The sequence below is a fragment of the Bradyrhizobium sp. WSM1417 genome, from assembly GCF_000515415.1.
In the GTDB taxonomy this organism is placed as follows: Bacteria; Pseudomonadota; Alphaproteobacteria; order Rhizobiales; family Xanthobacteraceae; genus Bradyrhizobium.
Genome location: NZ_KI911783.1, coordinates 5,417,977 through 5,640,086 on the forward strand (window position 1 = coordinate 5,417,977; position 222,110 = coordinate 5,640,086).

Genomic DNA, 222,110 nt, shown 5'->3' on the forward strand with positions numbered 1-222,110 from the left:
TTGCGTGCTCGAAGGCACGCTCGACGGCGCCTTCGTCGCAGGTCCGATCGCGCATGCCGATCTCACCGCGACAAGCGCGTTCCGCGAAGAGCTGGTGCTGGTGAGCGCGCGGCGCTGGGCCACGCTCGCCGAGCTGCGCGCCGGGACGCCGGAATCCGGCCCGACCGCGCTGACGTTCCGCGCCGGCTGCACCTACCGGCAGCGGCTGGAACAGATCTTTGTCGAGTTCGGCTGGCCGTCGGCCGCACGCTTCGAGCTCGGCACCCTCGACGGCATGATCGGCTGTGTCGCCGCCGACATGGGCGTGACGCTGCTGCCGCGCGCCGTGGTCGAACGCAGTGCGATCAATGGCAGCGTATCGATCCACGCGCTGAGCCATTCGCACGCGCATGTCGAGACGCTCTTCATCCAGCGTCGTGCCGGACATCAAACCAGCGCGCTGAGCGGGTTTGCCGCCTGCCTGAAGCAAGACGACGAAATCATCGCGGCCTGAGATGCCAGCGCCGCAACGCCACAACGGCCCAGATCGCTTCGATCACGCCGAACGGCCAGGCCCCTTGCAGGAAGCCATAAGCCGAACCGAGCACGCAGGCCATTGCGAACAGCAGCACGAACCAGTGGCTGCGGTCTTCCAGGGCGTAAGTGACCAGCATCGCCGTCACGGCCAACAGGCCGAATAATGTCAGCGTATCCATAGTTACAGGTTCACTCCGCAGCGCGACGCGTGATATGCGCTACACCATGCCGGCTCTTATCCTGCCTCTCGTCGATGCTGCAACCCACTGGCCCGAACGCGGCGGGTTGGTCGGACTCGATCTGGGTACCAAGACTATTGGCGTTGCCGTGTCCAATCCGGACCGTCGGTTAGCGACCGGCGTCGAGACCATCCAGCGCAAGGCGTTCAAGCAGGACGCCGCCCGGCTGCTCGCGATTGCCAGTGAACGCAAGGCCGTCGGCTTCGTGCTCGGCCTGCCCATCAACATGGACGGCAGCGAGGGCCCACGCGCGCAATCGACCCGGGCGTTTGCCCGCAACCTCGCCGGCCTGACCGCGCTGCCCATCGGCCTCTGGGACGAGCGCCTGTCGACCGCCGCTGTCGAGCGCGAACTGATCGGCATGGATGTCAGCCGCGCCAAGCGCGCCGAAGTGATCGACGAGCACGCCGCGATCTTCATCCTGCAAGGCGCGCTCGACCGCCTCGCCAATCTGCGCGCAGCCCCGGGGCCTGACTGATCCATGGCCGTCGTAGTCGCGGCGCTCCTCCCCGTCTTTATCCTGATCGTGCTTGGCGTGGTGCTGAAGCGCACCCTGATGCGGCTCGACACGCAATGGAACGGGCTGGAGCGGCTGACCTATTTCGTGCTGTTTCCGATGCTGCTGATCCAGACGCTGGTGAAGGCCGACCTGTCCAAGGTGCCGGTCGCCGGCGTCGGCGGCGCGCTGCTGCTGTCGGCGCTCGCGATGTCGCTGCTCTGCCTCGCGCTCCGCCCGGCCCTGTCGCGTCTCGATATCGACGGCCCCGCCTTCACCTCGATCTTCCAGGGCGCGATCCGCTGGCAGACCTATGTGGCGCTGTCCGTCTCCGCCAACATGTTCGGCGAGGTCGGGCTGGCGCTCGCCTCCGTCGCGATGGTGGCGATCATTCCGCTGGTCAACGTCCTCAGCGTCGCGGTGCTCGCGCACTACGCAGCGCCGGAGAAACAATCCGCGCGCGCGATCGTCATGACGGTCGTCCGCAATCCCCTGATCTGGGCCTGCGCGATCGGTCTCGTCATCAATGTCGTTCATCTGCCGCTGCCGAAGATCTGGCATGAGGTGGCAGATGCACTCGGCCGCTCCTCGCTCGCCATCGGCCTGCTCGTCACCGGCGCCGGCCTGCATCTCGAGGGCCTGCTCCGCCCCAGCACGGGCGCCGCTGTCGGCGTGATGTTCAAGCTGGTGCTGATGCCCGTGATCGCACTGGTGCTTGCCGTCTGGTTCGGACTGTCCGGCGACAGCCTCGCGATCGTCGCGATCTGCGCCGCGGTGCCGACCTCCACCAGCGCCTATGTGCTGGCCCGCCAGATGGGCGGCGATGCCCCGCTACTGGCGCAGATCATCACGCTGCAGACGATTTTGGCGGCGATCACCATGCCGATCGCGATCGCGCTGGTGGCCTAGAACTCGTCATTTGCGAGCGCAGCTCTCCTTCTCGTCATTGCGAGGAGCCCTTGCGACGAAGCAATCCAGAGTCTCTCCGCGGACAGATTCTGGATTGCTTCGCTTCGCTCGCAATGACGGAACGTGCGCGACCGTCGGGCTAGCTCCCCAGCCACATCGTCAGCACCACCGCGGTCAGATTGTTCAGCGCGTGCAGCACGATCGTGAGCCACAGTGAGTTGCTACGGTAGCGCATGTAGCCGAACCACAGGCCTATGCTAAATACCTCGGCGAGGAAGTACAGATCGTATTGCAGGTGCACGACCGTCCACAGCAGCGACGACAGGAGAATCGCGCCGGGCACGCGCAGGAAGCTCGCAGACCAGCCGCGATAGAGGAAGCCGCGCGCCAAAACCTCTTCCGACATCGGCGCGGCGACGCTGAAGGCGAACAGCAGCATCACGGCGGCGCCCGTGTCGCGGCCGGATTTCAACAGATCGGTCATGAAGCCCGGCGTCGCCTCGCGGCCCAGACTCCGCGACATCGTCTCCCAGGCGACCACGATCAGGATCAGCCCGACGGCGCCGAACAGGAGTTGCTTCCAGGACGGCCAATACAACGCGAGATAGTCGACGAAGGAGGCCTTCTTGATGCGGATGGCCAGCCACACCGCGGCCAGCGTCGCCGGCAGGCCCATCGTGACCGAAAACGCGAGCGACGCAGGCTCGCGACCGACATGCTGCATCGATGCGAGGTCGATTGGGTCGCGGGCGACCCAGACCAGATAGACGATGGCCCCGATCTGCCCGACGAACATGGCTGCGAAGATAACGATGCCCCACAGCGCCGTGCCCCAGAACTTCCAGACCCGCGGCGGCGCCGGCATCTCGGTGAGCGGAGGATGATCGGGATTGAGGGAGTCCATCAGGAGGCTTTCGTTTGGCAGGCTCACGGCAGCGCGCGCTCCAGCAGCGCGCGTACATCGCCGCTTTCGAGTTCGACCGCGCCGTACATGCTGGCGTGATTGGCGGCGAGGCGCGTGGCGGCGAACAGTTCGGCTTGACGCGGCGACACGTCGTTGAGCGCAGCCGAGGCCGCCAGCAGCGCCAGCTTCTCGACCGCGAGCCTTGCGACGCGCTCGCCGTCCGCGCGCCGGAAAGTCTTGCCGATGAACGAGACGGCATCACCTGCCCCTGGCAGACCGTTCGTTTCGGCAGCAAGCGCTTGCAGCACCGCCATCGCCGCCTCCGGCTCGCGCGACAGCGCGCGCAGCACGTCGAGGCACATGACATTGCCCGAACCTTCCCAGATCGCGTTGACCGGCGCCTCCCGGTAGTGCCGCGCCAGAATGCCGTCCTCGACATAGCCATTGCCGCCGAGGCATTCCATGGCTTCGTAGAGGAACGGCGGCGCGCTCTTGCAGGTCCAGTATTTGATCGCAGGCGTCAGCAGCCGCATATAGGCGGCCTCCGCCGGATCGTGCGGGGTCCGATCGAACGCGCGGCAGAGCCGCATCACCAGCGCCGTGCTCGCCTCCACGTGCAGCGCCATGTCCGAGAGTACCGCCTGCATCAGCGGCTGATCGGCGAGATGTTTCTGGAACACGCTGCGGTGCCGGGCGTGATGCAGCGCGTGGGCGAGCCCCGAGCGCATCAGGCCGACCGAGGCGATCGCGCAATCCTGCCGCGTCAGTTGCACCATCTGGATGATGGTGCGGATGCCCTTGCCCTCGTCGCCGACGGCTTCCGCATAGGCGCCGACGAACTCGACCTCGGATGACGCATTGGAGCGGTTGCCGAGCTTGTCCTTCAGCCGCTGGAACTGGATCGCGTTCACCGAACCATCCGGCGCGAAGCGCGGCATGAAGAAACAGGTCAGTCCCTGGTCCGCCTGCGCCAGCACCAGGAAGGCGTCGCACATCGGCGCTGACATGAACCATTTGTGGCCGGTGATGCGGTAGGCGCCCCCGTCGCGCACCGCGCGCGTCATGTTGGCGCGCACGTCGGTGCCGCCCTGCTTCTCGGTCATGCCCATGCCGAGCGTCATGCCGCGCTTCTCCCACCACGGCGCGAAGCTGGGATCGTAGCTTTTCGTCGACAGCGCCGGCATCACCCTGGCGAGCAGATCAGGCTGCATCGCCAGCGCCGCCACGGAGGCGCCCGTCATCGTGATCGGGCAGAGATGGCCGGTCTCGACCTGCGCGGCCATGTAGAATTTTGCGGCGCGGATGACCTCCGCGGCATCGCCCGCGGGTTTTCCATCCGCGGTCCACGTCGAATTGTGCACGCCGGCACGGGCGCTGTGCGCCATCAGTTCGTGATAGGCCGGATGAAACTCGACCTGGTCACGCCGATTGCCCTTGGCATCGAAGCTGCGCAGCTTCGGCATGTTCTCGTTCGCGGCGCGCCCGCGGTCGGCCATCGCGGCCGAGCCCCAATGCTTGCCGAACTCCGAGAGCTCCCGTTCCGCGGCCGCACCGCCATTGGTCCTGACCGCCGCGAGCAGCGGCTGGTCCGCGGCGAAGAGATCGGCGTCCTCGAACGGCGGTGACTGGTTGAAGACCTCGTGGGTCGCGAAGCTGGGCTGGGTCATCTCGTGTCCTCGGCGCGGAATCAGTTCCGCCGCGGTTGGATCGGGAAATCATACGGCGCACCGCCCGCCCCCGGCAGTGAAAAGTGCCACCACTCCTTCGCATAGTTCACAAAGCCTTGCCTCGCCATCGCTGCCACGAGCCGCTTGCGCCAGGCGCGCTGGTCCGGACTGATCGACGGTGCGGCGGTGTGCCCTTTCACGTCGGTGCAGTCATAGCCGGTGCCCATGTCGACGCTGCCCTCGGGCGGGCGCGACTCGACCGGCGCCGTACAATCGGCGTAGGCCTTTGACGGGTCGTATTTGCCTGAATTGTCCACCTTGAGATCGACCAGCGTGAGATCGAGCGCGGCGCCCGTCGAATGCTGCGAGCGGCTTGCGATGTAGCCGAGGCGGAACAGCTCGGTCTTGGGAATCTTGGGATTGTAGCGCCGCTCGGCAACCGTCTCGTGGCCGTTCTGCGACCACTTGACCATGTCGAGCGAGGCCCGCGCCGGCCGGTAGCAGTCGAACATCTTCAGCGAGAGATTTTGCGCCGCCAGTTCCTGCTGGACCGCCTTCAACCGCAGCCCAACCTCCCGCTTCACCACGCATTCGCCGGCGCCGTAGCCGGCGAGCGGACGGCCGACGAAATTGTTCGAGGTGGCGTAGCGGATGTCCTGGACGATGCTGGGGTCGATGTCGCGCAAATAGACGAAACCGCCGGGCAATGTCTGTGCCCGCACCGGGGCGAGGGTTGACGTCGCAAGCAGCCCAACAAGCGCTGCGCGCGCCGCGATCCCAGTCTTTGCGGTCATTGCACCGTATCCGAGTTGACCAGAAGTTTTGTGATCGCGGTATCCGTGTATTTATTACCGGCCCAGACGTCGTCGATGATGAATTTCAGCCAAAAGGCGGCTATTGGCGAGCGCAATCCCAGCAGCTGCGCCGACAGCTTGTCGTCGAGGATGAAGATCTGCGACTCGCCCCCGGAGAACAACACGCGGAGCTGGCGAACCCTGTTGTTCTTGGCAAATATGTCGGGGCTCTTCTGGTAGCCGTTCTGCACATGGATCGATTTGACCCGCCGCAGGGTTTCGAACTCGACTGTGACCCATTCGCCAATACCGTTGCCTGGCGCGCCCTCGACCCAGGCCGTCCCCGTCGAGGCGTCAAACAGGTTCGTCGCGCCGTATGATTGCCGAATTGCGGCTTTAGCATCGAACTGACGCAATAAGTTTCAAAGCCGCTGCGGGCGCAGCTTTCACCTGGCGCGGAAGGGCGCGGTGGACGCATGGTCGCGCGCTCCGCGACCGCAGGCCGGGCCTGCGGCTTCACCAGCATGCCCGCCACTGGCCGCTCCGACGACAGCGGCGCCCAGAGATAGATGCGCCCGCCGAGGGTCTGGTCGTAATAGGCCGGTGTTTGCTCGTGCGGCGCGGGTTGGCCGCCGCCATCGGTCGCCATCAGCGCCAGAGCTGCCACGCGTTCGCGCACCTCAACCGCGAGATCTCCGAGATGCAGCTCGGGCCGTTTCAGCTGCTCGACGAATATCCGCGTGAACACCGAATTATGAGCCGTGTCGTTGCTACCGAGCTGGTCGAGCGCGGTTTGGCCGATCCCCGCCGAATAGAGTGTGAATATCCCGCGCGCGGGCCGGGCATCAGCGAGCCCTCGTGTGTTCCCGATCGAACGACCCGCGGCGCGCGGAAACGGATTGTCACGACAGGCATCGATGACAACGAAGGCCACGCGCACCGACTTCGCCTGGAGCTCCGCGATCAAATCGGGCTCCGCGATTGAGGCGCCGCGCACCCGCGCTTCAGCGCCCTCGGTGACAGCAGGCACATCGCTCGGCACGAGGTAGTTCACACCGGCGATCGCAACGCCATGCCCCGCATAAAACACGGCAGCGGTATCGCCCGGCTCGAGCCGCGCGGTGAAATCCGCGAGCCGGTCGATCATGCCCTGGCGGCCGAGGTTGGTCCCCAGCACGATCTCAAAGCGGAGTGATCTCAGCGCATCCGCGATGGTGGTTGCGTCATTGGTCGCCTTCTTCAATTGACGGTCCGGCGGGAGGTTAGGATAGAGGTCGTTGCCGATCACGAGCGCCACGCGCTTCTCCGCCAGCGCCGGTGTCGCCACGCCGACAAGGCAAACCGCCGCCAGCGCAGCAGCATTGCGCACCAGTCGATTAAAATACCGCATGCCCGTCATGATCCGGCCCGTGACGCAACGAATGGCGCGAGTCTAGCGCAAAGCGGTAGCCCCGAACACGGGCGGGCGGAGCCCTCCCTCCGGCAAGTGTCGGGGGATAACTCCCCGCCCGAGCTTTGGCCCTTGCCCCCCCGGCCATCCCCGCCTATAGCTCTCGCTTTAATGACATCGAAATCGACCTTCGTCCTCGGCCACCGGCATTTGCTGGGCATCGAGGGCCTTTCCGCGGCCGACATCACCGGCCTCCTCGACCTGTCCGAAGAATATGTCGAGCTCAACCGCCAGGTTGACAAGAAGCGCACCGTCCTGCGTGGACGGACGCAGGTGAACCTCTTCTTCGAGGCTTCCACCCGGACCCAATCCTCGTTCGAGCTCGCCGGCAAACGGCTGGGCGCCGACGTCATGAACATGTCGGTGTCCTCCTCGTCCATCAAAAAGGGCGAGACGCTGGTCGACACGGCCATGACGCTCAACGCCATGCACCCGGATATCCTGGTGGTGCGCCATCACGCCTCCGGCGCGGTGGAACTGCTGGCCCGCAAGGTCGACGGTGCCGTGATCAATGCCGGCGACGGCGCGCACGAGCATCCGACACAAGCCCTGCTCGACGCGCTGACCATCCGCCGCAACAAGGGCCGGCTCGAGGGCCTCGTGGTCGCAATCTGCGGCGACGTGCTGCATTCGCGCGTCGCCCGCTCCAACATCATCCTGCTCAACGCGATGGGCGCCCGCGTCCGCGTCGTCGGCCCCTCCACGCTGCTGCCGCCGGGCATCGAGCGGATGGGCGTCGAGGTCGCGCGCGACATGCGCGAGGGGCTCAACGGCGCCGACATCGTCATGATGTTGCGGCTCCAGCGCGAGCGCATGAACGGCTCCTTCGTGCCGTCGACCTCCGAGTATTTCCATTATTTCGGCCTGGACCAGAAGAAGCTCGCCTACGCCAAGCCAGACGCCCTGGTCATGCATCCCGGCCCCATGAACCGCGGCGTCGAGATCGACACTGCGGTTGCTGACGGCGCGCAGTCCCTGATCCGCGAACAGGTGGAAATGGGCGTGGCCGTGCGCATGGCGGTGCTGGAAGCGCTCGCCCGCAACCTGCCGAACGCGTGATGCTCATGTTGACCGACCGCCGACCCATCCTGCTTGCCAACGCCCGCGTCGTCGACCCCTCCCGGGATTTCGATGGCCCTGGCGACGTCCTGATCGCCGACGGCATCATCCGGGAGACCCGCCGCGGCATTGGCGCTGCCGGCGTCCCCGAGGGCACCGACGTCGTCAACTGCGCCGGCAAGATCGTCGCACCCGGCCTGATCGACATGCGCGCCTTCGTCGGCGAGCCCGGCTTCAGCCATCGCGAGACCTTTGCCTCCGCGAGCCAGGCGGCTGCGACCGGCGGCATCACCACCATCATCTGCCAGCCCGACACCTTGCCGGTGATCGACAACTCGGCGACCGTCGACTTCGTGATGCGTCGCGCCCGTGACACCGCGATCGTCAACATCCAGCCGATGGCGGCGCTCACCAAGGGCATGCACGGCGAGGAGATGACCGAGTTCGGCCTCCTCAAGGCGGCCGGCGCGATCGCCTTCAGCGACTGCGACAAGAGCGTGATCAACGCGCAGGTGATGCGCCGCGCCTTGACCTACGCGCGCGATTTCGACGCGCTGATCGTGCACTACACCGAGGATCGCGATCTCGTCGGCGAAGGCGTGATGAACGAGGGCGAGTTCGCCTCGCGGCTCGGCCTGATGGGCATCCCGAACGCGGCGGAGGCCGTGATGCTGGAGCGCGACATGCGCCTGGTCGCGCTCACCGGCGGCCGCTATCACGCGGCCTCGCTGACCTGCATCGAGTCGCTCGACGTGCTCAAGCGCGCCCGCGACGTCGGGCTCGCCGTGACCGCCTCGGCCTCGATCAACCACCTTGCGCTGAACGAGAACGACATCGGCCCTTACCGTTCGTTCCTGAAGCTGTCGCCGCCGTTGCGCACCGAGGACGACCGCCGCGCGCTGGTCGCCGCCGTCGCCTCCGGCCTCATCGACGTCATCATGTCCGACCACAATCCGCAGGACGTCGAGGTCAAGCGCCTGCCTTTCGCAGAAGCAGCCCCCGGCGCCATCGGCCTGGAGACCATGCTCCCGGCGGGCCTTCGCCTGGTGCACAATGACGAATTGGACCTCAAGACGCTGATCCGGGCGATGTCGACCCGGCCGGCCGAGATTTTGGGATTGCCTGGCGGAACCCTGCGCACAGGCAGCCCGGCCGACGTCATCGTGATCGACCCAGATGTGCCCTGGGTGGTCGATCCCGCCGACCTCAAATCGCCGTGCAAGAATACCCCGTTCGACGAGGCCCGCTTTACAGGCCGCGTGGTGCGCACCATTGTCGGCGGACGGACGGTGTACGAACATGTCTGACGTGCGGAGCTGCAGCCAGGGAATTTGCAGACAGCGAATTTGCAGACAGGGAATTTGCAGACATGGCGCTTGAATTGTTCCTGCCGGTGGCTTTCGTCATCGGATACCTGCTCGGCTCGATTCCGTTCGGACTGATCCTGACGAAACTCGGCGGCACGCAGGACATTCGCTCGATCGGCTCCGGCAGCATCGGCGCCACCAACGTGCTGCGCACGGGGCGCAAAGGCCTTGCCGCCGCGACCCTGCTGTTCGACGCGCTCAAGGGCACCGTGGCGGTGGTGATCGCGGGCTACATCGCCGGTCCCAATGCCGCGATGCTGGCCGGGCTTGGCGCCTTCCTCGGCCATCTCTTCCCGGTCTGGCTCAAATTCAAAGGCGGCAAGGGTGTCGCCGTCTATATCGGCATCATGCTCGGGCTGTTCTGGCCAGCGGCGGTAGTGTTCTGCCTGCTCTGGTTGGCGACCGCCTTCACCGCCCGCTATTCCTCGCTCTCGGCCCTGGTGGCCTCGTTCATCACCCCGCTGTTCCTGCTGTGGTTCGGCCAGCCCGCGCTCGCCGCACTGGCGGCGGTGCTGACGCTGCTGCTGTTCTACGCCCATCGCGAGAACATCAAGCGACTGCAATCGGGCAAGGAAAGCCGGATCGGCGAGAAGGCATAAGCCGGGAATCCACGGATACCGCGGCACCCCTTCTGCATTATATCGCAAATGGTGTTCGCAACTTGCAGCCGAATCACGGCTGTATGGACGAACGGGTTCCAGGCCTGGCCCTGATCATGGGCATGGCTCTACGCGGTGCTCAGAATGAGCGAGAAGATTGTCAGCGCGCATGTTGAAGGTGGCTTGCAGGGCACTGCGGCAAGCCGGATGCTCTCGACCACGGATATCTGGTCCGATGCGCCCGCGCCGGTTCCTGCTCCCAAGCCTGTGCCCGTTGCGTCACCAGCGCCGCAGCGTGCTCGCATCGCACAAGCTCCTCTGACAGTTGAGGCCGTGGTCGCTGCGGCACCAGTTGCACCCGCGCGGCCCCGCGCCAACCCATGGCCGCCGCAAAAACTGTCGCTGGCGCTTCAGGGCGGCGGCACCTTCGCCGCGTTCACCTGGGGCGTGCTGGAGCGTCTCCTCGAAGAGCCATCCATTGCGATCGACACCATCAGCGGCGCCAGTGCCGGCGCCATCAACGCGCTGCTGCTCGCCTCCGGTTTCGCCGAGGGTGGCCGCGAAGGCGCGCGCGCGCGGCTGAACCGGTTCTGGATCCGGCTGATGCACGAAGCCTCGTTCCGATCGCTGATGCTGATCGGCGGCTTCTCGCCGGCGGGAAGCTCGGTCGCGTTCGGTCCGACGCTGCGCTCCGGCCAGTTCGATCCGTTCGATCTCGATCCGCTGCGGCAGGCGCTGTCGCGCGACATCAACTTTTCCGCCTTGCGCGACCCGCGCTGCCCGAAGCTTCTGATCGCGGCGACCCGGATCCGCGACGGGCAGCAGCAGATCTTCCGCAACGACGTGATCACCGCCGACGTCGCGCTGGCCTCGACCTGTCCGCCGCTGGTTCATTGCGCGGTGGAGATCGACGGCGAGGCCTATTGGGACGGCGGCCTCGGAGGCAACCCGCCCCTGCTGCGGCTCGTGCAGGACACGACGAGCAGCGACATCCTGCTGGTCCAGGTCACGCCGGCGCGCGACAGCTACGTGCCGATCACGCTCGCCGCGATCGACCGCAGGCTGGACCAGATCGCGGCCAACGCCGCCCTCAATGCCGAGATCGCGGCGATGGAATGGGCGCAATCGCAGACCGCATCGTCGTTGCGGCTCTCCAGGATCGCCGCGGAAGATTTCGTCGACGGCCTGGCGCAGCGCTCGTCCACCGATCTCGGCCGCGGCTTCATTCGCGCGCTTCACCGCAGCGGCCGCGAGGCTGCCGGGCGCTGGCTCAAGCAAGGTACCGATCACAGCGCAGCGGCGGCCGCATCCGGCCAGCGCATTGTTCCCCGCGAACCTGCGCTAGCCTGATTTCGCCAGCGCCTGCTCCAGGAACCACGCCGTCGCCAGCGCATGCGCGTCGTTGCCGAAGCGCGCGATCACCTGCACGCCGATCGGCAGGCCATTCGCTTTCAGCACCGGCACGTTGACGCAAGGATTTCCCATCAGCGTCCAGAGCCTGTTGTAGCGAGGGTCGCCTGTGCTCGCGAGCTCCTTGGCCGGCGGCGTGCCCGGCGCCGAATAGGTCAGCAGCACGTCGAACCCCTCGAACAATTCGCCAAGCTCGCGGCGTCCGCGGCGGCTGATCCGGCGCGCGTCGTCGTAGTCCTTGGGTGTGAGACCGACCGTCGCATCGAGACTGGCGCGCAGCATCGGCGCGATCTCGTCGTGGCGTTCGGAAAATTCCCAGGCGAGCGCGCGATGCGCCTCGAAGTCCTGAATGATCGGGTGGATACGCCAGGCCTCCTGCACCGCCTCCGGCAGATCGATGGTCTTCACGCTGGCGCCAGCCTTCTCGGCGGCCTTGATCGCGGCTTGCAGCCCCTCTTCGGCGGCCGGCTCCACGGCGCCGGCAAAGTCCTGCCGGATAACGCCGATGCGCGGCGCCTTCGCCGGCACGATGCCGGCGAATTCGGTGCGGCCGGTCATCGCAAGCAATCCGCGCGCGAGATCTTCTGCGCGCGCGCCGAACAGGCCGACCGTGTCGAGCGCCCACGAATAGCATTTGACGCCGACCGTCGGCAGCATCCGGAACGACGGCTTGATCGCGGCGGTGCCGCAATAGGCGGCGGGCCGGATCACCGAGCCGCCGGTCTGGGTGCCCAGCGCCAGCGGGATCATGCCGGCACCGACCGCCGCGGCCGAGCCCGAGGACGAGCCGCCCGGCGTATGGCCGAGGTTATGCGGATTGAGCGTCGGGGTCGGATCGCGTGAGGCGAATGCCGTGGTCGTGGTCTTGCCGATGATGGTGGCGCCCGCCCGCTTCAGCATCATCACGACAGGCGCGTCCGCGCGCGGCTGCCAGCCGCGATAGATCTCCGAGCCCATCTCGGTCGGCATATTGGCGGTGTCGATGATGTCCTTGATCCCGACCGCGATGCCGCGCAGCGGGCCGGCGCCTTGCGCCTTCGCGGAGCTGTCGTGACGGACGAAGGCGTGGACGTCCTTCTCCCGCGCCTCGATCGCCGCGTGCGATTGCGCGATGGCGGCCTCGGGCGAAAGCTCTCCCGCTTCGATGCGGCGCTGGAGATCGGCGAGTGAGATCATGGCAATACCCTTCTTATTGGGATCGCTTTTAGCATCGCGACGAAGCCGCGCAAGCGCACGCCGCTGTTGCCCACGCCCTCAGGTTGTTCCATGCTGTGCCTGCAAGGAGCTGCCGTGGACGCCATCAATCCAAGTGTAGAGCTGACCGAAGCCGACAGGACCGACCGCCTGCGGCTGATCCGGTCCGACAATGTCGGGCCGCGCACTTTCCGGTCGCTGGTCGATCATTTCGGCACAGCGCGCGCTGCGCTGGAGCGGCTGCCGGATCTCGCACGCCGCGGCGGCGCGCAGCGATCGGCGCGCATCTGTAGCGCCGACCAGGCGAAAGCCGAGCTCGCCGCGAGCCGCAAGTTCGGCATCGCCTGGCTCGCGCCCGGCGAGGACGGTTATCCGGCGCGGCTGGCAACGCTTGACGATGCGCCGCCGCTGCTCGCCGTGCGCGGCGACAATGCAACGCTGATGCGGCCGTCATCTCCGGCCTCGCCCGCGGCGTCGACCAGGCCGCGCACCGCGCCAGCGTCGAGAGCGGCACCATCGCCGTGCTCGCCGGCGGACACGACTGCATCTATCCGCCGGAGCATGGCGATTTGCTCGCAGCGATCCTCGACCGCAAAGGTGCAGCGATCTCCGAGATGCCGCTCGGCCATGAGCCGCGCGCCCGCGACTTCCCCCGTCGCAACCGGCTGATCTCGGGCGCCGCGCTCGGAGTGGTCGTGGTCGAGGCGGCGCACCGCTCGGGCTCGCTGATCACCGCGCGCATGGCCGCCGAACAGGGCCGCGAAGTGTTCGCGGTGCCGGGCTCGCCGCTCGATCCGCGCGCCGCCGGCACCAATGATCTGATCAAGCAGGGCGCGACGCTGGTCACCGAAGCCGCCGACGTGGTCAACGCGGTCGCACCGATCATGGAGCGGCCGCTGATGCGCACCGCGAACGAGCCCGACAGCGAGCCGTTCGAAAGCGATCCGCAAGGACACGACCGCGATCAGATCACCGGCCTGCTCGGCCCTGCCCCCGTCACGATCGACGATCTCGTGCGGATGTCGGGCGCCTCGCCTGCCATCGTGCGCACCGTGCTCTTCGAGCTCGAGCTCGCCGGCCGGCTCGAACGCCACGGCGGTGGCTTGGTCTCGCTGCTTTAAGGAGTGGTCCGCTCGTCGAAGCGCGTGCGCGCCGAGGCGATCTGCTCCTGATGCGTGATCGCCCATTCGCCGAGTGCCCTCACCGGCTGCTGCAGTCCGCGGCCGAGATCGGTCAGCTCGTAATCCACGCGCGGCGGAATGGTCGGAAAGATCGTGCGCGTGACCAGGCCGTCACGCTCGAGCCCGCGCAGCGTCAGGGTCAGCATCCGCTGCGAAATGCCGTTGATCATGCGCTTGAGCTCGTTGAAGCGCTTCGGCCCGTCACTCAGCATCATGATGACGAACACGCTCCATTTGTCGCCGACGCGCGCGAGGATCGAGGCGACGCCGCGGCAGTCCGCATGGTTGGGATCCGGCCTTGGTGAGGCGGGCAAATCGATGTGCGCAGGTTTCAGGGATGTGCCCATGGCTCAAAAAGGTGCGTTCTTGCGGGGATTTCGATAGTCACTCATGTAGCTCTGGTTACAAACATATACTAGGGTGATCCCGAATGAAACTCCTCCACATGGACTCCAGCGTGCTCGGCCCCCACTCCGTTTCCCGGCAGGTCTCCGCCGCCATCGTCGATCGTCTCAGGCAGGCGATGCCGTCGCTCGACATCGTCTATCGCGACCTGACGCAGAGCCCGCTCGCCCATCTCTCCGGCTCGCATCTGGCGGCCGCGCAAGGCCGGCCCGCACCGGCGGAGCTCGGCCCCGACCTCGCCGCCAGCAAGGCCGCGCTGGACGAATTCCTTGCCGCCGAGATCGCCGTGATCGGCGCGCCCATGTACAATTTCACCATTCCCAGCCAGCTCAAGGCCTGGATCGACCGGGTCCTGGTGGCGGGGAAGACGTTCAGCTACGGCGCGAACGGACCGCAGGGCCTTGCCGGCGCCAAGCGCGTGATCTTCGCGATCTCGCGCGGGGGCTATTACGGCGCGGGCACGCCCGCCGCGTCGCTGGAGCACCTCGAAAGCTATCTGCGTGGCGTGTTCGGCTTCATGGGCATCCATCATCCCGAATTCATCAGCGCCGATGGCATCCAGGTCGGGCCGGAGCATCGCGAGAAGTCGCTCGCAAGCGCGCTTCAGGCGGCAACCGCCCTCCGCGCGGCCTGACGCAACGCGCACATTATCAGCCGCCGCAACATTGCCTGCGGCGGCTGATCGACCGGTGCGCGGTCGGCGAAGCTAAAACCAGGCGCCCTGAATGCCGAGGATGACGGCGACGAGCGAAACGAACAGGCCGATGCCGGAGAAAAGAGCGACCCCGATGAACTCGGAGGTGTCGGAACGCTTGGCGGGAACGGCGGAATTTTCGGTGTAAATACGCGGTGCTGAAATCGGGGAAATAATACGAGCTGCCTTTGGCATATCGGGCTCCCTTGAAATGAGTCTTCGTGACCCCCTGCCCGTAAAAGGGTCTTGGCAGCGCAAGCGAAGGTTCAACGCCTCACGCAAGGTTCAGAAAATACAGCTCGCGAGACGTGGGAACCGGTCGGCGCAACCGGTTTGCGTGCGCCGACCGATTCAATTTTCACTTCAATTGATCAGCCGCGATAGATCGGCGCGCCACTCGGCGAGGCGACCGCGCCGCCGTCGACGAAGATTTCCTGGCCCTGCACATGCGCGGAATCGTCGGAGGCGAGGAACAGCACTGTCTTGGCGACGTGATCTGTTTCACCTATGCGCCCCAGCGGCGTCGTCAGCGCGATCCGCTTCTCGAACGCCTTCTCGGCTTCGGGCGTCGCGGTCGCAGGTCCCCAGATCGGCGTGCGGATCGCACCGGGCGCGACCACGTTGACGCGAATGCCGCGCGGCGACAGTTCTGATGCCATGATCCGCGCCATCGCGCGCACACCGGCCTTGGCGGCGCCATACGCCGAATAGCCGGGGATGCCGAGCACGGAGATCACCGAGCCGCTGAGGATGATCGAGGCGTTGTCGTTGAGATAAGGCAGCGCGGACTGCACGGTGAAGAACACGCCGGTCAGATTGGTGCTGATGACCTTCTCGAAGACCTCCAGCGTGGCCGAGCCGAGCGGCGTGCCGCCGGCGATGCCGGCATTGGCGAACACGATGTCGAACTTGCCGAACTTTTCGGCGCCCTTCTTGATCGCAGCCTCGGTGGCCGCGATGTCGGTGGCGTCGGCGGCGAGCGCGAGCACGTTCGGCCCGAGCTCCTTCGCGGCCGCATCGAGCGTCTCCTTGTTACGTCCGGTGATCACCACCTTGGCGCCCTCGGCCACGAACAGCTTTGCCGTTGCCAATCCAATGCCGCTATTGCCGCCGGTGATCAGGGCCGTCTTGTTCTTCAGTCTCACGTTCGCCTCCAGTGGTTGCATCATAAAACTATGATTGCCATCTAGGCTATCTGGTTTTAATATGCAACCACACGAGCGCGTGAACGGCGACCGGACCGTGCGATCGCGAAAGGACTGGACCATGGTGAAACGAACGAGCTTCGAGGGGGATGCCTGCCCGATCGCACGCTCGCTGGAGGCGATCGGCGACTGGTGGTCCCTGCTGATCATCCGCGAGGCGCTGTTCGGCCTGCGCCGCTTCGGCGAATTTCAGAGCAAGCTCGGCATGGCCAAGAACATCTTGTCGGCCCGGCTGCGCGCCCTCGTCGACCACGGCATCCTGACCACGGCCCCCGCCTCCGACGGCAGCGCCTACCAGGAATATGTGCTGACGGAAAAGGGCCGCGGCACTTTCCCAATCCTCGTAGCACTGCGGCAATGGAGCGAGGCCTTCGACGATCGCCCCTCGGAGATCGCGACCATCCTGGTCGATCGCGAGAAAGGCCGCCCGGTGCGAAAGCTGGAGCTGCGCGCGGAAGACGGGCGATTGCTTACGCAAGCCGATACCACGCTGAAGCCGCGGCCAGCGCCGCGACGGCGGTCGGCCTAGAACTGCCACCACCCCGTCATTGCGAGCGCAGCGAAGCAATCCAGACTGCCACCGCGGAAAGACTCTGGATTGCTTCGCTGCGCTCGCAATGACTGCGTGGGGGACTTGTACAAAACATCGACGGCGTCAAAGATGGCCAGACACAGCAAGTGGCACCACCATGCCCCTCCTCGCCATCGTCTATTTTTCCATCTCAGGCACCACCGAGAAGCTAGCGCACGCGGTCGCGCGCGGAGCGGATAGCATGGCGGATGTCGCGCTTTGTCGCATCACAGGCGACCACATCCTGTCAGGCCGGTTTAAGAATGAGAGCTTACTGGAGACGATTGACGGCGCTAGCGCCGTTGCGTTTGGCAGCCCCACCTACATGGGCGGACCCGCCGCCCAATTCAAAGCTTTTGCAGACGCTTCGAGCGACAGATGGAGCAAGCAAGCCTGGGCCAACAAGATCGCAGCCGGATTCACCACGGGCGCCTGCGCAGGCGGCGACCAACTCCACACATTGTCCTACTTTTCCATTCTCGCCGCGCAGCACGGCATGCTCTGGTGCGGACTGGATCTTCCGGGTGGCGAGGATCCGAGCGGCCGCAATCGTTTGGGCAGCCAGCTTGGCTTGGCAACACACTTGATTGACGGCTCGTTGCCTCAGAGCGACCTCAGCACCGCCGAATATCTCGGCCAGCGATTGGCCAAGTTGGCAAGCCGCAACGGCTAACGACGCCGTCATTGCGAACGGAGCGCCTATCAGGCGTACGTGCTGACGGAAAAGGTCCGCGGTACCTTCCCGACGCGGGTACCACGCTGAAGCCGCGGCGGCGGCTTCAGCGGGCGCGCGCTGTCTCTCCAACGTCGTCCTGGCGAAAGCCAGGACCCACTACCCCAAGGAGGAGTTTGGCGAAGCCTCGTCCCCCGGATTGGCATCGCGCTCAGGTCGATGGACCTCGCGGTATGGGTCCTGGCTTTCGCCAGGACGACTCCGGAGAGAGAGCGTGCGTGATGGATCCGCTCGGTCTTCGCCTTCACGACAGCCTGCGCTTGCTCCGCAGCCGCAAATGCTCGTCGGCCTCGAGTTTGGTCATTCCCAGGAGATAATGCAGCACGTCGAGCTTGTGCCGCTCGGCGAGCTTGCGCAATGCCCCGACCTGCTCGGCGATGAAGGCGACCGCCTCGTCGACGCCGCCCTCCCCCGGTTCCTCGTGACGCGAGCCTCCCGCCGCGCGCGATGCGGCGCCCGCCCGTTTCTTTCCTGGCTTAGTCACCAGCCCCCACCCGAATCCATGCCCCGCTGAAACATTACGCCGACATCGACCGCAACTCAAAGGTGGTATTTTGCAACTTTCTCGATATGAAACTTTTCCCATCGTGATGGCTTTCAACACCCCTCGATTTGACAGCGACGGCCTCACCACCCATGTTCGGGACGAAAGGGCCGACCCGAATCTCATCGAATTCGGCCCCAAATTTCCCCATAAGTTACTGGAACTACATGAATATCGTCATTGTGGAGTCGCCGGCGAAAGCCAAGACGATCAACAAGTATTTGGGCTCGTCCTACGAGGTTCTGGCCTCGTTTGGCCATGTCCGCGACTTGCCGGCGAAGAACGGCTCCGTCGATCCCGACGCCAATTTCAAGATGATCTGGGAGATCGATCCCAAGGCGGCCGGCCGGCTCAACGACATTGCCAAGTCCCTCAAGAACGCTGATCGCCTGATTCTCGCGACCGACCCTGATCGCGAGGGCGAGGCCATCTCCTGGCACGTGCTGGAGGTCCTGAAAGAGAAGCGCGCGATCAAGGACCACAAGATCGAGCGGGTGGTGTTCAACGCCATCACCAAGCAGGCGGTCACGGACGCCATGAAGCATCCGCGCCAGATCGACGGTGCGCTGGTCGACGCCTATATGGCGCGCCGCGCGCTGGACTATCTGGTCGGCTTCACCCTCTCCCCCGTGCTGTGGCGCAAGCTGCCGGGCGCCCGCTCGGCGGGCCGCGTGCAGTCGGTGGCGCTGCGGCTGGTCTGCGACCGCGAGCTCGAGATCGAAAAGTTCGTCGCGCGCGAATACTGGTCGCTGATCGCGACCCTGCTGACGCCGCGTGGCGACGCCTTCGAGGCACGTCTCGTCGGCGCCGACGGCAAGAAGATCCAGCGCCTCGACATCGGCACCGGCGCTGAAGCCGAAGACTTCAAGAAGGCGCTGGAAGCAGCCGCCTACGCGGTGACGACGGTCGATGCCAAGCCGGCCCGGCGCAATCCGCAGGCCCCCTTCACCACCTCGACGCTGCAGCAGGAAGCCAGCCGCAAATACGGCTTTGCGCCGGCGCACACCATGCGCATCGCGCAGCGGCTCTATGAGGGCATCGACATCGGCGGCGAGACCACCGGACTCATTACTTATATGCGTACCGACGGTGTGCAGATCGACCCGTCCGCGATCACCCAGGCCCGCAAGGTGATCGGCGAGGATTACGGCAATGCCTATGTGCCGGACGCGCCGCGTCAATATCAGGCCAAGGCCAAGAACGCCCAGGAAGCCCACGAGGCGATCCGGCCGACCGACATGTCGCGCCGCCCCGACAGCATGAGCCGCAAGCTCGAATCCGATCAGGCGAGACTCTATGAACTGATCTGGAAGCGCACCATCGCGAGCCAGATGGAATCGGCCGAGCTGGAACGCACCACGGTCGACATCACGGCGAAGGTTGGCGGCCGCACGCTGGACCTGCGCGCTACCGGCCAGGTCGTCAAGTTCGACGGCTTCCTCGCGCTTTATCAGGAAGGCCGCGACGACGAGGAGGACGAGGACTCCCGCCGCCTGCCCGCGATGAGCCCGAACGACGCGCTGAAGCGGCAGTCGCTCGCCGTCACCCAGCACTTCACCGAGCCGCCGCCGCGCTTCTCCGAAGCGTCGCTGGTCAAGCGCATGGAAGAGCTCGGCATCGGCCGGCCCTCGACCTATGCCTCGATCCTCCAGGTCCTCAAGGACCGCGGCTACGTCAAGCTCGAGAAAAAGCGCCTGCACGGCGAGGACAAGGGCCGCGTCGTGGTCGCGTTCCTCGAAAGCTTCTTTGCCCGCTACGTCGAATACGACTTCACCGCCAATCTGGAAGAGCAGCTCGACCGCATCTCCAACAACGAGATCTCCTGGCAGCAGGTGCTGAAGGATTTCTGGACCGGCTTCATCGGCGCGGTCGACGAGATCAAGGATCTGCGCGTCGCGCAGGTGCTCGACGTGCTCGACGACATGCTGGGCCAGCACATCTATCCGCCCCGCACCGATGGCGGCGACATCAGGCAATGTCCGAGCTGCGGCAACGGGCGGCTCAATCTGAAGGCCGGCAAGTTCGGTGCCTTCGTCGGCTGCTCGAACTATCCGGAATGCCGCTACACCCGTCAGCTCGCCGCCGACGGCGAGGCGACGGCCGATCGTTCGCTCGGCCAGGACCCCGAGACGGGTCGCGATGTCTGGGTCAAGGCCGGCCGGTTCGGCCCCTACATCCAGCTCGGCGAGCAGAAGGATTATGCGGAGGGCGAGAAGCCGAAGCGCGCGGGCATTCCGAAGGGGACTTCTCCTGGAGATGTCGAGCTCGAGCTTGCGCTCAAGCTGCTGTCGCTGCCGCGCGAGATCGGCAAGCACCCGGAAACGGGTGAACCGATCACCGCAGGTCTTGGCCGCTTCGGGCCGTTCGTGAAGCACGAGAAGACCTATGCCAGCCTCGAGGCCGGCGACGAAGTGTTCGACATCGGCATCAACCGGGCGGTGACGCTGATCGCGGAGAAGATCGCCAAGGGCCCGAGCCGCCGCTTCGGCGCCGATCCCGGCAAGGCGATCGGCGATCATCCCACCCTCGGCACCGTCACGGTGAAGGGCGGCCGCTACGGCGCCTATGTCACGGCGGGCGGCGTCAACGCGACGATCCCGAGCGACATCGAGAAAGACGCCATCACGCTGCCGCAGGCGATCGCGCTGATCGACGAGCGCGCGGCCAAGGGCGGCGGCAAGAAGCCGAAGAAGGCAGCGAAGCCGGCCAAGGCCAAGAAGGCTGCGGCGAAGGCCGCCGACGGCGACGACGCCGCGCCAAAAACCAAGAAGCCGGCCGCGAAGAAGTCGGCCAAACCCAAATCCGAATCCACCAGCAAGGCGCGCGCCGCCGTGTCGTCGACGGCCAAAACGTCGCCGACCAAGGCAGCTGGCGCCAAAGCTCCGGCCAAGAAAAGTGCCGGCACCAAATAGAGGCTAAGTGAAACGCAAGAATGACCGTGGCTTTCCCGACAGGGCAGCCATCGTCGCCTTCATCAAGGCAAACCCCGGAAAGGTCGGAACCCGCGAAATTGCGCGCGAGTTCGGCCTGAAGAACGCCGACCGCGTCGAGCTCAAGCGCATGCTGCGCGAGCTCGCCGACGACGGGCTCGTCAAGAAAAAGCGCCATACGATTTCAGAGCCGGACAGCCTGCCGCCGACGCTGGTCGCCGACATCACCGGCCGCGACGCCGACGGCGAGCTGGTCGCCTCCCCGACCGAATGGGACGAGGTCGAAAGCGGCGAACCGCCCAAGATCCTCATCACGATGCCGCGCCGGCCGAAGCCCGGCACCGCGGCCGGCGTCGGCGATCGCGCGCTGCTGCGCGTCGAGCGCTCCGACGAGACCGAAGGTCCGGCCTATCGCGGCCACATCATCAAGGTCTTCGACAAGACCAAGACCCGCATCCTCGGCGTCTTCCGCAGCCTGCCCGAAGGCGGCGGACGGATCATCCCCGTCGACAAGAAGTCCGCCGACCGCGAGCTGAACATCGCGCCCACCGAGACGCACGGCGCGCAGGACGGCGATCTCGTCAGCGTCGACATCATCCGCTCGCGCGGCTTTGGGCTGGCGTCGGGCCGGGTCAAGGAGAAGCTCGGCTCGGTCAAGTCGGAGAAGGCGATCAGCCTGATCGCGATCTACGCGCACGACATCCCCCTGCAATTCCGCCCCGCGGCGGAGCGCGAAGCCGAAGCGGCGGAGCCGGCCAATCTGAAGGGGCGCGAGGACTGGCGCGACGTGCCGCTCGTCACCATCGATCCGCCGGATGCCAAGGATCACGACGACGCGGTGCACGCGCAGCCGGATCCCGATCCCAACAACAGAGGCGGCTTCATCGTCGATGTCGCCATCGCCGACGTGAGCTTCTACGTGCGGCCGGGCACTGCGCTCGACCGCGACGCGCTCGACCGCGGCAACTCGGTCTATTTCCCCGACCGCGTCGTGCCGATGCTGCCGGAGCGCATCTCCAACGATCTCTGCTCGCTGGTGCCGGGCGAGCCGCGTGGCGCGCTCGCGGTGCGGATGATCATCGCCCCCGACGGGCGCAAACGCTCGCACAGCTTCCACCGTATCCTGATGCGCTCCGCAGCCAAACTGAACTACGCCCAGGCGCAGGCCGCGATCGACGGCCGGCCGGACGACACCACCGGCCCCCTGCTCGATCCGATCCTGAGGCCGCTCTATGCGGCCTATGCCTGCGTCAAGCGCGCGCGAGACGAGCGCGACCCGCTCAATCTCGATCTGCCCGAGCGCAAGATCCTGTTGAAGAGCGACGGCACGGTCGACCGCGTCGTCGTGCCCGACAGGCTCGACGCGCACAAGTTGATCGAGGAGTTCATGATCCTCGCCAACGTCGCGGCAGCCGAGATGCTCGAGAAGAAGTCGCTGCCGCTGATCTACCGCGTGCATGACGAGCCGACCCTGGAAAAGGTCCACGCGCTCGCGGAGTTCTTGCAGACGCTCGAGGTTCCGTTCGCGAAAAGTGGCGCGCTGCGTCCCGCTCTGTTCAACCGCGTGCTGGCGCAGCTCGAAGGCCACGACCACTTTCCGCTGGTGAGCGAGGTCGTGCTGCGCGCCCAGGCGCAGGCCGAATATTCCTCGGAGAATTACGGTCATTTCGGCCTGAACCTGCGCCGCTACGCGCATTTCACCTCGCCGATCCGCCGCTATGCCGACCTCGTCGTGCACCGTGCGCTGGTTCGCGCGCTCGGGCTTGGCGAAGGCGCGCTGCCCGACACCGAGACGCCGGAAACCCTGAGCGAGGTCGCTGCCCACATCTCGGTGACCGAGCGCCGCGCGATGAAGGCCGAGCGCGAGACCGTCGACCGCTTGATCGCCCATCACCTCGCCGACCGCATCGGCGCGACCTTCCAGGGCCGCGTCTCCGGCGTCACGCGCGCCGGCCTGTTCGTCAAGCTCGCTGAGACCGGCGCCGACGGCCTGATCCCGATCCGATCCCTCGGCACGGAATATTTCAACTATGACGAAGGCCGCCACGCCCTGGTCGGCACGCGCAGCGGCACCATGCATCAGCTCGGTGATGTCGTCGACGTCCGCCTGATCGAAGCGGCTCCCATCGCAGGCGCGCTGCGCTTCGAGCTGCTGTCATCGTCCGGCGAGACCGCACCGCGGGGCCGCAGGGGATCCGGTCCGCAACGCCGCCCCTCGTTCAAGGCGCATCCCGGGCGCAGTCCCGACAAGAAGCGCAAGCCGGACAAGCCGAAGAAGCCCGGCAAGGGGAAAAAAGCCAAGGGAAAAAGCAAGGGCAAGGGTCAGAAGGGTAAGGCATGGTGAGCACAGCCCCGAAGATCTGGACCCGCGAGACCGGCCTCGTCGAGAAGCGCGACGTCTTTGCTGCGATGAGGCGCGGCTTTCGCGGCCGCTGCCCCCGCTGCGGCGAAGGTAAGCTGTTCCGCGCCTTTTTGAAGACAGCGGACAATTGCTCAAAATGCGGCCTCGATTCCACGCCGCATCGGGCCGACGATTTGCCCGCCTATCTCGTCATCGTCATCGTCGGCCATATCGTGGTGCCCACCGTCCTCTGGATCGAGACCAATTACACCACGCCGGTCTGGATCAGCTTCGCGGCCTATCTGCCCTTCACCTTCGTCGCCTCGCTGGCACTGCTGCAGCCGGTGAAGGGAGCCGTGGTCGGATTGCAATGGGCTCTGCGCATGCACGGGTTTGACGAGAACCCGACGGATGGTATTCCGCCGGTGTAGGCAAAATAAACAAGAAGTGGTTTGGGTGAGGACATGACGGATACGTCGCAGGCGGCCGACAAGGCCAAGATCCACGAGGGCAAGGAAGCCGACCATCATCCCTATTTCCGCCCGCGGGATGCGGCGACACTGATCCTGGTCGATCGCAGCGGAGCCATTCCAAAGGTCCTGGTCGGCAAGCGCCACGACAACGTGGTGTTCATGCCCGGAAAGTTCGTTTTCCCCGGCGGCCGTGTCGATAAGGACGATTATCGCGTGCCGTGCGCCGCGCCTGTAACCGCCGAGCTGGAAGCCAATCTCGCCAAGGGCAGTCCGAAGACGCCGGCCTCGCGTGCAAAATCGCTGGCGATTGCCGCGATCCGCGAGGCCTGCGAGGAGACCGGCCTCTGTCTGGGGCGCAAGGCTGAGGGCAAGGCGAAACTCGAAGGCGCCTGGAAGCCGTTCGCGGATGCGGGCCTGTTGCCCGATCCCTCCAGCCTGTTCCTGATCGCGCGCGCGATCACCCCGCCCGGCCGCGTCAAGCGGTTCGACACGCGCTTCTTCACGGCGGACGCCTCCGCGATCGCCCATCGCGTTGAGGGCGTGATCCATGCCGATGCCGAACTTGTCGAGCTGGTCTGGGTCGAGCTCGGCTCAAAGCCGCTCGCCGACCTGCATCCGATGACACGCAACGTGCTCAACGAGCTCGACGCGCGCCTCGCCACCGGCCCGCTCCGCCATGATGCACCGGTGCCGTTCTTCCACTTCTACGGCGGCAAGATGCAGAAGGATATTTTGAGCTGATCCGTCCTTCCGGCTCGCGCCTTGCTGCGCGCGCCGCGGATGACGCGAATGTGCTGAGAGCGCATCGAAAAACAAAATAATCTTCCCGCCTCCCCCGATGGCGGAGTTCCGCGGCATGCCTATGTCTTTCCGAACGACACCAAAAACGGATACCGGGCGATGGCACAACGGCAACTCAAGCTTGGCGCGTTCATGCGCCCGATCAGCATCCACACCGGCGCCTGGCGCTATCCCGGGGCCTGGCCCGACGCCAATTTCAACTTCGGCCACATCAAGACGCTGATCCAGAAGCTCGAGGCCGGCAAGTTCGACGCCTTCTTCATGGCCGATCACCTCGCCGTCCTGAATATGCCGGTCAATGCGCTCAAGCGCAGCCACACGGTCACGTCGTTCGAGCCATTCACGCTGTTGTCGGCGCTCTCGGCCGTCACCGAGCGGATCGGCCTGATCGCGACGGGCTCGACCACGTTCGACGAGCCCTATCACGTCGCACGGCGCTTCGCCTCGCTCGACCATCTCAGCGGCGGCCGTGCGGGCTGGAACATCGTCACCACCTCGAACCCGGATGCAGCGCTGAATTTCGGTCTCGACGACCACATGGAGCACGCCGAGCGCTACAAGCGCGCCCGCGAGTTCTACGACGTCGTCACGGGCCTGTGGGATTCCTTTGCCGACGACGCCTTCGTGCGCGATGTCGACAGCGGCGTGTTCGTCGATCCCGCCAAGATGCATGTGCTCGACCATCACGGCAAATATCTGAAGGTGCGCGGTCCTCTCAACATTGCCCGCCCGGTCCAGGGCTGGCCGGTGATCGTGCAGGCCGGCGCCTCCGAGGACGGCAGGCAGCTCGCGGCAGAGACCGCGGAGGCCGTCTTCACCGGCGGCGGCAGTCTTGCCGATAGCCAGAAACTCTATGCCGACATCAAGGGCCGCATGGAGAAGGTCGGCCGCGACCCTGAACACCTCAAGATCCTGCCCGGCGCCTTCGTCGTGGTCGGCGACAGCGTCGATGAAGCCAAGGAAAAGCGCGCGCTGCTCGACAGCCGCGTGCACTACGACAGCGCCATCGCCTCGCTCTCGGTCGTGCTCGGCACGGATGCCTCCGGCTTCGATCCGGATGGACCGCTTCCCGAAATCCCCGAGACCAATGCCAGCAAGAGCGGCCGCCAGCGCATGGTCGACCTCGCTGCCCGCGACAAGCTCACCGTGCGCCAGCTCGCCCAACGCGTCGGCGGCTATGGCGGGCTGTCCTTCGTCGGCACGGCCAAAACCATCGCCGACCAGATGGAGGAATGGCTGGTCGGGCGCGGCTCCGACGGCTTCAACATCATGTTCCCGTTCCTGCCCGGCGGCCTCGACGATTTCGTCGACAAGGTGGTCCCGGAGCTGCAGCGCCGCGGGATTTTCCGGAAAGAGTACGAAGGGCCCACTTTGAGGGAGAATCTCGAGCTGCCGCGGCCTAAAAACCGGTTCTTCGAGGCCTGATCGGGCCGATTTGGATGCTTTTCGAGCCCTAAAATCTTGACATCAGGCCGTTTCTGGCTAGGTTGCCGGCCAACGCGGGCCATTTGGCCGGCTCCAGATTCCCTTCATTCCTGAGGTTCTGAACATGGCCAAAGCGGTCACCATCAAGGTCAAGCTCGTGTCCTCGGCCGACACCGGCTTCTACTACGTCGCCAAGAAGAATTCGCGCACCATGACCGACAAGCTGGTCAAGAAGAAGTACGACCCCGTCGCGCGCAAGCACGTTGAATTCCGCGAAGCCAAGATCAAGTAAGATTGCGGAACGTAGAAGACTTTTGCGGGGCCCTTTCGGGCCCCGTTTTATTTTGGCTCCCTCTCTCGTGTCCCGGACGCGCTGCAGCGCCCAGTGGACGTGACGCTACGCTGCGACCTGGGCACGAGGGCTGAGCTCGGCGCAACGAGCCATCGCCAGATTTTCTTCAACCCTCGGTTGCTCACTCCCGAATGTATGTTACCGTGCACTTACCGGGGCGGAATGTCCGTCCCGGCTTTGGAAGGACATGGTCATGAGATTCTCATCAAGCCTTGTCGTGCCTTCAGCCGTCGCTGCCTTGTCAACAATCTTGCTGTGCGCGCCGGCAGCGTCGCAAATCCCAACCGGCCCCGCCGCCACGATTCCTCCCGTCACGGTCGACGCGCCGAAACAGGTGGCAAGGCCGCACGTATCGGAGCGAGGAGCAAACACAATTGCGCCGCGTCGGACTGCGCCAACAGCTCGAACCTCCACCGCGCGAACGCCTTCGTATGCGCCGGGTTCTGTGATGGGGAGGATTGCCAGCCTGGAGAAAGTCGCCAGCAGCTGCAACGGTGGCTGTGCATCAAGCTTCCCAAGTGGCAAGGATCCCTGGGTTGGATGCAGCCTGTCGGGCGGCAACATAGACTACGGACCTTCTCGCCAACCTGCCGAGACACCATCACCCACAAATCCTACCTGGGTTGCGTCGAAACCAGGACGTTCCTCGGCGACAACCGAAACAAGGCCCACTGGTTGTGCAGCAGCCTGGCCGCCGGCAACAGGTTTGAGGTCGCCGATCTCAAGCGGTCAGCACGCACGCGTTAGTCCATGCTGCCAGCTGGCGCGCGCGAGCACGTCGGATTCAGCGAAGCCAAGACCAAACAAGATCGCGAGATGGACTACAAACTTTCGACGGGGCCCTGTGGGCCCCGTTTCGAGCGCTCTCGTGTCCGGGGCGCGCTGCAACGCGTAAGCGTTGCTGCGCGCACCGCTGAAGAAGCGCTGCGCTGCGTCCGGGGCACGATGGGCCAGAAACGGAAAGTGGCAGTCCCGCTTCGGCTGATCACCGCCAGACGATCGGGGCGCTCCAACTGCAACCGTTTCTTCGATGATCTTCAGTTGCCCGTTTTCGCTGGTCAGTATGGATGAGTAATAACCGCGAAACGGACGGTCTCCGACCTTGGCCTCCCACGTTCCAGCGTTGAGGCCGAAGGCGCCTTCGGTGCAAGAGAGGTGATATCGCTCGGTTCCGTTCGACACCCAGCGTTGCGGCACCTCAATAAGCGACCCCAAATAAGTCCTGTGCTAAACCTGCGCTTCCGCTTTCGTACCCTGGCCATTTCGAACCAGACGCGCCTCCGTTCCCGCCAAAAGCCTTTGGATGTTGGCACGATGGCGGATGATCACGTAGAGGCCGCCTCCGATCACCAGCAACCGATACGGCAATGGGTGCTCGACCGCGTAGACAAGAACGATTGCCGTCGACGCCGCGAGCATCGAGCTCAAGGAAACGATCCGGGTCATAGCCAGCACGAAGCCAAAGGCGGCTGCAGCCCCCAATCCCACGGGCCAGGACATCGCCAGCAACACACCGAGTCCGGCGGCAGCCGACTTACCGCCCGTGAAGTTCAGCCAGATCGATCGGCTATGTCCCAACAGCACGGCAATTCCGGCCAGACAAACAGCCCACGGCACCCAGACCTGCAGATCAGAAGCTGTCGGCGACGGGGATAATTCTGCATAAAGCCAGGGACAGAACGAGCGCGCGACGATGATGGCACCCACGCCCTTCAGCACATCGCCGACGAGCACGAACAAGGCAGGCCCTTTGCCGAGAGTGCGCAAGACATTCGTTGCCCCGGTGGATTTGGAGCCATGCCTTCGGATGTCGATACCCCTGAGCAGTTTCCCCGCCAGAAAGCCCATGGGGACCGAGCCGAGCAGATAGGCCATCAACAACCCAACCGCGCCCGTTGTCCAAAAAGCCATGGGTTTTAGGTCCAGTTTCCTGAACGCTGTTTTATCCCCGACTTCGTCTGACCGCTATGGGTCTGAAGCGCCGCGGACGCTCGTGAGCACCCGCTTCCCTACGCCGTCCGCAACACCGGCGCCGGCGGCTGCGACGGCCGGAACAGCGCGAACGCGATCGAAGGTCTTTGCAGGTTGAAACGCGATCATAGTGTCCGGCTGCCCCCGCGACGGGAAGGGTTCCTTTTTTCTCGCCGCCGGTGTTTCATCTGCACGGCGGAGAACGGGCATGCAGGGATCGCTGGGGGAAAAGATCGGTGAAGGCGCCTTCTCCGAAGCCTACGCCTGGGCGCCCGGTCAGGTTGTGGAAGCTATTCAAGGCTGGCGTCTCTCATCTGCTCGGCCGACACGAGGTACGCATGATCCGCGCCGTGCACGCCGCCGGCGTCCCGGTGCCGGCGGTGTTCGGCGAGGTGACGCTGGACGGGCGCTTCGGCATCGTGCTGGAGCGCCTCGACGGACCAACCCTGTGGCATCTCTCGCGGACCGGCGCGGTGACGTTCGAACAGGCGGGCGCGATCGTCGCGGCTCTGGCCATGACTCTTCACAAGACGTCCGCGCCGCCGGAGCTCCTCTCCATGCGCGCGTATATGGAGAGCGAGTTGCGGCACGACGACGGCAAGGTCCCGAAGCACATCGCCACCGATATCCTCGCCCTGATCGAACGCCTGCCGACCGGCGACGGGCTTTGCCATTGCGACCTTAGCCCCGGCAACGTGATCATGACGGCGGAAGGCCCAAAGCTCGTCGACTGGACCTTCGCGATGCGGGGGCCCGCCGCCCTCGATCTTGGGTTCTTGCATGTCATCCTGTCCGAACTCGCCCCGGAAATAGCCGACAATCCGGAGCGGCCGCGCGCGACCAATGCGGCGGCGCAATCCGAATATGCGCGGCTGGCCGGCATGTCTCTGGCGGAGCTGACGGCGGCAATGGAGCCGTATCTGCCTATCGTCCGCACCTTCGTCGTCCTCGGAAACGTGGTGCCTGCGCTGCGGGAGCAACTGATCCAACGCATCGAAGCGGGGCTGCGCTCGAAAGACTGAACCGTCCGCAATCCAGATTCCTGTTCGCCCTCTCAAGGCGCTCTCCATCATCGAGCAAATCTCGGCAGCCAATGGAGCCGTTTGGCACAATCGAGTTGTATCGGGAGGCGGCCGTCGCGCTTGGTACAGCCAAAATCGGCATTCTTGATACTGTTTTATAGCCGGGCGCAACGCATCTAATCGCTGACACCAGCGATCGGAGCGATCCCGATCCATCAGGATGAGTGGGAGCCCCGGTCAATGCGGACAGCGGAGATCGCGGACACGGAGACAGGAGTTCCACACGGCCTGGCATTCTGTGGATAGCCGGTGTGTCCACGCTCTCTGCATTATTCGACCAAGAGACAAATGACCGAGGAGATAATTCCCATGAAGGCGATCGTTGTAACGGACCAGGCCGCAGGAACGGCCGGGATGAAGCTCATGGACCGGCCCGAGCCACAGGCAGCGATAAACGACGTTGTCGTTCAGGTTCATGCGTCGGGGTTTGTACCGACTGAACTGGCGTGGCCCTCGACCTGGACCGATCGCCTCGAACGTGACCGAACACCGTCGATCCCTGGGCACGAGCTGGCCGGAGTGGTCTCCGCCCTCGGATATGGCACGACGGGGCTATCAGTGGGACAGCGCGTGTTCGGCCTCGCGGATTGGTATCGCGACGGCACGCTGGCCGAGTATGTGGCGATCGAGGCACGCAACCTTGCACCGCTGCCGGGCGACGTCGACTTTACGGTGGGTGCGAGTCTGCCGATCTCGGGCCTGACGGCCTGGCAAGGGCTGTTCCAACACGGCCGCCTTCAGGCGGGGCAAAGCGTCCTCGTACACGGCGCGGCCGGCGCAGTCGGGTCGATGGTGACGCAACTCGCACGAGAGGCCGGCGCCTACGTCATCGGCTCCGGGCGCGCCGCCGACCGTCAGACAGTGCTCGATTTCGGCGCGAAGGAGTTCATCGACCTCGACAACGATACCCTAGGGGACGTGGGCAAAGTCGATCTGGTGTTCGATGTCATCGGCGGTGACATCCAGAAGCGATCCGCAGCACGGATCCGAGCCGGAGGAACATTGGTGACGATCGTGGGGCCGACCGAGACGCGGCCCTCCGATGGCCTGGCGGTCGACTTCGTCGTCGAGTCCGACCGCGCCCAATTGAGTGAGATCGTACGGCGGGTGCGGGACGGACGACTGCGGACGAACATCGGCAACGTCGCGACCCTCGACGATGCCGTCGCCGCATTAAATCCGACCAAGCGACGCAAGGGGAATACGATTGTCAACATTCGTCCCTGAGAGACGCACGCTCATCGATGCACGCCGCCAGCCGGCGGTCGCGGCCAAGCAGCGCAGCGTCCGCTGGAAACTCCAAAGCGGACGCTCATGAGCATACGTCCAGCGCGCCGACCATCTCGCCGAAAGGCGCTCTCACTATCGGCCGCGACCGAGACGCTCGACTGTCGGGCTGAATATCCGAAGCGGCTGCCGACCTTAACCACAAACCTCCAGCATTGCCTTAGGCCTACCATCGCCAGAAGGCAGACTCGAGCCGCCGGGAACCAGCTTGCAGCCGGACCGCACCGGCCTGCACCCTGCTCCGTTGCAAAACATCTGGCCGGTCGCCTGCGGCTTGGCCGGCGCGGACTCGACCTGCTTGCGCTGCTCGTCTCGCCTGTTCGAGTCATCTCTTGCAGCGACGGGCTTTTTCTCCGGAATCTTCTCGCATTCGTTGTCGTCGTTGACGCGATAGCCCGAGCGACACGCGATTTTCACGCAGGCGTCGCCGTCGGCTTTGAAGCCGCGATCGCACACCAGAGGACAGACCCGACCCGGCTTTGCCTTGATCGCGTCCAGCGCGTCGAAGCTTGCAAGCTTGGCGTCGAACTTGGTGCCGGCGTACTTGTTGAACAATGTCAGCGAGCGCTGCGACGATGCACTCCAGTCCCCATCGGCTGCCGCTGCGAAGCATCCTACCCGGCGCAATTCCGATTGCAGCAACTTCGCCGTCTCCTGCGCAGACATGCCGGGCTGCGATGCGGTCGGGGCGAGAGCGGCGATCTTCTGTTCGCCGTCTGCCTGCGTTTTCCTTTCCGCCGCCTGTTGGGCGGCGAGCTCGGCCGCCGCCTTGTCGGATGCAATCTTGTCGGCGAGCGCCTTTTCGGCGGAGAGCTTGTCGGCCAGCGCCTTGGCAACAGCAGCCTCGGCTTCCTTGCGCCGCTGCTCCGCAGCGGTCGCCTTCGCCTCCTCGGCCTGCTTGGCCTTCTCTGCGGCGAGTTTGGCATCCTCGGCCGCCTTGGCTGCGGCCGCCGCCTTGTCCTGCTCGGCCTTCCTGCCGCGCTCCGTAGCAAGCCGGGCCTTCTCGTCCTCGGCCTGCCGTGCCTTGTCGGCCGCAGCGGCGCGCGCTTCCTCGGCCGCAACCCTGCTTAATTGTCCGTTGGCAAGGCTGGCATAAAACCCATCGGGATATTGAGCCAGGAAAGCCGTCCAGACCTCTCGCGTACCGATCTGCATCGCCAACTCATAGTCCCGGCGGATCGCGTCCTGCGGGTTCGGCTGCGGTCCAACCGTGACCGGCTTGGCGGGGACCAATGAGACATCGTTGCCACCCAGCGAACCGTAGACGTAAGGCTCCTGCTTGTAGCCGGTGCTCTTGAGAACGTCGTCGCGGACGAATCCGAAGGCCTTGCGCAGGTCGAGCCCCGGCGTCGGCAGCCGCTCGACCAGAGCTGCGGCAAACGGACTGTTTTTGGCGTCGCCATCCGAGGCCGTCGAGCCCGCCTTTGCGGCAAACGCGATCATGGTGTTGGGGCTCGTCGGCTCGATCTTGGCCAAACCACGCCCGACGGCGCGCGAGGCCACGGTGCGCTTCATCGTCCTGGCAAACGGATTGTCGCGGCACGCGTCCAGAATGACCAGCCGAAGCTGTTTCGCAGACTCGACGGCAAACAGCGCACGATCAAGCGCGACCGTCTCGTCGAGCACATCGCCGTCCCTTTCGAGCGTCGCATCGATCGGGATCAGATAGTTGTTTCCGTCCAGCTCGATACCGTGCCCGGCATAGTAGATGACAGCAACATCCGCATCGCGCGTTCGGTTGGCGAACTCGCGCAACGACCTGCGCATCTCGGCAGCACTCACATTAAGCTTGACGTCAATGCTGTCGAAACCCGCCTTCTTGAACATGCCGCCGACCAGCGTCGCATCGTTCACGGGATTGGAGAGAAGCGGTGCGCTCTTGTAGGCCGAATTGCCAATGACCAGCGCGACGCGACGTTCGGCGTGCGCGACTCCGCCCAATCCCAGCAAAAGGATCAGACATGTCACGAGTCTGAATGCGCCCATCGTAGCCCCGCGAAAGCACCGGGATAAAGTAGTATCCGGAACGTTCCCGAAAGCAACACAGTTCTGTGACTTGGGTCACTCGGCGTTCGAACAAAGAGGCCGACGAGATTCGCGGTGATGCCCGCGACGCGCCCTGTGCCGCGGCCGACAACCGCCCCCATCGTGTTCCGAGAGGCTCCGAAAAAAGCCAGCGCCTCTGAGGTCGGTACCCCGCTACGCCGTCCGCAACACCGGCGCCGGCGGCTGCGACGGACGTATCAGCGCGAACGCGACCTGCACGATGCCGCCGGCCGATCCCAGCGCCACGCCGATGCGCCAGGCCATGGTGTAGGAGCCGAGCGCATCGTTGAGCACGCCGCCCCCGTACGCGCCGAGGAAGCTGCCGATCTGGTGGCTCATGAAGGCGAGGCCCTGGATCATCGCCTGCCAGCGCAGGCCGAACATCTCGGCGACCGCGCCCGCGACCAGCGGCCGACACCCATCCACAAACAGCCCATGATCGCGCCGAACAGCAAGGTCGAGGCCGGCGTTGCCAGCAGCATGAAGTACCAGGCCAGCGCCGGCGAACGCAGCACGTAAATGCCGCCGAGCAGCGCGGCGGCTGCGACGGACAGCCTCCATGTCGCCTCTCGGCGACGAGTTGACCCCGAGGGACGTTGATCCTCATCAAGCAGCGAAGCAACGCAGTCCTCTACGCTCGACCTATCGGGCAGGAGCGCACCATGCTTCCCTTCACGCTTGAGCAGTTCCTCAGCGTCTTCGCGGCCTACAATATGGCGATCTGGCCCGCGCAAGTCTTTGCTTATGCGCTTGGAGCCGTCGCCGTGACCGCCCTTTTCCGGAAAGGCCGTGCCTCTGATCGCGTTGTCTCAGCCATCCTCGGATTGATGTGGCTGAGCACCGGTATTTTCTATCACGGCGTCTTCTTCTCCTCGGTAAACAAGGCCGCGTTCGCCTTTGGCGCCTTGTTCGTCATAGAAGGCGTGGCACTGCTCTACACGGGTGTCGTCCGCGGCGGACTTCACTTCGCGATGAGTTTCGGGCTTCGAGCGGTGATCGGCGGGGGGTTTATTCTCTACGCATCTCTCATCTATCCGATGATCGGAATTGCAACGGGGCATTCTTGGCCGTCGTTACCGATGTTCGGTGTAGCTCCTTGCCCTGTTACCATCTTCACCTTCGGTTTGTTACTTATGACGACCGACCGCCTGTCCTATTGGCTTCTGGTGATCCCCTTCATCTGGTCAATCATCGGCGGGAGCGCAGCTATCTTCCTGGACGTTCGGCAGGATTGGCTGCTTCTGGTCAGCGGCTTCATTGCCGTTCCGATCATCGTGGTCGGAAACCGACATGCACCTGCCGTACTTGCCGAGACGAGATTGACGCCCTCAACCGAATTGAGCTCATGATTGCAACGAGTGGCAGCGACCGCGCGCCCATGTTGGGAAGCTCCTTCCGAGAATGGACGACTTGGCATGCCTTCAGACAACAGGATTTGGAAGGCAGTTGTTGCAGGATTGTGCGGAAGCATCGCGCATTCGCTGCTGATGTACTTCAAGTCTTGGGTTGGACTGCTTCCATCATTCCAGCCCTACGAAAGCTTCCAGACGACGCTGAGCCATGTGACCGGCACGGCAATCCATCCAGTGGTGCCGTGGCTACTTTCATTCCTGAATGGCTCAACCTTCGTCAGTCTCGCCTTTGGACATCTCTATCGATGGCTGCCAGGCAATATCGGAGCGATCAAAGGACTGGCATACGGCGTGCTCGGATGGGCGACCATGGGGTTGGTGTTCTTTCCCATGATTGGGCTTGGATTGTTCGGAGTGCAGGCTGGACTTGGCATTTCGCCAGCACTGTTCTCGCTGGCGATGCTCCTGACTTACAGCGTAATCCTGGGCATCGTTTACGACGCACTCAATTCCTGACTTGTTCGAATATGAGACCAGGCATATGACCGCTCCGGCCGCAGGACAGCCTATGATGCCACAATTTCGCGCGCTGACCGCCCCAACCCCATATCTGTTTTTCACCGGAAAAGGCGGAGTCGGCAAAACCTCTCTTGCGTGCGCCACGGCCGTTGGCCTCGCGGACCGTGGACTGCGTGTTCTCATCGTCAGCACCGATCCTGCGTCGAACCTCGACGAGATGCTCCAAGTCACTTTGGCCGATCGCCCTACGCCGGTGCCTGACGTGACCGGACTTTCGGCAATGAATATTGACCCCGAAGCCGCTGCCGAGAGTTATCGCAAGAGAGTGCTTGAACAGCTTGGACCCGAGGTTACGGCTGGAGAGCGATCGACTGTGCGCGAGCAGCTCTCCGGCGCCTGCACCACCGAAATAGCCGCCTTTGACGAATTCGTCGGACTGCTGGACGGCGATGTAGCAGGGTTCGATCATATCATATTCGATACCGCTCCGACCGGCCACACGCTACGGCTCCTTAGCCTGCCAAAGGCATGGACCGGCTTTCTCAAGGACAACGAGCGGGGCGCGTCCTGTCTCGGCCCGCATTCGGGTCTGAAGATCCAGGAGGACCGCTTTCGCAGGGCGCTTCAGGCCCTGGGTGATTCCAAGCAGACCACAATCATTTTGGTTACCCGCGCCGATCAGGGGGCGATCCGTGAGGCGGCCAGAACATCGGGCGAACTTGATGCGCTTAATCTCTCGAACCAGATTCTCGTGGTGAACGGGCGCTTCCACGCAACTGACCCCAATGATGTCGTCGCAGCTGCCCTAGAGCGAGATCAGGACGAGGCGCTTGCCGCCATGCCCGCGTCGCTCAAGAAGCTGTCGCGAGACGAAATTCCTTTGCTTGGCTTCGATATCGTCGGCGTGACGGCCCTGAGGGCGCTCCTTTCGCCCTCCAATCCACCATCGGTTTTATCCAGCGAGTCAAATGCAGAACCGGTCGACCTGCCGGGCCTGGACCGGTTGGTCGATGACATCGCGCAGGGCAAGCGCGGCCTCATCATGGTCATGGGCAAGGGCGGCGTCGGAAAGACGACGATCGCTGCCGCCATCGCCGTGGGGTTGGCGAAGCGGGGTCATGCCGTCCATCTCAGCACGACCGACCCCGCAGCTCACGTCAGTTTCGTCGTCGATGGCGTCATGCCAGGTCTGACCGTCGACCGGATCGACCCCCGGGTCGAGACGGAGCGGTATGTCGCGAAAATACTGGCGAGCCGTGGCCGTGACCTCGACGCGCAGGGTAAGGCTCTTCTGCTGGAGGATCTTGCTTCGCCGTGTACCGAGGAGGTCGCTGTTTTCCATGCCTTCTCGCATGTCGTTGCGGAGGCCCGGAGTGCCTTCGTGGTGCTCGATACTGCACCGACGGGCCACACACTCCTTCTGCTCGACGCGACCGGCGCCTATCACCGCCAAATGACAAGCCAACTTGCACCGACCGGTGCGGGACGCATCGTTACCCCGCTGATGAGGCTCCAGGATCCGACCCACACAAAGGTGATCCTAGTGACGCTGCCGGAGACGACGCCGGTCTCCGAGGCCGCTTCCCTTCAGGATGACTTACGGCGTGCCGGCGTCGAACCGTATGGCTGGGTCATCAACAAGAGCCTCACCGTCTCGGGCACCCGCGATCCTCTGCTGCGCCTTCGGCTCGACAAGGAGCAGACGCAGATAGCTCGCGTTCAGAGCGGGCTCGCAAAACGCGCCTTTATCATCGGCTGGCGAGCAAAGCCGCCAACCGGTGTGGAACAGCTTCGTGCTCTAACATGAACATTGCGAAGGCTCAGAAAGCCGGCACCTATGAGCCCCTCCCCCTACGCTGTGCGCAATATCGGCGCCGGCGGCTGCGACGGCCGGATCAGCGCAAACGCGATCTGAATGATGCCGCCGGCCAATCCCAGCGCCACGCCGATGCGCCAGGCCATGGTGTAGGAGCCGAGCGCGTCGTAGAGCACCCCTCCTCCGTAGGCGCCGAGGAAGCTGCCGATCTGGTGGCTCATGAAGGCGAGGCCCTGGATCATCGCCTGCCAGCGCAGGCCGAACATTTCGGCGACGGCGCCCGCGACCAGCGGGCCGACACCCATCCACAAGAAGCCCATGATCGCCCCGAACAGCAAGGTCGAGGCAGGCGTCGCCGGCAACATGAAGTACCAGGCCAGCGCGAGTGAGCGGAAGATGTAGATTCCGCCGAGCAGCGCGAGCTTGTTCCAGCGCTGACCGGCCCAGCCGAAGAACAGCGAGCCGAGCACGTTGAAGCCGCCAATCATGCCGAGCGTCTGCGCGCTCAGCATCGGATCGAGGCCGCAGATCGCGAGATAGGACGGCAGATGCGTCGTGAGGAACACGAGCTGCATGCCGCAGACGAGATAAGCGCAGGTCATGACCACGAACGACCCGTTGCCGAACGCGGTCTTCGCCGCGATCAGGGCCGTGGCATCGACGATCTCATCACTCGCGGGCTTCGGCAGCGGGACCGCGTCGACGCGCCCGGCATACCAGGCCGCCGGGATCATCAGCACCGACATCACGACGAAGCCGGCGAGCCCGACGCGCCAGCCAAAGCCCTCGTTGAGCATCTGCCCGATCGGCGCCGACAGCAGCGCGCCGAGCGAGCCGGCACCGGAGACGATGCCGAGCACGGTCGAGCGCACCGTTGGGGGCACCGCGCGCGCCGCCACCGACATCGCGATCGCGGCCGCGGTGCAGGCGAGCGAGGTGCCGATCAGCACACCGGCGCCGATCATGATGGCGACGAGACCGTTCGCGGTTGCCATCAGCACCAGGCCCGCGATGTACATGAACGAGCCTGCGATCATGATGGGACGGAAGCCGTAGCGCGTGGTCATCGCGCCGGCGAGCGGCTGGAGAAAGCCCCAAGCGAGGTTCTGCATGGCCAGCGCCAGCGTGAAGTCGGAGATCGACAGATGGATGTCGTGGGTCAGCGGCTGCATGAAGATGCCGAGGCTCTGCCGCAGCCCCATGCTCAGCGTCAGCATGATCGAGGCGCCGATCAGGATGGGCAATGTCGGGCGCAGGACCTGCAACAGGGGCATTTTGTTCTCCCTTATCGGCGCGGCGCGCGCGCCGTGGTCTGCAATATCAGTTGATTTTGGTTACACAGACCTGTGTACTTAGGCTATGGTTAGCGTGCACTGTCAAGCGAACAGGACATTCACCGCCGCATGGCTCCCCCGCCCGCCCCACAGACGATGAAAGAGCGGATCCTCGAGACCGCCGACAAGTTGTTCTATCTGCAGGGCATTCGCGCCATCGGTGTCGACACCATCGCGGCCGAGATCGGCATCTCCAAACGCACGCTCTACAACCACTTCCCCTCCAAGGACGCGCTGATCGCGGCCTATCTGGAGCGCCGCTTCGTGCAGCCACGCCCCTCGGACAAGCCCGCGGCCGAGCAGATCCTCGCAACATTCGATTCGCTGGAACGCCGCTTCGCCGCAAAAGATTTTCGCGGCTGTCCGTTCGTGAATGCGGTCGCCGAGCTTGGCCCGGCGGATCGCGCCGTGAAGAAGATCGCCATCGCCTTCAAGGAAAGCCGCCGCATCTGGTTTCGCGACCGCCTCAACGATCTCGGCGTTGCGAACGCGGAAGCGCTCGCAACGCAGCTCGTGCTGCTGGTCGACGGCTCGATCGCGCAGGACCTCGTCCGCGACGATCCCGCAATGGCCCGCGCCGCGAAGGACGCGGCGACGGTGTTACTCCGGAATGCGGGGGTGGATGTGGGAGATGAGGCTGCGGTGAAGTCAGGCAAGCGGCCGGCCCGGCATCCCTGACGCAGCTGAAGGGTCAACCCGATCCGCTCGCCGCAAGAAGGCGGATCGGAGAGCACGCACCGCAGTCTCCACCCCAGTTTGCCATGCTTCACCTTCGACCTCTCCAAGAGAGCGCGCCGATATCCCTGAGGGAGTGCACGCGGCGCAGGTTTCCGTGCGGGAACTTTTGTGCACTTTTACACTTATCTGTACTGCCGCGATGGTGCGCGACAGAGGGTGGGGCCAGTGCAAGATAGCCAATTGTTGCTAGTCCTCATTGTAGAGGACGAAGCTCTCATCCAAGAGATGGTGGGCGAGGCCCTCGTAGACGGTGGATTTCAGACCGAGATTGTTTCATCAGGCGAGGACGCGGTTGCCCTGCTGAAAGGCGACCCTACCAAATACCGCGCGTTGCTCACCGATGTTCATTTGGCCGGTAAGCTCACCGGCTGGGACGTTGCAAAGCAAGCCCGAGAGATCAATCCAGAGATGCCGGTGGTCTATATGACCGGCGCTGGAGCCGATCAGTGGCCCTCTCACGGCGTGCCCAATAGCGTTCTGCTGAGCAAGCCCTTCGCGCCCGCCCAGGTCGTTACGGCAGTATCGCAGCTGCTCAACCAAGTCCCACCTTCGCATTGATCTGGTCTTGATCAAAGTCGCCTGCCGAGGGACAGCTGGTGTGACGCATGAGCGATGATCCACCGACGCCCAAGCCAGAAGTGAAGCTCGGCGAGAGGGATGAGAACCCGGCGGTGCATCATCGAAGAGTATGCCGCGAACGTCCGCGAATTGATCAGGAAGCTCCGCTACAAGCTGAACTCCTGAAGCGAGTGGAGGAAAAGGAACCATCGTCATTTCGGCGTAGTTGATCTTCTTTACACCCGGAGAAGGTCATGAATCGAAAATCGCTTCTTCTTACAGCCGCACTGTCCTTCGCTGTTGCCGCGCCCGTCCTCGCACAAGGCGGCGGAGGAGGTGGTGGTGGTGCCGGTGGAGGCGCGGGTGGCGGGGCCGCGAGCGGCGGCGCGTCCGGATCATCCGCGAGCTCAGGTGCAGGCACTGGCACGTCTGGCGCCGCCAATGGAGGCCCCTCGGCGCCATCCGGCATGGGCACAAACGGAACCTCAACCGGCGCTCACACGAACAACTCTCCAACCAATCCGAACGTTCAGCCCCCGACGCCGAACGGGAATACCGCGAGCACACCGGCCGCACCGGCCAGCTCGGGCACGAGCGGCACCGCGTCCGGGTCGACACAGACGGGTACGCCAAACGGGACCGACAGGTCCGGCATCACGGCAACCAACGGTGCCAACAGCGACAACAGGGGCCAGATGAGCCCCGCGGAGCAAGCAAGAACCGGAGTCAAGACGCTTCCGCAAGATCAAACTCCAGGAGCGGTCAGTGCGCCCGGCGTTGGCGTCGGTCATGCGGCGAACGGCTTGCCGATCGGCACGCCTGGTTCGGGGACCAGCAACGTCGATCAGAAGTAACGCGGACTTGCGCCGTCTCCATTGGGCCCGCCACGGCGGGCCTTTTCCGTGACGTCCCGAAGGGAGTGGACGAGGCCTAGGGCTGCGAGAGCGAGAAACGGGTAAACTTGGCATCAGGCGACCCTGCCGATACACTGGTTTCTTTTTGGGGCGTGCCCATGATTAGATTTTCCTCATTGCTATCATTTTCATTTCTGATCATCTGCACCCCGGCCGCGGCTGACGAGATGAAGATCCAATTCACGTTTGGACCTCCGCGGCCCTGCACCACCGTCTTTCCAAATCCCGAAATCAAGATGAAAAGTGTTCCGCCTGGCACGCGCACGATCGTCGTCAAGTTTCGCAGAGAGAAGAACTACGAGATGGGCGGCCAGGAGATTCCATTTCCCTCAGACAACATCGTGAAGCCGGAGAGCTTACGAACCTGGGGCCCCTGCAATTCCGGCCTGTACACTTACGAAATCATCGCGAAGTCCAGCACGGGCGCGGCCCTGGCCAAGGCAGAATGGTCGGAGCCGTATCCTCCCTGACTTGAAAGGTGGGCGCCGGCTGGTCCGCCGTGGCGTGCCGCTCCTCGCCTGCGCGATGACAGCGGAGTTCGTGGGATGTTCGGGAGGCTAGCAGGATGCTCCTGTTTTGCCCGACGAGTCAAACGGCGTTGCTGTCTGCATCAACCCGTTTTGCGGCTGACGTAAGCCATTGATCCGACTAGCGTCGGCTACTGTGCATGGGGTTGTTTTCGCGCTTTTTTTTGCGCCGGCCTGTGCGAGCGGCCTCACGCTGCGTGCGAGACCACGCGATTGCGGCCGTCGTGCTTGGCGCGATACAGCGCGGTGTCGGCGCGCTTGAGGACGTCGCCAACCGCCTCGCCCTTCTGCTCCAGCGTGGTCAGGCCGATCGAGATCGTGACCTCGATGCGCTTGGTGCCCTTGTGGATCGCAAAGGGCTCGCCGGCGATCGACCGGCGCAGGCGCTCGGCGACCATGCCGGCGACGTGGAGATCAGTCTCCGGCATCACGATGACGAACTCCTCGCCGCCGTAGCGACAGGCAAGGTCGATGCCGCGGATCGACTTGCGCACCCGCACGGCGAATTCGCGCAGCACGTCGTCGCCGGCGTCGTGGCCGTAATTGTCGTTGATCGATTTGAAGTAGTCGATGTCCAGGATCATCAGCGCCAGCGGCTTGCCGCGGGTCGCGGCCTGCTCGGCCAGCGTTGCGAGATGGCTCTCCATGTAGCGGCGATTGTGCAGCCCGGTGAGCGCGTCCGTGATCGCCATCTCGATCGAGTTCTGCACGTTGTCGCGCAAATGGTCGGTGTAGCGGCGGCGGCGGATCTGGGTGCGGGCACGCGCCAGCAGCTCGATCTTGTCGATGGGACGCAGCAGATAGTCGTTGACGCCGATCTCAAGCCCACGCAGCAGCCGCGTCGCGTTCTCGGGGTCGGCGATCGCCAGGATCGGCACATGCCGCGTGCGCTCCAGCGAGCGCGCCTGGCTGCACAGCCGAAGGCCGTCGAAATTGTTGAGATCGAGCGAGACGATCAGCAGATCGTAATTGCCCTCGGCGGCGTGGAACAGCGCCTCCGTCGGGTTCGGCTCGACGTCGATGGTGTGCTCGGCGGCGAGGATCGTCGCCAGCCGCTCATACGAGGACTGGCGGTCGTCGACCAGCAGGATGCGGCCGCCCTTGCCGGTGTCGGAGATTGCACTGCGCTCGGGCGCCTGCATGCCGATCTCGAGCGAGGTGATGGCGCGCATGCGCAGCTCGTCGGTCATCATCTTCAGCCGCGTCAGCGAGCGCACGCGCGCGATCAGCACGACGTCGGAGACGGGCTTTGTCAGGAAATCGTCGGCGCCGGCTTCCAGCCCGCGGTTGCGGTCGGACGGGCTGTCGAGCGCGGTGACCATCACGACGGGAATGTGATGCGTGGCCGGATCGGTCTTGAGGCGGCGGCAGACCTCGAAACCGTCCATGTCCGGCATCATGACGTCGAGCAGGATGATGTCGCATTCGGCGCGGGCGCAGATCGCCAGCGCCTCGGTGCCGTTCGCGGCAGTCATCACGTCGAAATATTCGGCGGACAGGCGGGCTTCGAGCAGCTTGACGTTGGCAGGGACGTCATCGACGACGAGAATACGCGCGGACACTGTGAACTCACTTCCTATCCGATGAAACGTCGGACCGTCTCAATGAATTTGCCGACCGAGATCGGCTTGGACAAATAGGCCTCGCAGCCGCCCTCGCGGATGCGCTCTTCGTCGCCCTTCATCGCGAACGCCGTGACGGCGACGACGGGAATATTGCGCAGCTCCGGATCGTCCTTGATCCAGCGCGTCACCTCCAGGCCCGAGACCTGCGGCAATTGGATATCCATCAGCACGAGGTCGGGCCGCATCTTGCGAACGAGGTCGAGCGCCTCGTAGCCGTTGCTGGTGCCGGTGGTCTGATAGCCGTGCGCCTCCAACAGGTCGCGGAAGAGCTTCATGTTGAGCTCGTTGTCTTCCACGATCAGGACGGTCTTAGCCATCCCGCCCTCCTGATTGGTCCGCAGACCGATGCATGTGACGCCTCAGGCGCCGGTCGCCGGCGCTTCGAAAACTGGATTCAAACTAGCCTCGAATTCGCTTGAGTTTCGTTAAACCCGAGGGCCGACTTTCTGCGATGTGGTTTCCAGTTGCTTGTCGGGGCCGCAAGACTTGGGCAAGAGACTTGGGAACGAGACTCGGGCATGGTGGCCCAAAGTAGACACCGAAAGTTAACGGAAAGGCAAACCGGCCACGTGAAAAAGCCTGTTCACAACCCCCGCGAAGTCGCTGAAATCGTTGCGCTTCAGGCGCTGTCTTTCGTCGCGGGCGAGCCCGAGCGGCTGGGCCTGTTCCTGGCCGAGACAGGGGTCGGCCCGGAGATGCTGCGCAACGCCGCCTCGGACCCCAATTTCCTGCTCAGCGTGCTCGATTTCGTGATGCGCGACGACGCCACCGTGAAGGCCTTTGCCAGCACTGCGGAACTGCATCCGACCAATGTTGCCGCAGCGCGGCAGGTTCTCGGCGACGCGCTCGGCGACCCCAATTGGGAGCGCGACGTGCCGTGACCTCCCTGGAGACGGCCGGGCCCCGCTGCTTCTGCCGGGATTGTTCGGCCGATCTGGATATGGGCGTGCGGCGCTGTTCCGCCTGCGGTTCCCCCCGCCTCGCCCGCCACCGCGCGCTCGCAAGCCTGACCATCGCCCATATCGACTGCGACGCCTTCTACGCGACCGTCGAGAAGCGCGACAATCCCGACATCGCCGACAGGCCCGTCATCATCGGCGGGGGCAAGCGCGGCGTGGTGTCGGCCGCCTGCTACATCGCGCGGACCTACGGCGTGCGCTCGGCCATGCCGATGTACAAGGCGCTGGAAGCCTGCCCGCATGCAGCCGTGATCCCGCCGAACATGACGAAATATGTCCGGGTTGGGCGCGAGGTGCGCCAGGCCATGCAGGCGCTGTCGCCGCTGGTCGAGCCGCTCTCGATCGACGAGGCCTTCCTCGATCTCTCCGGCACCGAGCGGGTGCACGGTATGATTCCGGCCAAGGTGCTGGCGCGGTTCGCACGCAACATCGAGCGCGACCTCGGCATCAGCGTCTCGGTCGGCCTCTCCTGCAACAAGTTCCTGGCGAAGATCGCCTCCGACCTGGACAAGCCGCGCGGGTTTGCTGCGCTCGACCAGGAGGAAGCGCGCTTGATGCTGGCGGAGAAGCCGGTCGGTTTCATTTTCGGCGTCGGACCCGCGACGCAGGAGCGTCTGGTGCAACGCGGCTTCCGCATCATCGCGGACCTGCAGAAGGCCGACGAGATCGAGATGATGCGGCAGTTTCCGAGTGACGGCCGCAGGCTGTGGCGACTCGCGCGCGGCATCGACGACCGCCGCGTCGAGCCCGATCGGGGCGCCAAGACGATTTCGAGCGAGACCACGTTCGAGACCGACATCCGGGATTTTGCGACGCTGGAGAAGATCCTGTGGCGGCTGTGCGAGAAGACGTCGTCTCGCCTCAAGAGCAGCGAGCTCGCCGGCCTGACCGTCACGCTGAAGCTGAAGACCGCTGATTTCCGCCAGCGCACGCGCTCGCAGTCGATCACGGCCCCGACGCAGCTTGCCGCAAAGATCTTCTCGATCTGCCGCGAGATGCTGGCGAAAGAGATCGACGGCACAGCCTTTCGCCTGATGGGCGCCGGCGTCAGCGCATTGCGCGAGGGTTCAGTCGCCGACGACACCGACATGCTCGACCGCCGTGCCGCCCACGCCGAGCGCGCGGTGGACAGCTTGCGCAAGAAATTCGGCAGCGCCGCAGTGATCCGTGGCATCGCGTATGAGGGGCCGGAAAAGGCGCAGGAGTGATGACAGGCGAACGCGATCTCGACGCGCTGCTGAGAGACATGAAGCCGGAGATGCGGCCGGGCATTTTCGTGTTCTGCACGATCCCGACAAGCCAGTCGATTCCCGCGGCGCTCAGCCCTTTGCTGACGTTCCGCGAGCAGGAAGGAACGACGCTCGTGATCCCACGCGAACAGGCCGAAGCGGCGGGACTACGCTACGCATTCTCATCGTGCCTGATCACCCTGACGGTTCACTCCGCACTCGATGCGGTGGGCTTTCTGGCCGCAATCACGGCACGCCTCGCCGCAGCCGGCATCAGCGTGAACGCCGTGTCGGCGTTCCACCACGATCATCTGTTTGTGCCGGCTGACAGAGCGGACGAAGCGATGGTTCTTCTGCGAGAGATGTCCAACGCGACACACTTGTAGCGAAAGATCTCAATCCGCGACCGCCACCGCCTCGATCTCGATCATCCATTCCGGCGCGGCGAGCGCCGAGACGCCGACCAGGGTAGAGGCCGGCGGCTCCATGCCTTCGAAGAAGGCCGAGCGGGCCTTGCCGATGATCGGGCGCAGCTCCGGCTTGTAGTTCACGACGAAGGTCGTGATCTTCACGATGTTGGCGTAGCCCGCGCCGGCTGCTTTCAGCGCGTGCCCGAGATTCTGCATCACCTGCGTCGTCTGCGCGGCGATGTCGCCCTCGCCGACGATCCGTCCCTCCTCATCCACCGACACCTGGCCGGAGATGTAGATCGTCTGCGCCCCCGTGGCGGTGACGACATGCGAATAGGCGGGATTGTGATGCAAGCCGCTGGGGCGGAGATGATCGAGCTTGGGCATGATGAGCCTCCCGGATGTTTGTGGTTGGGGAGGAGCGTAGCCAGAGACCGCGTTGCAGGCCAGCCCTCAATTGCAGGGCTTGCTGTCCTTCGCGTCGAACTTGCCCATCGCGCCCGAAATCACAAAGTCGTTGTAATCGAGCACAAGCTGGCGCGAGACACCGTTCTCGTAGAGCTCGAACGCCATCGCGTAGACCGGCGTCTGCTCGCCTTCCTTCTGCTGGGCCTCGCGGTCGAAATAGCTGACGGTGACGGGCCAGCGCTTGAGCGACTTCATGTGCTCGTCTGACGTCGACGGATCGGGCGAACCTTCGCGCTCGGCCGGGATCGGCTGGCCGATCACGGTCAGCGTGTTGTAGACCTTCTGGCCATCGTCGGAGCCGTCATAGACGGAGAGCTCGAGCAGCGACTTGCCGTCCTTGGCGGCGGCAATGATGCGCTGGATCTGTTCGGTCGGAAACACGATCTTGCCGTCGAGCGTGAAACTCTTCGGCGCCGGCAGCTTCAGCTTGACGTTGATGTGGTCGCCGTCGCGCTCCGCCGAACCGTCGACCCGGCCGGCGTCAGCCTCGTTCATCCGCGTCTCGATCTTGAAGCGGTAGCTTTTACCGCCGGCGTCCTCCCAGGAATTGGAGCGGAGGTCGCTGAGCGTGACCTTGCCCTCGCCGCTGTCGAGCTCGGAGACCTGGCGGAATTCGGAGGTGTAGCCCTCGCACGAACTTCCCGTGAAATTGTAGAGGATGCGACCGCGCGCGCTGTTGACCGAATTGGAGCGCGATTTCACCAGGCTCAAATCATAGAGCGCCTGATGCGCGAGGAACGGACCGTTCGCGGCCAGCGCTCCGCCTTCCGGGCCGAGAGCGGCCGCCGCGAGCGCCGTCACACCGAGCGAAGTCCGGAAAAGTTGCAGCATGTCTGGTCCCTGGGGAAAGCGCAGATTCGACATTTTAATGAACGTTCCATTGCGTCGCAACTGAGGCCGTTTCACGTAAAGTTGCGGCCCTTGCGTTGAACCTCCTGCCCTGCCTCAACCAATTGCCACCCCCGACGGTTGCTTGCATGTGGCGGCACGATGGGCGAAACAGGGCCCGCCCGCGCTGCAAGTGATGCGCCCGGGCGGATGGATTTTGGACAACGAGGTCGGACATGGCGGGCACGGTCGAGCAGAAGTTGGCGGAACAGGGCATCAAGCTGCACGAGGCCCCCACCCCCGTGGCCAATTATGTGCCGTTCGTGCGCACCGGTAATCTGCTGTTCGTCTCGGGTCAGGTTTGCTTCGATCCGGCCGGCAAGCTGATCGCCAAGGGCAAGCTCGGCGCCGGCGTGACCATCGAAGACGGCGCCGCGGCCGCCCGCGGCTGCGCCGTCAACCTGCTGGCCCAGGTCAAGGCGGCGCTCGGAGACCTCGACAAGGTCGTGCGCGTGGTGCGCCTCGGCGGCTTCATCAACTCGGCGCCGGACTTCCTGGACGGGCCGAAGGTCCTCAATGGCGCCTCCGACCTGATGGTCGCCGCCTTCGGTGACAAGGGCCGTCATGCCCGTACCACCGTCGGCGTCGCCTCCCTGCCCGCGGATGCGGCGGTCGAGGTCGAAGGCGTGTTTGAGGTCGCCTGAGGCGAATGCGCGCTCCTGATTGGCTGACAGCCCGCCCGGTCGCCCATCGCGGCCTGCACGACATTTCCCGCGGCATCGTCGAGAACATGCCGGGCGCGGTGCAGGCTGCGATTGCGGGCAATTTCTCGATCGAGGTCGACATCCAGCTCTCCGCCGACGGCGAGGCCATGGTGCATCACGACCATGCGCTCGGCCGGCTTACCGAGGCGACCGGCCCGCTGGTCGAGAAGACCGCAGCCGAGCTAAAGGCGCTCACGTTCAAGGACACGGCCGAGCGGATGATGTCGCTTGGCGACCTCTGCGCCCTTATTGGTGGTCGCGTGCCGCTGGTGATCGAGGTCAAGAGCCATTTTGACGGCGACCGCAAGCTGGTGAAGCGGATGGCCGAGGTGCTGGCGTCCTATGACGGTCCAGCCGTCGGCATGTCGTTCGACCCGGACCAGGTGCTGGCGCTGCGCGAGCTGCTGCCCTCCCGCCCCCGCGGCATCGTCGCGCAGCGGAGCTATCAGGACGACTACTGGGCCCACCTGACCCAGCAGCAGCGCGACAGCATGCTGTACCTGCGCCACGGCTTCCAGACCCGGCCGCATTTCGTCGCCTTCAGGGTCGACGACCTGCCCGCCCCCGCCCCCTGGATCGCCCGCAATCTGTTCGGCTGCGCCCTGCTCGCCTGGACCGTGCGCACGACCGAGCAACGGACGCGAGTGGCGCAACATGCGGATGAGATGATCTTCGAGGGCTTCGTGCCGTAGGCTTGATGTTTCCCACTCTTGAAGTCGCTGCTGCAATGCACGATCTTGGGCACGATGACACCATCCGAAATCACCCTTGAGGCCGTGCCTTCCATTGGCGAAGTATCGCCGGACGACTGGGACGCCTGCGCCAATCCCGGCAAGTCTTGTAACGGGTATGGCAAAGGAACCTCATCCGGGCTTCCAGGCGATTCCCTCGGCCTCTCAAAGCCCGCCTATAACCCGTTCGTCTCCCACGCGTTTTTATCGGCAGTTGAGAAATCGGGTTCGGCAACGATCCGCACCGGCTGGGGTCCGCGGCATCTCGTGGCCAAGATCGACGGTCGCGTCGCCGGCGTCGTGCCCTGCTATCTGAAATCGCATTCGCAAGGCGAATATGTCTTCGACCGCGGCTGGGCGGATGCCTATGAGCGCGCCGGCGGGCGCTATTATCCGAAGCTGCAGGTTTCGGTTCCCTTCACGCCGGCCACGGGACCGCGGCTGCTGGTCCGCGACGGCGTTGACCGCGAGCGCATCACGGAGGCCTTGGCGAGCGGGCTGGTGGCGCTGTGCGGCGTCAGCAAGGCTTCCTCAGTGCACGTCACTTTCGCCCGCGAGGCGGAGTGGAAGCTGCTCGCCGAGCACGGCTTCCTCCAGCGCACCGACCAGCAGTTCCATTGGCACAACGAGGGTTTTGCGAGTTTCGACGATTTCCTGGCGACGCTGAACTCCCGCCACCGCAAATCGATCAAGCGCGAGCGGCGCGATGCGCTGGCAGCCGGGATCACCATCCACTGCCTCACGGGCAAGGACATCACCGAAGATGCCTGGGACGCCTTCTTTCAATTCTACATGGAGACCGGCTCACGCAAATGGGGCCGGCCTTATCTGACGCGGGAATTCTTTTCGCTGATCGGCGAGACCATGAGCCAGGACGTGCTGCTGGTCATGGCACGCCGCAACGAGCGCTGGATCGCGGGCGCGATCAACTTCATCGGATCGGACACGCTGTTCGGCCGCAACTGGGGTGCGGTCGAGCATCATCCCTTCCTGCATTTCGAGGTCTGCTATTATCAGGCGATCGACTTCGCCATCAAACTCGGGCTAGCGAACGTCGAAGCCGGTGCGCAGGGCGAGCACAAGATCGCACGCGGCTACCTGCCGCGAACCACCCACTCCGCTCACTTCATCGCCGATCCGGGCTTGCGCCGCGCCATCGACGATTACCTCAAGCGCGAGCGCGCCTATGTCGCGGAAGCCGGACGTGAGCTGGCCGGGCTCGGACCGTTCCGCAAAGGCGCCGACGAGGCGCCTTGACGGTTCGTTGCGGCTGGTGACAGTAAGCGAAAATTCCAGGGAGCCGCCGCCATGACCGCCTACGACCCCAACAACATTTTCGCGAAGATCCTGCGCGGTGAATTCTCCTGCCACAAGGTTTACGAGGACGAGCACGTGCTCGCCTTCCTCGATATCATGCCGCGGGTGCCGGGCCACACCCTGGTGATTCCAAAAGCCCCTGCCCGCAACATCCTCGACATCAAGCCTGACGACTACGCCCATGTCGCCCGCGGCGCGCACAAGATCGCTGCCGCAGCGATGACGGCGTTCAAGGCCGACGGCATCACCGTGCAGCAGTTCAACGAGGCGGCCGGCGGACAAGTGGTGTTTCATCTCCACATGCATGTGATGCCGCGCCACGACGGCGTGGCGATGCTACCGCCCGCCAGCCGCAAGGAAGACGTCAAGGTGCTCGAAGAGAACGCGACCAAGCTGATCGCGGCGCTGAAGGCGGGGTAGCTTTCTCCGCTCGTCATTGCGAGCGCAGCGAAGCAATCCAGACTGCCTCCGCGGCTACAGTCTGGATTGCTTCGTCGCAAGAGCTCCTCGCATGACGGAGGAGAGACTTCACTCCGTCTGGAAATCCCCCGGCTGCGGCGCGGCCAGCGGCGTGAACTCGCAACGATCCGGTTTGATGTCGATCAGCGGGGTGTTGTCGAGGCAATCGAGCCCCCGCACCAGAATCGCATTGCCCTCGATGCCGACCAGCTTCACGATCGACGTGCCGATCGGATTGGGGCGCACCGGCGAGCGCAGCGAAAACGTGCCGCGGGTCTTCTCGTTGTTCTTAGGGCTTTGCAGGACGATGTCGCGGCGCGACTTGTCGAGCCAGTAGAGCACTTCGAGATTGCTGTAGAAGTCGACGCCCTTGATCGCCGGCACGAACGGCTCGAAAATTTCGAGGCGGCATATCGGGCCGTCATGCCGGCCCTGGCGCGGGGTCTCCATCCGCGAGCTCCAGGGCGTGCGGATGCGGCCGATGAAGACGAGGCCGGCATCCTGCGTCGGCGGCAGCTCGATGGAGACTTCGCCCTCGCGGAGCTGGTTTTCGCGAACCATATTTCCAATTCCCTGCTGTTCGCCGGTGGTTTTAGCCCAACCACCACTTGCCGGCCAGCATGAAGACTTCGCCCGCGACCACGCCCGCGAAGATCGAGCGGCGCGTCAGCAGGAAGACGACGAGGCCGGCGCCGACCGCACCGTAGCGTAAGGCATCCGGCACGCTCGCAAGCGCCCCGGGCGGCTCGACCACGATCTGGGCGATGACGCCGGCCAGGATCGCGGTGGCGACCGCCCGTACCCAGACCAGAAGCTCGGAGCCCTCGTCGATGCCGCCGCCAAACCACAGGCCCAGCATGCGCCATATCTGGTTGGGAACAACGCCGGCGACGAACAGCACCACCAGCGCGTGCCAGTCGCCAACGAGCTGCGCAAAGCTCATGCGCGCACCTCCCGCCACCAATGCACGCCATAGGCAATCGTGCCGGCCACGAGACCGCTGACGAGGATGTCGAGGCCGGAGTTCATCTTCGCGGCCAGCGGATAAAGCAGAACCCCGAGCGCGAGGGCGACGACATCGGCGACCTCGCGGCTGTTGCGTGCGGTCGAGAACAGGAAGGACAGCGGCGTCAGCAAGAGGATCGCCGCCCCAAGCGTCTGGGTCAGATTGGCGGCAAGGAAATAGCCGACCGTGTTGGCGGTGAGACACACCGAGACAAGACCGAAGCCAAGTCCGTTGACGAAGGCGATCCGGCGTTCACGCGGCACCTGCGGCAGGAAGCGATGGCATTCGACCCACAGTGTCACCGCGGTGAGATGCGCCGCGAAAAACAGCTCGCGCCGTTTCGTCGTCGGCGTGCGCATCAAGGGCAGCACCGAGACCACCATCGGAAACAGACGGATCGCACTGACGGTGACCGCGATCGCCGACTGGATGATCGTCGCGCCGGAGCCGAGCGTGGTGATCAGGATGATCTGCGCCGGCCCCGCCCAGACGAACAGCGTCGAGCAGAGCGCCCAGAGCAGGCTGAAATGGGTATCGTGGGCGAGCGCGCCAATGCCGAGATAGGTTGCGAACAGGACGAGGGTGAGGATCGTCTGCGTGATCGAGCGCAGTCCCCACGCAAAGGCGCGCCAGGGACTTTGCCATTGAGGTGAATCGAGCGGAGGAAGCGCCACGGGAGTCTTGGCCGGATGAGGAATCGTGCCCGCATAACGGGCAATGCGGCGCCTCGCGTCAAGGAAGCGCGCGGCGGGGCTGGCATGCACGCTGGGACAGATACCCTACCCGCTCACGCCGCGGTTCTTCAGCACGAAGCACGCCCCGCCAGCCTTGCGGATGCGACCGCAGAGTTCATCCGCCTCGCTCCGCGTATCGGCGCCGATACGCACCTGGTAGAAGGCGCGCGTGCCACGGCTGCGCATCACTGAGCTCAGCAGGCTCGGATCACGTTCGCCGATCACGGCGCCCAGCCGCGTGACCGCGCGGGAATACATCGCCAACGCCCGGTTGCGGTCAAAGCCCGCGGCGAGCTGCACGCCCCAGATCTTTGCAGCCGCAAGCTCCACATGCTGCTCGAGCTCGGCGACGAAGGCATTCGGCGCGCGCTTCAACAGCGCCATCAGATCGCGGCAGCTTGTCGGTGGCGCGATGGGCGGCCCCTTGCCGGTCGCGCCTGCCTTGGCCCACGCATCGACGCTCGTGCCAGTGATGGCAAGAACGTAATTGCGGGTCTGCTCCGGCATGCCGCCGGTGCCGGCGAGCCATTCCTGCACCCGGCGCGGCCCGGCATTGTAGGCGGCGGCGGCCAGCCCGAGATTGCCAAACTGGTTGCGCAGCTCGTTCAGGAATTCCGCCGACTTCGGCAGCGCCTGCACCGGATTGAAGGGATTGAGCAGCCCGCGCTCGCTCGCGGTGCCCGGCATGAACTGCGCGATCCCTTGCGCGTGTTCGCCGCTGCGCGTCATGGGCCCCACCGCGTCGGCCTGGAAGCGGCTCTCCTGCCAGATCACGCGGGCGAAGAACTCCAGCGGCAGATTGGCATCGCGCGCTGCGGCCTCGACGATCAGGCAGATCGATTCCCGCGTGTCGCTCTCCCGCGCATCCGCGGGCTTCGCCGGCGGCGTCGCGAGCTCTTCGACGCTGGGGACAGCGACATCGGTCTTAGCGGGCGAACTGTCCCACGCCGCGGCCTGTGTCGCCGAGACGAGCAGCGCGGGGATGATGCACATCGCCATCTGCACCCATCCTGTGCAGGCATGGCGGTGGCGCGCCGCGGCGCGGCATGCGACAGTGTGATCTGCCATGTTGTGGCATCGTGCCATGGTTCGACGAGTTGCCAATATATGCTGCCTGACCTGCTTCTCCCAATGCGTTACCCCGCCAAACGGATCCGCGCGATCCTTGTCCTCGCCGCGCTCATCCTGAGCGTCGCGCCAGCCGCCGCGCAGGTGGCGTCTCAAGTCGCGTCTCAAGTCACATCCCAGGTCACTTGGCGCATGACCACGGAATATCCAGAGAATAACATCTCCGGGATTGGACTCTCGACTTTCGCCAGCCGCGTCTCCGACCGTACCCACGGTTTCGTGACCGTGACCAACGCCTTCGACAACCAGCTCAAGATCAACTCGGGCGAGATGCCGCGCGCGGCGCTGGACGGCCGGATCGCGGGCGGTGATGCCTTCGCGGGCGCGCTCTCGGGCCTCGATCCCGTGCTCGGGCTGTCCACCCTGCCCTTCCTAGTGCAATCGGTGGATCTCGCCCGTGCCACCAATCTGCGGGCGCGCCCGCTCTATGAGAAGGCGCTCGCGGCGCGCGGCCTCAAGCTGCTGTATGTGACGATTTGGCCGGCCACGGGCCTCTGGTCGGAGCGGCCGCTCGAAGGCGCCGACGACCTGCCAAAACTGAACTTGCGAACCTACGATGCCAATTCCACCGAGGTCATGCGCGCGGCCGGCGCGAACGCGCAATTCCTGCCGATGGACGCGGCGCTCGCCGGACTGAGGGAACACCGGCTGAATGCCTTCCTCACCTCCGGCGACGGCGGCGCGGGGCGCAAATTGTGGGACTTCCTGCCGCATTTCACGGCCATCAACTACGCGATGCCAGTCTCGATCGCCTTCGTCCGCAGCGACGCCTTTGCCGAACTGTCCGAGCCGATGCAGCGCGAGGTGCTGGCCGCGGCGGCCGAGACAGAACAGAGCCAACTCGCGCTACTGACCCACCGCACCATCGAGAACTATGCGCGCATGCGCGACAATGGCGTCCATATCGCCGAGCCGGCGCCAGCGTTCATTGTCACGGAGTTGCGGAAGGCAGCAACGAACGCGATCACCGCCTGGGAAACCCGGGCAGGCGCGGAGGCGACCGCCATCGTCGAATGGGCGAGACAGCAATGAGGGAGCGCTATCGGCATCAGCAATGAACGCTCCGCTGGTGTCGCTGCCTACTGCCTTAGTTTTTGATCGGAACCGGGATTTCGCCCCGGATGGCGCGGTCGAGGGCATCGATCAGCGCCTGGATCTCGATAAACTTGTTGCGCGCGCGCTCGGCCGTGTCGCGCACAAAGGGAGCGGCCAGCACTTTCGCATGCGCATCCCTGTCCTCGATCATGCGATCACGGGCCTTCTTCAGAGTTTCAAGTCGCTCGCTCATCCGGCCTCTCCTGAAAAAATCGTCTCGATCTCTCGTCCGGACTCGTCGATCAACGCGAACGCGGCGAACGAGCCCCCTCAACAGCCGCGGCAGATGTTCTTCAGCTTCGCTGCGGTTCTGGCCTCTTCCGCCACGAACGGGTCCTTGTAGGCAGCACGGGACCTATCGTTCTCCGCAGCAGCGGCCTTTTTTCCTTCGGAGGAAACGCAGCATCGTAGCAGGCGAGACGTCCGCTCGTGCTTTCGATCGCCCGGCAGTCCGGTCCTGCCGCGACAGCCCCTTGCGGCAGTGTGCCAAGTATCAATGTGCCAAGCATCGACGCGGCAAGAAGCGCTCTCCGGCGGATCCGGTCGACCAGACGAAATCGAGTCACGCACGCTCCTGCTCAGTCGGCGGGAGCGCTGGTGACCCTCAGTCACCGGTCGATGCCAATGGAAGGCGGTGATGGCGCGACTCTACGCTTCCCTCCCGCAAATAGCGAGCTTTAAGGGATACGCGGTATCAAGAAGCCGATTTTCGGCGTGGCAATGGTTGCGCGTTTGCCTTGGTCCGCGGCCTCGTTTAGGTCTGGCATAGACGGCGGTATCAACACAGGCGCGGCAACATGGTGACGATCTATTTCGACCTCGACGGCACGCTGACCAACCCGAAGCCCGGGATCACGCGCTCGATCCAGTACGCCCTGGAGCGGCTCAACGTCGCGGTGCCGAGCGAGGACGAGCTGACCTGGTGCATCGGCCCGCCGCTGCATGCCAGCCTGCAAAAGCTCACGGGCAGCGCGGAACTCGCCGACCGGGCGCTGCTGCTCTATCGCGAGCGCTTCAGCGATGTCGGCCTGTTCGAGAACGAGGCCTATGCCGGCATCATGGACACGCTGACCACGCTTGCCGCGACCACACCGCGCATGTTCGTGGCGACCAGCAAGCCCGCGGTGTACGCCACCCGCATCGTCGAGCATTTCGGCCTGAAACCGTATTTCGAGCGCGTGTTCGGCTCCGAGCTCGACGGCACGCGCGTCGACAAGCGCGACCTGCTGCGTTACGCGCTCGACGAGGCCAAGGTCGATCCCGCCAGGGCGATCATGATCGGCGACCGCAGCCATGACGTGGTCGGCGCCCGCACCAACGGCATGACCGCGATCGGCGTCCTCTATGGCTACGGCAGCGAGGCCGAGCTGCGACACGCCGGGGCGCATCACATCTGCGCCGCGCATCCCGAGCTGCTCGGCCATTGCGTGATCTAGTCGATCAAGCGTCGGCGGCCTCCACCGCCGCCAGCATGCCGGTCCTGGCGTGACAGTTCAGATATTCGAAGAACTGCTCGTCGGCAGCTGCCACGGTGACCTCGTGGTGGAGCCGCAGTTTTGCCGAGGGGCCGAGCGTCGACAGGTACTTCATCGCGGCGCCGAATATCCTGACGTGGGTCGGATGCGACTCCGCCCACCGCTCCAGCGCGGCCAGGCTTTTCCACCAGCTTTGGCCGTAGGACTTTTCACTCACATCCCCGCCGGCTGCAAGCACGCGCATGTAACGGTTGGCGTAGCAGCCGATGCCGAGGCCGTCATCACGCAGGAAATCCATGCCCTCGCGCAACACCGGTTCGACGTCGTCGAGATAGAGCTTTCGCTCGGACGACTCTGTATCGCTCCAATCCTGGCCTGATCGGATCAGACAGAGATTGTCGTGCGCCCGCACGCGCAGCCGCGCGCCGTCGCGGATCAGCTCGGGATTGCCGCCCGGCGACATTGAATCGGTCTGCGACAGCGGGATGCGGTCACGCATGCCGCCCCAATAGGCGTGCTCCTGCACCTCGCCGCTCATGCCGCCGGCGATAGCGGCGACGCCCTCGGGCCGGCCGAGCGAGGAAAACAGCGTCTCGTGCCGCGCCACCATGGGGCGCAGCACCTCGATGAAAGTGCCGATGCCCTCGCGCTGCGTTCCGGTCCAGGCCTCGCGCGCCGGCGCGAACCATTTGTCGAACCGCGTAATGTCGTCCCAATAGGCCACCGAGACGACGTTCTCATAGCCGGCCTGATCAACATATTGCGCGCGGTCCCAATGCGAGGGCCCACCTTCCGCGGCAAACCGCGCCGCGATGTCGGCGAGCGCGTCCGTTGCAGCCGCCGGCGCCGTGCCGCGATATTGCAGGCCGAAATAGGCCATCACGACGCGGTTCACGGCAGGCTTATAGCGCGCCACGAAGGACGGATATGGCGGCTGGTAATCGTCCGGCACGCGCTTGTGGCGCGTGCGCGGGATCTCGAGATGCAGAGGAATTGCGGATTCCATGAGCGTGCCTCCCCTTGATTGCGGCGATCAGCTCGTCGCCGCGGCAATGTCCGTGGGCTCGACGGTGTCCACCGGCAGTGCAAACTGCTCGACGCGCTGGTATCGCTTTTTGTTGAGCAGGAGCCGCGTGACGTCGGGGCGCGAATAGTGCCCGGCTGGATCAGCGGCGTTCTTGGCAACACCGATGGCGCCAAGATCGATCTCGGCAATCAAGAGGCCCTCCTGGTCCGGCGCGAGCTTATCGCCGATCTGGCTGCCGTCGGGACCATAGATCGCAGCGAAGCCACCACCGGCATGCAGCAGCGCATGCTTGTCCGGCCGATCACAGAGTTCGTCGATCATCGCTTGCGAGACCGTCGCGCATGGCGCGAGCACGAAGCAGGAGCCCTCCACAGCATAGACGCGCGAGGCGGCGTTGTTCACCTCGGCACCAAGCGCCGGGGCGAAGGGATCGTAGAGCGAAAAGCTCGGCCAGGCCGCGACATGGACCTGCTCGTTCTGGGCATACATGGCGTATTTCGACAGCGGCTGGAGATGCTCCCAGCAGCACAATGCGCCGATGCGGCCGATGTCGGACCGCGCATGCACGGCGAGATCGCTGCCGTCGCCCTCGCCATAGACCGTGCGCTCGGCATGGGTCGGCCGCAGCTTGCGGCGCTTTGCGATGGTCTCGCCATCGGGCCCGATCAGCCATTGCGCGAGATAAAGACTGCCGCCGTCGCGCTCGGAGAGGCCGAGCACGGCAGTGAGCTTGGCCTTGCGCACGGCATCACGCAGCCGCTCGGCGTGTGGACTGTCATAGGACAGCGAATTGTCGAAATAGCGCTGCACGAAGCCGCGGCCGATCGCCCAGGCCGGGGAATCCATCCAGATGTGCCAGGGGTAGCCGGGGATGAAGGCTTCCGGAAAGGCGATCAGCTTGGCGCCCTTCTCGGCGGCGTCCCTGATCAGGGCGATCGACTTGTCGATCGAGGCGTCGAGATCGAGCCAGGCGGGCGCCGCCTGCACCACTGCGACCTTGTATTTCGGATGTTCGATGCCCATTCCCGCCTCCCTTGCCGGTTGATCGGAAGCCAGGTCCGATGCAGTCTATTTGACCAAGCCGGGCGGCGGGCGCTCGACCACGGCGGAACAAAAACTCGACCGGACGGAATCGCCGGCCCGGTACGGGATTTGCCTCCGTCAGTGGGGACCTGCGCCGACACGCGATTTTGCGGGATGTGAAAGGGAGGCTCTGCAGATGCCAGTCCAGTTCACCACGGACGACAGCCCAGGCCACCGCCGCCTTGCGCTCTGGCAGGATATCGTCTGCGACGTCTTCGTCGGGCTCGACTGCAAGTCCGATCTTGGCAGCGCCTTTCGCGGCTCGGTCACCCGGGCGCCACTGGGCAAGGCGGAATGCTCCGAGGTCTGCTCCGACCGTCAGCAAGTTTTGCGCACGCCGTCGCGCATCGCGCGCTCGGATCAGGACTTCATCCTGATCGCGCTCGGCAATCGCGGCGCCGGCGGCGTGGTGCAGGACGGCCGCGAGGCCGTGGTCAATCCGGGAGAGTTTGCGCTCTATGACACCACCCGTCCCTACGAGCTGAAATTCGACGGCATCTTCACGCAGACCATCTTCAAGGTGCCGCGCGAGATGCTGCAGCGCCGGCTCGGCGCGACCGAAACTCTTACCGCCACCTCTTTCGGGCCGGACTCGCCACTGCAGAGGATCGCCTACGATTTCATCTACCGGCTCTGCCAGAGCGCGGATCAGATCGATCCGCACCACGCCGCCGCTCTGTCGGAACAGGCCGTCGATGTCCTGGCGATGGCACTGGGCGAGCGGCTGGGCAAGACGCCGCTGCCGTCCTCGACCCATCGCTCCGCCCTGCTCTACCGATTGAAGGCGCATATCCGGGCTCATCTTGCCGATCCCGACCTCTCGCTGTCCGAGACCGCAGCGGCGCTCGGCATCTCGTCCCGTTATGTCAACGATCTCCTCGCCGACGAGGACACTTCGTTCCAGCGCTACGTCCTCGGTGAGCGCCTCGCTCAATGCAGGCGCGACCTCGCCTCCCCCGTGCTCGCGCACCGCCACATCAGCGAGATCGCCTTCGCCTGGGGCTTCAACGACCTCTCGCATTTCGGCCGCGTCTTCCGCGAGCATTTCGGGATGTCACCGCGCGACTTCCGGCAGAGCCAGTCGCGGCATTGACGTCCGGGCAGCCAATGGCCCGAGCCTTCGTTTCAGGCGAAGGCGATGCTCGTGAATTCCAGATTGTCAGGTGCAGCTGCCGGGATCAGGCTCTGCACATGAGAACCAACGCGACGATAAGCGGATCGGAGGTCTTGCTCGGCGTGATCGCGATCCGGCTCGCGGTGCTGGTCGCGGTGGGCTGGGGCCTGATGTTCCTGCCGCAGCAGGCGCGCGAGAGCGAGGTCGCCTGCCTTCAATCGCCACTAGCGAGGAGCGCGGCTCGGCTTCCCGCGACGACGGTCGATCCGCACGTGATTGACGCAGCATTCGATGACATGCGTTTGCACGACTAGGCCTCTCCCAAGCAAGGCCGGTATGTGAGCGGGGCGTAGGACACGGCGCGTGCTTGCACTACCATCCGGCGCAGAGGTCGCGGGATAAATCAGCGGTCAGCCGAGGAGCAAATCGATGGAATACCGACGCTTGGGCCGCTCGGGCCTCATGGTGCCCGCCTTGAGTCTTGGGACCGGCACTTTCGGCGGCGCGGGCCGCCTCGCTGCGTGGGGCGCGACTGACGCGACCGAAGCGCGGCGCCTTCTGGATATCTGCCTCGATGCCGGCGTATCGATGTTCGACACCGCGAACGTCTATTCGCTCGGCGAGTCCGAGCGCGTTCTGGGCGAGGCCATCAAGGGCCGCCGCGACAAGGTGCTGGTCTCCACCAAGGCGACGTTCCGCTTCGGCGATGGCCCCAACGACGTCGGGTCGTCGCGGCAGCATCTGCTCGCGGCCATCGATGCTTCGCTGAGCCGGCTCGGCACCGATTACATCGACCTGTTCCAGCTCCACGGCTTCGATGCCTTCACCCCGCCTGAAGAGGTGCTCGCCACTCTCGACGTGCTCGTGCGCGCGGGCAAGATCCGCTACGTCGGCGTCTCGAACTTTTCCGGCTGGCACCTGATGAAATCGCTTGGCGTTGCCGACAAGCATGGCTTCCCGCGTTACGTCGCCAACCAGACCTATTATTCGCTGATCGGGCGCGACTACGAATGGGAGCTGATGCCGCTCGGCCTCGACCAGGGCCTCGGCGCGGTGGTCTGGTCGCCGCTCGGATGGGGACGCCTCACCGGAAAGATCCGCCGCGGCCAGCCAAAGCCTGACGTAAGCCGCTTGCCCCAGACCGCCGAGTTCGGTCCACCCGTGCCGGACGAGCACGTCTATCGCGTCGTCGATGCGATCGACGAGGTCGCCAAGGAAACAGGCAAGAGCGTCTCGCAGATCGCGCTGAACTGGCTGCTGCAGCGTCCGACCGTCTCGACGCTGATCATCGGCGCGCGCAACGAGACGCAGCTGCGCGAAAATCTCGGCGCGGTCGGCTGGTCATTGACCAAGGACCAGATCGCCAAGCTTGATGCGGCGAGCAAGGTGACGCTGCCTTATCCTTACTGGCACCAGCGCACGACCTTCACCGACCGCAATCCACCGGCGGTCTAGCGGCCAGGGCGCCGGCGCAATCCGGCTTGAGCTGCATCAAGCCGGACCGCGCCGACAGTGGCATCGTGCGCTCCCGCGAGGCAGCCGATGCGCCGATTTGCCATGAAGGCCCTGTTCACGGCTCTCAATCTCAGCCGCGCCGAGCGGAGCGGAATCGATTGGGACCGCACCATCCGGATTGTCTCGACCGCGGTGACGGTTGGGCTCGCCGCGCTCTATGTGTTCGGGAAGTCGACCTCGCGCTGGTGAGCCCGCGAAGGCCGTTCCGACCCATGCCCGCGGTGCCGGGAGACCCGCGCCCGGTGCAGGAACCGCCCGTATCCTGCCGGGTTGCGATGCATCTCGCAATTTTCTAATCCGGAGACGAACCACGGCCCGAATCAAGCACGCCGCCATCATGTCGCCAGCCCCCATGGAGCACGCCGACGGCCTGCCGCAGCCGCAGCGGGGCCAGGCGGTCCTGACCATTGCGCTCGGCATCATCATGGCAGTGGTCGACAGCGCCATCGCCAACGTCGCGCTGCCGACGATCGCGGCCGACCTCGACGCCAGCCCGGCGTTCTCGATCTGGATCGTCAACGGCTACCAGCTCGCGATCACGATCTCACTGCTGCCGCTGGCTTCGCTCGGCGAGATCGTCGGCTATCGCCGCGTCTATCTGGTCGGGCTGGTGCTGTTCACGCTTGCCTCCGCATTCTGCGCGCTGGCGCACACGCTGCCACTCCTCACGATTGCACGCATCGTGCAGGGGTTCGGCGCGGCCGGCATCATGAGCGTCAACGCGGCGCTGGTGCGTTTCACTTACCCCCGCAGCCAGCTCGGCCGCGGCATCGGGCTCAACGCCCTCGTCGTTGCCTTCTCGGCCGCGGTCGGCCCGACGCTCGCCGCCGGCATCCTCGCGTTCGGCAGCTGGCCCTGGCTGTTCGCCATCAACGTCCCGCTCGGCGTGCTGACATTGGTACTGGGCCTGCGCAGCCTTCCGCACACCAAACCCGCGAGCCATTCCTTCGACTGGCAGAGCGCGGCGCTGTCCGCGATCACCTTCGGCGTCGGCATCGCGGCCGTCGATAGCGTCGGTCATGGCGAAGCCGCGATCACCTGCCTCGTGCAGTTCGCCATCGCGCTCGTCGCCGGCGCGCTGCTGATCTACCGCGAGACCCACATGGCTTCGCCGCTGCTGCCGATCGACCTGTTGCGCATTCCGGTGTTCGCCCTGTCGATCGCGACCTCGATCGCCTCGTTCTGCGGGCAGATGCTGGCTTTCGTCGCGATCCCCTTCTACCTCCAGAGCCGCTTCGGCTATTCGGCGGTGCATATGGGCCTCTTGATCACGCCATGGCCGATCGCGGTGGCGTTCGCGGCCCCCCTCGCCGGCCGCCTGGTCGAGCATTATCCGGCGGGCCTGCTCGGCGGCATCGGCCTCGCGCTGTTCGCCTGCGGCCTCGCTGCGCTCGCCTTGCTGCCGGCGGCGCCCACGCCGCTCGACGTGATCTGGCGGATGGCGCTGGCCGGCGCCGGCTTCGGCCTGTTCCAGACCCCCAATAACCGCACCATGATCGCAGCCGCCCCGCGCGAGCGTGCCGGTGGCGCCAGCGGCATGCTGGGCACGGCGCGGCTGCTTGGGCAGACCACCGGCGCAGCGCTGGTCGCGCTGTTCCTCGGCCGCTATCCGATCGAGGGAACCAGGATCGCGTTGCTGACCGGCGTCGGCTTCGCGCTCTGCGGCGCGGCGCTGAGCATGTTGCGGCTGTCGCCCGCAGGCGCGCGCGGCGCCGAGCATGTTCGGGTGCAGGACGACCAGCGCCTGCGCGGCGAATAGCGCGTGACCACTTGGGATGGCCAATTTCGGCTGGGTCCGCCCCTCCTCACATCTTCACCATCTCGGTGCGATATTTCGGCAGCAGTGCTGCGATCAGCTTGCCTTTCTCGGCCATCTCTTCCGGAGTCGGCTTCGGCGGTGGCGACGTGCGGCCTTCGACGGGAAAGCCAACCGCCAGGAAGAATTCGTCCTGTCCCGCTGGCGTGCACATGCAGAGCATACGAGCCGTCTTGCCGGATACGTTCTTGAACGCGTGCGGTGCGTTGGCCGGAACGTTGACGGTCGACCCGGCACTTACGGTGTGGGACTTACCGCGAAAGGTGAATTCAAGTTCGCCTTCGAGCAGCGTGAACATTTCCTCGAAGTCGTGGCGGTGCGGCGGGGGCCCGCCGCCGGCGGGCACCAACATGTCGACCAGGCAATAGCGTCCCGCGGTCTGCGCGCCCGACACCAGGACCGTGTAGGTGCCGCCGGCCACAGAGATATGCGGCACGTCAGCGCCGTCGGGATCGGCGACCGTCAGGGCGCGGCCGGGATCGTCGGCGGGGATCGAGGGAGCCGACGAGGAATTTGCAAAAGGCGTTTTGGTCATATCGGATCTTCTTGCTCATATTCGACCGCCAACGAAAAGGCCGGCTTTTCAGCCGGCCTTTTCAATTCATCGCGTGCAGATCAAGCCTTGACCAGCGGGCTCTTGGTCGGCCCCTTCGAGCCGCCGGGGCCGCCGGGCTTGGACTTGCCCGGCGGGCGCTTGCGGGCTCCCGGGAGCTTCTCCTGCTTCGGCGTGACCGGACCCTCGACGAACTCGAACCCGATCTTGTCCTTAGTCTCGTCGGCCTCGTCCTTGACCAGAACGACGCGGACATGGCCGCCACCCTTGAGTTTGCCGAACAGCACCTCGTCGGCCAACGGCTTCTTGATGTGCTCCTGGATCACGCGAGCCATCGGACGTGCGCCCATCTGCTCGTCGTAACCATGCTTCACCAGCCAGGTCTTGGCGGGATCGGACAGCTCGATGGTGACATCGCGATCGCCGAGTTGCGCTTCGAGCTGAAGCACGAACTTCTCGACCACCGTACCGATCACCTCGACGCTGAGATGGCCGAACGACACGACGGCATCGAGACGGTTGCGGAATTCCGGCGCGAACTGCCGGTTGATCGCCTCGTGGTCGTCGCCTTCCCGCTTCGAGCGCGTGAAGCCGAACGCCTGCTTGGCGAGATCGGACGCGCCCGCATTCGTGGTCATGATCAGGATCACGTTGCGGAAGTTGACCTGCTTGCCGTTGTGATCCGTGAGCCGGCCGTGATCCATGATCTGGAGCAGCACGTTGTAGAGATCTGGATGCGCCTTCTCGATCTCGTCGAGCAGCACCACGCAATGCGGATGCTGGTCGACGCCGTCGGTGAGCAGGCCGCCCTGATCGAAGCCGACATAGCCGGGAGGCGCGCCGATCAGGCGCGACACGGTATGCCGTTCCATGTATTCGGACATGTCGAAGCGCAACAGCTCGACGCCGAGCGACGCCGCGAGCTGCTTTGCGACCTCGGTCTTGCCGACGCCGGTCGGACCCGAGAACAGATAGCAGCCGATCGGCTTCTCCGGCTCACGCAGGCCGGCTCGCGCCAGCTTGATCGAAGCGGCGAGCGACTCGATCGCCTTGTCCTGACCGAACACGGTGCGCTTGAGGGTCTGCTCGAGATGCTTGAGCACCTCGGCGTCGTCCTTCGACACGCTCTTCGGCGGGATCCGCGCCATCGAGGCGATCGTGGTCTCGATCTCCTTGATGCCGATGGTCTTCTTGCGCTTGTTCTCGGCGACCAGCATCTGCGCCGCGCCGGATTCGTCGATCACGTCGATCGCCTTGTCCGGCAGCTTGCGGTCGTGGATGTAGCGCGAAGAGAGCTGCACCGCAGCCTCGATCGCCTCATTGGTGTATTTCAGCCGGTGGTAGTCTTCGAAGTACGGCTTGAGGCCCTTGAGGATTGCGATCGCGTCCTCGACCGTCGGCTCGTTGACGTCGATCTTCTGGAAGCGCCGCACCAGCGCGCGGTCCTTCTCGAAGTGCTGCCGGTATTCCTTGTAGGTGGTCGAGCCCATGCAGCGGATGGTGCCGGAAGCGAGCGCGGGCTTGAGCAGGTTCGAGGCATCCATCGCCCCGCCCGACGTCGCGCCCGCACCGATCACGGTGTGGATCTCGTCGATGAACAGGATGGCATTGGGATGCGCCTCGAGCTCCTTCAGCACCTGCTTCAGGCGTTCCTCAAAGTCGCCGCGATAGCGCGTACCGGCGAGCAGCGTGCCCATGTCGAGCGAGAACACGGTCGCAGCCGCCAGCACCTCCGGCACCTCGCTGTCGACGATGCGCTTGGCCAGGCCCTCCGCGATCGCGGTCTTGCCGACGCCGGCTTCGCCGACGAACAGCGGATTGTTCTTCTGCCGGCGGCACAGCACCTGGATCGCGCGGTTGATCTCGGAATTGCGTCCGATCACCGGATCGATCTTGCCGTCACGCGCCTTCTTGTTGAGGTTGACGCAATAGGTCTCGAGCGCCTCGCCCTTCTTCTTGGCGTCGTCGCTGCCCTTGGTTTCGGTCTCTTCGTCGACGCCGCGCACGGGGCGTGCCTCGGAGACGCCCGGTCGCTTCGCGATGCCGTGGCTGATGTAGTTGACGGCGTCGTAGCGCGTCATGTCCTGCTCCTGCAGGAAATACGCGGCATGACTCTCGCGCTCGGCAAAGATCGCGATCAGCACGTTGGCGCCGGTCACCTCTTCCCGACCGGACGACTGCACGTGGATCACCGCGCGCTGGATCACCCGCTGGAAGCCTGCGGTCGGCTTGGCGTCGTCGGCGCCGTCCGTTACCAGGTTCTCGAATTCGGTCTCAAGATAATTGACCAGGCTCGTGCGGAGCTTGTCGAGGTCGACGCTACAGGCGCGCATGACGGCGGCTGCATCGGAGTCGTCGATCAGGGAGAGCAAAAGATGCTCGAGCGTCGCGTATTGGTGATGACGCTCGTTTGCGATCGCCAGTGCACGATGCAGGGATTGTTCAAGGCTTTGGGAAAAAGTCGGCATTCGCGTCCTCTATGGCCCCCACCATCATGATCGCCATCGCCCGGTCAGGCAACAACAACCTTTGTCACATATAGTTATACAAGATCGCGGCGAAAGACCGGTTCCGCGACTCAGGCGGCTGCACAGCTGAGGTATTTTTCGATGCAAAACCCGTTCCGATCTGGGCGCGGTCGGCAGCGGTCCGAAATTCCGTAGTTTTGCCGTCTGTAACGAACATCGCGCGCAGACATCACGCGGCAATCACACTGCGACATGCACAAGAATCGGCTTCGAACGCGCCGTAACGTGTCGTGTCTTACTTCTTTTCCATCACGCATTGCAGCGGATGCTGGTGCTTGCGAGCGAAATCCATCACCTGCGTCACCTTGGTCTCGGCGATCTCGTAGGTGAACACGCCGCACTCCCCGATCCCGTGATGATGAACGTGCAGCATGATCTTGGTTGCAGCCTCGGCGTCCTTCTGGAAGAATTTCTCCAGCACATGAACGACGAATTCCATCGGCGTGTAGTCGTCGTTCAGGATCAGCACACGGTACAGGTTCGGCCGTTTGGTCTTCGGCTTGACCTTGGTGATGACGGACGTGTTTGGCGCGGAGGGACCGCCGGAACGGTTCTCGTCGTTGCTCATCAGGGCAGCGTGGGCGGCGGCGGCCGCGGACGGATCTGGTCTGGAAGACAGTTGCGGCATGGCTCAGGCGTTCAAATTCCCCACGGAAGCGTATGGCGGTTCGCCGCGCAGCCCCGGCTTTCGGAGCTTCGCACAGGCGCACCGCCTTGTTGGATCGCCGCTTCCAGCCGGTCCGGTCCAAGCCGGATCGGCCTCACCGAATATGGGCCTGCTCCCGGCTCGCCGCAAGCGTGCGACAGCTCGGCCGATGCGGCCACGGCGGTCCCGATTCCCGGTCCGGGCGATCCTCACCAAGGTTAATCAATCCGGACTGATTTGACAAAAGCTTCCGCCCCGCCGGTTTAGAAGATGTTGACCAGGAACCCGGCCGGTAACGCGGCTGCGGCGGTTTCGCGCGGGCTATCTCCGGTTTTCTACGGACCAATTTACCGTGTGTTCAACGGCGTGGCGCGAAAAAGGGCAAAGTCACAGATTTCCGGGAATCGTCATGTCTCGCCTGCCATTCGTCAGCCGTATTGGTCGACACCTCGCCCGGTTTGCAGCGGCCGAACAAGGCAATATCGCCGTGATCTTCGCCATCGCGCTGCTCCCGGTTTTAGGCTTCGTCGGAGCTGCAATCGATTACAGCCGCGCGGCCCAGGCTCGTTCCGCAATGCAGGCGGCCCTCGATTCGACCTCGCTGATGGTCTCCAAGGATCTGTCGTCCGGCAACATCACGACCTCGCAGATCAGCACCAAGGCGCAGGCTTATTTCAACGCCCTGTTCACTGCCACCAACGCCCTGCCGTCGGTCAGCATCGCGGCCACTTACACCGCAAGCACCAGCATGGGCTCCACCATCGAGGTCACCGGCACCGGCACCTACACGACCGCCTTCATGAAGGTCGCAGGCTTCCCGACGCTCGACGTCGGCGCCAATTCCACCAGCGCTTGGGGCCTGGTGCGCATGCGCGTGGCCTTGGTGCTCGACAACACGGGGTCGATGGCCGACGACGGCAAGATGGCGGCGATGCAGACCGCCGCGAAGAGCCTGGTCGACCAGCTCAGCCCGCTCGCCAAGACCGATGGCGACGTCTACATCTCGATTGTTCCGTTTGCCAAGGACGTCAACGTCGGCGCCAGCAACCACAGCAAGTACTGGGTCGATTTCAGCGATTGGGACGCGGCCCGCGGCACCAGGTTCGCCAACCACAACACATGGACGGGATGCGTGGTCGACCGCGACCAGGACTACGACACCAAGAACACGACGCCCACGAGCGGCAACGCGGGAACGCAGTTCCCGGCCGAACAGTACTCCTACTGCGACCCCGGCAGTTCGTCCTATCTGCAGCCAATCATGCCGCTGAGCTACGACTGGAGCTCACTCAAGAGACGGATCGACGCCATGAAGCCCACGGGCAACACCAACCAGGGCATTGGCCTCGCCTGGGGCTGGATGACGCTATCGACTGGCGATCCCATGAACGCGCCGGCCAAGGACACCAACTACACCTACAAGGACGCGATCGTGCTGCTATCCGACGGTCTTAACACGCAGAACCGCTGGTACAGTAACGCCTGGCAAATCGACGCGCGGCAGAAGAAGCTGTGCGACAACGCCAAGGCGGCGAACATCACGATCTATACGGTGCAGGTGAACACCGGCAGCGATCCGACCTCCAGCGTGCTGCAATATTGCGCGAGCGGCACCGACAAGTTCTATCTGGTGACGAAGGCAGATCAGACCGTCTCGGTGTTCAAGGACATCGGCACGTCGCTGTCGAAGCTGCGCGTGGCGCGCTGAGATCGACACCCCGCGACAAACAAAAAAGCCCGGCTGCTTCAGCCGGGCTTTTGATTCCAGGTCGTCAAAGAACGTTAGTTGGCGGCCGGAGTGAATTTCGACACGATGGTCTCGACCGGCTTGAACGCCTGCTTGGCGAGGTCGCTGTAAAGGCCGGCGATCTTCTGCGATTCCGCGACGAAGGACTCGTAGGCGGAACGGGCGAATTCGGTCTGCGCTTCGACGGCCTTGTCCAGCGACTTCACGCCGGAAAGCTTCTCGACGAAGGACTTGGTGTCTTCGAACGACTTCTTGGTGTAGTCGCCATAGGCGCTGGCGATCGCCTGAAGGCCGTGCTGCATCGAGGTCGCGGAGGCGACGTACTGCTCGAAGTGCTCTTTCCCGTAGCCTTGAAAGTCTTCAACCTTGAACATTCGGAATCCTTTTCCCTAGCTCTCGTCGGGAAGCCCCGGCTCCCTGACCCTGCTCACAATTAGTGCAACGCACAAAAAAGTCAAGAATTTTGTGCGTCGCACAAATTGCATGCTAAATTAGCCGGTATTCCCGGGGTTTCCCGCAATGGTTCCTTAAGCTTTTGGAAACCGCGGCCCCCTACTTTGATTCCTTGGACGTGTTCAACTTCCACAAGCGGCCAAAAGCCGTTGGAGAACATCACCTTAGCCAGAACAGCGGCTCGGGCCCAACGTCCCCCGCGGCGAACACCTGCGGAGGGACAGCCTGAGCAGGTAATGATCCCGGGTCCGTTGGGCACAATTTCGCCTCACGAGCCGGTGATCAAGTCAGAAACGGGGACGGGGTTTCATGCTTCGTAAAAACTTGTCTTCCTCGCGCTTGGCGCGGGTTGGCGTTTTTGGGCTTCTTGCGGTCACCAGTGCGGTCATCTTCACCACAGATGCTGCCGAGGCGCGGCGCCACCGCCGTCACTACGCGCACCACCGCGTGCAGCGCGATGTGTCCGAGAGTTCCAGCCCGAAATTCGCGTCGATCATCGTCGATGGCAATTCCGGTTCCGTGCTTCAGGCCACGAGTCCCGACGGGATCCGCCATCCGGCCTCGCTGACCAAGATCATGACGCTCTATCTGCTGTTCGAGCGTCTCGAGTCCGGGAAGATGAAGCTCGACACCGAAATGCCGGTGTCGCAGCACGCCGCCGATCAGGATCCAACCAAGCTGAACCTGCGTGCCGGCCAGACCATTCGCGTCGAGGACGCGATCAAGGGTCTCGTCACCCGCTCAGCCAACGACGCAGCCGTTGTGATCGCGGAAGCGATTGGCGGCGACGAGGACGACTTCGCCCAGATGATGACGCGCAAGGCGCGTTCGCTCGGCATGTCCAGGACGGTTTACCGCAACGCCAACGGTCTTCCCAACGACGAGCAGGTCACGACCGCGCGCGACCAGGCCACGCTCGGCCGCGCCATCCAGGAGCGCTTCCCGCGCTACTATCGCTATTTCGCGACCTCGACGTTCAACTGGCGCGGACAGTCGATCCGGAACCACAATCATCTGCTCGGGAATGTCGAGGGCGTGGACGGCATCAAGACCGGCTACACCCGGGCCTCCGGCTTCAATCTCGTGAGCTCGATGCGCCGCGGCAACCGCCACCTGATCGGCGTGGTGCTGGGCGGCCGCAGCGGCGGCTCGCGCGACGCCATCATGCGCAACCTGCTCGCGGAGAACCTCGACAAGGCCGCGACCACCCACACCGTCGCCGCGGTCACCGAACGCAACGGCTCCGACGCCGCTGCCGAAGTCGCTGATGCGTCGGATACCCCGGCCCGCCCCGCTCCGCAGGTTCAGGCTGCCCCTGCTCCCGAAGCAGCCCCGTCGCGTCTCGCCGCCCGCCTCTCGACGCTTGCGGCCGCGACTGCTGCGGTGCCGCCGGCTCAGCCCAGATCTGAAGCCAACAAGCCTGACGTTCGGCCGACTGAATCCAGGATCGAGCCTGCGCCGCTCACCAATGGCGTGATCTCGAGCCAGCCGCTCTCGATCATTCCCGGCTCGTCCGAGCCGATGAAGCCGGTCCGGGTCAAGACCGTCCAGGTCAAGGCCGGCGCCGTGAAGGTCGCCTCCGCCGCCCCGGCTCAGATCGCACCGCAAGTCACGAGCACGATCGCGTCCCGCTCCGACGTCGCCGAAACCTCCGGCGCCGTCGTGGCCCGGGCAGACCTCATCAACAAGCCCGAGGTCGCCAGCCAACCGGAAGCTCCGAGAGCCGAGATCGGCCGTTCCGAGCTGCCGCGTCAGCCGGCGGGCTTCGGCACCGGCAATGGCATCCTCGGCGTATTGCCGGCCGCCACCGCCGCCGCACCCGCCCCGGCTGCTACGAAGCTTGCGTCAGCCGACCCGGCGCTGCAGCCGGTCCAGATGAGCGCCACCACGAAGCCGGTCGTCACCCACAGCGGCTGGATCGTCCAGGTCGGCGCGCTCGAGAGCGAGAACGAAGCCCAGCAGCGTATCGACGCCGCGCGCAGCTCGGCTCGCGGCCTGCTCAGCAAGGCCGATCCGTTCACCGAACCGGTCGTCGCGAAAGACAATCGCAAGCTCTTCCGCGCTCGCTTCGCCGGGCTCGACCGCGACCAGGCGGAAGCCGTCTGCCGCACCCTCAAGCGCGCCGATATCTCCTGCATGACCGTCCGCAACTGATCTTTCGCACCGCTCCAATCAAAATGCCCGCGCCTTGCGCGGGCATTTTCATTTCGGGACGCGGTGACCGACGAGGCTGTTCCACGACAACCTCTCGTCAAGGATTTACGGTTAAAACTTTACGCAAGGGATCGACCACGCCGACAATGGCGGGCATCGGGGCGACGGCAAACAGAGCAAACGGGGCTCACACGGGACGAGCGTTTGTAGCGTGGTGCCGGAGTTAGCCGTTATGCGTGCGAAGCAGAGTATCCTTGGCCTCGTTTACACGGGCAGCGAGATACGTCGAGCCCCCCTGGTCGGGATGCAGTTTCTTCATCAGGGACTTGTGAGCCCGGCTGATGTCGTCACGCCCCGCCCCCGGCTGCAGGCCAAGGATCTGATAGGCCTCCTCCGTCGTCATTTTGCCGGTCGCCACCGTGCGGCGCTGCCCCCCTGCCGCGTCGCCCTGCGCGTTCTGACGCCAAGCGGGAAACCGGCGGTCCAGATAGCTTTCAAGTAGGGCCACGCTCTCGGCGTCGAACGCCGGGACCATTGCCAGCAGGGCCGCGAGATCGAACTCATCGAGATCGCGCCCGGCGTGAGGCCCGGCGACGACCCGGCCTCCGAGCTGGCCGGAATCGTGATCGAGCCGCATATCCAGGAATTGCGAGCGCACGCGCGACGCCTGACCGGCCGGGCGCGTCGCGCCGGCGCCGAACAGCCCGCCGATATTGCCGAAGCCGGCGTTTGCCATCGGTGTCCAGCCCAGGAGCCCGGCGCCGAATATCCCGAGCGGAATCGCCACCACCAGTTCGCCCTTCAAGCCGGTGAACGCTGCGACAGCCAGCGCGACCACGCCGCCACCGAACCTGATCGCGCGCGCAAGCACGGCCGGATTGGCCGAACGGAACATCTGGAGCAGCAGATAAAGGGTGATAACAGCGATAGCGCCGGCGATCAGGGTCATGGCCGGAATATAGTCGGCCTACCACCAAAAAGCATCGTGTCCTTGCGCCCCCGCCGACCGCGCGCCCGCGCTACTTCATCTGGCCGATCAGCCTGGCCGCGCCACTGGCGGTCTTCGCCAATTGCAACAGCGCCTCGCGTCCGCCGGCCGCGTAGGCAGCGGCTGCGCGCAACAGCTCGCGCAACTGCGCCGCCGCACCCGGATCGAACCGGCACCAGGCGCCCCCGGTCAGGCGGGCGATCTCGCGAAAGGCCTGCTCGGCCACCGCGTCATGGCCTTCCTGAAATACGAACACAGGCACCTTGAGCATGCCGAGCTCGCCGGCCTTGGCGCAGAGCTCGTCGACGTTCTCCTCCATGGCGTCGCCGACGAAGACAACGGCGCGCACGCCGGATGCGACTGCCTCGCGCCGCGCCTCGCTCAGCACCTTGCGGATCTGGGTGTCGCCGCCACGGCAATCGATCTTGCTCATCAGCGCCGCAAGCCTGGCGCTGTCGGAGATCCATCCCGTGGCGCGACACTCGTTGAAGCCGCGATAATAGACGAGCCGGATGTCGAGACTACCGAGCGCGGCGGTCTCACGGAACATTTCGGCCTGAAGTGCGCAAGCCATGTCCCAAGTCGGCTGCCGGCTCATCGTCGCATCCAGCGCGAAGATCAGCCGCCCTTTCGCACCAGGCGCATGCGGTGACAGCGCGCGCGCGTTTGCGACGAAGGCGGCGATGTCCTCCGAGGTCGAGGTCCCCGCCTGCGGCACAGTGCCAGCTGGTTGCGTCGAGACGGCGTCGCGGCCGCGCGGTTTGATGGGTTCGCCCGACATTCCTTGACCTTGGCGTGAACGGCTAATGTGGTCAGCGCATGCCGCCCGGTCAATGTGCAAAGCCCCCGCAGGCGGAAGCCGGCGGAGGTTTTGAAAAGCGGTGTCAACGACGAGGAAGGCGTCAGCTCTTGGCAGGCGCCATCAAAGCGACCGGCCCGGGCTCCAGAATCTTGGGCGGGGACGATTGCGTGTCGACCGGCGCCACTTCGCTGTCGGTCGCGCTCAGGAACTTGTCGAGCATGCCCTGGATCGAGTTCTTGGCAGCGTCCGGACCGGTGTCGCGCATGTCGTTGTGCTGGAATTCGGTCTTCACGACCTGGATGCCGGCCTTCTCGCATTCCTCGTCGGTGGGGATCACGCCCGCATCGGCCTTGAACTGCGGATCGGTGGAGCGGAACGACAGGATCTTGAACTTGCCGGCGGTGACGAAGGGCACGCGAAGATTGTCGAGCGTGACGACTTTCTTGACCTCATCAGGATACTGCTTGGCGAAATACATCGTGATGTCGCCGCCCATGGAGTGGCCGACCATCGTCACTTTTTCGTAGTCGGCGTTGGGCTGAACCTTCTTCATCTCCTGCATGGCGAGATGGATGTTGGCGACGCCGCGCAGGATCTGCGGCAGCCGGCCGACATAGATCTCACCGGGCTTGGTCACCATCGGAGGATCGGCCGGCAAATCATGCTGCGGGCTGACGACGAGGTAGCCGCGCGCAGCGAAAATGTTGGCGAGGAAGCCGTACTCGGTATTCTTGACGGTGTTGCCGTGGTTGATCACGGCGACCGGCATCGTGATCATGCCGGCATTGGCCTGCATTTCCTTGTCACGACGGATCGCGATATCGACGGGCACCGCACGGTTGTCGCGCGAGGCATCGTAGAAGGTGATGGTCTCGTGCCTGATCGCCCACTTGCTCGCCGTGAAATAGGCGACGCCGCAGAGGGCACTGACCGAAACCAGAACGGCAATTCCACGCTTCATTTTCGTCCTCAGCCTCAGGCTCTTGTGGCCTGAACCCCTGTTGAAAATCGTGTTCTTCCGGAGCTCTTCGGCCCCTGGTCGCCTATTCCCTAATATATGTCACAGGCGCGTGACAGGAAGGCTAAATATTGTGAACCATCAGCCCTTTCATTGTGCGGCGCACACGCTTCTTGGGCACCTCGCTCTCACGCGGCTACGTCAGGCTGCACGTCACCTTCCGACGCAACCTGTCTCGATTGGGTTCAATTTTGCAGTAAACGCGGGGTGAAAACGGTTGAGCGCGAGCTCGGTTCCCCCCGGAAGACCGGCCGCTTTGATCGACTGGAAGTAGCGATATACCGCCGCCTCAGGCGCCGAGGATGTCGTGGACCTCGAGCGGCTTGTCGACCTGGTTGAACCACTCGGCGCGGTTGGCGGCGCGGCGGCGTCCGCGCTCGTCGAGCGGAAGCTTGAGCTGGCGGAGCAGGCTGGTCACCTCCTCCCGTGCGGTGAGATGGCCGAGATTGGGCCGCATGCCGAGCGTGGCCTCGTCGATCTCGTCCAGCGCGGTCAGGCCGCGCGGGAAGAACTCGCGATAGACGACGCGTTCGGCGAAGCCGTCGACGTAGCGGAAGCCGAGCCGTAGTGACAAATCCTTCAACCCATCGGCAACGAGTTGCTTGTTGCGGGAGCCGAGCATCGACAGGCGGTTGCGCACGACAATCCAGTCGGTAGTCGCGCCATCGAGCTGGCGGCGCTTGCGCCTGACATCCCGCACCATCTCAGCGTAGTGGCTCTCGCCCGTCACCGCGTAATTGGCGGGATCGACGGTGCCGAGCACGTCGAAATCGAGGAAGCTGTCGTTGATCGGGGTCACCAGCGTGTCGGCCATCGAGTGCGCAAGCCGCATCAGGTAGCTGTCGGTGCCGGGCGTATCGATGACGATGAAGTCAAAGCTGCTCTCGACCGCCGAGACCGCCTCCATGAACTGAAGGAACTCCGAATTCTCGTTCTCGGCGACCTGCATGGTTTCGCCGAGCTTGATGCAGCGATGCAGCGGCAGTTCGAGGTCGAGCTTGGTGCGGCGCGCCCAGGCGGAACGGTTGTTGATGTAGTGGGTAAAGCTCTGCTGACGGCAGTCTAGGTCGATGGTGGCGACGCGCTGGCCGGCTTTCAGTAGCGCGACTGCGATGTGCAGGGCGGTCGTCGACTTGCCGGAGCCGCCTTTCTCGTTGCCGAGCACGACCACATGCGCCGAGCCGGACTGGCCTTGGCTAGCTTGCACAAGCATCGCGATCCTCAACACCCCTAACGAATATCTTCGAGTTGGCCGCGTCTGCGGTCAAGTGAAATGCGTGACAGGCAATACAAATCGCGGCGCGCCGTCCTTCATCATGAATCGCCGCGCCGCTTCGCGTCTGTGATCCAGCCCACAATGTCGCGACACTTGCGCGGCTTTGCGCGGGATGCTGTGCCGCATCCAGATGCGTGGCGTCCATCGTCGCCGCTTGTTAAGGTTAGTCCGCCGGGCGCCGGGACGCGCCCGCCGATTCCCAACCCGTCGAGTTCTGATGTCACGCAGCCCCTTGATCGCCCGCACGGTCCCCACCCTGCGACGCGCCGTCGACAATCTTCGCAAGCGAAAGGCCACGATCGCGCTGGTCCCGACCATGGGAGCGCTCCATGACGGCCACGTGTCGCTGGTGCGCCAGGCCAAGCGGCGCGCGAGCCGCGTCGTGGTGTCGATCTTCGTCAACCCGACCCAGTTCGCGCCGACCGAGGATTTTGGCGCCTATCCGCGAACCTGGAAGGCCGATCTCGCCAAGCTCGCCGCCGAGGACGTCGATATCGTCTGGCATCCCGGCGCCGAGTCCATGTATCCGGAGGGCTTTGCCACCCGCATCCTGCCGGAGGGACCGGCGCTGGCCGGCCTCGAGGACCGCTTCCGCCCGCATTTTTTCGGCGGCGTCGCCACCGTCGTCGGCAAGCTGTTCACGCAGTGCCGGCCGGATCTCGCAATCTTCGGCGAGAAGGATTTTCAGCAGTTGCGGGTGGTGGCGCAGATGGCCCGCGACCTCGACCTCGGCGTCAAGGTGATCGGTTCCCGCACCGTGCGCGAGCGCGACGGGCTCGCGATGTCCTCGCGCAACGTCTACCTGTCGCCAGAGGAGCGGCAGACCGCAATCACGCTGTACCGCGCCATGAACGAGAGCGCCGGGCGCATCCGCGCCGGCGAAGCGGTCACGGCCGCAATGGCACGCGGTGCCGCGATGATCACGGCGGCCGGCTTTGAGCTCGACTATTTCGAGGTGCGCCATGCAGCGACCCTGGCGCCTGTCACCTCGCGCAAGGACGGCCCCTTGCGCATCCTGGTCGCGGCCAAGCTCGGCACGATCCGGCTGATCGACAATATCGCGGTTTAGAGCAGCCCGAGATCGCGCAGCTCGCGCCGCATCGGCTCCGGCATCGCCGCGATCGAGCCGGCGGCGGACTTGCCGAGATCGGGCGGCACCGAATCGTCGGCGAGATAGCGCCAGCCCTGGAACGGGCGCATCGGCCGCGGCGACACCGGGATCACCTTCGGCTGCATCACGATCCGGCAGCGCCCGATGCCGTCCTTGTCGCGGAACGGCTCGATGCCGATGATCTTTTCGCGCGCGGCGACCTCACCCTTGATCACCCAATAGAGCGACCCACCCGACAGGATCTCGGCGTCGCGCTTGGGCACCATGCGGGTGATGTGGATGTGATGTTGCGGCAGACCCTTCTTCTTGGCGGTCTGCATCCGTTCGGCGGTCCACTCCTTCAATTCCTTGATGGATTCGCAGCCGACGGCGAGCTTGATCAGATGTAGTGGCATGCCCAAGCATTAGCCGGGCAGCCACGCATTTGGAATGCCGATCTACTCGTTATCCGCAGGCGGGGGAGCTGCGGCCGGCGGCGTGAGCGGAACCGGTGCTGCCGCCGGCGCCCGCGCAGCCTTCGGCGCAGGCGGCTTCTTCGCGGCGGGAGCTGCGGCCTGTGCCGAGGCCGCTGCCGGGGCGCGCGGAGCCGGCGCGGCCGCTGCGTTCGCGGTGGGCGCCGCCTGGCGCGTCGGCGGCTCCGGATTCATGATGCTGACCGGAGGCGTCGACGAGGCACTGGGGAACTCCGCATTGGTCGGCTTGCCCGTCGGCATCGACTGCGGCAGTCCGGCAAGCGCGGCAGTGGCCGGCAACGATTGCGCCGCTGCAGGCGTATTCCAGGTCGGCGCGTAGCGCGCGACCAGCGTGTCGTAGAGATGGGAATCCATGTTGGCGGCGACCTGCTGCTGGTCGGTCAGCGAGCGGAAGGCGGCGCAGTCGAACTGGGTGCAGCCGTCGCGCACGACCAGTACCTGCGCGACCAGGCCGTAGCGATCACGCTCCAGCGATCTGCGCAGCACCTTGATGTCGGGCGTCAGGCCCTTCTCGGCGGTCGCGGCATCGCCGAGCGCCGTCAGCCGGTCGATCCTGGCCGCGGTGGTGGAGACGGCCGCCGCCGCCGCGTCAGGCGCGCCGAACAGCGCCTTCTCGCAGCCCATGGCCACGGCATCGCCGGCGAGATCGTCGAGACAGGACAGCGCCGGCAGGCTCGCGGTCATCGCGGCCTGCCCGCGGGCCTCGGTCGGCGTGGTCTGCCCCGCCGGTCCATCGACACGCACGACGGCAGCCAACGCGATGGCAATGGCCAGCAGTGCAACAACGGTCAGCGCACCGTTGGCGACCGATCGCTCGGCGCGCAGCAGCGTGACCAGGAGGATCAGTCCGAAGAAGCCGGCGGCCGCCAGCATCATCCACATTGGAAAGCCCGGCGAACGCCAGATTTGGTCGAGCGACGAGGCCCATGCCCAGTTCATGCGCGACGTCCCCTCACGCGAGCAGAGAGCGAATGGTCAAAGCGAGCACCGAGAGTCGGCAACTGCCCCCGCCCCACCTTTTGAAGCTGAAGCGGGCCTTTTGACGGCGGCAGGATACAATTCCCCGGGGACGCGCCAATGCGCGGATAGCGTCGGCCTTCAGGACAGCGCGAGCTGGCTTTCCTTGGCGACGCGTTCGAAGGCTTCGGTCGAGCTCTTGATCCGGTACTGACAGTCGTCACCATCGGTCGGCAGCAAGCGGATGATCTCATACGAGCCGCTGGCAGCAGGGCGTGCGACATTGCTGGCCGTGAACAACACGCGCGATCCAATAGGGAATTTGTGCTTCAACACCCTCTCCATCACTCAAACAACGCCTGCCACGCCCATGGTCCCACTGCGTTGGCCGGCCGGAAACCCGGCTGCTGTATAGCATGAGGCAGGCCTTTTTGGCCAGCAGTATGCGACATGGCAAACGTGCGAATTTTGCAGTTATTTCAGAGTGATGCCGCCAGCCGATGATACCGTTGGAACCGGTTCTTCAGGCGCTATAGAGCAAACGGCCGTCGGGGCTGGCGTGATCCACCGCCTTGGGCGGTTCCTGGGCCGTGAGGTCCCTCTCCTTGCCGACCACTCGGGCGATCGAGCGCCGCCGGCTTGCTGCGTCAAGCGAGCCCGATCGCAACCACAGATTACACGGTCTCGAACTTTTCGATGACGAGCGTTTCGGCGAGCGCGTCCCGGGTCCATTCCTGGAATGCCGGCAGCGCCAGCATCGTGTCCATGTAGGCCCGGGTCTCCGGCGTGACCTCGATCGCGTAGGTGCGAAAGCGGTGCACGACCGGGGCATACATCGCATCGGCCGCGCCGAAGCGCCCGAACAGGAACGGTCCATTGGCGCCATACCGGGTCCGGCACTCGCGCCAGATCTCCTGCACGCGCGCGATATTGGCCTCGGCGTCCGCCGACAGCGTCACAGGGCGCACCGGGCGGTGCAGGTTCATGCCGCATTCGTTGCGAAGGGCCATGAAGCCGGAATGCATCTCGGCGCACACCGAACGGGCATGGGCACGGGCGGCGGCATCGTCAGGCCACAGCTTCACTTCCGGGTAGCGCTCGGCGAGGTATTCGATGATGCTGAGCGAATCCCAGACCGTGGTGTCGCCGTCGACCAGCACCGGAACCTTGCCGGCGCGGCTGAACGAGATGATCTGCTCCTTGTCCGCGGGATTGTCGGTGTAGAGCGGGATCAGGGTCTCCACGAACGGGATGTCGTTGGCGCGGAGCGCGAGCCACGGCCGCATCGACCATGACGAGTAATTCTTGTTGCCGATTGCGAGTTTCAGCGCAGCCATGTCATCAGTCCTTCTCGATCCGCCTTGAAGCGAGCCGCTTTTAACGCCATCGCCTGCCGCCAATCAATCGTTGCTGCACCTCGCCATGCGTGGCAAGCGTTGCGATCCTCGCCAGGAGACAGACATGAGCAGGCATTGGGTCGACATCACCGCCGTCGGCTTCTTCATCATCGAGTGGCTGGTCTACGCGCTGACGCTGGAGCATTCGGCCTATGGCCGCGACAGCCTGTCGGCGCGCATGAACCGCTACCGCGAAGTGTGGGTGCGCCGGCTGCTCGACCGCGACGCGCGCATGGTCGATATGCAGATCATGGCCTCGCTGCAGAACGGCACTGCCTTCTTCGCCTCCACCAGCCTGATCGCGCTCGGCGGCGCGCTGGCGCTGCTGCACGCGACCAACGACGCGATCACGATCTTGAGCAAGCTGCCGATCGATCTCAGCACCTCGCCGGCGATGTGGGAGCTGAAATGCGTCGGCCTCGTCCTGATCTGCGTCTACGCCTTCTTCAAATTCGCCTGGTCGTACCGCCTGTTCAACTATGTCGCGATCCTGTTCGGCGGCATGCCGGCGGCCTCGCAGCGTGACACGCCGGAGGCCGAAGCCCACGTGATCCGCACCTCGCGCCTGTTCGAATCCGCCGGCCGCCATTTCAACCGCGGCCAGCGCGCCTTCTTCTTCGCACTCGGCTATCTCGGCTGGTTCGTCAGCCCCTGGGTGTTGTTCGTGACCACGGCAGCCGTGGTCATCGTGACCTGGCGCCGGCAATTCGCCTCGAGCGCGTGGGAGGCCATGGCGCCGGAGGTGGTGGATGGCGAGGAGATGAAGCGCGGTCGTTGACGCGCTCGTGTCCCGGACGCGCTGCAGCGCACTTGCGCTGCGTCCGGGGTACGAGGGCGGAGTGTGGCGGACAAGTCGCTGCGCTCGCACTGACGCAGTATGAGGCGGCAGCGCCACTTCTCCAGCTCGCATGAATTACAGACATAGCTTCGCACTCTCGCGGCGCATTTCGCCCGTATCTTTGCCTGGTCACTCACCCTCTTATCCAAGAGGGCACAGGGAAGACTGCGATCATAGTCCTAAGCCGGCGGTCTCGGCCTGCTATGTGTAGCGATTGCCGTACGGGAAGTCCGTAAAGCCGCTTTGATCTATCTCAATTCTCTGACAGGAGCGGGCATCAGTTTGAGAGAGTCGCGTCCATCGCTTCGCCGCGCCGGCCGGGCGGTTGGGCGCTTCCAGGGAGCTCGATATGATCAAGTCGCTCGGAATTGCCACGTTCGCCTTCTTCTTCGCAGTATCGGCTCAGGCGATGACACCTGCCCCGATTGCACAGCCCGAAAGCCTGATTACGGAAGTCGCTGCTGCCTGCGGCGTCGGTAGGACACGTATCAACGGCGTGTGCGTCGCACGGACCACCGTCCGCCAAACCCGTCGGGCGGTCCGCAGATGTGTGAGAGGGACAACGTGCTGATTGGCTGTCCTCAAGGACAATACGCAAAGTGGTGCGTCGCGATTAGAATTCTAGAGTACCGACCCCAACGGTACATCGACGCCCCCACCGGCCTCAGTCTTTCCAGACTGAGGCCGTCTTGCGCCTGAAAGGTTGGACGGACCGGTTACCTTGTGGGATTTATCGACGCGGGGAACAACTCCAACCGCAACGATGATGCCGGTACGCCAACAATCAGCCTTCGAGAGCCGGTCATCGTCAACTGACGAAGCCGACGCTGCAGGTGAATAGCGCAAACGCAAAAAGCAAATGTTTACGCAATTTACCACTCGACCATCAACGCGATGGTCTTCATTTTCTCGTCTGATAATTACCTTGCGCGCCTTGTTTGGTCGGATGCTCGGAGTGGTCCTGTCGTAGTGGAGGTGGCCGGCATGTCCGAAATGGTGGAAGTGCTCGCCGGAACGAGTTTATTTCTACTCGCCTTCTCGCTGCTGATATTCGACATCCCCCGCTACACCTTATCGCTGGTGTCTCTTGCTCTGTTCAGCTCGAAGCGGCGAAGCGCCAGCGGGACGGTTTGCCAGGCGACAGTAAGCGTGATTATCCCGACATTCAACGGCGGCTCCGGGCTTGGTCCTTCGATCAGCTCGCTGCGCCGGCAAACCCTGCGACCTGTCGAAATCATCGTCGTCGACGACGGCTCCACCGACGAAACACGCGCGGTCGCGGAGCGGGCGAGAGCGCAGGGCCTGGTTGACATGGTCATCTGCCATGGGACCCGCTGCGGCCGCAGCGCTGCCATCAACGCTGCAGCACGGTTTGCCCGCGGCGCTCTGCTTTTGACCGTGGATGCCGACACTGTCTTCGAACCGAACGCGGTTGAGCGCCTCGCTGCTGCGTTCGGCGATCCGCTCGTCGCCGGCGCAAGTTGCAGCATCGCGATCAGCAACGAGCGCGACTCGATATGGACAGGACTTCAAAGCGTCGAATACCTGATGTCGATCACCGCGGGGCGGTCGATCCTAGACGTGGTGGATGCGATCGCGTGTCTGTCCGGCGCCTGTTCCATGTATCGCCGGGATATTTTCGCGCAGCAGGGCGGGCTCGACGTCGGCCCGGGAGAGGATATGGAGTACACCTTGCGGCTTCGCAGGCTCGGCTATGTCATTCACTTCGTGTCCGATGCCTGGGCGGAAACAGCCGCCCCCGCAAGTGGCATAAGTCTGTTGCGCCAGCGTGCGCGCTGGGATCGCGATGCTCTGCGCATCCGCTTCATGATGTATGGCGAGCTGAGTTTTCGCCACCCGCTAGAGCGTTTACCGGACACAATCCAACGGCTGGACTTCATCGTCTTCGATCTCGTTCCGACGCTCAGCCTGCCATTCTACTTGGCCTACATTGTGCTGTTGTTCGGCTCGGATGCCGTGTTGTTTCTTTCGGCGATATACGTGCTGCTGCTCTGGATCTCGGTCTTCAATATGGCACTTGTGTTCGCCCTATTCCATCGATCCGTCGGAACGTTTGGCTGGAAGATGGCTCTGATCTTTCCCTTTTACCAGGGTGTCTATCTCAAGTGCGCCCGGTTCTTTTCCTACTCTTCGGAAATCATCTTTGCCTCGTCGCGGAACGATGATTTCGTGCCGCCGCGCGTTCGCCGTGCACTATTCGGCGATCGGACGAAGGAAGTGGCCAAATGACCATCACCCTAACACGGCTCGATCCCCATATCCCCGACCCCATCGAGAGCCGTCGGCGCGCGGCCGGACGGGCTGTCCGCGCCGCCTACGCGACAATCGTATTTGGCATACTCGCATTCTTTGTAGTCTATTTCGGCAGGCCACTCCTCTATCTCGGCGGCCCCGGTAGCGTGTCCTCGCCGAGATATTTGGTTTCACTGCCTTACATCGTGCAGATTAATAGCATCAGCGTGCTGAGAGGTGCATCGGTCAGGGCCGGCGAAGAAATCGGAAGGGTTCGGTCTCCGCAGCACGATGAAATCGTCGCTACCTATATGCGCTCACTTGCGGACATTGCCGGCCGCAGGGCGGAATTGCGTGTCAAGGCCCGGGTTGCGCGCGAATCGCTCGACGCGGCGCGTTCTCATCTGCGGCTTGCTGAGGAAGCTGTCGAGCTTATCGCAACCTCATCGGCTGCGAGCCTGAATTACCGCATAGACATGTCCCGGGAGCGCGCCCTGGCGAACAAAGCCGTGGTCTCGCAGGAGGCGGAATCCGCCGAAGCCACCACTCAACTGGCTGCTCTCGACGAATTCAGCCGGCAACTCGGTGACCGCCTCGAAAAGGTTGAAAGCAGCTTTGCCGGCGGGAGAGTCTTTGCGCCCATAGCTGGCATCGTCGCGAACAATCCTGCGCGTGCCGGCCAATCGCTGGTGGCGGGCACCCCGATTGCAGAAATTCTCGACCCCACGGATGTCTTCGTCGACTGGTACGTTCCTAACGAACGCCTGTCCGATCCAAAAGTCGGCAACGAAGTGTTTGTCCTGTTCGGCAACCGGCGAATTCTGGGCGAGATCATTGAAATCCTGCCGGTGTCAGATGTGTACCCGGGACCGGGCTCGTCAGTGGCGCGCGAGCGTACCGCGTCGCAAATCGCGCGAATTAGGTTCAGCCCAGGCGCGCATCTCCCGGCGCTGAACTCGGCCGTCGACGTCCACATGCACTATACGCAACTCAGCGCGCGGATCGCTTCCGTGCTGGTGGGAATATTCGGGCTCGACGAGCTGTGAGAGGGAGCGGGGTGCAGCATGCAGATCGAAGGGACTCAAACGAATTGCCCGGCTTGCGGCTCATCCGCTCTGATCTCGTTTCCGGTATTCCACCACATGATCTGCGCCTATGTTGGTCCGGAGTATGACTTCGCACCAAGCATCGCGGGATATACGTGCCCGAAATGCTGCCGCGAGATTGTGTCGGCTGACCCAGCTTGCGAGATCGTGGGCACTAGCGCGCGGTGCACAAGGTGTTGGGTTGAGATGGTGGTGTCCCCAGCGTGTGCTCCGGCTGGTTTGTAAGGATTAGCGGCGATCTCGGCTTGTCCGTCCCCAGACGCAAAGTTGGACGTACGGTTGCCGCGTCCACCGCAAGCCCGGCCCGCGAACGTGACGACCACAAGATCGCCCCTCAAGGATGAGCCGGGATGGACGACACATCCGCCAACGGAACTTCGGTAAAGAGGAATATATCTGCGCGAGCGGATTGACGGGGGCGACACAGGCGCGGTCGCGTAGCGCGGATGGAGCGCGGCGCAATCCGGGAAGGTGCCAGACGCAGCGCGAGCGGCCCCGGATTGCTCTGCGCTCCATCCGGGTGACGGGCCATCTGCTAGCCGCCGAAATCCCGCGGCGAGAACGGCAGGTCCATCACCTTCCATTCCCCGTATTTGTCGGCCGGCAGCATCTTGTAGGGCTGGCAGGCCTGAAGCGCGCTGATGGCGGACTTCACGAGCGCCACGCCCTTCGCGGACGGCGGGGCTTCGATCAGGATCGGCTCGCGCGCCAGCGTGCCGTCGGTCGCGAGCACCGTGCGCAGCTTGATGTTGACGTTGTCGGTCGGCGCGACGCCCGCCGGCAGCTTGGCGCAGCTTCGCAGGTGACGACGCAACTCGGCGATGATTTCGGCCGGCAGCTTGGCCGCGATTGAATCCTTGGCATCGCCGCCATCGTCCTTGGGAGCGTCTTTCGGCAGCTCCGTCGGCATTTCCGGCGGCAGGCCCAGCATGACGCCGTACTTGACGGTGACATCGGGCTCCGGCGCCTGATAGGCCGGGGGCGGCGCGGCCGCTGGCTGCGGCATCGCTTGTGGCAGGAGTTGCGGCGCCGGGGGCTGCGGCGTCGCCTGAGGTGGTGGCGACTGCGATGGCTGTGGCTGTGGCGGTTGAGGCTGCGGTTGCGTCTGCGCGTTTGCCTCGCGCTGCGGCTGCTGCTGAGGCGTCTGTGAAGGCTGTGGCTGCGGCTGTTTTTGCTGCGGCTGTTCGGGCGAGGCCTGCTGCTTCGAGGACGGTGCTGCGGCCTGCTGCTTCGCCTCGGGCTTCGGCGCGGCAGCCGCCTTGTCCTTGTCGGTGAAATCCAGCTTCGGCAGTTTCAGGTCAGGGGTCGGCTCCGGCGGCTTCGCCTTGAGTTTCTCCTCTGCCTTCTCCTCGGCCTTGGCCTCCTCCTGCTTCACCTGCTCCGGCGTCACGATGCTGACGGAAACCGTTTCGGGCGGGCTGGCGTGAAACGGATGGACTTCGCTGATCACGATGATCAGCGCGACCAGCGTCAGATGGGCGATCGCCGACGCTGCAATGTCCGTCCGTATGATCTTCCGCAGTTCCATCGCCTGACTTCAGGTTGCCAAGCTGGTCCTAGCATACGGCAGCCCCCTCTCAATCCCATTTTGGCGCGAAGCCGAAATCGGTCAGGCGACCCTTGGGACTGGCTAGCGCCGCGATTTGGGCCATCTCGTCGTCCGAAAGCTCGAAATCGAATATCTCGATGTTTTCCGACAGGCGTTCGACGCGCGAGGTGCGCGGGATCGCAGCGACATTCTGTTGCACCAGCCAGCGCAGGCAGACCTGCGCCGGCGTCTTGTGATGCAGACGTCCGATCTCGGCGAGCGTCTGGTCGGTCTTGATCCGCCCCCTGGCGATCGGGCTGTAGGCGACCAGCGCGAGCCCGTGCTGATCGCAGGCCGCCCTCACCTTCGCCTGGTCGAGATAAGGGTGGTATTCGACCTGGTTGCAGGCCAGCGGCTCCGGCGACAACGCCACCGCCTGTTCGATCAGCGCGACGGTGAAATTGGAGACGCCGATGTGGCGGGTCAGGCCCATGCGCTTGGCATGCGACAACGCCCCCAGCGTCTCCTCCAGCGGCACGTGCGAATTGGGCCAGTGCAGCAGCAAGAGATCGACGGAGGGAAGCCGCATGCGCACCAGACTCTCCTTGACCGAGCGTTCGAGATCGTGGGGCGCGAAATGATTGGTCCAGACTTTTGTGGTCAGGAAGATGTCGTCGCGGCGCACGCCTGAGGCACGCAAGCCGTCGCCGACCTCGCGCTCATTCTCGTAGACCTGTGCAGTGTCGATGTGGCGATAGCCGAGCCGCAGCGCCTGCTCGACCACACGCGCGCACATGCGCCCGCTCAGCTCCCAGGTTCCCAGCCCGATCGCCGGTATTCTTGCGCCGTTGGTCTCGACGAACAGCATGAGGAATCCTCTCTGTCGCGGTCGCCCCAATCATCATCCCGACGTCATTATGAACCCGGCTAGCGACACTGCCAACGGGCGACACCGGCCGCCGAGCCGGATATTGCGCGCAATGCTAACGGGAGGTTCGCGCAAAGGCTTGACGCCAGGCCTTGACGTCAGGCTTTGGCGAGCGCCTGGAACACGGTGTCGGGCGCATGCGCGATCACGGCGAGCAGCGCGCGGGCGGGTCCCCGCGGGGCGCGCTTGCCCTGCTCCCAGTTGCGGATGGTCTCGACGGGAACGCCGAGCTTCGCGGCGAACTCCATCTGGGTCAGGCAGGCACGGCGGCGCAAATCGCGCACGGCGAGCGAGCTGGCTTCGGCCGGCGCTGCGTTAGATACCGGCTGGATTGGAAACGGCTGGACCGGAAACTCCTGCCCATCCCGCAACTCGACAATCCGTCCGTCCGCCTTCAGCCGCACACGCATGCTCATTCCCCCAAGCAAGGCGATGATGCGGCAGGCCGCTTAAGTTCGGATTAAAGATGATGGCCAGTAGCCCGGATGGAGCGCAGCGCAACCCGGGGCGTCTCTGGAGCCGACGCATCCGCCCCGGATTACGCTGCGCTCCATCCAGGCTACGGATTTCAACAGCTCCTACCTCAACCCGAACCACAACGTCGCGATGCCCAGGAAGGAAAAGAAGCCGACGACGTCAGTCACCGTTGTCACGAACGTGCCTGACGCCACCGCCGGATCGGCTCGCACACGTTCGAGCGCCATCGGGATCAGGATGCCGCCGAGCGCGCCGGCGAACAGGTTCACGATGATGGCGAGCCCGATGACGAGGCCCAGGCCCGGGATCCTGAACCAGGCCACCGCGGCGACGCCCGTGATCACGGCAAAGGCGAGACCGTTGACGAGGCCGACCAGGCCCTCGCGCATCACCACGCGCCAGGCATTGGAGGAGCCGAGCTCGCGCGTCGCCAGCGCGCGCACCGCGACCGTCATGGTCTGGGTCGCGGCATTGCCGCCCTGGCTTGCGACGATCGGCGCCAGCACGGCAAGCGCCACCATCTTCTCGAGCTGGCCCTCGAACAGGCCAAGCACGGAGGACGCCAGAAAGGCGGTGGCGAGATTGACCAGCAGCCAGTTGAACCGCGCGCGTGCAATGGTGAACACGGTGTCGGACAGCTCTTCGTCGCTGTTGACGCCGCCGAGCGCCTTGAGGTCCTCGTCCGCCTCTTCCTCGATGACGTCGACGACATCGTCGACGGTGATGACGCCGACGAGGCGGTCCTGGGTGTCGAGCACCGGGGCTGCGACGAGATTGTACTTGCCGAACATGCGCGCCACCTCCTCCTGGTCCTCCAGGACGGAGACGCGGCGGCGATCCTCATCGGTCAGCTCGGCAAGCGCCACCGGACGGCGTGCACGCAGCAGCACGTCGAGCGAGACCGCGCCCTGCCAGTGCTGCTCCTTGTCGACGACGTAGATCTCGTAGAAGCGGTCAGGCAGATCCGGCGTCTCGCGCATGTAGTCGATCGCCTGTCCGACGGTGAAATCCTGCGGCACGGCGATGAACTCGGTCTGCATCCGGCGGCCGGCGGAGTTTTCCGGATAAAGCAGGCTGCGCTCGAGCACGACGCGCTCCTTGAGCGGCAGCTTCTCGAGGATCTCCTCCTGATCGGCCTGATCGAGCGTTTCCAGCAGCTCGACCGCGTCGTCGGATTCGAGCTCGCGCACACCTTCCGCGACCGTCTGCGGCGGCAGTTCCTCGAGGATTTCCTCGCGCACGCCCTCGTCGAGCTCGTTCAGCGCGGAGAAGTCGAAATCGCGCCCCGTCAGTTCGACCAGGCGGACCCGATCGTCAGGCTCGAGAGCCCCGATGAGATCGCCGAGATCGGCCTCGTGCAGCTCGGCAACGCAGGCGCGCAGCGCGGCGCTGTCGGCGGCCTCGATCGCATGGGCAATTTCCGCGACGAATTCGTGACGAATTTCGCCGTCTTCATTGCGCATCGGTACGTGGTCGAGTACCGATTCCGCGGCAGACGCGGCACCGTCCAGATGTTCATCCATGGCGCGCCTCGCCGTTCGACAGGTTGGAACGAGTGGTCTGAGCTGATGGTTCAGGCAATACCCACAAGGCAACTCCGAGCGCAATGACAAAGATGCTTCGACTGAGGTGGACCTCGATGGCGGCGGGCGCAGCCCTCGCCGCCCTCACCGGCATTGCCTCGACTGAAGCCGCCGAGTGCCCGCGCAAGGACGCGCTCGGCACCTCCCGCGTTCTGAGCGTCGACGCCAAGACCACGCCGCGCGTGGGCCTGAAGAGCTTTCCGCAGACGTTGGCCCTCGCCGATCACGAGGTCGTGCTGACCTTCGATGACGGACCGTATCCACCGACGACCTCGAAGGTATTGGCGGCGCTGGCGCAGGAATGCGTGCGCGCGACCTTCTTCCTGATCGGCCTGCACGCCTCCGAACACCCCGAGATGGTCAAGCGCATCGCCCGCGAGGGCCACAGCATCGGCCACCACACCTTCTCGCATCCGTTCATGGCGCGGATCCCGCTCGACAAGGCGAAGAGCGAGATCGACCGCGGCATTGCCGCCGACGAGATGGCGCTGCACGGCACGCCGACGACGACACCCTCGACGCCGTTCTTCCGGTTTCCCTATTTCGAAGCGACGCAAGCCGAGCTCGACCTGCTGCAGTCCCGCGGCATCGTCGTGTTCGGGGCTGACCTGTGGGCCAGCGACTGGAACGAGATGACGCCGGAGCAGGAATTGAAGCTCGTCACCGAGCGGCTCGCCGCCGCCGGCAAGGGTATCATCCTGTTCCACGATCCCAAGGCGCGCACGGCCGCGATCATGCCGGCCTTCCTGCGGTATCTGAGGGAGAACGGCTATCGGGTGGTTCACGTCGTGCCGGCGGGCGCATCGCAGAAGAGTGCCGACGCGCATTGATGCCGGAATGTCACGCCGGCGCAAAATGGGGTGATTTGGGCCCTATTAACAGTCTGTTCATGCTACGCCATGCAAGTATTGAGGGGACTTGCAACGGCAAAGGCTCTTGCGCCTGAACCGTTTGCTGATGTCTCGGACCTACTATGGCGGCAATCGCATAAGAGGGCAGACGGGGTTCATGATCGGAAGTAGCGTTGTTGCTCGGACGCGATCGTGGATCGTCCTTTGCCTTGGTGGATTCCTCGGCGGATTTTTGGGTGTCCTGACCATCGGCTCGCCGGCCATTGCGGCCGACTGCCCCGGCCATCCGGACGCGCTCGGCACCTCCCGTACGCTCGTGGTCGACCCGCACGAGCATCCCCGCATCGGCACCATGCAGTACCGCGAGACGCTGCCGCTGAAGGACCATGAAGTCGTCCTGACCTTCGACGACGGTCCGTTGCCGAAATATTCCAACCAGGTGCTGCAGATCCTCGCCGACGAGTGCATCAAGGCGACCTTCTTCATCATTGGCGAACAGGCCAAGGCGAACCCGGAAGGCGTGCGCAAGCTGGTCGCAGCGGGCCATACCGTCGGCACGCACAGCATGAACCATCCGCTCACAATGGACCGGATGCCGCTCGACAAGGCCGAGGCGCAGATCAATGGCGGCATCGAGTGGACGTCGGCCGCAATGACCGATCCGTCCAAGCTCGCGCCGTTCTTCCGCATTCCCGGCCTGATGCGCGCCGACGGCGTCGAGAACGTTCTGATCTCGCGCGGGATCCAGGTCTGGAGCGCCGATTTCCCGGCCGACGACTGGCGCCATGTGTCGTCCGATCGCGTCTATCAGCTCGCGATCCAGCGGCTTGAGGCCAAGGGCAAGGGCATCCTGCTGCTGCACGACATCCAGGCCCGCACGGTGGCGGCGTTGCCGAAGATCATCCGCGATCTCAAAGCGCGCGGCTATCGCATCGTGCACGTGGTGCCCGCGACCCCCGAGCAGCCGGCGACGCCGACCACTCCGGTGGAATGGCTGCTGCATCCGCCGACCGAGACCACACCGATTGCGCGCTGGCCGGCCGTGCCGAACTTCGTGTTCGCGCACACCGAGAGGCTTCCGGCGCCCTCGCTGGCCGACCTCAACGCACAGGCCGCGCATCAACTGCTGCTGCCGCGCAAGACCATGGCCCTCGCCAATGTCGCGGCCACCCTGCCCGTGCCCGGCCGCGATCTCTTTGCGATCCCCGAGGGCTCGGTCGAGGTGCTGCTGTCGACGACCTTGTCGCGGCGTGCCGCGACGCGCCTGGCCATGGCGGCCGAGACGCCCCGTGCGGCCAAGGGCAAAGCCGGCAAGTCGCGCGCTCCCCGCACCGCGCGCGCTGCTCATGGCACACCGAAGCATGCCGCAGAGACCGAGGGCACTGCAGCTAAGAGCGCCGCGCCCAAAAGCACTACGCCGCGCCCGACCCGTGTGGCGAGCCTGAAGAAGCGCGCGCAGTAGAACCTACTGTCGCATGATGTTGGCGACGCAGAGCAAGACGATCAGCGCCAGGAAGAACAGGTCCATATAGGACTTGACCTCGCCGTCGCGCCGCAGCCGGGCGACGTCGAGCACGACCTGCCTGCGCGCGTTCGTTCCGCCCGCGCCGTCATTGATCGGCCCTTGCAGCCGCTTGGTCTCAGCCTCCAGCCGCTCGATCTTCTGGTAGAAGTAGAACGCCCGCAGCGTCGAGGCCGCGCGCATGCCGGTATAGACCAGCACCAGGATCGCGATGATCGCCCGGTTCTGGTATTTCTCCATGAAATTCAGGCTGAAATAGACCATCGCCATGAATGCGAAGTTGGTCACGAAGCGATAGACGAAGCTTAGAAAGACCATGCGGGCTCAAGCCTTGAAGGGTGGCGCAACCGGACCGTGTTGCAAATGCGGGGATCAGGAGCCCAGACCGGAACAGCCGGCCTGAATGCCATGCAGGCCCGTCTACGCCAACTTTGTTTCAACAAAGATACTATTGCCCCGGCAATGCCGCCTTTTAGCCACGCCCGGCCATAATGCAAGCTGCAGCACGGCCGCCGGTCCGGTCCGCGCGCCTGCCGGCTGCAACGGCTCCTTGGAGATTTGGCGGAAGTCCCGATAGACTGGGGCCGCCACATGTGGGGTCTGCCGATGCCGAAGAAGGGAATCACCGGCCACGACGACTGGGTTCTGACCGAGGCGCTCGCGACTGCGCTGGTCGCGCTGGAGCAGCTCGACACCAAGCACCAGCCGAGCGCGCACATGGACGACATCCGCAAGATGCTCTCGAACGGCAAGGAGCCGGCGGCGGTGAGCCTGCATCTCGCCCAGGCCAAATGCCGGCTGTTTCCCGACCTCGATCCGCTGGAGATCTACCGGGAATACGGCATCGGCGAGGAATATGGCTGAGGCTGCGGCTAGCCGTCGGACCTAAGGCCCGCCGGCGATCGATCCGGCGATCACCATGACCAGCGCGGCCAAGTCGATCTTGCCGTTGACGATCAGCTCCTCCGAGGCTTTCGCGTCGTCCGCCCGTTCGACCTTCAGCGATTGCGGCCGGTTGGCCGCCTGCCGCTTCAGCTCCTCGACGATGGCTTCCGTGAGTTTCTCTTCCAGCATGGGCTTGTCCTCAGGCCGCCATCGCACGGCAGGATTGTGCGCAGGAGCGGCACATGGCGACGCACTCGTCCATGCCGCCGACCCGCTCGCAATCCTCGGCGCATTCGCTGCAGATTTCGGCGCATTCGCCACATGTGTGCCGGTGATGCGGCGTATTGATCAGCATGAAATGCGCCGCCGTCCGGCACATTTCGGCGCACGCCATCATCAGGCGGAAATGCTTGGGTTCGACGTGCTTGCCGCCGGTCTCGAGGCAATGGTTCATCGCGGTGCCGAGGCAGGTCTGATAGCAGCTCATGCACAGCGCGATGCAGCGCGTCATGTCTTCGGATTGAGCCATCCGGTGTCTCCAATGCTCGCCCCCTGCCCCGGTCAACCAGGGGGATGTTGTGATCGTTCCTGCCGTCGTGCCGATTGTGACGTCCAGGGAACCCCGCAAAGCTAGCCGTAGCGCCTCGCGCGCACCGCCCGGTAGCGAGCATCGGTCTGCGGCTTGATGAACAGCGCCGCCACGCTTGGATGGCGTTTGCGTATCTCGGCCTCGATCGAAACGACGCATCGCTCGATGTCGTCGGCGCGCTTGTCATCCGCAAATTCGATGCTGAGGGCCGCAACGACCTCGACCGGCGACAGCTGCACCGTCAGAAGACCGTTGGCCCTGAGCACGCCGGGCGAACGTCTTGCGATGTCGAGGACCGATCGCGCAAGCTCCGGATCGGCAGGCTCGCCGATCAGCAGGCTCTTGCTCTCGCGCGCGAGACCGATCGACACGATCGCCAGCAATATCCCGATCAGGATCGAACCGATCCCGTCCCAGACCGGCTGGCGCAGCCATACGGCGGCCGCGGTGGCCGCTGCGGCAATGGCGATGCCGACCAGCGCCGCGCTGTCCTCGAGCAGCACCATGAATGCCGGAGGATCCTTGCTGCGAACGAAAGCCTGATAATATCCGAACCGCTGGCCGTCGGAGCTGAAGCGCCGCAGGGCAACCAGCCAGGAGCCGCCTTCAAACAGGAACGACAGCCCGAGCACCACGAAGCTGACGATCGGACTTTCGATCGGCTCCGGTGCGGCGACATGCAGAACGCCCTGATACAGCGAGACACCTGCGCCCAGCGCGAAGATCAGCAGCGCAACGATGAAGCTCCAGAAATACAGCTCGCGCCCATAGCCGAGCGGATGAGATTCGTCGGGCGAACGGCTCGCGCGCCGGTAGCCGTAGAGCAGCAGGATCTCGTTGGTCGTGTCGACGAGCGAATGCACCGCTTCGCTCGTCATGGCCGAACTTCCCGTCCACGCCGCGGCGCCGATCTTCGTGACCGCGACGAGAACATTGCCGAACAGCGCCGCATAGACCGCGGTCTTCGAGGATGATTCTGTTGCCAATGTCCGATACCCCGTTCCTCATGCCAGCCGCCGCGGAAGGCTGTTATGGATCGTGCAGGCGGCGAGCGCGGCGTGGCCGAACGCGACCGAGATCTGGTGCAGGTCAGTGACGACGTCGCCGATCCCGTAGAGCCCGTCGACCGAGGTGCGCTGATGGTCGTCGACTTTCAGATGGCCGTCTGCGGTGTGTTCGGCCCCAAGCGTCATCGCGAGATGCGAGCGCACTTCCGCACCCATCACCGGGTAGACCATGTCGAATTGCGCCGTGTGGCCGTCTGCGAAGACGGCCTCGACGCCGTTGTCTCTCCGCCTCAGGCGCAGGCCGGGCGCGACGACGATCTCGACCCCCGCTTCATTCAGCTCCAGTGCCGCGGCCTTCCCGTCATCCTCGCCCGTTGCCAACAACGTCACGTCGCGCGAATAGCCGCGCATGAAGAGCGCCTTGCCGGCGGCGCGGTGAAGCGGACCGACGATGCCGATGCGACGGCCGATCGCCTCGTAGGCGTCGCAGACGGGGCAGTAGCGCAACAGCCCGTCCGCGACCGCCGTGCGCCATTCGTCGAACGGCGGATGGGCGTCGACGATGCCGCTGGCAAGGATGACGGTGGCGGCCGTATGCGCGCCGCCGTTCCAGATCGCCTGAAAACCTTGCTCGTGTCGCCGCAAGGCTGTGACCTCGGCATCAACGCGCGTGACCGCGAGCTCGCCCAGTTGCGCGGACATGCGCGCGAGCAGGTCGGTACCGGACAGGCCGTGGACGAAACCCGGCACATTGTGACTGCGCGGGATCAGCGCCGCCCGGCTCGCGCCCGCGTCCACGACACAGACGCGGCGCCGAAATCGCGCGAGGTAGATCGCAGCCATCAGCCCGGCCGGGCCGCCGCCGACGATCAGGCAATCATACGGCTGATCAATCGCCGTCATTTGGGGTTTGGATCCGACAGGCCCGCACCGGGCTCGCGAAGCTTCCCGCTCCGCGCCAGCCGGACCGCATTGCCGAGCGCGCGCGCGACGTTCTGCACCTCCGTCTGGAACGCCCTGTCGTCATCGAGGTCGCGGTGCGAGGTGGCGTATGGCTCCATGTAGCCGACATAGCCATCGAGCTCGGCGAAGCGGCCCGCCGAGATCAGCTGCATGTCGGTCAACCAATCCGACAAGGCCCGGCGCACGCCCTCGGCACCGACCGCATCGCCGTGAACGACAAGACCGAAATGACGGCCGGCGAGATGGCGCGGATAAGACCAGCCCTTCAACTCCAGCGCCTTGGCTTCGGCCGCCTTCTTGCCGTGGGTCGAGGTCGGATCGGGATTGCCGCCGTCGGCGCAGACCATGCGATCCATCATCGCCTTCAGTCCGGCGGGCACGTGATACCAGTTCACCGGCGCGACGATCAGGATGCCGTGGGCTGCGACCCACAGCGGATAGATATCGTTCATCCAGTCGTCGGTCTGCCCCAGCGAATAGTTCGGATAGCAGCTGCACGGCCAGTGGCAGAGCGGCATCGCGGTTCCGACGCAGGATTTGCAGGGATGGATGGTCTTGCCGAACTCCGAGGCCAGACGCGACAGATCGAGGATGTCGACGGCAAATCCAAGCTCGGCAAAGACCGGCTCGGCGAGCTCGACCAGGCGCCAGGTCTTGGACATCTCGCCGGGACAGGTGTGCTCGCTACGGGCCGAGCCGTTGATGATGAGGATGCGCGGCGTCTCGTCCGCATCGTCATGGCGCCGCTGCGCCGCCAGTATGTTCGCGCGCGCATCGAGCCAGTCGACGGCGATGTCGTAATCGGGATCGGCGAATCCCGCGCCCGCCTTTCGCGTCAGCGGGGCCTTGCGTGAATTGCTGTAGGCGTCCCAGGCCGCGCCGACGATGGCGTCGAGCTCGCGCTGGAGCGGTGCAAAGGCGGGATCGACGAACCGGCTCCTGTAGCGGCGCTCGAAGGCCTCGCGCGAGAGCTTGACGGGCGGCATCCCCTTGCGAATGTCGGCTTCCGTCATGCTGGCTCCTCGCGAGGTCGGTACAGTCCGACCAACCCGGGGCGCAGCGTGCGGTTCCTTCTTCCTCTCCTCTCGTCGTCCTACTGGCGAACAACTTCCGCCGGCACATCGAACTGCGCGATGCGCTGGTCCAGCCGCCACAGTTCGATGCGGTGCACCAGCACCAGCGAGGCAGCCTCGCGCTTGGCCTGCTCATCATCGTCGCAGACCAGGTTGATGCATCCAAACACATGCCCGTCCGGATCGATCTGGAACGCGCGGTAGTGCTTGATGCTCCGCATCGTCATCCTCCCCGTCTCGGGTACACGGGTTCGCTCAGCCAGTCCGTCAGGTTCGAGGTCACCTCGTTCTGCTTGGCGCGCTGAAGCAGCATGTCGCGCTCCTTGCCGGGCGGCAGGCTGCGCGCGCGCTCGCGAGCGGTTTGGGCGAATGCCGCCAACCGCTCCTGGAGCGATTGGGTCTGTTTCCTGCGGTTGCGTTTCGCGGTCATTGTACTTTCACAAAGCCCTTCAGATGGAAGGAATTGGGATGGGAGAATTGGCCCCGGCGGGAGGTCGGCGCCGGGGCCAGAGTTTCGTGCCGGTTGGGGCGGCCCAGCCCGGCAGTGTTGGGCAGCTTCGGCCGCAACCGCAGGTTCCGGCATTTCAATAAGTTAACAGTGCGTGATTTTGCTGATGCGAAACGAAGCGGCCGAGCAGCGACGGATGCGCGCCTTCCCTTCGCGCGCTGGCGCCGCTTCGACTGCGCCGGAACCGAAATGCTGATTCGCTGATTGATGAAGGACTTGAAGGAGGATCATCATGGCGAAAGCAGCATGGAAACGGCCGGGCTCACCGATCGGCCGCAAGGGCCCGCGCAAGGCAAATCCCGCGTACAAGCGGCGGGCGCGCGAACGGTGGACACCTGCGGATGTGAGCAAGCTCAAGCAGCTCGCGAAAGGAAACACGCCCACGGGCGTCATGAGCATCAAGCTGCAGCGTCCGGTCGCGGCCATTCGCAGCAAGGCGCAGCGCGAAGGCATTTCGCTGAGACCCGTCAACCGCTCGCCTTACAACAGGCGATCCAAAGCAGCGAAGCGGCGCTGACTGGCGCGCCCATCCCGGCGCATGCTGCACGTTTGGTGTCGTCGGCTCCTATTCCGGCGGCAGGCGGTGCCGGAGATCCTGTCCGTCCCGGTTGTCGCGAAGGGCCTTGAGCTCCGAGCGCAACATCGCGCTTTCCATCACCACGCGGCGCACCTCGCGCGTGGCGTCATCAAGCTGATCCGCGACCGCTCGGCGCTGCGCTCGGAGGGCGCGGCTCGCTTCGATCGCGCGCTCAGCGCGGGCAAGCAGGACGTCGTTCATGGAAGGACGATAGGAGATCCGGGACGAAACCGCCTTTACGTAAGTTACGTCAATTACTCAAAACCAGCCATTCGCTCAAAAACATTCGCGAGCGCTAACCTGGATCAAGTATCTCGGAACAGCCGAGAAGACGCTTAGCTTCGTCGATAGAGTTGCAGATAGCTCGGCGAGAACAGCGCCGCGTCCTTGAGCGCATCGAGATCGGTGATGGTCAGCGTGCGATCGCGCAGCACGATCAGGCCGGAGGCGCGCAACTCCTGAACGGTGCGATTGAGATGCACCACCGACAGGCCGGTGGCGTCCGCAAGATCCATTTGCGTCACCGGCATCACGCAGGAATTGCCTTCGACCAAGCCGACTGGACGCAGCCGCTCGATGATCTCGCAGAACAAATGGGCCACGCGCTCGAAGGCCACCCGTCGCCCGAGATTGATGGCCCATTCGCGCTGAATGGCGCTGTTGACGAGAGTCTCGCACAAGAAAGCTTCCGCCAGCGAGCGGTCGGCAGCCAACAGACTCTCGAACCGCGCGCGCTTGATTTCGGTGTAGACGACCGGCGTCATCGCCGCGATGGAATGATCCATCACCGGCAGCAGGAAGGCGTGCGCATCGCAACTCTCGCCGGGAAAAAGAAAATTGACGATCTGGCGCCGGCCATCCTCGAGCGTCTTGTAGCGGCAGAGCCAGCCCGACAGCACGAGGCGGACGCTGTCGACCGGATCGCCTTCCGAGATCAGATCCTCGCCCGCCCCTGCGCGCTGGAGGCCCTCGAGCATCGCGTATTCGAGCGAGGTGCGGGCCTCCGTCGACAACGGCCTCAGCACGTTCAGCCGGCGAATGACCGGGTCCACCTGGCTGCGATCGAGCGTCGACAAGGGCATTAGCTGGCCACCGCCGGTGTATGAAACGCCCGCTTGCTGAGGGGAATGGTGATCGTGCATTCCAGCCCCCTGGGATTGAATGCCATCGTGGTCTGCCCCTTGAACTCGAATGCGAGTGTGCGCTCCAGTAGCTCGGTCCCAGATCCTTTGTGCGGCGGCGGCGCAACCGGCGGCCCACCGCGCTCCCGCCACTCGAACACCAGCTCCGCCGGATCGGTGCCCTGCTCGATGCGCCAGGAAATCTCGATGCGACCTGTCGGCCGGCTCAGGGCGCCGTATTTCAGCGCGTTGGTTGCGAGCTCGTGAATGGCAAGCGCGAAAGTTTCCGCGGCCTTCGACTGAAAACGCACGGTGGGGCCGCTGACCCGTACCTGCTCTCCTTCCCTGGCATTATAGGCCAGCAGCTCCTCGACGGCGAGGTATTCGAGATCAACGCCGCCCTCGGGATCGCGGGTCACCAGCGCCTGGGTACGGGCGAATGCGTTGAGCCGGCCATCGAGATGGGAGGCAAACTCCTCGACCGTCGAACTGCTATCGGCCGTGCGACGGGCGATCGAGCGCACCACGCCCAGCGTGTTGCGGACCCGGTGCTGGAGCTCGGCCAGCAGCAGGCGCTGCCGCTCCTCGGCGCGGGTAATCGCGGTGATGTCGACAAAGGTGATGACGACCCCGGCGATGAAGTTGTCGATACTGCGATAGGGCAGGATGCGGACCATGTAGCGCGTGCCGCTGGCCGGGTCCCTCAGCTCGCGCTCAGCAATGGCAAGCGTCCGCAGGACCCCGCGAATGTCGTCGTATAGCTCCTCGATGGGAATACGGGCCTTGATGTGCGCGATCGGGCGGCCCCTGTCGGTTTCGATGAGATGCAGAACCTGCGTGATCGCCGGCGTGAAGTTCATCACGCGCAAATCGTTGTCGAGGAACACGGTCGCGATTTGCGTGCTCTCCAGAAAATTCTCGAGGTCGCTGGTGGCGCGTGTCAACTCCTGGACGCGGTGAGCCAGTTCGCCGTTGACGGTGGTCAGCTCCTCGTTGACCGACTGCAATTCCTCGCGTGAGGTTTCGAGCTCTTCGTTTGCGGACTGAAGCTCTTCATTGAGCGACTGATATTCCTCGTTCGAGGACTTGAGCTCCTCGTTGGTGCTTTCGAGCTCTTCGATGGTCGCCTGAAGGCGCTCCCGCGTCGTCCGCAGCTCACCTTCGATACGCTCGACATGCTCGGTCTGCACCAGCGCATTGGGCTTGCCCTCGCCTGCATTGGCGGCGCGCACCGGACCGTCCTTGAACAGCACGACGAAATTGCGATGGCCCCCGCCGCCATCCTGGATCGGCTCCACCGTGATGTCGACGGGAATGTGCTGGCCGTTCGCGCCGAGCTGCACCTGCTCGGCATAGGCCGGCTCGTTGGTCTCCTCCGCGCGGCTGAGCACCGCGCGCAGGTCCAGGCGGAGATCGCGGTGGACGAGTTGGAGCAGATCGAGCGTGGCAGCGCCTGCCGTCGGTTCGATGTAGCGGCCGGTGCGCCCGGAAAAGTGCAGAACCTGAAAGTTGCCGTCGGTAATGACATAGGCAGGAGCGTAGCGCTCGGCGATCCGCTGCGCGCGGCGCTCCAGCCCGACATCGGGGCGGAAAGAGCGCGGCGGCGCCAGCTCGAGGGTTGCCCTCCCCGCGGCGGTGGTGATCGGAAATTCGGGCGGCAGCCGCGTTCCGGTGTCGAGCTTCTTGAAGATTCGGGCGCGGCGGTCGATCGGCACGAACAGTTTTGGATGCCGCGTAACGTTCTCGGAATTGCCGAGGAACAGGAAGCGATCCGGCAGGAGCGCGAAGTGGAATAGCGGAATCACCCGGTTCTGCAGCTCAGCATTGAGATAGATCAGCAGGTTGCGGCAGGAGACGAGATCGAGCTTCGAGAACGGTGCGTCCTTGATCACGTTGTGCTGCGAGAAGATGCACATCTCGCGCAGCTCCTTGACCACGCAATAGGTATCGCCCTCGCGCACGAACCAGCGCGCCAGGCGCTCGCTGGTCATGTCGGCCTCGATCTTGGTGCGGTAGCGGCCGACGCGCGCGGTCGCCAGCGCTCGTCCGTCGATGTCGGTCGCGAAGATCTGAACCTGCGGTGGCGAGTCCATCTTGGCCATGTGCTCGCGCAGGAGGATGCCGATCGAGTAGGCCTCCTCTCCGGTGGCGCAGCCGAGCACCCACATCCGAACCTGCTGGCCTGCGCCCTTGCCTTCGAACAGCTTCGGGACGACCTGGCTCTCGAGCACCTCAAATTCGCGCTTGTCGCGGAAGAATTCGGTGACGCCGATCAAGAGGTCGTTGAAGAGGTCCTGCGCCTCGTCCTGGTCGTTGCGCAGGAAATCGACATAAGCGGAAATGTCGGCGATCTGAACCACCTGCATCCGCCGCTGCACGCGACGCAGGAAGGTGTTCTGCTTGTAGCCGTGAAAATCATTGCCGGTCTTGCTGCGCAGGATGTCGGCAATGCGCGACAGCGAGGTCGCTGCGGCCGCCAGCACCTCATCGAACCCCTGCTTCTCCTCCAGCCGCCGCAGATGACGGGCATAGACCTGGATGTGCTCGGCGATGTCTTCCGCGGTCAGCACGTAATCGGCGATCGCCGCCGGCCTGTTGGCGTCCTTCAGATCATCAGCCCCGTCGCTCGCGCCCTTTTCGGCGATGGCGAGACCACCGTGATCCTTTAGCGTCGCGGTCCCCAGCGTGCCATCGTCGCCGATGCCGGACAGGATCACGCCGATCGATTGCTCGGCGCGTTCTTCCGCCAGAGACACCAGGAAGCTGTCGATCGTGGCCCGCTCGCCGGGCGCCTGCTCGGCCGCGCGGACCGCGAAGCGACCGCCATGGATCGTCGTGATCATCGCCGGCGGGCACAGATAGATCGTGCCGCCGGCGACGGCTTGGCCGTCACTGATGTCAGCGATCTTGCCGCCGTTGGAGTTTTGCACGATCCGGCGCAGCCGCGGCTCGTCGAGCGCCTCGTGATGTTGCAGCGCCAGCACGACGGCCTGATCGGCGCCCACGGTCAGCTTGGAAAAGAACCGCTCGACGCTATCCAGAGCTGTCGGCGCGGCGCCCACCCCGATGATCAGCGGAGACCTGGTCTGGCGCTCTCTTTCGACCGACTGGTCGCCGACTTCATGCATGGTCTCGGTAGCTCTCATTCATTGGCGCGAAACGGGACGCCCGCTCGCGGCAATAGCAGAAATGATGTTATCCCAATAGGTGGAAGGCGGAAATGTCGCGCTGCGTTCCATACGACGAACATCGTTGTCAATTGCCGACCAAAGGCCCACAGCCGGGGGCCGGTGATGCAGGCGTCCGACGACCTTGCGGCCCTGATCAGGCGGGCCGAGGGCGCCACCCAAACGGCCCGTCGGCTGCTCCAGGAGAACAATCGTTTGCGCCGCAGCGCGGAGCGGCAACTCGCTTTCATGTGGGAGCTGCATGTACGAGCTCGCGATGGAGCTCAAGTGGCCTGCTACCCCCGGATCACTCCGGACCGACTTGCTGCCGAAGATAGCTAATCCGCTGCTCGATCAGGACGCGATGCCGGAGCCATTCGGTCAGGGTCTGCTTCAGCACCTCGGCCAACCGTTCCGCCTGGCTCGCGTCGTGGCCATCCGCACTGAGTTCACGGATCCGATCCTCCTGATCGCGGATGCGCTGGCAACCCTCCTCGATGTCCCGGTCGGCCTTGATCAGCTGGCGGCGCTCGGTATCGAGCTGTTCGGTCCATTCGGTGACGGAAATGGTCATGGCGACCTCAAGCCTCCCGCTTGCGAACCGGAGGATCGAGCGACTTTAGCACGACGCGCCGGATCATGTCGGCATATTCGCGATATTCGGCGGCCCGCGCCTGGTACATCTCGGCAACCGCGGGCCGGCCGCTGCGCCGGCCGTCGGTGGCCATGCGCTGCACCAGCTCAGCCCGCTCCTCGATGATGCGCAGCGCGACCCTCAGGGCTTCATCCACTCGCCCCTCCTGCTCTTTTGCAAGGACGTCGGCGGCAAAGGCGTGGCCAACTTGGCAGCGAAAGCGCATCGGGCGCGATTCCTTGACCTCGGACAGCACGCCCCCACAGGCCGGACAGGTCAGCGCAACGGGATCAGCCAGCGACAGGAGATTGTCACTGCCGATGCGCTCGCCGGCCGCGATCTCGACCTCCAGCCGGATCTCCGGCGGAATCGGCAGCGCGGCGCCGGCAGCCTCCTTGGCGAGGTCGGACAATACATCGCCTATCCCGGCGCCGGGGACGCAAAGATCGATGATGGTCGCCTCCAGGGCGCTCCTTGGCATTTCATCGGCGATGGCGTCCGAGGGATCCTGAACCACCGAGATCCCGCCGCAACGCTTGATGGCGTTGAGACCGGCCGAACCGTCGGACAACAGGCCGCTCAGGAGCACACCGATCACGCGCGGGCCATAATTGATGGCGGCCGAGCGAAATAAGGCGTCGATGGCCGGCCGGACCATGTTCTCGCGCGGGCCGCGCCCGAGGAACACGCGATCTTCGGACAGCAGCAGATGATGGTCCGGTGCGGCCAGATAAACCTGGCCGGGCTCGATCTTCATGCCGTTTTCGGCCTGCCGGACCGGGAGCGGGCCGGCGCTGCTGGCGACCGTCGAGAGAATGCCGATGCCCTGCGCCGGGATGTGCAGCACGATGAACACCGCCGCGGGCAGATCCGGCGGCAGCCGGCCGAGGATCTGCTTCAGCGGTGCGGTCGCGCCGGCCGAGCCACCTATGACGATGATATCGCGGTTGCTCATGGAACCCGCTTTCGGTTGTGTGGTTATACCAAGGCCAGTCACCGCCTGATGTTCCTAGGGACCGGAAGGAAGCCACGGAAGCGCCATGGCGATAGCGTCCACATTGTCAGATCCGCAGTCGCCGCTCACGGGGCGCCGGATCTTCGTCGTCGAGGACGAATATTTTCTCGCCGATGACATCGGCAGGGCATGTCGCGAATTCGGCGCCGACATCGCGGGCCCCGTAGGCGATCTCGACGACGCGCTCAGGATCCTGCACGACGGCAGCGTCCTGGATGCCGCCGTGCTCGACGTGAACATCCGCAGCGAGATGATCTTTCCTGTCGCGCGCGAACTGAAGGCACGGAACATACCCTTCCTGTTCACGACCGGATACGACAAGGTCACGATCAGTCCGGAATTCCACGACGTGCCGATCCTGGAGAAACCGATTGATCTGCCGGCGATGGCCCACAGGCTCGCCGCGCTGATCGCCGATCCGCACGGTTGAGCCGCACCGCGATCAGAGCAGATGCGCGAAAGCGAGCCAAGCGGTCACCGCCAGGCACAGGAGCACCGCAGCATAGGGCAACGCGATCCGCAAATCAGCAGCCCTCCCCGCCATCAGCCCATCATCATCCAGACGATCGCCGCCATCATTACCAGAAAGCCCGTGATCGCCGTTGCAACAAAGGCCTGTTCGACGCGATCCATCGGCATCACAAGCCCCCTTTTTCCAGCCGAACCAGTCTGAGGGCTCGGGGAGCTTTGCGCATTAGGCTATGTGAATCGGCGTGCTCCTTTGTCGGTCCTTGAGATCGGCCGCAGCGCCCAGCAGAGATTGCGAGGGCATTGTCCTACGACTTCGCCGTGCCCGGCTCCGCCATCTTGCGATGCTGCTTGGCCAGCATCTCGTTCGGCGTGACGTTGGCGATGGTGGTCTGAAGCTTGTTCTTCATTCCGGTTACGATGTCGGACTCGCCGCGCAACATGGCGTCGAAGCCGGCCTTCGCGACGTCGTAAGCACTGTCCTTCGGCTCGGTGCCGACCTTGGTGTCCATCATGTCGGCGCGGCGGAAGAACTCGGTTTCGGTGGCGCCCGGCATCAGACAGGTGACGGTGACGCCGCTGTCGCGCAGCTCCTCGCGGAGCGCGAACGAGAATGAATCGAGGAAGGCCTTGCTGGCATTGTACACCGCCTGAAAACTGCCCGGCGTGAATCCGGCGATGGAGCCCGTGATCAGGATACGGCCCGAATTGCGGCGAAGCATCTCGTTGCCGGCGCGATGGATCAGATACAGCGTGCCGGTGATGTTGGTGTCGACGAGGTGCTTGATCCTGGCAAAATCCTGATCGAGGAAAGCCTTGCCGAGGCCGACGCCGGCATTGGCGAGCAGCGCGTCGATCGGCCGGTCGCCGACGGCGGCGCAGAGCTTGTCGACGCCTTGCGTGGTGGCAAGATCAGCCTGGACCGGCTCGACGCCGCCGCCGAGCCTGCGGAGATCGACGGCCACCCTCTCGATCTCGGGCTCATCCGCCGCGATGACAAGGTTGAAGCCCCCTTGGGCACAACATCTGGCGAGTTCCAGGCCGATGCCGGTGGAGGCGCCGGTGACGACGGCAAGTTGGTTGGCGGGCATGAGCGTATCCTTCTCGTATCCTGGCGATGGCGTTGATGACGCTCCAATGGCGGCAACCGCCTCTCGTTCCTATCCAAGCCAAACCTCACTCCGGAGAATGTGCGGTGCGAAGATTTTCCACGTGCAATAGCAACCATCGTTCGTTGTTCGACTTGGATGCCTCGTAACTCGCGGGAGGACAGAGATGAAGGCGCTGGTTTGGCACGGCAAGGAAGACATACGCTGCGACACCGTCACTGATCCGGAGATTCAGGATCCCCGCGATGCCATCATTAAAGTCACGAGTTGCGCCATCTGCGGCTCGGACCTGCACCTCTTTCACAACTACATTCCGGGCATGCTGCCCGGCGACATCATGGGCCACGAGACCATGGGCGAAGTGGTCGAGGTCGGCTCCGGCGTGGACGGCAAGCTGAAGAAGGGCGACCGCATCGTCGTGCCCTTCACGATCATTTGCGGCGAATGCGACCAGTGCAAGCGCGGCAATTACTCGGTTTGCGAAACCACCAATCGCAAGAGTCATCTCGCTGAAAAGGCCTTTGGTCATTCGGGCGCCGGCCTGTTCGGCTATACGCATCTGACCGGCGGCTATCCCGGCGGCCAGGCCGAATATCTGCGCGTGCCGTTCGCCGATGCTACCCACATCAAGGTGCCCGCGGGCATTCCCGACGAGCAGTTGCTGTTTCTCAGCGACATCTTCCCGACCGGCTGGCAGGCTGCTGTACAATGCGACATCGAGCCGACCGATACGGTCGCGATCTGGGGCTGCGGTCCCGTGGGGCAGATGGCGATCCGCAGCGCCATCCTGCTCGGCGCCAACCAGGTGATCGCGATCGACTGCCTGCCCGAACGGCTCAGCATGGCAGAAGCCGGCGGCGCCACCACCATCAATTTCGAAACCGAAAGCGTCCTGGAGCGGCTCGAGGAGCTCACCGACGGCAGAGGGCCCGAGAAATGTATCGATTGCGTCGGGATGGAATCGCATGTGATGGCCTCCCTACCCGACACACTGCTCGACCGCGCCAAGCAGATGGTGATGGTGGAGAGCGACCGGCCGCATGTCTTGCGCGAGATGATCTATGTCTGCCGGCCCGGCGGCATCATTTCCGTGGCGGGCGTATACAGCGGATTCTCCGACATGCTTCCGATGGGCGCCTTCATGAACAAGGGCCTGACGATGCGCACCGGCCAGACCCACGTCAACCGCTGGACCGACGACCTGCTCCACCGAATCGAGGAAGGCCAGATCGATCCGTCCTTCGTCATCACCCACACCGTCCCGCTTAGCCAAGGCCCCGAGATGTATCAGGTGTTTCGCGACAAGCGCGACTCCTGCGTCAAGGTCGTGCTGAAGCCCTGAGGAGCAAGATCCATGTTTCATTTCTCCAACATCGTTCGCACCAAGGGCGATCCGAAGATCGTCGAGGGCGGCCCGAGCCTGAAGCGGCCCGAAGACCAGCTCGCGCGTGCGCTCGGCTGGTTCAGCATTGGTCTCGGCGTCGTCGAATTCTTCGCGCCGCGACGCGTCACGGAAACGCTGGGCATGGAAGGCCATGAGACGCTGGTCCGCGCCTTTGGCGTGCGGGAAATCCTTGCCGGGGTCATGACCCTCTCGGTCGAGAAGAACGCCGGCCTGTGGGCCCGCGTCGGCGGCGACGGCCTCGATGCCGCCGCGCTACTCTCGGGCATGACCGCGGACAATCCCAAAAAGGGCAACATTGCGCTGGCGCTGCTGATGGTTGGCGGCATCGCGATGCTCGACTACCGCGCCGCGCAGGACACCAAGCCGCAGCGGCCGCCGCGCGACGCACGGCGCAAGCTGTATCCGAACCGCAGCGGCTATCCCAAGGGCATCGAGAGCGCCAAAACCGCGGCCAAGCAGATCGCAGCGCACGCCACGACGGGACGGACCTGAGGACGCACGAGGAGGTGATGCAAGACAGTGATGCAAGGCAATGAGCGACGAGTCCCGTAACAAAGGTGCGTGGTGGGAATCCGCCGTCATCTACGAAATCGCACTGATCTCGTTCCAGGACTCGGACGGCGACGGCAAAGGCGACCTCGCCGGCCTGACATCGCGGATCGACTATCTGAAATGGCTCGGCGTCGACGCGGTGTGGCTGACGCCGGTCTACAAGAGCCCCTTCCGCGACCTCGGCTACGACATCTCCGATTATTGCTCCATCGACCCCGCGTTCGGCAGTCTCGACGCGTTCGACCGCCTGCTGAAGGCGCTGCACGCGGCGGGGATCCGCGTGATCCTCGATCTCGTGCCCAACCATACTGCGAACGATCACGCATGGTTCGTCGAGAGCAGCAGCTCACGGAACAGCGCGAAGGCCGATTGGTACATCTGGGCCGACGCGGCCGAGAATGGCGGCCCGCCCAACAATTGGCTGAGCCGCTTCGGCGGCAGCGGCTGGGAATGGTGCGAGGCGCGGCGGCAATATTACTATCATTCCTTCCTGGTCGAGCAGCCCGATCTGAACTGGCGCAACCCGCAGCTGCGCGCCGAGATCGCCGATGTCATGCGCTTCTGGCTCGATCGCGGCGTCGACGGCTTTCGCGTCGATGCCAGCGCCGTCCTGATCAAGGACGCGCTGCTGCGCGACAATCCACATAACCCGCAAGCGAAGGGCAAGCCGCCGCCGCAGCGCCAGACGCCCGTCTTTACCGACGATCGGCCGGAGACGATGGATTGCATCGAATTCATCCGCGAGGTGATCGACGGGTATCCGGGGCGGATGTTGTGCGGCGAAGTCCAGGGCAAGACCGACCGCATCGGCCACTTCTACGGCAACGACCGACCGCGCCTGCATCTGCCGCTCAATTTTGCGCTGCTGGACTCGCAGTGGGACGCGCTGTCCCTTCAAGCAACGATCGACGCGTATTTCAACGCCATCCCGGATCATGCATGGCCGGTCTGGGTGGTCGGTGGTCACGACAAGCAACGGATCGCGAGCAAGATCGGCGACGCGCAGATGCGGGTGCTGGCGATGCTGCTGATGACGCTGCGGGGAACGCCGTTCTTCTTCATGGGCGACGAGATCGGCCGCAAGCGCGTTCCCATTCCGCCCGACCGCGTCCACGATCCCTTCGAGAAGCTCGTGCCGGGGTATGGCCTTTGCCGCGATCCCGAACGCGCGCCGATGCGATGGGATGACAGCAGCAACGGCGGCTTTACGACCGGCGATCCATGGCTGCCGCTGGAGCCTCCCGACGGCGCGGCCAACGTGGCCACGCAGCAGCGCGACGGGCGTTCGATCCTGGCGCTGTTTCGCGCGCTGATGACACTGCGGCGCGAGCAGGCGTGCCTGCGCCACGGCGGTTACGCGCCGCTGCGGGCGCAGAACGACGTTCTTGCCTACAGGCGGACGGGTGACGGCAGCGACATTCTGGTCGCGCTCAACATCGCCGGCGAGCCGCGGAAATGGCATTGGCAAGGTCGCGGCCGCCTGCTGATGTCCACCCATCTCGACCGGTCGTCCGAGCCGTTGCCGGACGCCTCCATCCTGCTCCGCGGCAATGAAGGCGTGATCATTGCACTCGAGCCACGATGACGGCCGAGGAACCATCCGCGCGTCAGAGAGTCTCATTCAACGCTTCCGACGCCCCGTGCCGGAGGCTGAATAGACGAAACCGCGGCCCTGGCGCTCATCCCCCTTCAAGCGCCGGGGTAGCGGCGTGAGCCTGGAGGCGGACCATGAGCAAGACCAAGGGCCTCGGTCAGCGGATCGCTGGCAAGGCGAAACAGGCCGTCGGCGAGATCGTCGGCGATCAGGATCTCCATGAGGAAGGCAAGGAGCAAGCGGAGCGCGGCCGGGACGAACAAGGCAAGCCGAGCGAGCTCAATCCGTTGAAGAAGCTCAATCAGCTGACGTGAACGCCCCCGCGCCGTCAGCCATTTCCAGTTCAATTCGCCCCGGTCATGAAGGCGCCTCACGGCGGCGCTCACGCTGGGTCGCCGCTGCCGAACTGGGCCTGATCAGCAGCACCTTCTCGACCATCGTCAGCCAGCTCTTCGCCGCGCGCATCGGACGCGATGCCGCCGTCGACTGGATGACGGTCGCCGCCATTCCCGCGCGCGATTGGGCGATCAGCGCAGAGCCGTCGTGGAGCGCGATCCTTGCCGGGATCGCCTTCCACCAATGGGCGGACTTCTCCTGGGCGCTGGTGTTCTTCGGTGTGCTCGGGCGCTGGACCGCCGACCTGCGGCCGCTGACGATCCTGCTGCTCGCGCTGCCTTGGGCCGTATTCTCTTCGAGCATGGAATGGTTTGTGCTGGTGCCGCTGTTTCCGTTCTGGCAGCCGCTGTTCACGCTGCAGCAACCCTACTGGATCGGCCTGCTCGTCCACGGCTCCTCGGCCGTGATGTATCCGCTGTTCGCCCGGTTGCGCTGGAGGCGAGGCGCGGCACCCGCGCGCAATGTTCGCTTCACCAATGCCTGGATCACCGGCGCGCTGGCCTTGATCGCGCTGCTCGGCGCGACCGCCTTATTCGGCAGCCATGGTTACGAGCCGCCGTGGGCCGGCCGCGACAGGGACGCGGACCAGACTTACATCCGTCACATGACCGCGCATCACGCCCAGGGCATCGCGCTGGCGCGGATCGCCGCGGAGCGCGCGCAGGACCCGCATCTGCGAAAGCTGGCGATGCTGATGGTCGCAAGCCAGACCGGCGAAAACCGGATTTTCGAGACCTGGTGGCTGAGCTGGTTCGACACCGAGATGCCCGATTGCAGCTCGGACGAACGTGCCGCCATGCCGGGCTTCCTGACCCAGGCCGAGATGCGGCAGGTCAAGGCCGCGCCTGCGGACCAGTTCGACCCGGTGTTCGTCGAGACGATGAGCAAGCATCACGCCGGCGCGGTCAGGATGGCCGACCAGATGTGGCATAGCGGCGGCGATCTGCGCCTGCGCGTGATGGCGCACGCCATCCGCCACGAGCAGCAGGGCGAGATCGCGCTGATGCACGGCGCCAGCGGCATTGCCGCCGTCGCTACGGCATTCCACAATATGCTGGCGGACAACGTCAACTGAGCCGATTGCCCCTACTCCCGCCAGAACTCCGCCAATTCCTCGGCGGTCATCAGATCGACCTGGCCGTGAAAGCGGGTGCGGTACATCGTCATGAGCGCATCATGGCCGACGTCGGACGAGCTGCACAGCGCATCCTCGACGATGACGACCCGAAAGCCGAGATCGACGGCGCTTAAGACCGTCGAGAGCACGCAGACGTCAGTCTCTGCGCCCGTGATCACGACTGTGCCGACGCTCTTCTCGATGAGCAGGCTCGCGAGGCCGGGATTGCTGAAGGCCGAATAGGCCGGCTTGTCGATGATGGCCGCCGGCGGAACGAACCGGCGCAGGGCCGGCACGAGTTCAAGACCGGACGGCGGAAGCTGTTTGCGGGTCGCCTGTCGCCAGCGACGAAAATAACTTTGCCATTGCCCCGGACGATCTTCCGGATCTTCGGGCGTAATGAATCGCGTGAAGATCGTTCTGGCCTGATGGCGCGAAACGATCGAGGCGATCGTCGGCAACACTCGCGCCATCCATGGCGTCGCCCAGAGACCGCCCGGAGCGAAGATGTTCTGCATGTCGATGCACAAGTGAACGGCGTCGCGGATGTCGGTCACTTCCGACGCGCTGTCTTTCATCGTCCTTCACCATCAGAAACATGGCCGCGCGCCGGGAGCCGGCATTTCCGCAGCGAGCTCACCGACTGCAAATGCGATCCCGACGCCATCGTTCCCCGGTCATCCGCGCCGGAGGAAGTGCTTGTCGGCGCAGACCAATCGGGAGAAGCCCGGCGTCGTGGAATCGGCTTGCGCCGCTTCCCAACCAAGCGTAATTTTCAACTCTACGTAGCTCATTCGAAAGCATCTATCGGGTTCGGCCAAGCGGGAGACAGCAATGGCGGATGTCCCATGGCACCTTTCCGGTGACTATTTCGAGAATTGCAATTGCAGCATCGTGTGCCCCTGCCTGGTGTCGGCGGCGCCCCCGTTGACCGCGCGACCGACCGAGGGCTTCTGCAACGTACCGCTGATCTTCCACGTCGAGACCGGCCGCTATGGCGATATCGCACTCGATGAGCTGAATGTGCTCGTCATCCTCCACGCACCTGGGGTCATGGCAGACGGAGACTGGTCGGTGGCTGCCTATATCGATCAGCTCGCCAACGATGACCAGACCGAGGCCTTGGCTGCAATCTTCACCGGCGGCGCCGGCGGTCCCATGGCCGCGTTCGCGCCATTGATCAGCAAGAACCTGGGGTGCGCAAGGTTCCGATTACGTTCCGGATCGACGGCAAGACGCGGTCGGCGGAAATCCCCGGCGTCCTGCACATGTCCGTCGATCCGCTGCCGACCATGCATCCGAGCGGCGAGATGTGGACAAACATCGGCCATCCGGTCAGCCCCGACGCCATGGTGATGGCCGTCGGCGCCGCCGGCAATACCTTCAGCGATCATGGCATGCGCTGGGACAATTCCGGCAAAAACGGCCTCTATGCGCCGATCCGCTGGTCGAACCAGGCGTGACGTAAACTCCCAATACCCGCCTGCGCCAGCGGCCGGCAATATCGATCGCACAACATCGATCGCAAATGACAGACAGCCCCCTGGAAGCCGTGCTGCGGCGCGATCGCTGGATCGGCGGCGGCGCGATCGTACTCATGGTCGCGTTGGCATGGAGCTATGTGCTCTGGCTCGCCAACGACATGGACATGGGCGGCATGGACATGACCGAGTTCCGCATGATCCCGGCCGGGATCGGAATCATGCTGCCGGCCGACGAGCCCTGGCGAGCGATCGAGTTCGCCTATGTGTTTCTGATGTGGGCGGTGATGATGATCGGAATGATGGCTCCCTCGGCCGCGCCCATGATCCTGATGTACGCGCGCGTAGGCCGACAGGGCAAAGCGCAGGGCAAGCCATTCGCCGCGACCGGCTGGTTCGCCGCCGGTTATCTTTTCGCCTGGTGCGGCTTTTCGTTGGCAGCCACCCTGCTCCAATGGGCGATCGAGCGGGCCGCCCTGCTGGATTCCCGGATGGCGATCGCGAGCAATCTGCTCGGCGCCATCGTGCTGATCGCGGCGGGCATCTATCAATGGACTCGGCTCAAAGACATCTGCCTCGCCCAATGCCAGTCGCCGCTTCTGTTCCTGATGCGCCACGGCGGCTTTCGCAGCGACCTGCGAGGCTGCTTGCTGCTGGGCTTTCGGCGTGGAGGCTATTGTGTCGGTTGCTGCTGGGTCTTGATGGCGCTGTTGTTCGTGGGCGGCGTGATGAACGTGCTCTGGATCGCGCTTTTGTCGTTGCTTGTACTTTTGGAGAAAGTCACGCCGGTGGGACGCTGGATCGCGCGCACTGCCGGGATCGCCTGTGTAGCCGCAGGCGCGTGGCTCCGCTGACCTTGCCGAAGTGATTGCGAGTTGCGGACGACGATCGCGCCGACTCTCGGCCGCGAGATCGAACATCGAGGACTTGGGGAGGCCCCGTTCCAGGGTTCGCACTGCGAACACGGCGGGCACCGAGATCGCGAAACAATCTTTCGCGTGTCTGTTCGCTTGGTGCGCTCGGAGGGAACCAAGCGATGCTCCGTTTTGTTGATTTTATTATATAATTTCGCCTGAAGACTGCCCTATGTATCCCAAATTGATCCCAGTTTGTATCACAAAACGCACCCCGATTTAGCCGCCGAGGTCGGGGTGGACGATCGCCTAAGCGTCGTCGTCCCTTCGCTTCAGATACTTCACTAGGCCCATCACGCCGCCTGCGGACATGATCGCGAAGGCGATCGATTCAATGATCTCCATGCCGACCCGGTGTCCCAAAATCCACATCGCGAACGCTAGAAAGAAGCCCGCCAACATCGCTTCGGTTTGCGGCGAAAATGGTTTGTCCATAGGGCGGTGGCCTTTTTCGTCAGCGCAACTACATCCGACACATGCTGAAGCGTATCGGCTGCTGCTCGCCGAAGCCCGTGAAGACCGCCCCGGCCGGTTCCGAGTGGATACACGAAATCAAGATGGTCGGGTATCGGGGTCTTCTGGAACGCGACGACGACAAGGTGCGGCTTCTGTCCAAGTCCGGGCTCGATTGGACGTGGCGCGATCCCCTGATCGTCGAGGCCGCTCTTAAGCTGCGGACCAAGCGCTTCGTGCTCGACGGCGAGATCGTGATCCTGACGGAGACCGGCGACGCCGACTTTGACGCCCTCCATGGCAACCGGCGGAACTCGGAAGCCCAACTCTACGCCTTCGACCTTTTGGCGCTCGCCGGTGACGACCTTCGGGAAGACACTCTCGCTCCCTTAAGTCCGATGTGCTCGCTTCACAAAAGCTCTGCCCGTGTTGAGAACGCAGAGGCAGCAAATCAAGGCAAACTACTTGCCTGCCGCGCCGCTTCGGCAACTATTTGACGGAAATAAGCTAATCCGAGCTCAGCTACTCCGGTCAGCCATAGATCATCGAGATGAATCGGTTGGCCAAGGTGCTGCGTCGGAGGCGCACGCGATACTCCTGTGCGCCTATCATGGACCGTCACCATCTGAAGCGAGGGGCCATAAAGGTAAGTGGGAATATCGGATAGTTTCACCTCGCCAGTTTTACCGTCTCGAACCGTTTCGATTCGATAAGGACGACGTTCATTGAATTTGAGTTCCTCGCCGGCACCACCAACCATGTCACGCAGGTTGCCACCGCGTGCGGCGACCCGATCGATACCATGCTCATCGGAATTTCGGGCGATGTGCAGGTAGTTTAGAAGCGGGTCGGTTCTACGCTCGTGCTTTTGGCGCCCGTACCACGGCGCACTCGTTGCACCCTTGGCCCCCTGCTCCAGCTTCGAATAGATGGCCGACGATGCCATCAAGAAATCGGACCAAGCGTCTTCAGCGCTTTCGAAATTGCTGGCATTCTTAAGAGCTTCGACGGCCTTCTCTGCCTTACGGAGCCTGGCCTTAGCGTGCTCTACCGCGAGCGGGTCCATTCCAGTTTGCCTTTGTGCGGGTGACCAGTGGCTAGTGATTATGGCTCGGTTACTGAGCCGCTACATCGGAAATCTTGCCACTTCCCGGATAGACCATATCGATGGCAAACATCCAGATCCATTATTGGAAATCAGATTGCCGACCTGACCACCTACCTTGAGAAGACGAAAAACGTCGTGGCGGTTTAGTGCGCCTACTTGCTCTCACACCAGCACAATAGGTCAATAGCAGGCCCGGTTATCCGTGAGGGCGAACGCTTTGTTGCTCGGTCCGACCAACCAGGAGCTTTGCGCTCGTGCTCTTTAATATCATGCAGCATTGATCGGCGCCGCCCTCGCCCGATATTCCCTCAGCAACGAGAGTTACTGACCCCGCAGCCGATGCGTTGTCTCGGCCCGCGTCGGCCTTCTTGCGCATGTGGATATGTGGCACGAGGGACTAAAGCTACCTGTTCACTGCTGTGTGGCAGTGCTCTTTTGGTTTCACGAACGATCGGGGACCAAAATGTCGAACTCAACGCTGATGTTTCAAGATGACCTCATGGCAGAACTTGGAGTGTCGCGACCGACGTTGCAGCGGTATCGCCGTGAAGGCACCGGCCCGGCTTGGTTCCGCCTGCCCGGGGGTGCCGTGCGTTATCGCCGATCGGACGTGGACCTATGGCTCGAAGCGCGGCGTGTTGCTGTCGCATAGCCTGAAAAACGACAAAGCCGCCGCGTTGGAGCGCGAACGGCTTTGGAAAGCTTGGAGACCCTGACAGTGACTTCACAATATCCGACTCTCGCCGTCCGGCGGGCCAGCTACAATCCCCCTCCGATCAATGCCGACACCGTTCTCGCAGCGGCGCGTCAGCATGAACGATACCTCCGCACCGTCTCGCCTCGCGAGTACGAGATGCGCGTATTTGAAGACGGCAGCGTCTTCTTCCGCAACACCGCGCAACCGAACCTGAGGCGGCTTGTTTCGCTCGCGGAAATCCAAAACGCATCATGCGACTTCTGGACGAGTCCGCACCGCCCGTTGTGGCGGCACATTCTCTGCATCTGGGAGTGATCAGTGGCTTCCCCCTTTGCCCTGACCGCCCCGGTGCTGATCGAGCGCGGCTATTCGCCGTTGCCTATTGCGCCGTGGGGTGAACGCGAGCAGAGTCCGAAAGGCAAAGAGCCCGGCAGGCTCGACGTCAATCAAGCCGGTGAGCCGGAGTGGTATAGGCTCAAAAATTGGCAGTTGTTCTGCGACCGGCAGATGCACCCCAAGATCGTCGACTATTGGTCAAACTGGCCGGATGCTGGAGTGGGCATAGCCACCGGCTTCGGCGGCTTGGTCGCGATCGATATCGACGATGATGCCCTGACTGATCCGATCCTTGCCGTTCTTCCGCCGGTTAAAGTTGCGAAGCGTGGTCGCAAAGGACTTACCGCGTTTTATCTTGCCGCCGAGCCGCTGCCGTCGAAGAACTACCGCTCCGCTGACAAACGCGGCTTGCTCGACTTCCTGAGCGGCCGAAAGCAGACCGTACTTCCCCCGACGATGCATCCCGACCTCGCTCGGTCCTATGAGTGGACCACCGAGCGGACGTTGCTCGATACGTCGCTCAGTGACCTTCCCGAGATCACCGGCGCGCATGTCGCGGCGATGGAGGAAGTGCTTCGCGCATATGGATGGGATGCTCCCGAGCGAGAGCCGCGTGGCGCTGCCGTTGAACGGCCTACGCGAGGCCAGACAGCCGACGACCTGCTGTGGCACGACGATGTGAATACGGCGGCGCTCGCAAACCTGCATGCGTGGGTCCCTGCGCTGGGTTTGCCAAAGACCCGCCCGAATGGCGTTGGCTATCGCGCAATCGCGCCTTGGCGTGGCTCGGGCTCGGGCCGTTCTGAGGCTCAGCGTCAAACGAACCTGTCGTTTCATCCGACCGGAATTTTCGATTTCGGCGACCAAGGCTGGACGCCTATCAAGGTCGTCGCCAAGGCGCGGCGCATTCCTTACCCGGCTGCGGCGGCATGGCTGCGCCAACAACTCGGATTGCCGGAAGAGCGCCTGATCCTTCTACGCTCAACCAAGTCCGGCTCACTCGCGCCGACCTATCCCGACCGCGCCGTTCCACTCGCCAACGCCACCACGGAATTGCGCGGCGCGCTGGACGACTTTGAAGCGCAGATGAAGACGTGGCGCATCTATCGCAACCAGGCACGTCTCACGTCGCCGCTGATCCATAGGAAACCGCCCGTGTGGGGCGTGAAGATCGACGCTGGCGGCGGCAAGTCATTCCAGGCCGCTCGGAATGTCGCCGAGTGGACCCGGCGCGGCTGGCGCCTCGCCTATGTGGTGCCGCGAATCGACCTCGGCGAGAAGATCGCGCTCAATTTGAAGAGCCTTGGCATCAACGCGCGGGTCTATCGTGGCCGCGAGCGGGCGGACCCCGACGCACCGGGGCAGACCATGTGTCGAAACCTGCCCGCTGCGACTGCGGCCATTGCTTTGGGCGTCGGCGTCCGGCCTGCCGTCTGCATGCGCCGGATCGATGGGCCTTTGTTTCAATGTCCGTTCGCTACTGATTGCGGGCATGAGCGCCAGCGCGAGGCCAAGCCGGATCTTTGGATCATTACGTCCGCATCGCTCCTATACAAAAAGCCGGACTTCCTGCCCGAGCTAGATGGCCTTGTGATCGACGAGAAGTTCCACGACAATGCAATTGGCGATACAACGACGATCGATGTGACCGAGCTTTGGCGCGCGAAGATCGAACTTTGCGGCGACGAAGAACACGACTTCCTGCTTGGTATGCGCGCAAAGCTGCTGGCGGTGGCAAAGGCGAACGGCGACGGGCCGTTGTCCCGCGCGGCGCTCCAAGATGACAAAGATCACCGCATCTTTTCGCATACCGCCCTGCGGGCCGCGACCTTAGAGCAGCGGCGCATCCGGCCGGAAGTTCTGCAACCGGGCATGAAGGAGTCTGGACTTATTCTCGCGCTCCACAATCACAGCGATCGGAACCGATTGGCGCGGGATGTTGGCGCCCTCTGGAACGAAATCGCGGTCTTTCTTGCGTTTGACCATCGGCAGTCGGGGCGGATCAGCATTACGGGCCGGGCGTTCACGCTGACGCCGCTGCGCCCGTTCGATCCGTCATGGTGGGCGCCGGTGCTCGCCCTGGATGCAACTCTCACGACGCCGGAGATTCTGCACGCAGCCGTGCTCGGGGACGAAGTCGCTGGCATTCCGGTCGCCGCCAGCGTGAAGGCCGACATCACCATCCAATGGCCGGATTATGTCCACGTTCGGCAGGTCACCGGCGCACCCGTATCGATGGGCGCCCTCGGAATCGGCGAGAAGGCTAAGCCGCACCCCCGCAATGAGCGGGATATCCTACGCTACATCCGTCAGCGGGCCGCGCTGATTGCCCCGGAGCGTCTCGGCGTCATTTCTTACCTTGGTATCGAGGAGCGGTTCGCCGGTCGGTTGCCGGCGAATGTGTCTTGGATGCACTTTGGTGCAACCTCGGGCCTGAACGATTTTGAAACGGTGGCGGGCCTGGTCGTCATCGGCCGGTGGTGGCTGCCTCCGAACAAAATCGAGGCCCGCGCGAGCGTATTTGCCGGATACCCGGTCAAGCCTATCGGTGAGTTCTACCGAAAGCGGACTGGCGGCATTCGGATGGCCGAAGGTCCGGCCGCCGCCTCCAGCGTTGAGTGTCACCCCGACCCGTTCGCCGAGGCCGTCCGTCGTGGCGTCACGGAAGAAGAGCTTGAGCAGGCCATCGGTCGATTGAGGCCGCACCGTCGAACGGCGCCGTGCTTTCTCGACTTAGTCGGGGAAGTCGTCCTACCGGTTACGGTGGACGAGGTCGTTGAGTGGGGCGCCGTCTGTCCCGGTGCCGAGGCAGACATGATGGCCGTGGGGGTGGTGTTGTCGAACAGCCGGGATGCCATGACGGCGTTTGGCCTGTCGAAGCATGATGCGGAGCGCGCGAAAACTGCCCCGGAATCCTTAAATAGGAATCATATTAAGGAAATCGGGGCAGTTTCTCCGATTCGAAGGTTCAACTATCGCAAAGGCGGCGCACGCGGTCCGGCTAGTACCGGCTACTATCTCCCCGCCATCCTGCTTGGCGGTGAAGCCGCCTTGCGCGCGTGGATGGAGGAGCGTATCGGGCCGCTTGCATCGCTGGATTTCGAATAGCTGGGCCAGATTCAAATTGGCGGCTCATACGAGTGGCTCGTCAGGCGTGGGTGTGGTTCCCCTCGGCCTTTCGTCTAACTGACGGCTCGCGAGGAATCGGGTTTTCCCTATGCACGCACAAGTGCAGGGATTCGGATGCTTTCTCAGAATAAACAATTCCTCTTGGGAACAATGTTATCGCTCCTTGTTTCGTCTGCCAACGCCGGCCACGTGCAAACGTGGTTGGAATCGAAGGGCGGCTGTCAGCCGGGCAGTTTGATGTTGTTGGGAGGGTACATTCGACCCGGAGACCGGGGCTTCCTCGGCAAAGCCGCTGAGGCTTGGACAGACGAGGATGTTGAAGAGTATCGCTCGGTGGTCTTGGCCTGTGCTCGTCGATATCCCTATGGTGTCAGCACGCCGCAAACGGTTGACTCGAAGGTGGCCGATCTGGTCGCACGCCTAAAGCGCAATCTCATTGAGCCCGCGCGCGCTCAATTGAACTCTGCGAAAGAGGCGGCTGATGCGCGACGCAAGCTCGCAGAAGCCCAGGCTTCCCGCGAGCAGGCCGAAATGGAGGCCCAGGCGGAGCGTGAAAAACAAGCTGCTGTTGAGGCGCAGCGACTCTCGGATGAACGTGCGCTTCAGGACCGAAAGCGACAAGAAACCCAGGCGTCACGCGAGCAGGCCCGACTGGAGGCTCAAGCGAAGCGGGAGAAAGAAGATGCCGCCGAGGCTCGGCGACTCGCAGATGAGCGCGCCCTTCAAGAGCGCGGGCGAGTAGAAGAGCGATCAAGGCTTGACCGGGAAGCTGCAGAAGAGGCACTACGGCGTGCTGAAGATGAGGCGCCGAAGCTTGCTCGGTTGCGCAGAGAAGCCGACGAAGCTCGGCGCGCTCGCCAAGAAGCAGAGCAAAAGTTGGCAGATATTCGAAGCCAGCTGGCTGCCCAGGAGGCGGTGCGCAATCAAGACCTAGCGGCGGCGGCGGCAGCCGAGTCGTCACGGAAGCTTCAAACACCTGCGCCGCCCAAAGCGAAGCAAGAGGTCCCGTCATCCACTGCAGCTGAGCAAGAGAAGCGTTCGAATGACATGCCCGACTCTGAGCGGCAATTTATCGCAGCCGTCCAGAGGGCGCGTGAAGTTTACAGGGCTGCAACGAATGATATGGCACGGGGCGCGGCTCGCCCGCTTCGGGCAAAGGATCTTTGTAGCATTCTACGCCCACTCACCGCTCGTAATTGGGTTGGACAAGTCACAATGCTTTCCACCAATAGTGACGGTAAAGGCGTCCTCGAAATTCTAATCGAAAAGGATATCGTGGTCAAAACTTGGAACAATGTCCTGGCGGATACTGGCGACGAAACTCTAATCGATCCAGCAAGCTCGCTATTTTCAACGGCCTCGGCCTTGACGGTGGGGAGTCGGGTCCTGTTTTCCGGGTCATTTCGGCCCAGCAGCGTGGACTGTGTAAAGGAAGGCAGCCTCACGATGAGAGGCTCTCTTACGGCACCAGAGTTCATTATCCGGTTTTCCGACGTCTCGCCGGTCCCTGACTGAGTCGTACCCCAGATCAGCACTCCGGACTTTGCCCTTACAGACGGCTAGGGCCTCAACGAAGTCAGCTTGTGAAGCCAAAGCGGAAGACTGCCCACGCCCGCACGGCCTGCAGCTGTTGACCCAAAGCCGACGTCAAAGCTACACCTTGGTCAGCAGCTCAATCCTCATCGACGTCGCTCTTATAGATCTTATTCAGCATATTGAGCTCTATGCCGATGCTCCGCGTTCTCAGCGCCTCGTTCCGCGCGGAGAATAATATCGCGAGTTGCGATTTGAGGTCACCGAATCGCGCGTGGTGAAACTTCCGATGGCATCCCGGGCACAACGCCACAATGTTTTCCGGAACGTCCAAGCTAACCTCAAAGTCGCCCTGGCACTGCATTGGGATCAAGTGGTGGGCTTCAACGAATGGCTTTTTGGTCTTTCGTGAGGTGAAAGTCGTATGGCCAGGTCCCATTTCGCACTGATGGCTGGCGGATTGAATTGCGATCGCTGCCATCTCGGGGTTGCGCTGATATTTGCCCGCCTGCATTCCGTTGACTTTGGGGGGACGCGGCAATCCCCCTTCTGGCAATGATTTGCTTGATGGCTCCGTTGCGATTTCGTTGGCGGCCTCCTGATATTCTTCTGAGGACATTGATTGGAGGTGATCTAGTAAATTAGAGCCTAGCTTCGTTACCAGCCCGTCGTACAGGTCCATGAGCTGAATGAGGTCATTTCGGAATTTATCGCTCGAGATTTCTTCTCCGACGCCATAGCGGCGACTGACGATCGCACCATTTTCGTAGCCTTTTCCGAGCGTGTTGGTCGCACGGAGGTCGAGCCGACCAGCAATTAGTCCAGCGGGGGGCCGCAACGTCTCGATCGCCAAGCTAGCTACCTGGGCGATTTTCTTGTTGCCTATGGTATCACCAAACGCCTTCCGAAATTGGGTAAAGCCTTGATTGAGCGAGAGGAAGCAATTCTGCATGTCCTGACTAAATAGCAGGACAACGTAGTACCCACGCTCGGTGGACGTCGAGATGTCTCGCCGTAGAATGGCGACCCATGGGATGTAGGCGAGGGTCCAATTTATTTGGCCAACAGACCCGTATATTCGATATTTATTGACGTCTCTTCCAGAGTCCGAGACAAGCTGCTCAATAAGCTTGGGCAATTCCTTGGTGATCGTAGTATCGACTTCAAGATCATTCCCGGACGTCAGTTTTCGTCTGATCTTGACGCCGCCAACGACTTGCTCCGAATTTGGAAGGTAGTCTGCGAAGACCTTGTCCAGCTCGAGCATGCGCTTCCCCCATCAGAGGTGGATGCTACCACGAGATGTAAGTAAGTGAACGCGACGAAAGTATCGGCCGGCTTGGCTTGCATCGGCGGCGTTGCAGGCCGTGTTCATGTTCGTGCCGCCGCAGGACCGGGGACAGTTTGCTTCTGGCCTAAACGCGTTTGTCGACGATGCTCTGAACCGTGCCGGACTGTTCCCTACTCCGCCGCTCTTAAGTGACAAGCAGACACCAGACGAGCCGGACATTTGGCGTGCCGATGGCGGCTCTGGACTCCTGGGTCCGATCAACCAGGCAGCTTGTCGGTCATGATGAAATTCAGTCTGAATGTGCCCCTCACTTCGAGGACATCAGATCACGAACGTTGCCGTACATCTTCTTGCCTGCACCGATTAGCTTCTGCCCCTTGGAACGGTAGTCTCCGGGAATTGGATCGATGCTCAGGACGTTCAGTCCTTCGCGGCCTTGGTGTCCACGGTCGGACATAAGTGCGCAGATGCGCGAGATAGTGCCGTCTGCCACCCCGCAAGCCGACGACAGCTCCTTCTGGGTTATGCCCGGCTTCGCGCCAGCGTGCAGTAGAACCAGCATCTGGTTCGCGGTGATGTCGGAACTAATATTTCTGAACTCGTTGATGACGAGTGTAAGTGTCTCAACCCACCGCAGATCATCGCCGATGCTGTCCTCGCTGTTAGTCACGACTTAAGGTCCCTCCTGCGATGACGGGCTAGATCTCTTTTGCTTTGCTGAAAGTCAATGCCGGGTAACGCAACGTGCGCGCCCAGATTAGGTCGCAGAACGCAGGTTCCTCATCGGAACATAGACTGAGGGATAAGAGACCAAGCTCGATTTGAGTAGGTATCCGTCGATACAGTGATTGACTGCGATAGCACCACGACTCTACTTAGCGACACGCAGATGCTTGATTTGTCCAACGAACAAAGAGTGAGAGAGAAGTGCCAACGAAGACCTATCTCGTGTATTGCCAATTCGACAACCCCTCCAATACCGAGCCCCTGCATTACCACTTCGAGTACCTAATCCAGGCGCATTCGGCGGATGATGCTGAAGCAAAATGCAAAGAGCGGTTTGCGGCCTTACCCACAGACGGGGATAAACTCTTTGAGATAGGCTCGAAAATCTACGTTGACTACATCATCGAGATTGGCGGGGTTCCTGAAGAAGGAGTGCTCCTGAGGTGGGTGCGCTATCGGGGCGCCCGGAACCCAATAGGCTTTTCATCGCTTTCCTCAGCGCTTCCATTCGGCGATGGCGGGGGAATGCTCGCGAGTTACACGACGGACGACCCCGACAAAGAGGAGTCCGAGATGCAGCCTTTCGTTGTGATCGGTGCCTGAATATTGGCTCTGCCGATGACGGTCGATTCCGAGAAAGCTGCTCACGCCCTGGAAATGATTAGAACCGAGTTGGGTGGCCGTCCGACCGTTAACACCTTGCGTACATTCCTCCTGCTTGCTGAGTACCAAAGCGGAGGTTTAGGCGACATCGAACGTGTACTTAAGTTGTCCAGTGGAACGGTGGCTCGGACCGTCAAGTTCTGGATCGACAGGAACTTTCTCGTCGACAGCTCTCAGCTACGCAATCCTCGGCGGCGACGCGTCAGGATCAGCTACGAGGGCATGTCATTCCACAGAAGGCTGAAGGAGATGATGGAATCGGGCAAGATCCCGGCTCCAGACCCCATTGAAATCGATTCTGACGACGAGCCTGACTCCCTCGAAACCGACGACCCATGGCTGAAGGAGTACTTCAAGTCGGACGAGTTCAAAGAGCTTCAGCGCAAGGACGCGGAAAAACGTCGTCGCGAAGAGGCAGAACACCAGGAGTGGCTGGCAAAACGCGATGAACGTCGACGCAATCCGAAGAGCCCACTTGACGCCTATCGAAATTGGCTCGAACAGTGTCCTCATCCGTCTGGTTCAAAGCAACGCAAAGAATGGAAGCGGACCAATGCGCTTCTATTCAATGGAGTGACTTACGTAGACCATTGGTCGCCTCAACGGTCCAACAGTGGCAAAACCACACGATGGCACGGCTGGTTGACAGGGTCTGACGGCAGTCACCATGAGATCGTCGACGAACACACTAACAACAGGCGCAACGACCCCAAGAGGAACTGGGGTCTTCCTGAATGACTGTCCGAAAGTACAAAGACTTTCGCATTTGCTTGCTGTCAACACCTCGCCGTTCTCCGGATCAGTTCAAGACATACACATCTCTAACACTCTGGGTCCTTTTAGGAGAGCCCCCATTGCGGTAAACGCGCGACCTCGCCATTTTCCTAGGCGCAGAAAAATTGAGGATGGTTGTTGTTCCCCAGTGACTTCGCGACGGTGACCTGATGCAACGGGAGAGGGATACCGCAATGGGCTGTAGCGGAATGGCCCTTCGCTCGATCTTGGGGGCTGTTCAATCGCCCTCAAGGATCACCAATGCAGCCCGCGCTTTATCCGCAAGATTTTCGTACCGCGCTAATTCCGCCGGCTTCCGGAAAGCGCCGGAGAAACCCGCGCACGGTGACTATGCCTGAGAGAGTGGGTCCGCATGTGAAGCTCGTCTTCGCAGAAATGGCGCGGCAAAAACTGCGCTACCTCGATGTGGCCGAACGTAGCGGCGTGCAACATGCTACGCTAAAGGCCTGGAGAAAAAAGAACAGGGCCGGTCTTGAGAGTTTGGAGGCGGTGCTAGCAACGCTTGGGTTCGGCCTCGTCCCCGTCGCCGCGCTCGAAGCGCTTGACCCCGAACTCGCAGGCGAACTCATCGCGCTCGCCCTCAAGATGCGAATGAATGTCCCGCAGACCTGGGCTGCCCTGATCGATATTGGGGTCGAGCAAAAGCTCCTCCGCATGCGGGCCGAGGACCGCGCCGCCATTCTGGTTGACCACGATGCGCGCATGGCGGGCCACGCTAACGACAACGTGAAACAACAGCGCGGCAGTGAAGTGGCGTCTTCAACGAAGTAAGGGATACCGAAACGGTCCCGACAGCCGCCCCTGATTTTCCCATACTGATCCCGTTGCTTGGTTCTCCTCCACACCAAGTAACGCCGGTCGTCAGCCTTGGCCGGTGCGTTTGGTAGCCAGATGCACCGGCCATTTTTTCAGATGGATGCCCATGTCTAACGTTTTTCTCTCGCGCACCCAGGCCGCAAAACAGATCGGCCGATGCGCGAAGACCCTCCGCAATCTGGCCAAGCGTGGCGACGGTCCCCCGTTTTTGTTGATCGGTGACCGACCTGCTTATCCGGCCGATCAACTTCAAGTCTGGGTCGCAACCGGTGGAGATGCCGCATGACCCGCCGCGAGCAAATTATGCGCGCCGTGCAAGACGCGACCGCGACCTACGCCGCCGCAAAAGAGCGTCATACCTACGCGCGAAAAATGGCCGCGCTGGGCATGGGCGCCGATGTCTTCGGCACCTGCAATCTTGAGGCGCGCGCATACTCGGAATGGCTCCGCGCGACCGATGCTCTTCAGAATTATCGAGGCTAATCCAATGAATATCATCTCCAAACTCTTCGCCCCCAAGACTGCTATCACCTCCGCAACGATCCGCGCCGAGATCGAACGGGCTGAAACTGAAATCACTGCACACAGCGCCCGACTTGAGGGCGTGCTTGCCGGCATTGCCGTCATGAATGATAGCCAGCATGCGCAAGCAGAGGTGGACGCCGCAGCGATCAAGCGTGCAATCGCGCGGCTTGAAGCCCGCGCCAATCACCTGGCCGCCGAGCTTCCTAACGTGATTGCAGCTGAAGAAGCCACCGCGAAGGTAGCCGCTGATGAGGCTTTGCGCCAGCGTGCAGAGGCCGCGCGAAGGGCGAACACCAAGGAAGCCGGCCAACTGCTTGCGGAATACGCCCTTCATGCTGCTCGAGTTTCGGAAGTGCTCGCAAAGCTCGAAGCGCTCGACGTCGAAACGACGGCCGTGAATGCGGCGCTCCGGTCCAATCCCGTCGCCGAAACCGTCCTGGGATACGACGCAATTCATCGAAGGAGTTCCGACCGCCCGGCAGGCGAGCGACGCGGGATGCGGAAGTGCTGGGTCTATCGTTGCCCCGGCTCCCCCCGCGATACGGACAAGGCGACGTTTCAGTACGAAGCCCCGCACGAAGTTGTTCGGCAGGCGGACATCGGCCGTGACGGCAAGGCAATCCCCGTCCCCGCAGTCCAGCACGAGTACTATGGGCGCGTGCTCACCATCATTCCCACTCTTGAAGATCGCGAAGTCGTTATCGAACGGGTGTCATTCCGTCCCGGCCGGAGCGAAGCACCGCTCTCATCGGTCCAACTCCCGCCTGCCTTCTCAGGTGAAGACTATGTTTGGCCGCGAGAATAACGTGCGGGCGTCGCTCAACGTCAAGTGTATGATCCCGTCCAACCGACTGGGTGATCCACCCGAAGTACACTTGCGCCGCGTTTATTGTGCGGTTGAAGCACGGCTCAAACGTAACCCGTGCCGGCCTGAGGCTGCGGGCAGATCTAATAGCGAAACTGGGTAATCACGAGCTTAACTGGCGGCTGCCGCTATGACTTCATACTTGATAGTTCGGCTTCAATCGCGGGATTTCGATAGTCCCATTCCTCAAAATCTTTCGAATTGATCCGAAGATTCTGCAGCTTGATCCCGGTTTTATCGAGAATCTCGACTGCTATTTTGAACAACGAGAAGTGCTTTAAGGTGTCCTCGATGTTCCCCATGAAGCCTACCTCTAGCGCTCTGGCGGCCCCGATGTAGGCGAGAACCTCACTAGTAGTTTGAACCTCGTGCTCATAGTGCTTCGGATCAAGTGACAGTCTATCGAGGGTCCGAATGTTCATACTTGACGAGTCGGGATCATAAACAAATTCAAATACACCCGGACGATCAAAGTCGATTTTGGTACTGATAGTCCAATTCTTGAAGAAGCTTTGGCTTTCAATTTCGTACTCCATCGCAACCTTTTCGGCTTCTTCACGAGGCATTCCATGAGCTTTCGACATCAAAATAATACGATCCGAAGCTCGCTTCCGAACGTTGTTTAGAAATCTAATCTCATGGCATACTAGATGGTATTGGGCGAACGTCTGGCCGTCTCCCTGGGCAACACGCGGCTCATATAAAGCGTTGAAGCGCCGATATCCGTTTTGAGAGAATATCTCATGAAGCGCCCTACAACAGTCCAACGCCAACCAGGTTCTGAATTTCTCGGAGTCCTCCCGCACGGTATACGGAAGTACTTCGAGGTCTCTCCACTCGGTTCTGGCGAGTGTTTCAGACTGTGCAACAAATAAATTGATAGTTTCCGCGTTATACTGATTGAGCACACTCTGATGTTGTTGCTGGAAGCTGGCCATCTAAAAAGTCCGTCAGAAAAGTTTTTGCGCTACTTCAGCGGCCTTAGTAAGAGCTAGATAAAGCCCTCCTAACGCCGCCGCGCCTTTGACCAAGTCTCCCGCTTTCTCCAAATAGCCAACTATCCTGCCCTTTTCAGGGGCCTGAGACCTCGCATTCGCAGACGCTGCGTTAATCGCCTCCAATGCATCATTCGCGCTCGCAGCATCGATCGCATTCAAAGATAGCGCGCGAGCCAGTTCTGAAGACGCGTTGTCGATTTGCTGCGCAAATTCTGCCCGGTTCGCAACGCCATAAAAATTAATCGTCTCACCATTGTACTGATAGGTGACTGTTTGGCCTCGCTGATCAAAGGTCGCCATTTTGTGCCTCCTAGTCTGAAACGCGGGGCAATTTGCAACGGCAGATATATGACTGCTCGATCAATGGGTAGTCGCATACAAGCATTTCTACTAAAGCGGTAATTGGATCGTTCGTCAATCGTCGGTGCGTGTCGGTCTCCTACGCTCGAACTGCGCCAGCCGGGTCAAGCGCTTCGGCCAAAGTGGAGAAGAGCCGTTCGTGACCGAATAAATAGTTGTGACAGCTTGGTAGTATAGACGGCAGTATTGCGTAATGACCTGAGGGCGCGGCAGCGATCGCCGCCGCCCCCCCAGCGAGCACGGTAGCCGCGCCGGTGGGCCGATCGCGATCACTAACCTTGGACCATCAACGGGGCGGACGATCCTCGCGTCGAAGCCCATCAGATCGACCCCCGATTCGCCGTGCTCATGCGCCAACTTGAAAGCGAGCAGCGGGGGCTGTTGAGCGATTGTGCGCAACCAGGAGCGCCGCTGTAACCTGGTTGACAGAATCATCACCGGCGCAGTCGCGTGCTGGCTGGCCATTACTAACGGGTAGTGGTTCTTGAGATTGTACCGGCGGCTTGGCGCGCAATAGCGTCAACCTCGCCTGCTATTCAAGCTTCCGGGCCAGCCTCATTCGACGATCAGTTTGGCGCCAAGCGCAAAGCCTTAAATCCGGCCTGCCACTCCGCGACGACTTCACAGGTCGCTTTCATCGTCGCATATGTTTCACTCTCGATTGTCGCAAGATGCAGCAACTTAGCCGAAACGGCTACAGATGAAGGTTCCTCCCACCCAGCTAGCGGTATTGCCGGCCTTGACTATTCATTCCTCTTCATCGTTAGGATCGTAAAAATAGTAAGTTAGATCAATCCTTGGATAATTCAGCGAGATTAGTCGATCCACAACCTCTAGGCCCAAGCCCGGACAATCTGGCGGTGTATCGAGCTCGCCTCCCTCGTACTTCCGCCTCAAGGCTTCGAAAAACTCGGATTCAAAAGTACCCCAACCTTGAAACGCGATTGGAGTGCCGCGATCAAGCATGGTCTTCCTAAGCGTAGCCCAAGTGGTAAATCCCTCGGCCCTCGGAGAGCAGAACGGCCTTAAAAAACTACAACCAAATTCCTTGATCTCATCAAGCGAGTTGCCATGACCTAGAGGGTCAAACTCACTCACTATCTTAATCCATCGGGTTTGCATTTCTGTAGGTGTCTCGTCTTCGGAGAGAGCCAAGAGAAAGCGGTCCGCCGATTGAAATGGCGCAAAATTGCCAAAAGTAATGCTGTATGGCGCGAGGCTTTCGGTCCATTCGTCCTTCCAAAGAAACGCGAATCCGTGCCCCTTCTGTGCGTTACCCTTGTTCGCAAGAGCAAGCATTGCCGCTTTCATTTGTATTTTATAGGCGCCTAATCGGTTTCTGTCGGCAGGGTCGCCGCGCAGTTCATCGTCGTATAAACACAACTGATAGCCACCAATGTAGTGTTCACCTATTTCTAGCGCGGCTTCGGCGTCGGCAAAGTCGCCGACCGATTTGACCTGCAATCGCCGTTTGCCGTTACGTTCGAGGGGCTCTAAGCAGATGATGTTCCTCTGCATCCAAAAAATTTCGTGCAAAATGTGGTGCCTGAGTAGCACCGGCCACTGGGTGGAGATTACGACGTTGATTGTATCTCCATCCGAGAGGAAAGGCAGATACGCGCGAACCTCGGCAGCATAGGCTCCAAGTTCCGTGCCCGCCTGTCTAGTTGGACCGGCCAAATTTTTTAACTCAACGATTATCAAGCTTTGGGTCTCAGCACCGTACAGCAGAAAATCAGGATACAGCTCATCACCCGGCTTCAACGAGATGTTCTCGTCGTCGGAAATGACTTCGGTAACGTACAGAGATTCCAAGCTATAGCGGAAGCTCTCAAAAACCCGCTTTTGTCGAGGATCACTAGGCGCTGCGCCGCTCAACGCGTCCGCATTTTCGATAAGGTCGCCAAGAGCCTGACCGCCTGCAAAGCAATCGCGCAGCCATTGGTGCATCTCTGCTTCATCAACGAATAAGGCCATAGAGAGATGTGCTCCAAAATTTCAAAGCGATACGATCTGCGCCGCGTGGCCACCCGCATCGAGGATCGCCTTCAACGCAGGGGCACGGCTGTTGGGGGCAGCAATCGCCAACAATCGCTCAGCACGGGATGCAGCAACGTAGATTTTCCGAGCTTCTTCGACGGGCTTAGTGGCCATCTCCGCGCCGGTCAGAACATTCAAGATATCTCCTGTCGTTCTGACGGTGAGCACGACGCAGACCGCCAGAAACTCCAAGCCTTTGACCGCATGAATCGCCTTGGCCGGAAGAGCAGTTGGGGATGGCTCCGCGAGCACGGCTGTTAACTTTTGATTGTATCGCAGCCTCTGACCAATGCTGGGGGAGCCGACAAGATCAGAGCCCAGCAAAGCGCGAGCACGCTTGAGCCAATCCTCAGCGCTCTCCCCGGCGAGAACTTTCAACGCCTGACCTATGGCGACAACGTCCGGACGCCAGCGGCCATCATCAAGACCGCTGTTGAGCATGTGAGTTGAATAGGCTCCCGCGCTGGAGATTTCACCCCGCACTTGCAGTATCGCTCGATGCAAGCGGGCAAGCGCTTCCCGGCGATTGCCCGCCGCGAAGGCGAAATGGAAGCCCATAACGGCCTCGGCCAAAAGAAGGGACTTATCATTACCTGCCTCGGGCACGGCCCGTCCAACCGCATTCCCCGCGCTGGCCCAGGTAGCCGCCAGCACTGGTGCCTGCTCCGGCGGAATGCCGAGGTCCGATGAGATCTTTTGGAACCGTGCGCCGATCGATGCAGGAACGCTCGTGCCGCCATAAGCCAGGATGTAAACTGGCGCAGTCTCGTTCTTATATTGCCCAACCGCTTGGTCAACCGCACCGCGCGAGGCGGGTGGACGCAGCTGCGATATAGCGGCGCAGATCGCGGGAGACGAACGGAAATTGCCGCTCATTTGCAGCTGATCGATTTCGTCGAACTTCTCCGCAAACCTTATAAGCTCATCCGTGAGGCCGCCCCGAAACGCGTAGATCGCTTGGTTGGGATCGCAAACGACTTTGATGTTAATGCCAGAGGCTCGCAACCATTCGACAATTTCTAGGTCCGTGGAATTGCAATCCTGAGCCTCATCAATGACGATTTCGCGGAATCGACCGCAGAGAGCCGCGCCCAGCCGGCCTGAGGAGGTCCGGTCGGCAAGGCGCTTACCGACGCTGTCGCGGACATCGTCGAAATCTAGATGTCCATTGGATAACGCTCGGGCGATCATATTGCGCGCTCTCGTCTCCCACGCGGCTGGTCCATGCTTGGGCGCAAACCCTGTCTCAGCTGCCTTATCAGCGAGCAGTGTGCCGGTAGCCCTGTCGAAATGTTTTAGTTTGAGCGTGTGCGCTGCGTCGAAAGGCTTGACCTCCCAATCGGACTTGTCTGGCACGAGCCTTGGGAGTTGGTTGCACCCGTCCACACCGAATGGCGCGATGAAAAACTGCCAGAGAAATCGATCAAACGTGCCAACAAAGCTTGGAAACAGTGGCGACGGCAGAATGCCGAAGTTGCGCAAACGCGTTTCTAGCTCCTCGACCGCCGCATTCGTGAATGAAAGAAAGGCAAGGCCGCGTCGGTCAGCCGCGTTTGACAAAAGATGTCGCGCGCGCTCGACCATGGTGCGTGTCTTCCCTGCGCCGGGGCATGCTCGCACGAATGCATGGCCTTCGTGTCCAATGATCGTCTGTTGCTCCTTAGTCGGCAGGAAGGCGCCAGCGGTCACGCCACGACCTCGCGGATGGTCTTTTCGATGTAGGCCGGCACGACGAATGCGAAGGATTTCTTCTCTATCAGATCGGCCAACTTCTGGGCGAAGTCGCCCTTGCGCGCATTTTTGAAGATCGCTCCGATGGCCCTCGCCCGCTCGTCACCTGCGAGTGCTGCGGCCCTATCCCACCTGTTGCCGGACCGAGGGTGCATACTCAGGTAGGCGGCGCGGAGAATGGCTTCGTTGCCAGCCTCAAGTAGTTCGCTTTCTAACGAGTAGCGCGAGGTAATCGCGGCCATAATTTCAGATGCACCATTTGCCATTGCGAGCGCATCCAATGCGCGCTTGCGTCGCTCTCCGGGGATGATCCTTTCCTCGTGCGCCACGGAAAACTTGCTACCTGTTGGTCGGCTTTCGTCAGCGCTTGGATCGTTATCTTCATTCTCGTCGTGGTCGGTCATACCGTCACCATCCGTCATGATTACGACCCGCTCAGCGATGCGCGCCTCGTTAATTGGGCGTGTCAGAAGGTTGGCATACGGACTGAAGTCGACGCCATCAATCGGAACAAATACGGCTGAGCGAAAGAGGCGTAACTGCTCCGGCTTATCCTTGAGGGTGAAGTATTCAGCGATTACTGGGAGCAGGAGGGCTTCCGCAATCCCCTCTATTAGGAGAACGCGCCCGCCGAACAGCAAGGCCGCCTTTGTCACGTCGAGGTAGCGATCGATCTTCCGTCGTTCGAGGTCGTTCAATTCTATCTGAGCGAGAGGGATGCAGCGGGTCGATCGGCGAAGCGCGGCTGCGGCGGCAGTCGTCACCAGCCCTTCGATAAAATCGGCTGGATCGTCCGTGCCCTTTGCGATCCCGGTCTCAATGACAGCCGCATCGGCAGCGGCCGGCGCCCCTTCTTCGTTAAGGGCGTCAGATATCGTCGGGGGCGCAGGCAAAACCGATTTGAAAACCACTAACTGCTTGCTGCTAACCCAGGCGGACAGGTTTGGCGAATGGCTGGCGACGATAACCTGCACTTGACCTGCCGGCCCATGTTTAGGCGTGTCGACTTCCGACTGAACAGCTTGATCCTTTAAGAATGCTAGAACCGCCGCCTGAAGCTGCGGATGAAGATGTGCTTCAGGCTCCTCCACTAGAAACAGAGTCAGATCAGAATTGCGCACCTTCTCTAACTCAACGGCGATAGTCGCCATGAATAAAAGGTTCGCGTAACCATGGCCTGAGTATTGCAAATCTTCTGGATGGACGCCGTGGTCGGCTAGCTTGAATCTTAGATCGCGCGCGATATCGATTAGAGTTTCTTGCGCAGCGAAGCCTAGGGCGGCCGACTGAGGCCGGACACCAGCAGTCAACGCTGTTAGACTCTTGCCAACGGCCTGATCCACCTTGGAGAGCACGGCATGGTCAGCGCGTCGGGCTAAGTCGCGCGCGAGGTCCGAGGCCGAAACATCCCCAAGAAAGTGATTTAGGAGGGCTGTGATACGGGTGGGATTTCCGGAGGCCAACGCGCGCTTGGCGTCGCGGAGAGGCGGCAAGTAAACATGCCGGATCATGTCATGGCAGCCGGGCTCTGGTTGGTTGCCAGGCTTGCCTGCCCAAAGGCCCGGTCGATCGCCGAGGCCGCCGCCATAACGTAGGCCGAACCGTGCTTCGGAAAGCGTCGTGTCCGTGCTTGCGGAGATCAGCCGCCCCTGTTGGCCTGCACTGAGATCGGCGAAGACAGCTTCGAGCTCAAAGCCTCCAGTTTGGCTTTGGAAACGTACATCGGTGGGCTCACAGTAAATCTCCCGACGTCCCCCGAGCGGCTGGGTCAAAAGTCGGATAGCGTCAATGGCGTTGCTCTTGCCTCCATTGTTCTCGCCGACGAATACCGTGAGATCCTTCTGAAGCTCCACCTCGCCCGTGTCGAACGAACGGAAATTCTGCAGCGCGATTGATTTTAAGTACATCGAATCCATTGCCCCCCCGAGGATTGTCCCTCTTGAACGGCGGACATGCAACTTGCAGCGAGGTGGCGGCTAAATCGAAACTTTAAGGCGGCCCACTGAAAAATGATGACAAACCCATTTGTTCCTAGTATGTTCTTTTCTTGGATTGAGCTCAACCGCTTGAATCGGTTCAATTTCTGATTGAGATTGCCCCCCATTCTTGGGGGAAACGCAGATGACGCCCGAACAGCTTATAAGGACTATGCGCGGCCGCGTGCCGTTCGATATCGCTCGGAAGATCCTCGAGGCTCACGAAATCGAAAGAGGTATGGGATGGGACAGTACGCAGCACCGCTTCTTACAAAACGACTTCGATGAAGAGGTGCTTGAAAGCCTAGGTGAAGCGCTCAAGCAGCATATATTGTGCGGCGAGAAATCTATTCGCTTTTATAGATTGAACAGGGCCTCTATGGAAGCGCTTCGAAACTCCGTTGGACAAGTCACGGTGTCTAACAGCAGATTTCAGCGAGCTTATCCTGCCCAACTTGATGACTCAGAAATTGACGGCCGCATTCGCCCCCCGACATTGGCGGCAATCGAGCAGAATGATGATGGCGTCGGCTTGGTCTTTGCATCAACCAGGGCATTTCATAAACGCGAGCACATTGACCCGAGCACGCTCGGTGATGATGCCGCTTCGGCTCTGGAGAACTACGATGAAGTGATCGGTATTTCCCTGCAAAAATACCAAGCGATGGACGTCGTTTGGATTCCGCACAGAGGGAATTATGCGGAGATTAGGATCGACTATCCTAAGGGCATGCACGCGGATACCTTGGAAGCCGCGCACAATTCCACTAAGCTTTTATTTGAGAATGTTCTCGACAGAGATGCGCTACCTAATCCAGTGAACCTCTTTCCGCTAATTCAGAAAATCTACGACGCGGCAAACGAAGGGCATGTGGTGGAGTTAGGTTTCGGCACCACAACCGGGTCTCTGAAGCACGAAAAAATGAGAAGAGGACGCCTCTGCTTGCGCAGAGAAACCTATCATCGCGGTGGAAAGAACGCGCTCACTACGCCGATCGAACCCTACAACCTCAGCGTCAGATGGCGAGTGACGTTGGGAGAGATAATATCTCATCCGGAGCTGAGCTTGCACGGCAACGCGCGCATTGCAGCCTCAGCCAATCCGACGATTCATGAAATGACGGTTCGAGGCTGTGTAGGAGCCGCAGATTACGATCACGTTCGCGACCGTGTTGAGCACTTCCTTCGACAACCCTGAATCGGTCCATGCCGAATATCGACGAACTGAAAGCTGAAGTTAAAGAGAGCTGGCGCGATAGCCCGCTCCTTCAAGCTTGCCTGTCGATAATTGATTATTTGAACAAGTTGCCGCTTGATGAAATGCAAATGCTCACCTTCAGCTCGTTCAAAGAGGCAGTTGGGGAAAAAGATCTAACAGAAGACGTAGTTCGCGCTGTCGCGCTATTGGCAAATACATCAATACATGCGCTCGACGCTAAGCTCTTGTTCATTGACGATGATGATAACGAGTTTGAGTTGGAAAAAAGCGACTTAGCTGATGCTCGTCACAGAGGTGAGTTTTTTCACCCCGAAACGGGGATTGGCATTCGAGATTTTGAGTCAAAGATCGTTCCGTATTTTGTTCCCTCTCAACGGTTCTTAGATCTCAAGGGCCGCTAGTGAAGGGATCAATCACGATTCAAGACTTGAAGGCTCTCGCGGCAGGACGTCCCGGCGCCGAGATTGCTATCGGCTTACTCTTCGTAGCGGACTATCCGACGTTTGTTGAGATTATCAATCGTGCCATTGATACAGCATTCAGACGAATGGCTGAGAACCCCGAGCTTCGGAAGAAACGGTCGGAAGATGAGCTGACAATCGAGCTCATCAACCTTCTGAAGCAAAACGACATAGACGCGCATCACGAAGCGAAGGTCGGCGGTCATTGCGACATAACTATACGTGGACCGAACGACTTTGCTTGGCTTGCCGAAGCGAAGCGCCATAATAAGGGGTACCCGTGGCTCTATCAGGGCTTCCAACAGCTCAATACGCGATATTCAACCGGGCTGCCCCAGCATGATAAAGGCGGCTTGATCATCTATACGTATATGCCGAATACTTTAAACCAGATGGAAAAGTGGAGTGAATATCTAAGAGCCAACCAGAAAGGACTCGTCGTTTCGCCTTATGGAGCTGACCCCCTCTCTTTTCTCTCGACCCACGAGCATGAAAGGTCAGGACTCCCTTATGAGGTTCGCCATATTCCACTCAACTTGTATTTCGCTCCGAGAGACAAAGCGAAACCGACGACAACGAAAAAACACAAAAAAGGTGTAAGCAAAACGTCGGCTTCAGTAAGCGGAGTCGCAGCCCGAAAGAAATCCAAAAGAAGACCAAGAGGAAAGCTGTGAAGGCGCATAAGATACCCGTTAGCCCGCCAATGCGCACTGCGTCACGTCAGACGATAGCCGGGTCGAACGGATAGACGATCTTCATCAACTCTTCCTGATACAGCTTCAGCGATCCGCCCGACCCATACTTCTCGCGGTCGATGCTGTGCCCCATCAGAATCTTCCGCAGTTCGTCGTCAATCCGGCCTTCCTTCAGGCGATCCTCGAACGTGTGCCGGAAACCGTAGAGCGTTTCCTTGCCGGTCGGCTGTAGCTTGTTCTCCTTTAGGAACTTGTTCACCGTCTGCGACAAGGTGTTGCCGGTGTCGCGATAGCGCGGGAAGCCGTCAGGGTGGAGCTTCATCGCTTCGAGCGCGACGCCGACCAACGGGATGCGGCGCACCGACGACACGGTCTTCACTTCATGCGGTTCGTCGGGATCGAAGGATGGCTCGACAAGAATGTGCGGGACCTTGTCGTCGAGCTTGATGCGATCCTTCCGCAGATAGCGAAGCTCGATTGGGCGAGCGCCGGTCTCGATGCAGACGAAGACGATATGGCGAGCGTCATCATTCATGCCCGCGAGTGCGCCCGGCTTCAGGATCACGTCGCGCACCCATTCAATCGGGAACGGAAGGCGGCGCTTCTTGAACTTTTGGTTGAAGGACAGGCCGTCGAATGGATTGGGCCGCCCCTCGACACCGATATGGGCATAGTAGCGCTTGTAGAGGATGCTCATGTCGCCCAGGCGGCGCTTGCCGAGCGAGGCCGACTTCTTGTCCGCCTTCGCGTCCTTCGGCGCGATCAGCCCCTTGAAATGGTCGTGCATCTTCTTGGCGTGGTCGCGCGTGATGTCGTCCATGGCGAGGTCTTCGCCGACGACCTTGGTGAACGCCTCGACCGCGTACCGCTTGACCTTCTTCCACGACTTCTTCTGCTCTTCGCTCTTGCCGACGATCTCGACCGCCGCGATCTCATTGCAGTAAATGTCGAAGGCTTCGCTGACCTTGACTGAGCGATCCACGCCGCCCAGAACGGCGGTCTCAACGGCCATCGGCCTCCGCGCGTCAGAGATCGCAGTGAGGCGTCTGACGAGGTCTTCGATTGGAAGCTGCGCAATCTCCACCGCCGGACGGTGGGCGAAGCCAAGGGCCTCCGCGCGGGCACGGGCGACCTTGTGAGCGGCCATCGCCGCGTCGGTCCTGGCGTGCGTCAACATGGACGCCCACAGGACGTTGTCGGCTTCTTCAAGGATGTCCCGGCACGCCCTGGCTTTCGCTAGATCGTCTGTCTTGAGCGACTGCCGGATCAGCGGCACGCGGCCGTCGAGATCCACGACGACCTTCGGAACTCGCCGCCAGTAATAGTAGACGCCGTCCCGCAGAAGCAGAAAGCGATCCTGACTCCCCTGCCTTACCACGGTGCGCTCCCCGCCCGTGTATCACAGAAGATGTCCCAGTTTGTATCCCTGGAAACGGCGAAACGGGAAGAGCCGGAAACGCGCCGCGAGGATTTCGCTGCGTTTTCAGAGGGATAGCTGTTTGGAAGGTTTTGCTTTTTGGTGCGCTCGGAGGGACTCGAACCCCCACGATTTTACTCACTGCCACCTCAAGGCAGCGCGTCTACCAATTCCGCCACGAGCGCTTTTGGGGATGCCGGCTTTCGGCTTTGAAGGCCAACCGGATCAACGGCGCCGATCTAACAAATCCATCAGAGGGGTACAAGCCTCCAAAGGCCCTGAATTCCACAAGCTTGGCGGGAAAGTTCCGGCTCCTTGCGCCGGGGTCAGCCTTTTCCGCCTGCCCAGGCCGCTACCGCGTGCCGGGGATACGTGGCAGCATCTGCTTGACCTCGACCGCGATCCGGTTGCGGTCGACCAGCACGACGCCGGAGGCGACCGGCAGATTATTAGCCAAAACCTTGACCTCGTCGGCCTCGGTTGCGTCTAGCTCGATGATGGCGCCGCGGGAAAGACGTAATACTTGATGGATCGGCATGGTTGTCGTCCCGAGGACGACCATGAGATCCACGGTGACTTTGTCGAGAGTCGGCACTTCAGCACCACCGCAACTTGGGACTAGGACTAGGGACTTGGTATTTGCGCCTGGGATCATCACCCGGTTATGGTTAGCCAATGGTTAATTCACCCCAAAACCCCCGCCAAGAGCTCGATTTGACGTCGTTTTCCGCCTCCTCCGGCGAGCCCGTGGAGTGGCGGATTTCGGACGCGCCCGTGCCCTATCCGGAGGCCGTAGCCGAAATGGAGGCGCGCGTCGCGGCGATTGCGGCGGGTGAAGCTCCGGAGCTGGTCTGGCTGCTGGAGCACCCCCCGCTCTACACGTCCGGCACCTCCGGCAAGGCCACCGACCTGCTCGATGCCCGATTCCCGACCTTTGCCACCGGGCGCGGCGGCCAGCTCACTTATCACGGGCCCGGCCAGCGCGTGGCCTATGTCATGCTCGACCTGAAGCGCCGCCGGCCGGACGTGCGGGCCTATGTCGCGAGCCTGGAGGAGCTGATTCTGCGGACACTCGCCGCCTTCAACATCCGCGGCGAGCGGCGCGAGGACCGGGTCGGCGTCTGGGTCAAGCGGCCCGACAAGGGACCCGAGCACGAGGACAAGATCGCGGCGATCGGCGTCCGGCTGAAGCGCTGGGTGTCGTTCCACGGCATCGCCATCAATGTCGAGCCGGAGCTGTCGCATTTCGACGGCATCGTGCCCTGCGGCGTCGCCGATCCCCGCTACGGCGTCACCTCGCTGGTCGATCTCGGCCAGCTCGGGACGATGGCCGATGTCGACGTCGCGCTTCGGCAAGCCTTTGAGGAGCTGTTCGGGCCGACCCGGGCGCTGATGCCGGAAGCAGCGGCCTAACTTCCGGTCTCCCTCATTCTCCGCAAACCCGGAATCAGCTACGCTTGATCTCGGTGTCGCCCACGCCTCCCCCCCTCCGCCGGGAAAGTAGATGTCATGCCGGGCGAATTGATCATCGGACCGACTGTTCGAGCGCCAGGCATAAGGAGGGGTTGCGCTTCAGCTTGCAATGGGAGGTTTTTGCGATGAGACTGTCTGCACCCATCTATCATCTGAAGCGAAGAGCGAAGCGCCTGTCCCGCGAGGAAGGCGTCCCGCTGCACGATGCGCTCGACCGCATCGCCGCGACGGAAGGTTTTTCCGCATGGAGCATGCTCGCGAGGATAGCCGCCGCAGCGACGCCGGCCAACCGGCTTTTCCCGCAATTCCAACCGGGTGACCTGGTGCTGGTTGGCGCGCGTCCCGGCCAGGGCAAGACCCTGATGAGCCTCGAGCTTGCCGTGGAGGCGATGCGGTCGGGCCACCGCGCCGCGTTCTTCTCGCTGGAATACACCGAGAAAGACGTCTTCGATCGCTTTCGGGCGATCGGCGTGGACCTGGCGCAATTCGAAAAACTCTTCGAGGTCGATTGCTCCGACGCCATCAGTGCCGATTACGTCGTCAAGCAGATGGCCGCAGCACCGCGCGGCACGGTCGTGGTGATCGACTATCTGCAACTGCTCGACCAGCGGCGGGAAAATCCCGACCTCACCCTTCAGGTGCGCGCGTTGAAATCATTCGCGCGCGACAAGGGATTGATCGTCGTCTTCATCTCGCAGATCGACCGCTCCTATGATCCCTCGCTCAAGCCCTGCCCTGACCTGGACGATGTCAGGCTGCCGAACCCGCTCGATTTGAAGCTGTTCGACAAGAACTGTTTTCTGAACAAGGACGAAGTTCAGTTTCGCATAGCGAGCTGACGATCAGGAGGCTCAACCGGTTCAGGCCGCGGGTGAGATCTTTCACCCGCGGTCCGCGGTTTCACGCCTTCTCCGGCGAAACCTCGAGCTTGCCGGCGATGTAGCGCCGCTCCTGGGTCAGGCCGCCAAAGCCATAGGCGTCGCCCTTAACCTCGTCGACATGCAGATAGGTCTCGTGGTGCAGCGGGCCCAGGATCCCCGCCATGCGCTGGAACATCGCGGCGAGATAGGTGGCCTTCTCGTCCTTGGTGTTGGTGCCTTCGCTGACATGGATGTCGATCCAGTAGCTCGCGAGCTTTTGCTCTGCGAGCGACTTGCCGCCGGCGAACCAGTCGCCCGCCTCCACCGACTTAACGATGATGGCGGTGACCTCAGGATCCTTGTGCAGGATTTTTGCGGTGAGCTCGGACACGGCGCTCGCGATGTCGGCCTTCAGCGAGGGCGACTGGCGGGAGGTTGTGTAAGACACGGTGATCAGCGGCATGGTCGTTCTCCTCGGATGTCGCGCAGGTGTTGCGCGGCGTTGGGGAGAAGCTAGACCCGCCCTCGACATTTTGGTATCTTATCTCTGTTGATACCAGTGATAAGATATCGTAATGACAGCAACGCTCGACATCGCCACCGTCCAGGCCTTCCTGCTGGTCGCCGACCTCCAGAGCTTTACGCGGACCGCCGAAGCGCTTGGCACGACCCAGGCGGCGGTCAGTCTGAAGCTGCAACGGCTGGAAACGCTGCTCGGCAAGCGCCTCGTCGAACGTTCGCCGCGCGCGGTCCGGCTCACGGCAGACGGCGCGACGTTCCTCGATCGCGCCCGCGCGCTGATCGCGGCACATGACCGCGCACTGTCGGGCGAGGCCTCGGTCGCGCAATCCCTCTCGCTCGGCATCTCCGACCATGCTGCGGGGCCGGAGCTGGTGCCCTTGCTCGAACGGCTGCATGCGATGTCGTCGAACCTGACGCTCGCCGTCACCATCGGCTTCTCCCGCGAGATGCAGGAGGCCTATGATTCGGGCCAACTGGATGCGGTGATCGTACGCCAGGAAGGCAGCCGGCGCGGCGGCGAGAAGCTGGCCGAGGACGAGTTCGGCTGGTTCGCGTCACGACGCTTCTCGGTGCCAAAGGGGCAGCCTTTGCCGCTCGCGACGCTCGCCCCGCCCTGTGGGGTCCGCGCCATCGCCGTGCGCGCGCTCGACAAAGCCGGCCTGAAATGGCGTGAGCGCTTCGTCGGCGGCGGCGTCACCGCCGTGGTTGCAGCCGCGCTCGCCGGACTTGCAATCGCGCCGCTGGCGCGACGGATCGCGCCCCCCGGGCTGGTCGACATCGGACCGACCCACAAGCTGCCGAAACTCGGCAGCTCGAAGGTGATGCTACATTCCAAGGTCAGCGATCCCGCCAAGCTTGCGGCGCTACGTGCGGTGGCGGCGACGTTTCGGAGCGTGGCGGCGGTCTGAGGCTGCACGGCTTTCCGGCACGAATGCGTGCGGGCACCCGCTAGCTTGCGTCCTGCATACGGGGCTCGAATGTTGCCTAAAAATGTTCCAAACCCCTGGGAACAATCCGCCACCTACTGCGTTTGCCCCCGTTGAGGCAGGGTCCGGGAATGATCGAGAAGTCTAGTCAACAGAGGGATTTGTTCGAAAGCGAACGCAGTTTCCGCCTGTTAGTTGAAGGAGTTGCGGACTACGCACTCTACATGCTGGATCCCACCGGGAGAATCACCAGCTGGAACATCGGCGGAGAGCGCATCAAGGGCTATTCGCCCGGGGAGATCCTGGGCCAGCACTTTTCCCGTTTCTACACCGAGACCGACCGCGCCAACGGCAAGCCTGCCCGTGCGCTCGGGATCGCGCGGGACAAGGGCCGCTACGAGGAGGAAGGCTGGCGCGTCCGCAAGGACGGCACCTTCTTCTGGGCGAGCGTCGTGATCGATCCGATCTACGAGGACGGCAAGCTGGTCGGCTTTGCCAAGATCACGCGCGACATCACCGAGCGGCGCAATACCCAGCTCAAGCTCGAGGCGATGCAGAAGCAGCTCGCCGAATCACAGAAATTCGATGCGCTCGGCCAGCTCACCGGCGGGGTCGCCCACGATTTCAACAACCTCCTGATGATCATCAGCGGCAGCCTCCACATGCTGAAACGAGGGGCCGACGACGAAGCCAAGCTTCAGCGCGCGATCTCGGCGATCGAGACCGCCACCAGGCGCGGCGCGGCGCTGACCAACCAGCTCCTCACCTTCGCGCGGCGGCAGAGCGTCAATCCGCAGGCGATCGACTTCGCCGACCGGATCGCGGCGATCCGCGAGGTGCTCGATGCCGGGGTCGGCAGCTCCGTGCGCCTGGCTTTCGACGTCAGCGACGACGTCTGGCCGATCAGGACCGACGTTTCCGAGCTCGAGACCGCGCTGCTCAACCTCGTCATCAATGCCCGCGACGCGATGCCCGACGGAGGCACGGTGACGATCGCAGCGCGCAATCTCGTGCTCGACGAGGACCCCCTCGTGGGCGAATTCATCGCGATCGACGTCAGCGATACCGGCTTCGGCATTCCCTCCGACGTTCTCGACAAGATCTTCGAGCCGTTCTTCACGACCAAGCCGATCGGAAAAGGCACCGGCCTCGGTCTGTCCCAGGTGCACGGCTTCGCCCATCAGGCCGGCGGCACGATCCGGGTCGCGAGCGCGCTCGGCAAGGGCACGACCTTCACGATCCTCCTGCCGCGCGGAGAAGACGCGCCATCGCGCGAGGCGGCGGGAGAACCGGCGTTCCAAGGCAGCGGCACGGTGCTGCTGGTCGAGGACAATCCGGACGTCGCCGCCGTCAGCATCGGTCTTCTGGAGCAGCTCGGCTATCAGGTGCGTCGGGTCGCGGATGCCGAAGCCGCCTTGAGCGAGATCGAGAAGAACGGCGTCGACTTCGTGTTCTCGGATATCGTCATGCCCGGCAAGATGGACGGGCTCAGCCTGGCCCATCACCTCCGCCAGATCCGGCCCGGCCTGCCGATCCTGCTCGCCACCGGCTACAGCGAAGTCGCCGCTGGCGTGCGCGGCGACTTCCCGATCCTGCGCAAGCCCTACGAGATCCACGAATTGAGCGAAGCGATCGCCAAGCTGCCGCGGTGATTGTTTAGCTACACCGTCGGCAACACCGAAAACGCCTCGCCTGCCCGGCGCAAATTCAGCTCATCGACGTCGGCCGTCTCGCTGGTGACGCTGTCGACGCGCGAGGACGGCGGGCCGTGGCGGCACAGCGCCACCATGTCGGCGACGTGCTTCGGCGGCCCTGCGAACAGCGCTTCGACGCTGCCGTCGCGGCGGTTGCGGACCCAGCCTTCGAGACCGCACGTCGTCGCCTGATGCTCGAGCCAGGCTCGATAGCCGACGCCCTGCACGCGGCCGCGGATCATGACCTGGAGAATCGCCCGGCTCATTTTGTCAGTCCGAGGACATCGGCGCTGCGCGCCTTGACGTCGGCCTCGCGCGTGACGCGGCTGATCAAGTCCGAGGATGGGAGGCCTTTGAGATTCTTCGGCGCAGTGCCGTCGCGCAGCGCCTTCTGCGTCTCGTAGACGGCCTGCGTTGCGGCCGCGATCGGCGCGTGGCCCTGAAGTGCGATGCGCACGCGCTGGCCCGCGAGGTATTCGAGCACGTTCAACTCCTCCGGCGCGCCGCCGAGCACGATCGGCAGGCGCGTCGCGGATGCGATGGCTTCGAGCTCGGCGCGCGACTTGATGCCGGTGAAGAACAGCGCATCGACGCCGGCGGCCTCATAAGCCCTCGCGCGGCGGATCGCATCGTCGATCGAGTTGATCGAGGCCGCACCGGTGCGGCCCATGATGACGAGCGAGGGGTCGCCGCGGCCGTCGAGTGCCGCCTTCATCTTGCCGACGCCCTCCTCCAGCGAGATCAGCTGCGTCTTCGCTTCGCCGAAGCCGGCCGGCAGCAGCGTGTCCTCGATGGTCAGGCCGGCGGCACCCGCCGTCTCCAGCTCCTGCACCGTGCGGCGCACGTTGAGCGCGTTGCCATAGCCGTGATCGGCATCGACCAGCACCGGAAGCGCTGCCGCACGCGACATCCGCCGCATCTGCTCCGCAAGCTCGGTGAGCGTGATCAGCGTGATGTCGGGGTCGCCGAGCACCGCGAGCGATGCCACCGAGCCGCCGAACATGCCGAGCGGGAAACCGAGATCCTCGGCGATGCGGATCGAGATGGCGTCGTAGACCGAGCCGGGATGGACGCAAGTCCCGCCCGACAGGATCGATCGCAGTTTTTCGCGACGGGAACGAAAGGCCATGGTGCCCTCTCAACTGTTGCGACGCAGCCGCAACATACACCGTCATTGCGAGCGCAGCGAAGCAATCCAGAATTGATCTTCCCCCAAAAAAGTGGACAGGGTTCAAGCCGATTTTAGCTCCATCTCGACCGGGCTGATATAGCCGATAGCCGAGTGCCTTCGGGTCTGATTGTAGAAGCCTTCGACGTAAGCGAAGATGTCGCGCTCGGCTTCATTGCGGGTCTCATATTGACTGTGATGGATCAGTTCGGTCTTGAGCGTGTGGAAGAAGCTTTCCATCGGGGCGTTGTCGTAGCAGTCGGCTCTGCGGCTCATCGAAGGCCGAAAGCCGGCGGCTTGCAGCGCTTGGCGGTACTCGGTTGAAGCATATTGGATGCCGCGATCGGAATGATGGATCAGGCCGGCGCCGGGCTTTTGTCCCTTGATCGCCATTCGTAATGCGGCGAGCGGCAATTCGGCGCGTAGATGGTCGTCCATTGCCCAGCCCACGATGCGGCGACTGTACAGATCCATAACGGCGGCCAGGTACAACCATCCCTGGCCGGTCCAGACATAGGTGATGTCGGCGAGCCAAACCTGATTGCGCATGGCGGCCGAGAAGTTCCGGCCGAGCAGGTTCGGCGCGATCGGGAAGCCATGCCCGCTATCGGTGGTGCGGCATCGTCGCGGCCCGGCGGAGATGGCTCGAACGCCATGACGGCGCATCTGCCGCTCGATCCGGCCACGGCTTGCATGATGTCCCTGGGCTTTGAGCTCGACATGGATGCGCGGGCTGCCATAGCGGCCATGGCTCTCGCGATGAACCCGCTTGATGCCTTCCAGCAGATCTCGATTGGCCACGGCCCGAGGGCTTTCCGGGCGCGACCTCCAAGCATAGTAGCCCGCGGGCGAGACGCCGAGCACACGGCACATGATCTTAACCGGATAGTCCGCCCGGCGATCTTCGATGAAACGGAACCTCATGTCCGGGGTCCAGCAAAGATCGCTATCGACTTTTTTAAAATGTCGCGCTCCATGCGCAGCTGTTCGTTTTCCCGCTGCAACCGTGCGACCAGGTCAGCTTGGTCCGCCGACGGCACCGCCGCTTGCGATGTGGGCGCCACGGCGCTGCCGCCGGCTGCCACCGTGCTCCGATCCTTCACCCATCGGCTCAGCACGGAGCCGTCAAGCCCGAGCTCCTTCGATACCGACTTCGCCGAGCGGCCGCTCGACAAGACCAGATCGACTGCCTGCCGCTTGTACTCGTCCGAATAGGACCGTCGCTGCCGTTTCGCCATCTGACACCTCTCGCTGCCTAAGCTATAGGTGTCCACCGATTTAGGGGAGGCTCAGAATCTTTCAGCGGAGGCAGTCTGGATTGCTTCGCTGCGCTCGCAATGACGAAGTCAGTGGACCCCTCGCAAGAGTCCCACCCAAACCCTACGCAAACTCCAAAATAAGCGCATCCACCGCTAGCGTCGCGCCGGCGCTGGCGTGGATCTTCTTCACCGTGCCGTCCTGCTCGGCGCGCAGCACGTTCTGCATCTTCATGGCTTCGACCACCGCGAGCGTCTCGCCGGCCTTGACCTCCTGCCCTTCGGTCACCGCGATCGAGACCACGAGACCGGGCATTGGACAAAGCAGCTTCTTGCCGGTGTCGGCAGCCGTGGTCACCGGCATCAGCCGCGCCGAGGCAGCTTCCGCTTCGGTCCAGACATAGACCGGCACCTCGACGCCCTGATGCGCGAGGCGGATGCCGTTCGCGATCGGGCGCACCTGCACCGCCACGATGTGCCCGTCGATGGTGCCCTGCCAGACCGGATCGCCCGGCTTCCACGGTGACTGCAACAAATGCGCATTGCCGGCCTTGCCGTCGGCGTCGACGAAACGCACCGCGACCGCCTCGCCCTCGCGCGCGATCTCCAGCAGGATCTCCCGGCGGTCGAGCCAGACCGCACGGCGACGCTCGCGTTGCACGATGCGGCCGCCCATCTGACCCGAGATCTGCCGCTTGCGCTCGCCCAGCACGTGATCGATGGCGGCGCCGACCGCGGCAAGCCGCCGTGCGACCTCGCCTTCCGGCACGCGGACGGCAAAGCCCTTCGGAAATTCCTCGGCGATGAAGCCGGTGGAGAGCCGGCCCTCGCGCCAGCGCGGATGATGCATCAGCGCCGACAGGAATGGGATGTTGTGGCGGATACCGTCCACATAGAACGAGTCCAGCGCGGTGGCCTGCGCCTCGATCGCGGCCGCGCGCGACGGAGCGTGAGTGACGAGCTTGGCGATCATCGGATCGTAATGGATCGAGATCTCGCCACCCTCCTGCACGCCGGTGTCGTTGCGAACGGTGATGCCGTCCTGGCTCGCTTCCGCCGGCGGACGGTATTTCACCAGGCGGCCGATCGAGGGCAGGAAGTTGCGGAACGGGTCCTCCGCGTAGAGGCGCGACTCCACTGCCCAGCCGGTCAGCGTGACGTCCTTCTGCGCAATGGAGAGCTTCTCGCCGGCGGCGACGCGGAGCATCTGCTCGACCAGATCGACACCGGTGACGAGTTCGGTGACGGGATGCTCGACCTGGAGGCGCGTGTTCATCTCCAGGAAGTAGAAGCTCTTGTCCTGCCCCGCGACGAATTCGACCGTGCCGGCAGAGTCGTAATTCACGGCCTTGGCGAGTGCGACCGCCTGCTCGCCCATCTTGCGGCGGGTGGCTTCGTCGAGCAGCGGCGACGGCGCTTCCTCGATGACCTTCTGGTTGCGGCGCTGGATCGAGCATTCGCGCTCGCCGAGATAGATCACGTTGCCGTGCTTGTCGCCCAGCAGCTGGATCTCGATATGGCGGGGGTCGACGATGAACTTCTCGATGAAGACCCGGTCGTCGCCGAACGAGGCTTTGGCCTCGGCCTTGGCGAGGTTGAAACCCTCTGCGACCTCGGAGGTCGAATGCGCGATGCGCATGCCCTTGCCGCCGCCGCCGGCGGACGCCTTGATCATCACGGGATAGCCGATCTCGTCGGCGATCTTCACCGCGTGCGTTGCGTCCTCGATGACGCCGAGGTAGCCGGGCACGGTCGAGACTTTTGCTTTCGCGGCGGCCTTCTTGGATTCGATCTTGTCGCCCATCGCTGCGATCGCGCCCGGGTTGGGGCCGATGAAGACGATGCCGGCCGCCTCCAGCGCGCGCGGAAACGCCTCGCGCTCGGACAGGAAGCCGTAACCGGGATGCACGGCCTCGGCGCCCGTCTTGCGGCAGGCCTCCACGATCTTCTCGATCACCAGATAACTCTCGGCCGCAGCCGGCGGGCCGATCAGCACGGCCTCGTCGGCCATCTCGACATGGAGGGCGTCGCGGTCGGCCTCGGAATAGACCGCGACCGTTTGAACTCCCATGCGGCGAGCGGTCTTGATGACCCGGCAGGCGATTTCGCCGCGATTGGCGATCAAAATGCGTTTGAACATGCTTTTCTTGAGTCTCGACCTTGGGCGGGACCCTTCCCTGGCCGTTGGAGCCTATGGGACGGGCCGTGTGGCTCCCGTGGTACATCAAAATAGGCGGGAGGCAACGGTCAAAATCCGGCCCCTCTGGCGTACCAGCGCAAGACCGAAGCAAGACCGAAACGGGCCTGGCGGGCCTCGGACGGCCTACGGCTCCCCGGCCTTGCCCACATTCCGGACCAGGCCGTGAATGAAGCCGAGCTTCGCGACGACGACCGGCGAGAGAATGAACGGATAGAGGTCGCGCATGCCCATGGCGCGGTTGACGCTGTTCATGGCGAAGGTGAAGGGCAGCCATGCGTTCACGATCGCCTCGACGTCCCTCGCTTCGTAAGGGTTGAAGCGGATGCGCGCCGTCAACTCCCCGTCGCGATCGACCTTGGGGCGCACCTCCATGCCGAACTCGCTGGCCATCTCCAGGGTGTCGACGATGTGAAGATAGTGCGCCCAGGTCTCGGCGAAATCCTCCCACGGATGCGTCGTCGCATAGGCCGAGACGTAGTTCTGCTGCCAGTCCGGCGGGGCGCCTTCGGCATAGTGGCGCTGCAAGGCCTGGCCGTAATCGGCGGAATCGTCGCCGAACACGGCGCGGCATTCGTCCAGCTTGCCGCCGTCGCGCACCAGCACGTCCCAGAAATAGTGCCCGACCTCGTGGCGGAAATGCCCGAGCAGCGTCCGGTAGGGTTCACCCATCTCCAGCCTGCGCCGCTCGCGCTCGATGTCGTCGGCCTCGGTCAGCGCGATCGTGATCAGGCCGTTGTCGTGGCCGGTCAGGACCTTCTGCCCGCTCTGCGGATCGTCGGCGAGGAAATTGAAGATCAGGCCATGTTCGGGATCGTCCTGCCGGGTCTGGAGCGGCAGCTTCCAGCGGATCAGGGAATAGAACAGCCGGTGCTTCGCCATCTCCAGCTCGCGCCAGCCGGCGAGTTGTGCCTGATCCGACAGATCCGGCACGACGCCGTTATGCCGGCAGGCGCGGCAATAGCCGGTGGTGTCGCCTGCATCCGTCAGCCAGTTGCACGCATCATGCTCGGCATTGCTGCACAGCATGCGACTTTCGCCCTTGGTGGCCAGCGTCTTCCAGGCCTCTCCGTCGGGCTCGATCGCCGACATGGTCTCCTTCTCGGGCAGGAACGCGACACGATGGCCGCAGCGTTCGCAGGCGCGGTTCTCGAAATAGATGACGTTGCCGCAGGCCTGGCAGACAAAAAGCTTCAAGATTTAGCCTCTTCGGAAAGCGAGTTTTTATGAATGAAAGTTGTGGCGCCTCGCGGATACGCGCGCGGAGGGCTCATCGTTCCAAGGTTCGGAACAAATAGCCAGACCCGACGTTCTTTCATGCCCACCACACTGCATTCGGCGACGTCTTTCTTTCAATATACCCTTTGGGCAATGGCCATCACGCTTCGTCTGTGTGAATATCCGTCCGCCACGTGCGCTCTCGCATCACCCGGCCACCGCCTTGAACGATCCTTCGCCCGACACCATCGCCGCCGAAAGGCTGCGCCAGCACCTGGAAGACGTCGCGCGCGAGCGCGACAACGCCTATCGGGCGCTCCAGGAGCGCGAAGCCGAGCTTGCGCGCATCCAGCGCATCGGCAAGGTCGGCGGTCTCGAAGTCGACTTCCGCGAAGGCTTTAAGAACCGCCGTTCGCCGGAATATCTGATGCTCCACGGCCTGCCGCCCGAAGCTGCCGACGAGTCGCACGAAGACTGGATCAATCGCATTCATCCCGACGACCGCGACGCTACGGTGAAGCACTTCATCGATGCGCTGTCCGGCACGAGCGAGGACTACACCGCCGAATACCGCATCATCCGTCCCAGTGACGGCGAGACCCGTTGGATCCGAGTCGTTGCCAAGATCGAGCGCGACGGTGGCGGCCGCGCCCTCCGCCTCGTCGGAGCCCATATCGACGTCACCGACCAGATGCTGGTGCGCGAGACCCTGCGCGAGAGCGAGGAGCGCTTCCGGCTGATCGCCAACAGCGCGCCGGTGCCGATCTGGGTCACGAAACTCGACCGCACACGGTCCTTTGCCAACCAGGCCTATGTCGATTTCGTCGGCCTGCCCTATGACCAGGCCATTGCCTTCGACTGGCGCAAGGTACTGCATCCGGACGACCTGCCACATGTGCTGCAGCAGTCGGTCCAGGGTGAAGCATCGCTCAAACCGTTCGTCCTGGAAGCCCGCTACAAGAACGCCGCCGGCGAATGGCGCTGGCTACGTTCGGAATCGCAGCCGCGCTGGGACCCGACCGGCAGGCATATCGGCTTCATCGGCGTTGCCCATGACATCACCGTGGCCAAGCAGGCCGAAATCGAGCTGCGGCAACTCAACGAGACGCTGGAAGAACGCATCGCCGAGCGCACCGCCGAGCTCGAATCCAACGAGGCGCGGTTGCGCGCGATCCTGGAGACCAGCAACCAGTATCAGGGCCTCGTCAATCTCAGGGGCGAGCTGCTTTACGCCAACACGACCGTGCTCGACGCCATCAAGGCGAGCCCTGCGGACGTGATCGGAAAGCCATTGTGGCAGACGCCCTGGTTCAGCACGACGGAGGGCATGAGCGCGCGGGTGCGCGAGGCCTTCGACACCGTGCTCAAGGGCGAAGCCGTGCGGCTGGAGATGCGCCTGCGCCTTCCCATCGGCGAGCGCGATTTCGAATTCGGCATGCGCCCGGTGCTCGACCGCCACGGCAACATCACCGGCGCGGTGCCCGAGGCTGTCGACATCACCGAGCGCCGCCGCGGCGAGGAAGCGTTGCGGCAATCGCAGAAGATGGAGGCGATCGGCCAGCTCACCGGCGGCGTCGCGCACGACTTCAACAATCTGCTCACCATCATCCGCTCGGCCACCGATTTCCTGCGCCGCCGCGAGCTGCCGGAGGAGCGCCGCCGCCGCTATGTGGATGCCATCTCCGACACTGTCGAGCGTGCCTCCAAGCTGACCGCCCAGCTGCTGGCGTTTGCGCGCCGGCAGCCGCTGAAACCGCAGATCTTCAACGTCGGCAGCCAGGTTGAAGGCGTCGCGCAACTGGTCCGGCCGCTGGTCGGTGCCCGCATCGAAATCGCGGTGGAGGTTCACGATGGCGACTGCTTCACTGTCGCCGATATCGCGCAATTCGAGACCGCGCTGATCAACCTCGCCATCAACGCCCGCGACGCCATGGACGGCGAAGGCCGCCTCACCATCGCGGTCCGGAAAGTTCAGGGCATCCCTAACCTGCGCGCGCAATCGGCGCGCGGCGGCGACTATGTCGCGATCTCGGTCGCCGACACCGGCAGCGGCATCGCGCCCGAAAATATCGAGGCCATCTTCGAGCCGTTCTTCACCACCAAGGAGGTCGGCAAGGGCACCGGCCTCGGCCTGAGCCAGGCCTTCGGCTTCGCAAAGCAGTCGGAGGGCGACATTGCCGTGACGAGCACGCATGGTGAAGGCGCGACCTTCACCATCTATCTGCCGCGGGCGCAAAGCCCCGCGACAGCTCAAGAAGCCGCGGCGCTGACCTATGAGGCCGCGGCCACCGGGCGCGGCTATCGCGTGCTCGTGGTGGAAGACGACGACGAGGTCGGCCGCTTCTCCACGGAGCTGCTGGAAGACCTCGGCTACGTCGTCCGCCGCGCCGCCAACGCCAATGCGGCGCTCGCCATCCTCGGCGAGAACGAGTTTGCCGTCGACCTCGTCTTCTCCGACGTCATCATGCCCGGCATGAACGGCGTCGAACTCGCCGGCATCATCCGCGAACGCTATCCGGGCCTGCCCGTCGTGCTCACCTCTGGTTACAGCAACGTTCTTGCCGGGAACGCCGATCGCGGTTTCGAGCTGATCCAGAAGCCGTATTCGGTGGAATTGCTGTCGCGCATCTTGCGCAAGGCGATCACGGCAAAGCCGTCGGTCACGCGGTGAGTGCTATGATTGCACGAAGCCGCCACAAACTCCGTCATTGCGAGCGCAGCGAAGCAATCCAGAATCTTTCCGCGGGAACAGTCTGGATTGCTTCCTCGCTGCGCTCCTCGCAATAACGGGCTATCGCGCCGCTTCAGCCCCAACAGGCTTTTGGGCTGAAGCTCGGGCCGAGACGCGGCAAATCGCAGACGGTGGTCCGCGTCCCCGGGGGGAAGACAGCGGCGGCGGCTTCCGCTATCGCTGCCGAACACATCCTAGGGATCGAACGTGCCGTCTGACGCCATCCTGGCCTGGAGCATCATCGTCGCCGCGACCGCTGGCGTCATCATCCGGCCCTTTCGCCTGCCGGAGGCGATCTGGGCTGTCATCGGCGCCAGCGCGCTGGTGCTGATCGGCGTGCTGCCGTGGCGTGATGCGTTGACGGGCATCGGAAAGGGTGTCGATGTCTATCTCTTCCTGATCGGCATGATGCTGATCGCCGAATTGGCGCGGCTCGAGGGCCTGTTCGACTACCTCGCCGCGCTCGCCGTGGAATATGCCGGCGGCTCGCCGCAACGGCTGTTCCTGCTGATCTACATCGTCGGCACGCTCGTCACCGTCCTGCTTTCGAACGACGCCACCGCAATCGTGCTGACGCCCGCCGTCTATGCCGCGACGCGCGCCGCCGGCGCCAAGCCGCTGCCTTATCTCTTCGTCTGCGCCTTCATCGCCAACGCCGCGAGCTTCGTGCTGCCGATCTCCAACCCGGCCAATCTGGTCGTGTTCGGGACCCACATGCCTGCGCTCACCGAATGGCTGCGCCTGTTCGCCCTGCCCTCGGCGGCCTCGATCGTGCTGACCTATGTCGTGCTGCGCCTGACCCAGCACTGCGCCCTGAAGGAAGAAACGATCGCGCGCAGCGTGCCGCATCCAAAGCTCGGCCGCGGCGGCAAGCTGACGGCCATCGGCATCGTGGCGATCGGCCTCGTGCTGGTCACGGCCTCCGCCCAAGACAAGCAATTGGGCCTGCCGACCTTCATCTGCGGCGTGGTGACGGCCGCCATCGTGCTGCTGCTCAACCGGCAATCGCCGCTGCCCGTGCTGCGCGGCGTCTCCTGGAGCGTGCTGCCGCTGGTCGGCGGGCTGTTCGTGATGGTGGAAGCGCTGATCAAGACCGGCGTGATCGGGCAGCTCAGCGCGCTGCTGCATGAAGCTGTCGGGCAATCCGTGACGAAGGCGGCCTGGAGCGTCGGCATCGCCACAGGGATCGCCGACAACATTGCCAACAATCTTCCCGTCGGCCTCGTTGCAGGCTCGGTCGCCGCCAGCGATCATTTGCCCGCGCCGGTCGTGAGCGCCATCCTGATCGGCGTCGATCTCGGGCCCAATCTGTCGGTGACCGGGTCGCTCGCGACCATCCTGTGGCTGGTGGCGCTGCGGCGGGAGAAGATCGAAGTCGGCGCCTGGCCGTTCCTGAAGCTCGGACTGCTGGTGACGCCGCCGGCCCTGATCGCGGCGCTTGCGGCCGCGATCTGGTAGCCACGGCCGATTAAGTTCAGTTGTTTGCGGTGCATCAATGCCGACGGTCTGACCGCGACTAGAGTTCACTTGTCGCGTGATCGAGACATGCCGCGACAAGGAAGGTTCATCATGCAGATTCAATCAAAGGCGCTACCGCAGAGCTTTTCCCTGCGTCGCGAAATTCAGAGCTACATCGCGCCCGCTGACGGCCGGGGCGAGACGTCCCATCCCCTGCTCGTTTTCTCGGTCGTGGCGCTGCTGACTCTGTTCGCCATTATGCAGATCGACCTGCACTCCGCCCAGCTTCAGGCCATCGGCCTGCTGAGCCATGGGACCGCAATCGATCCCGTCTTCCTGAGCCCGTAGCAGGGCAAAACCCGATCGCGGCCATCGCGGGCCGCGACCGGGTCACGCATCGTCAGTCGTTCTCGTAGCCGTAGACTTCCGGCAGGATGAAGATCGCTGCGAGCAATCCGATCAGCGGGAAGATCGCGACCATCAGCGTCGCGTTCGCCTGCCCGATCGCAGCGAACACCGTCGGGAACAGGAAGATCGCCAGGAACGACGGCAGCTTCACGAACATGTAGGCGAAGCCGCTGGCGGTGCCGCGATATTTCGGCTTGGCGACCATGGTCGGGATCGTCATGCAGTTCGACGCATCCCAATAATGGCCCCACAGCATCGCGGCAGCCGCGAACGGCAGCAGGATCTTGTTGTCGGTGTAGAGCGCGAAGGCCGCGACCAGCAGCGAGACCAGCACGATCGAGAAGCCCGCGATCGAGATACCGCGATGGCCAATCTTCGGCGTCAGCAGCGGACCGACCCAGCCCGACACGGCGGCGAAGGAGAACAGCGCCATCGTCACCAGGTTGATGCCGAGCACGCTCGACACCCCGACCATCACAAAGAGCACCGGCAGGTAGAACGCGAAGGTCGAGAACTCGCTCGCTTGCGCGAAGCAGGCGATCCAGCCGTAGATCGTGGCGCGCCAGCGGATCGGATCCTTCTTGAGGTCGGCGAGGAATGCGCGGGTGGAGACCTTGGGCACCTCCACGTCATGGTCCGGCAGCATGGCGAGATCGTCGTTGAACATCTCGCGCGCGACCTGCTTGGCCTCGCGGTAGCGTCCCTTCTGCACCAGCCACACCGCCGTCTCAGGCACGTCGTGGCGCATCACCAAGATGATCAGCGCCGGCAGCGCGCCGAGGCCGAGCGTCACCCGCCACAGTGTCTCGTGGTGAATGTCGAGCAGCAGGAAGATAACGATGACGCCGATCGTCAGGACCTCGCCGACCGCGAACATGAACTGCCAGCGGTTGCCCATGACTTCGCGCTCACCTTTGGCCATGGATTCCATGATGTAGGTGTAACCGGTCGAGATGTCCGAACCGAGCGGAATGCCGAGCAGGAAGCGGATCACGACGAGCCAGCCGACGCTGGGCACGAAGGCCTGCGCCAGCGCCAGCACGATGAACAGCACCATCGTCACCAGGAACATGACGCGGCGGCCGATCTTGTCCGAGAGCCAGCCGCCGAGCAGCGCACCGATCATGGCGCCGCCTTGCGTACCGGCCGCGGCCAGGCCCAGCATCAGCGGATCGGGATTGAACTGCTCCTTGATGAAGATCAGCACGAAGGCGATCGAATAGAGGTCCCAGGCCTCGACCAGGATCGAGGCCATCATCAGCCAGCCGACCTTGTTGCCCTTGGGACTGTAGTTCGTGATGAGGTAGCGGACCGCGGCTTCGCTCGCGGTCGGTTGTGGCATCGCCATCGTCGACATCTTTGGTCCTCTCTTCAAAACTCTCAAGCGCGATGAGATCAGGATCGTCATCGCGCTTTAGCCCAATTATTTGAGCATGATCTCTTCGGAAAACCGCTGCACACTTTTCCGGATCATGCTCTACGTGCCAAGCAGCGGCTCGATGCTGCAATCGAGCAGGCGCGGGTCGATCCCGACCTCCATGCCGGTGAACATCTCGCCCATGTAGTCGATCAGTGCATCGCTCGCCTTCACCGCGTCCTCGACGCGGCGGCTGGCGACCGCATTAAGAATAGCCAGATGATGATCGATTGTTCCTGACAGCTCCGCCTGTCCCGGCATGAACCGGTGGTGGATGTAGCCGATGCGCCGGTACAGGGTGTGCAACGGCCGCAGCGTGTGCACCAGGAACGGCTCGCCTGCCGCCTCCAGCACCAGCGCGTCGATGCGGCGGTCGATATGGTTGAACTCGTCGAGGGTCAGACTGGCGCGGCGCTCGCGCAAAAGTCGCTCGATATGCAGCGCCTGATTGCGGTGCGAGAGGCTGGCGCGATCGGCCGCAAGCCGGATCACGAAGCGCTCCATGTCGCGGCGCAAGGCCAGCAGCATGCGCTCGCGTGCCAGATCGATCGGCGCAATGCGTAGACCGTGGCGCGGACGGATGATGATCAACGTATCGGCGGAGAGACGATTGACGGCGTGATGAACCGGCGTACGGCCGAAGCCGGTGATGTGCTGCAATTCCAGCATCGTCATGAACTGGCCGGGCTTCAGCTCGCAATGAACCAGGAGCTCTTCGATCCTCTGATAGGCCAGCTCGAAGAAGTTGAGACGGTTGCGCCGGGAGGGCTTGCCCTCGCCGTCGTCGTTCCTCACCACCTCGAGCGCGCGCTTGCGCGTTGCCATGTCGTCTCTCCCCTCAGCCCGCGCCGTCGTTGCAGGGCGGCGCCTTGTTGGTGATATCCCTAAAACATGTTGTGATATATTACAAGCGAGCGTAAGACTTGGCATGCGCCCGTACCATGCTGCGGTGCGGAATCACAACAAGACGGCGCTGCGCGCGCCTGCGACGGGAGGAGTATTGCCGTGAAGATCACGTCGATCGAGACGCTGCGCACCGAAGAATTCTCCAACGTCATCTGGGTGCGCGTTCACACCGACATGGGGATGATCGGCCTCGGCGAAACCTTCTACGGCGCCGGCGCAGTCGAGGCGCAGATCCACGACACCTTTGCCGGCCGCCTGCTCGGCCGCAATCCGCTGCACATCGAAGCGATCCATCGCGACATGCTGAACCTGCCGATGGCGCAGTCATCCACCGGTGTCGAATATCGCGCGGCTTCGGCCATCGACATCGCGCTATGGGACCTGTTCGGCAAGGTCTGCAATCAGCCGGTACACCAGATGCTCGGCGGCCTTTGCCGCGACAAGCAGCGAATCTACAACACCTGCGCCGGCACCCAATATGTCCGCTCGACCAATATCAGTCCGGTCGCGAATTGGAATCTCGGTGGCTCCAAGGGGCCCTACGAAGACCTCGATGGCTTCATGAACAACGCCGATGCGCTCGCCGAAAACCTGCTGGAGAGCGGCATCTCCGCCATGAAGATCTGGCCGTTCGATCCGGCGGCGCAAGAGAACAAGGGTCTCTACATCTCCGCCGCGCAGATGAAGCAGGCGATCGAGCCGTTCGAGAAGATCCGAAAAGCGGTCGGCGACAAGATGGAGATCATGGTCGAGCTTCATTCGCTCTGGAACCTGCCGACCGCAAAACAGATCGCGCGCGCGCTCGAGCCCTACAAGCCGACCTGGTACGAAGACCCGATCCGGATGAACTCGCCGCAGGCGCTGGCCGAATACGCCCGCTGCACCGACGTCTGGGTCTGCGCCAGCGAGACGCTGGGCTCGCGCTTCCCTTACAAGGACATGCTCGACCGTGACGCCATGCACGTGGTGATGGCGGATCTGTGCTGGACCGGCGGCCTCACCGAAGGCCGCAAGATCGCGGCGATGGCCGAGACCTACCACCGGCCCTTCGCGCCCCACGACTGCATCGGCCCGATCGGCTTCATCGCCGCCATCCACATGTCGTTCAGCCAGCCCAACACATTGATCCAGGAATCGGTGCGCGCCTTCTACAAGGGCTGGTACAATGAGCTCGTGACCACCATGCCAACGATCAAGGACGGTTTTGTCTATCCGATGGAAGGTCCCGGCCTCGGCGTCGACCTTCTGCCCGCCGTATTCGACCGCTCCGATCTGACCGTGCGCCGTTCCAACTCTTAAGGATCTTTCGAGATGAGTACTGCCCTGTTCGACCTTTCCGGCCGCACCGCGCTCGTGACCGGCTCCTCCCGCGGCCTCGGCCGCGCCATCGCCGAGGGCATGGCCAAGGCCGGCGCCAGGATCATCGTCAACGGCGTCGATCCCAGCCGCGTCGAGCAGGCGCTCGCCGATTTTCGCGCCGCCGGGCATCAGGCGGAAGGCGCCGCTTTCAACGTCACCGACGAGCCTGCGATCGTCGCCGCCTTCAACGACTTCGACAAGAGGGGCATCGCGGTCGACATCCTCGTCAACAATGCCGGCATCCAGCACCGCAAGCCGCTGGTGGAGTTCACCACCGACGAGTGGCGCAAGGTGATCGAAACCAACCTCACCAGTGCCTTCGTGATCGGCCGCGAGGCGGCCAAGCGCATGATCGCGCGCAAGCACGGCAAGATCATCAATATCGGCTCGCTCGGCAGCGAGCTCGCGCGTCCCACGATCGCGCCCTACACCGCCGCCAAGGGCGGCATCAAGAACCTGACCCGCTCGATGGCGGTGGAATGGGCCCAGCACGGCATCCAGGCCAACGCGATCGGCCCCGGCTATATGCTGACCGACATGAACGAGGCGTTGGTCAACAACACCGACTTCAACACCTGGCTGATGGGCCGCGTTCCCTCCAAGCGCTGGGGCCGACCGGACGAGCTGGTGGGCGCTGCGATCTTCCTGGCGTCGGATGCTTCGACCTATGTCAACGGCCAGATCATCTATGTCGATGGCGGCATGATCGCTGCGATGTGAGCCGCGAAACGCTGAGGGAGCCAACCATGCGCGCCGTCGTCATTCACGCACCGAAAGATCTGCGGATCGATAGCTATCCGGATGCAGCGCCCGGTCCGGGTGAAGTCCGCGTCAAGATCGCGAACGGCGGCATCTGCGGCTCCGATCTGCACTACTATCATCACGGCGGCTTCGGCGTCGTGCGCATCCAGCAGCCGATGGCGCTAGGCCACGAGATCGCCGGTGTGGTCGCAGCCGTCGGTGACGGCGTCACGAACGTGAAGCCGGGCACCCGCGTCGCGGTCAATCCGAGCAAGCCGTGCGGCCGGTGCCTGCATTGCCAGGAGGGTATGCGCAACCAATGCCTCGACATGCGCTTCCTCGGCAGCGCGATGCGCTTTCCCCATGTGCAGGGCGGCTTTCGCGAATTCATCACCGTCGATGCGGCGCAGGCCGTTCCAATCGCCGACAAGCTGTCGCTGGCGGAAGCCGCGGTCGCCGAGCCGCTCGCGGTGTGCCTGCATGCCGGCAAGCAGGCCGGGCCCCTGCTCGGCAAGCGCGTGCTGATCACCGGCTGCGGCCCGATCGGCGCGCTGATGATCCTGGTCTCGCGCTTCGGCGGCGCGGCCGAGATCGTGGTCACCGATGTCGCGGACGCGCCGCTTGCCGTCGCCAGGAAGCTTGGCGCCACTCACGCCATCAATGTCGCGGCCGACGCCACGGCGCTCGATCCCTGGCGCACCGGTAAAGGTGTGTTCGACACGCTGTTCGAAGCCTCGGGCAATCAGGCCGCACTCCGCACCGCACTCGATGTGCTCAGGCCCGGCGCCACGCTGGTGCAGCTCGGCCTCGGCGGCGAGATGACGCTGCCGATCAACTCCATCGTCGCCAAGGAACTGCAGCTGCGCGGCACTTTCCGATTCGATCCCGAATTCGAGCTGGCGGTGCGGCTGATGGGCGAAGGCCTGATCGACGTCAAGCCGCTGATCACAGCGACCATGCCGTTCGAGAACGCGGTCGCAGCGTTCGAGCTCGCCAGCGACCGCTCGCAGTCGATGAAGGTGCAATTGACGTTCTGAGGCCGCGCTTAAGGCTATTGCTGCGGCTGGTTCTCTATCAGCCGGTCGCTGACCAGCCGCACGGCGCCCCGTTTCCACGAATAGTCCGCGCCCAGGCGCAGGCCGCTGTCGCCGCGTGCCAGCACCGCGGCGGTCCTGGCATCGCGCACCTGAAAGCCGAGCGTGTACTCGGTGCGGCTGACCCGCCGCACTACGCCGATCAGAGACTGATCCGCACCGAGCCCTTGCGCAATCGCAGCCTCACAGCCGCCGCAGTCGCGTAAAGCGCGCGCCTTCACCGCCTTCTCGTTCGCGCTGCCGACATCGACTAGGCGGTAGCGGCCGGATTGACCGAGGGCGTCGCGGACACTTCCCGTCACTTCGGCCAGATAGGATGCATCCGCGGCCGCGAGGCCGGCGGCCGGCGCCGCGGTGTTGTCGTCGAGCTCGAATTCGAACACCGCCAGTGCGATCGGCGCGGGCGTGGCGAGTGCGGCCATGATCTCGCGGGACACGAAGATCTCGGCGCGCTCCCACGATTCATCATTGTCGCCGCGGAAGGTGTAGAGCTTGTCCATCACGATCTTTTTGGCACTGACGTCGATCACGGCGACCTTGGCCCATTGCACCAGCGTGCTCGTCTTCTGGATGCCGCCGATCACCTTGAACGCCGCGCCGTCCTGGGCCGACGGCACCAGCCGGTAGCGCCGGTCTGCGCCAATGTCTTGCCGGAGCGCGGCCATGAAGGCCGCCAGCCGTCGCTCGTGGGCGGCGGTCTGGTTGGCGGGCTCCGCCGACGTATCGGTATAACTGAAATCGTCGATGGCGACGCCAACGGCAGTCTCGGCACCGAGCGCATAAGCCGCCGGAAGGACGACAAGGAGACAAGCCGAGAGGATCAACCAGCGCAGATGCATGAGCGGGCCTCGTGTGACGGAGCGGCCTGCAATCTGGACGGCGGAATCGGGCCATGCAGCGGCGCCGATCCCGGCGATGGCCGGGAAAATTTCACGACGGTGCACCGCACTCACGGCTGGCGGCTTTGCGCCGGAGACGTTCTGCCGTTTAATGCGGACGCGACAAACCCGTTCGCACCAGGTGCCTGCCGATGTGGAACCGCCCGAGGTTCGATCTCAAAGTTCGTCTGACGTTGCGCGTGGCCGCGATATCGGCCGCCTGCTTCGCCGCGATCTCCGCCTATTTCCTGATTACGGCCGACCGCGCGGCCCATGCGCGCCTCGACGATATCGCCGCCATCGTCGCCAAGACGCTGGAGCTGCAGCAGGGCAAGATCCAGTGGGTCGCCAGCCCGCGCTCGGACTTTCCCAACCTCGACCCCGTTTCGGCCTATGTGATGACGCCCGGCCTGTGCCTGGCGTTCCGCGGCACGAGCGGCGACATCCTCCAGCGTTTCTGCAGCGGCGCGCCCGCCCCGGCGAACCCGCCGCCGCAAGCCTTCACGGCCTTCTATCGCAGCTTGTTCGATCCCGGCCGCGAAGCGGCACGGCCTGTGATCGTGCGCGGAGCGAAGCTCGGCGAGGCCGTGGTCTCGGTCGAGCCCGCCGTGCAGACCGCGGAGGCCTGGCACGAGGCCGGCCGCCTGATGCTGGCGCTGGCGATCGCGCTGCCGCTGCTCTGCGCGCTGGTCTACGCCGCGCTGGCACGCGCGCTGCGCCCCACCCGCATGATCCGCACCGGCCTCGAGCGGATTGCCGCCAACGACCTCACCACGCGGCTGCCGCCGTTCGACCTTGCCGAGCTCTCCGCGATCCGCGACGGCTTCAACCATCTCGCCGAAAGCCTCGAGACCGCGCTTGCCGAACGCAGCGAGCTGACGCGGAAGCTGATCGCGCTTCAGGACGAAGAGCGCCGCCATCTCGCGCGCGAGCTGCATGACGAGTTCGGCCAATCGCTCGCCGCCATCCGCGCGCTCGCCTCCTCCGCCCGCCAGACCGCCGCGCAGGACTGCCCTTCCCTGCTTGGCGAATGCGACGGCATCGCACGGACCGCAACCGGCATGATGGAGACGTTGCGCGGCACGCTATTCCGGCTGCGGCCGCCCGATGTCGAGGAGCTCGGGCTCGTCGCCAGCCTCGAAGGCCTGGTCGCGGGATGGAACGGGCGCAGCCGCGGCGAGACGCGTTTCTCGATTCGGTTCGACGGCGCATTCGAGACCCTGCCGGCCACGATCAGCGCCAGCCTCTACCGGATCGTGCAGGAGGCGCTCACCAATGCTGCCAAGCATGCCGTCGCCACGCGAGTCAGCCTGGAATTGACGATGGGGGCGAGTGATATCGCGCTTGCGATCGACGATGACGGACGCGCGAGCGATCCCGTCGCGAAATCCGGAATGGGCCTGCTCGGCATGCGCGAGCGCGTCGCAGCCTTGCGCGGCCAATTGAGCTTCGAGGCCGCTCCGAACGGCGGCTCCGCACTGCGCGTGGTCATTCCGCTCGCAGCCGCCGATCGGCCGCCGCTGGAGCACGCCGCATGAGCGCGGCCGACGCCACCATTCTGCTGGTTGACGACCATTCCGTCGTCCGCGAGGGCTATCGCTCCGTGCTCCAGAAGCAGCCGGGACTACGCGTCATCGCCGAAGCCGCCGACGGCGCGGAGGCCTACCGTCTCTACAAATCGGAGGCGCCCGACCTCGTCATCATGGATCTGAGCATGCCCGGCATCGGCGGCATCGAGGCGGTCAGGCGCATCCGGCAGTGGGACAAGGGCGCGAGAATCCTCGTCTTCACCATGCACGAAAACGCCGGCTTTGCCGTGCAGGCGATCCGCGCCGGTGCCAGGGGCTACGTCACGAAGACCAGTCCACCAGAGACGCTGGTGCGCGCCGTGATGGACGTGCTCGCCGGCAAGATTGCGATCAGCCCCGACATCGACCATGAACTCGCGCTGAGCCGGCTGGCCGGCGAAAGTTCTGCCGCCGACGTCCTCACGCCGCGCGAGTTCGAGGTGCTGCGGCTGCTGCTCGCCGAGAACACGACAGAGGAGATCGCGGAGACACTCCATGTCAGCCCGAAGACGGTGGCGAACCTGCATTCCCTGATCAAGGACAAGCTCGGTGTCGGCTCCGACATCGAGCTTGTCCGGCTGGCACTGCGCCAAGGCATCTTGACGGAGGTCGATCTCGGCGAGGCCTGATCGCTCAGGCCAGATAGCGCGTGAGATAACCTTCCATCGCGTAGAGCGCACAGAGCGCGAGGCTCGACCACACGGCGGCGGTGAAATACAGGAACATCCAGGTCAGCTCGCCCTTCCAATGCGCGATGTCGTGGGTCACGACCCAGCGCGTCGAGACGTCATGCAGGCCTTCGAGGAAGCCGAGCAACCTGTTGCCCTCTTCATGCCCTGCCCGCCAGCGGCTGAGATACATCGGCACGTCGACGGTGACGAGGAAGGCCAGGAAGGAGGCGATGCCGACGATCCCGGCAATCAGCGCCCAACGCACCACGCCCTGGAATTCCGGCATCAGCCGGCACAGCGCGATGCCCGCGAGGAAGAACGTCACCGCCCACAGTGAGTTCTCGATCGCGTTGAAGAGGAAGTTGGTCGTCACCACCGCATACCACGAGAAGCACTCCGCGATGATGATGATGGGCACGATCACCCACGCGATGTTCACGACCGTCTCGGCGCCCGTCATGGTCCCGAGTTGATGCAGGATGACCGCCCATTGCGCGGCGAAGCACAGTTCGGCCACGGTCGCGACCGTGCGGCCGACGAAGACGCTGGAGAGCCAGGTGTCGAACAGACAGATGCGCTGCACGTCGGCGCGCGGCAGGAACGAGCGGAAGGCGCAGCCGAAGACATAGCCGGCGCAGAGCAGGAACATCAGCCCGATGTCGGAGCCGCCACTGATGCTGCCTGAAGGCGTCGGGTAGAACGCGCGGTACAGCATGAACCAGACGAGAATGTTGGCAGCACTGACCAGCGTCAGGGACCCCCACCACCACGCGAGGGGATTTGTCCGCGCCTGCCACTGCAACATGAATCGCTCCGTAATCGATATGACATTCAGTCGTAATAATCCTGTCACAACAGGCCATGGAATCACGACGAAAATCTGTGTGCGGCCGCGCTCTTCGCGCAGATTTTATCACCGCCAGCAAAGGCGGCGCACGTTCGGATAGTGGACACAAAGTTGCATTTCCTGAATCTATTGGACAAAAGATCCGACCGGGTTCATTAATCCTGCATGGCCAGAACCGCGTCCAAACCGATCCGCGCCTCCTCGTCCGCCGCCGCCGTGCTGGCGGACAGCATCGACGACGCTGCGTTCGCGACGACGCTTGCGAAAGGTCTCGTGGTGCTCGAAGCGTTCAAGGCGGGGGCGACGCAGCTCGGCAACATGGAGCTGTCGACGCTGACCGGGATTCCGCGCCCGACGGTGGCGCGACTGACTCATACGCTCGCCGAGCTCGGCTACCTCCGCTACGATTCCGAACGCGCCAAATATCGCGTCGGCGCGCGTGCACTTCGCATGGCGCATCCGCTGCTCGCTGACATGCAGTTCCGCCAGGTCGCGCGTCCCATGATGCAGGAGCTGGCACAAAGCGTGCGCGGCACGGTCTCGATCGGCCTGCTCGATGCGACCTCCATGATCTATGTCGAGACCGCGCGCTCCGGCGACGTCGGCCCGCACGTCCCCGACATCGGCATGCCCATTTCCGTGGTGATGACGGCAATGGGCCGTGCCGCCGCGGCGACCTTGCCGCAGGCTGATGCCGCGCTGCTCGAAACGCGCATTGCAAGCGAGGATACCGAGCTGTGGTCGGCCTTCCGCGAGACCTACCGCGCCGGCCTCGCACAATGCGCCAGCCGCGGCTTCTGCACCTGCTTCGGCGAGTACATCGCCTCGATCCATGCCGTCGCCGCGCCGCTGTTTCATGCGCGTGAGGCGAAGCAGGCCTTTTCGATCAATTGCGGCATCCCCGCGTTCCGGCTCCAGCCCGGCCAGCTGGAGGGCGAGATCGGCCCGCGCATTGCCGCCCTTGCCGACAGCATCCGCACCATGATTGGGGCGGCGCCGGCCACCGAAACACAAAAGCAAAACAAGAAGAGCGCCAAGCGATGAACAAGACAATCGGCGCTCCGCCACCGGGAGGCCACCATGACCGTCACACGGCGAACATTTTTGGGCACCCTCGCCCTTTCGCTATCCGGACTTCCATTCCCCGCATGCGCTGAGGACGCCTGGCCGTCGCGTATGGTGCGGCTGATCTCGCCTTACGGGCCCGGCGGCTCCAACGACATCTCGCTGCGGCTGCTGGCCGAAGAGTTCGGCCGCAACCTGCACCAGCAGTTTATCGTCGAGAACAAGCCGGGCGCCGGCACCCGCATCGCCAACGACACGGTCGCGCACGCGCCGGGCGACGGCTACACGCTCCTCTATGTCGCGGCGCCCTACGCCACCGCCGAAGCACTGTTCGGCAAGCTGACCTATGAGCGCAAGGATCTGCAGCCGGTCGCGATGGCGGTGATCGCGCCGCTGTTCCTGATCATCAGCGCGGACGCGCCGTTCAAGGCGCTTCCCGAATTGATCGCCTACGGCAAGTCGAAGCCGGATGGCCTGACCTTCGCCTCGCCCGGTGCCGGCTCGCAGCCACATCTTGCCGGCGAACTCCTGTTCAGGGATGCCGGCGTCAAGGGGCTCAACATCCCCTTCCGTGGCGATGCCGCGTCCTACACCGAGCTGCTCGCCGGCCGCGTCGATGCCACGCTGACGGCGCTGCCGACCGCACTGCCCTACATCCAGAGCGGCAAGTTCATTGTGCTCGGCGTCGCTTCCGCCGAACGCAGCGCGCTCTATCCGCAGGCGCCGACCCTGCGCGAGCAGGGTTTCCCCAACGTGGCTGCCGCCGGCTGGTACGGCTTCATGGCGCCTTCGACGACGCCGCGCGCCATCATCGACAAGCTGCAGGCCGAAGTGTTGCGCGCGCTGGCCGAGCCGGCGATCAAGGACAAGCTGACCGCCCAGGGCCTCGAAGTGCGCGCCGGCACCGCGTCCGAATTCGGCCAGTTCATCGACAACGAGACGCAGAAATGGACCAGGCTCATTCGCGAGGCCGGCCTCAAGGGCGAGTGACAGTCACGAACAGGGAATGGAAATGAAAAGCATGTTTCTCAGACGTGTCGCGGCAGGCGCGATCGCTCTGGCGCTGTCGATCCCGGCAGCACAGGCGCAGAAGAAGTACGATCCCGGCGCGTCCGACACCGAGATCAAGGTCGGCCAGACCGTCCCGCTCAGCGGGCCGGCCTCGGCCTATGCCGTCATCGGCAAGACCCAAGCCGCCTACATGAAGATGATCAACGACCAGGGCGGCATCAACGGCCGCAAGGTCAATCTGATCCAGTATGACGACGCCTATTCGCCGCCGAAGACGGTTGAGCAGACCCGCAAGCTGGTCGAAAGCGACGAGGTGCTGCTGACCTTCCAGATCATCGGCACGGCGCCGAATGTCGCCGTGCAAAAATATCTTAACGCCAAGAAGGTCCCGCAGCTCTTCGCGGCAACGGGCGCGGCGCGTTTCACTGATCCGAAGAACTTCCCCTGGACCATGGGCTTCAACCCGTCCTACCTCGTCGAGGGCCGGATCTACGCGCAATATATCCTGAAGAACCATCCGAACGCCAAGGTCGGCGTGCTCTATCAGAACGACGATCTCGGCAAGGACTACCTCGCCGGCTTCAAAGCAGGTCTCGGTGACAAGTCGAAGATGATCGTCGCCGAGACGTCCTACGAGATCACCGAGCCGACCATCGACTCGCAGATCCTGCGGTTGAAGGATGCAGGTGCCGACGTGCTGTTCAGCGCCACGACGCCGAAACAGGCCGCGCAGGCGATCAAGAAGGTCGCCGAGATCGGCTGGAAGCCGCTGCACATCATCGACATCAACGCCTCCTCGGTCAGCGCGGTGCTGAAACCCGCCGGACTCGACAACGCCAAGGGCGTCGTCAGCGTCGGTTATGTCAAGGATTCGGCCGATCCCGAATGGAAGGACGATCCCGGCATGAAGCGATATCTCGCCTTCATGACCAAATACTACCCGGAGGGCGACAGGGATTCGAACCTGAACGTCTACGGCTATATCACCGCGCAGCTGCTGGTGCAGGTGCTGAAGCAATGCGGCGACGATCTCACGCGCGAGAACGTGATGCGCCAGGCCGCCAGCCTGAACAACATCACACTCGACCTGACGCTGCCGGGCATCTCGGTGACGACCACGCCGACCGACTACCGCGTCAACAAGCAGTTCCAGATGGTGCAGTTCGACGGCCAGCGCTGGCAGAAACTCGGCGACATCGTCACGGACGAGGCGAAGGAATGAAGCGCCCCTCTTCCTGAGGGGCGCGCGCCTCGAAGAATAAGGGCCTCACCGATGGTCCTCGTGCTTCGAGGCGGCCGCTCCGCGGCCTCCTCGGCATGAAGGAGGAAGGTGGCTGCTACCTCTTCATCCCACCCACATAGGCTGCGAGCTTGTCGAGGGTCTGGTAGCCGTATTCGACGGCACCGAAGCTGATCATGCCGTCGCGCTGCGCCGTGCTCGACGCCAGCTGCCGCATCATCAGAACCGTCTTGCCGTTGCTCTGTTCGGCGAAGGTGATTGTGAAACGGAACAGTCCGGGATCCTCATCCTGGTCGTCGCCGTGATCCATCTCCATCAGCGACGGCCGCTCGATGCGGCGAAAGCGCATGCGGTTCGGGTAGACGGTGCCGTCGGGACCGATCATGTTGAAGCGCCAGACGCCGCCGACCCGCACGTCGATCTCGAAGGTCTCGAGCTTGAAACCCTTCGGCCCGAACCATTGCGGCAGGTGCTTCGGGTCGGACCACGCTTCGAACACCAGATCGCGCGGCGCATCGATCACGCGCGACATCACGATCTCGCGGTCGAGCGACCATTGCGACAAAGCGGGATTGGCAGAATTCGTCATCGTCAGGAACCTTTCCGTTTGGTTGTCTTGTTAGTTGGTTTGGACGGCCGCTTGGCAGCCGTCCGCTCTTTCTTCAGCTTCATCACATAGGCTTCGAAGCGATCGAGCCGCGCCTCCCAGATCGCACGCTGGTGCTGGAACCAGTCCTCCGCGCTGAGGAGCGCGTCAGGACTCAGGCGGCAGGTGCGAACCCGGCCGGATTTCTCCGACAGGACGAGCCCGCTCGTCTCCAGCACCTGGATGTGTTTCATGAAGCTCGGCAGCGCCATCTCGAAGGGATCGGCAAGCTCGCCGACCGACGCCTCGCCGGCGCAGAGCCGCATCACGATCGCCCGCCGGGTGGGATCGGCAAGGGCCGCGAAAATCTGATCGAGCCGGGATAATTGGTTAGCCATGGAGCTAACTATAGGCCTGTCGCCATCCGGCGTCAACAATTGTTAGCCAATCAGCTAAGTGAAATTTTGCCGACTGGTAGCCTGGATGAAGCGAAGCGTAATCCGGGGCCGCTCGCTCGGCTGCGGCACTTTCCCGGATTGCGCTTCGCTCCAGCCAGGCTACGGACTGTCGCAAGGCTCCGCAGACGGAACCCACCACGCGCGATCGTGAATAGGGAGGCACGGCCCTTCCCGCTACAAGAGACCGGGGGCGCATCGAATCCTGCGTCAGAGCCGTGCCGTCTGTTGTCACCTCATCGTATCTCACCCGACGGGCGCTCGCCCGGGCTGCGCTCGTTCCGCTCGCGCTTGCCTGGCCGCGCGGCGCCGCCGCGGATTCCGACATGATCGCGCAGATGCGCGACATCGTCGCGAACGAGCTGGCGCCGACCGCGACGCCGGACCAGTCGGGCGGTCTCGCCGTTACGCTTTATGCCGGCAGCCATCTCGAGTTCTTCAACTACGGCTTTGCCGACGACACCACGCGAAGGCCGATCACGCCGGACACGCTGTTCAACCTCGGCTCCCTGCGCAAGCCGTTCGAGGCGACGCTGCTTGCGCTCGGCGCCCTCCGCGGCGAGCTGCGCCTCGACGATCGTCTGGCGAAATATCTCCCCGAGCTCACCGGCGACTATGTCCGCCGCGTCACCGTCGGCGAGCTCGTCACGCACACCTCAGGCATGCTGCTGCCGACCGACCATCCGCCGTGGCCAAGCGACATGTTTTCCCGCGCGCAGCTCATCGACATGTTCAACAGCTGGCGACCGCAAGCCGGCGAAGTGCCCGGCAAGCAGCGCGTCTACAGCCACGCCGGCTACGTGTTGCTTCAGCTCGTGCTCGAGCGCTGTTATGGCGCTCCGATCTCGACCCTGTTCGAACAACGCATCCTCAAGCCGATCGGCATGAATGCGACCTCCGTGCCCGAACGCGGCGAGGACAGCCGTGCCGTCATGGACGAGGCCTGGATGCAGCGCGCGGTCCAGGGCTACTCGGATCAGGGCATGGCGATCGGCCCCATCGGCAACCAGCAGAGCTATTTTGATTTTCCCGGCACGGGCCAGATGTTCTCCTCGCCACGGGACCTCGCGACCTTCGTTGCGGCCTGCGTCGACGGGCGGACGATCGAGCCTCACTTGCGCGAGGCATTGCGGATGACGCAGCACGAGATCTTCCGCGTCGACGACAAGTTCGGCCAGGGAATGGCCTGGGAGACGGTGCATCTTCCAGGCGTGACCATCGTCGACAAGCCGGGCGGGCTCAACAACGCCTCCGCCTATATCGGCCTCGTGCCGGCGCAGCGGATCGGGATCGTGCTGCTCGCCAATCGTGGCGAATATCCCCACGAGATCGCGCGCTACAGGATCCTGCCGGCGTTGGCGCACCTCGTGGCTTCGCACTGAACCCCGCGGCCCGCCAAAACAGGAAAGCCCCGGCCAGGCCGGGGCTTTCCACGCCAGGGATGGAACGGGATGCTCAGTACCTGGCGACGACCGGTCCGCCGAACTTGTAGTTCACGCCGACGCGCACGATGTTCGATTTGAGATCGACCGAGTGGGTGTAGACGTTGCTCGGAGACGGCGTGGTGCCTGCGAAAGTCACAAGATTGGTGCTGGTTGCCGTCGCGCGGCCGAGATCGACATAGAGATATTCGGCCTTGAGCGACCAGCCGCCACCGAACGCATATTCGGTGCCGACGCCTGCGGTCCAGCCGACGCGGGTATCGCGGATCGTTCCGGATTCGGTCGCGCCACCGATGAACGTGTCGGTGAAGTTGAAATTACCCTTCACTTCGGCGATCGCTGCACCGCCTGTGCCGTAGAGCAGCCAGGTCGGAGCCGCGAGGAAACCGATGCGGCCCCGAATGGTGGCAAGCCAGTCGGCTGAGACCGATGAATTGACAATGAAGGTGTCCGGCGCGCAGCAGGGATAGAGTGCCGAGCCACTCGCGCGGCCCTTGAAACCGAAATAGTTGATGTCGCCTTCGAGGCCGAGCACGGCGTGGTTGACCTGCCAGTTGTAGCCCGCGGTGAAGCCGCCGGTTACGCTGGAGCTGTTGACGCCCTGGGCACCGACCGCGTTGACGGCGGGGACGCTGCTGGCGGCGAAGTAGCCGGCCGGCGTCCAGATCGTAGAGGTGTTGAGATCGGCGTTGCCCCACTGCCCGCCGACATTGCCGCCGACGTAAAAGCCGGTCCAGTTGTAGGCCGTCGCCATCATCGGCGCCTTGGTGTAGTGCGCCGCGAGGTCGGCCGCCTGCACGGATGCGGAGCCCAAGACAGCCGCGGCGACCGCCAGCAAAAACTTCTTCATTCCAGTCTCCTTGCCTCACGCGATTGATCTCGCGTTTCGAATGCGCGCGGGCGGAAGGCGTCCGGCGCAGATCGGGCATAGGCTGCCGGTCCCTCGCCGTCTTGGGCTGCGGCGAAGTTCATAAGGACTGTGACGTAGTGCGCGCCGTGCGGCACGCGAACCGTGACGGGTGTGACCGAGCGGCAACGCGTGATGTCAAATCCGCGGCGCACGACGCACGTCCGTGTCGCATCGCGACAAGCGCGCGAAACGCGATTCGAGCCCCCGCGTCTCAGACCGAACGCGTCAGTCCGCCGTCGACACGGATGTTCTGTCCCGTGATGTAGGCCGCACCGTCGGACGCCAGGAACGAGATCGTCGCGGCGATCTCCTCGACCTTGCCGTAGCGCCGCATCGGCACGCTGTCGCGGCGTGCATCCAGCTGCGGCAGGCTGTCGATCCAGCCCGGCAGCACATTGTTCATGCGGATGTTGTCGGCGGCATGGGTGTCGGTGAAAATCTTGGTGAAGGCGGCAAGGCCAGCGCGAAACACCGCAGAGGTCGGAAACATCGCAATCGGCTCGAATGCCCAGGCGGTCGAGATGTTGATGATGGCGCCGCCCTTTTGCGTCTGCATGATTGGCATCACCAGCCGGGTCGGACGGATCACGTTGAGCAGATAGGTGTCGAGGCCGGTGTGCCACTGCTCGTCGGTGATCTCCGTGATCGCCGCGCGGGGGCCATGGCCCGCGCTGTTGACGAGCACGTCGATGCGTCCCCATTTGGCCATTGCCCCGTCGACAAGCCGCTTCAGATCGTCGTTCGACTTGTTGGAACCGGTGACGCCCAATCCGCCGAGCTCGGCTGCCAGCGCCTCGCCCTTGCCGGAGGAGGATAGGATGGCGACGCGAAAGCCGTCGGCTGCGAGCCGGCGCGCAGCCCCTGCCCCCATGCCGCTGCCGCCGGCGGTCACGAGTGCGATTTTCTCTGCTGCTGCCATGACCGATGAACCCCTGTGATATCGTTGAGGCGAGCCGCGAGCCCGGCCTATCATGAGGCCTTCTACCGCCGGACCGGCCGGAAGGTCCACCGTCGAAAGCGAATTGAAAGATGAGCGACTTGCAGATCCGCAATTTGCGCCCCGAGGAGATCGCCATCGCCGTCGACTGGGCCGCGGCCGAGGGCTGGAATCCGGGCCTCTCCGACGCCGCCTGTTTCGCGATCCCCGACGCGAAGGGCTTCTTAGTCGGCGAGATCGACGGCGAGCCGGTCGCGACCGTCTCCTGCGTCAATTACGACGATCGCTTCGCATTTCTCGGCTTCTACATCGTGCGATCGAATTTTCGCGACAGAGGCCACGGCCTGCACATCTGGAACGCGGCGATCGCGCATGCGGGCGCTCGCGTGATCGGCCTCGACGGCGTCGTCACGCAACAGGAAAACTACAAAAAGTCCGGCTTCCAGCTTGCTTACGCCAATATCCGCTATGGCGGCATCGTCGCCGCGCCATCAAGGCCGCCCGCCGAAATCGTTGCGCTCGACACGATCCCGTTCGCGCTCGTCGAAGCCGACGATGCAACGGTGTTCCCGGCTCCGCGCAGCGCCTTCCTGCGTGCCTGGATCGGCACGTCAGGGCATGTCGGCCGCGCGCTGCTGCGCGACGGCAAGCTCGCTGCATGGGGCGTGATCCGGCCGTGCCGGACCGGCCGCAAGATCGGCCCGCTCGTCGCCGACGACCGCGCGGCGGCCGACGCAATCGTGCAGGCCTTGCTAGCGAGCGCAAACGGCGGCGAGATCTTCCTCGACGTCCCCGCCGTCAATCGCGAGGCGATTGCGCTCGCAGAATCGCTCGGGCTGAAGCCGGTGTTCGAGACGGCGCGGATGTACACGGGACCGATCGCGCCGCTGCGGATCGACCGCGTCTTCGGCGTGACCAGTTTCGAGTTGGGCTAGCTCAGTAGCAGCGCATGATGTTGACGGTGTGCTCGCCGCCGCCGCGGCCGGGCACAGTCACCTGCTCCGTCGGACAGCTCGGCACGTAGGGCCGATCGGACGGCACCACGTTCGGCGGGAAGCGATGCGTCCAGTCCCAGGGAACATCGTACGTGTAGGTATAGCGCACGTCGTTCGAGACAGGCTGGGCGGTCTCGGCGAAAGGCTGGCCGTAACCTGCGTTGTCATAGTAGAACCCGCCACCGCCCGGCCAGTAGACCCACGGCGTGTTGCGGCCACGGAACCTGGCGCCTGGCCCAATCGGCGGACGCGCCGCTGGACCGGAAGGCGCGACAGCATGTGCGACGGCGCCGCCGGGCCTGGCAAAACTGTCGCTGGGAGCAAGGAGCAGCGCGGCTGCGCTGAGCGAGGCGAGCAACGCCCCAAATGATCTGGACATCATGATACGCACCAACTCGTTTGGCTTCGCAGATAGCGGCTCCCCACCGCAGGCTAGGCCGGGCTGTCGCCCACCCGCAAACGTATAATTAATTATTGGTTAAGGCACGGGATTAACAGGGAACAAGCTGCGGCAAGACGCCCGGGATTCCGGCTGATGTCGCACGTGTTCCGGAAAACGGACTTCATAACCAGTTGATCGGAGTTGATCGGTTCGGCCGACAACACCCGGAACGCTCCCGCACTGCGGTCGTTGGCTCCCGACACCAGCAAGGAGCATCTCCAATGCAGAACAAATCGAAACTCCTATGCCTGATCACGGCTTCACTCGTCGCGGGCACGACGGCCGCCTCGGCCCAGGGCTATGATTGGAACGGATCGCGCGCGGGCTGGGACCGCACCGCCCCCGCTTACCAACCGGTTCAGCCACGCGCGTACTATCCGGATGTCGCTGGACCATACGGTGCGCTCAACGGCACCAATCATCCGGCGCCGAGTTCAACGCAGGGCGATGTCGGCCCGGACGGCAACAACAACGGCACGCTGACCGGCGTCTATCGCAGCTGGTAACGCCCGCTCGCGATGGGGCCCATCGTCCTTCACGGACGATGGGCCTTCGTGCGTCAGCGGCCCTGCTGCTTGCGCAGCCAGTCCAGCATATCCTGCGCATTTCCGGTGCCCTGCGTCACGATGACGGTGTTGCCACCGCTGCGGCGATAGACCGTGGTGCGCCCCGGCTCCTTCTCGATCTTGACCTCGGCTTGCGCCGGATCGCCGCTCTGGGTGATGACGGACGCGCCGTTCTCGTCCTGAACTACGGTCGTGTGGCCGTCACCCGACTCGCCGGCTCCCGCCGGCCCGGTTATCGTCGCCATCATGATGCTCATTCCTGCTGCAACCGCGATGAACCTCATATTGCACCTCGCCTTCTCAATCACCGGCTGAACTGAAATATCGACAGCCAGTTGAAGCGCCCGAATTGTCGCACCGTTCCCGTGTTCATATCTCCGATCTGGAGCAGGAGGGCGTTGGTGGAAGTGCCGACCTGGGTGATGTCGGCAATGTTGCTCACGCCCGACTGACCGATCGCCACATTGGTGGTGCCACCCACCTGGGTCACATCGACATAATTTCGCGTGCCGTTCTGGATGATCGTCGCATCGACCGTCCCCGTGCCCCCGATCTGGATGACACGCGCGATATTGATGCGGCTGTTCTCTTCGATCGTGACCGGCTGGACATTGTTGCCGAACTGCACGATCGTTTCGATGCTCACGTTCCGGTTCGTTACGCCGCGCTGAACGGATCCGGCGGATGCCTCGGACGCGACGCTGACGGCGAACAATGCCGCCAATGCCAGGAGCAGTCTACCGCATTTCATCGCCTTAGCCCCATTACATTTATGACGACGAGGTCGCGACCGGCTCAATGACTATTCTGGACAATAGTCGCCGAGTTGAACGCACCGAACTGGGACAGGAAACTGCTGGTCGACTGGCCGGCCTGGCCGACAAACGCGACATTGTTCACGCCCGCCTGCCCCACCGATGCCGACGTCGTCCCACCGAATTGCAGGATTCCCGTCGCGTTGTTCGTCCCGTTCTGCGTGACGGTCGCGCTGGTGCTGCCGCCGATCATGAACACGCCGGCCATATTGAGCTGGCTGTTCTGGTTCAGCACGACCGGCGGGCCGCCGAGCGACACGATGGTCTTGATGTCGGCGGTCTGGGCACCGGCCGAGCCGGCGCCCCCGCAACACAAGGTGAGAAATGCGCCACAGGCGGCGCCTGAAAAATGTCTCATGAAATGCCTCGCTATCGAAAAGGATTGCGATCAAGGAGTCTGCTGCAAAATCGTCGAGCCGTTCAGGATTCCGAGCTGTCCGACGGCCGCCGCGTTGTTCGCGCCGATCTGGCCGATCAGGCTGGAATTGGAGCCGCCGGCCTGGCCGAGTAACGCGGTGTTGGTCGCCGTCGCGGTGGTGCCGCCCTGGCCGATCACCGAAGTGTTGACGGTGAGGAGCGAGCCCGTCTGCAGGGTGGTCGCAGTATTGGTGGCGCCGAATTGCATCGTGGTGGCGCTGTTGTTGGTGCCGCCACTCTGCGAGATGAAGGAGTTATTGGTGGTGCCGAATTGCAGCACGCTGGCCGAGTTGCCGGCCTGGGCATCGACAGCGGTCAGCAAGCTGAACGCGACGAACGTGGCAACGAGATATTTTTGATGCATGACATTTCCTCCGCGAAAGTCGGCGGACGAGCTCTCACCGAGTCGTCCTGCCCGAGGCGGTGCTTTCAAGGATGGCGCGGACGCGCCGCAGTTGACGCGTCCGGCCAAACGGGGCTGGCTTAGTGCGCCGTCTGCGAGACGGTGCTGCCGTTGGTGCCGAACACGCTGAGCTGTCCGACGGCAGCGGCGTTGTTCTGGAGCGCGGCAGGCCCGAACGAGTTCTGGGTGATCGCGCTGCTGTTGTTACCGAACGCCACCTGGCCGGTCGTCGCCGAGTTCTGCACGCCGATCTGGTTGACCGTGCTGCCGTTGTTGAGCGAGGCCGCGCTGGTGCCCTGCATCGTGGTCGCGCTGTTGACGAGGCCGAGCTGGCTGGTCGACGAGCTGTCGTTGGTGAGGCCCTGCTGCGAGACGCTGGAACCGTTCACGGCGCCCACTTGTACGGTGGTCGAGGTGTTAGCGGCCTGCGCGGCGGAGGACAGGGCGAGCACGGCAACGGAAGCAAAAAACAATTTGCGCATGGAATATCCTTTCTGGCTAAGATCTCTGACTGGGTTCGGATGCCGTCTTGGAGGAGGCCGACATCGCAGGACAGACTTTGAACCGATCGTGCTGCGTGTGACAGACTGCAGTTCATGCTAATCGGTACGGACTAGACGTTGCGCGATGCCTTGGTGCCCGCGGCACTAGCTGTAAGGTTGTCCCGTGCCGGTTCGTGTTGTCTCGTCTTCGCGTCCCATGCTGTCGACCAACCGCACCACCTCGATCGGCGAGCGAAGCTCCAGCTTTCGCATCATCCTGGTGCGATGGACCTTGGCCGTCACTTCGCTCACCCCGAGTCTCGCGGCGATCTGCTTGGCGACGAGACCTTCGGCCATCAACAGCATGATCTCGCGCTCCCTCGCCGTCAGCGTTTCGACGCGTTGGCGCGCTTCGCGCACGCTATCTTCGCGTTCGAGCCGCCTGCGGTCGCGCTCGATGCCATGCCTGATCGCGTCGAGGATCTCCTGCTCGCGAAAGGGTTTTGGAAGAAACTCGACTGCGCCGCGCTTCATGGCTTCGACCGAGACGCGGACGTCGGAATGGCCGCTGATGAAGACGATCGGGATCAGCACGCCCGTCTCGGCGAGCCGGCGCTGAAGCTCGAGGCCGGTCGGCGCGGTGCCGGGAAAGCGGACGTCGAGCACGAGGCATGAAGGCCCACCGGAAATGCTCTCCCCGAGAAACTCGTCGGTCGATGCAAACAATTTTACCTGATGCCCGGTCTCCTCGCAGAGACTTCCGATCGCGGTTCGAATCTGGATCTCGTCGTCAATGACATAAACTGTAGCTTGACCTGAACTCATGGCAACGGGCTCCCCGGCTTGGGGCTCGATGAACAAGCACCGAGCCATCCATTCTTCTTGCAAGCGAGATCAAGGTGCTTGGATGAATTCGAGGGGATCGAGCGAGTCGCTCCGATCCGCCGCTTCGATGTCTTAGGGCCAACACCCGTTCAAGACGAGTGAAGGCGTTCACATATCGGGTTTCGTGATTGGGGGGATTCGCCCTCGCGACTTGCGGCCTCATGGCGAGGCGCGATATCGACAATGCGACGATCCGGCGTCGGAACTTCGGTATCGCCGACTGCGTCATGGCGTCGCCACCCACGTGCCGACTTGAACGCCGGGCGCTGGCCGCTTTGGCCAGAGCAGACGAGACGTTCAGTCAGCTTGTCGAGTTCGATACCGCGCGCATCATATCGATACGCTCCGTATGCACTTCCGGCAAGTCACGAAAGATAGCACCCCGCAGACTTTACTTCTGGATCATCAAGCGCGCCCGACCGTCGCCCCGGTAGCGGCGACACACTGACGATCGACTGCGTTTTGGGCGATTTACAACCATAACGGGTCTGCAACCATAGCGCGACCTTTGCCTTTGCCGCCAACGATGCCATTTCAAGAGGCGGGTTTTTGATATGCGATTTGTGCCAGTTATTGCCTTGCTCGGAACTGCATGTGGCCTCGCCGCGGTCTACGCCGCAGGGCCAGCCGTCATCAGCGACGCGGCCGGGGCCGCCGCGCAGAAGGCGGCCCGCGCTTATGAATCGAGCCAACGGCTGCTCAAACCCCTCGGGCCGGAAGCACGGAGCTTCGGATCGGATGCCCCCGTGTTCCGCTATGCCTCGATCCAGCGCGGCAGCATCGAGCAGACCATCACCGTCACCGGCGCCCTGCAGCCGGTCAAGACGATCGAGGTCGGTTCCCAGCTGTCCGGGCAGCTCGCCCGGGTCTATGTCGATTTCAACGACACCGTCACCAAGGATCAGCCGCTCGCCTTGATCGATCCGCGCAGCTTTGCGGCCAAGGTCGACGAAGCCAGGGCCGCGGTGGCGGTGGCGAACTCCTTTGTCGACATCGAGCGGGCCAAGCTCGATCGCGCCAGGATCGATCTGCAAAACGCCAGGGGCAGCAGAGACGTCCTCGTGGCCAAGCTCGACAGCGCGCAGGCGGTCAAGGCGTCGGCGCAGAAGACCTTGCAGCGCAAGCTGGCTCTCCAGTCGCAAAACGTCGTGGCGATAACGGCGGTGGATGACGCCCAGACGGAGTTCACCGCCAGGCTTGCCCAAGAGCGCGAGGCCGAAGTCCTCATGTCCCTGAACGCGTTCTCAGTGGACGGCGCGCAGGCCGATATCCGCCGGATCGAGGCGGAGCTGCAGCAGGCACGAATGGCCGTGCCGGAGAAGGCAGCCGTTCTCGCTGCGGCCCAGGCCGATCTCGATCGCACCGTGATCCGCTCGCCGATCGATGGTGTCGTCGTCGGCAGGTTCGTCAACGAGGGCCAGACGCTCGCGGTCGGACTGGAATCGCGCACCACGTTCGTGGTCGCGCACCGGCTTGAGGACATGGAAATTCACGCGCAGGTCGACGAAGCCGATATCGGGCGCATCGCCCCCGACCAGCGCGCCCATTTCACGGTCGATGCCTACCCGGACCGCCGCTTCGAGGCGGTGGTGCGGCAGGTGCGCAAGGCACCGCAGAACCAGCAGCACGTCGTGACCTACACCGTCGTCCTGGCGACCTCCAATCTCGACGGCGCGTTGCTGCCCGGCATGACGGCCCTGGTGAAGATCGTGATCGAGCGGCAGGACGACGTGCTGAAAGTGCCGCTTGCCGCGTTGCGCTTCCAGCCCTCCGGCACGCAGCCGGATGCCGCGGCGCGCAGCGGGGTGTGGGCGCGCACCGCTAGCGGTTCACTCCGGCGTATTCCCGTCACCGTCGGCGCAGCCGGCACCGAACAGGTTGCGCTCAGGAGCGGAGACCTCGTCGAGGGCAGTCAGGTCGCCGTGGGTCAGGCCATCCGGCCGGCCGGCATGGAATTTCTCGGCATCAGGTTCGGATCATGATGGCCCTCCCGCCCCTCATCAGCCTGCAGTCGGTCTCCAGGACCTATCGTGCCGACGGAGTAGCGGTGGCTGCGGTGCGCAATGTCAGCTTCGACATCGAACGAGGCGAGATCGTCGCGGTGATGGGACCGTCCGGCTCGGGAAAATCGACGCTGATGAACATGCTAGGGCTGCTCGACCTGCCGAGCGAGGGCGCGCTCTATCTCGAGGGCGCCGACGTCGCCGATCTCTCGGAAGACCACCGGTCGTCCCTGCGCGCCCGCAGCATCGGCTTCGTATTCCAGTCCTACAATCTGCTCGCGCGCCACAATGCGATCGAGAACGTCGCACTGCCGCTGGTCTATTGCGGCATCGGCCGCAAGGAACGTCTGGCCCGCGCCGAGCAGAGCCTGCAGGCCGTCGGCATGGTGCACCGGGCCCACCACTTCCCGCGGCAGCTCTCGGGCGGCGAGCAGCAGCGCGTCGCGATCGCGCGCGCACTGATCGCCTCACCGCTGATCGTGCTCGCCGACGAGCCGACCGGCGCGCTCGACAGCCGTACCGGCGCCGAGATACTGGCCCTGTTCGCCGCGCTCAACCGCACCGGCCAGACCATCGTGATGATCACGCATGATCCCGGCATCGCGATCCAGTGCCGCCGCACGATCCGCCTCCATGACGGCGAGCTCGTCGCTGACGAAACGCTTGCTCCGATCCTGCCGCAACGGAGTTCTGCGCCATGACGATGCTTCAGGGCTTCCAGATCGCGCTGCACGCCTTGCGCCTCAATCCGTTGCGCAGCATCCTCACCATGCTCGGCATCGTGATCGGCGTCGCCTCCATCGTAACCGTGTTTGCGATCGGGTCCGGCGCGCAGCTTCGCCTGCAGGAGCAGATCCGCTCGATCGGCGCCAACGTGCTGATGATCAACCCCGGCGCGGTCTACCAGGGCGGCGTACGTCTCAAGGACGGCAGCAAGCTGACCATGACCGAGAGTGACGTGCAGGCGATCCTCGAGCAGATCCCCGAGATCCAGGCTGCGGCCGGCTCGATTGCAGGAACGGCCCAAATCATTCACGAGAGCAAGAACTGGAACACGACGATCAACGGGACGACGACCGGGCACTTCATGGTGCGCGACTGGCAGCTTGCGACCGGGCGCTATTTTTCCGGAAGCGAGGAGGCAGGCGCCGGCAAGGTCGTGATCCTCGGCAGCACGGTGGCGCACGAGCTGTTCGCGCCCGGCGAGGACCCGATCGGCGCACAGATCAGGATCATGAAGGTGCCGCTCGAAGTGGTCGGCGTTCTCGACCGCAAGGGGCCGGCGCAGGACGACGTGGCCTTCGTGCCGCTCACCACGGCCAAGCTGCGCTTCCTCGGCAGCGCAAGCAACATCAATCGGGATTCGGTCGCCTACATCATCGCCAAGGTGGCCGCGGACGGACAGATGGCGGGGGCGCGAACGGAGATCGAAAACCTGCTGCGGCAGCGCCACCGTATTCCCGCCGGCCAGGAGGACGACTTCAAGGTCCAGGATCCCGCCGCCGCCATGGAAGCGCAGCAGGGAGCGATCCGCACCGTCGCGCTCCTGCTTGTCGCCATCGCCTCGGTCTCGCTGCTCGTTGGCGGCATCAGCATCATGAACGTCATGATCGTGTCGGTCACCGAGCGCACGCGTGAGATCGGAATCCGCCGCGCGCTTGGCGGGCGGATGCGGGACATCCGTCTTCAGTTTCTCTGCGAGGCGCTCGTGCTCTGCCTGCTCGGCGGCGCGATCGGCGTCGGTGCCGGCGTCACGCTCTCGATGACGGTCGCGCGCATGGCAGGATGGATCACCTCGATCGACGGCCAGGCGATCGGCCTCGCCCTCGCCTTCTCGATCGCGACCGGCCTGATCTTCGGTTTTTATCCCGCCCACAAGGCATCCAAGCTCAGCCCGATCGAGGCACTCAAGACGGAGTGAGAACATGCTGGGGTGTTCGCGTCGACCAAAGGCCACGGAGGAGCAGTCATGAGTCCGGATCCGAAACAATCGATCACACCAACGCCACGCGAGCGGGACCTGATGATGCTGATCGCACGCGGCATGCAGAACAAGAACATCGCCTACGAGCTCAAGATCTCGGAGAACACGGTGCGGGCGCATATCGGCAACATCATGCGCAAATATCGCCTCCAGAACCGGACCCAGATCGCGATCATCTTCGCCCTGCAGGCGGCGCCGCCATCGCTTCGCCGCAACCTGGCCAATGGCGGCCGCATTTCGACGACGGCAGCGCCGGCCAAGGCGGCCGCGCAGAATACGCCGGTGCCGACCGCGCCGGATTGACCGCTCCGGCCACAATCCCTTGCGTCGTCTCAGACGAAACACCCAAATCCGGGGTCAACGGACCGCCGACAAAATATTTCTCTTTATTAGAATTCGGATTTTTGTTAAGAATTTCTCACTCCGGCCCGAGGAAGAGGGGCGTATCGCGATCGTCACGAACGCGGGCCGGACGGCGGTGGACGATAGTCACATCGGCGCGAATGGCTTCGCGGGGCGGGCAACCGTGAGTGAAGGCCTCGCGCACACGACCGGTGTGATCGGCGTACGGCAAAATCGTGTGGTCCTGACGCCCGGGGTCTGTGCGTCAAGCGTTGCGGTGATGTGATTGCCCAACCGGGCACACGCATCAGCCATCCGCGAGGCGACGGGGGCAATAGTGCATCGCTCCCCGGGGAGAGCGCGACATAAGCCGTAAAGCCACTGCGCAGGGAAGGCCGGATGTTGGGCTTCACCTGTATGCCGCTGTGCATTGTTCTTACGACAATCTCGCACAGTGGACCGCGGGTGCCAGCCGGCACCCGGTCTTCCCTGCGCCCTCTTTCAATTGAGGGTGAGACGACGAAGCAAAGCTCGGGCGAACGCGCCGCGAGGATGCGAAGGTGTGTCTGCGATCGAAAATGCGAATGGAAGCGCGACGCTGCCAGCCACTCACTCCGTCATTGCGAGCGCAGCGAAGCAATCCAGTCTGCCGCCACGGAAAGATTCTGGTTTGCTTCGCTGCGCTCGCAATGACGATGCTGAAGCAGTTGCCTGCCGACACCGCGATCTCGTGCCCCGGACGCCGCGCGGAGCCGGGGCCCCTGCCCTTCTTTACATGCCGCTCCGCTCTTGTAACAAAACCGTCATGCAGCGAAACTAAACGAAGCCGGGGGCCGCGGTTGGCGGCCAAGCCGCTTCGCAGGGAGAGATTTTGATGCGCCGTTCACTGGTGTTGCTGTCAGCCGGGCTGACAGTGCTGTCCGCCGGACTTTCGACCGGACCTGCCTCCGCAGAGAACAACACGCCCCGCAACCTGATCCTGTTCATTCCGGACGGCCTGCGGGCGCTGAAGGTCACACCCGAGACCGCCCCCGCAATGGCCGAAATCCGCGACAAGGGCGTCAATTTCAAGAATTCGCACTCGCTGTTCCCGACCTTCACCATGGCCAACGGCTCGGCGATGTCGACCGGCCATTATCTCGGCGACACCGGTGTGTTCTCCAACACGATCTGGACCAACTACACCTCGGTGCCCGCCGGCGACACCGTCGTCCCCTTCATCGAGAACGACGCCGTGCTCGGCGACATCGACGAGCATTTCAAGGGCAACTATCTCAACGAGGACACGATCCTGAAATTGGCCCGGGACAAGGGCTACAGCACCGCCGCGCTCGGCAAGCATGGCCCGACCTATCAGTTCGACCACACCGACAAGCCCGAAAAGACCGGACTGCATTCCGTCGTGTTCGACGACGCGACCGGCGGCAAGAACGGCGTGGCGCTATCGGACGAGGTCAAGGACGCGCTGACCAAGGCCGGCCTGCCCCTCGCGACGCCGCCGCGCGGCGACAACTCCAAGGCGGGCGATGCCAAGACGCCGGGCACCACGGCGGCCAACGTCGCGCAGCAGGCCTATTTCGCCGACGTCGCGGCCAAGGTCGTGCTGCCGATGTTCAAGGCGCGCAACAAGCCGTTCGTGCTGGTGTTCTGGTCGCGGGATCCCGACGGAAGTCAGCACAACACAGGTGACAGCCTCAACCAGATCATACCCGGCATCAACGGGCCGACCTCGATGGCCGGCATCAAGAATGCCGACAACAACCTCGCCCAGCTCCGCAAGGCGCTGGACGAGCTCGGCCTTGCCGCCACCACCAACATCATGGTCCAGGCCGACCACGGCTTCTCCACCATCTCCAAGGAAAGCAAGACCAGCCCCTCGGCCAAGGTCAGTTATGACGACACGCCGAAGGACTTTTTGCCGATGGGCTTTCTGGCGCTCGACCTTGCCAAGGCGCTCGACCTGCCGCTGTTCGACCCCAACGACAAGAACGTCAAAGTCGAGGGCAACAAGCATCCCAAGGCCGGCAACGGCGTGCTCGGCAAGGACCCGACCAAGCCCGATCTCGTCGTCGCCACCAATGGCGGCTCGGACCTGGTCTATTTGCCGAACAAGGACAAGAAGCTCGCGGAAAAGACGATCAAGGTGCTGCTCGAGCAGGATTACGTCTCCGGCCTGTTCGTCGCCGACTCGCTCGGCCGCTTCCCCGGCACGCTGCCGCTGTCGAGCGTCAACCTGCGCGGCAAGGCGGCGACGCCGACGCCGGCGATCGTCGTCAACTTCCGCTCCTATGCCAGCGATTGCGGCGAGGCGCCGACCAACTGCTCGGTGCACGTCGCCGACACCGTGCTGCGCCAGGGCCAGGGCATGCATGGCAGCTTCAGCCGCGGCGACACCATGAACTTCATGGCCGCGATCGGTCCGGACTTCAAAACCGGCTATGTCAGCGAGATCCCGGTCAGCAATGCCGACGTCGGCATGACGGCCGCCCAGCTCCTCGGCCTGCGCGCATCGCAGAACGGCGGCCTCGTCGGCCGTGTGATGTCGGAGGCCTTGCCCAACGGCATCGTGCCGAAGGCGTACAAGGGGGTCGAGAAGTCGAAGAAGTCAGAGAACGGCCTTCAGACCGTGCTGAACTTCCAGCGCGTCGGCAGCCAGCGCTATTTCGACACTGCCGGTTTCCCGGGCCGCACGCTCGGCCTCGAGTTGGACACCGGCAAACAAAAAACGGCGGGGAAATAACCCCGCCGTTCAAATGCGTCCTCGTGAAAGGCGCAGAATTTTACATGCCCAAAATCTTACATGCCGATGTCGAACACGTTCGGCAATTGGCCCGCCAGAGGCAGCGCGGTGGCGCCCAGGAAGGTCGCCACCATCGCCATCAGGCGACGGTTGTTGTGGCGCTTGCCGCGCATCTGGCCGGCGATCCACTCCAGCATTTCGCTGTTGACCTTGGAAGCATAGGACGGCGCCCAGCTCTCGATATCGGACTCGGCCGACAGCGCGACGCTGCGCGGCGGCACCTTCAGGCCGGAGGCGCTGGCGGCATAATGGGCCACCGCCTTGGCGAGCAGGTCGTCGAACCGGCCGCCATCGGTGCGCTCGGTTGCGGCTTCGTTGATCTCGAACAGCACTTCGGCCTCAGTGCGGCTGACCGGCTGCTCGTTGACGGCCGTGGCGGTCAGGATGCGGGCGCACCAGGCGGTGTCATCGGCATCGAGCGAGCGGGAGAAATGCACCCTTCCCTTGGTGGTCGGGCCTTCGCCCGTGATCACGCCGTCGCGCACGATAGTCAGTGCATGGGCCGAGGTATCGCGGCAGGACGGTTCGAGGCAGGACGTTTCGAGCGACGGCGACTCAACAGACTTATGCGCAGCGGCAGACATAGTTCACTTCCAGATTTCTTCTGACCGGCCAGCAATTTCATGCCGGCGTAAAGGGGTGGTTAATGATTCGGTACGGGGATCGCGACTTTTTGAGATAGTTGCCAATTGGTCGCTGTCAGGACCATTTCGGTTCTGGGAAGCGACGGGCGAGCGTGATGGAAGTCATAAAAGGCTTTCTCGGGGCAATCGGGCCCGTATAGCCCCGGTGGAGATGTTTCGCCGCAGGCGCCGCTGTAACAAAAAGGTGCTAGGAAATCAGGCCTTCAAAGAAGGAATTCACATTTTACTTGAAGCGGTTCAGTTAGCGTTCACTTGGATCGCGGAGACCCTATAATGGTCACGACGGTCAAAGATGAATTCACAAGTAAATTCAATAACATGAGGTAGAACCATGACACTTCCGATCGGCGCAACCGCCCCCGACTTCGAAGCCGAGACCACCGAAGGGAAGATCAAGTTCCACGACTGGATCGGCAATAGCTGGGCGCTGCTGTTCTCGCACCCGAAGGACTTCACGCCGGTTTGCACGACCGAACTCGGCGCGCTCGCCAAGCTGAAGCCGGAATTCGACAAGCGCGGCGTCAAGCTGATGGGCCTCTCGGTTGATCCGGTCGACCGCCACGCTAAATGGTCGGAGGACATCAAGGAAACGCAAGGCGCGGCCCCGAACTATCCGATGATCGGCGACACCGATTACAACGTCTCCAAGCTCTACGGCATGCTGCCGGCCGCGATCTCGGGCGATCCCCTCACCCGCACCGCCGCTGACAACCAGACCGTCCGCAATGTCTTCATCATCGGACCGGACAAGAAGATCAAGCTGGTGCTGGTCTATCCGATGACGACGGGAAGGAACTTCCAGGAGATCCTGCGCGTCATCGACTCGCTCCAGCTCACCGCAAAGCACCGCGTCGCGACCCCGGCCGACTGGTCGCAGGGTGACGACGTCATCATCGCAGGCTCGGTCTCCAATGACGAGGCCAAGACGATCTACCCGCAGGGCTGGAAGGAGCCGAAGCCCTACATCCGGATCGTGCCGCAGCCGAAATAACCCAACTGTCATTCCGGGCGATGCGTCAGCATCACCCGGGATGACGATGTTAGCTCTTACGCCGCGCGCACGCGTTCGAGGAAGCCCTCGACCTCGGCCTTCAGGTGCAGGCTCTCGCCCGACAACGCCTGGGCGGAGGCAAACATCCGGCTGGACGTCTCACCCGTCTCGTTCGCACCCTCGGCGGCCTTACGGACGTTGACGGCGACATCGGCCGTGCCCGATACCGCCGCGCGAACGCTGGCGACGATGTTTTGGGTCGCGCTCTTCTGCTGCTCGACCGCCGCCGAGATCGACCCCGCGATGCCGCTGATGCGCTCGATGGTCTGGCTGATCGCCTTGATGGCGACAACCGATTCCTCGGTCGCAAGCTGCATGCTGGCGATCTGGTTCGAGATCTCGTCGGTCGCCTTGGCGGTCTGGCCGGCGAGCGTCTTGACCTCCTGGGCCACCACCGCAAAACCGCGGCCGGCATCGCCCGCGCGCGCGGCCTCGATGGTCGCGTTCAGCGCCAGCAGGTTGGTCTGCTCGGCGATCGACGTGATCAGCTTGACGACATCGCCGATACGCGCGCCCGCCTCGGAGAGCTGCGCGATGCGCTGATCGGTCGCCTCGGCCTGCCGCACGGCCTCGGCGGAAATGACGTTCGATTCCTGCACTCGCCGGGTGATTTCGGAGATCGATTGCGACAGCTCGTCCGAGGCCGACGCCGCTGAACGCACGTGCTCGGAGGCGTTTTCGGAAGCTCCCGCCGAGCGCGCCGACAGATCGGCGGTGGAGCGCGCGGTGTCGGTGAGCTGCTGCGCCGCCCGCTCGAATTCGCCTGACGATGTCAGCACCTTGTCGAGAATGCCGCCGACGCCGCCGCGGAACTCTTCGACGAAATTGCGCAGGTCGGATTTGCGCTGCTCGACGGCTGCAGCCGAAGCCGCCGCCTGCTCGCTGCGCATCCGCGCCCGCTCCTGCGAATTGCTCCTGAACACCGCGACCGTGCGGGCGATCTCGCCGATCTCGTCGGCGCGATTCTCGCAATCGATCTCGACGTCGCTCTGACCTTCGGCGAGCGCCGTCAGCGAGCGCGTGACCGAGGTGAGCGGCTTGGTGACACGGCGGACGACCAGCAAGGTCAGGACCAGCACCAGCAGCGCGGCGAGCCCGGCGGCGATCGCCATGCTTTCGATCGTCTGGACCAGCATGCTCTCGAACTGCGCCATCGGGATGCCGACATAGAGGATGCCGGCGACCTTGCCGCTGGCGTCGGCGATCGGGAAATAGGCGGTCATGAAGGACTTGCCGAACAGGGTGGCTGGGCCTTTGTAAGCCTCGCCACGACGCAGCAGTGCCTGCGCCGGATGATCGGCGGCAAGCTGGGTCCCGACGGCGCGGTCGCCATTTTCCTTCTTCACATTGGTCGAGCGCCGCACGAACTGCCCGCTCGCATCGTCGAACACGAACAGGGTCGCGTTGCCGCCGACATAGGCCACCGCGCGATCGACGATGGCGTGATCCCTAAAGTCCGGCATCTTGGGAATCTCGGCGCGCGCGACCGCGCCATCCTTCATGGTGATCTTCGCATCGGGAACGATCTCGGCAAAGGCCAGCGCGAGCGTGCGCAAACTCACCTCGATGTCGCGGAGCGCGCGATCGTTGAAAGCGGAGCTGAGCGACCAATAGCCGGCGCCAACCACGAGCGCCGTATTCATGGCGATCAGCAGCACCGCGCACAGGAGCGCCTTGGTGCCAAGTTTGAATTGCGGCAGAAACTTCGCCGTTGCTCGTCCGTACATGAATGAAATCACCTCCGTAATTCCTGCATATTCGTGCAATCGGCTTACGGTCGCATTAATGACGGTTCCATCGCCGCACGCGACATGCTTTCCAAATCGTTAACGAGGACACCCTGACCACGCCCAGAACTACGCCAAGGACTACGCCAAGCGCTCCGCCCATCATCGTCTGGTTTCGCGATGACCTCCGCCTGTCCGACCACCCCGCCCTCCACGCGGCCGCCAAGGCCGCCGCGAAGACCGGCGCGCCGGTGATATGCCTCTATGTGCTGGACAACGCGGCTGGGCGAGCGCCGGGCGCCGCAGCGCGCTGGTGGCTGGCGCAGTCGCTGCGGGCGCTCGGCGCCGACATTGCCACGCGCGGCGGATCGCTGATCCTGCGCAAGGGGCCGGCGGCCAGGGTGATCGCGGAGGTGGCGCGCGAGAGCGGAGCCGGCGCGGTCTACTGGAACGGCATCGCACAGGCACCGCATCAGGCGATCGAGCGGCAGCTCGAAGCAGCATTGGCAAAGATCGGCGTGGACTCGCAAATTTTCCCCGGCGACCTGCTCGTTCCGCCCGCGGCAATCCGCAACAAGGAAGGCCGCGGCCTGCGCGTGTTCACGCCATTCTGGCGGCGCGTGCTGGCGCTCGGCGATCCGCCGAAGCCATTGCCGGCACCGAAGGAGCTGCGTCCTGCGCCGAGGGTCGCCAGCGACGTGCTGGAGACCTGGAAGCTCGAGCCGAGCAAGCCCGATTGGGCCGGCGGCCTGCGCGAGACATGGACCCCGGGCGAAGCTTCCGCCCGCGCCCGCCTGCGCGATTTCCTCAAGCACACTGCACAAGGCTATGTCGGCAATCGCGACCGCCCGGACCGGGAGGGCACCTCACATTTGTCACCGCATTTGAGGTTCGGCGAGCTCAGCCCGCGCCAAGTCTGGCACGCCGCGCGGTTCGCCGCGGCGGAGAACCCTGCGATCGGACCCGGTGTCGACAAGTTCCTAAGCGAGCTCGGCTGGCGAGAGTTCGGCCGCCACCTGCTCCACGACCATCCCACCCTCGCTACCGAAAACCTGCAAGCAAACTTCGATGGCTTCCCTTGGAAGCCCGACGCCAAGGCGCTCGCCGCCTGGCAGCGCGGAGGCACCGGCTATCCCATCGTTGACGCCGGCCTGCGCGAGCTCTGGCACACCGGCGTGATGCACAACCGGGTGCGAATGGTGGTCGCCTCGTTTCTGGTCAAGCACCTCCTGATCGACTGGCGCGACGGCGAAAGGTGGTTTTGGGACACGCTGGTCGATGCGGATGCCGGCAGCAATCCCGCCAACTGGCAGTGGGTCGCCGGCTGCGGCGCCGACGCAGCGCCGTATTTCCGCGTGTTCAATCCGGTGCTCCAGGGCGAGAAGTTCGACCCGGATGGAGCCTATGTCCGGCGCTGGGTGCCGGAGCTAAAGGACGTGCCGGCCAAGTTGATCCACCAGCCCTGGGAGGCCACGCCGATCGAGCTTGCGAGCGCCGGCGTCACGCTCGGCAAGACCTATCCGCAGCCGATCGTCGATCATGCCAAGGGACGAGAGCGCGCGCTCGCCGCCTACGCCAAGATCCGCAAAGGTTGAGCGTTGCTTTGACACAATTATGAAACGCGCTATCGTCATCGCTCCATGCAAACCGTGGGGGACACTATGGACGACGACAAGCCGATCACCGAACAGGCGATGGACACGATCACCACCGCCGTGGAAGCGACCAAGGACGCCGCTGTCACTGCCGTCAAGCAGGTGAAGAAAGCCGCCAAGAAGGTCGCGAAGAAGGTAGCGCCGAAGAAGGCTTCCAAGAAGGCTGCAAAGAAAACTTCGAAGGCCGCCAAGAAGACTTCGAAGAAAGCTGCAAAGAAGTCGTCGAAGAAGGCCGCCAAGAAAACGGCAAAGAAGGCCGCCAAGAAAGCTGCCAAGTCGAAAAAGAAGGCCAAGCGCTAATCGCAACGCTCAAGTCTCCGGGGGCGGACGCGCCCGGAGACGGCTCCAGCGATACCCTACCCTCGCCGTTTGGCCGCGCGCCGGCCCGGGTGATGCTCGCCGTGCGGATCGCGAAATTCGCTGCGATGGCCGCGCCGGTCCTCGGCGTTGAAACGCCGCCGTTTCTCGGGCGAGCCGAACGCCTTGATCACCTTCCTGCCGTTGACCTTCTTGATGACGTAGCCGCCCTCGGTCATCGAGAACGGCTCTTTCAGCGTTCCCTTGTGGTCGAACTTGGTGCCTCGGGGATGCCTGAACGGTTCGAACCAGGACGGATAGACGAAGTTCGACATCTCGAAGCCGGCGACGAAGAAGGTGTCCTCTTCCACGGCGTCACAGACCTCATAGGCATATTGGGTGTTCGGGTTTTTGTCGGCCCAGAGATTGGCCATGGGATCGAGCACCATCTCGAACAGCTCGTGCGAGGCCGCCACGCTGACCGGCTCGTCGCCCAGCGCCTTGACGAAGATCTTTGAGATCGGCTGGCGGCGGTGCGTCAGCTCATGGCGGCCGAGCATGTTCTTGTGGGAGGCCTCGTCAAAATAGACCAGTTGCCACTCGCCCGGCTGCGGGTTTTCGCTGACATAGAGGTCGACCGGATAGCCCCACACCGGCAGGAAGTGCTTGTCGTAGCATTTCTGGAGCGCCGCTGTGAGCCTGGCCATCTTGCGGCCGCTGATCGTCGGCTCCGCGTAGTTGATGCAGGCAATCCGGACCGGCTTCAGGGACCTGCCAAGCAATGCGCGTCTCGCCTTCTTCATGGAAATCACCTGTGAAAGGGCCACTGAAAGGCGCCGACCCTAGCACGATCTTGCCGCGCACGTCAGGGATGTATTCCGGCGGACCGGCTCGCCGGTCCTAGAAGCGCCGGTTGACCACGAACACCGCGGCCGCGCACATCACCATGCCGGCGATCGCCAGCGCATCGAGCTTTTCCCCAAACAGCAGATAAGCCATCAGCGCCGTCACGGCGGGCACCAGATAGAACAGGCTTGCAACAGACGTGGCGGCGGCATGGCGGATCAGCCAGTACAGCAGCCCGATCGACCCGATCGAGAGGGCCACGGCGAGCCAGGCCAGCGCCAGCATGAACTCGCGCGTCCAGTGCACCACGCGGTCCTCGAACAGGAAGGCGCCGATCGCGAAGAAGATCGTGACGGAGACGTACTGCACGAGATTGCCGGCGCGCCAGTCGATGTGGTTGCAATAGCGGCGCTGATAGAGCGTGCCGAGCGTGATGCTGATCAGCGCGACGACGGAGGCGAGCCAGCCGAGCCCGGCTTCGCCGGTCATGGGACGGCCGTGCAGGATCAGCACGACGCCGCCGAGGCCAAGGACGAGCCCCGCCCATTGCACCGGCGTCACCTTCTCCCCGAGCCAGCGGTTGGCGATGGTCGAGGTCAGGATCGGCTGAAGGCCCGGAATGAGCGCGGAGAGCCCGGCCGGAATCGAGTGCGCGATCGCGATTGCGGTGCCGCCGAGATAGAAGCCATGGACGAGAATGCCGGCGACGGCGCTGTGCGCGATGCCGATCCGGTCCGGCCATTTCGGTCGCGCAATCGCGACGATGATCGCCATCAGACCGACCACGAACGCCATGCGGATGGCGAGATAGGTCAGGGGGTCGGCATTGTTGACGACGTATTTGGTGCCGATGAAGCCCGTGCTCCAGAGCAGGACGAACAGGATCGGCGCGGCGCGGGCGGTCAGGGCTTCTTGATTATGATTCATTGCCGCCTCATTGCCCCACCGGGGGCCAATGCGGCAATGCGAATTTCGGCCAATTTCGTCCGGACGATGCTGCGCTGCGACGGACCGGACGGCTCAGCCGCTCACCATTCGTCTGGACAGGGATCGATGATCTTCCAGAGCTCGACGCCGTTCTTGATCTTTTTCATGTCGGTGGTGAGCCCGCCATTGCGGCGAATCCAGTCCTTCACCGTGTCGGGGTAATAGGCCATCAGGTCGGACGTCCCCTCCGCGCTGGTGACCTTGATGCCGAAGGTGAAGGCCTTGTCGTAATAGGCTTGGTGGAAGCCGAGGCTGGCGCGCGGCGTCACGCAGATCTTGTTCATCGGCACGATGCCGAGCACCAAGGTACAGGCCGAGTTGCAGATGCCGTCGATGATGACGCGCTCGCCCTTCTCGCGGACGCGCTTGTACTTGGCCTTGTACTCCTCGACATAGCCGCCGTGGTCGCGGGTAATGTGCAGCTCGGCCCGCGCCGGCGTGGCGGCGACGACCGAGAGCAACAGCAGGCTCAGAAGCGTGATGCGCATGGCGAGGTGACGGCGAAAGCCTTCAGGAATGGACCGGCCTATGGACCCCAAGAAGCCGGCAACAGGAGTCTTGAGCTAATTCTCTTTGGTCACACTTGTGTGGGGAATTCGTTAAGCATCTCGAAAAGGCCAAAAATGGGCAAGTCGGACCACAGAACCGGCAATTCTGTCACACCCACCCGGGAAACTGCGGGATTGCCCCCGTTTTCCGGGCTGCAGACGGGTGTTCCGGCCGCCCGAACTGGCTATAAACGGCTGACCTATTCGTGTGGGTTCCGGAGATTCGAGATGAGCAAGTTGAAGCTTGTAGCCGCGATTGCTGCCCTGTCGGCCGCAATCCTTGCCCCTGGCCTCGCAGAGGCACGGGGGCATCACCGGTACCATCGCTATCACACGAACCCGCTGCCCTACCCGATCAGCTATCTGCACAATTACGGGCCCGGCATAACGCCCGGGACGTTCGCCTTTTATGACGGCCCGTCGACCAACCATTGCTACCAGAGCGCAGCCGCCTATGTCGGCCAGGACCGCCGCCGGCACCCCTGCTACTGAGGGGCGCAGGCGCGTCGCGGGGCCGCTATTTGGCGGCGCCCGACAGCAGCAATTGCTTCTCGATTTCGTAGACCGGCAGTTTGACGAGGTCCTTGCCGACCTCGCCCTGGAGTGCCTTGCGCACCACATCCGAATAGTCGGCGCGGATCATCCCGAGGGCACGCGGCGAGGCCACCATCGTCAAGGCCGAGGTCTCGCCTGAGCTGACGGCCGCATCGAGCCGTCCGGCCAGGCTGCGCAGGAAGGCGCGCTCGGCCTCGTCGTGCCAATCAGTCTGCTCCACCGAGCTGCGGGCGCTACCGGCCGCGCCATGGAGTCTGCCCGGCGCGTCGGTCCCTTGCGCCCCGGTCGAGGGATTGGGCTGCTCGTGCACCTCCCTGGTGTGGAGGTTCGGAAACATCTCGTCGCCGAGGTTTTCCAGAATGAGCGCCTTGCGCCCGTCGCACACGACCAGCCAGTCACCCTTGTCGATTCTCATTTTGTCCATTTGCACAGCTCCAAAGCGACCTCGCGAGCCTGCCCTTCGAATTACTCGAAAGGCTGGCCACAAGGCTAGCTTAGGGACGAAGCCGCATCGGAGAATTGCGCGGGATCAAGGATGGCGACGATGTCCTGCGGGGCGCAAACGCAAGCGCAGCATTGGTCAAGCGCGCGAACCTGGGATAGTCTGCCGGAGCTAAAGGTCAGGCCTGCGGCGGGCTGGCTGAAGACCTGTTCATCAGCATTACATTTCGCCCCTGCCACAATTTGATCAGAACAAACTTCGATATCCCTGTATTGCGTAAGCGGAGAAAGACATCATGAAGCTTAGAATTGGCCTCGTCGCCGCGACCCTGCTGGGTGCGTTGGTCGCATCCCCGGCGGCGTCCGCCATGCCCATCGCGCCTGCTCCTGCGACGCCGCAGGTTTCCGACGTCGAGCAGGTCCGCATGGTCTGTGACGCCTGGGGACGCTGTTTCTGGCGCCCGAACTACTATGGATACTACGCGCCGCGACCGTACTACGGTCCCCGATATGCACCGCGCTTTTATGGTGGGCCTCGCTATTACGGACCACGCTATCGCCGTTGGTGATTCTATAGGGGCCCTCCGGGGCCCCTTCGCTTTTGCGAGATCAAGGACGTTGGTCTGGAGTCATTCCAAAACTGATCTAGATCAAAGACGAATTTCGCCACGCCGTCATTCTTCGACGATGGTCGATTTGATCGTTTTTCGATGTCCCCAGACGGGCATGAATGTACAGACACATCTTGAGAAGCAACAGAGACAGGAGGCGCAGAGCTTTGCCTCCTTCGCCTGTCCCGCCTGCACGCGGCTGCATTTCATCGACCTCGCCACCGGCCAGCCGATGACTCGAGACCGTTAACGACGACACCGATCCGCCGGGCTTCATGCCATGATGTCCGCAATACTACGGCCCGGAATCCGGTTTACTGAAGCGCGATGTTTCGCCATTGATGGCGATGTACTCACGTTCATTTGATTGTCACATTGCGGCAGCCGGCCACACGCATGTTGTTCGACGCCCTCGCTCCATCATCCGCGCTTCAATTGATCGGCTTTGCCGACGTCGATGCGTTTCGGCCGATCGAGTCGATGGAGGATGCGAGAAGCATTCCGCTCGACGTCCGGAATTTCGCGGCGGCTCGCGCTGTCGTCTCCCTGCCCGGTTGCCGCATCGTCATAATGCGTTCGTTCGCGCGCATCCTCGACGCGGCCTATCGGATGCCCGGCGGGATGGTGATCCTGCCCATGACGGACGACCTTCAGGTCAATTCCAAGGGCATGGATCTGGACGCGCGTTTCTTCATCGCGCTCCGCGGCAGCGATGAATGCCATTTCGTCGAGCGCCGGACCAATCATCATGCGATGATCATCTTCTCACCCGGCATGAGCGACCGGGGCTGGTTCGATCGGGCGGACGATTTGCGGGCTAATGTCGCGAACCGCCCCGCTTTGCTCCACATACGGCAGCTCCTGCTCGACATTCTGCGAACCGCGTCGGTGCAGCCGGCCCTGTTCGAAACGACCGAGGTCGCCGCCCATCTGCAGGAAGGCCTGCTGCTCGCGCTCGACGATCTGTTTCGCATCGATCCACTCTCAGACCGGAGTGCCTCCGTCCAGGGCGAGCGGTCGATCAAACTCGTGCAGCGTATCGATGATTACGTCGCGGCACATCCGACTGCTCCGATCTATACCGCCGATCTCGCCGGCGAGTTCGGCGTCTCGATCCGGACGCTCGGCGGCGCCGTCAGCAAGGTGCGCGGCATGAGCCTGCACCAGTACATTCGCCTGAAAAAATTGTGGGCGACGCGGTCTCGCCTTCTCAAAGGCGGGGGCGCCAACGTCGCCACATGCGCGCGCGCCCAAGGCTTTCACCATTTGGGGGAGTTTGCCGCAGCTTACCGCGCGACCTTCCACGAAGCGCCGTCCGACACGCTGGCACGGGGCCGGCAAGCCGGTCCGACGGCTGGCTGACCGGGCAGGCCGCTGCGGCCGTCGTTGTTGTCAGCGCCCTCTTCGGAACATATCCGGAATTGGCGCGCTCGGAGAGATTCGAACTCCCGACCCTCGGAATCGAAATCCGATGCTCTATCCAGCTGAGCTACGAGCGCCCTGGCCCAGACATTGGGCCACAGCCGAGACGCCCCAGATCGCTGCTGGCGGGCCAGCAGGCCGGACGACGCTCGGATGGGTTCGAATTAGCAGAGAGGCCGGCCAATAAAAAGCCCTTCCCGCCCCGATTCGAGATGGGTCAGACCTGCTCTTACCAGGTGCTGTTGAAGAAGCCGAAATGCGGCTGCTGCGCCACCACCATCATCGGCCGCCCTTGCTGCGGCACCGGATGCGTTCTGGCGACCTTGCGCTTGGGCTGCTGCGCTGAGGTCTGAGGGGGCTGGGCCTGAGGAAGCTGGCCCTGCGCCTGAATCTGTGAATTGGCTTCGATCTTCTTGACCGCAGCGGCAGCGCCCTTCGCGGCCGGCGTGAACTGGGCGAACGTCTCGCGGACCCGCGCCTTGGCAGATATCTCGGCCAAAGCCGGTGACATGCTCTCCACGGGCGACTGGGGAGCCGCGACGGCCGCGATCTTCACCGCAGGGGCGGCAAGCGTCGGCTGGCTGGTGTCGAGTACGACGCGCTCCGGCAGGTGGCGATCGGACCGGATCCGGATCAACGGCTGTTCGTTGCTTGCTGTTGCGATAGCCTGCGTCACAGGCGAAGTCGGCAGAACGTAGTCCGCCGCGAACAGCAGTGCAAACAAGGCTCCACCGACAAAGAAGAAATACCGAAAGATGGGCATTGGCCACGCTCCGCCCGCCGCATCCCCGCGTGGGCTCTCCGCCTTAACAGGCGATCATTTAATTGGTTCCTGGCCCAGCCGTTCGGTTCAAATGGCGACGCCAAGTTTCTTGGCCAAGTCCCCGGGACAGTAACTTTTCCGCTATCAGGCAATGCCGGCCTTATGTCCGACGTGCTGCCACAAGCGAACACTTTGCCTGATCGGCATTCACGTTGACGAAGCCGACGGGAATGCGCGCAAAAGTCTTGCGGCTCTTCATGCCGACCGGATCCGCCAGAACGCGGGTGCGGTCGGTGAGATGACTACCGTCGCGCCGCGCAAAAGCGCAGACGATCTCGACATCCTTTACGGCATAGTCGTTGTCGTTCCGCAGCGTGAGCGTCACCAGCGCCTTCGAGCCAAGGCCGCCGCGGCGCCAGGTCTGAGATGAAATCCTGATCCGGCCGAGTTCTGCCATTATCGGAAGCGGAGCCTCGGAAGCCGGCGACACGGCGGTCGCATCCCCCGAAGTTGCCGTCGCGATCGCTGCCATCTCAGACGTCACCGGCTCGGCACTGTTGCCTCTGGAGAGAGGGAGCAGCATCCAGATGCCGCAACCGACGATGATGGCCGCCAACAGCCACAGCAGGCCCCGCCCAAATGAAACGCTCGCGATCATCACTGCTCGCGCCAGCCGTTCGCCGGTCCCGGCGAAACGCCCTAACCCGATGCGGTCAAACCCAGCGTTCATGGTTGCCTCACCGATCGCGGCGGAAGCACGTTCGACAACGGATTCGGCCACTGCTTACCTTAATCGGGAAGGCGAACTAAGGTTCCCGCGCAGCTGCCGAGTCGGCAAGAGCGGTGGCGGTCACGGGCCGAGGCCGCTAACATGCGCTGCAACATCAAGATCCGTCGGGAGAACACGAAATGCCAGTCGTCACTTGGGATCACGTCCATCTGCGCAGCCCCGATCCGGAGGCCACGGCGGCCTGGCTGCGGGACATCCTCGGTGGCGAGATCGTGCAAGCGCCCGGACGGATCGACGTGAATCTCGGCGGCGCAAGGATCTTCATTGCGCCGCTCGAGGGCGACAATGTGGTCAACCCGCCGCCGCCGCACCCGCATCAAGGCCTCGACCATTTCGGTCTCACGGTGAAGGACATCGATGCCGTCGCCGCCGAGCTCAAGGCCAAGGGCGTCACCTTCACGCGCGAACCGACCACGATCCGCCCCGGCGTGCGCATCTGCTTCATCCGCGGCCCCGAGGGCATCTCCATCGAGCTGCTCGAGCGCGACAAGAAATATACCTGACACGGCGCGCGCCACATCGGCTCACCGGGCGACGTTGCCGCCCGGCGTGCCTAAGTCATGCTGCCGGGCATGAAGCAGCGGACGGCGACGCCCATGTAGCCGTAGATCGGCCAGACCATGGTGCGCCCTACGCGGTTCGGCTCCGAGATCACGGCCTCCTCGGGCACCTCGACCCAGACGAGCTCCTGCGGTCGGCCGTCGACCACGTAGCCATAACGCGGGACGCGGACCCGATAGTGCCCGTCCTTGCTGTCCCAGTCGGTGTCCGAGAGCGCCGAGCCGTCGGCATCGGAGCAACAAGGCCCCTTGCCGCTTCGCAGTCCGTCGAACCAGGCCTTCAATTCGGCATTGGTGTTGACGAACTGGCCGCGGTCGCGCGCATGGCCGACGGGGGCCGCGAGCGCGATCAGGGCCAGGACGCATGCGAGGCTCGCCACGCTTCGCCAGCGTGCTGCGCCGCCGATCCGCCGTTGTCGTGTTTCGCAAATCGTGGGACGCACACTGTACAGACGCGGCTTCTCGCCGCCGGAATCGATCCAGTTGCTCACGTTTGTCTTGCTCCAGCACCCCGCGGCCAGTGCAACAATGGTTATGCATTTCGCGGGCCAACTCGATTCGCAACGACTGGCCTCGCTTCATGATCAGACCGTCATGGCGGTGTCATAGACAAGCCGGGACAAGTACGGCTCGCGGTAGGCGCGCAAGGTCGGCGGCCAAACTGCCGCGTTGCGTGGCCGCATGCCCTTTGGCATAAATGCACTACCGGTTACGCCATTGGGCGATGGCGGCCGGCCTCGGGACTTTATGAAGAACGGCCTCTATTCGATTCACGTGAACCTGCTCGATGGTCGGGTCGGCAAGGGCAGCGGCGTGATTCTGTTTCGCGACGGCAAGATTCTTGGCGGCGATGCCTACCTCTATTACACCGGCAGCTACACGGTGAAGGACAACACCTTCAAGGGTGAGGTGCTGGTCCAGCGTCACACCTCGCCGCGGGGCGACGACAATCCGCTGTTCGGCGGCCCTGCCGCGGTCGGCATCGGCGTCAGCGGCACCTTCACGGAGACGCGCGGGGACATGACGGGCACCGCACTGGTCGGCAAGGCCAGCCAGATTTTTGGCGCGACGCTGCACAAACTTGCAGAGGTCGACTAGGGCTTCGGTTCTGATCGAATCAACCAAAGCTCTCAATTTATTTCGGCGCGTTTTCTTCACGCGAAGCCGGCATCCACTTCGCTCGAAAATGCTCGAGCTATTCCGCGGCCTGCTCGAGCGGCGCCACGCGCGGCAGGATGATCTGGATACGTGTGCCGCTGCCCGGTTCGGAATCCAGATCGAGCCGTCCGCCGAGCCTGTTCGTGACGATACTGTAGACGATGTGCAGCCCGAGACCAGTGCCGCCCTGGTCGCGCCGCGTCGTGAAGAACGGATCGAAGGCACGGCGGCGGACATCGAGCGACATGCCGCAGCCATTGTCGGAGAAGATGATCTCGACATTGTCCTTGCCGGACTCGCGCACCTGGATGTCGATGGTCCCCGGCCGGCCGTCCGGAAAGGCGTGCGCCACCGCGTTGAGAAACAGATTGGTCAGCACCTGGCCGTACGGTCCAGGATAGCTGTTCATGGTCAGATCAGGCTGGCACTCGACATTGAGCGTCAGATTGTGCTTGCGCAGCCCGGGCCGCAGACTCATCACCACCTGCTCGGTGAGGTCACCGAGATCGAAGCTGCGTTGGTCCGAATAGTTGCGGTCGGCGGCGACCTGCTTGAACGACTGGATCAGCTCGGCGGCGCGGTTGAGATTGGAGACGAGCTGCGAGGACGCGTCGCGGCTGGTATGGAGAAAGTCGTTGAGCGCGGAGCGGCGCAGCTCGCCACGCTCGACCTCGGCGGTGAACATCGCGGTCTTGCGCTCCAGCGCGGAGGCGACCGTGAGGCTGATGCCGACGGGATTGTTGACTTCGTGCGCGACGCCGGCGACGAGGCGCCCGAGCGCCGCCAGCTTCTCCGCTTCGATCAGCGAAGCCTGGGTCTCGCGCAGATTGCGTAGCGCGGTCTCGGCCGACTCCTTGGCTTTCCGCATCTCCTGCTCGCCGCGCTTGCGCTCGCCGATATCGAGCGCCACGGTGACGATCCGTTCGATCTCGCCTTCGGCATCGAGCAGCGGCAGCTTGTTGACGAGCCATTGCCGCATGTGGCCGGACGAATCAATGTACTCCTCTTCGTAGAAGCCGAGACCTTTTCGCAGCGTCAGCACGCGCTTGTCGCTCTCGTCGGACTTGGCCGCGCCGTAGCGCGACATCAGGTCGGCCGTGGTGCGGCCGAGCGCATCGCCGGGCTCGATTCCGAAGATGCCGGCCATGTAACGGTTCATCAGCACGTAGCGCAGGTCGCGGTCCTTGACGTTGATGACCGCGGGCACCGTGTCGATGACCTGCTGGAGCAGGCGCCGTCCTTCGGCAATGGCGTCTTCCGCGCGCTTCTGGTCGGTGATGTCGCGCAGCGTGCCCTCGTAGCGGACGATGTTGCCCGCCTCGTCGCGGACGCCGGTGGCACTGTCGGACAGCCACAGGATGTCGCCGCCGCGCTGGCGCACCTGGTATTCGAACTCGCGCACCATGCCGTCGCGGGCCATCAGCCGCTGATATTCGACGCGCGCCTCGGGATTGAGATAGATGGTGTGGGCGATGTCGTTGATGCTGTCGATCAGCTGCTGCGGGCTATCGTAGCCCATCATCCGCGCCAGCGCCGGATTGGCGTTGAGGAGGTCACCGGCCGGTGTCGTGACATAGATGCCGTCGACCGAGCCCTCGAACAGCTTCCGGTAGCTCTCTTCGGCGAGGCGCTGCTCGGTCAATGCGCGCACCGCCGCCTCGCGTGCCGTGTCGGCCTCCTCCAGCGCGCGGCGGAACACTTCGGCCGCGCGTGCGATATCGCCGATCTCATTGTCGAGATCGGCGGACGGGATCGAGGTGTTCTTCTCGCCGGCTGCGAGCGCGCGGATCGACCGCGCGATCTGGGCGAGCGGACGGACCGTCCGCCGCACCACGAAGCCGGCCGCGAGAATGCCGATCAGCACGCCGATGGTACCGAGCACGATGCTCTGCCAGCGCGCCTCTGTCAGCGTGCGGGCGAAGTCGCGCGACAGCACGTGGCCGCGCCGGGCGCTGACCTCGCGCAGCAATTCGGTGACACGGCCGATCAGCCGGCCCTCGGTTCCCAGCACCTCGCGATCGATGTCGGCGATCTGCCGCTCACGGACCGCGACCGCGATGATCGCCTCGGCGTAATTGTTGACGGCCGATCTGAGATTGGGATCGACGACGCCCATCGCCCGCATGCTCTGCGCCGCCAGCTCGGCCGCGGACGGGTTGCGCGCAAGCAATCCGAGCGCGATCCGGCTCTGCGCTTCCGACAGGCGGGACGCCAGCTCTCGGTCCCCCGTGCCGGAGACAGCCGCGTCGAACTGGTCGCGGAGCGGCGGCAGGCCGGCAAGCAGCTGGGCGCGGCGGTCGATCAAGGTCGAGATCCGCTCCAGGCCGCTGCGATAGGTCGCAAGCCGCTCGCTGACCCCGTCGATCATATCCTGCTGCTCGGGCACGAGCTCGATGCGGGTCTTCTTCAGGATGTCGCTGAGCGTCGAGGCCGCCTCGCCCACCTGCTTGAACTGGATGCCGGCGCCGGGGTCGGTGACGAAGTCGCGCGCGGCGAGCCGCAGCTCGTTCATGCGGCGGTCGATGTCCTCGGCGAGGTCGCCGACGCTCTGCAGCCGCTGCAGCTCGGCAAAGGTCGTGTCGATATGCCGGATCGCGATCACGCTCGCGGTCGAGGTGACGATGATCACCGCCAGCACCAGAAGGAAGCTGCCGAACGTGAGCTGGCCGATGGAGAGCGAGAATGTTCGCTTTTTCTCAGGGGTCGGCGTCAATTCGGCGGACATTGGTGATGTGAGGACCGGGCTATTGGAGCTCCAATATACGACGTATTGCGGTCCCGGGGGAACATGCGTCTGGCCGCCGAATATCCTTAATATTACAGCCCTGCCGCCCTCCTTGGCCCCGGCTTTATGACGTTTTGACACCGGCCGACCGCCCGGCCGGGATGGTCATGGCGGCGACGCCGAGGACGACGCAGGCAAGGCCGAGCCAGGCGGTCCGGCTCAGGCTCTCGCCGAGGAAGGCGACGCTGATGGCAACCCCGATCGGCACGCGGAGATAGGCCTGCGCGGTGGTGCCGACCGAGCCCAGGGTCTGGATCAGGCGGAAATAGATCACGAAGGCCGCGGCGGTCGAGAAGGTCGCCAGCGCGAGCAGCGCTAGCACGGAACTCAGCGAGGGCGACAGTGTCCAGGGCTGCTCGAGGATGAGCGAGGCCGGGATCAGCGCCGCCGCCCCGGCCAGCAACGAACCGGCCGCGGGCGCCATGGGATCGAGGCCCTTGAAGCCGCGACCGAAGATGGCGGCGCAGGCGTAGCAGATGGTGGCGGCAACGATGGCGGCCTCCGCGACGAGGCCGCTTCCGACATCATGGAAGGCATCGACGCCGACGATCAGCAGGATGCCGGCCATGCCGGCGACCACGCCGACCAGCTTGCGCGGTGTCGTCGCCTCGTGACGCGTCACGACCGCCGTGAGCAGGAAGGTGAAGATCGGGCCTGCCGAGTTGAGGATGGTCGCAAGCGCGGCATCGACGTGGCGCTCGCCCCAGGCGATCAACGTCCAGGGGATCACGCTGTTGAGCACGGCCTGGAAGGCGAAGCGTTGCCAGGTCGCGGCATCCGTCGGAAGCCTAATGCCCCGCGCCCGCATGATCGCGAGCAGCAGCAGGCCCGCAATCGTGGTGCGCGCCGCGATCAGCGTGATCGGCGGAATGGTGGCGACGCCGAGCTTGATGAAGGTGTAGGAGCCGCCCCAGAGCGTTGCGAGCGCCAGCAGCAGCGCCAGCTCGACGGCGACGTTGTTGTCCTGCCGATTGTCCTGCCGGTTATCCATGTCGCGCGCCCCGTCCCATTGTCAGGGACGGAACCTAGCGCGTCTACCCTCGCCGATACTTCGCTTTGTGTCGAAGTGTCCTAGCCGACTGCCCCGACCTCGAACACTTCGCCGTCGTAGCCGGCCTCGCGGGGAATGCGGAGCTGGCGGCCGGTTTCGGTCTTGGTCATGACCGGCATCACCGTCACGACGGACATGCCGCGGGCGTGCTTCAGCGCCGCGCTCACGCTCGACTGCTTGGCGAGCCGGATCAGGTTGCGCGTGGTCGGGAACGGCAGCTTGAAGCGGCCGCTCTCGCCACCCTCCACCGCCTCGCGCGGCGAGACCCAGATCGAGTCGGTCGACTCCCGGCCGTCATGTGCGCCGAGCTGGTCGGGCGGTGCTGCCGCAAGGAAGAACCAGGTGTCGAAACGTTTTGGCATCCCCTCGGGCGTGATCCAGTGCGCGTAAGGCACGAGCGTATCGAGCGCGAGCTGGAGGCCGTTATCGGCCAGAATGCTCAGGAAGCTGACCTTGTGCTCGTTGAGCGCGACGCGATGCGCATCGGCGATTTCGCCGGCGCGCTTGGCGTCAACAGGCGTGCCCGAGTCTTTCGAGCGCGCCAGCAGGATGCCGCTTTCCTCAAAGGTCTCGCGGATCGCGGCGATACGAAATCCGCGGTCCGCTTCACTCAGGCCCTCGCCGCCCGAATACAGATCGGACCGCGCGACGATCTCCTGATCGCCGGCATCGACGCTGCCACCGGGAAACACCAGCGCGCCCGAATTGAACTCGATCTGATGATGGCGCACCATCATGAAGACTTCGATTTCGTCGCGGCTTTTGCCGTCGACCTTCACGCCGTCGCGCAGCAGGAGGATCGTCGACGCGGGGCGCGATGCTGATGCCTCGGCCATTCGATTAACCTGCTGCGCTGGATTGCGGGCCGAGATTGGCGCGCTTGTCGACGCGCGCGACGCGCGACAGCAGGTACTCGACCTCGGCCTTCGCCGCCGGCGTGATGGTGGCGCCGGGCTTGCGCTGGGCGCTGGAGGCAATGATGCCGCGCTTCTGCAGCACGTATTTGCGTACGGCAAGGCCAGCACCAGGCTGCTGCTCGTAGCGGATCAGCGGCAGATGCGCGTCGAACAGATCATGGGCGGCGTCGCGCTTGCCTTCCTTCGAAAGTCGCACGACGTCGATCAGAAGCTCGGGGAAGGCATAGCCGGTCATGGCGCCGTCGGCGCCGCGCTCCATCTCGAAGTCGAGAAAGAGCCCGCCATTGCCGCAGAGGATCGAGAGCGGCCGCAGCGAACCGTCTTTCTGGAAATTGCGCAGCGTCGAGATCTTTTCCAGCCCCGGCCAGTCCTCGTGCTTGAGCATCACGCAGTTGGGATTGTCGGTGACGATCTTGCGGATCACAGCGGGGGTGAACACCACCGACAAGGTCAGCGGATAGTCCTGGAGCACCCAGGGCACGTCGGGGCCAATCGCCTCGGCCGCCTGCTTGTAATAGCCGATGATCTGGTCGTCGGTCCGCAACGACGGCGGCGGCGCGATCATCACACCGGCCGCACCGGCCTCCATCGAGGCCTTCGTCAGCGAGCGCATGGTGGCAAAGCCGGGCGCGGAGACGCCGACGATAACCTGCATTGTCTTGGCCCGCTTGACGAAGCGTACCGCCACCTGCTCGGCCTCGGCGGCATCGAGCTTCGGCGCCTCACCGAGGATCCCTAACACCGTGACGCCGTCGCAGCCGACCTCCTCGTAGAAATCGGTCAGGCGGTCGATCGAGCGCTCGTCGATTCGGCCGTCATCGTGGAACGGCGTCGGCGCGATTGCGAAGGTGCCCTTGGCGTCGGCGGTGAGTTTCATCGTTGTCCTTGTTTCTCTCTGTCGATGGCTAAAACCGCCGCGCCCCCATCTTGATCTGCTCTTCGGAGAAGAAGATCTCCTTGGCATGATCGGCGATGTCCTGGGCCTTCCAGCCCGTGTGCGGCGGCTTCCAGCCGTCCATTTCCATCATCCGCATTTCGCGCACGCCGCGGGGCCCGGACACACCCAGCACCTTGCCGGTCTGGTCGCCGGACAAGTCGCTGACCATGTATAGCACGGCCGGCGCGATGCCGTCCGGCCCCAGCGCCGCGCCGGGGTTCTCCTTATAGCGGGGCAGGTCTGCGGTCATGCGGGTCAGCGCGCCCGGCGCAAGCGTCCAGATCCGGATGTTGTATTTGCGGCCCTCGATCGCCAGCACGTTGGACAGGCCCCAGATGCCGCCCTTGGCCGCGCCGTAATTGCTCTGGCCGAAATTGCCGATCAGGCCCGAGGTCGAGGAGGTGTTGACGATGACGCCGCCGCCGTTTTCCCGCATCCAGCGAAACACCGGCATGGTGCAACAAAAGGTGCCCTTCAGATGCACCTTGATGACCTTGTCCCAGTCGGACTCAGAGGCCTTGGCGAAGGTCTGGTCGCGCAGGATGCCGGCATTGTTGACGAGGATGTCGGCGCGGCCGAAATGCTTGATGGCGTCGTCGAACACCGACTGGCCGCCTTCCATGGTGGAGATGTCGGCGCCATTGGCGACCGCCTTGCCGCCCTCGGCCTTGATCGCATCCACCACGAGCTGCGCCATCGACGTGTCGGCGCCGGAGCCGTCACGGGGACCGCCGAGGTCGTTGACGACGACGGAGGCCCCTTCCCGCGCGAACAGCTTCGCGTAGGCCTCACCGAGTCCCCCGCCCGCGCCGGTGATCAGCGCAACCTTGCCGTCGAGTAGTCCCATGGTGGCGTCTCCCTGTTTGTTTTTTACCTCGCCCCGCTTGCGGGGAGAGGTCGGATCGCCCTTGCGATCCGGGTGAGGGGGTACAGGTCTCACTACCGTCTCGGCTGGTGGAGAGAGCCCCTCACCCCACCCTCTCCCCGCAAGAGCGGGGCGAGGGAGACCACGGCCGTCCCGTGTGCTAACCCAGCACCGTCTTGCCGTTCTTGATCACGGTGACGCCGCGCGACTTCACCTTGGCTTCGAACGAGATCACGCTGCCGTCCTTCCAGAGGTCCATGGTCACGGTTTCGCCGGGATAGACCGGCGAGGAGAACCGCGCGACGTGCTGGCGGAAGGCGGAGGCGTCGTAGTCGGCATAGGTCTGCAGCACGCCGCGGCAGGTGATACCGTAGGTGCACATGCCGTGCAGGATCGGACGCGGAAAGCCGGCCTTCTTCGCGAACTCAGGGTCGGAGTGCAGCGGGTTGCGGTCGCCGCAGAGACGATAGACCAGCGCCTGGTCGGGGCGCGTGACGATGTCGATCGTCCTGTCGGGTGCGCGCGAAGGGATCTTGTGGGGATCCGGCTGGGTCAGGTTCGGCCCGCCAAAGCCGCCATCGCCGCGGGCGAAGCGGGAGGCGACCAGCGTTGCCAGCTTCTCGCCCTTCTCGTTCTTGAGCACGGTCTGGTGGCTGATGACGACGCCCTTGTCCTTGCCCTTGTCGTAGACTTCGACAACGGAGGAATCGGCGGTGATGTGCGCGGCGACCGGCAGCGGCTGGTGGAAGGTGATGTCGCGCTCGCCGTCGACCACCATCACGCGGTTGAGATTCATCTCGCCCGGACCCGCGCCCCACGCCGCGACGGAGGCGAAGGTCGGCACCACCTTGAGCGGCCGCGGCGTCAACGTGCCCTCGTTGACGAAGGCGAGCTCGTTCTCGTCCATCGGATCGGCGCCGAGGCCGATACCGTAGGCATAGAGCATCACTTCGCGGTCGGTGTAGGAATATTTCTGGCCGAGGTTTTTGAGGCCTTTGAGTTCGTCGTATCTGGCGGACATTTTTGTTGTTTCCTCCCGAATGTCTTCGGCACCGCCAGTTGAAGTGCCCTCTCCCCTTGTGGGAGAGGGCAGCGAGGACGGTGCAACAAACTCACTTGGGTGAGGGGTTGCTTCCGCAGTGAAAGCTTTCTCCGCGGAGAGATACCCCTCATCCGGCGCTTCGCGCCACCTTCTCCCGCAAGGGGAGAAGGAAGAAGCAACTACGCCGGCGTGAAGAACGGCAGCGGCGCGCCATCGGTCGGCTTGAACACCACCTTCACCTTCTGGCCGATCTTCAACGTCGTCAAATCGCAATCGACGAAATTGGTCTGGAGCGACGGCCCCTCCTTCAGCGTGACGTACCCGATCGCGTAGGGGCCGGTCGGCGACTTCCGCATCAAGCTGTAAGTGTAGATCGTGCCTTCGCCCGAAGACTCCTCCCACACCGTCTTGTCGGAGTAGCAGAACGGGCAGATCGCGCGCGGGAAGTAATGCGCCTCGCCGCAGGCGGTGCAGCGCTTGATCATGAACTTGCCCTCTTTGGCCGCGTCCCAAAACGCGGCCGTCTCGGGGTTGGTCACCGGGGCCGGATATTTCTTAGCTTCGCTCATCACACGCGCTCCAGAATCGCAGTCGAGGCGGCGTGGCGAACACCCAAAAGCCCGCCGGTGCCGTGGGCGATGGCGAGGTCGCAATTCTTGACCTGCACCTTCGGATGCGCCTCGCCGCGCAGCTGCCGCACCGCCTCGAGGATCTTGGTCATCCCGCCGCGGTTGACGGGATGGTTGCTGCAGAGGCCACCGCCATCGGTGTTGAACGGCAGCTTGCCGACGCCCGAGATCAGATTGCCGTCAGCAACGAACTTGCCGCCCTCGCCCTTCTTGCAGAAACCGAGGTCCTCGAGCTGCATCAAGACGGTGATGGTGAAGCTGTCGTAGATCGAGGCGTATTTGATGTCCTTCGGCGTGATGCCGGCCTCCTCGAACGCACGCGGGCCGGACCAGATTCCGGCAGAGTATGTGAGGTCGAGATCCTTGCCGCCGCGCGGGCCCTTCATCGCCTCGCCATGGCCGATCAGCTTGACCAGCGGCTTCTTCAGGCTCTTGGCGATTTCAGGCGTGGTCACGAGCAGCGCGCCGCCGCCGTCGGAGACGACGCAGCAATCCATGCGATGCAAGGGATCGGAGATCATCGGCGAGTTCAGGACGTCCTCGACGGTGACGACGTCCTTGAGCATCGCATGTGGATTGTATTGCGCGTGGTGCGAGGCCGCGACCTTGATCCAGGCGAGCTGCTCGCTGGTGGTGCCATAGTCGTGCATGTGGCGCATGGCACACATGCCGTAGGCATTGTGCGTGGTCGCGCCGTAAGCCGTCTCGAAATCGGCCTCGGCGCCGGCCGCGCGCGGCGGCATCGCCCCGGTGCGCGGCTTGCCGGCCAGCGTGATCAGCGCGATCGAGCACTTGCCCGCGGCGATGGCTTCGGCGGCATGGCCGAGATGGATGATGTAGGAACAGCCCCCGGTTTCGGTTGAATCGACATGGCGGAGTTTCTTGGTGTTGAGGCCGAGATAATCGACCATCGGCCAGGCGCCGCCCGGGGCATCGCCGGCGCAGAAATAGCCGTCGACATCGTCCTTGCTGAGCCCGGCATCCTCGATCGCGCCCTTGGCGACCTCGGCATGGAGCTGCGCGGTGGATTTGTCCGGCGCGTGCCGGGTCGGGTGTTCGTAGATCCCGGCAATGTAGGCCTTGCCCTTGATGGTCAAATAAGGTCTCCGCTAGCGTTTCTCGCTTCCGGTTTTTTCTGAACCGCTGCTGCCCTGTTGGCAAGCGCGGAAATATTCCGCCGGGCGAGAGGGTAGCGGACTGGCGCAAATCGCCGAGGTGCGGTGGGAGGGCCTCTGCTTCCGGAATCGTCATTGCGAGCGCAGCGAAGCAATCCAGGAATCTTTCCGCGGACGCATTTCTGGATTGCTTCGCTACGCTCGCAATGACGGGAACGACGGGCAGAACCCTAAAGGTGTTTTGCCCGACGGCACAAGCGGTTTCGTTTTATCGAAAAACGTTTCTTCGCGAAAACAACCCCATGCACAGTAGAGCGATCGTTGATTTCAAACAGGAAATCCTAGGCGGGCGAAGCGAAGCATGCCCACCCTCTTGCTATGCAATCTTGGTGAGATCGTGGGCACGGCGCTTCTCGCCTCTGCCCACTGTAGGAGATCGGGTTTGCGAAAACATAACCACCGATACCATCGTATGGCTTACCGACTAATGCGGCCGAGGAGCCAAGAGCTTTGAAATCTTTGTCTCGGCCGCTCCAGCACCGAACAGTCCGTCACTGTCCAACCCCTGCAGGTCATCATAATCTGAAAGGAGCTCGGATGCGCTGCGAAGCGGATCAACGTCCGAGTACCGCACCAACCAAGCCTTCCTCGAGATGGGATCTCGCCTGACAAAGTCGGGGATTGGCCAATCTGCCCGATCCCAGTTGGGCACCTTGCCGATGATCACCCACCGCCCGTCAATCAGTCCTAGGTCTCCGAAGCGAATTCTCGTTACGGCTTGGTCAGGATGAAGGTGATCGAGCGTTGCCGACGCTGATGTTTCAAGACGCGGACCGAAAAAATAGCCCAGCAGAACCCTTCCCACGCGGGTCGACCTCGCGACGACTCCACGAGCAAATCCGCCGTTTCGGAGCGGCACTGCGAACACAGAGCCTTCTTCGTAGGGCAGCTTCATCTGCTGTGGATGGTACCGTACGTGACCTAGTTAGATTAGCAGCCCTCGCTAAAGAAACCTGCTGGGTTACGCTATCGCTAACCACCCTCCCAGACGATGCGCCACCCTACTCCGCCGCAATCTGCCTTGGCGCCGGCGGCGGGTTCGCGAGGTCGGCGGCGAGCTGGGCGTAGCGGGCCTTGGCGTCCGCGACGGCCTTCTCCTTGACCGGACCGTAGCCGCGGATGCGGTCGGGCAACGACAGCAGCTCCACCGCGGTGTCGATCGTCAGCGGAGACAGCAGGCCGAGCACGGTGGCGACGTCCTTCTCGTAGCCGGCGATCAGGTCGCGTTCGAGCTTGCGGTCGGCGCTGCGACCGAAGATGTCGAGCGGCGTGCCGCGCAGGAATTTGAATTTTGCCAGCACGCGAAATACCGGAAGCATCCACGGGCCGAACGCGCGCTTCTTCGGACGGCCGAGCGCATCGACTCCACGGCTGAGGATAGGCGGGGCCAGGTTGAAGTTGAACTTGAAGTCGCCCTCGAACTGGTCGCGGAGCTGTTTTTCGAACGCGCCATCGGTGTAAAGGCGCGCGACTTCGTATTCGTCCTTGTAGGCCAGCAGCTTGGCGTAGTTGACCGCAACGGCGCGTGTCAGCGCCTCGTCATAGCCGCCCTGCCTGGCGGCGTCGCTGACCTGGTCCACCAGCTTCCGGTAGCGCTTGGCCAGCCGGCCGTTCTGATAGGCCGTAAGATGCTTGGCTCGGTGCTCGATGAGTTCGTCGAGGGTCATGGCGTCCAGGGTCCTGGGCGCGACGGCCTCATCCGTTCCCTTCAGCATGCCGGCAAGGCGCTGGGGGTCGGCGACCGCGAGGCGGCCGAGGCGGAAGGCTTCCTTGTTCATCTTGATCGAGACGCCGTTGACCTCGATCGCCTGCTCGATCGCTTCCGCCGACAACGGCAAGAGGCCCTTCTGATAGGCGTAGCCCATCATCATCATGTTGGTTGCGATGCTGTCGCCGAGCAGCTGCTCGGCCGGCTTGGTGAAGTCGAAGAACACCGAATCCTTGTGCAGCGCGGTTTCCAGCAACCCGTTCAGCTTGCGGGTCTGGAAGTTGAAATCGCGGTTGAGAACGAAGTCGGCGGTGGGAATGACGTGGCTGTTGATGATGCCGCGGGTGCGGCTGCTGTCGCAGAGCGAGATCGTGTCCTTGGCAACCGCGACCACCTCATCGGCTGCGAGCACCACATCGGCCGTACCGGTGACGATGCGCGAGCAGGTCACCTCGGCCGGATGATCGGACAGGCGGACGTGGCTCAGCACCGCCCCACCCTTTTGCGCCAGCCCCGACATGTCGAGGATCATCGAGGCCTTGCCCTCGATATGGGCGGCCATGCCCAGCAGCGCGCCGATGGTCAGCACGCCGGTCCCGCCGACGCCGCCGACCGCGATGTTGTAGGGCTTGTCCAGGTTGGGGCGCGATGCCGGCTCAGGCAGCGCGCCGATATCGCCGACGCCCGCCGGCGCGCGCTTGCGCATCTTGCCACCGTCGACGGTGACGAAGGACGGGCAAAAGCCTTTGACGCAGGAATAATCCTTGTTGCAGGTCGACTGGTTGATGGCGCGCTTGCGGCCGAACTCGGTCTCCAGCGGCTCGACCGAAATGCAGTTCGATTGCACCGAGCAATCGCCGCAGCCTTCACACACCGCGGGATTGATGAGCACACGGCGCGCCGGATCCTCCATCGTACCGCGCTTGCGGCGGCGGCGCTTCTCGGCGGCGCAAGTCTGCACGAACACGATCGCGGACGCGCCCTTGACCTTGCGCAGCGTTTTCTGGACCGCGTCGAGCTCGTCACGATGCGCGGTCTTGACGCCTGGCGCGATCTCATTCGCGGGATAGGCGTCGGGATTTTCCGAGACCAGATAGATCTCGCGGATGCCTTCGCTGTGAAGCTGGAAGGTGATCTGCTGCGGCGACAATTCGCCGTCGACATGCTGGCCGCCGGTCATCGCGGTCGCGTCGTTATAGAGGATCTTGTAGGTGATGTTGGCGCCGGAGGCGATCGCCTGGCGGATCGCGAGGCTGCCGGAGTGGAAATACGTGCCGTCGCCGAGATTGGCGAACACATGCTCTTCCTTGGTGAAGGGAGCAACGCCGACCCACGGCACACCCTCGCCGCCCATGTGCGTGAAGGTCTCGGTCGAGCGATCCATCCAGAGTGCCATGAAGTGGCAACCGATGCCGGCGAAAGCGCGACTGCCTTCGGGCACCTTGGTCGATGTATTGTGCGGGCAGCCGGAGCAAAAATACGGCGTGCGGGCGACAGGCGCGGTCGCCTGCATTTGCGACGCCTGGCGGCCGTTGAACCAATCGGCCTTGGCGCGCAGCATCGTTGCAATTTCGGGATTGAGATCAAGTCGAAGCAGACGCTCGGTGAGCGAGCTCGCCAGTGAGGCGACGCTGAGTTCTTCGGCAAAGGGGAGGAAGCGCTTGTCGTGATCGTCCATCTTGCCGATGATGCGGGGACGGACATCGTCGCGCCAGTTGAACAGTTCCTGCTTCACTTGGTTTTCGACGATCTCGCGGCGCTCTTCGATGATGAAGATTTCCTCGAGGCCCACGGCGAATTGCCTGACGCCTTCCGGCTCCAGAGGCCAGGGCATGCCGATCTTGTACAATCGAAGTCCGATCTTGGCGGCGACCTCGGGTGTGATACCGAGCTCGCGCAGCGCCTGCCGGATATCCTCGTAGCTCTTGCCGGACGCCATGATGCCATAGCGGGCATTCGGCGAGTCCATGGTGATGCGATTGACCTTGTTGGCGCGCGCAAAGGCGATCGCGGCAAAGCCCTTGTAGTCCTGCAAGCGGCGGTCCTGGGCGAAGCGGTCGTCGGGCCAGCGCAGATTGAGGCCGCCTTCGGGCATCTCGAAATCGGTCGGGATCACGAACGGCGTCATCTCGTCGGTGAGATCGATCTCGGCGGTGGTCTCCACGGTCTCCGTGATCACCTTCATGCCGACCCAGCAGCCCGAGTAGCGCGACATCGCGATACCGAGAAGACCCATCTCGATCATCTCGTGGACGCTCGAGGGGTAGAGATAGGGCATCAGCGCCGACATGAAGGCGTGGTCGGACTGATGCGGGACGGTGGAGGATTTTGCGCCGTGGTCGTCGCCGGCGAGACACAAGACGCCGCCGTTCTTGGCGGAGCCCGCGGCATTGCCGTGGCGGAAGACGTCGCCGCAGCGGTCGACGCCGGGGCCCTTGCCGTACCAGATGCCGACCACGCCGTCATACTTGGCGCCGGGCGAGAGGTTGAGCTGCTGCGAGCCCCAGACCGCGGTCGCGGCCAGGTCCTCGTTCACGCCGGGCTGGAACTTGATATTGTACTGCTCGAGATGTTTTCGCGCGGCGAAGAGCTGCTGGTCATAGCCGCCGAGCGGTGAGCCGCGATAGCCGGAGATGAAGCCCGCGGTGTTCAGCCCCGCGGCACGGTCGCGCCGGATCTGGGCCATCGGAAGGCGGACCAGGGCCTGAATGCCCGTCGTGAAAATATGTCCGGTGTCCTGGGTGTATTTCTGATCGAGACTGATCGGACCCTGGTTGATGCCCATTATGTCCTCTTCCGCCCTTTTGAGCGCTTGGCTGCTTAAGCCGTTGCCTGCCCGTGGTTTTTAGCTAGGGCGCGCCGACTATTTCCGCCACTCTATGTCGGATATTTCACGCTCCGCATCACAATTCTGGAGCAAAGGCAGCGGCGGGTAAAAATCGCAATTTCGTGGCTGCATTGGCATCCGCGATTTTCATTTTGTGTCACCATACCCCCGCCGTCGCGCAACGAATTGACGCCCGATCATCCCGGACGGCGTCGATGGGTCGCAGGAGAGGCTTTCGATGCGGACGATTCTGGCTGGCCTGGCTCTCGTGGCTCTGGCGTTGTGCAGTGCGGTTGCGAACGCGGCCGTCGCTGCCGAGCCGTCACCGGAGCTGATCGCCACCGGCAAGGCGCTGGTGGAGGCCGGCGACTGTGCCGGCTGCCACACCGCCGATCCGGCCAAACCGTTCGCGGGCGGAAAGCGCATCGACACACCGTTCGGCGCGATCTACGCGCCAAACCTGACGCCGGACCGCGACACCGGCATCGGCGCCTGGACCGACGCCGACTTCACCCGCGCCGTACGCACCGGCGTCGCGCCCGACGGCTCCAATTATTACCCGGCGTTCCCCTACCCCTATTTCACGCGAATGACGAAGGACGACACGCTGGCGATCCGGGCTTATCTCGGAACGCTCGCGGCCGTCACGAGCCGCAACAAGCCGCCGGAACTGCGCTGGCCGTTTAGCTATCGCGGCCTGATGCGGATCTGGAACACGATGTATTTCAAGCCGGGCCTGTTCGAGCCGGACCAGGGCCAGAGCGCGGCGTGGAATCGGGGCGGTTATCTCGTCACCGGGCTCGGTCATTGCGGCGCCTGCCATACGCCGAAGAACTATTTTGGCGCGGACAAGCAGGCGCAGGCCCTCGCGGGCAACGAGGTCGGCGGCTGGTACGCGCCACGGCTCGATGGCGCCGCCCGCACCGGGCTGAAATCGTGGAGTGTCGAGGACGTCACCGAATATCTTCAGAGCGGGCGCAACGCCAGGAGCCATGCCAGCGGGCTGATGGCGGAGGTGGTCGTCAACTCGACCTCGAAGATGAGCGATGCCGACGTGCGCGCGATCGCGGTTTACCTGAAGAACCTGCCGCCCGCGCGGCGTGAGACGATCGTGACGCCGCCTGACGATGCCGAGATGAAAGCCGGCCAGGCCGTCTACGCCAAGCTCTGCATCGCCTGCCATGAGGCCGACGGAACAGGCGCACCGCGCATCTATCCGCCGCTGCCCGCCAACGCGCTGCTGCAATCGGTCAATCCGTCCTCGACCTTGCGCATCATCCTCGACGGCGCCCACACCGTGACCACGCCCCGCGCACCGAACACCGGGGAGATGCCGGCCTATTCCAACCGGCTGTCCGACGAAGAGGTCGCGGCGGTGACGAACTACATCCGCAATTCCTGGGGCAATGCCGCGCCGCTGGTGACGCCGGCGCAAGTGGCGAGGGCGCGGAAGCAGGAGCCGTAGCTCAAGGCTCCCGCCCCTCCTCTTCCGTGAACACGAATTTCGGCATTTCCCATTTGTAGCGCACCGCCAGCAGGCGAAAGCTGATGCCGAGGGCGAACGTCAAGATGGTCCAGAGCTCGGCGTTCAGCTTGAGACCGAACGCGGTGGCATAGAACAGTCCCGTTACCACCGAGACGCTGGCATAGAGCTCGGAGCGAAACAGCAGCGGCACGTCGTTGCAGAGCACGTCCCGCAAGACGCCGCCGGCGCAACCGGTCACCATGCCGGAGACGATGACGATCGGCAGCGTGGCATCCATCTGCCAGGCGATGTCGCAGCCGGTCATGGTGAAGACGACGAGGCCGATGGCATCGAGCACGATGAAGGCCAGCTTCAGCCGGTGCACCAGCCGCGCCATCAGGATGGTCAGGAAGGCGGCGCCGCCGGCCAGCGCGAGGTAGATGGGGTTTTGCACCCAGGCCAGCGGATAATGCCCCAGGAAGAGATCGCGCAAGGTGCCGCCCCCGAGCGCCGTGATGCAGCCGAGGAAGCAGACGCCGAGCCAGTCCATGCTGCGGCGACCGGCAGCGAGCGCGGCGGTCATGCCTTGCGCCGCGACCGCGACCAGCGACAACAGATGCAGCACGCTATCGCTCGGCGGCAAGCTCCACATCGCTTTGTTCCCTTCCGTCAGCGGAGCTTACGCTTCAGGTTCCCCAACGAACAGGTTCCCGATTCCCGCCGCGGGCGCAACATACGACGAAAGCAGTAAGGAGGGCGGAACAGAAGCTCGCATCTATGGGTTGTCCCGCCGCAATAATCGAGGAGAACCAATCGATGGCTGACGACCGTTTTACCAACGATCCGTACCGCCCGAATCTCGCCGATGATGAGTATCGCAATGCGGCGCGACGGGATGCCCAGCTTCAGGTCGACCCGGAGCTTGGCGAAGGCCCCGCCTCCAGCGGCAAAGTAGCCCTGTTCGCAGTGGCAATCGCCTTGGTGCTGGGTGCCGTGTTCTACGGCCTGAACAACACCGGCACCAGCAACCAAGCTAGCACCACGCCGGCGACGCAGACAGCGCAGCAGGCGCCGGCCACCAATCCGGCCGCACCTCCCGGCATGCGCGACGTGACGCCGCGCACCAACACCGGACCTGGCGTGACCACGGGCGCCGCGCCGAGCAAGCCGACCCCGGATACGCCGGCACCGGCTGACGGCGCGAAGTAACGATTTGCAACAATATGCGACAGCGGCGGGATTTCAGATCCCGCCGCTTTCGTCTGTCTCTAGCTGAACATCTTGTTGAGTTCGCCCCCGGGATAGCCGCTGCCCAGCTCGGTGAACGTCCCCTTCTCCGCCATTTCCTTCGCGGCGCGCATGAAGCCACCCCAGGCGGCGCGCGCGAGTGAACCGCCGACGCTGATCCGGCGCACGCCAAGATCGGCAGCTTCCTGCAATGACAGCCCGGAGCCGCCGATCAACAGGTTGAACGGCTTGGGTGCGACAGCCTTCACCACCGCGGCGATGTCCTCGCGGCTCTTCAAGCCCGGCGCGTAGAGACAATCGGCGCCCGCATCGGCGTAAGCGGTGAGCCGGTCGATCACGAGCTTGAGGTCGGTCACGCCCCACAGATAAGCCTCGCAGCGACCGACCAACAGCGCGCCGCTATCGCCGATCGCCTTGCGCGACGCCTTGATGCGCTCGACTGCGAGCGCGCGCTCGTAGATCGGATTGTCCTTGTCGCCGGTGGAATCCTCGATCGACAGGCCGGCAACGCCGGTGCGCACACAGCGCTCGACATTGTCCGCGACCTTGTCCGGCTCGACCGCAAAGCCGCCCTCGAAATCCGCGTTCACGGGGATGTCGACCGACGTGCTCAATGCTGCCAGATGCTGACAGACGTCCTCGACGGAGACATGGTTGTCGGCCTTGCCGATGGTCCAGGCAAAGCCCGCACTCGACGACGCGAGTGCCTTGAAACCGAGATGCTGCAACGCTTTCGCGCTGCCGACGTCGACCGGATTGGGCAGGATGAAGCAGCCGCTCTCGTGCAGCTTCCTGAAGGTCGCCCGCTTGTCAGCAGTTGTCACATGCATGTTTCTCTCCTTTGTGGGCCGCGCAGAGATGGGGACGTGCCGTCGCGCGCGCTAGTGCGCGTCGTGTACCGCGCGACTGTCCTTCGGCGCCTGCTCGCGATCATTCATGCTGTAGTCGCGGATGACGCTGGCGATCCGCAGATGATAATCGGCGAAGATTTTTGCGCGGCCCTTCGCCTGGGTGCGGCGGTGCTCCATCGTGTTGCGCCAGGCTTGCACGGCCGCCTCGTCCCGCCAGAACGACACCGACAAGATCTTGCCCTTGTCGGTCAGGCTCTCGAAACGCTCGACCGAGATGAAGCCGTCGATGGTTTGCAGGATCGGCTTGAGGTCGGCCGCGAGGTCGAAATAATCCTGGCGGTGTTCCGGCTTCGGCCAGACCTCGAAGATCACGGCGATCATGGGCGTCTCTCCTTGAGTTGATGGCCTACGATACCACTTACAAAACCACTTGGCGCAGAAACGTGCGCTCTTCCGCGAGGATGAATTTGTGCTCCTCGGCGAAGTGGAAGTTCGCCATGCCTTCCGTATCCTGACGCAGCCGGGCGCGATAGGCCTCATACGCAGCCAGACTCTCGAAGGTGATCAGCGCAAACGCGATGTTGTTGGTGCCCTCGTGCGGCATGAAATAGCCGATCAGATCGCCGCCGCATTTCGGGATGATGGTGAGCCAGCGCTTCGAGTATTCCTCGAACTGCGCGCGCTTGAACGGATCGAGCTGGTAGCGGATGAAGACGGTGACGGACATCTAAGTTTCCTCTTCCTTGTTTGCGCGAGCGAAGCGCCAGCTCCTCATCCTGAGGAGCTGGCGCAGCAAGCGTCTCGAAGGATGAAGGCCCCGCCGGTGGCCTCGCCCTTCGAGACGCGCGCAAGAGCGCGCTCCTCAGGTGAGGATCGAGATTTCAGTTTTGCTACGCCGTTCGCTCGCAATGACGAGCAACCCCACGCTACGCGCTTGCCCCACCGCAATGCTTCGGCTATCATCGAAGCATGAAATCAGGTCCAGACATCGCCATGATCGCCTCGCTCGTCGGCGATCCCGCACGCGCCAACATGCTCACGGCGCTGATGAACGGCCGCGCGCTCACCGCAAGCGAGCTGGCGCAGGAGGCCGGCATCACGCCGCAGACCGCGAGCTCGCATCTTTCCAAGCTCGAGGCCGGTGGCCTGATCGAGCCGGAGAAGCAGGGCCGCCACCGCTACTATCGCCTCACCGACGACGACGTCGCCGGCGTGCTGGAGGGCCTTGCGGGCCTCGCCGCACGGACCGGCCATATGCGCGTGCGCACCGGCCCGAAGGATCCGGCGCTGCGGCGCGCGCGGATCTGCTACGACCATCTCGCCGGCGATCTCGGCGTGCAGATGCTCGACACCCTGCGCGCGCAAAACCTGGTCAGGCAGAAGAAGCAGGAGATCGAGCTGACGGCGGAGGGCGAGCGCTTCCTGGCGAAGCATTTGCAGATCTCGCCCGACATGCTCGCCCATCCGCGCCGGCCGGTCTGCAAGGCCTGCCTCGACTGGAGCGAGCGGCGCCACCATCTCGCCGGCACGCTCGGCGCCGCGATGATGCAGCGTTTCGCCGAGCTGAAATGGGCCGCCCGCGACGCCACGCCCGGCAGCCGCGTGGTGAATTTTACGCGCACCGGCGAGAAACAGTTCGCCGCGTTGTTCGGTGACGGGAAGGACTGAACACAAACGCGTGTGAACTGACGTCTCTCGCTTGACCCGGCCATCCACGTGTTTATGGCCACGGTTGTCACACACAGAGACCCCCATGATCCGCCTCCTTCCGACGGCGCTCGTCGTCGCCCTGATCGCCTCTGCGCTCACCTCCACGCGCGCCGCCGACACCGCCCCGCGCGAGCCTTACGGCATCGCGCTCGAAGGCTTTGCCTATCCCTATCCCGTGCACCTGCTGCCTGTTGTCAATGACGGCGAGCAGCTCAGAATGGCCTATATGGACGTGCCGCCTGCGCAGCCGAACGGCCGCACCGTCGTGCTGCTGCACGGGCGCAATTTCCCGTCGAGCTACTGGGCGCCTGTTATCAAGATGCTGAGCGAGGCCGGCTTCCGCGTCGTGGTGCCGGACCAGATCGGCTTCGGCAAATCCTCCAAGCCGATCGGCGAATTGCATTTCGACACTCTGGCGCGCAACACCATCGCGCTGCTCGATCACCTCAAGATCGACAAGGCCGAGATCGTCGCCCATTCGCTCGGCGGCATGCTGGGCGTCCGCATCGCCCGGGCCTTTCCGGACCGCGTCGCCCACCTTGTTCTGACGGCCCCGATCGGGCTGGAAGACTACCGCCTCTATGTGCCGCCGACTCCGACCGAGAAGATCATCGAGACCGAGGACAAGCTCACGGCCGAGGGCTATCGCAAGCAGCTCCAGACCAACTATGCAATCAAGCTGCCGCCGGACGCGATCACGCCGTTCATCGACGCCCGCTTCAACATCAAGGGCAGCCCTGATTATTCGCGCTGGCTGCGCGCCTTCGTCAGTTCCGGCCAGATGATCTATCGCGAGCCGGTGGCGCACGAGATCGCACTGATCACCGAGCCGACGCTGTTCATCATGGGCGCCGACGACCACAACGCACCGGGCCGACCGAACGCGCCCGAGGCGCTGCGCGCGAAAATGGGAGAGAACGCCGAGCTTGCGAAGGCACTCGCGGCGAAGATGCCGAATGCGCGGGCCGAGGTGATCCCGGACACCGGCCATCTCGTCTTCCTGGAGGCGCCTGAGAAGTACAAGGAGCTGGTGCTGGGTTTTCTCGGCCGCTAGCGACATTGCTGTCGTCCGGAGCCGCGTGCGGGGAATGTTCATGCCGCATTCAGGTCATGATTGGCAGATTTGGCTCGCGTCGTATCGTCATGTTGCGATTTTAACGTGTCGAATCGTGTCTTTTGATTCATGGTGCGCCGAAAGCGCCAAGCCCTCCTAGAACCTGCCCCAATCCTGCCCCCAAAACCTACCCCAAGGACGAGAAGGAAGACCAAATGAAATACCTGTTTGCCGCCGTGATGCTCGCCAGCGCGGTCGTTGGTTTCAGCGAGGCGGCCAGCGCCGCCGGCGGTTGCGGCCCCGGCTGGTATCGCGGCGCCTATGGCGGCTGCCGCCCGATGCGCGGTCCGGTCGTTGTCCGCCCGGGTCCGATCGTGGTTGCGCCGGCCCCTGTCGTGGTCGTGCCGCGCGCGCGCGTGTGCCCCTACGGCTTCCGCTGGTACGCCGGCCGCTGCCGCCCGTTCTGATCTCGTTTTTTTCGCATAGCGAAACGGCCGCGCGGCGAAAGCCTGCGCGGCCATTTTCTTTTTGAGCGCCTGACGTCGCACCGGGATGTTTCGAATCAGAACGGGGACCGTGATCGCGGTCCCCGTTCAAGCCTCGCTTAGCGCAACGCTTACCAATGGCGGCGGTGCCAGCGCCGGCGATGCCAGCCCCGGTGACGGCGGCGCCAACCCCAATGACGGTGATGGCCGTGCCAGTGCACCTGCTCCGGCTTCAACTGCGCGGCTTCATCGCTGCTCGTGACTGCGGGATGAGCGTCGGGATTGCCTTGCGGCTTGCTGGGATCACCGAGCGGCTGCGGCGCCAGCGGCGCGGCCTGTGCGGCGGTCGTGAACGCGGCCGCTCCGGCCGCAACACCGATTGCAACTTTCAAAAAGTTCCGGCGCTCCATGACTTCTTTCCTCTTGGATGGTCGTGCCAGTGATGCAGAGGAAGTGTCGCGGTGATGACATGAACCGAAGCTGAATCGCGCGTTCAGCTTCGTCGCGTAGGTGGCAGGAGAATTCGCAGCGCCGTAGCCCGGTGCTCTATTTCCCGAACTCCTGCGCCAGCACCAGCAACTCGCGCGTGCGCGTCACCTCGGGCCAATCGCGGTTGAAATCAGCCACCAGCTGCGTCAGCGCACCGCCCTTCAGCATGGCCTGCAGCGCAGCCTCGCTCTCGAACTGATACATCGCCTGATGCAGTGACGGATCGTCGAGGCTCCAGAATCGCCAGGCCTTGCTCACACCGAAGGCCTTCATCGCGTCGGGCAGATGTTCGGTCTCGTACCATCTGTCGAAGGCGGCGCGCTTGCCGGCATCGGTGACGATGGCGCGGACGACGAAGAAGGCTGACGGCATCGGATTTCCTCCTGTTGGTTGGGGTGAGACTAGCCGGTTACGCCGACGACGACAAAAAGAGTTGGCGACCGTGTCGGACCGCGCGCCCCTCGTCCGTCCTATGCGCGAGACAGCACGGAGACGACCTATGGCCGACCTCACCCTCACCACCTTCGACTGGGTTCCCCCGCCCCCGCGCGGTTTCGTGCGCGACCTTCGGGTGCGCTGGGCGCTCGAAGAGGCCGCATTGCCCTATCGCGTCGCGAGCGCGCCGTTCGACGGGCGCGGCGCCGAGCATCTTGCGCACCAGCCGTTCGGGCAGGTGCCGTGGCTGACCGACGGCGATCTCTCGATCTTCGAGAGCGGCGCGATCCTGCTGCATCTCGGCGGCCTCAGCGCGAAGCTGATGCCAACAGATCCGCGCGGCCGCAACCAAGCCACGGAATGGCTGTTCGCCGCGCTCAATTCGGTGGAGATGGCGAGCCTGCCCTGGTCGATGTCGAAGTTCATGGGTCATCCGAGCGATACGGCCGCGTGGAAATTCGTCGACGACTTCCTCAAACTCCGCCTCAAGCACATGGAGGCGGTGCTGGCCAACCGCGAATGGCTGGCAGGCACGTTCTCCGTCGCCGACATCCTGATGTCGGACGTGCTGCGCATCGTCGATCAGTTCGATGGGCTCGCGGACAGTCCCGCCTGCCGCGCCTACGTCGCGCGCGCCACCGCCCGCCCGGCCTTCGCCAAGGCCCACGCCGACCAGATGGCGCATTTCGCTGCGGCGGACGCGACCCGCTGACGCAGCGCGGGGTGTGACGTGCCTCACATAATGAATCCGGCGATGGCCGTAGGGTCACGGCCATCAAATCAACCCTGCGGAAGGTGACACATGGCCCGCATCGCATATCTCAGAGACCAGCTTGCCCGCGCCGAACGGCTGGCAAAGGCGATCCTCGACCGGCAAACCGCGGAGCAGCTTCAGGCGTTTGCAGCCGAATGCCGCGAGGAGCTGCAGGTTTTGTCGCGCAGGGTTGCGGCGTAAGGCTGCTCGGTTACACGAGCTTCATCGGCGTGTCGGCGACCACGCGAAGGTCGATGCGGCTGATCAGTTGAGACCGAAGCGCCTCCGCATCGCCGATGGCCTCGTCAGTCTGCCGCAGCGTACTGACGTTCGAGCCGAGCGAGACGATTCCGCCGAGCACGAGAGCTACCGAGCCGAGCGCGGCGGTCTGCCCCGTCCCGAGCAGACCGAGGATCGTGATCAGCAACAGTGCAGCCCCGCCGCCGATGGCAATCTTGGATGCCAAAATATACTTCCGGCATCGCTCGGCAGTCTCGGCCAGCGCCGCAATCCGGTCTTCAATGTCTGAAATCTCGTCGGTCGGATCGTCTTCGGTCATCGGATTCGGATCGAGGATGCCAAGTCAGAAACAAGATCAGTAGCCCGCATGAGCGAAGCGACATGCGGGAGTCGGATAGAGAACCCGGATATCGCTACGCTCATCCGGGCTACAAGTCCGCTTACAACGGCAAATTGTCGTGCTTCTTCGCCGGCGTTTCCACTTTCTTGTCCTTCAGCATCGACAGCGCCCGCGCGATGCGCTTGCGGGTCGAGTGCGGCATGATGACGTCGTCGATGTAGCCGCGCTCGGCGGCGATGAAGGGGGAGAGGAAGCGGTCTTCGTATTCCTTGGTGCGCGCGGCGATTTTGTCGGGGTCGCCGATGTCGGCCCGGAAGATGATCTCGACCGCGCCCTTGGCGCCCATCACCGCGATCTGGGCGGTCGGCCAGGCGTAGTTCATGTCGGCGCCGATCTCCTTGGAGGCCATGACGTCGAAGGCGCCGCCATAGGCTTTTCGGGTGATGATGGTGACCAGCGGCACGGTGCACTGCGAGTACGCAAACAGCAGTTTCGCGCCGTGCTTGATCAGGCCGCCATATTCCTGCGCGGTGCCGGGCAGGAAGCCCGGCACGTCGACGAAGGTGACGATCGGGATGTTGAAGGCATCGCAGAAACGAACGAAGCGCGCCGCCTTCCGAGAAGCGTCGCTGTCGAGCACGCCGGCCAGCACCATCGGCTGGTTGGCGACGAAGCCGACCGTGCGGCCCGCGATGCGGCCGAACCCGGTGACGATGTTCTTGGCAAAGGCATCCGCGATCTCGAAGAAGTCGCCCTCGTCCACGACCTTGAGGATCAGCTCCTTCATGTCGTAGGGCTTGTTCGGATTGTCGGGGATCAACGTGTCGAGCGACATGTCGACCCGGCCGATGTCGTCAAAGCTCGGCCATTCCGGCACGCCGTCGGTGTTGTTGGATGGCAGGAAGTCGATCAGGCGGCGCATCTGCAACAGCGTCTCGACGTCGTTCTCGAAGGCGCCGTCGGCGATCGAGGAACGCGTGGCATGCACGGAAGCGCCGCCGAGCTCTTCCGCCGTGACGACCTCGTTGGTGACGGTCTTCACGACGTCGGGGCCAGTGACAAACATGTAGCTGGTGTTCTTCACCATGAAGATGAAGTCGGTCATCGCAGGCGAATAGACGTCGCCGCCGGCGCAGGGGCCCATGATGACGGAGATCTGCGGGATCACGCCGGAGGCGAGCACGTTGCGGCGGAACACGTAGGAATAGCCGGCGAGCGCTGCGACGCCTTCCTGGATGCGGGCGCCGCCCGCGTCATAGAGGCCGATGATGGGCGCACGCGCCTTCATCGCCATGTCCTGAAGCTTTGTAATTTTCAGCGCGTGCGTTTCCGACAGCGAGCCGCCGAACACCGTGAAGTCCTTGGCGAAGACAAAGGTCTTGCGGCCATTGACGGTGCCCCAACCGGTGACGACGCCGTCGCCGGGCACCTTGTTCTTCTCCATGCCGAACTCGGTGGAGCGATGCTCGACGAACATGTCCAATTCCTCGAACGATCCCTTGTCGAGCAAGAGCTCGATGCGCTCGCGCGCGGTCAGCTTGCCGCGGGCGTGCTGCGCCTCGATGCGCTTCTCGCCGCCACCGAGCTTTGCGCCGGCGCGACGGTCTTCAAGGGCGTCCAGGATATTCTTCATTTGCTCCCGCCAGTTCTTAGCCTAAATGCGATTGCCGGGGGTTCTAACACGGCATTTTGCGGGCCGGGAAGCGGCTTTCGGTCCCGCAGGGCTGCCTTGCCGCAGCGGGAAAGCGCAAGGAATTTCAAAGTTTTGCCTGGGAGACGAGCATGGCCGAAGGAGCGGCCGAGACCGGCGCGGCGACGGGCGGCGTCAACACCCTGCTGCGGCTGGAGGGCCTGACCCTGTTTGTGGGGATGGTGATGCTCTACTGGGCCTGGGACGGCTCATGGCTGGTGTTCGCACTGCTGTTCTTCGTCCCCGATCTCAGCTTCCTGGCATACCTGTCGGACGCCAAACTCGGCGCGATGGTCTACAACGCCGCCCACAGCTACATGGCGCCGGTCGCGCTGCTGACGCTCGGCTTCGGCCTCGCCTCGCCGCTCACCCTGTCCATCGCCTTGATCTGGCTCGCCCATATCGGTATCGACCGGGCGCTGGGCTATGGCCTGAAATATTCGGCCGGGTTCGGCTTCACCCATCTCGGCCGGATCGGCCGGCAGAAGGATACCTGACGCAGTTGCAAATCTGGCCCTGCCCGGTTGACCGGGCGCGGCGATTCAGGCTTGCTCCAAGCTTGCGATCAGGCGCCGAATGTTGCGTGAGCTCAGTCGGTACGGCGGCGGTCATCATTTCCGGCTGCAAGCATCACCTCATGTCCGCGACGGTCGTTCCACTGCCGCCGAACCCATCGTCCGAAACCACCGACTTCCTGCGGCGCATGGCCAGCATGGTGTCGGGGCGGAACGGCGAGATGCTGCTGCGCGCCGCCGCGCTGATCGAGTCGCTGACGCAACGGGCGATGTCGGCGGAACGCCTCTATCACCGGGAGCACGAAGAGAACACGCGCAACAGCGAGCTGCGCGAGGCCGGTGAGATGGCGTCCGACGCCATGGTCAAGCAAATCGACGGGCTGCGCAGCCAGCTTGCCGAGGTCACCGCGGCCGCGGCGGCCGAGCGCGCGGCATTCGATGCCGAGCGCGGCAAGCTGCTCGGCCTGATGCAGCAGGCCGAGAGCCATATCGGCCAGCTCACAAGCGAGCTGGAGACGCTGCACGCCTCGATCGACAGCTACAACGAGACCGCCATCTCCGTGCCGATCGAGGTGCTGCGGCTGGCGCGCACCCAGTTCGATTTCCTCTCCGCCGGCTTTGCGCGCAAGGGCGACGTCATCTCGCAGGCGATGAGCGAAATTGGCGGTTTTGCGATCGACCAGGCGTTGACGGTGAAGAAGGCCGATCCCGCCTGAGGCGGGCCGCCGGCTTGCGTCAATTTGACAGCGCGCAGGCCCGTTGTTCTACTCACTGAAAATCACGGGGGAGGATCCGATGCCGACGGCATTCCGCGTCGCCATGGCGCTCTGCATTTCAACGCTGTTCGCCGGCATGGGCGCCAACGCGCAATCGCTTCCCAGGGAAGTCGCTACCCGCGCCGAGATCTACCCGATCCCCTCGCTCACCCTCTCCGACCAGCAATTCCTCAGCGGCGACGCCGCAGCCGGAAAGCCGGTGACGGTCGCCGGCGAACTGCGCGTGGCGCAAGGCAGCGGAAAACTCCCCGTCGTGGTGCTGATGCACGGCTCGAGCGGCGTCGGCGCCACGACCGAAGCCTGGGTGCACGCGTTCAACGCCATGGGCATCTCGACCTTCGTGATCGACGGCTTTACCGGCCGCGGACTGACGGTGGTGGGGCCGAACCAGGCCCTGCTCGGCCGCCTCAACCTCGTCGTCGACATCTACCGCTCGCTGGAGATCCTCGCCAAACATCCCCGCGTCGATCCTGATCGCATCGTGCTGATGGGCTTTTCACGCGGCGGACAGGCGACGCTCTATGCGAGCCTCAACCGCTTCCACAAGCTCTGGAACAAGTCCGGCATCCAGTTCGCCGCCTACATTCCGTTCTACCCCGACTGCTCGACGACCTATCAGAACGACACCGACATCGCCGCGCGCCCAATCCGCATCTTCCACGGCACGCCCGACGACTACAATCCCGTGAAGAGCTGCAAGGCTTTCGTCGAGCGACTCAAGACGGCCGGCCGCGACGTGGTGCTGACCGAATACCCCGACAGCGCGCACGGTTTTGACAGTGGGCTGCTCGGCGTCAAGACGGTTGCCGTGTCCACCGGCGCGCAGACGGTGCGCAACTGCCAGATCCGCGAAGGCGATGGCGGCGTGCTGATGAACGCCGATACGAAAGCGCCGTTCACCTACCAGGATTCTTGCGTCGAGCTCAATCCGCATGTCGGCGGCAATCCAGCGACAGCCGCCGAGTCGCGCAAGGCCGTGGTGGAGTTTTTGCAAGTGTTGTTCAAGCTGGGTTAGGCCAGCGCAACATACTCCGTCATTGCGAGCGCAGCGAAGCAATCCAGAATCTTTCCGCCGAGGCAGTCTGGATTGCTTCGTCGCTTCGCTCCTCGCAATGACGAAGGCTACGGCTCGCCTGGCTTGAACGGCTCCTGCTTGTCCGGCGGCACGGTCTCCTCGGCCATTGCCAGCAGCATCGCGACCATCACGTAATTGCCGGCGACTGCGGTGAGGTCGACAATCTGCTGGTCATTGAACACCTTCTTCGCGCGCGCATAGGTTTCGTCGCCGACCTTCCTGGTCGTGGTGAGTTCGGTGACGAAGTCGTACACGACGGCCTCGTCCTCGGCCATATTCGCAGGCCGCTTGTTGGCCTTCAGCTCCGCGATGATCTCGGGCGACAGACCCGCCTTCGCCGCGAGCGGCGCATGGGCGTACCACTCGACCTGCGAGCGCCATTGCCGCCCGATGATCAGGATCGCGAACTCGTTGAGTTTTGTCGGGACCGAGGTCTCCCAGCGCAGATAGTGGAACAGGTCGAACAGGCGCTGGCCGAGCACCGGGCTGCGGATCATCGGATTGTAGGGACCGCCGATGCCGACGCTCGAGACCTTCATGATCTGCTCGCCGAGCGGCTTCTGCTTGGCGTCGAGCTGGTCCATCGTGAGTTGCGGAAAGCGCGGCTCCCTGCTGGTGGCGGGACCGGCAAACATTGTAGCGGCGAGCCAGCCGCCCGCCGCGGCGAGTGTGAGCGACGACAGCCAGAGTGGCGTTGAGTTCATGTTGTCCTCCCGGTTTTTCTTGACCGGGGGATGCTAGTCGAGCAACGCCAGCGTGATAGCGCTAGATCGTGCCGATCTCGGCAAGGCAGGCTTGCGTCAGGGGCATGCGCTCGCCGACCAGATGCGGCTCCTTGCAGTCCATATTGAGCGCGAACACGGTGTGCGCTTCGCCCTTCTCGGCCCAGCCCACCATCCAGCCCAGCGATGGCTCGCCGCGCTCGGCGCCAAGCAGCCCGGACTTGGCGCGAATGACGCTATTGCCGACCTTGGTCACCGGCAGGATGTCAGCGACGAGATCCTGACTGCGCTTCGAAATCGGCAGCGCGCGGCGGCGCAGCCTGTCGACGAAATCGACCTGCTCGACCGGATCGATGCGCAAGGCGCCGGTGAGCCAGAACTGGTCGATGCCGCCGCCGATGTCGCGATTGCCGTAGTCGAACAGATCGACGTATTTCTGCATGCGCTCCTGTCCGATCCGGCGCGCGATCTCCTGATAGACCGGCACCGCGCTGACGAGAATCGCGCTGCGCAGCGTGTGGTCCTTGTTCCAGGCCTCGATCGGACGCTTCACGCCGTCCCAGGGAAATACGTCCTTGTCGGGGTCAGTGACGACGCCAGTTTCGAGCGCGATCAGCGAGTTCGGAATCTTGAAGGTCGAAGCCGGCAGCTTCGCCTCGCCCGAACGTTCCTTGTCGCTGGCGACGACCAGATAGTCCTCGACCTTGTAGCCGACGAACGTCCCGGCCGTGCCGAGGTCGGTGAAGCGCTTTGCGAGGCTGTCACGGATCTCGTTGCGCGGCGGCGCGACATGGGCGAATGCACGCGCTGGCAAAGCGGCAGCTGCGGCGAGAAGGCCGAGGGTGGAACGGCGAGTGAGCAAGGGCGATATCCGTTGAACGATGAAAGCGGCCGCGACCATGCAGCAACTATCGTGGTGAAACGATGACAGGTTATTTCTTAAGCATGATCTCTTCAGAAAACCGCTGCACTCTTTGCGCTAACGCGGCCCTTCGGGTCTGGATCATGCTCTACCGCCTGCCCGACAACCGCAGCACGAACACCAGCACTTCGGCGACGGCCTTGTAGAGGTCGGGCGGGATCTCCTCGCCGAGTTCGACCTTGGACAGCGCACCGGCCAGGATCTCGTTCTCCTCGATCGGGATGTCATTGGCCTTCGCGATCTCGACGATCTTTTCGCCGATCGTGCCCTTGCCCTTGGCGACGACGACCGGCGCGTTGCTGCCCTTCTCGTAATGGAGCGCAATCGCAAGCTTCGACGGGTCGCTCATGTGGCGAGATCCAGGAAGTGACCGGCGCGGGCCGGTGCGGGCTGTGGCGGGGTGCCATCGCGGACCAGGATGTCACCGGGCTTGAGCTCGGCCCTGGTCAGGGCCTGGTTGAGCTCGCCGATTCCGGCGCGGAGCTGCTGTGCGGTCGCCGGCCGCTCCGCCCACATCCGCACAAAGGTCTTGTCGCCATTCAGCGTAATCAAAGCATGCACGGGGCCGGCCGGCTCGACATTGAGTGTGAACCGCGCGCGCCAGGCTCGCTTGGCGGGATCGGCGGATTCATTGCCGCCATCGCGCGAGATCTCGAACTGCGCCATTGCGGTGCCCTGCGGCGTTGCGAACGGAATCTCGAAATTCCACTGCGGCACAGTCGGATCGATCCTGTGACCGCTGGCGTCGGTGCGATCGGGGAGCGAAGCGACCTGGAGCAAGGTCTGGCGCGCGAGCGCGGCATCGGTATCGTCGAGCAGGCGGTGCACGGTGGCAGCGAGCGGCGTATCTGGCACGAGTGACGGCGAGGCGATGGCTTGCGGTACCGGCAGCGCGCCGCGAACCGGTGGTGGCGTCGCGCGCGCGGCGGCTTCGAAGACGTGTCCATCGGGCACGGCCTTGTTCGAGCCCCGCAAATTACCCATCATGCGCGGCAGGTTTTGCGTGATCTCTTGCAGGAGGCTCGCGGCGAGACCTGCGGTCATGGTCCGCGGCATCGCGGCCTGCGGCGCACCGCCAGCGGCGTCCGCCAATACAGAGGCTGCAAGATTGGCGCTGCGCGGCATTTGCGGTGGTTGGGCGGTCCCGGGTTCGGTTGCGGACAATACGGCCTGTGCAGCCTGCGTCTGCGCGGGAGCGACCTGCGGTGCCGCCACGGTACCAGCTGGAAGGACGGCACCTTGCGTCTGTGGCGCCGTCTCGAGCGTCGTCAGCGTCTGCCGCAGCACCAGCAGCGCGGCCTTCAAATCCGGCATCGTGCCCGAGGACGGCGTCGTGCCTGCCGCGAGCGAGGCCTCGAAGAGCAGCCCGGACTTCTGGAAGGCGGATTCGAT

228 protein-coding genes, 2 tRNA genes and 4 pseudogenes (2 of these 234 only partly in view) are annotated in these 222,110 nt (G+C 63.6%); 111 read left to right on the plus strand and 123 right to left on the minus strand.

The genetic code is table 11. The features are described 5' to 3' along the window. Positions 1-493: the 3' portion of a LysR family transcriptional regulator gene (locus BRA1417_RS0126395; RefSeq protein ID WP_027518373.1), read on the plus strand. It extends 398 nt beyond the left edge of the window; the window shows 493 of its 891 coding nt (coding positions 399-891); the start codon falls outside the window, past its left edge; its stop codon occupies positions 491-493. Here the strand turns inward: BRA1417_RS0126395 and BRA1417_RS0126400 are convergent. Next, positions 480-695, minus strand: a complete 216-nt coding sequence (locus tag BRA1417_RS0126400) for a hypothetical protein (RefSeq protein ID WP_027518374.1) — start codon at positions 693-695, stop codon at positions 480-482. The genes BRA1417_RS0126395 and BRA1417_RS0126400 overlap by 14 nt on opposite strands. A 46-nt stretch (positions 696-741) precedes the next feature. Here BRA1417_RS0126400 and ruvX point away from each other — a divergent pair, with 46 nt between their 5' ends. Continuing rightward, positions 742-1,233 (plus strand): Holliday junction resolvase RuvX, encoded by a 492-nt coding sequence (gene ruvX, locus BRA1417_RS0126405; protein WP_007603328.1) that lies wholly within the window; start codon positions 742-744, stop codon positions 1,231-1,233. Between the two features lie 3 nt (positions 1,234-1,236). After that, positions 1,237-2,160, plus strand: a complete 924-nt coding sequence (locus tag BRA1417_RS0126410) for an AEC family transporter (RefSeq protein WP_027518375.1) — start codon at positions 1,237-1,239, stop codon at positions 2,158-2,160. 139 nt (positions 2,161-2,299) lie between these two features. Here BRA1417_RS0126410 and BRA1417_RS0126415 read toward each other — a convergent pair whose 3' ends face one another. The 5 genes and pseudogenes from BRA1417_RS0126415 to BRA1417_RS46335 form a co-directional block, all read right to left on the minus strand. Continuing rightward, positions 2,300-3,064: a CPBP family intramembrane glutamic endopeptidase gene (locus tag BRA1417_RS0126415; protein ID WP_027518376.1), complete on the minus strand. Its 765-nt coding sequence runs from the start codon at positions 3,062-3,064 to the stop codon at positions 2,300-2,302. A gap of 23 nt (positions 3,065-3,087) precedes the next feature. Next, positions 3,088-4,731, minus strand: a complete 1,644-nt coding sequence (locus BRA1417_RS0126420; RefSeq protein WP_027518377.1) for an acyl-CoA dehydrogenase family protein — start codon at positions 4,729-4,731, stop codon at positions 3,088-3,090. Positions 4,732-4,751: 20 nt separating this feature from the next. After that, positions 4,752-5,525 carry a M15 family metallopeptidase gene (locus BRA1417_RS0126425; protein ID WP_027518378.1) on the minus strand — a complete coding sequence of 258 codons (774 nt, stop codon included), beginning with the start codon at positions 5,523-5,525 and terminating at the stop codon, positions 4,752-4,754. Next, positions 5,522-5,941, minus strand: a complete 420-nt coding sequence (locus BRA1417_RS45710) for a hypothetical protein (protein ID WP_027518379.1) — start codon at positions 5,939-5,941, stop codon at positions 5,522-5,524. The genes BRA1417_RS0126425 and BRA1417_RS45710 overlap by 4 nt, the downstream gene beginning before the upstream one ends. 221 nt (positions 5,942-6,162) lie before the next feature. After that, a pseudogene (locus BRA1417_RS46335) lies at positions 6,163-6,924 on the minus strand (caspase domain-containing protein); the annotation flags it as partial. A 162-nt stretch (positions 6,925-7,086) separates the two neighbouring features. Here BRA1417_RS46335 and BRA1417_RS0126445 point away from each other — a divergent pair. The 4 genes from BRA1417_RS0126445 (at position 7,087) to BRA1417_RS0126460 (ending at position 11,350) form a co-directional block, all read left to right on the plus strand. Then, positions 7,087-8,034 carry an aspartate carbamoyltransferase catalytic subunit gene (locus BRA1417_RS0126445; protein ID WP_027518381.1) on the plus strand — a complete coding sequence of 316 codons (948 nt, stop codon included), beginning with the start codon at positions 7,087-7,089 and terminating at the stop codon, positions 8,032-8,034. Further along, positions 8,034-9,341: a dihydroorotase gene (locus tag BRA1417_RS0126450; protein ID WP_198034859.1), complete on the plus strand. Its 1,308-nt coding sequence runs from the start codon at positions 8,034-8,036 to the stop codon at positions 9,339-9,341. Before BRA1417_RS0126445 ends, BRA1417_RS0126450 begins: the two co-directional genes overlap by 1 nt. A 62-nt stretch (positions 9,342-9,403) precedes the next feature. Beyond that, positions 9,404-10,000, plus strand: coding sequence for a glycerol-3-phosphate 1-O-acyltransferase PlsY (plsY, locus tag BRA1417_RS0126455; protein WP_027518383.1), 597 nt, complete (start codon positions 9,404-9,406; stop codon positions 9,998-10,000). 144 nt (positions 10,001-10,144) lie between these two features. Next, positions 10,145-11,350: a patatin-like phospholipase family protein gene (locus tag BRA1417_RS0126460; protein ID WP_027518384.1), complete on the plus strand. Its 1,206-nt coding sequence runs from the start codon at positions 10,145-10,147 to the stop codon at positions 11,348-11,350. Here BRA1417_RS0126460 and BRA1417_RS0126465 read toward each other — a convergent pair. Beyond that, positions 11,342-12,586 carry an amidase gene (locus tag BRA1417_RS0126465; protein WP_027518385.1) on the minus strand — a complete coding sequence of 415 codons (1,245 nt, stop codon included), beginning with the start codon at positions 12,584-12,586 and terminating at the stop codon, positions 11,342-11,344. The genes BRA1417_RS0126460 and BRA1417_RS0126465 overlap by 9 nt on opposite strands. 90 nt (positions 12,587-12,676) lie before the next feature. On the opposite strand from BRA1417_RS0126465, the pseudogene BRA1417_RS40870 reads away from it, so the two are divergent. Further along, a pseudogene (locus BRA1417_RS40870) lies at positions 12,677-13,725 on the plus strand (DNA-processing protein DprA). On the opposite strand, the gene BRA1417_RS0126475 reads toward BRA1417_RS40870, so the two are convergent. Beyond that, positions 13,722-14,132 (minus strand): helix-turn-helix domain-containing protein, encoded by a 411-nt coding sequence (locus tag BRA1417_RS0126475; protein WP_027518386.1) that lies wholly within the window; start codon positions 14,130-14,132, stop codon positions 13,722-13,724. The pseudogene BRA1417_RS40870 and the gene BRA1417_RS0126475 overlap by 4 nt on opposite strands. An 83-nt stretch (positions 14,133-14,215) precedes the next feature. On the opposite strand from BRA1417_RS0126475, the gene BRA1417_RS0126480 reads away from it, so the two are divergent. Then, positions 14,216-14,824, plus strand: a complete 609-nt coding sequence (locus BRA1417_RS0126480) for an FMN-dependent NADH-azoreductase (protein ID WP_027518387.1) — start codon at positions 14,216-14,218, stop codon at positions 14,822-14,824. A gap of 72 nt (positions 14,825-14,896) precedes the next feature. Here the strand turns inward: BRA1417_RS0126480 and BRA1417_RS0126485 are convergent, their stop codons facing one another. Together BRA1417_RS0126485 and BRA1417_RS0126490 are read right to left on the minus strand one after the other, a co-directional pair. Next, a complete protein-coding gene (locus BRA1417_RS0126485) occupies positions 14,897-15,079 on the minus strand; it encodes a hypothetical protein (RefSeq protein ID WP_027518388.1) in 183 nt (60 codons plus the stop codon). A gap of 176 nt (positions 15,080-15,255) precedes the next feature. Continuing rightward, on the minus strand, positions 15,256-16,029 hold the full coding sequence (locus BRA1417_RS0126490; RefSeq protein WP_027518389.1) for an SDR family oxidoreductase: 774 nt from the start codon (positions 16,027-16,029) through the stop codon (positions 15,256-15,258). Positions 16,030-16,150: 121 nt separating this feature from the next. Here BRA1417_RS0126490 and BRA1417_RS0126495 point away from each other — a divergent pair, with 121 nt between their 5' ends. Together BRA1417_RS0126495 and BRA1417_RS0126500 are read left to right on the plus strand one after the other, a co-directional pair. After that, a complete protein-coding gene (locus BRA1417_RS0126495) occupies positions 16,151-16,618 on the plus strand; it encodes a helix-turn-helix domain-containing protein (protein WP_027518390.1) in 468 nt (155 codons plus the stop codon). A gap of 160 nt (positions 16,619-16,778) precedes the next feature. Continuing rightward, entirely contained in the window at positions 16,779-17,333 is a 555-nt protein-coding gene (locus tag BRA1417_RS0126500) for a flavodoxin family protein (RefSeq protein WP_027518391.1), read from the plus strand. A 304-nt stretch (positions 17,334-17,637) separates the two neighbouring features. Here BRA1417_RS0126500 and BRA1417_RS0126505 read toward each other — a convergent pair whose 3' ends face one another. After that, the gene (locus tag BRA1417_RS0126505) at positions 17,638-17,877 is read right to left on the minus strand and encodes a hypothetical protein (RefSeq protein WP_027518392.1); all 240 of its coding nucleotides are present in this window, start codon (positions 17,875-17,877) and stop codon (positions 17,638-17,640) included. 227 nt (positions 17,878-18,104) lie between these two features. Here BRA1417_RS0126505 and topA point away from each other — a divergent pair, with 227 nt between their 5' ends. From topA to BRA1417_RS44305, 7 genes are all read left to right on the plus strand, one after another. Beyond that, entirely contained in the window at positions 18,105-20,849 is a 2,745-nt protein-coding gene (topA, locus tag BRA1417_RS0126515; RefSeq protein ID WP_027518393.1) for a type I DNA topoisomerase, read from the plus strand. 7 nt (positions 20,850-20,856) lie between these two features. Further along, positions 20,857-23,211, plus strand: coding sequence for a ribonuclease R (gene rnr, locus BRA1417_RS0126520; protein ID WP_027518394.1), 2,355 nt, complete (start codon positions 20,857-20,859; stop codon positions 23,209-23,211). Continuing rightward, positions 23,205-23,639 (plus strand): DUF983 domain-containing protein, encoded by a 435-nt coding sequence (locus tag BRA1417_RS0126525; RefSeq protein ID WP_027518395.1) that lies wholly within the window; start codon positions 23,205-23,207, stop codon positions 23,637-23,639. The genes rnr and BRA1417_RS0126525 overlap by 7 nt, the downstream gene beginning before the upstream one ends. A 33-nt stretch (positions 23,640-23,672) precedes the next feature. Next, entirely contained in the window at positions 23,673-24,422 is a 750-nt protein-coding gene (locus BRA1417_RS0126530) for an NUDIX hydrolase (RefSeq protein WP_027518396.1), read from the plus strand. 159 nt (positions 24,423-24,581) lie between these two features. Continuing rightward, positions 24,582-25,907 carry an LLM class flavin-dependent oxidoreductase gene (locus BRA1417_RS0126535; protein ID WP_027518397.1) on the plus strand — a complete coding sequence of 442 codons (1,326 nt, stop codon included), beginning with the start codon at positions 24,582-24,584 and terminating at the stop codon, positions 25,905-25,907. Between the two features lie 124 nt (positions 25,908-26,031). Next, entirely contained in the window at positions 26,032-26,199 is a 168-nt protein-coding gene (gene rpmG / locus BRA1417_RS0126540) for a 50S ribosomal protein L33 (protein ID WP_007603295.1), read from the plus strand. Positions 26,200-27,009: 810 nt separating this feature from the next. Then, positions 27,010-27,330, plus strand: coding sequence for a hypothetical protein (locus BRA1417_RS44305; RefSeq protein WP_156948934.1), 321 nt, complete (start codon positions 27,010-27,012; stop codon positions 27,328-27,330). 156 nt (positions 27,331-27,486) lie between these two features. Here BRA1417_RS44305 and plsY (BRA1417_RS0126555) read toward each other — a convergent pair whose 3' ends face one another. Continuing rightward, positions 27,487-28,170: a glycerol-3-phosphate 1-O-acyltransferase PlsY gene (gene plsY, locus BRA1417_RS0126555; RefSeq protein WP_027518400.1), complete on the minus strand. Its 684-nt coding sequence runs from the start codon at positions 28,168-28,170 to the stop codon at positions 27,487-27,489. Positions 28,171-28,568: 398 nt separating this feature from the next. On the opposite strand from plsY (BRA1417_RS0126555), the gene BRA1417_RS40875 reads away from it, so the two are divergent. Beyond that, positions 28,569-29,252 (plus strand): phosphotransferase, encoded by a 684-nt coding sequence (locus BRA1417_RS40875; protein ID WP_245286271.1) that lies wholly within the window; start codon positions 28,569-28,571, stop codon positions 29,250-29,252. Positions 29,253-29,621: 369 nt separating this feature from the next. Further along, positions 29,622-30,539 carry an NADP-dependent oxidoreductase gene (locus tag BRA1417_RS0126565; protein WP_027518401.1) on the plus strand — a complete coding sequence of 306 codons (918 nt, stop codon included), beginning with the start codon at positions 29,622-29,624 and terminating at the stop codon, positions 30,537-30,539. A 195-nt stretch (positions 30,540-30,734) separates the two neighbouring features. Here the strand turns inward: BRA1417_RS0126565 and BRA1417_RS0126570 are convergent, their stop codons facing one another. Both BRA1417_RS0126570 and BRA1417_RS0126575 read right to left on the minus strand, forming a co-directional pair. After that, a complete protein-coding gene (locus BRA1417_RS0126570; RefSeq protein ID WP_027518402.1) occupies positions 30,735-32,585 on the minus strand; it encodes a caspase family protein in 1,851 nt (616 codons plus the stop codon). A gap of 213 nt (positions 32,586-32,798) precedes the next feature. Then, a pseudogene (locus BRA1417_RS0126575) lies at positions 32,799-33,181 on the minus strand (MFS transporter); the annotation flags it as partial. Between the two features lie 126 nt (positions 33,182-33,307). On the opposite strand from BRA1417_RS0126575, the gene BRA1417_RS40880 reads away from it, so the two are divergent. The 3 genes from BRA1417_RS40880 to arsA all read left to right on the plus strand — a co-directional run bounded on the left by BRA1417_RS40880 (position 33,308) and on the right by arsA (position 36,323). After that, positions 33,308-33,994 (plus strand): DUF6064 family protein, encoded by a 687-nt coding sequence (locus BRA1417_RS40880; protein ID WP_035969545.1) that lies wholly within the window; start codon positions 33,308-33,310, stop codon positions 33,992-33,994. Between the two features lie 66 nt (positions 33,995-34,060). Continuing rightward, a complete protein-coding gene (locus BRA1417_RS0126590; RefSeq protein ID WP_027518404.1) occupies positions 34,061-34,513 on the plus strand; it encodes a DUF6789 family protein in 453 nt (150 codons plus the stop codon). Positions 34,514-34,568: 55 nt separating this feature from the next. Then, positions 34,569-36,323, plus strand: a complete 1,755-nt coding sequence (gene arsA / locus BRA1417_RS0126595) for an arsenical pump-driving ATPase (protein ID WP_084462515.1) — start codon at positions 34,569-34,571, stop codon at positions 36,321-36,323. Positions 36,324-36,367: 44 nt separating this feature from the next. Here arsA and BRA1417_RS0126600 read toward each other — a convergent pair whose 3' ends face one another. Then, entirely contained in the window at positions 36,368-37,606 is a 1,239-nt protein-coding gene (locus tag BRA1417_RS0126600; RefSeq protein ID WP_027518406.1) for an MFS transporter, read from the minus strand. Between the two features lie 129 nt (positions 37,607-37,735). Here BRA1417_RS0126600 and BRA1417_RS0126605 point away from each other — a divergent pair, with 129 nt between their 5' ends. Both BRA1417_RS0126605 and BRA1417_RS0126610 read left to right on the plus strand, forming a co-directional pair. After that, positions 37,736-38,344: a TetR/AcrR family transcriptional regulator gene (locus BRA1417_RS0126605; RefSeq protein WP_027518407.1), complete on the plus strand. Its 609-nt coding sequence runs from the start codon at positions 37,736-37,738 to the stop codon at positions 38,342-38,344. Between the two features lie 225 nt (positions 38,345-38,569). Then, on the plus strand, positions 38,570-38,962 hold the full coding sequence (locus BRA1417_RS0126610) for a response regulator (protein ID WP_245286272.1): 393 nt from the start codon (positions 38,570-38,572) through the stop codon (positions 38,960-38,962). 529 nt (positions 38,963-39,491) lie between these two features. Here the strand turns inward: BRA1417_RS0126610 and BRA1417_RS46060 are convergent. Then, positions 39,492-39,617 carry a hypothetical protein gene (locus tag BRA1417_RS46060; RefSeq protein ID WP_256379195.1) on the minus strand — a complete coding sequence of 42 codons (126 nt, stop codon included), beginning with the start codon at positions 39,615-39,617 and terminating at the stop codon, positions 39,492-39,494. Positions 39,618-39,923: 306 nt separating this feature from the next. On the opposite strand from BRA1417_RS46060, the gene BRA1417_RS0126620 reads away from it, so the two are divergent. After that, positions 39,924-40,346, plus strand: coding sequence for a hypothetical protein (locus BRA1417_RS0126620; protein WP_245286273.1), 423 nt, complete (start codon positions 39,924-39,926; stop codon positions 40,344-40,346). A gap of 245 nt (positions 40,347-40,591) precedes the next feature. On the opposite strand, the gene BRA1417_RS0126625 is transcribed toward BRA1417_RS0126620, so the two are convergent. Then, the gene (locus tag BRA1417_RS0126625) at positions 40,592-41,965 is read right to left on the minus strand and encodes a PleD family two-component system response regulator (protein ID WP_018455158.1); all 1,374 of its coding nucleotides are present in this window, start codon (positions 41,963-41,965) and stop codon (positions 40,592-40,594) included. A 14-nt stretch (positions 41,966-41,979) separates the two neighbouring features. Then, positions 41,980-42,345, minus strand: a complete 366-nt coding sequence (locus BRA1417_RS0126630) for a response regulator (RefSeq protein WP_007611272.1) — start codon at positions 42,343-42,345, stop codon at positions 41,980-41,982. Between the two features lie 252 nt (positions 42,346-42,597). On the opposite strand from BRA1417_RS0126630, the gene BRA1417_RS0126635 reads away from it, so the two are divergent. From BRA1417_RS0126635 to BRA1417_RS0126645, 3 genes are read left to right on the plus strand one after another with little or no spacing between them, the layout of a single operon-like run. Beyond that, positions 42,598-42,909 carry a DUF3572 domain-containing protein gene (locus BRA1417_RS0126635; protein ID WP_027518410.1) on the plus strand — a complete coding sequence of 104 codons (312 nt, stop codon included), beginning with the start codon at positions 42,598-42,600 and terminating at the stop codon, positions 42,907-42,909. After that, positions 42,906-44,195, plus strand: coding sequence for a DNA polymerase IV (locus BRA1417_RS0126640; RefSeq protein ID WP_027518411.1), 1,290 nt, complete (start codon positions 42,906-42,908; stop codon positions 44,193-44,195). The genes BRA1417_RS0126635 and BRA1417_RS0126640 overlap by 4 nt, the downstream gene beginning before the upstream one ends. Further along, positions 44,195-44,602 carry an ACT domain-containing protein gene (locus BRA1417_RS0126645; protein WP_027518412.1) on the plus strand — a complete coding sequence of 136 codons (408 nt, stop codon included), beginning with the start codon at positions 44,195-44,197 and terminating at the stop codon, positions 44,600-44,602. The genes BRA1417_RS0126640 and BRA1417_RS0126645 overlap by 1 nt, the downstream gene beginning before the upstream one ends. A gap of 9 nt (positions 44,603-44,611) precedes the next feature. Here the strand turns inward: BRA1417_RS0126645 and BRA1417_RS0126650 are convergent, their stop codons facing one another. Then, positions 44,612-45,013, minus strand: a complete 402-nt coding sequence (locus BRA1417_RS0126650; RefSeq protein WP_027518413.1) for a RidA family protein — start codon at positions 45,011-45,013, stop codon at positions 44,612-44,614. Positions 45,014-45,079: 66 nt separating this feature from the next. Continuing rightward, positions 45,080-45,925, minus strand: coding sequence for a cell envelope integrity EipB family protein (locus BRA1417_RS0126655; protein WP_027518414.1), 846 nt, complete (start codon positions 45,923-45,925; stop codon positions 45,080-45,082). Positions 45,926-46,158: 233 nt separating this feature from the next. Here BRA1417_RS0126655 and BRA1417_RS0126660 point away from each other — a divergent pair, with 233 nt between their 5' ends. From BRA1417_RS0126660 to BRA1417_RS0126675, 4 genes are read left to right on the plus strand one after another with little or no spacing between them, the layout of a single operon-like run. Then, on the plus strand, positions 46,159-46,626 hold the full coding sequence (locus BRA1417_RS0126660; protein WP_007611287.1) for a RidA family protein: 468 nt from the start codon (positions 46,159-46,161) through the stop codon (positions 46,624-46,626). Positions 46,627-46,631: 5 nt separating this feature from the next. Beyond that, positions 46,632-47,378 carry a glycerophosphodiester phosphodiesterase gene (locus BRA1417_RS0126665; protein WP_027518415.1) on the plus strand — a complete coding sequence of 249 codons (747 nt, stop codon included), beginning with the start codon at positions 46,632-46,634 and terminating at the stop codon, positions 47,376-47,378. A gap of 54 nt (positions 47,379-47,432) precedes the next feature. Continuing rightward, positions 47,433-48,674: a GNAT family N-acetyltransferase gene (locus BRA1417_RS40890; protein WP_027518416.1), complete on the plus strand. Its 1,242-nt coding sequence runs from the start codon at positions 47,433-47,435 to the stop codon at positions 48,672-48,674. Between the two features lie 51 nt (positions 48,675-48,725). After that, entirely contained in the window at positions 48,726-49,154 is a 429-nt protein-coding gene (locus BRA1417_RS0126675) for an HIT family protein (RefSeq protein ID WP_027518417.1), read from the plus strand. 108 nt (positions 49,155-49,262) lie between these two features. On the opposite strand, the gene tsaA is transcribed toward BRA1417_RS0126675, so the two are convergent. From tsaA to BRA1417_RS0126695, 4 genes are all read right to left on the minus strand, one after another. Beyond that, on the minus strand, positions 49,263-49,754 hold the full coding sequence (tsaA, locus tag BRA1417_RS0126680) for a tRNA (N6-threonylcarbamoyladenosine(37)-N6)-methyltransferase TrmO (protein ID WP_027518418.1): 492 nt from the start codon (positions 49,752-49,754) through the stop codon (positions 49,263-49,265). A 31-nt stretch (positions 49,755-49,785) separates the two neighbouring features. Next, on the minus strand, positions 49,786-50,136 hold the full coding sequence (locus BRA1417_RS0126685) for an AzlD domain-containing protein (protein WP_027518419.1): 351 nt from the start codon (positions 50,134-50,136) through the stop codon (positions 49,786-49,788). Next, a complete protein-coding gene (locus BRA1417_RS0126690) occupies positions 50,133-50,873 on the minus strand; it encodes an AzlC family ABC transporter permease (protein WP_027518420.1) in 741 nt (246 codons plus the stop codon). Before BRA1417_RS0126690 ends, BRA1417_RS0126685 begins: the two co-directional genes overlap by 4 nt. 105 nt (positions 50,874-50,978) lie before the next feature. Beyond that, a complete protein-coding gene (locus tag BRA1417_RS0126695) occupies positions 50,979-51,932 on the minus strand; it encodes a transglycosylase SLT domain-containing protein (protein ID WP_027518421.1) in 954 nt (317 codons plus the stop codon). 108 nt (positions 51,933-52,040) lie between these two features. Here BRA1417_RS0126695 and BRA1417_RS0126700 point away from each other — a divergent pair, with 108 nt between their 5' ends. Beyond that, positions 52,041-53,093, plus strand: a complete 1,053-nt coding sequence (locus BRA1417_RS0126700; protein ID WP_027518422.1) for a TRAP transporter substrate-binding protein — start codon at positions 52,041-52,043, stop codon at positions 53,091-53,093. 55 nt (positions 53,094-53,148) lie between these two features. Here the strand turns inward: BRA1417_RS0126700 and BRA1417_RS46340 are convergent, their stop codons facing one another. Further along, positions 53,149-53,349: a hypothetical protein gene (locus BRA1417_RS46340; protein ID WP_027518423.1), complete on the minus strand. Its 201-nt coding sequence runs from the start codon at positions 53,347-53,349 to the stop codon at positions 53,149-53,151. Between the two features lie 604 nt (positions 53,350-53,953). Here BRA1417_RS46340 and BRA1417_RS0126710 point away from each other — a divergent pair. Continuing rightward, positions 53,954-54,592: an HAD family hydrolase gene (locus BRA1417_RS0126710; protein ID WP_027518424.1), complete on the plus strand. Its 639-nt coding sequence runs from the start codon at positions 53,954-53,956 to the stop codon at positions 54,590-54,592. A 4-nt stretch (positions 54,593-54,596) separates the two neighbouring features. Here BRA1417_RS0126710 and BRA1417_RS0126715 read toward each other — a convergent pair whose 3' ends face one another. Both BRA1417_RS0126715 and BRA1417_RS0126720 read right to left on the minus strand, forming a co-directional pair. Beyond that, the gene (locus BRA1417_RS0126715; RefSeq protein WP_027518425.1) at positions 54,597-55,637 is read right to left on the minus strand and encodes a phenylacetaldoxime dehydratase family protein; all 1,041 of its coding nucleotides are present in this window, start codon (positions 55,635-55,637) and stop codon (positions 54,597-54,599) included. A 27-nt stretch (positions 55,638-55,664) separates the two neighbouring features. Next, a complete protein-coding gene (locus BRA1417_RS0126720; protein WP_027518426.1) occupies positions 55,665-56,681 on the minus strand; it encodes a carbon-nitrogen hydrolase family protein in 1,017 nt (338 codons plus the stop codon). A gap of 196 nt (positions 56,682-56,877) precedes the next feature. Between BRA1417_RS0126720 and BRA1417_RS0126725 the strand changes: the two genes are divergently transcribed. The 5 genes from BRA1417_RS0126725 (at position 56,878) to BRA1417_RS40895 (ending at position 61,129) form a co-directional block, all read left to right on the plus strand. Beyond that, a complete protein-coding gene (locus BRA1417_RS0126725; RefSeq protein ID WP_027518427.1) occupies positions 56,878-57,834 on the plus strand; it encodes a helix-turn-helix domain-containing protein in 957 nt (318 codons plus the stop codon). A gap of 98 nt (positions 57,835-57,932) precedes the next feature. Then, a complete protein-coding gene (locus tag BRA1417_RS0126730) occupies positions 57,933-58,169 on the plus strand; it encodes a hypothetical protein (protein WP_027518428.1) in 237 nt (78 codons plus the stop codon). 115 nt (positions 58,170-58,284) lie between these two features. Beyond that, entirely contained in the window at positions 58,285-59,310 is a 1,026-nt protein-coding gene (locus BRA1417_RS0126735; protein WP_027518429.1) for an aldo/keto reductase, read from the plus strand. 87 nt (positions 59,311-59,397) lie between these two features. After that, positions 59,398-59,559 carry a hypothetical protein gene (locus tag BRA1417_RS44975; protein WP_198034861.1) on the plus strand — a complete coding sequence of 54 codons (162 nt, stop codon included), beginning with the start codon at positions 59,398-59,400 and terminating at the stop codon, positions 59,557-59,559. A 148-nt stretch (positions 59,560-59,707) separates the two neighbouring features. Beyond that, a complete protein-coding gene (locus BRA1417_RS40895) occupies positions 59,708-61,129 on the plus strand; it encodes an MFS transporter (RefSeq protein WP_051448385.1) in 1,422 nt (473 codons plus the stop codon). Positions 61,130-61,175: 46 nt separating this feature from the next. On the opposite strand, the gene BRA1417_RS0126750 is transcribed toward BRA1417_RS40895, so the two are convergent. From BRA1417_RS0126750 to clpS, 3 genes are all read right to left on the minus strand, one after another. Continuing rightward, positions 61,176-61,721 (minus strand): cupin domain-containing protein, encoded by a 546-nt coding sequence (locus BRA1417_RS0126750; RefSeq protein ID WP_051448386.1) that lies wholly within the window; start codon positions 61,719-61,721, stop codon positions 61,176-61,178. Between the two features lie 80 nt (positions 61,722-61,801). Beyond that, positions 61,802-64,207, minus strand: coding sequence for an ATP-dependent Clp protease ATP-binding subunit ClpA (clpA, locus tag BRA1417_RS0126755; RefSeq protein ID WP_027518431.1), 2,406 nt, complete (start codon positions 64,205-64,207; stop codon positions 61,802-61,804). Positions 64,208-64,502: 295 nt separating this feature from the next. Continuing rightward, positions 64,503-64,835 (minus strand): ATP-dependent Clp protease adapter ClpS, encoded by a 333-nt coding sequence (clpS, locus tag BRA1417_RS0126760; RefSeq protein ID WP_018455182.1) that lies wholly within the window; start codon positions 64,833-64,835, stop codon positions 64,503-64,505. 487 nt (positions 64,836-65,322) lie between these two features. On the opposite strand from clpS, the gene BRA1417_RS0126765 reads away from it, so the two are divergent. Further along, positions 65,323-66,621: a pilus assembly protein gene (locus BRA1417_RS0126765; RefSeq protein WP_027518432.1), complete on the plus strand. Its 1,299-nt coding sequence runs from the start codon at positions 65,323-65,325 to the stop codon at positions 66,619-66,621. Between the two features lie 74 nt (positions 66,622-66,695). Here BRA1417_RS0126765 and BRA1417_RS0126770 read toward each other — a convergent pair whose 3' ends face one another. Beyond that, on the minus strand, positions 66,696-67,034 hold the full coding sequence (locus BRA1417_RS0126770) for a phasin family protein (RefSeq protein ID WP_027518433.1): 339 nt from the start codon (positions 67,032-67,034) through the stop codon (positions 66,696-66,698). A gap of 388 nt (positions 67,035-67,422) precedes the next feature. Here BRA1417_RS0126770 and BRA1417_RS0126775 point away from each other — a divergent pair, with 388 nt between their 5' ends. Then, entirely contained in the window at positions 67,423-69,267 is a 1,845-nt protein-coding gene (locus BRA1417_RS0126775) for a D-alanyl-D-alanine carboxypeptidase (RefSeq protein WP_027518434.1), read from the plus strand. 223 nt (positions 69,268-69,490) lie between these two features. Here the strand turns inward: BRA1417_RS0126775 and BRA1417_RS0126780 are convergent, their stop codons facing one another. From BRA1417_RS0126780 to BRA1417_RS0126795, 4 genes are all read right to left on the minus strand, one after another. Then, the gene (locus BRA1417_RS0126780; protein WP_027518435.1) at positions 69,491-70,216 is read right to left on the minus strand and encodes a DnaJ domain-containing protein; all 726 of its coding nucleotides are present in this window, start codon (positions 70,214-70,216) and stop codon (positions 69,491-69,493) included. Between the two features lie 70 nt (positions 70,217-70,286). Continuing rightward, complete coding sequence (locus BRA1417_RS0126785) at positions 70,287-71,036, minus strand: hypothetical protein (protein ID WP_027518436.1); 750 nt, start codon at positions 71,034-71,036, stop codon at positions 70,287-70,289. A gap of 121 nt (positions 71,037-71,157) precedes the next feature. Next, positions 71,158-72,018: an alpha/beta fold hydrolase gene (locus BRA1417_RS0126790; protein ID WP_027518437.1), complete on the minus strand. Its 861-nt coding sequence runs from the start codon at positions 72,016-72,018 to the stop codon at positions 71,158-71,160. Between the two features lie 346 nt (positions 72,019-72,364). Then, positions 72,365-73,288, minus strand: a complete 924-nt coding sequence (locus BRA1417_RS0126795; protein WP_018455186.1) for a division plane positioning ATPase MipZ — start codon at positions 73,286-73,288, stop codon at positions 72,365-72,367. Between the two features lie 280 nt (positions 73,289-73,568). Here BRA1417_RS0126795 and panC point away from each other — a divergent pair, with 280 nt between their 5' ends. Then, positions 73,569-74,420, plus strand: coding sequence for a pantoate--beta-alanine ligase (panC, locus tag BRA1417_RS0126800; protein ID WP_027518438.1), 852 nt, complete (start codon positions 73,569-73,571; stop codon positions 74,418-74,420). On the opposite strand, the gene BRA1417_RS0126805 is transcribed toward panC, so the two are convergent. The 4 genes from BRA1417_RS0126805 to BRA1417_RS0126820 form a co-directional block, all read right to left on the minus strand. Then, positions 74,417-74,857, minus strand: coding sequence for a DUF1489 family protein (locus tag BRA1417_RS0126805; RefSeq protein ID WP_027518439.1), 441 nt, complete (start codon positions 74,855-74,857; stop codon positions 74,417-74,419). The two genes, panC and BRA1417_RS0126805, sit on opposite strands and share 4 nt — an antisense overlap. A 42-nt stretch (positions 74,858-74,899) precedes the next feature. Further along, positions 74,900-75,874, minus strand: coding sequence for a hypothetical protein (locus tag BRA1417_RS0126810; RefSeq protein ID WP_027518440.1), 975 nt, complete (start codon positions 75,872-75,874; stop codon positions 74,900-74,902). 159 nt (positions 75,875-76,033) lie between these two features. Then, entirely contained in the window at positions 76,034-76,237 is a 204-nt protein-coding gene (locus tag BRA1417_RS0126815) for a hypothetical protein (protein WP_007603227.1), read from the minus strand. Positions 76,238-76,566: 329 nt separating this feature from the next. Next, positions 76,567-77,229, minus strand: coding sequence for a glutathione S-transferase family protein (locus BRA1417_RS0126820; RefSeq protein WP_027518442.1), 663 nt, complete (start codon positions 77,227-77,229; stop codon positions 76,567-76,569). A 124-nt stretch (positions 77,230-77,353) separates the two neighbouring features. Here BRA1417_RS0126820 and BRA1417_RS0126825 point away from each other — a divergent pair, with 124 nt between their 5' ends. The 3 genes from BRA1417_RS0126825 (at position 77,354) to BRA1417_RS0126835 (ending at position 81,426) form a co-directional block, all read left to right on the plus strand. Further along, positions 77,354-78,067, plus strand: a complete 714-nt coding sequence (locus BRA1417_RS0126825) for a DUF599 domain-containing protein (RefSeq protein WP_007611356.1) — start codon at positions 77,354-77,356, stop codon at positions 78,065-78,067. Positions 78,068-79,111: 1,044 nt separating this feature from the next. Then, complete coding sequence (locus BRA1417_RS0126830) at positions 79,112-80,377, plus strand: glycosyltransferase (RefSeq protein WP_027518443.1); 1,266 nt, start codon at positions 79,112-79,114, stop codon at positions 80,375-80,377. Beyond that, a complete protein-coding gene (locus tag BRA1417_RS0126835) occupies positions 80,374-81,426 on the plus strand; it encodes an HlyD family efflux transporter periplasmic adaptor subunit (RefSeq protein WP_027518444.1) in 1,053 nt (350 codons plus the stop codon). Before BRA1417_RS0126830 ends, BRA1417_RS0126835 begins: the two co-directional genes overlap by 4 nt. A 595-nt stretch (positions 81,427-82,021) precedes the next feature. On the opposite strand, the gene BRA1417_RS0126840 is transcribed toward BRA1417_RS0126835, so the two are convergent. The 4 genes from BRA1417_RS0126840 to mgtE form a co-directional block, all read right to left on the minus strand. Further along, complete coding sequence (locus BRA1417_RS0126840; protein WP_027518445.1) at positions 82,022-83,014, minus strand: hypothetical protein; 993 nt, start codon at positions 83,012-83,014, stop codon at positions 82,022-82,024. 49 nt (positions 83,015-83,063) lie between these two features. Further along, a complete protein-coding gene (locus BRA1417_RS0126845; RefSeq protein ID WP_027518446.1) occupies positions 83,064-83,882 on the minus strand; it encodes an aldo/keto reductase in 819 nt (272 codons plus the stop codon). A gap of 158 nt (positions 83,883-84,040) precedes the next feature. Further along, positions 84,041-84,358, minus strand: coding sequence for a DNA-binding transcriptional regulator (locus BRA1417_RS0126850; protein ID WP_027518447.1), 318 nt, complete (start codon positions 84,356-84,358; stop codon positions 84,041-84,043). Between the two features lie 162 nt (positions 84,359-84,520). Then, positions 84,521-85,942, minus strand: a complete 1,422-nt coding sequence (mgtE, locus tag BRA1417_RS0126855; protein WP_027518448.1) for a magnesium transporter — start codon at positions 85,940-85,942, stop codon at positions 84,521-84,523. A 116-nt stretch (positions 85,943-86,058) separates the two neighbouring features. On the opposite strand from mgtE, the gene BRA1417_RS0126860 reads away from it, so the two are divergent. Together BRA1417_RS0126860 and BRA1417_RS0126865 are read left to right on the plus strand one after the other, a co-directional pair. After that, a complete protein-coding gene (locus BRA1417_RS0126860) occupies positions 86,059-86,832 on the plus strand; it encodes a polysaccharide deacetylase family protein (RefSeq protein ID WP_027518449.1) in 774 nt (257 codons plus the stop codon). A 178-nt stretch (positions 86,833-87,010) separates the two neighbouring features. Further along, positions 87,011-88,315, plus strand: a complete 1,305-nt coding sequence (locus BRA1417_RS0126865; RefSeq protein WP_027518450.1) for a polysaccharide deacetylase family protein — start codon at positions 87,011-87,013, stop codon at positions 88,313-88,315. A gap of 3 nt (positions 88,316-88,318) precedes the next feature. Here BRA1417_RS0126865 and BRA1417_RS0126870 read toward each other — a convergent pair whose 3' ends face one another. Further along, positions 88,319-88,693 carry a hypothetical protein gene (locus BRA1417_RS0126870; RefSeq protein ID WP_027518451.1) on the minus strand — a complete coding sequence of 125 codons (375 nt, stop codon included), beginning with the start codon at positions 88,691-88,693 and terminating at the stop codon, positions 88,319-88,321. 288 nt (positions 88,694-88,981) lie between these two features. Between BRA1417_RS0126870 and BRA1417_RS44985 the strand changes: the two genes are divergently transcribed. Further along, on the plus strand, positions 88,982-89,239 hold the full coding sequence (locus tag BRA1417_RS44985) for a hypothetical protein (protein WP_007603214.1): 258 nt from the start codon (positions 88,982-88,984) through the stop codon (positions 89,237-89,239). Between the two features lie 21 nt (positions 89,240-89,260). On the opposite strand, the gene BRA1417_RS0126880 is transcribed toward BRA1417_RS44985, so the two are convergent. The 7 genes from BRA1417_RS0126880 to BRA1417_RS0126910 form a co-directional block, all read right to left on the minus strand. Beyond that, positions 89,261-89,449 carry a hypothetical protein gene (locus BRA1417_RS0126880; RefSeq protein ID WP_027518453.1) on the minus strand — a complete coding sequence of 63 codons (189 nt, stop codon included), beginning with the start codon at positions 89,447-89,449 and terminating at the stop codon, positions 89,261-89,263. Between the two features lie 10 nt (positions 89,450-89,459). Further along, on the minus strand, positions 89,460-89,789 hold the full coding sequence (locus BRA1417_RS0126885; RefSeq protein ID WP_007611368.1) for a four-helix bundle copper-binding protein: 330 nt from the start codon (positions 89,787-89,789) through the stop codon (positions 89,460-89,462). A 101-nt stretch (positions 89,790-89,890) separates the two neighbouring features. After that, complete coding sequence (locus BRA1417_RS0126890) at positions 89,891-90,835, minus strand: cation diffusion facilitator family transporter (RefSeq protein WP_027518454.1); 945 nt, start codon at positions 90,833-90,835, stop codon at positions 89,891-89,893. Positions 90,836-90,853: 18 nt separating this feature from the next. After that, positions 90,854-91,759 (minus strand): NAD(P)/FAD-dependent oxidoreductase, encoded by a 906-nt coding sequence (locus tag BRA1417_RS0126895; RefSeq protein WP_027518455.1) that lies wholly within the window; start codon positions 91,757-91,759, stop codon positions 90,854-90,856. Next, on the minus strand, positions 91,756-92,832 hold the full coding sequence (locus BRA1417_RS0126900; protein ID WP_027518456.1) for a flavodoxin family protein: 1,077 nt from the start codon (positions 92,830-92,832) through the stop codon (positions 91,756-91,758). The genes BRA1417_RS0126895 and BRA1417_RS0126900 overlap by 4 nt, the downstream gene beginning before the upstream one ends. An 80-nt stretch (positions 92,833-92,912) precedes the next feature. Beyond that, positions 92,913-93,113, minus strand: coding sequence for a hypothetical protein (locus tag BRA1417_RS0126905; RefSeq protein WP_027518457.1), 201 nt, complete (start codon positions 93,111-93,113; stop codon positions 92,913-92,915). A gap of 2 nt (positions 93,114-93,115) precedes the next feature. Further along, positions 93,116-93,322 (minus strand): hypothetical protein, encoded by a 207-nt coding sequence (locus tag BRA1417_RS0126910; RefSeq protein ID WP_018455208.1) that lies wholly within the window; start codon positions 93,320-93,322, stop codon positions 93,116-93,118. A 310-nt stretch (positions 93,323-93,632) separates the two neighbouring features. Here BRA1417_RS0126910 and BRA1417_RS0126920 point away from each other — a divergent pair, with 310 nt between their 5' ends. Next, the gene (locus BRA1417_RS0126920; protein WP_027518458.1) at positions 93,633-93,917 is read left to right on the plus strand and encodes a hypothetical protein; all 285 of its coding nucleotides are present in this window, start codon (positions 93,633-93,635) and stop codon (positions 93,915-93,917) included. Positions 93,918-93,965: 48 nt separating this feature from the next. On the opposite strand, the gene BRA1417_RS0126925 is transcribed toward BRA1417_RS0126920, so the two are convergent. The 5 genes from BRA1417_RS0126925 to BRA1417_RS0126945 form a co-directional block, all read right to left on the minus strand. Further along, positions 93,966-94,178: a hypothetical protein gene (locus tag BRA1417_RS0126925; RefSeq protein ID WP_027518459.1), complete on the minus strand. Its 213-nt coding sequence runs from the start codon at positions 94,176-94,178 to the stop codon at positions 93,966-93,968. A gap of 134 nt (positions 94,179-94,312) precedes the next feature. Continuing rightward, positions 94,313-95,059: a Crp/Fnr family transcriptional regulator gene (locus BRA1417_RS0126930; protein WP_027518460.1), complete on the minus strand. Its 747-nt coding sequence runs from the start codon at positions 95,057-95,059 to the stop codon at positions 94,313-94,315. Next, positions 95,059-98,226, minus strand: a complete 3,168-nt coding sequence (locus BRA1417_RS0126935) for a CheR family methyltransferase (protein ID WP_027518461.1) — start codon at positions 98,224-98,226, stop codon at positions 95,059-95,061. Before BRA1417_RS0126935 ends, BRA1417_RS0126930 begins: the two co-directional genes overlap by 1 nt. A 346-nt stretch (positions 98,227-98,572) precedes the next feature. Then, positions 98,573-98,839 carry a hypothetical protein gene (locus BRA1417_RS0126940; RefSeq protein ID WP_027518462.1) on the minus strand — a complete coding sequence of 89 codons (267 nt, stop codon included), beginning with the start codon at positions 98,837-98,839 and terminating at the stop codon, positions 98,573-98,575. Positions 98,840-98,846: 7 nt separating this feature from the next. After that, on the minus strand, positions 98,847-99,854 hold the full coding sequence (locus tag BRA1417_RS0126945) for a chemotaxis protein CheB (protein WP_027518463.1): 1,008 nt from the start codon (positions 99,852-99,854) through the stop codon (positions 98,847-98,849). Between the two features lie 85 nt (positions 99,855-99,939). On the opposite strand from BRA1417_RS0126945, the gene BRA1417_RS0126950 reads away from it, so the two are divergent. After that, a complete protein-coding gene (locus BRA1417_RS0126950; RefSeq protein ID WP_027518464.1) occupies positions 99,940-100,344 on the plus strand; it encodes a response regulator in 405 nt (134 codons plus the stop codon). A gap of 346 nt (positions 100,345-100,690) precedes the next feature. Here BRA1417_RS0126950 and BRA1417_RS0126965 read toward each other — a convergent pair whose 3' ends face one another. Next, a complete protein-coding gene (locus tag BRA1417_RS0126965) occupies positions 100,691-101,473 on the minus strand; it encodes an SDR family oxidoreductase (protein WP_027518465.1) in 783 nt (260 codons plus the stop codon). A gap of 184 nt (positions 101,474-101,657) precedes the next feature. Here BRA1417_RS0126965 and BRA1417_RS0126970 point away from each other — a divergent pair, with 184 nt between their 5' ends. The 5 genes from BRA1417_RS0126970 (at position 101,658) to BRA1417_RS0126990 (ending at position 106,513) form a co-directional block, all read left to right on the plus strand. Beyond that, on the plus strand, positions 101,658-102,833 hold the full coding sequence (locus BRA1417_RS0126970) for a zinc-dependent alcohol dehydrogenase (RefSeq protein ID WP_027518466.1): 1,176 nt from the start codon (positions 101,658-101,660) through the stop codon (positions 102,831-102,833). A 12-nt stretch (positions 102,834-102,845) separates the two neighbouring features. Continuing rightward, positions 102,846-103,388, plus strand: coding sequence for a hypothetical protein (locus tag BRA1417_RS0126975; protein WP_027518467.1), 543 nt, complete (start codon positions 102,846-102,848; stop codon positions 103,386-103,388). A 40-nt stretch (positions 103,389-103,428) separates the two neighbouring features. Continuing rightward, positions 103,429-105,033, plus strand: a complete 1,605-nt coding sequence (locus tag BRA1417_RS0126980; RefSeq protein ID WP_027518468.1) for an alpha-amylase family glycosyl hydrolase — start codon at positions 103,429-103,431, stop codon at positions 105,031-105,033. A gap of 143 nt (positions 105,034-105,176) precedes the next feature. Continuing rightward, positions 105,177-105,356 (plus strand): hypothetical protein, encoded by a 180-nt coding sequence (locus BRA1417_RS0126985; RefSeq protein WP_027518469.1) that lies wholly within the window; start codon positions 105,177-105,179, stop codon positions 105,354-105,356. After that, positions 105,353-106,513 (plus strand): DUF305 domain-containing protein, encoded by a 1,161-nt coding sequence (locus BRA1417_RS0126990; RefSeq protein ID WP_027518470.1) that lies wholly within the window; start codon positions 105,353-105,355, stop codon positions 106,511-106,513. Before BRA1417_RS0126985 ends, BRA1417_RS0126990 begins: the two co-directional genes overlap by 4 nt. Before the next feature lie 11 nt (positions 106,514-106,524). Here BRA1417_RS0126990 and BRA1417_RS0126995 read toward each other — a convergent pair whose 3' ends face one another. Continuing rightward, positions 106,525-107,133 (minus strand): cysteine hydrolase family protein, encoded by a 609-nt coding sequence (locus tag BRA1417_RS0126995; protein ID WP_027518471.1) that lies wholly within the window; start codon positions 107,131-107,133, stop codon positions 106,525-106,527. A gap of 256 nt (positions 107,134-107,389) precedes the next feature. On the opposite strand from BRA1417_RS0126995, the pseudogene BRA1417_RS40900 reads away from it, so the two are divergent. Together BRA1417_RS40900 and BRA1417_RS0127005 are read left to right on the plus strand one after the other, a co-directional pair. After that, positions 107,390-108,018, plus strand: a pseudogene (locus tag BRA1417_RS40900) (DUF1326 domain-containing protein). A gap of 65 nt (positions 108,019-108,083) precedes the next feature. Then, a complete protein-coding gene (locus tag BRA1417_RS0127005) occupies positions 108,084-108,890 on the plus strand; it encodes a DUF2182 domain-containing protein (protein WP_027518472.1) in 807 nt (268 codons plus the stop codon). Positions 108,891-109,199: 309 nt separating this feature from the next. Here the strand turns inward: BRA1417_RS0127005 and BRA1417_RS44315 are convergent, their stop codons facing one another. Then, positions 109,200-109,385: a hypothetical protein gene (locus BRA1417_RS44315; RefSeq protein WP_156948937.1), complete on the minus strand. Its 186-nt coding sequence runs from the start codon at positions 109,383-109,385 to the stop codon at positions 109,200-109,202. A 41-nt stretch (positions 109,386-109,426) separates the two neighbouring features. Here BRA1417_RS44315 and BRA1417_RS41825 point away from each other — a divergent pair, with 41 nt between their 5' ends. Beyond that, positions 109,427-109,900 carry a hypothetical protein gene (locus BRA1417_RS41825; RefSeq protein WP_051448387.1) on the plus strand — a complete coding sequence of 158 codons (474 nt, stop codon included), beginning with the start codon at positions 109,427-109,429 and terminating at the stop codon, positions 109,898-109,900. Here the strand turns inward: BRA1417_RS41825 and BRA1417_RS44320 are convergent. Further along, positions 109,855-110,469: a hypothetical protein gene (locus BRA1417_RS44320; RefSeq protein ID WP_156948938.1), complete on the minus strand. Its 615-nt coding sequence runs from the start codon at positions 110,467-110,469 to the stop codon at positions 109,855-109,857. The two genes, BRA1417_RS41825 and BRA1417_RS44320, sit on opposite strands and share 46 nt — an antisense overlap. A 541-nt stretch (positions 110,470-111,010) precedes the next feature. On the opposite strand from BRA1417_RS44320, the gene BRA1417_RS46345 reads away from it, so the two are divergent. The 3 genes from BRA1417_RS46345 to BRA1417_RS41835 all read left to right on the plus strand — a co-directional run bounded on the left by BRA1417_RS46345 (position 111,011) and on the right by BRA1417_RS41835 (position 116,188). Next, on the plus strand, positions 111,011-111,163 hold the full coding sequence (locus tag BRA1417_RS46345; RefSeq protein ID WP_371260025.1) for a helix-turn-helix transcriptional regulator: 153 nt from the start codon (positions 111,011-111,013) through the stop codon (positions 111,161-111,163). A gap of 363 nt (positions 111,164-111,526) precedes the next feature. After that, complete coding sequence (locus tag BRA1417_RS41830; protein ID WP_084462297.1) at positions 111,527-114,652, plus strand: bifunctional DNA primase/polymerase; 3,126 nt, start codon at positions 111,527-111,529, stop codon at positions 114,650-114,652. A gap of 135 nt (positions 114,653-114,787) precedes the next feature. Then, positions 114,788-116,188: a hypothetical protein gene (locus BRA1417_RS41835; RefSeq protein WP_051448388.1), complete on the plus strand. Its 1,401-nt coding sequence runs from the start codon at positions 114,788-114,790 to the stop codon at positions 116,186-116,188. Between the two features lie 157 nt (positions 116,189-116,345). On the opposite strand, the gene BRA1417_RS0127035 is transcribed toward BRA1417_RS41835, so the two are convergent. Both BRA1417_RS0127035 and BRA1417_RS40920 read right to left on the minus strand, forming a co-directional pair. Next, entirely contained in the window at positions 116,346-117,473 is a 1,128-nt protein-coding gene (locus tag BRA1417_RS0127035; RefSeq protein ID WP_027518475.1) for an MrcB family domain-containing protein, read from the minus strand. Between the two features lie 331 nt (positions 117,474-117,804). Beyond that, entirely contained in the window at positions 117,805-118,167 is a 363-nt protein-coding gene (locus BRA1417_RS40920) for a helix-turn-helix domain-containing protein (protein ID WP_051448389.1), read from the minus strand. Positions 118,168-118,424: 257 nt separating this feature from the next. On the opposite strand from BRA1417_RS40920, the gene BRA1417_RS0127045 reads away from it, so the two are divergent. The 5 genes from BRA1417_RS0127045 (at position 118,425) to BRA1417_RS0127065 (ending at position 121,827) form a co-directional block, all read left to right on the plus strand. Beyond that, the gene (locus BRA1417_RS0127045) at positions 118,425-118,826 is read left to right on the plus strand and encodes a hypothetical protein (protein WP_027518476.1); all 402 of its coding nucleotides are present in this window, start codon (positions 118,425-118,427) and stop codon (positions 118,824-118,826) included. Positions 118,827-118,841: 15 nt separating this feature from the next. Then, complete coding sequence (locus BRA1417_RS0127050; protein WP_027518477.1) at positions 118,842-119,624, plus strand: hypothetical protein; 783 nt, start codon at positions 118,842-118,844, stop codon at positions 119,622-119,624. Between the two features lie 297 nt (positions 119,625-119,921). Then, positions 119,922-120,452: a transposase gene (locus BRA1417_RS40925; protein ID WP_156948939.1), complete on the plus strand. Its 531-nt coding sequence runs from the start codon at positions 119,922-119,924 to the stop codon at positions 120,450-120,452. A gap of 327 nt (positions 120,453-120,779) precedes the next feature. Then, positions 120,780-120,980: a hypothetical protein gene (locus BRA1417_RS0127060; protein ID WP_027518478.1), complete on the plus strand. Its 201-nt coding sequence runs from the start codon at positions 120,780-120,782 to the stop codon at positions 120,978-120,980. A 4-nt stretch (positions 120,981-120,984) separates the two neighbouring features. Further along, positions 120,985-121,827, plus strand: a complete 843-nt coding sequence (locus BRA1417_RS0127065; RefSeq protein ID WP_027518479.1) for a hypothetical protein — start codon at positions 120,985-120,987, stop codon at positions 121,825-121,827. A 188-nt stretch (positions 121,828-122,015) separates the two neighbouring features. Here BRA1417_RS0127065 and BRA1417_RS0127070 read toward each other — a convergent pair whose 3' ends face one another. From BRA1417_RS0127070 to BRA1417_RS0127095, 5 genes are all read right to left on the minus strand, one after another. Next, positions 122,016-122,825: a hypothetical protein gene (locus tag BRA1417_RS0127070; RefSeq protein ID WP_027518480.1), complete on the minus strand. Its 810-nt coding sequence runs from the start codon at positions 122,823-122,825 to the stop codon at positions 122,016-122,018. 12 nt (positions 122,826-122,837) lie between these two features. Beyond that, positions 122,838-123,185 (minus strand): hypothetical protein, encoded by a 348-nt coding sequence (locus BRA1417_RS0127075; protein ID WP_027518481.1) that lies wholly within the window; start codon positions 123,183-123,185, stop codon positions 122,838-122,840. Positions 123,186-123,992: 807 nt separating this feature from the next. Next, entirely contained in the window at positions 123,993-125,222 is a 1,230-nt protein-coding gene (locus BRA1417_RS0127085) for a hypothetical protein (RefSeq protein ID WP_027518483.1), read from the minus strand. 21 nt (positions 125,223-125,243) lie between these two features. Beyond that, the gene (locus BRA1417_RS0127090) at positions 125,244-126,974 is read right to left on the minus strand and encodes a UvrD-helicase domain-containing protein (RefSeq protein WP_084462298.1); all 1,731 of its coding nucleotides are present in this window, start codon (positions 126,972-126,974) and stop codon (positions 125,244-125,246) included. Beyond that, positions 126,971-128,932, minus strand: a complete 1,962-nt coding sequence (locus tag BRA1417_RS0127095; RefSeq protein WP_245286274.1) for an ATP-dependent endonuclease — start codon at positions 128,930-128,932, stop codon at positions 126,971-126,973. The genes BRA1417_RS0127090 and BRA1417_RS0127095 overlap by 4 nt, the downstream gene beginning before the upstream one ends. Positions 128,933-129,137: 205 nt before the next feature. Here BRA1417_RS0127095 and BRA1417_RS0127100 point away from each other — a divergent pair, with 205 nt between their 5' ends. Genes BRA1417_RS0127100 through BRA1417_RS44325 form a run of 3 tightly spaced genes read left to right on the plus strand, consistent with a single transcriptional unit; the run spans position 129,138 to position 131,346 of the window. Continuing rightward, positions 129,138-130,190 carry a hypothetical protein gene (locus tag BRA1417_RS0127100; RefSeq protein ID WP_035968817.1) on the plus strand — a complete coding sequence of 351 codons (1,053 nt, stop codon included), beginning with the start codon at positions 129,138-129,140 and terminating at the stop codon, positions 130,188-130,190. Positions 130,191-130,198: 8 nt separating this feature from the next. After that, positions 130,199-130,612, plus strand: a complete 414-nt coding sequence (locus BRA1417_RS0127105) for a hypothetical protein (protein ID WP_027518487.1) — start codon at positions 130,199-130,201, stop codon at positions 130,610-130,612. 26 nt (positions 130,613-130,638) lie between these two features. Further along, entirely contained in the window at positions 130,639-131,346 is a 708-nt protein-coding gene (locus tag BRA1417_RS44325) for a hypothetical protein (protein ID WP_156948940.1), read from the plus strand. A 46-nt stretch (positions 131,347-131,392) separates the two neighbouring features. Here BRA1417_RS44325 and BRA1417_RS0127115 read toward each other — a convergent pair whose 3' ends face one another. From BRA1417_RS0127115 to BRA1417_RS0127125, 3 genes are all read right to left on the minus strand, one after another. Next, entirely contained in the window at positions 131,393-132,745 is a 1,353-nt protein-coding gene (locus tag BRA1417_RS0127115) for a DUF6538 domain-containing protein (RefSeq protein ID WP_027518489.1), read from the minus strand. Between the two features lie 139 nt (positions 132,746-132,884). Next, positions 132,885-132,969: transfer RNA gene (locus tag BRA1417_RS0127120), tRNA-Leu, on the minus strand. Between the two features lie 167 nt (positions 132,970-133,136). Further along, positions 133,137-133,379 (minus strand): FliM/FliN family flagellar motor switch protein, encoded by a 243-nt coding sequence (locus BRA1417_RS0127125; protein WP_007603171.1) that lies wholly within the window; start codon positions 133,377-133,379, stop codon positions 133,137-133,139. An 80-nt stretch (positions 133,380-133,459) separates the two neighbouring features. Here BRA1417_RS0127125 and lipB point away from each other — a divergent pair, with 80 nt between their 5' ends. Further along, positions 133,460-134,197: a lipoyl(octanoyl) transferase LipB gene (gene lipB / locus BRA1417_RS0127130; protein ID WP_027518490.1), complete on the plus strand. Its 738-nt coding sequence runs from the start codon at positions 133,460-133,462 to the stop codon at positions 134,195-134,197. A 185-nt stretch (positions 134,198-134,382) separates the two neighbouring features. Continuing rightward, on the plus strand, positions 134,383-135,096 hold the full coding sequence (locus tag BRA1417_RS0127135; RefSeq protein WP_027518491.1) for a DNA helicase: 714 nt from the start codon (positions 134,383-134,385) through the stop codon (positions 135,094-135,096). A gap of 61 nt (positions 135,097-135,157) precedes the next feature. Here the strand turns inward: BRA1417_RS0127135 and BRA1417_RS0127140 are convergent, their stop codons facing one another. Then, positions 135,158-135,580 carry a 4-oxalocrotonate tautomerase family protein gene (locus BRA1417_RS0127140; RefSeq protein ID WP_027518492.1) on the minus strand — a complete coding sequence of 141 codons (423 nt, stop codon included), beginning with the start codon at positions 135,578-135,580 and terminating at the stop codon, positions 135,158-135,160. Positions 135,581-135,692: 112 nt separating this feature from the next. Here BRA1417_RS0127140 and BRA1417_RS0127145 point away from each other — a divergent pair, with 112 nt between their 5' ends. Then, positions 135,693-136,547 carry a LysR substrate-binding domain-containing protein gene (locus tag BRA1417_RS0127145; RefSeq protein ID WP_027518493.1) on the plus strand — a complete coding sequence of 285 codons (855 nt, stop codon included), beginning with the start codon at positions 135,693-135,695 and terminating at the stop codon, positions 136,545-136,547. A gap of 149 nt (positions 136,548-136,696) precedes the next feature. Next, a complete protein-coding gene (locus tag BRA1417_RS0127150; protein WP_027518494.1) occupies positions 136,697-138,217 on the plus strand; it encodes a PAS domain-containing sensor histidine kinase in 1,521 nt (506 codons plus the stop codon). Positions 138,218-138,225: 8 nt separating this feature from the next. On the opposite strand, the gene BRA1417_RS0127155 is transcribed toward BRA1417_RS0127150, so the two are convergent. The 5 genes from BRA1417_RS0127155 to BRA1417_RS0127180 form a co-directional block, all read right to left on the minus strand. Then, a complete protein-coding gene (locus BRA1417_RS0127155; protein WP_027518495.1) occupies positions 138,226-138,525 on the minus strand; it encodes an acylphosphatase in 300 nt (99 codons plus the stop codon). After that, on the minus strand, positions 138,522-139,388 hold the full coding sequence (locus BRA1417_RS0127160) for an oxaloacetate decarboxylase (protein ID WP_027518496.1): 867 nt from the start codon (positions 139,386-139,388) through the stop codon (positions 138,522-138,524). Before BRA1417_RS0127160 ends, BRA1417_RS0127155 begins: the two co-directional genes overlap by 4 nt. Before the next feature lie 102 nt (positions 139,389-139,490). Beyond that, positions 139,491-140,665 (minus strand): IS3 family transposase gene (locus tag BRA1417_RS0127165; RefSeq protein WP_156948563.1). Its coding sequence is split into 2 segments (ribosomal slippage): positions 139,491-140,356 and positions 140,356-140,665, totalling 1,176 coding nucleotides; the frame shifts between segments, so codons are not numbered across the junction. Between the two features lie 142 nt (positions 140,666-140,807). Continuing rightward, positions 140,808-142,823 carry an acetyl/propionyl/methylcrotonyl-CoA carboxylase subunit alpha gene (locus BRA1417_RS0127175; RefSeq protein WP_027518497.1) on the minus strand — a complete coding sequence of 672 codons (2,016 nt, stop codon included), beginning with the start codon at positions 142,821-142,823 and terminating at the stop codon, positions 140,808-140,810. 183 nt (positions 142,824-143,006) lie between these two features. Further along, entirely contained in the window at positions 143,007-144,077 is a 1,071-nt protein-coding gene (locus BRA1417_RS0127180) for a putative zinc-binding metallopeptidase (RefSeq protein ID WP_027518498.1), read from the minus strand. Positions 144,078-144,321: 244 nt separating this feature from the next. On the opposite strand from BRA1417_RS0127180, the gene BRA1417_RS0127185 reads away from it, so the two are divergent. From BRA1417_RS0127185 to BRA1417_RS0127195, 3 genes are all read left to right on the plus strand, one after another. Next, the gene (locus BRA1417_RS0127185) at positions 144,322-146,769 is read left to right on the plus strand and encodes a PAS domain S-box protein (protein WP_027518499.1); all 2,448 of its coding nucleotides are present in this window, start codon (positions 144,322-144,324) and stop codon (positions 146,767-146,769) included. Positions 146,770-147,036: 267 nt separating this feature from the next. Then, positions 147,037-148,287, plus strand: coding sequence for an arsenic transporter (locus tag BRA1417_RS0127190; protein ID WP_027518500.1), 1,251 nt, complete (start codon positions 147,037-147,039; stop codon positions 148,285-148,287). A 111-nt stretch (positions 148,288-148,398) separates the two neighbouring features. Then, the gene (locus BRA1417_RS0127195; RefSeq protein ID WP_027518501.1) at positions 148,399-148,635 is read left to right on the plus strand and encodes a hypothetical protein; all 237 of its coding nucleotides are present in this window, start codon (positions 148,399-148,401) and stop codon (positions 148,633-148,635) included. A 52-nt stretch (positions 148,636-148,687) separates the two neighbouring features. Here BRA1417_RS0127195 and BRA1417_RS0127200 read toward each other — a convergent pair whose 3' ends face one another. Continuing rightward, positions 148,688-150,052 (minus strand): MFS transporter, encoded by a 1,365-nt coding sequence (locus BRA1417_RS0127200; RefSeq protein WP_027518502.1) that lies wholly within the window; start codon positions 150,050-150,052, stop codon positions 148,688-148,690. A gap of 120 nt (positions 150,053-150,172) precedes the next feature. Further along, positions 150,173-150,937, minus strand: a complete 765-nt coding sequence (locus BRA1417_RS0127205; RefSeq protein WP_027518503.1) for a GntR family transcriptional regulator — start codon at positions 150,935-150,937, stop codon at positions 150,173-150,175. Between the two features lie 180 nt (positions 150,938-151,117). Here BRA1417_RS0127205 and BRA1417_RS0127210 point away from each other — a divergent pair, with 180 nt between their 5' ends. The 3 genes from BRA1417_RS0127210 to BRA1417_RS0127220 are packed head-to-tail and all read left to right on the plus strand — an operon-like array spanning position 151,118 to position 154,155. Continuing rightward, positions 151,118-152,317, plus strand: a complete 1,200-nt coding sequence (locus BRA1417_RS0127210) for a mandelate racemase/muconate lactonizing enzyme family protein (RefSeq protein ID WP_027518504.1) — start codon at positions 151,118-151,120, stop codon at positions 152,315-152,317. Positions 152,318-152,329: 12 nt separating this feature from the next. Beyond that, positions 152,330-153,097 (plus strand): SDR family oxidoreductase, encoded by a 768-nt coding sequence (locus tag BRA1417_RS0127215; protein ID WP_027518505.1) that lies wholly within the window; start codon positions 152,330-152,332, stop codon positions 153,095-153,097. 26 nt (positions 153,098-153,123) lie between these two features. After that, positions 153,124-154,155 carry an L-idonate 5-dehydrogenase gene (locus BRA1417_RS0127220; RefSeq protein WP_027518506.1) on the plus strand — a complete coding sequence of 344 codons (1,032 nt, stop codon included), beginning with the start codon at positions 153,124-153,126 and terminating at the stop codon, positions 154,153-154,155. Between the two features lie 14 nt (positions 154,156-154,169). On the opposite strand, the gene BRA1417_RS0127225 is transcribed toward BRA1417_RS0127220, so the two are convergent. Further along, complete coding sequence (locus BRA1417_RS0127225; RefSeq protein ID WP_027518507.1) at positions 154,170-155,051, minus strand: DUF3280 domain-containing protein; 882 nt, start codon at positions 155,049-155,051, stop codon at positions 154,170-154,172. A 191-nt stretch (positions 155,052-155,242) separates the two neighbouring features. Here BRA1417_RS0127225 and BRA1417_RS0127230 point away from each other — a divergent pair, with 191 nt between their 5' ends. Further along, positions 155,243-156,628: a HAMP domain-containing sensor histidine kinase gene (locus tag BRA1417_RS0127230; protein WP_027518508.1), complete on the plus strand. Its 1,386-nt coding sequence runs from the start codon at positions 155,243-155,245 to the stop codon at positions 156,626-156,628. Next, positions 156,625-157,287 carry a response regulator transcription factor gene (locus tag BRA1417_RS0127235; protein WP_027518509.1) on the plus strand — a complete coding sequence of 221 codons (663 nt, stop codon included), beginning with the start codon at positions 156,625-156,627 and terminating at the stop codon, positions 157,285-157,287. Before BRA1417_RS0127230 ends, BRA1417_RS0127235 begins: the two co-directional genes overlap by 4 nt. A gap of 4 nt (positions 157,288-157,291) precedes the next feature. Here BRA1417_RS0127235 and BRA1417_RS0127240 read toward each other — a convergent pair whose 3' ends face one another. Next, a complete protein-coding gene (locus BRA1417_RS0127240) occupies positions 157,292-158,134 on the minus strand; it encodes a hypothetical protein (protein ID WP_027518510.1) in 843 nt (280 codons plus the stop codon). Between the two features lie 207 nt (positions 158,135-158,341). Between BRA1417_RS0127240 and BRA1417_RS0127245 the strand changes: the two genes are divergently transcribed. The 3 genes from BRA1417_RS0127245 to BRA1417_RS0127255 are packed head-to-tail and all read left to right on the plus strand — an operon-like array spanning position 158,342 to position 161,474. Further along, positions 158,342-159,220 carry an IclR family transcriptional regulator gene (locus tag BRA1417_RS0127245; protein WP_027518511.1) on the plus strand — a complete coding sequence of 293 codons (879 nt, stop codon included), beginning with the start codon at positions 158,342-158,344 and terminating at the stop codon, positions 159,218-159,220. A gap of 36 nt (positions 159,221-159,256) precedes the next feature. Then, a complete protein-coding gene (locus tag BRA1417_RS0127250) occupies positions 159,257-160,231 on the plus strand; it encodes a tripartite tricarboxylate transporter substrate binding protein (protein WP_027518512.1) in 975 nt (324 codons plus the stop codon). A gap of 22 nt (positions 160,232-160,253) precedes the next feature. Further along, positions 160,254-161,474, plus strand: a complete 1,221-nt coding sequence (locus BRA1417_RS0127255; RefSeq protein ID WP_027518513.1) for an ABC transporter substrate-binding protein — start codon at positions 160,254-160,256, stop codon at positions 161,472-161,474. Between the two features lie 115 nt (positions 161,475-161,589). On the opposite strand, the gene BRA1417_RS0127260 is transcribed toward BRA1417_RS0127255, so the two are convergent. Then, on the minus strand, positions 161,590-162,081 hold the full coding sequence (locus BRA1417_RS0127260) for an SRPBCC family protein (protein ID WP_027518514.1): 492 nt from the start codon (positions 162,079-162,081) through the stop codon (positions 161,590-161,592). Between the two features lie 2 nt (positions 162,082-162,083). Continuing rightward, positions 162,084-162,476: a helix-turn-helix transcriptional regulator gene (locus BRA1417_RS0127265; protein WP_027518515.1), complete on the minus strand. Its 393-nt coding sequence runs from the start codon at positions 162,474-162,476 to the stop codon at positions 162,084-162,086. Positions 162,477-162,859: 383 nt separating this feature from the next. On the opposite strand from BRA1417_RS0127265, the gene BRA1417_RS0127270 reads away from it, so the two are divergent. Next, positions 162,860-163,915, plus strand: a complete 1,056-nt coding sequence (locus BRA1417_RS0127270; RefSeq protein ID WP_027518516.1) for a serine hydrolase — start codon at positions 162,860-162,862, stop codon at positions 163,913-163,915. Positions 163,916-163,988: 73 nt separating this feature from the next. Here the strand turns inward: BRA1417_RS0127270 and BRA1417_RS0127275 are convergent, their stop codons facing one another. Both BRA1417_RS0127275 and BRA1417_RS0127280 read right to left on the minus strand, forming a co-directional pair. Next, positions 163,989-164,825: an outer membrane protein gene (locus tag BRA1417_RS0127275; RefSeq protein ID WP_027518517.1), complete on the minus strand. Its 837-nt coding sequence runs from the start codon at positions 164,823-164,825 to the stop codon at positions 163,989-163,991. A 271-nt stretch (positions 164,826-165,096) separates the two neighbouring features. Then, entirely contained in the window at positions 165,097-165,804 is a 708-nt protein-coding gene (locus BRA1417_RS0127280) for an SDR family oxidoreductase (RefSeq protein WP_027518518.1), read from the minus strand. 110 nt (positions 165,805-165,914) lie between these two features. On the opposite strand from BRA1417_RS0127280, the gene BRA1417_RS0127285 reads away from it, so the two are divergent. Continuing rightward, on the plus strand, positions 165,915-166,757 hold the full coding sequence (locus BRA1417_RS0127285) for a GNAT family N-acetyltransferase (protein ID WP_027518519.1): 843 nt from the start codon (positions 165,915-165,917) through the stop codon (positions 166,755-166,757). Between the two features lies 1 nt (position 166,758). On the opposite strand, the gene BRA1417_RS0127290 is transcribed toward BRA1417_RS0127285, so the two are convergent. Further along, the gene (locus BRA1417_RS0127290; RefSeq protein WP_027518520.1) at positions 166,759-167,199 is read right to left on the minus strand and encodes a hypothetical protein; all 441 of its coding nucleotides are present in this window, start codon (positions 167,197-167,199) and stop codon (positions 166,759-166,761) included. Positions 167,200-167,480: 281 nt separating this feature from the next. Between BRA1417_RS0127290 and BRA1417_RS0127295 the strand changes: the two genes are divergently transcribed. Further along, a complete protein-coding gene (locus BRA1417_RS0127295) occupies positions 167,481-167,765 on the plus strand; it encodes a hypothetical protein (protein ID WP_027518521.1) in 285 nt (94 codons plus the stop codon). A gap of 53 nt (positions 167,766-167,818) precedes the next feature. Here the strand turns inward: BRA1417_RS0127295 and BRA1417_RS0127300 are convergent, their stop codons facing one another. The 6 genes from BRA1417_RS0127300 to BRA1417_RS0127325 all read right to left on the minus strand — a co-directional run bounded on the left by BRA1417_RS0127300 (position 167,819) and on the right by BRA1417_RS0127325 (position 170,767). Further along, entirely contained in the window at positions 167,819-168,109 is a 291-nt protein-coding gene (locus BRA1417_RS0127300; RefSeq protein ID WP_027518522.1) for a hypothetical protein, read from the minus strand. A gap of 20 nt (positions 168,110-168,129) precedes the next feature. Next, a complete protein-coding gene (locus BRA1417_RS0127305) occupies positions 168,130-168,549 on the minus strand; it encodes a curlin (RefSeq protein WP_305728110.1) in 420 nt (139 codons plus the stop codon). Positions 168,550-168,620: 71 nt separating this feature from the next. Beyond that, the gene (locus BRA1417_RS0127310) at positions 168,621-168,998 is read right to left on the minus strand and encodes a curlin (RefSeq protein ID WP_027518524.1); all 378 of its coding nucleotides are present in this window, start codon (positions 168,996-168,998) and stop codon (positions 168,621-168,623) included. A gap of 30 nt (positions 168,999-169,028) precedes the next feature. Then, positions 169,029-169,421: a curlin gene (locus tag BRA1417_RS0127315; RefSeq protein ID WP_027518525.1), complete on the minus strand. Its 393-nt coding sequence runs from the start codon at positions 169,419-169,421 to the stop codon at positions 169,029-169,031. 119 nt (positions 169,422-169,540) lie between these two features. Further along, positions 169,541-169,942, minus strand: coding sequence for a hypothetical protein (locus BRA1417_RS0127320; RefSeq protein WP_027518526.1), 402 nt, complete (start codon positions 169,940-169,942; stop codon positions 169,541-169,543). 165 nt (positions 169,943-170,107) lie between these two features. After that, a complete protein-coding gene (locus BRA1417_RS0127325; protein WP_027518527.1) occupies positions 170,108-170,767 on the minus strand; it encodes a response regulator transcription factor in 660 nt (219 codons plus the stop codon). A 614-nt stretch (positions 170,768-171,381) separates the two neighbouring features. On the opposite strand from BRA1417_RS0127325, the gene BRA1417_RS0127335 reads away from it, so the two are divergent. The 5 genes from BRA1417_RS0127335 to BRA1417_RS0127360 all read left to right on the plus strand — a co-directional run bounded on the left by BRA1417_RS0127335 (position 171,382) and on the right by BRA1417_RS0127360 (position 177,896). Continuing rightward, on the plus strand, positions 171,382-172,809 hold the full coding sequence (locus BRA1417_RS0127335; RefSeq protein WP_027518529.1) for an efflux RND transporter periplasmic adaptor subunit: 1,428 nt from the start codon (positions 171,382-171,384) through the stop codon (positions 172,807-172,809). Continuing rightward, positions 172,806-173,531, plus strand: a complete 726-nt coding sequence (locus BRA1417_RS0127340) for an ABC transporter ATP-binding protein (RefSeq protein WP_027518530.1) — start codon at positions 172,806-172,808, stop codon at positions 173,529-173,531. Before BRA1417_RS0127335 ends, BRA1417_RS0127340 begins: the two co-directional genes overlap by 4 nt. Beyond that, positions 173,528-174,751 (plus strand): ABC transporter permease, encoded by a 1,224-nt coding sequence (locus tag BRA1417_RS0127345; RefSeq protein ID WP_027518531.1) that lies wholly within the window; start codon positions 173,528-173,530, stop codon positions 174,749-174,751. Before BRA1417_RS0127340 ends, BRA1417_RS0127345 begins: the two co-directional genes overlap by 4 nt. Before the next feature lie 48 nt (positions 174,752-174,799). Continuing rightward, on the plus strand, positions 174,800-175,117 hold the full coding sequence (locus tag BRA1417_RS0127350; protein ID WP_027518532.1) for a response regulator transcription factor: 318 nt from the start codon (positions 174,800-174,802) through the stop codon (positions 175,115-175,117). A 913-nt stretch (positions 175,118-176,030) separates the two neighbouring features. Next, positions 176,031-177,896 carry an alkaline phosphatase family protein gene (locus tag BRA1417_RS0127360; RefSeq protein ID WP_027518533.1) on the plus strand — a complete coding sequence of 622 codons (1,866 nt, stop codon included), beginning with the start codon at positions 176,031-176,033 and terminating at the stop codon, positions 177,894-177,896. A gap of 56 nt (positions 177,897-177,952) precedes the next feature. On the opposite strand, the gene BRA1417_RS0127365 is transcribed toward BRA1417_RS0127360, so the two are convergent. Next, a complete protein-coding gene (locus tag BRA1417_RS0127365; protein ID WP_027518534.1) occupies positions 177,953-178,540 on the minus strand; it encodes a hypothetical protein in 588 nt (195 codons plus the stop codon). A gap of 391 nt (positions 178,541-178,931) precedes the next feature. Between BRA1417_RS0127365 and BRA1417_RS0127370 the strand changes: the two genes are divergently transcribed. Further along, positions 178,932-179,591, plus strand: a complete 660-nt coding sequence (locus BRA1417_RS0127370) for a peroxiredoxin (RefSeq protein ID WP_007603114.1) — start codon at positions 178,932-178,934, stop codon at positions 179,589-179,591. Positions 179,592-179,647: 56 nt separating this feature from the next. Here the strand turns inward: BRA1417_RS0127370 and BRA1417_RS0127375 are convergent, their stop codons facing one another. Then, positions 179,648-181,378, minus strand: a complete 1,731-nt coding sequence (locus BRA1417_RS0127375) for a methyl-accepting chemotaxis protein (protein ID WP_027518535.1) — start codon at positions 181,376-181,378, stop codon at positions 179,648-179,650. A gap of 191 nt (positions 181,379-181,569) precedes the next feature. Here BRA1417_RS0127375 and BRA1417_RS0127380 point away from each other — a divergent pair, with 191 nt between their 5' ends. Then, positions 181,570-182,973, plus strand: a complete 1,404-nt coding sequence (locus BRA1417_RS0127380; RefSeq protein WP_051448390.1) for a deoxyribodipyrimidine photo-lyase — start codon at positions 181,570-181,572, stop codon at positions 182,971-182,973. A 66-nt stretch (positions 182,974-183,039) separates the two neighbouring features. Next, complete coding sequence (locus BRA1417_RS0127385) at positions 183,040-183,333, plus strand: hypothetical protein (protein ID WP_027518537.1); 294 nt, start codon at positions 183,040-183,042, stop codon at positions 183,331-183,333. A gap of 56 nt (positions 183,334-183,389) precedes the next feature. Here the strand turns inward: BRA1417_RS0127385 and BRA1417_RS0127390 are convergent, their stop codons facing one another. The 3 genes from BRA1417_RS0127390 to BRA1417_RS0127400 all read right to left on the minus strand — a co-directional run bounded on the left by BRA1417_RS0127390 (position 183,390) and on the right by BRA1417_RS0127400 (position 185,651). Then, positions 183,390-184,133, minus strand: a complete 744-nt coding sequence (locus BRA1417_RS0127390; RefSeq protein ID WP_027518538.1) for a hypothetical protein — start codon at positions 184,131-184,133, stop codon at positions 183,390-183,392. Positions 184,134-184,230: 97 nt separating this feature from the next. Next, positions 184,231-185,103 carry a DMT family transporter gene (locus BRA1417_RS0127395; protein ID WP_027518539.1) on the minus strand — a complete coding sequence of 291 codons (873 nt, stop codon included), beginning with the start codon at positions 185,101-185,103 and terminating at the stop codon, positions 184,231-184,233. A gap of 101 nt (positions 185,104-185,204) precedes the next feature. Then, entirely contained in the window at positions 185,205-185,651 is a 447-nt protein-coding gene (locus BRA1417_RS0127400) for a hypothetical protein (RefSeq protein ID WP_007603109.1), read from the minus strand. Between the two features lie 288 nt (positions 185,652-185,939). Between BRA1417_RS0127400 and BRA1417_RS0127405 the strand changes: the two genes are divergently transcribed. Continuing rightward, on the plus strand, positions 185,940-186,203 hold the full coding sequence (locus BRA1417_RS0127405; protein WP_027518540.1) for a hypothetical protein: 264 nt from the start codon (positions 185,940-185,942) through the stop codon (positions 186,201-186,203). A 25-nt stretch (positions 186,204-186,228) separates the two neighbouring features. Here BRA1417_RS0127405 and BRA1417_RS0127410 read toward each other — a convergent pair whose 3' ends face one another. Continuing rightward, positions 186,229-186,690, minus strand: coding sequence for a host attachment protein (locus BRA1417_RS0127410; RefSeq protein ID WP_027518541.1), 462 nt, complete (start codon positions 186,688-186,690; stop codon positions 186,229-186,231). Positions 186,691-187,003: 313 nt separating this feature from the next. Here BRA1417_RS0127410 and BRA1417_RS43055 point away from each other — a divergent pair, with 313 nt between their 5' ends. Continuing rightward, positions 187,004-187,276, plus strand: a complete 273-nt coding sequence (locus BRA1417_RS43055; protein WP_084462300.1) for a hypothetical protein — start codon at positions 187,004-187,006, stop codon at positions 187,274-187,276. Between the two features lie 438 nt (positions 187,277-187,714). Next, positions 187,715-188,680: a helix-turn-helix domain-containing protein gene (locus BRA1417_RS0127420; RefSeq protein ID WP_027518542.1), complete on the plus strand. Its 966-nt coding sequence runs from the start codon at positions 187,715-187,717 to the stop codon at positions 188,678-188,680. Between the two features lie 60 nt (positions 188,681-188,740). Here BRA1417_RS0127420 and BRA1417_RS0127425 read toward each other — a convergent pair. From BRA1417_RS0127425 to BRA1417_RS0127435, 3 genes are all read right to left on the minus strand, one after another. Then, a tRNA-Arg gene (locus BRA1417_RS0127425) sits at positions 188,741-188,817 on the minus strand. A gap of 152 nt (positions 188,818-188,969) precedes the next feature. Then, the gene (locus BRA1417_RS0127430) at positions 188,970-189,503 is read right to left on the minus strand and encodes a hypothetical protein (protein WP_027518543.1); all 534 of its coding nucleotides are present in this window, start codon (positions 189,501-189,503) and stop codon (positions 188,970-188,972) included. A 160-nt stretch (positions 189,504-189,663) separates the two neighbouring features. Further along, positions 189,664-190,233, minus strand: a complete 570-nt coding sequence (locus BRA1417_RS0127435) for a hypothetical protein (RefSeq protein ID WP_027518544.1) — start codon at positions 190,231-190,233, stop codon at positions 189,664-189,666. Positions 190,234-190,412: 179 nt separating this feature from the next. Between BRA1417_RS0127435 and BRA1417_RS0127440 the strand changes: the two genes are divergently transcribed. Beyond that, positions 190,413-190,796: a VOC family protein gene (locus tag BRA1417_RS0127440; protein WP_027518545.1), complete on the plus strand. Its 384-nt coding sequence runs from the start codon at positions 190,413-190,415 to the stop codon at positions 190,794-190,796. A gap of 50 nt (positions 190,797-190,846) precedes the next feature. On the opposite strand, the gene BRA1417_RS0127445 is transcribed toward BRA1417_RS0127440, so the two are convergent. Next, on the minus strand, positions 190,847-191,344 hold the full coding sequence (locus BRA1417_RS0127445) for a hypothetical protein (RefSeq protein WP_027518546.1): 498 nt from the start codon (positions 191,342-191,344) through the stop codon (positions 190,847-190,849). Between the two features lie 256 nt (positions 191,345-191,600). Between BRA1417_RS0127445 and BRA1417_RS0127450 the strand changes: the two genes are divergently transcribed. Next, positions 191,601-191,951: a GrlR family regulatory protein gene (locus BRA1417_RS0127450; RefSeq protein ID WP_018455289.1), complete on the plus strand. Its 351-nt coding sequence runs from the start codon at positions 191,601-191,603 to the stop codon at positions 191,949-191,951. A 97-nt stretch (positions 191,952-192,048) separates the two neighbouring features. Here the strand turns inward: BRA1417_RS0127450 and BRA1417_RS0127455 are convergent, their stop codons facing one another. The 10 genes from BRA1417_RS0127455 to BRA1417_RS0127500 all read right to left on the minus strand — a co-directional run bounded on the left by BRA1417_RS0127455 (position 192,049) and on the right by BRA1417_RS0127500 (position 205,905). Further along, positions 192,049-194,736 (minus strand): PAS domain S-box protein, encoded by a 2,688-nt coding sequence (locus BRA1417_RS0127455; protein WP_027518547.1) that lies wholly within the window; start codon positions 194,734-194,736, stop codon positions 192,049-192,051. Positions 194,737-194,860: 124 nt separating this feature from the next. Then, complete coding sequence (locus tag BRA1417_RS0127460) at positions 194,861-195,787, minus strand: DMT family transporter (protein WP_027518548.1); 927 nt, start codon at positions 195,785-195,787, stop codon at positions 194,861-194,863. Between the two features lie 80 nt (positions 195,788-195,867). Beyond that, positions 195,868-196,683 carry an NUDIX hydrolase gene (locus BRA1417_RS0127465; RefSeq protein WP_027518549.1) on the minus strand — a complete coding sequence of 272 codons (816 nt, stop codon included), beginning with the start codon at positions 196,681-196,683 and terminating at the stop codon, positions 195,868-195,870. A gap of 4 nt (positions 196,684-196,687) precedes the next feature. Further along, positions 196,688-197,641, minus strand: a complete 954-nt coding sequence (locus tag BRA1417_RS0127470; RefSeq protein WP_027518550.1) for a dihydrodipicolinate synthase family protein — start codon at positions 197,639-197,641, stop codon at positions 196,688-196,690. Positions 197,642-197,669: 28 nt separating this feature from the next. After that, the gene (locus tag BRA1417_RS0127475) at positions 197,670-198,548 is read right to left on the minus strand and encodes an SDR family oxidoreductase (protein WP_018455294.1); all 879 of its coding nucleotides are present in this window, start codon (positions 198,546-198,548) and stop codon (positions 197,670-197,672) included. 178 nt (positions 198,549-198,726) lie between these two features. Beyond that, positions 198,727-199,587: a MaoC family dehydratase gene (locus BRA1417_RS0127480; protein ID WP_027518551.1), complete on the minus strand. Its 861-nt coding sequence runs from the start codon at positions 199,585-199,587 to the stop codon at positions 198,727-198,729. A gap of 200 nt (positions 199,588-199,787) precedes the next feature. Beyond that, entirely contained in the window at positions 199,788-200,177 is a 390-nt protein-coding gene (locus BRA1417_RS0127485; protein ID WP_007603084.1) for a Zn-ribbon domain-containing OB-fold protein, read from the minus strand. Beyond that, complete coding sequence (locus BRA1417_RS0127490) at positions 200,177-201,334, minus strand: thiolase domain-containing protein (protein ID WP_027518552.1); 1,158 nt, start codon at positions 201,332-201,334, stop codon at positions 200,177-200,179. The genes BRA1417_RS0127485 and BRA1417_RS0127490 overlap by 1 nt, the downstream gene beginning before the upstream one ends. A 502-nt stretch (positions 201,335-201,836) precedes the next feature. Next, positions 201,837-202,307: an immunity 26/phosphotriesterase HocA family protein gene (locus BRA1417_RS46350; protein WP_027518553.1), complete on the minus strand. Its 471-nt coding sequence runs from the start codon at positions 202,305-202,307 to the stop codon at positions 201,837-201,839. Between the two features lie 106 nt (positions 202,308-202,413). Next, entirely contained in the window at positions 202,414-205,905 is a 3,492-nt protein-coding gene (locus BRA1417_RS0127500; RefSeq protein WP_027518554.1) for an indolepyruvate ferredoxin oxidoreductase family protein, read from the minus strand. A gap of 280 nt (positions 205,906-206,185) precedes the next feature. On the opposite strand from BRA1417_RS0127500, the gene BRA1417_RS0127505 reads away from it, so the two are divergent. Continuing rightward, positions 206,186-207,412: a cytochrome c gene (locus BRA1417_RS0127505; protein ID WP_027518555.1), complete on the plus strand. Its 1,227-nt coding sequence runs from the start codon at positions 206,186-206,188 to the stop codon at positions 207,410-207,412. A gap of 1 nt (position 207,413) precedes the next feature. Here BRA1417_RS0127505 and BRA1417_RS0127510 read toward each other — a convergent pair whose 3' ends face one another. Next, the gene (locus BRA1417_RS0127510; protein WP_027518556.1) at positions 207,414-208,064 is read right to left on the minus strand and encodes a trimeric intracellular cation channel family protein; all 651 of its coding nucleotides are present in this window, start codon (positions 208,062-208,064) and stop codon (positions 207,414-207,416) included. A 164-nt stretch (positions 208,065-208,228) separates the two neighbouring features. Here BRA1417_RS0127510 and BRA1417_RS0127515 point away from each other — a divergent pair, with 164 nt between their 5' ends. Then, the gene (locus tag BRA1417_RS0127515) at positions 208,229-208,621 is read left to right on the plus strand and encodes a hypothetical protein (RefSeq protein WP_027518557.1); all 393 of its coding nucleotides are present in this window, start codon (positions 208,229-208,231) and stop codon (positions 208,619-208,621) included. A 59-nt stretch (positions 208,622-208,680) separates the two neighbouring features. Here the strand turns inward: BRA1417_RS0127515 and BRA1417_RS0127520 are convergent, their stop codons facing one another. Genes BRA1417_RS0127520 through BRA1417_RS0127530 form a run of 3 tightly spaced genes read right to left on the minus strand, consistent with a single transcriptional unit; the run spans position 208,681 to position 210,238 of the window. After that, positions 208,681-209,490 (minus strand): oxaloacetate decarboxylase, encoded by an 810-nt coding sequence (locus BRA1417_RS0127520; RefSeq protein ID WP_027518558.1) that lies wholly within the window; start codon positions 209,488-209,490, stop codon positions 208,681-208,683. Between the two features lie 51 nt (positions 209,491-209,541). Then, positions 209,542-209,892 (minus strand): antibiotic biosynthesis monooxygenase, encoded by a 351-nt coding sequence (locus BRA1417_RS0127525; RefSeq protein WP_007603077.1) that lies wholly within the window; start codon positions 209,890-209,892, stop codon positions 209,542-209,544. Positions 209,893-209,929: 37 nt separating this feature from the next. Then, positions 209,930-210,238 carry an NIPSNAP family protein gene (locus tag BRA1417_RS0127530; RefSeq protein ID WP_007603076.1) on the minus strand — a complete coding sequence of 103 codons (309 nt, stop codon included), beginning with the start codon at positions 210,236-210,238 and terminating at the stop codon, positions 209,930-209,932. Positions 210,239-210,480: 242 nt separating this feature from the next. On the opposite strand from BRA1417_RS0127530, the gene BRA1417_RS0127535 reads away from it, so the two are divergent. The 3 genes from BRA1417_RS0127535 (at position 210,481) to BRA1417_RS0127545 (ending at position 212,742) form a co-directional block, all read left to right on the plus strand. Then, positions 210,481-211,179 carry a winged helix-turn-helix domain-containing protein gene (locus BRA1417_RS0127535; protein WP_027518559.1) on the plus strand — a complete coding sequence of 233 codons (699 nt, stop codon included), beginning with the start codon at positions 210,481-210,483 and terminating at the stop codon, positions 211,177-211,179. A gap of 85 nt (positions 211,180-211,264) precedes the next feature. Beyond that, complete coding sequence (locus BRA1417_RS0127540) at positions 211,265-212,275, plus strand: alpha/beta fold hydrolase (protein WP_027518560.1); 1,011 nt, start codon at positions 211,265-211,267, stop codon at positions 212,273-212,275. A gap of 215 nt (positions 212,276-212,490) precedes the next feature. Next, positions 212,491-212,742: a GCG_CRPN prefix-to-repeats domain-containing protein gene (locus tag BRA1417_RS0127545; protein WP_007603074.1), complete on the plus strand. Its 252-nt coding sequence runs from the start codon at positions 212,491-212,493 to the stop codon at positions 212,740-212,742. A 149-nt stretch (positions 212,743-212,891) separates the two neighbouring features. Here BRA1417_RS0127545 and BRA1417_RS0127550 read toward each other — a convergent pair whose 3' ends face one another. Together BRA1417_RS0127550 and BRA1417_RS0127555 are read right to left on the minus strand one after the other, a co-directional pair. Next, positions 212,892-213,170, minus strand: a complete 279-nt coding sequence (locus tag BRA1417_RS0127550) for a twin-arginine translocation signal domain-containing protein (protein WP_027518561.1) — start codon at positions 213,168-213,170, stop codon at positions 212,892-212,894. Between the two features lie 136 nt (positions 213,171-213,306). Further along, positions 213,307-213,621, minus strand: coding sequence for a hypothetical protein (locus BRA1417_RS0127555; protein ID WP_027518562.1), 315 nt, complete (start codon positions 213,619-213,621; stop codon positions 213,307-213,309). Positions 213,622-213,748: 127 nt separating this feature from the next. Between BRA1417_RS0127555 and BRA1417_RS0127560 the strand changes: the two genes are divergently transcribed. Both BRA1417_RS0127560 and BRA1417_RS44990 read left to right on the plus strand, forming a co-directional pair. Further along, the gene (locus tag BRA1417_RS0127560) at positions 213,749-214,396 is read left to right on the plus strand and encodes a glutathione S-transferase family protein (protein WP_027518563.1); all 648 of its coding nucleotides are present in this window, start codon (positions 213,749-213,751) and stop codon (positions 214,394-214,396) included. A gap of 90 nt (positions 214,397-214,486) precedes the next feature. After that, a complete protein-coding gene (locus tag BRA1417_RS44990; protein ID WP_007603069.1) occupies positions 214,487-214,639 on the plus strand; it encodes a hypothetical protein in 153 nt (50 codons plus the stop codon). 10 nt (positions 214,640-214,649) lie between these two features. Here the strand turns inward: BRA1417_RS44990 and BRA1417_RS0127570 are convergent, their stop codons facing one another. After that, positions 214,650-214,997 (minus strand): hypothetical protein, encoded by a 348-nt coding sequence (locus BRA1417_RS0127570; protein WP_027518564.1) that lies wholly within the window; start codon positions 214,995-214,997, stop codon positions 214,650-214,652. Between the two features lie 121 nt (positions 214,998-215,118). Next, entirely contained in the window at positions 215,119-216,651 is a 1,533-nt protein-coding gene (locus BRA1417_RS0127575) for an acyl-CoA carboxylase subunit beta (protein ID WP_027518565.1), read from the minus strand. A gap of 149 nt (positions 216,652-216,800) precedes the next feature. Here BRA1417_RS0127575 and BRA1417_RS0127580 point away from each other — a divergent pair, with 149 nt between their 5' ends. The 3 genes from BRA1417_RS0127580 to BRA1417_RS0127590 all read left to right on the plus strand — a co-directional run bounded on the left by BRA1417_RS0127580 (position 216,801) and on the right by BRA1417_RS0127590 (position 219,014). Further along, positions 216,801-217,205, plus strand: a complete 405-nt coding sequence (locus BRA1417_RS0127580; protein ID WP_027518566.1) for a DUF4260 domain-containing protein — start codon at positions 216,801-216,803, stop codon at positions 217,203-217,205. Between the two features lie 140 nt (positions 217,206-217,345). Further along, positions 217,346-217,939, plus strand: a complete 594-nt coding sequence (locus BRA1417_RS0127585; protein ID WP_027518567.1) for a hypothetical protein — start codon at positions 217,346-217,348, stop codon at positions 217,937-217,939. A 79-nt stretch (positions 217,940-218,018) separates the two neighbouring features. Continuing rightward, the gene (locus tag BRA1417_RS0127590; RefSeq protein WP_027518568.1) at positions 218,019-219,014 is read left to right on the plus strand and encodes a dienelactone hydrolase family protein; all 996 of its coding nucleotides are present in this window, start codon (positions 218,019-218,021) and stop codon (positions 219,012-219,014) included. A gap of 107 nt (positions 219,015-219,121) precedes the next feature. On the opposite strand, the gene BRA1417_RS0127595 is transcribed toward BRA1417_RS0127590, so the two are convergent. From BRA1417_RS0127595 to BRA1417_RS0127610, 4 genes are all read right to left on the minus strand, one after another. Beyond that, a complete protein-coding gene (locus tag BRA1417_RS0127595; protein ID WP_027518569.1) occupies positions 219,122-219,778 on the minus strand; it encodes a carboxymuconolactone decarboxylase family protein in 657 nt (218 codons plus the stop codon). 61 nt (positions 219,779-219,839) lie between these two features. Further along, positions 219,840-220,697, minus strand: a complete 858-nt coding sequence (blaOXA, locus tag BRA1417_RS0127600; RefSeq protein WP_051448391.1) for a class D beta-lactamase — start codon at positions 220,695-220,697, stop codon at positions 219,840-219,842. 109 nt (positions 220,698-220,806) lie between these two features. Then, complete coding sequence (locus tag BRA1417_RS0127605) at positions 220,807-221,067, minus strand: EscU/YscU/HrcU family type III secretion system export apparatus switch protein (RefSeq protein WP_007603059.1); 261 nt, start codon at positions 221,065-221,067, stop codon at positions 220,807-220,809. Further along, positions 221,064-222,110 carry the 3' portion of a flagellar hook-length control protein FliK gene (locus BRA1417_RS0127610; protein WP_027518571.1) on the minus strand. The gene runs 558 nt beyond the window's last position, so 1,047 of the gene's 1,605 nt are visible here — the last part of the coding sequence; its start codon lies beyond the right edge, outside the window; the stop codon is at positions 221,064-221,066. The genes BRA1417_RS0127605 and BRA1417_RS0127610 overlap by 4 nt, the downstream gene beginning before the upstream one ends.

Coding starts and splice junctions, on each gene's coding strand:
- BRA1417_RS0126525 (WP_027518395.1), top strand. CDS start 23,205: ATGGTGAGCACAGCCCCGAAGATCTGGACCCGCGAGACCGGCCTCGTC.
- BRA1417_RS0127300 (WP_027518522.1), bottom strand. CDS start 168,109: ATGAGGTTCATCGCGGTTGCAGCAGGAATGAGCATCATGATGGCGACG.
- clpA (WP_027518431.1), bottom strand. CDS start 64,207: ATGCCGACTTTTTCCCAAAGCCTTGAACAATCCCTGCATCGTGCACTG.
- BRA1417_RS0127410 (WP_027518541.1), bottom strand. CDS start 186,690: ATGGACAAAATGAGAATCGACAAGGGTGACTGGCTGGTCGTGTGCGAC.
- BRA1417_RS0126630 (WP_007611272.1), bottom strand. CDS start 42,345: ATGGCTAAGACCGTCCTGATCGTGGAAGACAACGAGCTCAACATGAAG.
- BRA1417_RS0126870 (WP_027518451.1), bottom strand. CDS start 88,693: ATGGTCTTTCTAAGCTTCGTCTATCGCTTCGTGACCAACTTCGCATTC.
- BRA1417_RS0127365 (WP_027518534.1), bottom strand. CDS start 178,540: ATGTCTGCCGCTGCGCATAAGTCTGTTGAGTCGCCGTCGCTCGAAACG.
- BRA1417_RS0127050 (WP_027518477.1), top strand. CDS start 118,842: ATGACGGTCGATTCCGAGAAAGCTGCTCACGCCCTGGAAATGATTAGA.
- BRA1417_RS0127155 (WP_027518495.1), bottom strand. CDS start 138,525: ATGAGCCGGGCGATTCTCCAGGTCATGATCCGCGGCCGCGTGCAGGGC.
- BRA1417_RS0126795 (WP_018455186.1), bottom strand. CDS start 73,288: ATGCTTGTGCAAGCTAGCCAAGGCCAGTCCGGCTCGGCGCATGTGGTC.
- lipB (WP_027518490.1), top strand. CDS start 133,460: ATGGTTAATTCACCCCAAAACCCCCGCCAAGAGCTCGATTTGACGTCG.
- BRA1417_RS0127475 (WP_018455294.1), bottom strand. CDS start 198,548: ATGGGACTACTCGACGGCAAGGTTGCGCTGATCACCGGCGCGGGCGGG.
- BRA1417_RS0126930 (WP_027518460.1), bottom strand. CDS start 95,059: ATGCCCTTGTCGACGCTCGATCGCAGCCAGGTGGACCCGGTCATTCGC.
- BRA1417_RS0127360 (WP_027518533.1), top strand. CDS start 176,031: ATGCGCCGTTCACTGGTGTTGCTGTCAGCCGGGCTGACAGTGCTGTCC.
- BRA1417_RS0126600 (WP_027518406.1), bottom strand. CDS start 37,606: ATGCCCCTGTTGCAGGTCCTGCGCCCGACATTGCCCATCCTGATCGGC.
- BRA1417_RS0126685 (WP_027518419.1), bottom strand. CDS start 50,136: ATGAGCTTTGCGCAGCTCGTTGGCGACTGGCACGCGCTGGTGGTGCTG.
- BRA1417_RS0126590 (WP_027518404.1), top strand. CDS start 34,061: ATGCCTTCAGACAACAGGATTTGGAAGGCAGTTGTTGCAGGATTGTGC.
- BRA1417_RS0127135 (WP_027518491.1), top strand. CDS start 134,383: ATGAGACTGTCTGCACCCATCTATCATCTGAAGCGAAGAGCGAAGCGC.
- BRA1417_RS0127310 (WP_027518524.1), bottom strand. CDS start 168,998: ATGAGACATTTTTCAGGCGCCGCCTGTGGCGCATTTCTCACCTTGTGT.
- tsaA (WP_027518418.1), bottom strand. CDS start 49,754: ATGGTTCGCGAAAACCAGCTCCGCGAGGGCGAAGTCTCCATCGAGCTG.
- BRA1417_RS0126735 (WP_027518429.1), top strand. CDS start 58,285: ATGGAATACCGACGCTTGGGCCGCTCGGGCCTCATGGTGCCCGCCTTG.
- arsA (WP_084462515.1), top strand. CDS start 34,569: ATGCCACAATTTCGCGCGCTGACCGCCCCAACCCCATATCTGTTTTTC.
- BRA1417_RS0126665 (WP_027518415.1), top strand. CDS start 46,632: ATGCGCGCTCCTGATTGGCTGACAGCCCGCCCGGTCGCCCATCGCGGC.
- BRA1417_RS41835 (WP_051448388.1), top strand. CDS start 114,788: ATGCTTTCTCAGAATAAACAATTCCTCTTGGGAACAATGTTATCGCTC.
- BRA1417_RS0127375 (WP_027518535.1), bottom strand. CDS start 181,378: ATGTACGGACGAGCAACGGCGAAGTTTCTGCCGCAATTCAAACTTGGC.
- BRA1417_RS44975 (WP_198034861.1), top strand. CDS start 59,398: ATGCGCCGATTTGCCATGAAGGCCCTGTTCACGGCTCTCAATCTCAGC.
- BRA1417_RS0127240 (WP_027518510.1), bottom strand. CDS start 158,134: ATGTTGCAGTGGCAGGCGCGGACAAATCCCCTCGCGTGGTGGTGGGGG.
- BRA1417_RS0127175 (WP_027518497.1), bottom strand. CDS start 142,823: ATGTTCAAACGCATTTTGATCGCCAATCGCGGCGAAATCGCCTGCCGG.
- BRA1417_RS46345 (WP_371260025.1), top strand. CDS start 111,011: ATGGCAGAACTTGGAGTGTCGCGACCGACGTTGCAGCGGTATCGCCGT.
- BRA1417_RS0126420 (WP_027518377.1), bottom strand. CDS start 4,731: ATGACCCAGCCCAGCTTCGCGACCCACGAGGTCTTCAACCAGTCACCG.
- BRA1417_RS0127560 (WP_027518563.1), top strand. CDS start 213,749: ATGGCCGACCTCACCCTCACCACCTTCGACTGGGTTCCCCCGCCCCCG.
- BRA1417_RS0127470 (WP_027518550.1), bottom strand. CDS start 197,641: ATGAAACTCACCGCCGACGCCAAGGGCACCTTCGCAATCGCGCCGACG.
- BRA1417_RS0126475 (WP_027518386.1), bottom strand. CDS start 14,132: ATGGGCACATCCCTGAAACCTGCGCACATCGATTTGCCCGCCTCACCA.
- BRA1417_RS0127215 (WP_027518505.1), top strand. CDS start 152,330: ATGAGTACTGCCCTGTTCGACCTTTCCGGCCGCACCGCGCTCGTGACC.
- BRA1417_RS0127580 (WP_027518566.1), top strand. CDS start 216,801: ATGGCCGAAGGAGCGGCCGAGACCGGCGCGGCGACGGGCGGCGTCAAC.
- BRA1417_RS0127145 (WP_027518493.1), top strand. CDS start 135,693: ATGACAGCAACGCTCGACATCGCCACCGTCCAGGCCTTCCTGCTGGTC.
- BRA1417_RS0127325 (WP_027518527.1), bottom strand. CDS start 170,767: ATGAGTTCAGGTCAAGCTACAGTTTATGTCATTGACGACGAGATCCAG.
- BRA1417_RS0126820 (WP_027518442.1), bottom strand. CDS start 77,229: ATGGCTGCGCTGAAACTCGCAATCGGCAACAAGAATTACTCGTCATGG.
- BRA1417_RS0126700 (WP_027518422.1), top strand. CDS start 52,041: ATGCTGCCTGACCTGCTTCTCCCAATGCGTTACCCCGCCAAACGGATC.
- BRA1417_RS46060 (WP_256379195.1), bottom strand. CDS start 39,617: ATGCCGGACCTGTCGGTCCCGTTTGGCGTACCCGTCTGTGTCGACCCG.
- BRA1417_RS0127070 (WP_027518480.1), bottom strand. CDS start 122,825: ATGGCCAGCTTCCAGCAACAACATCAGAGTGTGCTCAATCAGTATAAC.
- BRA1417_RS0127350 (WP_027518532.1), top strand. CDS start 174,800: ATGAGTCCGGATCCGAAACAATCGATCACACCAACGCCACGCGAGCGG.
- BRA1417_RS0126605 (WP_027518407.1), top strand. CDS start 37,736: ATGGCTCCCCCGCCCGCCCCACAGACGATGAAAGAGCGGATCCTCGAG.
- BRA1417_RS41825 (WP_051448387.1), top strand. CDS start 109,427: ATGCTGAAGCGTATCGGCTGCTGCTCGCCGAAGCCCGTGAAGACCGCC.
- BRA1417_RS44315 (WP_156948937.1), bottom strand. CDS start 109,385: ATGGACAAACCATTTTCGCCGCAAACCGAAGCGATGTTGGCGGGCTTC.
- BRA1417_RS0126950 (WP_027518464.1), top strand. CDS start 99,940: ATGGCGATAGCGTCCACATTGTCAGATCCGCAGTCGCCGCTCACGGGG.
- BRA1417_RS0127515 (WP_027518557.1), top strand. CDS start 208,229: ATGGCTGACGACCGTTTTACCAACGATCCGTACCGCCCGAATCTCGCC.
- BRA1417_RS0127570 (WP_027518564.1), bottom strand. CDS start 214,997: ATGACCGAAGACGATCCGACCGACGAGATTTCAGACATTGAAGACCGG.
- BRA1417_RS40875 (WP_245286271.1), top strand. CDS start 28,569: ATGATCCGCGCCGTGCACGCCGCCGGCGTCCCGGTGCCGGCGGTGTTC.
- BRA1417_RS0127405 (WP_027518540.1), top strand. CDS start 185,940: ATGAGCAAGTTGAAGCTTGTAGCCGCGATTGCTGCCCTGTCGGCCGCA.
- BRA1417_RS0127585 (WP_027518567.1), top strand. CDS start 217,346: ATGTCCGCGACGGTCGTTCCACTGCCGCCGAACCCATCGTCCGAAACC.
- BRA1417_RS0127450 (WP_018455289.1), top strand. CDS start 191,601: ATGAAGAACGGCCTCTATTCGATTCACGTGAACCTGCTCGATGGTCGG.
- BRA1417_RS0127500 (WP_027518554.1), bottom strand. CDS start 205,905: ATGGGCATCAACCAGGGTCCGATCAGTCTCGATCAGAAATACACCCAG.
- BRA1417_RS0126410 (WP_027518375.1), top strand. CDS start 1,237: ATGGCCGTCGTAGTCGCGGCGCTCCTCCCCGTCTTTATCCTGATCGTG.
- BRA1417_RS0126500 (WP_027518391.1), top strand. CDS start 16,779: ATGCCCCTCCTCGCCATCGTCTATTTTTCCATCTCAGGCACCACCGAG.
- BRA1417_RS0126770 (WP_027518433.1), bottom strand. CDS start 67,034: ATGTTCAAGGTTGAAGACTTTCAAGGCTACGGGAAAGAGCACTTCGAG.
- BRA1417_RS0126860 (WP_027518449.1), top strand. CDS start 86,059: ATGGCGGCGGGCGCAGCCCTCGCCGCCCTCACCGGCATTGCCTCGACT.
- BRA1417_RS46340 (WP_027518423.1), bottom strand. CDS start 53,349: ATGAGCGAGCGACTTGAAACTCTGAAGAAGGCCCGTGATCGCATGATC.
- BRA1417_RS0126980 (WP_027518468.1), top strand. CDS start 103,429: ATGAGCGACGAGTCCCGTAACAAAGGTGCGTGGTGGGAATCCGCCGTC.
- BRA1417_RS0127205 (WP_027518503.1), bottom strand. CDS start 150,937: ATGGCAACGCGCAAGCGCGCGCTCGAGGTGGTGAGGAACGACGACGGC.
- BRA1417_RS0127520 (WP_027518558.1), bottom strand. CDS start 209,490: ATGCATGTGACAACTGCTGACAAGCGGGCGACCTTCAGGAAGCTGCAC.
- BRA1417_RS0126865 (WP_027518450.1), top strand. CDS start 87,011: ATGATCGGAAGTAGCGTTGTTGCTCGGACGCGATCGTGGATCGTCCTT.
- BRA1417_RS0127455 (WP_027518547.1), bottom strand. CDS start 194,736: ATGTCCGCCGAATTGACGCCGACCCCTGAGAAAAAGCGAACATTCTCG.
- BRA1417_RS0126415 (WP_027518376.1), bottom strand. CDS start 3,064: ATGGACTCCCTCAATCCCGATCATCCTCCGCTCACCGAGATGCCGGCG.
- BRA1417_RS0126905 (WP_027518457.1), bottom strand. CDS start 93,113: ATGCGGAGCATCAAGCACTACCGCGCGTTCCAGATCGATCCGGACGGG.
- BRA1417_RS0127100 (WP_035968817.1), top strand. CDS start 129,138: ATGACGCCCGAACAGCTTATAAGGACTATGCGCGGCCGCGTGCCGTTC.
- BRA1417_RS0127250 (WP_027518512.1), top strand. CDS start 159,257: ATGACCGTCACACGGCGAACATTTTTGGGCACCCTCGCCCTTTCGCTA.
- BRA1417_RS0126650 (WP_027518413.1), bottom strand. CDS start 45,013: ATGCCCAAGCTCGATCATCTCCGCCCCAGCGGCTTGCATCACAATCCC.
- BRA1417_RS46350 (WP_027518553.1), bottom strand. CDS start 202,307: ATGAAGCTGCCCTACGAAGAAGGCTCTGTGTTCGCAGTGCCGCTCCGA.
- BRA1417_RS0126460 (WP_027518384.1), top strand. CDS start 10,145: ATGAGCGAGAAGATTGTCAGCGCGCATGTTGAAGGTGGCTTGCAGGGC.
- BRA1417_RS0126720 (WP_027518426.1), bottom strand. CDS start 56,681: ATGGGCATCGAACATCCGAAATACAAGGTCGCAGTGGTGCAGGCGGCG.
- BRA1417_RS0126445 (WP_027518381.1), top strand. CDS start 7,087: ATGACATCGAAATCGACCTTCGTCCTCGGCCACCGGCATTTGCTGGGC.
- BRA1417_RS43055 (WP_084462300.1), top strand. CDS start 187,004: ATGAAGCTTAGAATTGGCCTCGTCGCCGCGACCCTGCTGGGTGCGTTG.
- BRA1417_RS0127345 (WP_027518531.1), top strand. CDS start 173,528: ATGACGATGCTTCAGGGCTTCCAGATCGCGCTGCACGCCTTGCGCCTC.
- BRA1417_RS0127590 (WP_027518568.1), top strand. CDS start 218,019: ATGCCGACGGCATTCCGCGTCGCCATGGCGCTCTGCATTTCAACGCTG.
- BRA1417_RS0126850 (WP_027518447.1), bottom strand. CDS start 84,358: ATGAGCATGCGTGTGCGGCTGAAGGCGGACGGACGGATTGTCGAGTTG.
- BRA1417_RS44985 (WP_007603214.1), top strand. CDS start 88,982: ATGCCGAAGAAGGGAATCACCGGCCACGACGACTGGGTTCTGACCGAG.
- BRA1417_RS0127160 (WP_027518496.1), bottom strand. CDS start 139,388: ATGGCCTTTCGTTCCCGTCGCGAAAAACTGCGATCGATCCTGTCGGGC.
- BRA1417_RS0127540 (WP_027518560.1), top strand. CDS start 211,265: ATGATCCGCCTCCTTCCGACGGCGCTCGTCGTCGCCCTGATCGCCTCT.
- BRA1417_RS44320 (WP_156948938.1), bottom strand. CDS start 110,469: ATGGACCCGCTCGCGGTAGAGCACGCTAAGGCCAGGCTCCGTAAGGCA.
- BRA1417_RS0126935 (WP_027518461.1), bottom strand. CDS start 98,226: ATGCATGAAGTCGGCGACCAGTCGGTCGAAAGAGAGCGCCAGACCAGG.
- blaOXA (WP_051448391.1), bottom strand. CDS start 220,697: ATGGTCGCGGCCGCTTTCATCGTTCAACGGATATCGCCCTTGCTCACT.
- BRA1417_RS0127095 (WP_245286274.1), bottom strand. CDS start 128,932: ATGGATTCGATGTACTTAAAATCAATCGCGCTGCAGAATTTCCGTTCG.
- BRA1417_RS0126775 (WP_027518434.1), top strand. CDS start 67,423: ATGCTTCGTAAAAACTTGTCTTCCTCGCGCTTGGCGCGGGTTGGCGTT.
- BRA1417_RS0127485 (WP_007603084.1), bottom strand. CDS start 200,177: ATGAGCGAAGCTAAGAAATATCCGGCCCCGGTGACCAACCCCGAGACG.
- BRA1417_RS0126480 (WP_027518387.1), top strand. CDS start 14,216: ATGAAACTCCTCCACATGGACTCCAGCGTGCTCGGCCCCCACTCCGTT.
- BRA1417_RS0126910 (WP_018455208.1), bottom strand. CDS start 93,322: ATGACCGCGAAACGCAACCGCAGGAAACAGACCCAATCGCTCCAGGAG.
- BRA1417_RS0126565 (WP_027518401.1), top strand. CDS start 29,622: ATGAAGGCGATCGTTGTAACGGACCAGGCCGCAGGAACGGCCGGGATG.
- BRA1417_RS0127340 (WP_027518530.1), top strand. CDS start 172,806: ATGATGGCCCTCCCGCCCCTCATCAGCCTGCAGTCGGTCTCCAGGACC.
- BRA1417_RS0127530 (WP_007603076.1), bottom strand. CDS start 210,238: ATGTCCGTCACCGTCTTCATCCGCTACCAGCTCGATCCGTTCAAGCGC.
- BRA1417_RS0127385 (WP_027518537.1), top strand. CDS start 183,040: ATGGACGACGACAAGCCGATCACCGAACAGGCGATGGACACGATCACC.
- BRA1417_RS0127225 (WP_027518507.1), bottom strand. CDS start 155,051: ATGCATCTGCGCTGGTTGATCCTCTCGGCTTGTCTCCTTGTCGTCCTT.
- topA (WP_027518393.1), top strand. CDS start 18,105: ATGAATATCGTCATTGTGGAGTCGCCGGCGAAAGCCAAGACGATCAAC.
- BRA1417_RS0127435 (WP_027518544.1), bottom strand. CDS start 190,233: ATGAACGCTGGGTTTGACCGCATCGGGTTAGGGCGTTTCGCCGGGACC.
- BRA1417_RS0126655 (WP_027518414.1), bottom strand. CDS start 45,925: ATGCTGCAACTTTTCCGGACTTCGCTCGGTGTGACGGCGCTCGCGGCG.
- BRA1417_RS0126780 (WP_027518435.1), bottom strand. CDS start 70,216: ATGACCCTGATCGCCGGCGCTATCGCTGTTATCACCCTTTATCTGCTG.
- BRA1417_RS0127265 (WP_027518515.1), bottom strand. CDS start 162,476: ATGGCTAACCAATTATCCCGGCTCGATCAGATTTTCGCGGCCCTTGCC.
- BRA1417_RS0126995 (WP_027518471.1), bottom strand. CDS start 107,133: ATGAAAGACAGCGCGTCGGAAGTGACCGACATCCGCGACGCCGTTCAC.
- BRA1417_RS0127440 (WP_027518545.1), top strand. CDS start 190,413: ATGCCAGTCGTCACTTGGGATCACGTCCATCTGCGCAGCCCCGATCCG.
- BRA1417_RS0126805 (WP_027518439.1), bottom strand. CDS start 74,857: ATGCCACTACATCTGATCAAGCTCGCCGTCGGCTGCGAATCCATCAAG.
- BRA1417_RS0126965 (WP_027518465.1), bottom strand. CDS start 101,473: ATGCCCGCCAACCAACTTGCCGTCGTCACCGGCGCCTCCACCGGCATC.
- BRA1417_RS0126825 (WP_007611356.1), top strand. CDS start 77,354: ATGAGCAGGCATTGGGTCGACATCACCGCCGTCGGCTTCTTCATCATC.
- BRA1417_RS0126645 (WP_027518412.1), top strand. CDS start 44,195: ATGACAGGCGAACGCGATCTCGACGCGCTGCTGAGAGACATGAAGCCG.
- BRA1417_RS0127295 (WP_027518521.1), top strand. CDS start 167,481: ATGCAGAACAAATCGAAACTCCTATGCCTGATCACGGCTTCACTCGTC.
- BRA1417_RS40895 (WP_051448385.1), top strand. CDS start 59,708: ATGTCGCCAGCCCCCATGGAGCACGCCGACGGCCTGCCGCAGCCGCAG.
- BRA1417_RS0127260 (WP_027518514.1), bottom strand. CDS start 162,081: ATGACGAATTCTGCCAATCCCGCTTTGTCGCAATGGTCGCTCGACCGC.
- plsY (WP_027518400.1), bottom strand. CDS start 28,170: ATGGCTTTTTGGACAACGGGCGCGGTTGGGTTGTTGATGGCCTATCTG.
- BRA1417_RS0126715 (WP_027518425.1), bottom strand. CDS start 55,637: ATGGAATCCGCAATTCCTCTGCATCTCGAGATCCCGCGCACGCGCCAC.
- BRA1417_RS0126660 (WP_007611287.1), top strand. CDS start 46,159: ATGGCGGGCACGGTCGAGCAGAAGTTGGCGGAACAGGGCATCAAGCTG.
- BRA1417_RS0127460 (WP_027518548.1), bottom strand. CDS start 195,787: ATGGATAACCGGCAGGACAATCGGCAGGACAACAACGTCGCCGTCGAG.
- BRA1417_RS0127220 (WP_027518506.1), top strand. CDS start 153,124: ATGCGCGCCGTCGTCATTCACGCACCGAAAGATCTGCGGATCGATAGC.
- BRA1417_RS0126725 (WP_027518427.1), top strand. CDS start 56,878: ATGCCAGTCCAGTTCACCACGGACGACAGCCCAGGCCACCGCCGCCTT.
- BRA1417_RS0127085 (WP_027518483.1), bottom strand. CDS start 125,222: ATGGCCTTATTCGTTGATGAAGCAGAGATGCACCAATGGCTGCGCGAT.
- BRA1417_RS0126750 (WP_051448386.1), bottom strand. CDS start 61,721: ATGACCAAAACGCCTTTTGCAAATTCCTCGTCGGCTCCCTCGATCCCC.
- BRA1417_RS0127275 (WP_027518517.1), bottom strand. CDS start 164,825: ATGAAGAAGTTTTTGCTGGCGGTCGCCGCGGCTGTCTTGGGCTCCGCA.
- BRA1417_RS0127035 (WP_027518475.1), bottom strand. CDS start 117,473: ATGCTCGAGCTGGACAAGGTCTTCGCAGACTACCTTCCAAATTCGGAG.
- BRA1417_RS0126830 (WP_027518443.1), top strand. CDS start 79,112: ATGTCCGAAATGGTGGAAGTGCTCGCCGGAACGAGTTTATTTCTACTC.
- BRA1417_RS0127060 (WP_027518478.1), top strand. CDS start 120,780: ATGACCCGCCGCGAGCAAATTATGCGCGCCGTGCAAGACGCGACCGCG.
- BRA1417_RS0127595 (WP_027518569.1), bottom strand. CDS start 219,778: ATGAACTCAACGCCACTCTGGCTGTCGTCGCTCACACTCGCCGCGGCG.
- BRA1417_RS0126815 (WP_007603227.1), bottom strand. CDS start 76,237: ATGGAGAGGGTGTTGAAGCACAAATTCCCTATTGGATCGCGCGTGTTG.
- BRA1417_RS0127480 (WP_027518551.1), bottom strand. CDS start 199,587: ATGTCCGCCAGATACGACGAACTCAAAGGCCTCAAAAACCTCGGCCAG.
- BRA1417_RS44305 (WP_156948934.1), top strand. CDS start 27,010: ATGCTGCCAGCTGGCGCGCGCGAGCACGTCGGATTCAGCGAAGCCAAG.
- mgtE (WP_027518448.1), bottom strand. CDS start 85,942: ATGGATGAACATCTGGACGGTGCCGCGTCTGCCGCGGAATCGGTACTC.
- BRA1417_RS0126400 (WP_027518374.1), bottom strand. CDS start 695: ATGGATACGCTGACATTATTCGGCCTGTTGGCCGTGACGGCGATGCTG.
- BRA1417_RS0127575 (WP_027518565.1), bottom strand. CDS start 216,651: ATGAAGAATATCCTGGACGCCCTTGAAGACCGTCGCGCCGGCGCAAAG.
- BRA1417_RS0126530 (WP_027518396.1), top strand. CDS start 23,673: ATGACGGATACGTCGCAGGCGGCCGACAAGGCCAAGATCCACGAGGGC.
- BRA1417_RS0126900 (WP_027518456.1), bottom strand. CDS start 92,832: ATGACGGAAGCCGACATTCGCAAGGGGATGCCGCCCGTCAAGCTCTCG.
- ruvX (WP_007603328.1), top strand. CDS start 742: ATGCCGGCTCTTATCCTGCCTCTCGTCGATGCTGCAACCCACTGGCCC.
- BRA1417_RS0126975 (WP_027518467.1), top strand. CDS start 102,846: ATGTTTCATTTCTCCAACATCGTTCGCACCAAGGGCGATCCGAAGATC.
- BRA1417_RS0127105 (WP_027518487.1), top strand. CDS start 130,199: ATGCCGAATATCGACGAACTGAAAGCTGAAGTTAAAGAGAGCTGGCGC.
- rpmG (WP_007603295.1), top strand. CDS start 26,032: ATGGCCAAAGCGGTCACCATCAAGGTCAAGCTCGTGTCCTCGGCCGAC.
- BRA1417_RS0127290 (WP_027518520.1), bottom strand. CDS start 167,199: ATGATGTCCAGATCATTTGGGGCGTTGCTCGCCTCGCTCAGCGCAGCC.
- BRA1417_RS0127430 (WP_027518543.1), bottom strand. CDS start 189,503: ATGCCCATCTTTCGGTATTTCTTCTTTGTCGGTGGAGCCTTGTTTGCA.
- BRA1417_RS0126425 (WP_027518378.1), bottom strand. CDS start 5,525: ATGACCGCAAAGACTGGGATCGCGGCGCGCGCAGCGCTTGTTGGGCTG.
- BRA1417_RS0127075 (WP_027518481.1), bottom strand. CDS start 123,185: ATGGCGACCTTTGATCAGCGAGGCCAAACAGTCACCTATCAGTACAAT.
- BRA1417_RS0127255 (WP_027518513.1), top strand. CDS start 160,254: ATGAAAAGCATGTTTCTCAGACGTGTCGCGGCAGGCGCGATCGCTCTG.
- BRA1417_RS44990 (WP_007603069.1), top strand. CDS start 214,487: ATGGCCCGCATCGCATATCTCAGAGACCAGCTTGCCCGCGCCGAACGG.
- BRA1417_RS0127555 (WP_027518562.1), bottom strand. CDS start 213,621: ATGCCGTCAGCCTTCTTCGTCGTCCGCGCCATCGTCACCGATGCCGGC.
- BRA1417_RS0126885 (WP_007611368.1), bottom strand. CDS start 89,789: ATGGCTCAATCCGAAGACATGACGCGCTGCATCGCGCTGTGCATGAGC.
- plsY (WP_027518383.1), top strand. CDS start 9,404: ATGGCGCTTGAATTGTTCCTGCCGGTGGCTTTCGTCATCGGATACCTG.
- clpS (WP_018455182.1), bottom strand. CDS start 64,835: ATGAGCAACGACGAGAACCGTTCCGGCGGTCCCTCCGCGCCAAACACG.
- BRA1417_RS0126695 (WP_027518421.1), bottom strand. CDS start 51,932: ATGGCGATGTGCATCATCCCCGCGCTGCTCGTCTCGGCGACACAGGCC.
- BRA1417_RS0127370 (WP_007603114.1), top strand. CDS start 178,932: ATGACACTTCCGATCGGCGCAACCGCCCCCGACTTCGAAGCCGAGACC.
- BRA1417_RS0126730 (WP_027518428.1), top strand. CDS start 57,933: ATGAGAACCAACGCGACGATAAGCGGATCGGAGGTCTTGCTCGGCGTG.
- BRA1417_RS0127505 (WP_027518555.1), top strand. CDS start 206,186: ATGCGGACGATTCTGGCTGGCCTGGCTCTCGTGGCTCTGGCGTTGTGC.
- BRA1417_RS0126675 (WP_027518417.1), top strand. CDS start 48,726: ATGACCGCCTACGACCCCAACAACATTTTCGCGAAGATCCTGCGCGGT.
- BRA1417_RS0126465 (WP_027518385.1), bottom strand. CDS start 12,586: ATGATCTCACTCGCCGATCTCCAGCGCCGCATCGAAGCGGGAGAGCTT.
- BRA1417_RS0126495 (WP_027518390.1), top strand. CDS start 16,151: ATGGTGAAACGAACGAGCTTCGAGGGGGATGCCTGCCCGATCGCACGC.
- BRA1417_RS0127320 (WP_027518526.1), bottom strand. CDS start 169,942: ATGCGCAAATTGTTTTTTGCTTCCGTTGCCGTGCTCGCCCTGTCCTCC.
- BRA1417_RS0126450 (WP_198034859.1), top strand. CDS start 8,034: ATGCTCATGTTGACCGACCGCCGACCCATCCTGCTTGCCAACGCCCGC.
- BRA1417_RS0127525 (WP_007603077.1), bottom strand. CDS start 209,892: ATGATCGCCGTGATCTTCGAGGTCTGGCCGAAGCCGGAACACCGCCAG.
- BRA1417_RS0126970 (WP_027518466.1), top strand. CDS start 101,658: ATGAAGGCGCTGGTTTGGCACGGCAAGGAAGACATACGCTGCGACACC.
- BRA1417_RS0126925 (WP_027518459.1), bottom strand. CDS start 94,178: ATGAACGACGTCCTGCTTGCCCGCGCTGAGCGCGCGATCGAAGCGAGC.
- BRA1417_RS0127605 (WP_007603059.1), bottom strand. CDS start 221,067: ATGAGCGACCCGTCGAAGCTTGCGATTGCGCTCCATTACGAGAAGGGC.
- BRA1417_RS0126845 (WP_027518446.1), bottom strand. CDS start 83,882: ATGCTGTTCGTCGAGACCAACGGCGCAAGAATACCGGCGATCGGGCTG.
- BRA1417_RS0126940 (WP_027518462.1), bottom strand. CDS start 98,839: ATGACCATTTCCGTCACCGAATGGACCGAACAGCTCGATACCGAGCGC.
- BRA1417_RS0127065 (WP_027518479.1), top strand. CDS start 120,985: ATGAATATCATCTCCAAACTCTTCGCCCCCAAGACTGCTATCACCTCC.
- BRA1417_RS0127510 (WP_027518556.1), bottom strand. CDS start 208,064: ATGTGGAGCTTGCCGCCGAGCGATAGCGTGCTGCATCTGTTGTCGCTG.
- BRA1417_RS0127195 (WP_027518501.1), top strand. CDS start 148,399: ATGCAGATTCAATCAAAGGCGCTACCGCAGAGCTTTTCCCTGCGTCGC.
- BRA1417_RS0127140 (WP_027518492.1), bottom strand. CDS start 135,580: ATGCCGCTGATCACCGTGTCTTACACAACCTCCCGCCAGTCGCCCTCG.
- BRA1417_RS0127230 (WP_027518508.1), top strand. CDS start 155,243: ATGTGGAACCGCCCGAGGTTCGATCTCAAAGTTCGTCTGACGTTGCGC.
- BRA1417_RS0127200 (WP_027518502.1), bottom strand. CDS start 150,052: ATGTCGACGATGGCGATGCCACAACCGACCGCGAGCGAAGCCGCGGTC.
- BRA1417_RS0126535 (WP_027518397.1), top strand. CDS start 24,582: ATGGCACAACGGCAACTCAAGCTTGGCGCGTTCATGCGCCCGATCAGC.
- BRA1417_RS0127270 (WP_027518516.1), top strand. CDS start 162,860: ATGATCGCGCAGATGCGCGACATCGTCGCGAACGAGCTGGCGCCGACC.
- BRA1417_RS0127245 (WP_027518511.1), top strand. CDS start 158,342: ATGGCCAGAACCGCGTCCAAACCGATCCGCGCCTCCTCGTCCGCCGCC.
- BRA1417_RS0126945 (WP_027518463.1), bottom strand. CDS start 99,854: ATGAGCAACCGCGATATCATCGTCATAGGTGGCTCGGCCGGCGCGACC.
- BRA1417_RS0127420 (WP_027518542.1), top strand. CDS start 187,715: ATGTTGTTCGACGCCCTCGCTCCATCATCCGCGCTTCAATTGATCGGC.
- BRA1417_RS0126765 (WP_027518432.1), top strand. CDS start 65,323: ATGTCTCGCCTGCCATTCGTCAGCCGTATTGGTCGACACCTCGCCCGG.
- BRA1417_RS0126985 (WP_027518469.1), top strand. CDS start 105,177: ATGAGCAAGACCAAGGGCCTCGGTCAGCGGATCGCTGGCAAGGCGAAA.
- BRA1417_RS40880 (WP_035969545.1), top strand. CDS start 33,308: ATGCTTCCCTTCACGCTTGAGCAGTTCCTCAGCGTCTTCGCGGCCTAC.
- BRA1417_RS0127285 (WP_027518519.1), top strand. CDS start 165,915: ATGAGCGACTTGCAGATCCGCAATTTGCGCCCCGAGGAGATCGCCATC.
- BRA1417_RS0127535 (WP_027518559.1), top strand. CDS start 210,481: ATGAAATCAGGTCCAGACATCGCCATGATCGCCTCGCTCGTCGGCGAT.
- BRA1417_RS0127335 (WP_027518529.1), top strand. CDS start 171,382: ATGCGATTTGTGCCAGTTATTGCCTTGCTCGGAACTGCATGTGGCCTC.
- BRA1417_RS0127400 (WP_007603109.1), bottom strand. CDS start 185,651: ATGCGCATCACGCTTCTGAGCCTGCTGTTGCTCTCGGTCGTCGCCGCC.
- BRA1417_RS0127545 (WP_007603074.1), top strand. CDS start 212,491: ATGAAATACCTGTTTGCCGCCGTGATGCTCGCCAGCGCGGTCGTTGGT.
- BRA1417_RS0127395 (WP_027518539.1), bottom strand. CDS start 185,103: ATGAATCATAATCAAGAAGCCCTGACCGCCCGCGCCGCGCCGATCCTG.
- BRA1417_RS40890 (WP_027518416.1), top strand. CDS start 47,433: ATGACACCATCCGAAATCACCCTTGAGGCCGTGCCTTCCATTGGCGAA.
- BRA1417_RS0126840 (WP_027518445.1), bottom strand. CDS start 83,014: ATGGAACTGCGGAAGATCATACGGACGGACATTGCAGCGTCGGCGATC.
- BRA1417_RS0126570 (WP_027518402.1), bottom strand. CDS start 32,585: ATGGGCGCATTCAGACTCGTGACATGTCTGATCCTTTTGCTGGGATTG.
- BRA1417_RS0127315 (WP_027518525.1), bottom strand. CDS start 169,421: ATGCATCAAAAATATCTCGTTGCCACGTTCGTCGCGTTCAGCTTGCTG.
- BRA1417_RS0127465 (WP_027518549.1), bottom strand. CDS start 196,683: ATGGCCGAGGCATCAGCATCGCGCCCCGCGTCGACGATCCTCCTGCTG.
- BRA1417_RS0127550 (WP_027518561.1), bottom strand. CDS start 213,170: ATGGAGCGCCGGAACTTTTTGAAAGTTGCAATCGGTGTTGCGGCCGGA.
- BRA1417_RS0126880 (WP_027518453.1), bottom strand. CDS start 89,449: ATGCTGGAAGAGAAACTCACGGAAGCCATCGTCGAGGAGCTGAAGCGG.
- BRA1417_RS0126710 (WP_027518424.1), top strand. CDS start 53,954: ATGGTGACGATCTATTTCGACCTCGACGGCACGCTGACCAACCCGAAG.
- BRA1417_RS0126810 (WP_027518440.1), bottom strand. CDS start 75,874: ATGAACTGGGCATGGGCCTCGTCGCTCGACCAAATCTGGCGTTCGCCG.
- BRA1417_RS0126485 (WP_027518388.1), bottom strand. CDS start 15,079: ATGCCAAAGGCAGCTCGTATTATTTCCCCGATTTCAGCACCGCGTATT.
- BRA1417_RS0127280 (WP_027518518.1), bottom strand. CDS start 165,804: ATGGCAGCAGCAGAGAAAATCGCACTCGTGACCGCCGGCGGCAGCGGC.
- BRA1417_RS0126895 (WP_027518455.1), bottom strand. CDS start 91,759: ATGACGGCGATTGATCAGCCGTATGATTGCCTGATCGTCGGCGGCGGC.
- BRA1417_RS0126835 (WP_027518444.1), top strand. CDS start 80,374: ATGACCATCACCCTAACACGGCTCGATCCCCATATCCCCGACCCCATC.
- BRA1417_RS0127235 (WP_027518509.1), top strand. CDS start 156,625: ATGAGCGCGGCCGACGCCACCATTCTGCTGGTTGACGACCATTCCGTC.
- panC (WP_027518438.1), top strand. CDS start 73,569: ATGTCACGCAGCCCCTTGATCGCCCGCACGGTCCCCACCCTGCGACGC.
- BRA1417_RS0127150 (WP_027518494.1), top strand. CDS start 136,697: ATGATCGAGAAGTCTAGTCAACAGAGGGATTTGTTCGAAAGCGAACGC.
- BRA1417_RS0127390 (WP_027518538.1), bottom strand. CDS start 184,133: ATGAAGAAGGCGAGACGCGCATTGCTTGGCAGGTCCCTGAAGCCGGTC.
- BRA1417_RS0126920 (WP_027518458.1), top strand. CDS start 93,633: ATGGCGAAAGCAGCATGGAAACGGCCGGGCTCACCGATCGGCCGCAAG.
- BRA1417_RS40925 (WP_156948939.1), top strand. CDS start 119,922: ATGCAGCCCGCGCTTTATCCGCAAGATTTTCGTACCGCGCTAATTCCG.
- BRA1417_RS0126785 (WP_027518436.1), bottom strand. CDS start 71,036: ATGTCGGGCGAACCCATCAAACCGCGCGGCCGCGACGCCGTCTCGACG.
- BRA1417_RS0127005 (WP_027518472.1), top strand. CDS start 108,084: ATGACAGACAGCCCCCTGGAAGCCGTGCTGCGGCGCGATCGCTGGATC.
- BRA1417_RS0126790 (WP_027518437.1), bottom strand. CDS start 72,018: ATGAAGCGTGGAATTGCCGTTCTGGTTTCGGTCAGTGCCCTCTGCGGC.